We start from the raw sequence: 228,131 nt of genomic DNA on the forward strand, positions 1-228,131 counted from the left end.
GGGCGTCAGACATGTCGGGACTCTCCTGGGACTCCAGCGTGCCGACGGAGCCCGGCCTGGGGTGCGCCGGGCAGAGACGCGTTCCACCAAAGCCCCTCGCACCGCATCGCACAAGAGCGCCCATCGGGACGTCCGGGCTCGTTCATCTGCGTCTCCTCGCGCGTTTCCCCCGGAACCGGCCGACCGGTTCCGGGCGCCGTCGCGGCACCCCACCAGCATCACCCCTCGGGCGCGTGCGGGCACGGCGGGAAGAGGGCAGGCCGACGGGTGTCGCGGCAGCTCAGGGGGCACGCGGACGGCTCCGCGCGGCGCGGGCGGCGCTGCGCCGACCGGGTGATCACGGGCGTTCCCCGGCAGGTACGCGAAAGGCCCGCCCCTCGGACGGGGCGGGCCTTGTCCGGTCAGGTCCAGCCGTAGCGCTCAGGTCCAGCCGTAGCGCTCGTAGAGCCGCTGCCGGACCAGGTTGAACCGCATCCGGTCCAGCGCGCAGGCCTCCCGGCGCATCCCGTCGTCGTGCAGCCGCAGCACCCGGTCCACCGACACCCAGGAGTCGCGGCCGGTGCGGTCCCAGGGGCCCTGGCCTATCGCCACCCACTCCCGGTCGCCGTCGTGCCGCTTGCTGGACAGCTGGACGGCGAGGAAGGTGCCGGCCGCCTCCCTGGCGACGACCAGCACCGGGCGGTCCTTGCCCCGGCCGTCGTTCTCCTCGAAGGGCACCCAGGTCCAGACGATCTCGCCCGGATCGGGGTCCCCGTCGCGCTCGGGGGTGTACTCGGTACGCACCTGGCCGACCTCGCGCGGGTCGGCCTCGGTGGTCGCGTGGGGGCCGAAGCGGCCGGGGATGCTCTCTTCGCTGTTCGTGCTCACGCGGTGCACCCTAATGGCCGGGCAACGCGCCGTCCGACCTCGGGGTTTGATCCGCCCCGTCCTTCAGCAGCCGTCTCAGCCAGCCCAGTTGGGCCGCGCGGGCCGCTTTCGACAGGGCGGCCCGGGGTACGAAGGCGTCGAAGCCGTGGAAACCGCCCGGCCAGACGTGGAGTTCGGCCACCCCGCCGCACCGCCAGATCCGGGACGCGTACTCCACCACCTCGTCCCGGAACGTCTCCGCCGAACCCACGTCGAGGAAGGCCGGGGGCAGCCCGGACAGGTCGCCCGCGCGGGCCGGAGCGGCGTAGGGGGAGACGTCCGGGGTGCCCCGGCGCTCGCCCAGCAGCGCGTTCCAGCCGGTCTCGTTGGCGGTGCGGTCCCAGACGCCGACGCCCGCCATCTGATGACTGGAGGGGGTGTCGTTGCGGTCGTCCAGCATCGGGTACATGAGCAGCTGGCCGATCACCGACGGCCCCCGGCGGTCCCGCAGCATCAGGGCGAGCGCTGCCGCGAGGCCGCCGCCCGCGCTGGCGCCCGCGAGGACGATCCGGTCAGGGTCGCCGCCCAGCTCCCCGGCGTGGTCCGCCGTCCACAGCAGCCCGGCGTACACGTCCTCCACCGGGGCCGGATGGGGGTGCTCGGGGGCGAGCCGGTACTCCACGGAGACGACCACCGCGCCGCCCAGGTCCAGCGCGAGCGCGAGCGCCGTGTCGACACCGGCGCGGTTGGTACCGAGGATCATGCCGCCGCCGTGCACGTAGTAGATCACCGGCAGCGCGGCACCGGACGGGGCGGAGGCTGGGCGGCAGACGTACAGGGACACGTCCGGCGCGCCCGGGGGCCCCGGTACCTCGCGGTCCTCCACCTCGTAGGCGCCGTCCATGGTGAGGTCCAGCGAGCCGAAGACCTCCATGGCCGCGTCCTCGCGGGCCGCCTCGATGCCGTCCGGGGTCAGGCCCGGCTCCATCACGTCCTGGAAGGGTTCCAGGGCGGCGGCGAGTTCCGGGTCGAACGGGGGCGGTTCCATGGTCATGATGGTCTCCCTTCCCCCGCCCGGCGGGGGAATCACGCCCTGCACTTGACTTCGAGTGCGCTCCAATCCATAGCGTGCTGGACATGAGCACTCCTGCACAGCACAAGATCGGTTCGGGTTTCGGCGCCGAGAGCACCGCCGACGAGGTCCTGCGGGGCATCGACCTCACGGGCAGGCTGGCGATCGTCACCGGCGGCTACTCGGGTCTCGGGCTGGAGACCACCCGCGCGCTGGCCAAGGCCGGCGCCCATGTCGTCGTCCCGGCCAGGCGCCCCGACGCGGCGCGGGAAGCGCTGGCCGGGATCGACGGCGTCGAGGTGGACGAGCTGGACCTCGGCGACCTGGACAGCGTGCGCGGCTTCGCCGAGCGGTTCCTGGCGTCGGGCCGCACGATCGACCTCCTCATCGACAACGCCGGGATCATGGCCTGCCCGGAGACCCGTGTCGGGCCCGGCTGGGAGACGCAGTTCGCCACCAACCACCTCGGCCACTTCGCCCTGGTCAACCGGCTCTGGCCGGCGCTCGCCTCCGACGGCGGCGCCCGTGTCGTCTCGGTGTCCTCGCGCGGCCACCACCTCTCGCCCATCCGCTGGGACGACGTCCAGTGGAACGAGGGCTACGACAAGTGGAAGGCGTACGGCCAGGCCAAGACGGCCAACGCGCTGTTCGCCCTCCACCTCGACACGCTGGGCCGGGACTCCGGAGTGCGGGCCTTCTCGCTCCACCCCGGCGGCATCATGACCCCGCTCCAGCGGCACCTGCCCAAGGAGGAGATGGTCGAGCGCGGCTGGATCGACGAGCAGGGCAACCCGCTGAACCCGGCGGGCTTCAAGACCCCGGAGCAGGGCGCGGCCACCCAGGTCTGGGCCGCCACCTCGCCCCAGCTCGACGGCCTGGGCGGCCTGTACCTGGAGGACTGCGACGTGGCCGAGCCCGCGCCCGCGGACGGCACCTGGGCCGGGGTCAAGGACTGGGCGACCGACCCCGCGCAGGCGGCCCGCCTGTGGACGCTGTCGGCCGGGCTGACGGGCGTGGACGCGTTCGCGAAGTAGTCCCCGCACGCGCGGAAGGGGGCCGGAGGTCCACTGGACCTCCGGCCCCCTTCAGGGCGCGGCGGATCAGGCGGCGACGACGTCGCCGATGGTGCCGTGCAGGCGGGTGACGACCTCGGTGAGCTGGGCGGCCACCTCGGTGTCGTCGGCCGGGTGGGTCTCGGCGAAGCGGGTCATGGAGCCGGGGATGGAGAGCTTGATGTCCTCGATCACCTTGCCGCCCGCGATGCCGACGGCCTTGCGGGTGTCGTCCTGTGCCCACACGCCGCCGTACTGGCCGAACGCGGTGCCGATGACGGCGGTCGGCTTGCCGCCGAAGGCGCCGGCGCCGTAGGGGCGGGACAGCCAGTCGATGGCGTTCTTCAGCACGGCCGGCATCGTGCCGTTGTACTCGGGGGAGAACACGAGGAACGCGTCGGCGCCCTGGGCGGCGGCACGCAGCTCGGCGGCGGCGGCCGGGACCTGGCCCTCGACGTCGATGTCCTCGTTGTAGAACGGAACGTCGGCCAGACCTTCGTAGATCACGACCTCGGCGCCCGCGGGGGCGAGCTTGGCGGCCGCCTCGGCGAGCTGGCGGTTGTGCGAACCGGCGCGGAGGCTGCCGACGAGCGCGAGGATGCGAACGGACATGAGGTACTCCAAGGGGTGGTGAAACACGCTGGAAACGATCCGGACCGGGGTCCGTTTAATTTTCTACCACCCTAACCGGACCGGGGTCCAGTTTTGTTCCCGATGCCTTACGCTGTGTTCATGTCCAGCGCTCTGCCGCCCTGCCCGCAGCCTCAGGAGCCCGTCGACACGCCCCAGCTGCTGGAGGTCGGCACCGGCCCCGACGAGCCGTGCCTGCGCGCCGACGCCGCCCGTAACCGGGCCCGGCTGCTGGAGGCCGCGGCCCGGCTGATCGCCGAGCACGGGGTGGCCGGGGTGACCATGGAGGCCGTGGCCACGGCGGCCCAGGTCGGCAAGGGCACCGTCTTCCGCCGCTTCGGCGACCGCACCGGACTCCTCACCGCCCTGCTGGACCACTCCTCCCGCCGCCTCCAGGCCGACTTCCTCTGCGGCCCGCCCCCGCTGGGCCCCGGCGCGCCCCCGCGCGAGCGGCTGCACGCCTTCGGTGTCGCCGTGCTCCACCTGTGCGCCGACCAGCTCGACCTCCAGCTCGCCGCGCTGCCCGAGCCCACCCGGCGCCATCTGCACCCCTCCAACCAGGCCATGCGCGCCCATCTCCTGGTTCTGCTAAGGCAGTTGCTGCCTAACGATGACTGCGAGCTGCTCGCCCCGGTCCTGCTGGCCTACCTGGACCCCGCCCTCGTCCACCACCTGACCCGCCAGCTCGGCATGCCGATGACACGCGTGGAGGCGGGCTGGTGCGACCTGGTCGACCGGGTGACTGGCGCGGAGCGGGCCGCGCGGCCCGGTCGGTGACGCGCAGGTCGAAGTCCCAGCTCGTGCAGCTGAAGGCGGACGGGGACACGCGCGACAACACCGCGGCGACCGTCGTCCTCACCCGCCGGTGACCACGTCTCCGCTGTCGGCACCGGCCGCGCTCCTCGGCGGGGTGCTGTTCCTCGGCCTCCGGCGCCGTCGGAGCTGACTCACCGGCCCGGGCCGGCCGCGTCTTCCGGGTCACGCCTGCTGGGCCCACGGCCGGTGTCCCGCGAACATCTCCGCCAGCCGCTCCGGAGCGTCCGGCCGGAACAGCGTCCCGCCCATCGCGGCCGAGTCGCGGGCCGAGCCCTCGGCGCGGGGGAACATCCGCTCCTCGTAGGCGGCGAGCGCGGCCTCGGTGTCACCGGGGTGGGCGAGCAGGGCGCGGGCCAGGTCGGCGCCGTCGATCAGGGCCAGGTTGGCCCCCTCGCCGGCGAAGGGCGACATCAGATGGGCCGCGTCGCCCACAAGCGTGACGCCCGGTGTGCGGGGCCAGCTATGGCCGGCCGGGAGGGCGTGGATGCGGCGCGGCACCAGAGGGGCGTCGGCGTCGGCGACCAGGGCGCGGAGGCTCTCCGCCCAGCCGTCGAACTCCTTCAGGACGGCCCGCCCGGCCGCCTCCCTGTCCGTGAAGTCGATGCCGTCGAGCCACTCCTTTGGGGACTCGACGGCCGCGTACACGTGCAGGCTGCCGTCCGGCTCCCGGTGGGCGAGGAGGCCGCGCCCGGCGCCGAGCGCGAACAGCATGCCGCCGCCCACCACTTCGGCGCTCACCGGGTGCCGGGTGTCGGCGGAGCGCAGGTCGGCCTCGACGAAGGACATCCCGGTGTACGCGGGGACCGCGTCCGACAGCAGCGGCCTGACCCGCGACCAGGCGCCGTCCGCGCCGATGAGCAGGTCCGTGGTGAAGGCGGTGCCGTCGGCGAGCGTCACCTCGTGCCGGCCGCCGTCCAGCGCCCGCGCGCCGGTCACCCTGGCACCCCAGCGGATCATGCCCTCGGGCAGCGATTCCAGGAGCAGCGCGCGCAGTTCGCCCCGGTCGATCTCCGGGCGCCCGCCCGTACCGTCGTCCGCGTGCGACCAGTGCACGCGCGCGTCCCGGTCGAGGACACGCGTCGCCTGGCCGCCGGTGTGGACCCGCGCGAGGAACGCCTCGTGCAGTCCGGCGGCGCGCAGCGCCTCCTGCCCGGTGTCGTCGTGGATGTCCAGCATGCCGCCCTGGGTGCGCGCGGCGGGCGAGGCGTCGAGGTCGAACACCGCCGCCTCCACGCCGTGCGCGTGCAGCACCCGGGCGAGCGTGAGCCCGCCGAGTCCGGCGCCTATGACGGCTGTCGGGTGGTGGGGGAGCGGGGTGGGGGTGGGTCCGGTCATGGCGGTCTCCTGGTGGCTCATTCGGGTACGGCGGTCCGCTCGATGCCGTTGATCAAGGTCTGGAAGGCCCACGAGAGCCGGTTCTCCGGCGTCCCCGAGAGCAGTACGCCCGCGCTGTCCGCGATGTGCGGGTGGGTCCGCCCGGACACCCCGCGCAGGGTGTCCGTCAGGTTCTGCCAGTCCTCCGCCCGCTCCTCACCCGCGTGCTCGGCCGCGGTCGCGGTGGCGTGCTGGAGCAGCAGGTCCACGCCCCAGGCCGCGCGGTCGCGCGGTACCCCGCCCTCGGCGAGCAGGCCGAGCAGCGTCTCGATGAGGTTCAGGTAGTGCGGCCCGCTCGGCCGCGCGGTCAGCGCGGAGCGCGCCAGTTCGGGGTGCGCCAGCAGCATCGCCGTGCAGGACGTGAGCACGTGCTCCAGGCGTTGGCGCCAGGTGCCCCCGGCGGGGACGGGCGGGAGCGTGCCGAGCAGTTCGTCCAGCACGGCGGCGTGCAGCTCGTCGGTGTTGCGGACGTAGACGTAGAGCGAGGCGGGGCCGGTGTCGAGTTCCCGCGCGAGCCGCCGCATGGTGACCTTGCGCAGTCCCTCGGCGCGCAGGACCGCCACCGCGGCGGCCACGATGCCCTCGCGGGTGAGTGCGGGTTTCGCGGGTCGCTCACGGCGGGAGCCGGGGGGTGGTGTCATGGCAGGACCGTAACGAACATGTTCGCTCCGAACAAGTTCGTGGCGAACATGTTCGCCCGTAGTCATGCGAATCCCCAGGTCAGGAGGGTCGCATTCGTCCAGTCCTGTACGACCTCGCCCCGCCCGAAGCCGCCGCGGCAGCCTCTGCCAGGATGCCGCCTGTCATGGTGCAGATACCGAACACGCCCACGAGCGCCGATGTCGCCCGCCTGGCCGGGGTCTCGCGCGCGACCGTGTCCTACGTCCTCAACGACACCGACGCCGTGCGCATCAGCGAGCCCACCCGCCGCCGCGTCCACGACGCCGCCCGCGAACTCGGGTACGTGCCCCACGCCGCGGCCCGCGCCCTGCGCGCCGGGCACAGCCGCACGGTCCTGATGCCGTCCCCGGCCGTCCCGGCGGGCCCCCTGCACACCCGTTTCCTCGGCGAGCTCCAGGCCGCGCTGGGCCGGCTCGACTACACCGTCGTGCAGCACGGCGCCGTCGGCCAGAGCGACGAAGCCGCCCGCGCCTGGGCCGAGTTACGCCCCGTCGCCGTACTGGCCCCCGGCTCCGGACTGGGCCCGCACGGCGTCGCCGTCCTCAAGCGGGCCGGAGCCCGCGCCGTGGTCACCCTCGGCCCCACGTGCGTCGAGGGCGCGCACGCCCTGCTGATGGACCACACGGTCGTCGGCCGACGCGCCGCCGCCCACCTGCACGCACGCGGCCGCGACCGGATCGGCGTGGTCCTCCCCGAGGAACCCGGACTCGAAGCCTTCGCCCGCCCCCGCCTGGCGGGAGTCCGCCGCGCCCTCGCCGGCACCGGCGCCGCCGTGACCGGTCTGCCCCTCGCGTACACGGAACGGGCGGCCGATGAACTGGCCGCCCGCTGGGACGAGTTGAACCTCGATGCCGTGTTCGCCTACAACGACGAGTACGCGATGCTGCTGATGCGCGCCCTCCAGGAGGCCGGGCTGCGCGTGCCGGAGGACGTGGCCGTGATCGGCGCCGACGACCTCATGCTCGGCCGGCTGCTGCGCCCCCGGCTCAGCACCGTCCGCATCGACCTGCCCTCCGGCCGCGAGCTGGCCGCCTTCGTCGACCACGCCGTACGCCACCCCGCGGCCGAACCCGAGGTCCGCACCGTCCTGGACGCCACCGTCGTCCACCGGGCGTCGAGCTGAGTCATTCGCCCGGCTGCTGCTGCCCCTGCCCCTCCTGGGCCGCGATGTCCTTGCGCACCTCGTCCATGTCCAGCTTGCGGGCCTGGTCGATGAGGTCCGTGAGCGCGGGCTCGGGAAGCGCGCCCGGCTGGGCGAAGACGGCCACCTGATCGCGGACGATCATCAGCGTCGGGATCGACTGGATGCCGAACGCCTGCGCCAGCTCCGGCTGGGCCTCGGTGTCGACCTTGGCGAACACCAGGTCGGGGTTGGCCTCGGCCGCCTTCTCGTACACCGGCGCGAACTGCTTGCACGGTCCGCACCAGTCGGCCCAGAAGTCGATGAGGACGAACCCGTTGTCCGCCACCGTCTGGTCGAAGTTCTCCTTGGTCAGCTCCACGGTGCTGCTCATGGTGTGGTCCCTCTTCCTGGTGTGGAGGTTGTGCCACCGGCGGAAACATGTCCGCCCCGGCGCCTATTCCGAGCCGTCCCGCCCCCGTACATTTCCTACCAGCTTCCCCGCAACACCTCCTTTCGGCACTCCCGCCACCGCCCACGCGTGTGGCCGCCGCGGCTCCCACCCACCACACTGGCCGCATGACGGAAACGGAAACCATCGCGTACGACGTCGTGGTGCTCGGGGCCGGGCCCGTGGGGGAGAACGCCGCCGACCGGACCCGCGCCGCCGGGCTCAGCACGGCGATCGTGGAGAGCGAACTGGTGGGCGGTGAGTGCTCGTACTGGGCGTGCATGCCCAGCAAGGCACTGCTCAGGCCGGTCATCGCCCAGGCCGACGCCCGCAGGCTGCCCGGCCTCGCCCCCGCCGCCCAGGGGCCGCTCGACGCCGGGGCGGTGCTCGCCCGCCGCGACGACTTCGCCTCGCACTGGAAGGACGACGGCCAGGCGGCGTGGCTGGACGGCGCCGGAGTCACCCTCTACCGGGGCCACGGCCGCCTGGCCGGACCCCGCACGGTCACGGTCACCGCCGAGGACGGCACGGTCACCACGCTCACCGCCCGCCGGGCGGTCGTCGTCGCCACCGGGACCCGCGCCCTCCTCCCCGACCTGCCCGGACTCGCCGCGGTGCGGCCGTGGACCAGCCGTGAGGCGACGAGCGCGAAGAAGGCGCCCGCCCGGCTGATCGTCGTCGGCGGCGGGGTCGTCGCCACCGAGATGGCCACCGCCTGGCAGGCGCTGGGCTCGCGGGTCACCCTGCTGGTCCGGGGCAAGGGCCTGCTCAGCCGGATGGAGCCGTTCGCCGGGGAGTTGGTCGCGCAGGCGCTCACCGAGGCGGGCGTGGACGTGCGCACCGGTGCCTCCGTCGAGTCCGTCATCCGCGAGAACGGCACGGTCGTGGCCGTCACCGGCACCGGCGAGCGCATCGAGGCCGACGAGATCCTCTTCGCCACCGGACGGGTCCCGCAGACCGACGACATCGGCCTCGACAGCGTCGGCCTGGAGCCCGGCTCCTGGCTGGAGGCGGACGACAGCCTCCGCGTCCCCGGCACGGACTGGCTCTACTCGGTCGGCGACGTCAACCACCGGGCGCTCCTCACCCACCAGGGGAAGTACCAGGCCCGGATCGCGGGCGCCGCCATCGCCGCCCGCGCCGAGGGCGCCCCGCTCGACGAGAGCCCCTGGGGTGCCCACGCGGCCACCGCCGACCACTTCGCCGTACCCCAGGTCGTCTTCACCGACCCCGAGGCCGCCGCCGTGGGGATGTCCCTCGCGGAGGCCGAACAGGCCGGGCACCGGGTCCGCGCGGTCGACGTCGACTTCGGATCGGTCGCGGGGGCGAGCCTGTACGGCGACGGCTACAAGGGACGGGCCCGCATGGTGGTCGACCTGGACGAGGAGATCCTGCGCGGGGTCACCTTCGTCGGGCCGGGCGTCGGCGAACTCGTCCAGTCGGCGACCGTCGCCGTCGCCGGGCAGGTGCCGCTGGACCGGCTGTGGCACGTGGTGCCGCCCTTCCCGACGCTCAGCGAGGTGTGGCTGCGGCTGCTGGAGGCATACCGGGACAACTGAGCCCCCTCCTCCGAAGGAGTCCGGAGCTAAGGGAGTTCGAAGCCCAGTGCCTCGGCCGCCGCCTCCGGCGACGGCTGCGCCCAGCGGGCCGCCACCGCCTCGTTGGTCGACAGCGAGCGGAGTTCCGCGCGGTCGAGGTACAGGGTCCCGTCCAGGTGGTCCGTCTCGTGCTGCACGATCCGGGCGGGCCACCCCGCCACCACCTCGTCCAGCTCCCGCCCCAGCTCGTCCTGCCCGCGCAGCCGCACCCGCGCGTGCCGGGTCACCACGGCCTGCCAGCCGGGCACGCTCAGACAGCCCTCGAAGAAGGACGCGTCCTCAAGGCCCTCCGCCTCGTACGAGGGGTTCACCAGCACGCGGAACGGCTGCGGCACCCGACCCCGGACCACCGCGATCTCCCGCGGCACCGGAGCGGGGTCCTCGATCACGGCGATCCGCAGTCCCACCCCGACCTGGGGCGCGGCCAGGCCGACACCGGGAGCCGCGTGCATGGTGTCGCGCAGGGCCGCCACGAAGCGGGCGAACAGACCGGGCCCGAGCTGTCCCTCGTACGGCCGGGCCGGCCGGCGCAGCACCGGGTGCCCGGCCGCGACGATCGGCAACGGGCCGCCCGCGGCGAGGAGTTCGGCCACCCGCTCGGCCAGGGGCGCGTGATCACTGACAGGTGTCATCGCGCCAGGATGCCACGCCGGCCTGCGCGGAAGGGGGGCGCGCCGCACCAACGGCCGGTGCGAAACCGGCCGTTCACACGGCGCGCCCGGCGGCGCTCATTCCTCGGGGAAGTCACCCGCGAGGGCGGCGGCGATCCGCAGATGCGGTGCGGCCTCCTCGGGGCGGGACCGGCGTTGCAGGGTGCGGCCCAGCATCAGCCGGGCGTAGTGCTCCACCGGGTCCCGCTCCACGATGATCCGCAGCTGCGCCTCGGCGCGGCCGAGCTGCGCGGAGTGGTAGTAGGCGCGGGCCAGCAGCAGCCGGGGCGCGGTCTGCTCCGGCACCTCCTCGACCAGGCCGGTGAGCACGCGCGCCGCGTTCGCGTACTCCTTGGCGTCGAAGAACATCCCCGCCCGCTCCCAGCGCTCGGCGGCGGTGCCGTGGTCGTAGTACTCGATGTCCACCTGAGACCTCCTTCGGCGGGCACAACGACAGGGGGTTGTTGAATATTCCACTAAAGTTGGGGGTGTCGCCGGAGGGCCCGGCGGAGGCAAGATCGTCGGTGTCCCGCTTGTCCGCCGGAACCGGAAGGAACCAACGAGATCATGCGCGTCATCGTGGCCCACGGCCCGCTGGAGGCGACCGGATGACCGGCGCCGAGGCACCCGTACTGGTGCGCAGCACCGGCCGGGCCGCCCACCTCACGCTGAACCGGCCGAGGGCGCTCAACGCCCTGAACCACACCATGGTCCGCCGCATCGACGAGGCGCTCACCGAGTGGGAGCGTGACCCGACCGTGCGCACGGTGGTCGTCACCGGGGCGGGGGAGCGGGGCCTGTGCGCGGGCGGTGACATCCGCGCCGTCCACGACGACGCCCGCGACGGCGACGGCAGGGCGTCCGAGGAGTTCTGGCGCGACGAGTACCACCTCAACGCCCGCATCGCCCGCTACCCCAAGCCGTACGTCGCCGTCATGGACGGCATCGTCATGGGCGGCGGCGTCGGTATCTCCGCGCACGGCAGCGTCCGGATCGTCACCGAGCGGTCCCGGATCGCCATGCCCGAGACCGGCATCGGCTTCGTCCCGGACGTGGGCGGCACCTACCTGCTGTCCCGGGCTCCCGGTGAGCTGGGCACCCACCTCGCGCTCACCGGCGCGCAGATCGGGGCCGGGGACGCGCTGCTGTGCGGCCTGGCCGACCACTGCGTACCGTCCGACGCGCTGCCGGACCTCGTGGCCGACCTCGACGCGCTGCCCGTGGAAGAGGTGCTCGCCCGGCACGGCCGCCCGGTCCCGGAGGGGGAGCTGGCGGACCGGCGCGAATGGATCGACTCCTGCTACTCCGCCGACACCGTCGAGGAGATCGTCGCCCGGCTGCGGGAGCACGGCTCGCCCGAGGCCAAGGCGGCCGCGGAGACCCTGCTGACCAGGTCGCCCACCGCGTTGAAGATCACCCTGGCCGCCCTCCGCCGCGCCCGTCGGCTCGGGTCCCTGGAGGAGGTCCTCGACCAGGAGTACCGGGTCTCCTGCGCGGCCCTGCGCACCCCCGACCTGGTCGAAGGCGTCCGGGCCCAGATCATCGACAAGGACCGCTCGCCGCGCTGGTCGCCCGCGACCCTGGAGGAGGTCGCCGACGTGGAACGCTTCTTCGCCCCACTGGGCGAGCGCGAACTCGGCCTGGCGGCCACCCCTCACTCCGGATGAGCCACCGCCTTCTTCTGGAGCTCAACGGCCGTCGCGAGCCCGAGCCCACGCTCGGCCTTGCGCAGGGCCCGCAGGGCGGCCATCGAGGCGATGTCGCCGGTGAAACCGGCGTCGGCCAGCCGGGCGCGGACCCAGCGGGCGCACAGCTCGTCCTCGGACGCGGCGGCGGTGGACCCGGCCAGCGCGAGTGCCCGTTCCAGGCCCGGCCGCTCCTCCTCGGGGGCGGCCGCCAGGGCCCGGCTCAGGGCCTCCGAGATCGCGTCGGAGTCCCTGAGTCGCAGTACGAAGGTCCGGCTCCTGGTCAGTCCCGTCATCCCGTTCATGGGCCGATCTTGGCGCTCATGTGGCGTGGGTGCCAAGGGACTTGAGGAGATCCTGAGGCTCGTCGGGCCTGTCCGCGGGGCCCGGGCCCCGTCCGGGCCGCGTGCACGGCGGTCCGATGTCCGCTCGCCGGCCCGGACTTCAGCCCGCGTGGGCCGACTCCACCCGGAACAGCCGGGGCTGGACGTCCGTGGCGATGGTGGCCGCCTTGTCCATGTGCACCCTGGCCTCGGGGTCCGCCAGCATCGCGCGGTAGTGCTCCTCGGTCTCCCACTGGGCGTAGTTGATGACGCGCTCGCCGTCCAGGGAGGCGTGGAAGTTGGCGCTGATGAAGCCGGGCCGGTGCTTCATCGTCTCCTCCGTGGCGCGGGAGAGGAGATCGATCAGTTCGAGCTGCCGGTCGGGGGCCACGGTGAACACGTTGATGAGCGTGGCCACCGGGCGCGTGGTGTCGAAATGTGCCGTGAGGGTCATGCCTCCATGGCTCCCCGCCGCGACACGGGCACGCCCTCCCGCCGCTCCGGATTCGCCTGTTCGGGCGCGCGTCGTCCCTACACTGGCCCGCATGGCATGCCGCATCAGTGAGCTGGTCGTCGACGCCGCCGATCCCGAAGGGCTCGCCGCGTTCTGGAGCGACGTACTCGGCTACGTGGAACTCGGCCGCGAGGACGACGGAAGCATCGAGATCGGCCCGCCGGGCGCCGGGTTCGGCGGACCCCAGCCCACCCTCGTCCTCAGTCCCCGCAGCGGCCCCCGCGCGGGGAAGCTCCCGCTGCACATCGACGTCAGTGCCACCGACCGCGACCAGGACGCAGAGCTGGAGCGGCTGCTCGCGCTCGGCGCCCGGCGCGTCGACATCGGACAGAGCGGCGACGAGGGCTGGCACGTGCTGGCGGACCCGGAGGGCAACGAGTTCTGCCTCCTGCGCACGCGCCTGAAGCCCCTCTGACCCGGGTCCGCCGCCCGCGCCCGTCTACTGCCGCTGCTCCACGGCGTCCGTGCTGGACTCCGGCTTGGGCACCGCGCGCTTCTCGCGGGCCAGGGAGCTGGGCCACCACACCGCCGGGCCGATGTCGCGGACCAGCGCCGGGACCAGGAGGGACCGGACGACCAGGGTGTCCACCAGCACGCCGAAGGCGACGATGAAGGCGATCTGCACGAGGAACGCCAGCGGGATCACGATCAGGGCGGCGAAGGTCGCGGCCAGCACCACGCCCGCCGAGGTGATGACCCCGCCCGTGGCGATCAGCCCGCGCAGGATGCCCTCCCGGGTGCCGTGGCGCACCGTCTCCTCGCGGACGCGGGACATCAGGAAGATGTTGTAGTCCACCCCGAGCGCGACCAGGAACACGAACCCGTAGAGCGGCACCGACGCGTCCGTGCCGGAGAAGCCGAACCCGTGCCGGAAGACCAGGCCCGCGATGCCCAGCGTGGCCAGGTAGTTGAGCGCGACCGTCGCCACCAGCAGCACCGGCAGCAGCAGGGAGCGCAGCAGTACGACGAGGATCACCAGGATGATCAGCAGCACCACGGGGACGATCAGGTTCCGGTCGTGCTCGGCGGTGCGCTGCGTGTCGTACTGCTGCGCGCTGTAGCCGCCCACCAGGGAGCCGGGATCGACCGCGTGCAGCCGGTCGCGCAGCCGCTGCACGGTCTGCTTGGCCGCGTCGCTGTCGGGGGCGTCGGTCAGGGTGGCGTCGATCCGCACCCGGCCGTCCACCACGCGCGGCGCGCCGCCGGGCCCGCCGTTCGCGCTCAGCGCGGCCGCCGAGGCGACACCCGGCGTCTTCTCCGCGGCCGCGGTCACCTCGGTGCCGCGTGCGGCGTCCGCAATGACCACCACGGGCTGCCCGGAGCCGCCGGGGAAGTGCTTGCCGAGCGTCTGCTGCGCGGAGACGGAGGGGGCGTCGTTGACGAAGAGTTCGTCCAGCGGGACACCCTTGGACTTGAGCGCCGGGAAGAAGGCCGCGCCCACGACGAGCAGGACACAGGTGGCCAGCCACACCTTGCGGGGGCTGCCGTCGACCAGGTGCGCCACCCGGCGCCAGACGCCGTGGCCGCCGGTCGCCGCGTCGGCGGGGCGGGGCTTGGCGGGCCAGAAGGCGGCGCGTCCCAGGAGGGCGAGCACCGCGGGCAGGAAGGTGAGCGTCGCCAGTACCGCGCAGCCGATGCCGATGGCGCCGACCGGGCCGAGCGCCCGGTTGTTCGTCAGGTCGCTGAGCAGCAGTGCGAGCAGCCCGAGCGCGACGGTGGCCGCGGAGGCGGTGATCGCGCCGAAGGAGTTGCGCAGGGCGCCCCAGGCCGCCTCGGCCCGTCCGACGCCCGTCGCCAGTTCCTCACGGAAGCGGGCGGTGAGCAGCAGGGCGTAGTCGGTGGCCGCGCCGATCACCAGGATCGACAGGATGCCCTGCACCTGCCCGTCCACCCGGACCACGCCGTGGTCGGCGAGGACGTAGACGATGGCGCAGGCGACGCCGAGGGCGAACACCGAGCTGAGGATGACGACGAAGGGCAGCAGCACGCTGCGGTAGACCAGCAGCAGGATGACCAGCACCGCCGCCAGCGCCACGCCGAGCAGGATGCCGTCGATGCCGCCGAACGCCTCGGTGAGATCGGCCTGCGTGGCGGCCGGGCCGGCCGCCTGGGCGCGCGTGCCCTCGACGCCCGCGGCCTCGCGCTCCACCCGCTGCACCACGTCGGTGACGCGTTCGCCGAGCCCGGGGCTGAGCGGGACGACGCCCTCCAGCGCCTTGCCGTCCTTCGAGGGGAGCGCGGGGGAGGGCCGGCCCACCACGCCCTCGGTGCCGGCGAGCGACGCCAGTGCGCGGGTGGCCTCCGTCCGCTGTGCGGGGGTGATCCCGCCGCCGTCCTTCGCGGTCCAGACCACCACCAGCGGGAGGGTCTCCTGCTTGTCGAACTTCTTCTGCAGGGCGATGGCCTTGGTGGACTCCGCGCTGCGCGGCAGGAACGCGGTCTGGTCGTTGGTGGAGACCTCGCCGAGCTTGCCCGCGTAGGAGCCGAAGGCTCCGCCGAGGCCGAGCCAGACGAGCACGAGGACGAGGGGGACCAGCCAGCGGACCGGTCGGCGTACGGGGTTCATTCGCTCCCCAGGAGGAGTGGGCGGATGCCGGGCAGATAGCTCAATAACAAAGTATCTCAATCATCGAGAGACTTGGAGATCATATCCTTGAGGACATGCAGCCCGAACGTCCGGAGGAGCGTCCTCCCAGCGACCTCCAGGGGTACGCCGTCCTCCTGCGGACCTTGACCAGCGAGATCAACCGCATCGCCCACGCGTTTGCCCAGGCGCACGGGCTTCACGCCACGGACGTCCACGCGCTCGCCGCGATCATGGACGCCACGGCCCGGGACGGCGCCCCGATGACCCCGTCCGGCCTGCGGGAGCGCCTCAACCTCACCTCGGGCGCCGTCACGGCGTGCCTGGACCGCCTGGAGCGCGCCGGTCACATCAGCCGGGTCCGGGACAGCGCCGACCGCAGGGTGGTGCATCTGCACTACAACGCCGGGGCGCGCGCACTGGCCCGCCAGTACTTCAGCCCCCTCGCCCGCGGGACCGAGGCGGCGCGGCGGCACTTCACCCCCGAACAGCTCGAGACCGTCGCCGAGTTCCTCCAGGTGCTCAACCGCGAACTCACCGCGGAACGCTGAGCGTCCGGCCGGCCTCGGGCGCGTCCCTGGAGGTGAAGTAGGGTGACCGCGCGGAAGGAGCGTGAGCGGTGCGCGAGCGGGTCACCATGGCGGACGTCGCCCGTCAGGCCGGAGTCTCCTCCGCCACCGTGTCCTACGTCCTGTCCGGCAAGCGCCCCGTGGCCCCCGAGACCCGTACGGCCGTCGAGGCGGCCATCGCCGAGCTGGGCTTCACCGTCAACACCGCCGCCCGCAGCCTGCGCACGGGACGTTCCAGCCTGGTCGCGCTGATCGTGCCGGACATCGCCAACCCGTTCTTCGCCCAGCTCGCGGCCACCCTCCAGGAGGAGCTGCGCGGGCGCGGCCTGCACGTCGTCGTCTGCGACACCCGGGCCCGCCGCGAGGAGGAACGGGCCCTGCTCGCCGAGGCGGTGCAGCAGCGCTTCGCCGGGGTGGTCATCACCCCGTTCCGGCTGCTGCCGAGGGACCTCGATGTGCTGACCGAAGCGGGCATACCGGCCGTGGTCAGCGCGGACGTGCCCTTCGGCGCCGTCGACCAGGTCGCCCCCGACGCGCGGGCCGCGACCCGGCAGGCGCTGGAGCTGGTGACCGCCGCGCGCCGCCGCCGCATCGCGATGATCGCGGGCCCCCGCGACGCCACCGGAGGCGACCCCCGGCTGGAGATGCTGCGGGCACTGGCCCGGCAGTACGGCACCGCGCTGCCCGGCGAACTCGTGGTGCGCGGCGAGCACACCCGGGAGGCGGGCGCCGAGGGCTTCGCCGAGCTGATGGACCGCCGCTACCGGCCCGACGCGGTGTTCTGCGCCAACGACGTGATCGCGGTCGGCGCCCTGGACAAAGCCCGCGAACTGGGCATCGGCGTCCCGGGCGAGGTCGCGCTCGTCGGCCACGACGACGCCGCCTTCGCCTCCCTGGTCCAGCCGCGGCTGACGACGATCCGCTACCCCGCCGACGAGGTCGGCCGCGCCGCCGCCCGGCTGCTCCGCGAGCGGCTGGACGGCCGTACCACCCGCCGCACCGTGCGGGTGAGGGCGGAGTTCGTGGCCCGCGCCTCGGTCTGAGTCGTCGCGTCTTAGATCGTCCGTCCGGCCGGGACGCGTAATCGATTCCGTCCGGCATCCGCATGTGCCCTCTGTCTGTCGAACTGGCAGCTCAGAGCGTGTTTTCGAGGAGTTCCACGCCCTCTGCGGCCCGTCCCTTTCTCCGGCCAATTCCCGCACAGCTGTTGACTTTTGTGGATTCCTGTTGTGAAGGTTGCGCCCACCACGTCCCCGGAGCGCGACCCTCGGCGCAAGGAGCACCCTCATGGCGATGCCCGTTCGCACGTCAACCGCCAGACGATGCCTGGCCACCGCGGCAGTCCTGACCCTCACGGCGGTGGCCGGCTGCGGCGGCGGGGGCGGTGACGACGACGGCGCGGCCGGCTCCTCGTGCAAGCCCTCGTCCGGCAAGGTCACCCTGCGGTACTGGTCCTGGGTGCCGGGCATGGACCAGGCGGTGCGCGTCTGGAACGCCGAACACCCCGACGTGCAGGTCAAGTTGCGCACCACCCCGGCCGGGAACGCGGGCACCTACCAGAACCTGTCCAACGCGCTGAAGGCGGACAAGGCCCCCGACCTCGGCCAGATCGAGTACGACTCCCTGGCCAGCTTCCGCCTCAAGGGCGGGCTGAAGAACATCCAGTCCTGCCCCCGAGTCGCCCAGGCGCAGAACAAGTTCGTCGACTGGACCTGGTCCCAGGTCGACTTCGGGGCGGGCGGCAAGGACGGCGTGTGGGCGATACCCCAGGACACCGGCCCGATGGCGCTGTACTACCGCAAGGACATCTTCGACAAGCTCCACCTCAAGGCCCCCACCACCTGGGCCGAGTACGAGGCCGACGCCCGCGTGCTGAAGAAGTCGGGCAAGTACATCACCCACTTCTCCCAGACCGACCCGAACTGGTTCACCGGCCTGCTGTGGCAGAACAAGGCCACCATGTTCGAGCGGAAGGGCGACGCCTGGAAGGTCACCGTCGACCGGCCCGAGAGCCGTCAGGTGGCCGACTACTGGCAGAAGCTCATCGACGACAAGCTCGTCGCCACCGACCTCCAGGGCTTCTCGCCCGCGCTGTACAAGGCGTGGAACTCCTGCGAGGTCGTCACCTGGATCAGCGCCGCCTGGGGCTACAGCACCATCCGCGACAACGCGGCCGCCACGAAGGGCAAGTGGGCCGTCGCGCCCATGCCGCAGTGGAGCAAGGGCGACAAGAACGCCGGGAACTGGGGCGGTTCCACCACCGCCGTCCTCTCCGGCAGCGAACACCCGGCGGAGGCGGCCGAGTTCGCGCTCTGGCTCAACACCGACCCCAAGGCCCTGGAGATCCTCAACCGGTCCGGTGGCCTCTACCCGGCGGCCGAGGCCGGACTGAACCTGCCCGCGCTGCGAAAGCCCGTCGGCTTCTACGGCGACCAGAAGGTCTTCGACGTCTTCAAGCAGGCGTCCGCCGACGTGGACACCGACTTCACCTGGGGTCCCACGATGACCGACACCTACCGCTTCCTCAGCGACGGAACCTCGGACGTCACCGCGGGCAAGGGCACCCTCGGCGACGTACTGAAGCGGACCGCGGCCGACAGCGCCGACTCCCTGCGCAAGCAGTCCCTCGATGTCACGCGCTGACCGGCGGGCGCCGGTGCGCCGCAACCTCGCCCCCTACGCCTTCCTCGCCCCCTTCCTCGTCCCCTTCGTCCTGTTCACCCTGCTGCCGGTCGGCTACGCCTTCTGGCAGAGCCTGCACAAGACCGAGCGCACCGGCGGCACCTTCGGCCGCACCCACTCGGTGTTCTCCGGCCTCGAGCAGTACGCGGACGTCGTGCGGGAGCCCTACGTCGCCGACAGCGTGCTCCGGGTCGGTCTCTTCGCCCTCGTGCAGATCCCGGTGATGCTGCTGTTCTCCCTGGTCCTCGCCCTCCTGCTGGACTCGGCCGTGGCCCGCCTCAAGCGCTTCTTCCGGCTGGTGTACTTCGTGCCGTACGGCATCCCGGGCGTCGTCGCCGCGCTGATGTGGGCCTCCCTGTACGACCCGAGGCTCTCCCCGATCAGCGGCCTGCTGAAGTCGGCCGGCATCCGGGCCGACCTGCTGGGACCCGACCTCGTACTCTGGTCCATCGGCAACGTCGTCACCTGGACCTACACCGGCTACAACATGCTCATCCTCTACTCCGCCCTCCAGGCCCTGCCCGCCGACATCGAGGAGGCGGCCCGCGTCGACGGGGCGAGCGGCTGGACCACCGCGCTGCGCATCAAGGTCCCGCTGATCCGGCCCGCCCTCGTCCTCACCGGGGTGTTCTCCATCATCGGCACCCTCCAGCTCTTCAACGAGCCCCAGGTGTTCCGGTCCATCTCCACCAGCGTGACCAGCACCTACACCCCCAACCTCGCCGCCTACTCCCTCACCGCCGGGGACGACTACGGCGGAGCCGCCGCGCTCTCCGTACTGCTCGCCACGGTCACGTTCGTGCTGTCCTTCGCCTTCCTCCGCTTCACCACCAGGAGGCAGGGATGAACCTGCTCACCTGGACCGACGGCGCCCACGCCCCCCGCACCGGGCGCGCCTCCACGGCGGCCGCCGTCGCCTTCCTGACCCTGGCCGCCTGCTACATGCTGCTCCCGGTGTACTGGCTGCTGGTCTCCGCGACCAAGAGCCAGGGCGACCTCGTCGGCACCCCCGGACTGCGGCCCGCGCACTGGCACTTCGGCGCCAACCTGACCGCGCTCTTCCGGCAGCAGGACGGCGTCTTCGCCCGCTGGCTGCTCAACAGCCTGCTGTACGCGGGCGCCGGGGCCGCCGTCGCCACCGCGCTGTCGGCGGCCGCCGGGTACGCCCTGGCCAAGTACCGCTTCCCGGGGCGCGAGCTGGTGTTCTCGGTCGTCCTCGGCGGGGTGCTCGTACCCGCGACCGCCCTCGCGCTGCCGCTGTTCCTGATGTTCGCCGAAGTGGACGCCACCGACACCTTCTGGTCGGTGTTCCTGCCGAGCGTCGTCAGCCCCTTCGGCGTCTACCTGTCCCGCGTCTTCGCCGCCGCGTCCGTACCGGACGAGGTGATCGAGGCCGCGCGGATGGACGGCGCGGGGGAACTGCGCATCTTCACCGGCATCGGGCTGCGCATGATGTCGCCCGCGCTGGTCACCGTGTTCCTGTTCCAGTTCGTCGTCATCTGGAACAACTTCCTGCTGCCCCTGGTCATGCTCCAGGACGACGACCTCTACCCCGTCACCCTCGGGCTGTACACCTGGCAGACGCAGACCAGCCGGCTGCCCGTCCTGCAGTCCCTCACCATCGTGGGAGCCCTGGTCTCCGTCGTGCCCATCGTGCTCACCTTCCTCCTCCTCCAGCGCTACTGGCGCGCCGGGCTCTCCGCCGGGGCGGTGAAGTCATGACCCACCCCCTCACCGCGCTCACCCACCGCCTGGGCGGCATCGGCTACGGCGGCGACTACAACCCCGAACAGTGGCCCCGCGAGGTGTGGCGGGAGGACGTCCGCCTCATGCGGGAGGCGGGCGTGAACCTCGTGACCGTGGGCGTGTTCTCCTGGTCCCGCATCGAGCCCCGCCCGGGCGCGTACGACTGGGACCTGCTCGACGAGGTGCTCGACCTGCTGCACGCGGCCGGCATCGCGGCCGCCCTGGCCACCCCGACCGCCGCCCCGCCGCCCTGGTTCACCCGGCTCCACCCCGAGGCGCTGCCCGTCACCGCCTCCGGCACCCGCCTCGCCCACGGCAGCAGGCAGGCCTTCTGCCCCAGCAGCCCCGCCTACGCCGAGGCCGCCGACGCCGTCGTCGCGGCACTGGCGACGCGCTACGCCGGGCACCCCGCCCTCGCCCTGTGGCACGTCCACAACGAGTGGGGCAACCACAACGCCCTCTGCTACTGCGACACCAGCGCGGCCGCGTTCCGCGACTGGCTCAAGGACCGCCACACCACCCTGGACGCCCTCAACACGGCCTGGGGCACGGACTTCTGGAGCCAGCGCTACGGCGACTGGGACGAGATCGACCCGCCCCGCGACACCACCGCCTTCCGCAACCCGGGCCAGGAACTCGACCACCGCCGCTTCTCCTCCGACGCCCTCCTCGCCCGCCACCGCGCGGAGACGGCCCTGCTGGGGAGGCTCGCCCCCGGCATCCCCGTCACCACCAATCTCATGGGCACCCTGGAGAAGAAGACCGACGGGTACGCCTTCGCGGCCGAGTGCGACCTCGTCTCCGTCGACCACTACCTCACCGCGGCCGACCCCGAGGGCCACATCGACCTCGCCCTCAACGCCGACCTGGCCAGGGGCATGGCCCGGGGAAACCCCTGGCTGCTCATGGAGCACTCCACCTCCGCCGTCAACTGGCAGCCCGTCAACGTCGCCAAACGGCCCGGCGAGATGCGCCGCAACAGCCTCACCCACCTGGCCAGGGGCGCCGACGGCATCATGTTCTTCCAGTGGCGGCAGTCCGCGGCCGGCGCCGAGAAGTGGCACTCCGCGATGGTCCCGCACGGGGGCACCGACACCCGGATCTGGCACGAGGTCAGCGCCCTCGGCGCGGAACTCGCCGCCCTCGGGGAGGTGACCGGCACCCGGGCCGGCGGCGAGGTCGCGCTGCTCTTCGACTGGCCCGCCTGGTGGGCCCTGGAACTCCAGGCCCGCCCCTCGGCCGAACTGCGCTACCTGGACGCGGTCCGTGACTGGTACGCAGCCCTGTGGGCGCTCAACCTCACCTGCGACGTGGTTCCGCCCGGCGCCGACCTGACGCCCTACCGCGCCGTCGTCGCCCCCAGCCTCTACCTCCTGTCCGACCAGGACGCCGCCGGCCTGGACACCTGGGTGCGCGAGGGCGGCCACCTGGCGGTCGGCTGCTTCAGCGGGGTCGTCGACCCCCACGACCGGGTACGGCTCGGCGGCCACCCCGGCGCCCTGCGCGAGACGCTCGGCCTGCGCGTCGACGAGTACCTGCCGCTCCGGCCGGGCGAAGCCGCCCGGCTCGACGACGGCACCCTCGCGCACGGCTGGACCGAGCGCGTCGAACCACGCGGCTGCGCGGCCGAACTGCGCTTCGCCGACGGCCCCGAGGGCGGCCCGGCCGCCGGAGGCCCGGCCGTCACCCGGCACGGGCACGGCCGGGGCAGCGCCCGGTACGTCGCCACGCGCCCCTCCGCCCGCACCCTGCGCGAGCTGATGCGGACCCTGGCCGGGGAGGCGGGCGTCCGCCCGGCCGGCCCCGAGGGGATCGAGGCGGTGCGCCGCACCGGCCCGCACGGCAGCTACCTCTTCCTGGTCAACCACGGCGCCGACGACGTGACGGTCCCGGTGCGGGGCACGGGCCTGCTGGACGCCGAGGTCACCGCCTCCGGCGTCCTGGTCCCGGCCGGGGCCGTGGCCGTCGTACGCGAACACGCATGACGACACGCGAGGAGGACCGACCATGACACCGCCCGTGGAGTACGACGAGCCCAGCGGCACCCTCGTGCTGCGCACCGAGGCCACGTGTTACGTCCTGCGGGTCGACCGGGCGCGCGGTGCCGTGCTGCACGTCCACTGGGGCGCGCACCTGCCGCTGGAGGACGCGGTGGCCCTCCCCGTCGGGACCGAGCACGACAACAGTTTCGCCGGGCGCTTCGACGGGGTGGAGGAGTACCCCGTCGAGGGCGGCGCCCGGTTCGGGGTGCCCGCGCTGGAGGTCCGCTTCGCCGACGGGAACAGCCCCGTCGAGCCCGAGATACGCGAGGTGCGCTTCCCCGGCGCCGGACACGTCGTGGTCGCGCTGCGGGACCGGGCGCGGCCGCTGGCGTGGGAGACGCACTACCGGGTGCCGCCCGACGGCGACGTCATCGAGCGCTGGACGGAGTTCGAGCACACCGGCGACACGGACCCCGTACTCCTCACGCGTCACGCCGCCGCCCACTGGCCGCTGCCCCGGCGACCCCGTTGGCGGATGTCGGCCGTGCACGGCGGCTGGGCCGACGAGAACCGGCTCACCCGTACCGAGGTCGCCGTGGGCGAGACCACGCTGACCAGCCGACGCGGTCACAGCGGCCACCAGGCGGGCCCCTGGGTCGCCCTGGACACCGGGGCGGCCGACGAGGAACACGGCGAGGTCTGGGCCACCGTCCTCGCCGCCAGCGGCAGCTGGCGTCTGACCGTGCAGCGCACGGCGGCCGGAGGGGCGGGCGTCGTCGCGGGGGAGGGGCACGAGGGAGCCGAGATCGCCCTCGCCCCCGGCCGCCGGCACGTCACCCCGGTCAGCCTCGGGCTCCACGCCACCGGCGGCTTCGGAGCCGTCAGCCGCGCGCTGCACACCTACGTCCGCCGCCACGTCCTGCCCCACCCGGAGGAACTGCGGCCCGTCCTCTACAACTCCTGGGAGGCGACCGGGTTCGAGACCTCCGAGGAGGGCCAGCTCGCCCTGGCCCGCCGGGCCGCCGGCATCGGGGTGGAACTGTTCGTCGTCGACGACGGCTGGTTCGGCACCCGTGACGACGACCGCTCCGGCCTCGGCGACTGGACCCCGCACCCCCGGCGCTTCTCCCGCGGACTGCGCCCCCTGGCCGACGAGGTGCACCGTCTGGGCATGGCGTTCGGACTGTGGGTGGAACCCGAGATGGCCAACGCCGACAGCGACCTGTACCGCGCGCATCCCGAGTACGCGCTGCACCTGCCCGACCGCCGCGCCACCGAACTCCGCCACCAGCTCGTCCTGGACTTCTCCCGCCGCGAGGTCACCGAGTGGGCGTACGCGTGGCTGCACCGGCTCGTCGGCGAGAACGCGGTGGACTTCCTCAAGTGGGACTTCAACCGGTCCTTCACCGAGGCGGGCGCCCGCGGCGGAGGGCCGGACGCGCGGCGGGCCCACATCGAGCACGCGCGCGGCGTGCACCGGGTGCTCGACCGGCTGCGGGCCGCGTTCCCCCGGCTGCGGATCGAGTCCTGCGCGGGCGGCGGCGGCCGGACCGACCTCGGCATGCTCGCCCGCACCGACCAGGTGTGGACCTCCGACAACACCGACGCCGTGCAACGCCTCGCCGTCCAGCACGGCTTCAGCCAGGTCCACCCGGCCCGCGTCATGTCGGCCTGGGTCACCGACAGCCCCAACCCGCTGACCGGACGCACGGTGCCGCTGGGCTTCCGCTTCCACTCCGCCATGGCGGGCGTCCTGGGCATCGGCGGCAGCCTGGACCGCTGGACACCGGAGGAACTCGCCGAGGCCGCCCGGCTGATCGAGGTCTACAAGGACATCCGCCCGCTGGTGCAGCACGGACACCAGTACCGGCTGCTCGCCCCGGGCGACGGCGCCCTGACCGCCGTCCAGTACGTCGGTCCCGACGCCGACCGGACGGTGGTGCTGCTGTGGCGGACCGACGCCTCCTTCGGCCCGGCGCATCCGCCGCTCCGGCTGCGGGGCCTGGCCCCCGGCGCCCGCTACCGCGACGAGGACACCGCGGCCGTGTGGTCGGCGGCGACCCTCGCCGGTCACGGCCTGAGCGTCCCCGGCCTGCCGGGCGGAGACCACGCGAGCGCGCTGGTACGCCTGCGCAGGGTGGCGTAGCCGCGTCCGGTCAGCGGACGGCGGGCGGACCGGCCTGACCGGGCACGTGCTGGCCGGGGACGGGCAGACCGGTCCCCGGGGGCATCACCCGCGCCAGGTCGCGGTGTATGCGGTCGGCTTCGCCCCGCACCTCGGCGGGGACGTCGCCGCGCTCGGCGACGAGGCGGCTGAAGATGGGGGTGTCGGTGAACATGACGGAGTCTGCTCTTTTCGGGTGGGTCGCCGGGTGGTGGGGGGCGCGACGGGACGGGTGACGGTCACCTGCCCAGGCCGGAGCGCCAGCGGCCGAAGGGAACGGCGGCGCCGGGGAACGCCCGGCCAGGAACGGGCACACGACACCTTAAGGGGCAGCACCGACACCCCGCGTCCGGGGACCGGTCCAGCCGCTCGGCTCCAAGTGATCATGTATTCGGGATTCGCGGGTAGACGCGGCCGACGAGTCCGAAAGTCATCGAATACGGAGTTGTCGTGCCGACACCGCATCTTTCCCCGGAGCCCGGCGTGTCCGGGGTCACGCAACTGGCCGCGTCCTGGCCGAACTGGATGGAGGAACACACCGCTGCGTTCGTCGAGGTGCCGTTGCGCATCCTCCTCATCGTCGTCGTCCTGGGGGTGGTCCGCTGGGTCGCCAAGCGGGCCATCACCCGCGTCGTCCAGCACATCCTGCAGCCCGGCAGCGACGGCGAGCCCCGCCAGCGCCGCTCCGGACGCGGCGCCGCCGTCCTGATGCGCGACCGCTCCCGCGCCTCCCAGCGCCGGGAGCAGCGTGCCCGCACCATAGGCTCGGTGCTCAGCAGCGGGGTCACGATCGTGCTGGCCCTGCTCGGCACGGCCATGATCCTCGACCAGGTCGGCATCGCCCTGGGCCCGCTGCTGGCCAGCGCCGGAGTCGTCGGACTCGCCATCGGTTTCGGCGCGCAGAGCCTGGTCGCCGACTACCTCTCCGGCCTGCTCATCATGGTCGAGGACCAGTACGGCGTCGGTGACACCGTCGACCTCGGCGAGGCCGTGGGCGAGGTCGAGCACATCGGCCTGCGCCTGACCCACGTCCGTGACCTCAACGGCGGCCTGTGGCACATCCGCAACGGCGAGGTCCTCCGCGTCCGCAACGACAGCCAGGACTGGGCCCGCGCCGTCCTGGACGTCGCCGTCGCCTACGACGCCAACCTCGACACGGTCTACCAGGCGCTGGAGGACGCCGGCCGCGCCCTGCGCGAGAACCCGGCCTTCGCCGACGTGCTGCTGGAGGACCCGAGCGTGTGGGGCGTGCAGTCCCTGGACGCCGACGGTGTCGTCGTCCGTATCGCCGTGAAGACCGTCCCGCTCCAGCAGTGGTCCGTCACCCGTGAGCTGCGGCGCCGGGTCAAGGACGCGCTGGACGCCGCCGGTATCGACATCCCCTTCCCGCAGCGCACCATCTGGCTGCGCAACGAGGAGCCGGCGACGGAGCTCACCACCCGCTGACCCTTCCGCACCAAACGAGTGGGCCCGGCCTCCGCGAGGCCGGGCCCACTCGTGTCATGTGTGTCGGATCACCATCGGTACCAGCGGCCCCGACGGCCGCCGCTGCCCGCCGGCCGGACGAAGAACCCGACCAGCCACACCACCAGAACGATCACCGCTATCCACCACAGCGCCTTCAGGGCGAAGCCCGCGCCGAAGAGGATCAGAGCCAGCAGAAGAACCAGGATCAAAGGAACCATTGTTTACGACCTCCTGACCGCCGATTGCCCCTGACCAGCGAATACACGCACACAACTGCCAAGTTATCCGCACGACTTGGAGGGCATGAGGATGTGTTGCGACGATGGTCGGCACCAGGCCGGTACTCCGTCCGGCGCAGCGCGCGGGCGGTGAGGGCTGACAAGGCCGGTGAAGAGGGATTCTCCGGGTGGCCGGGGGTAACCGCCCTGCATGAACATCGCTGCTGAATTCCTCGCCGCGTCCGGCAAGGGCGCGCTCTGGCTCCTCGTCGTGGGAGTGGTCGTCGTCGCGATCCTGCTGGGCGGCTTCCTGCTGGGCAGCAGGCGGGCGCGCTCGCGCCGTCTCTCCACGCCGCCCCCCGGCGCCGAGGCCCGCCGTGGCCCGCAGGACCAGGCGGGCGTCGGCTGGCAGACCCCGGAGGACAACCCGGAGAACCACACCCACCACCGCCACTGACCGCCCCGGAGCGGCTCAGCCCGCGTGCTGCCGCTCCAGCTCCCGCTTCAGGTTGCCCAGCGTCCGGCGGATGTTGCGGGCCTGGAAGTCCGCGAAGGTGCTGCCCGAGGTGACGACCCGGTCGAAGACGGCGGCCACGGCGTCGGGCCAGGTGCGGCGGTCGTCGGTCCAGGTCTCGGTGACGAGGGTGCCGTCGCCGGCCGGTTCGAAGCGGTACTCCCAGGTGGCGATGGGGCCGCGCAGGCGCGGGCGGCCGACGCCGATGGCGTGGACCCGGAAGGCGAAGCGCCGGCCCGGCTCGGCCGCCGTGACCGTGCACCGGGTCACCCAGCGGAACCTCCCGCGCTTGTTCCGCCCCACGAAGCTGGTGCCCACACCGGCCGGGCCGTCCGCCGAACCGGGCGCGGTGCCCAGGTTCTCCGGGCTCCAGCGGCCCATGTCACCGGGACGGCTCACCGCCTCGTAGGCGACGTCCGGCGGGACGTCCACGACGATGCTGTCGCTCACACTCAACACACGGGCCACTGCGCCGCCTCCTCGCGAACTGAAAGCTACTGTCCGGTAGGAAGCATGGCACGGCGACCTCGGCCGGGGTCCGTCAGGCCGGTGCCGACAGGGCGGCCCCCACCCGCGCGCACACCTCCGGCGGGGTCGAGGCGTGCGGGGAGAACCTGAGGGAGTCGGCCCGCACCGTCGGGGTCACGCCCTCGGCGTGCAGCGCCTTCGCCACGAGGGCCGGGTCGCGGCCCGGCATCGTGAAGGAGAGGATGCCCGCGCGCCGCGCCGGGTCGGCGGGGGAGAGGACCTGTCCTCCGTGCTGCCGGACCACTTCGGTGAGTTCGCCGACCCGCTCGGCGATCGCGGCCTCGATCCCGGCCACGCCGTGCCGCTCGACGAGATCCAGCGCGGCCGCGAACGCGGCGGCCGTCACCGGGCTCAGATGGGTGACCGACCACCGGCCGGCGTCGGCGGCGGGCGGGTGCTCCGCGCCGTCGAAGAGGCCCACGTCCTCCACCCCCGTCCACCCGGTGAGCACCGGTTCCAGGGATTCCAGCGCACGGTCGGACAGGGTGGCGAAGCCGGTGGCCCATCCCGCGCGCAGCCACTTCTGACCACCCGCCACCACCACGTCGGCCGCGTCCCACGGCAGTCCGGCCGCGCCGAACGCCTGGATGGCGTCCACGATCAGCAGCCGGTCCGGCCCGATCGCCTCGCGCAGCCCCGCCAGGTCCGCACGGAAGCCGGTACGGAAGTCCACAGCGCTCACCGACAGCGCGACCACGTCCTCGGTCAGCGCGGCCCGGACCAGATCCGGGGTGACCCCGCCGCCCTGCTCCGGGTCGAGCCAGCGGGGCGCGACCCGGCCGAGGTCCGCGGTGCGGCGCCACGGGTAGTGGTTGGCGGGGAAGTCGGTACGCGGCACCAGGACCGAGCCTTCCCGGATGCCGAGCGCGGCGTGGAAGAGACCGGTGGACGCGTTCGGCAGCAGCACGGTGTGCCGGGCGTCGGTGCCCGCGAGACGGGCGGCGGTGTCCCGCGCGACCGCCTCCGCGCGCATCAGGCCGTCCACCGTGGTGTGGTCGGCGAGGGCGGTCTCGGCCAGGGCCCGCGCGGTGGCCTCCACGGCGTCCCGCGAGGGCGGGCCGAACCGCGCGAAGTCGAGATACCCGGCAGGTGTGTCGAAGTGGGCTGCGTACGAAGTGAGCACGAGCCTCATCCTGCCCGGTGCGGGACGGGGCGGACGCCCCCGCCCCGGGAACGCCCGCCCTGTCCCCGCGCTCAGTGCCCGGCGGCGTCCTCGGGGCGCGCGTGGCGCGGCAGGAGGAAGGCGAGCAGGAACGTCAGGACGAGCATCCCGTCCACCACCCACAGCACCGTCTTCATGACGGAACCGAAGCCGCCCTGGAAGGCCGAGGCCGCGGTGGACCGGAGCGCGGCCGGTATCCGGGCGCCGTCCCGCGGCGAGGTGACGGCCGACCGGGTGTCCTTCTCCAGCGTGGCGCAGGAGGCCGGGGTGGCGGCCGGGTCCTTGGCGACCGCGCGGTCCGAGGCGCAGGTCCGCAGGTCCGCGACGATCCGGTCCTGAGCGGCCGGCGCGACATGGGCGGCCGCCAGCTGCCGCCGCAGGCCGTCGGCGTCGTGGTCCACCGCGGAGGCGATGCCGCCGCCCAGCAGACCGAAGAAGACGGTGCCCAGGATGGCCACGCCGAAGGCGCCGCCGAGCTGCTGGACCGCGGTCATGGTGCCGGACGCCGAGCCCGTCTCGTGCTGCTCGACACTGGTGAGCACGATGTCGAAGAAGGGCGCCATCAGCAGGCCCATGCCGATGCCGGTGACCAGCAGGGAGGGCAGGAGCTGCCAGGGGCCGACGCCGCTCCCGGCGAGGTCCAGCGTCAGCCACACCCCGAACACGCCGGCCGCCATGACCAGCGCGCCCGCCTGGAGCACGGCGCGGCCGAACCGGGTGACGGCCTGGGCGAGTCCGAAGCCCACGATCATGCCGCCGGACCAGGGCACCATCACCAGACCCGCCTTCAGCGGCGAGTACCCGAGGCCGATCTGGGTGTAGAGGTTGAACACCAGCATGAAGCCCTGCATGGCGGAGAAGAACACCAGCCCGAGGATCATGCCGCCGCTGAACCCCCGCTTGCGGAAGAGGCTGATGACCACCAGCGGGTCCCGGCCCGCCTTGCTGCGGCGCGACTCGTACCGGCCGAAGACGGCGAAGACCACGACCGAGGCGGCCATCATCACGAAGGTCCACACGGGCCAGTCGTACTCCCGGCCCTGGACCAGCGGGAAGATCAGCAGCAGCGCGGCCAGGGAGACCAGGAGCATGCCGGGGATGTCCAGCCGGGGCTTGACCTCGGAGCGGGTGCGCGGCAGGTAACGGACGGCGCCCAGCAGGGCGGCGGCGCCCAGCGGCAGGTTGAGCAGGAAGATCATCCGCCAGCCGGTGCCGAAGTAGTCGGCGTCCACGAGCCAGCCCGCCAGGATCGGCCCGGAGACCGCGGACAGCCCCATGACCGGGCCGAACATGCCGAACGCCTTCTGCGACTCCTTCGGCGGGAACATCTCCTTGATCATGCCGAGGCCCTGCGGCAGCATCACCGCGCCGAAGAGCCCCTGCACGACCCGGGCGCCGATCAGCATCTCGGGCGACATCGACACCGCGCACAGCAGCGAGCCCACGGTGAAGCCCGCCGCGCCCACGAGGAACATGGTGCGGCGCCCGTGTATGTCACCGAGGCGACCGCCCGTGACGAGGCCGACGGCCATCGACAGCGTGTACGCGGCGGCGAGCCACTGGAGGGTGGAGGCGCTGCCGCCGAGGTCGGCGCGCATGGAGGGGCCGGCGATGTTCGTGACGACGGCGTCCAGGAGGTCCATCACCTCGGCCGCGAGGATCACGAAGAGAGCTGCCCAGCGCCACCGGTAGGGCGCTGGTGAATCAGTGGGCGTCTCGGCGGACGCGACACCGGTGCTGGACATCGGTACTCCTCGTGCAAGGGATCATGGTGGTGAACGGTGTTCACCGTAACAGAACAGTGCTCATCGGGAGAACGCTGTTCATCAAGATATAGCGCAAGCGTGACGCCGGGACAAGATATATCGCGTCGCCTGTGGAGGAAGGGCGCAGCGGGCCCGGAGCCCTCACCAGCCGTGAACACTGTTCTCCGGCGGCCCTAGACTGTGACCATGAGCGACGCGGCCGCCGGCAAATCCGCACCCCCTCCGCCGTCTCCCTGGGAGCGCGAGCGTCCCGCCCGCCCCCAGGCGGCGCCCCAGCGCGCGCCGCTGTCGCGCGAGCGGATCGTCGAAGCCGCCTTCGAGGTGCTGGACCGGCAGGGGCTCGACGGGCTCTCGATGCGCCAGGTGGCGGCCGAGCTGGGCGTCACGGTCTCCGCGCTCTACGCCCATGTCAGCTCCAAGGACGACCTGCTGGAGCTGATGTACACCCGGCTCTTCGACGACTTCCGGATGCCCGAACCCGACCCGGAGCGGTGGCGCGAGCAGATCCGGGACTACGCGCGCGCCGGGCGAAAGCGCCTGCTGTCCCACCGGGACGTGGCGCGGATCTCCATGGCCCACGTCCCGTTCACGGCCGAACTGCTGCCGCACGTCGAGGGGTTGCTCGCCATATTCCGCACGGCCGGACTGCCCGACCGGATCGCGGCGGAGGCGGGTGACCTCATCTCCACCTACATCGACGGCTTCGTGCTGGAGGAGGGCATGTGGCAGGACCGGGCGGCCGCCCGGCCCGAGGGTGCCGACTCCTCGCGGGCCCGGCCCGACTGGCGCGAGATGGCCGGGGAGATGCAGAACTACTTCGCGTCCCTGCCCGCCGCGGACTTCCCGCATCTGCGCGCCCTGGCCGACGTGATGGTGACCGACTCCTCGGACGAGAGGTTCGACATCGGTCTGGAGATCATCCTGCGGGGACTGGCCAGCTACCTCCCCGACGCGGCGCCCACGGCGGCGCCGGACGCCTGACGGGCGCCCGGCTCACACTCTGGCCCGGCGCCCGCCCCTCGGCCCGGCGTCCGCCGGGTTCGCTCGTGTCAGCGCCCGCCCGCCGCCTGCGCGGACTTGGTGTCGCCGAAGGGCAGCGTGCCTCCGCTGAGGTGGGCCCTGATGCCGTCCCGCTCCACGGTGATGCGCTGGATGCGGATGTCGCCCGGCGTCCTCGGCAGCTGGAAGGACAGGTTGAGCTGGTCGGCGAGCTGGGGCTGCGTGACGCCGCGTACCGCGCCCACCAGCTTGGGGTCGATGCCGAGCTGCGCCGGCAGGTCGGGCTGCTCGGCGATCACGTCGAACAGGTTGATCTTCATCAGCTTGCCGACGAACCCCGGCGATCCGGTGAGCCGTGCCAGGGCGGCGTCGTTGCGCATCGCGTCGCGGATCTGGGCCCGGTCGATACCGGCGCGCTCCGCGATCGCCGGTGCGGCCAGCATCGCCCGCACCTTCTCGCGCTGCTCGGCGACGGCGCGCGCCGCCTTCGGGGTGAGCTGGAGGCCCTCGTCGCGGCCGGGGCGGAAGGTGGCCACGTCCCCGATGTCGAGCCGCATACGGCTGATGTCGGTCGACACCCCGCGGTCACCGGACCGCCCGATGCGCGCCTCGGCGTGCAGCCTGAGCCGCTGGCCGCCGATCGGCACCTGGCCGTCGGCCTTGATGGCGCCGGGGCCCAGTCGGCTGAACTCGACCTGGGAGGCGCCCAGTTCGCGGTCGAGATCCTCGAACGAGAGCAGCACGTCGCCGTCGAGCGAGTGGACGGTGCCGCCCTTGAGGTGGGAGGGGAGCTCGCCGTTCAGCCGCACGTCGTGCGCGGTGGCGTGCACCCGCGCCAGCGACACCCGGTCGGCGGCGAGGTCGGGCACCGTGACGTGCGCGGTGTCGATGCGCTTGTCCAGCACCTGGGTCAGGAACGGGAAGCCGTCGATCTCCACCTGCGGCGCGGCCTCCAGATGCAGCGACTTCTGCAACTGGTCCTCGGTCTCGCGCTCCGCGAAGAGCACCGCGAACCGGTCGGCCAGCACGAGGAAGGCCAGGGTGACGGTGATCGCGATGCTCGCCTTCGTCGCACGGCGCAGGTTCTTGAACCTACGGGGGCGTTTCCGTCCCCGGCCGCGACGGTCGGCGGGCTGCCCGGGGTCGTCCCCGTAGGGCTCGGCCCAGTCCTCTGGCTGTCCGTCAGGTACGGCGTTCTGCTGGGCGTTCGGCGAGCGGTGCGACGCCATGCGAGTGGTGGAGCGCATCATGCCACCCAAACACGTCACCGCAGGTCGGACGCAAGTTCAGCCCTTCATGGGCGACGGTTCTCACATCCCGGTGACGGGGACACGAGGCCCGGGTGAAGAACCGTGGCCGATCATGTGGCGTTCGCGTGCGGGGGGCCGCCCATTGGGTGGACCATGGAGGGAAGCAGCGTCCCGCCCCGGCCGCGAAGGAGGTCACCATGGCAGCCGAACCCCCCTTCGTGCCGCCCGCCGGACCGGTCCTGTCGGTGTCGGCCGCCGATGTCCTGTTGCCCGAGCTGATCCTGGCCGGGGACATCGGCGCCGAGGCCCTGCGCGAGCTGGAGGAGGTGCTCGGGGCGCCGCCCCTGCACACGGCCACCGCGTGGACGGTGGACATGAGCCAGGTGACGCACATCGACCTCGCGTGCGCCTACGCGCTCCTGCGGGGTGCCACCCTGCGGCCGGAGCCCGCCGAACTCACCATCCGTGGCCCCCGGCGCGCGGTCCAGCGCACCCTGCGCAACGCGGGACTCGACGTGGTCGCCGTCATCGAGGAGTGACGGCCGCCCCGGACCTTCCCACGCACGCGGAATCCCGCTGATCCGCCCCGCCCGCCGGGGCCGGACCGGCCCTCGACTCTGTTTCGGCGCCTGGGAAAGGGCAGTAGGAAACTATGACTGACGACAAGAAGAACACCACGAGCACGACCGCGGCGGATGCCAAGAAGGCCGTGGTCTCCGGAGCCCAGTCGGTCAGCGACACCACCCAGCGGGTGAGCCGTGCCGCCGTCTCCGGTCTCCAGACCGGGCAGCACGCCGTCGCGGCCAACACGACCAAGGCCGTCGAGGCCGCGGGCACCGCGTGGACGGCCGTCAAGAACCGCAAGGCGTTCGCCGCCGGTGCCGCGGCGGGCGTGGCGGGCGTCGCCGGAGCGGCCTTCGCCATCGGCCGCGCGACGGCCAAGCCCCGCACGGGCCCCCTGACCCGGCTGGCACGCGGCCGGATCTGAACACATGAGGCAGGACCACGGCTATTCCCCGGCGGTCAGCCGTACGCACTCCGTGACGACGGCCCGCAGGCTCCCGGTGCGTTTCAGGATCGCGCGCTGCGCCATCGCGCCGTTGCCGTGCTTCAGCAGGCCCGACAGGATGTCCTGGGCCGCCTGGGCGTCGCCGTGGTCCTCCAGGGCGTCGCGTACGTGGTCGAAGAGCGCCCGTACCACCGTCTCCGCCGGCGCCGGCCGCATGGTCAGGGGATGCAGCAGACGGTCGTCGAGGCCGTACCGGGCCGCCTGCCAGGCGGCGAGACGCACCAGCGAGGTGCCGATCCGGGCCGGAGGTTCCCCCGCCACCCAGCGGCGGGCGGCCGTCTCGACGAGGGCCCGGCACAGCAGCGCCATGAGGACCGTGGTGTCCGACTCCAGGCAGACGTCGGCCACCCTGATCTCCACCGTGGGGTACCGGTGGGAGAGCCGGGCGTCGAAGTAGACCATCCCCTCGTCCCGCAGGACCCCGGTGCGGACCATGTCCCGTACCCGCTCGTGATAGCGGTCGGCGGAGCCGAAGACCTCCGTCGGTCCGGCCGAGGGCCAGCGTCCCCACATCTGGCTGCGGTAGCTGCTGTAGGAGCTGTCCTGGCCCTGCCAGAAGGGGGAGTTGGCGCTCAGCGCCAGCAGGACGGGCAACCAGGGGCGGATGCGGTCCAGTACGGCCACGCCCTCCTCGTCGGAGTCCACCGAGACGTGGACATGGCATCCGCAGGTGAGCTGGTCCGACAGGGTCAGCCCGAAGTGCTCGGACATCCAGCGGTAACGGGGATCGGCGGTCAGGGTCGGGCTGACCGGAAGCGGAGAGGTGGCCAGAGCGGCGATCGCGGCACCCGTGCGCCCGGCGAGCCGTGCCGCCTCGGCACGGCACCGGCGGATCTCGGCCGCCAGTTCGGCGCCCCGGGTGCGCGGACTGGTGGCGAACTCCACCTGCTGACGCTGCAACTCCTGCTCGAAGACCTGCTCGCCGTGCGTCCCCACGGCTCCGTCGGACTGGGCCAGCACCGCGGCCGAGACGGCCCGCGGTTCGCCCGTCTCCGCGTCCACCAGGAGGAGCTCCTCCTCCACTCCCACACTGCGCACGCGGCCGTCCTCCCTGCCCGGTCCGGGGACCGGTGCTCCTCGACGCGTCCCGCCGGTCAGTCCTGGCCGCCGGAGCCGGGCGCGGAGCCGCGTCCGGCCTCTCCCGGCCGGGCCCCGGCCTCGTCCCCGGCGATGGTCCCCCGCGCCTCGGTCCCCGCAGACCCTGCGGACCCCGCGATTACCTTGTCCTTGCCCTCGAAGAGGGCGTCCAGTCCCTCGCGGGCGACTTCGGCGGGGTCGTCCTTCTCCTGCCGGCCGAGCTGGGTGTCGTCCATGTCCGCGCGGTGGAAGAAGTCCGTCTCGGTGGGGCCCGGCATCAGCGCGGTCAGGGTGACGCCGGTGTCCGTCAGCTCGCTCTGCAGCGACTCGGCGAAGGACTGCACGAACGACTTCGACGCCTGGTACACGGCCTGGAAGGTGCCGGGCGCGGCGGAGGCGACCGACGAGGTCACCAGGATGCGGCCCCGCCCCCGGGCCACCATCTCGCGCACGACCCGCTTGGCCAGGTGCACGGTCGAGCGCACGTTGAGATCGACGATCTCCAGCTCGTCCTCCAGGTCGGTGTCCGCGAAGGTGCCGCCCTGGCCCACGCCCGCGTTCAGCACCGCCACGTCGAGCGGGCGCTCCGTCGCCAGGACCGCCGTCCACAGCTGCTCGGCCTGGTCGTAGTGGCGCAGGTCGGCCCGGACCGCCTCCACCGACACCCCGGCCGCCCGGATCTCCTGGGCCGCCTGCCGCAGCCCGGTCTCGTTCTCGGCGTTGACGATCAGGTCGTAACCACGCTCGGCCAGCTGCAGGGCCAGTTCGAAACCGATACCGCTGGAGGCGCCCGTGACCAGGGCGAGAGGCTTCACGTCGGTCATGGCCGGATCACATCCCGGGTGAGGTCGGTGCGGGGCGGCGGGCGGGGCGCACGACGCGTACCTCCCGCAGTTCCCCGATCGGCCGGTCCTGAACGGCGGGGCGGTGGCGGTACGGCGCGGGCGGGCGTTTCCCCGGGGCCGCGCGCGGGGACTCGCGGTCCATGGTGGCCAACCGACGAGGAGGCCGGTCATGAGCGAGCAGACACCGTCCCAGGCCGAGGGCGAGCGGGACCCCGACCCCGAGACCGACGGCCGTCCCGGCCGCACCATCCACCCCGACGTGCCGCGCACGACACCCTCGCAGGCCGAGGGCGAGCGCCTGCCGGAAGACGACGAGTAGCCGGGACTCCGGACCCCTAGGCCGTGTCCGCAAAGTGGCGCCTGGCTCGCGACGCCTGGCACGCCCTCCCCCGAGCTCTGCGAGCAGGGGGGACCCCCAGCCGCGTTGTCGGGATCGCCCTCGTACATCCAGTACGAGGGCGACCCTCCGTCTTGCGATCGCACGCACCAGACGCCGCGAGCCCTGCCCTCCGGGCAGACGACGCCACTTTGCGGACACGACCTAGCGCAGCGCGTGGACCGCCGCCGCGAACAGCGGAGGCATCCGGCACGCCGCCGGCACGACCAGCCGGGCCGTGGCCGGACGGCTGCCGGCCGCCAGCAACGCCCTGGTCAGCAGCCGGTGGCGCCGGGTCAGCAGCGTCCAGTCCCGTTCGTACCGCTCCGGCCGCCCGGCCGCGACACGGCGTACGGCAGCCTCGGCCGTCGCCAGAGCCAGGGCGACGCCCTCCCCGGTGAGCGCGTCCACGTAGCCCGCCGCGTCACCGGCCAGCAGCACCCGGCCCGCGACCCGGCGCCGCACCCGCTGGCGCAGCGGTCCGGCGCCGCGCACCCGCGTGGCCTCCGCCCCGCGCAGCACGCCGGCCAGCGCCGGGAACGCGGCCAGATGCTCGTCGTAGCCGCGCCGGACCCGGCTGAGGAAGGCGACCCCCACCAGGTCGTCGGCGACCGGGGTCACGTACGCCTCCCCGTCGCCGGACCAGTGGACCTCGACGTAGTCCGACCACGGCGGGACACGGAAGTGCCGCCGCAGCCCGTACCGGCCGCGCGCGTCGCCCGGCAGTGCCAGCCCGAGCCGGTGGCGGGTGGGGGAGTGCAGGCCGTCGGCCGCGATCAGCCAGCGCGCGGTGATCCCGGCCGCGGTGACGCTGTCCGCCGTCTGCCGCACCTCCTCGACCTTGCCGGTCACCACCTCCGCGCCGAGGGCGAGAGCCCGCCGGTGCAGCGCGTCGTGGAGGGCCGTACGGCGTACGCCCAGCCCCGGGCGGCCGCGGAAACGGGCCTCGGCGCCGCGGGTGCCGTCCAGGTAGCGGATGCCGCGCAGTTCCCGGCCCGCGGGCGCCACCCCCAGCGCCCGCAGGGCCGCGACCCCGCCGGGCATGACGCCCTCCCCGCACGCCTTGTCCACCGGCGCGGTACGCGGCTCGACCACCACGGCGGTGAGCCCCGCGAGCCGGGCGTGCGCTGCCGCCGCCAGCCCGGCCGGACCGCCGCCCGCCACCAGGACGTCGATCACGCCGGTACCGGTGCGCCGGCGGCGGCCAGCGCCCGGTTCTCGCAGCGGACGCGCACGGTCAGCACGGCGGCGTCGAGCACCGTGAAGGCCGCCGCCGTCACCCACGCGGTGTGCACCAGCGGCAGCGCCAGCCCCTCGGCCACGACGGCCACGTAGTTCGGATGCCGCAGCAGCCGGTACGGCCCCCGCCTCACCAGCGGCAGGCCGGGCACGACGATCACCCGGGTGTTCCAGCGCGGCCCGAGCGTGCCGACGCACCACCAGCGCAGCGCCTGGGCGCCCACCAGCACGGCCAGCATCGGCCAGCCCAGCGCGGGCAGGAAGGGCCGGTCCGCGAGCCACACCTCCAGCGGGCAGCCGACCAGCAGGCCCACGTGCAGGGCGACCATCGCCGGGTAGTGGCCCTCGCCCGCCACCACCGCGCGCCGGTCCCTGCTCCACCGCTCGTTGCGGCGCGCCACGACCAGTTCGGCGACCCGCTCGCCCGCGACGGCGGCCACCAGGAGTGCGTACCAGATCATGTGTGTCGTGTCCTGTGCCTAGGGATGTCTTCCGCTTGCCGGTCGCCCTCCGCTCACCACCGCAACAGCACCGACTCGCAGGCCAGACCCGGTCCGACCGCCAGCAGCAGGCCCGGAGTGCCCGGGGGCGGTCGGCGGTCGGTCAGGGTGTCGCGGAGCACGTGGAGCAAGGAGGACGAGGAGAGGTTGCCCGTCCCGGCCAAGTGGGCTCTGCTGAGGGCGAGTTCCTCGGCGGGCAGGGTGAGGGCGTCCGCGATCGCGTCCAGGATTCTGGGGCCGCCGGGGTGGCAGACCCAGGCCGTCACGTCCTGTGCCTTGAGACCGTGGTCGGCGAGGAACTCCTCGACGTCGTCGGCGAGATGGCGGCGCAGCACGTCGGGGATGCCCGGATCGAGGACGACCTTGAAGCCGGAGTCGCCGATGTCCCAGCCCAGGGCGTCAGCGGCGTCCGGGTACAGACGGCTGCGGGCGTCCACGATCACCGGACCGGTGAAGTCGCCCGCGCGTCCCGCGCCCGTGACGACGACCGCGGTCGCGCCGTCGCCGAAGAGGCCGGTGGCGACCAGGTTGGCGGTCGAGTCGTCGCCGCGCTGGAAGGTGAGGGAGCACAGCTCGACCGAGAGCAGCACCCCCACCTGGTCCGGCCGTCCCAGCAGGAGGTCGTGCGTGCGGGCCAGCCCCGCCGCGCCTCCCGCGCAGCCCAGCCCGAACAGAGGCACCCGCCGCACGTCCGGCCGCAGCCCGAGCCGTCCCGCCACCCGCGCGTCCACCGAGGGGACGGCGACGCCGGTGACCGAGGTGAAGACCAGCAGGTCCACGTCGGCCGCCGACAGCCCGGCGGCGCGCAGCGCCTCGCGGACCACCCTGGCGCCCAGGTCGGTGGCGGTCGTGACGAAGAGGTCGTTCGCCGCGCCGAAGCCGTCCAGTGTCTCGTACCGGTCCAGCGGCAGTGTCATGTGGCGGGTGCGGACACCGGCGTTGCGGTGCAGCCGGTCCAGGAGCCCGCGGTCGGCGCCCTCGGGCAGGCAGGCGCGGGCCACCATGTCCGTGATCTCGGCCTGGGCGTACCGGTGCGGCGCCAGGGCGCCGTGCACGGCGGCGATCCGCGTCATGAGGCTCCCGTACGTCGGCCGGCCCGGAGGTGGACTCAGCAGACCTTCCCGGCACCGGTGGCCCGGCACCAGAGATCGCCCGTCCGGCGGCTTCCGGATCGTGGCCCGCCCGCCGGGGCTCCTACGATCGCCGGGTGGCGACCCCCGAGCAGTCGACGATCCCGGCCCGCACCCCGCGCGCCCTGGCGGGGGCCTGCCACCCGGGCCCGCTGGTGGTGGTCACCGCGCTGACGGCGGCGATGGCCGCGACGGCCGGTCAGGAACCGGACCGCGCCCTGCTGACCACCGGCGCGGTACTGGCCGGGCAGCTCTCCGTCGGCTGGTGCAACGACGCCGTCGACGCCCGCCGGGACATCGCCACGGGCCGCCGCGGCAAGCCCGTCGCCGACGGCGCGATCGGGACCGGGCAGGTGTGGACGGCCGCCTGCGCCGCGCTGGCCCTGTGCGTGCCGCTCTCCTTCGCCTGCGGCCGTGCGGCGGGCGCCGCGCATCTGACCGCCGTCGCGGCGGCCTGGGCGTACGACCTGCGGCTCAAGGCCACCCGCTGGTCCTGGGCCCCGTACGCGGTGGCCTTCGGCGCCCTGCCCGCCTTCGTCACCCTGGGCCTGCCGGGACAGCCCTGGCCGGCCTGGTGGGTCGTCGCCGCGGGGGCGCTGCTGGGTGTGGGAGCCCACCTCGGCAACGTGCTGCCGGACATCCGCGGCGACCTGGCGACCGGCGTCCGGGGCTGGCCGCAGCGGCTCGGACCCGGCCGGGTGCGCATGCTGCTGCCGGTGCCCCTGGTCGCCGCGTCCGCCCTGCTGGCGCTCGGGCCCGCCGGACCGCCCGGTGCCCGGCAGGTGGGCGCGCTGGCGGGGGCCGGACTGATCGCGGTGGCCGGGACGGTACTGGGCCGCCGCCGGGAACGGGCCGCGTTCGCGGCGGCGGTGGCCGTGGCGGCACTGGACGTGGCGCTGCTGCTGGGCGGCGCCGGACTCGGGACCGGGGCATCCTGAGACCGGGGGAACCGCATCCGAGCGGCGCCCCCGGACCGAAATGCCCCACGTGTCGTCCGTAGCGACATCGCCGCAGGTGAACAGAGGTGAACCATGCCCGACTCATTGCAGCCGCCCGGCGAGACCCCGCCCGTGGAGGGATCGACCGCCGAGGCCCATCCCGAGCGGCCCGACGGCGGCCCCTTCGAACACCCCCGCCTCTGGCTGTTCCTCATCGTCCTCGGCTGCGCGCTCATCGCCGCGTTCTTCCTGGTCAGGATGATCGATCTGTGAGCACGCCTCACTTGAGGCCGCTGAGCATGATCCCCCGGATGTAGTGCCGCTGGAGCAGCAGGAACAGGACCAGCACCGGAAGGATGCTCAGGACCAGCCCCGCCATCACGATCGGCATCGTGCGCGTGGGGTCCACGTAGTCCTGGAGCTGCTGGATGCCGACCGGCAGCGTCATCACGTCCGGGTTGGCGGTCGACACCAGCAGCGCCCAGATGTACTCGTTCCAGGCGTCGACGAACGTCAGCAGTCCCAGCGTGACCATCACCGGCTTGGTCTGCGGCACCACGATCCGCCACCACACGGCGAACTCCCCGGCCCCGTCGATCCGTGCGGCCTCCAGCACCTCGTCCGGGATCGACACCATGAACTGGCGCATCAGGAAGATCCCGAAGCCGTTGACGAGGAACGGCATCGTCAGCGCCACGATGCTGACCGTCAGCCCCGCCCCGCCCCGGCCCAGCAGGTCGTTGCCGCCCGCCAGCGGCCAGTGCACCAGGATCAGGAAGTGCGGGACGAAGAACAGGAACGGCGGGAACATCATCGTCGACAGCACCAGCCGGAAGACGAAGTCCCGCCCGGGGAAGCGGAGTTTGGCGAGTGCGTAGCCCGCCAGCGACGACGTGAGCAGCACCGAGGCGTTGATCACGGTGGTGGCGACGACACTGTTGCGGAACAGCACCGGCAGGTCGAGCTGGTCCACCGCCGCCCGGTAGTTGGACAGGTCGAACGCCTCGGGCAGGAACCGGTACGGCAGCGTGCCCGCCTCACCCGGCCCCTTGAACGAGGTCATCACCATGTCGAGGAACGGCACCACCGTGAGCACGGCGCCGGTGACGACCAGCAGGTACGACAGCCACGGGAAACGGCGGCGGATCATGCGTCCTCCCCCTTGCGCCGGAAGATCCACAACTGCGCCAGGGTGACCATGAGGATCACCACGAACAGGACGAAGGCGGCGGCGCTCGCCGTGCCCCAGTCGCCGTAGGAGAACGCCTGCCGGTACATCTCCAGCGCGGCCACGTTCGTCGCGTCCCCCGGACCGCCCTTGGTCATCACGATGATCAGCGCGAACGACTGGAGACCGGTGATGAACTGGGTGACGCACACGAACAGCAGCGACGGCCGCAGCAGCGGCAGGGTGATCCGCAGGAAGACGGTGACGGGACCGGCGCCGTCCAGCGCGGCCGCCTCGTAGTACGACTCCGGGATCGACTTCAGCCCGGCCGTCAGGATGAGGATCGCCGAGCCGACCGACGCCCACGCCTGGACGACCACGACCGCGGGCAGCGCGGTGCCGGGGTCCTGGAGGAAGGCCACCGAGTCCAGCCCGACGGCGTTCAGAGCGCCGTTCACCAGGCCGCCCGGCTCGTACATGTACTTCCACACGTTGCCGACCGCGACCACCGTCGTCACGATCGGCAGCAGGTAGAGGGTGCGCCACAGCCCCTGGAAGCGCAGGTTGTCGATGCAGGTGGCGACCAGCAGCGCGCCCGCCAGCGCCAGGGCCACCGTGCCCAGCGCGAACAGCAGGGTGTTGGTGAGGACCGGCGTCAGGAACGTCGAGCCCGCGGCGAACAGGGCGGCGAAGTTGTCCAGGCCCACCGGCCGGATGTCGCCGAGGTCGAACCCGGCCCAGCGCGACATCGACAGCAGCAGCGCGAAGCCCAGCGGCAGGACCAGGAAGACCGCGAAGAACAGCAGCGTCGGCGCCAGGAACAGATAGGCGACCACCGCCTGATGCCGCCGGGCCCGCGCGCGGCGGTCCACGAAGGCCCCTGCGGGATCGGCGGAACGCGGGCGCGGCGCCCGTGCGGCCGCCTCCGGGGTCAGGGCGTTCACCATGAGCGGGACACCTCCTGATCGACCTGGCGGCGGATGGTGCGCAGCGACTCCTCCACCGACTGCTGACCGGTCCACAACGCCTCGACGTTCTTGCGCAGCAGCGACTTGGCCTGCTGCGCGCCCGGCACGTTCGGCTCCGGCACCGCGTACTCCAGCGCCTGAAGGAACGGCCGCAGATTGGGATCGGCGCCCGCGCCCAGCAGCGCCCGCATGTCGTCGGCCCGGCCCGTCAGCGAGCCCACCGACACCTGGAGGGCGCTCATCCGGGTCGCGGAACCCCCCGCGCCTCCGCTCACCTTCTCGGTGTTGAGCCAGCGCAGGAACTCCCACGCCTCGCGCGGGTATCGGCTGGACGCGTTGACGCCCAGCATGAAACCGGTGGCGAGCGTGGCACGCCGGTCGCCCCGCCGGGGGACGGGCACCGGAGCCACGCCGACATCCCGATAGGCGTCCCCCATCTGGGACTTCAGGCTCCCGGTCCACCATCCGGCACTGATCACCATGGCGACCTGCCCGGACTGGAACGCCTTGTAGACGTTGATGCCGGGCTCGCTCGCCCCCCGGCGCACGAGGCGGTGCTCCAGGCCGAGGACCGCCCGCCCGGCCGGTGAGTCGATGGCCGTGCTCCTGCCGTCCCCGGCCACGAAGGTGCCGCCGGCCGCGCTGAGCAGGGCGAGGGTCTGGCCCACGGTGGTGGAGTCGTCGTACGTCGAGAGACCGAAGCCCTGGACCAGGGTGTTGCCGAACCGGTCCCGTCTGGTGGTGCGGTACGCGGTGTCCTCCAACTCCCCCCAGGTGCCCGGCGGTCCGGCGACCCCGGCCTCCCGCAGCAGGCGCTTGTTGTAGTACAGGGCGTAGGTCTGCGCCTCGGTCGGGTAGCCGTACACCTCGCCGTCCACCGAGGCGGAACCCACCGCCGCGCCGCCGTAGCCCCGGGTGATCTCCGCCGCGTCCGTGCGGGGGGCCGGCCGCAGGACCCCGGCCCGGACCAGCTGGCCGTTCCACAGGCAGTACGGCTGGAGGATGTCGGCGCCCTGCCCGGCCGCCTGCCGGACCATGAACGTGGTCAGCAGGTCGTTGAACTCCACTGCCTTCGTACGCACCTTGACCCGGTCGTGCGTGGCGTTCCACTCGTCGACCGGACGCTGCAGGGCCGCCTTCAGCTCACCGCTCGCGTAGTGCGAGAGCAGGGTGAGGACGACGGGGTCGCCGGGCCGGCCGGTGCCCTGGTGCGGCCCGGCGCAGCCGGCGGCCAGCAGCGCCGCGGGCAGCGCGGACAGGACGCGGCGGCGGCCCGGCCCGCCGGGGCGCGGTGCGCCGGTCACCGGGCGGCCTCCCGGCGCAGCACGCGGAACACCCGGGTCGTGGTGAACCCGGCCCGGCGGTACAGATGGCCCGCCGGGGACCGCTCGCCGGTCCACAGGAACCAGGCCGAGCCCGCGCCCATCGCCCGCATCCGCTCCAGCACCAGATGCAGCAGGACCTTGCCCAGCCCGGTCCCGCGCATCTCGTCCAGCACCCCGAACGGGCCGAACCGCTCGGTCGCCGACTCGTACGCGCCGTGCATCGCCCAGCCCGCCAGACGGCCCGACGGGTCCCGTACGACGACGATCCGGTCCAGCGGGGCGCCTTCGCGCAGGCACTCCCGGATCGCGCGCGCCCAGTCCGGGGTGAAGCGGTGCGCGGCGAGGGCGAGCAGTTCGGGCAGGTCGTCGTCGGCCGGGGTGCCGAACCGGTGGCCGCACGCGGTCAGTTCGGCGGCCCGGAGCGCGACCTCCCGCGGGAAGGCGTAGCCGGTCAGGGAGCGGTCCATCGCGGCCGCCTCGTACAGCGTGCGAAAGCCCAGGGACTCCAGCAGCCCGGCCGCCTCCGGATAGGTCCGCGGGTCCAGGCCGGGCAGGACGTAGTTCGGGGTGTACGGCGCGAAGTCCACCCGGGTGCGGCCGTGGCCGTGCAGCCAGTCGAGGGCCTCGGTCAGCAGCGCCCGGCCCACCCCGCGCCCGCGGGCGGCCGGGTCGACGAAGAAGAAGGGCAGCCAGCCCTGCTCCGGCTCCAGATCGGTGCCGGCCATCGGGACCAGCCGGCGGACCGCGTAGGCCGCGCCGACGACCCGGCCGTCCTCCACGGCGACCCGCAGCCCGGCCGGATCGAAGTTGGCGTCGAGCAGCACCAGGGAGCGGAAGCGGTCCGCCGTGACCGGGTCGGCGGGCGCGCTCCGGCACCACGCCGCCACCAGCGGCGGACCGTCACCCGCCCGGAACCCGCGGAACTCGGTCCGGGCTCTCGTCGTGGGATCGCTCATCGGCGTCCTTCCATGCGCGGTCGCGGCCTTCAGGGGTAGAGCAGAACGTCCTCACCGGCCCACCGGCCAGGCGGTGCGGGCGGATCGCACAGCGGCAGCGGGTCCTCGCCCGCGTCGATCGCGCGCCGCAGCCGGTCGGAGCCCCAGAGCCGGTCGATGAATCCGCTGTCCGGGCCGTCCGCCCAGGCGAAGTCGTCCGGGTACAGTCGCCGCAGCGTGGCGAGCATGGCGACGGCGGTGCGCACGGGGGCGAACGCGTCGCGGTCCGTGACATGGAGCTGCACCCCGCGCAGCGGCCGCCCGGCGTGCTTGTGGAAGGCCGGCACGAACCGCAGATCGCGGAAGCGCAGGCCGGGCAGGGCGAGTTCGGCGAGCGCCGGGGCGAAGCGGCCGTCGATGTACGGCGCGCCCACGGTCTCGAAGGGCTGGGTGGTGCCCCGGCCCTCCGAGACGTTGGTGCCCTCGAACAGGCAGGTGCCCGGGTAGACGGCGGCGGTGGCGGGCGTCGGCATGTTCGGCGAGGGCGCGATCCACGGCAGCCCGGTGGCCTCGGCGTGCAGGGCGCGCCGCCAGCCGGTGGCCTCGATCACCGTCAGCGCGGCCGGTCTCCCGGCCGCCTCCGGGACGGCCGTGAGGTTCAGCCTGCGGGCGAGTTCACCGCAGGTGAGCCCGTGCCGTACGGGCACCGGCGCCCGCCCCACGAAGCCCGCCCACGCCATGTCGAGCAGCGGGCCCTCGCTGACCAGCCCGCCGAGGGGATTGGGACGGTCGGCCACCACGAACCGCAGGCCCACGCGCGCCGCCGAGACCATCAGGTCGAACATGGTCCAGACGTAGGTGTAGAACCGGGCCCCGATGTCCTGGAGGTCGTACACCAGGACGTCGACGCCGCTGTCGATCAGCAGCTTGTCGAGGTGCCCGCCCTCACGGCCGTAGGTGTCGTACACCGGCAGGCCGGTGGCCGCGTCGGTGCCGCCCGGCTCGCTCCCGCCCGCCTGGGCGGTTCCGTGCAGCCCGTGCTCGGGGCCGAACAGCGCGACCAGCGGTGCGCCCGCCCCGATCAGCGCGGGGGCCGACGGACGCAGGTCGGGGAGGACACCGGTGTGGTTGGTCACCAGGCCGAGCCGGCCGGGCCCGGCGAGCCCGGGTGAGGCGCACAGCCGGGCGATCCCGGTCGTCACGGTGAAGCGGTCGTCGCTGCTCATCCTCGCCCTCTGTCGGAAATTCTCTTGAATGTCCCGGAATTGGGCAATGCTGCGGACACTACCTCCCGGCGCGGGCGAGTCGGCGGCGACGGCATTCACCCGTCGGAGTGGAAACCCGTTCGACCGCGGCCGCCGTCCGGCCCGATCATCTGCTCATGCCACTGACGGGCCGGAGTCGCTCGCCCCCACGGACCTGGCCAGGGAGCGGCTGGCGGCCCTGCGGGCCGAGTGCCCGGAGGACGGCTCCGGCACGGAGACCGCGGGGAGTTCCGGCAAAGACTTTCTGCCGACGGCCGGCTGCCTGCTCGTCGCCCTCGTGCTCGGGGCGATCTGGGTGAACGGATTTGTCGCTCTCTTCGACTGATCGGATTCCTGGCCTGATCGTGTTGTTGGCCGGAAAACGGTCCCTCTCGCGGGGGTTGACCTCCCGGGGTCGCCGCGAGGCCGGCGCACCGGAAGCGGATCATCCGGTGCGCAAGGGGTCTTTCCGGCCTCGGAACCGGTGGTCAGCAGCGTCCGGCCCTCTACCACGCCCTCCGGCCGGGGTAGTTGCTTCACGACGACTTCAGGTCCGGGGGCCCGCGAGGGGCCAATCGGAACTTCGCACACCGCGGGGTGACTAGCATGTGGGCGTAACCGGCTGGAAGATCGCCTTCCTCCGAGGCGGCCGCTTCCCGGCCCGCGATCGAGGCGTTCGGTCGCCGCCGATTTTTCCGCCCGCAGACCGAGGGACCGCGGAATGTCAGTTCCTGCACCGTCCGTTCAACACCGCTCGACGGCCGTTCAGCGCAGTTCGTGGGCGGTGCCCGCGGCCGTGGTGGCGGTGGCCGCCGTGGCCGCCGGCGTCGCGGTCGGGACGGCGCCGTCCGGCAGCCGCAGATGGGCACTGGTGGTCGCGGCGGCGGGCTGGGCCTGCGTGGCCCTGGCGGTGCTCGTCGGTCACCTCCTGCTCCGCCGTGCCAGGCTCGCCGCCGCCACCCAGGCCGCCGAGAACGAGCGGCTCCGTGCCCAGACCCAGCAATCGGCCGCGCAGACCGGCCACTTGCTGAACGTGACCCTGCCCGCCCTGCACAACCTGGTGCTGACCGGCAGCGGTGCCGCCGACGCGGTGGCCGGCGTCTCCATGCCGAACGACCAGAACCTGCGCCGCATCGCCCAGATCTCCGCCGGGGCCCTCGAAGAGGCCGTGCACCGCGCGGCCGCCGCGGACGACGAGCGGCTGCGCACCCAGGAGGCGCTGCACGAGATCCTGGCGGAGGCCGACCGGCTCGCCGCGGAGACGCTGCCCGCCGCCGTCGCCCGGCTCGCCGAAGGCCGCTCCGCCGAGACGGTCCTCGGCGAACTCAAGCTGCCGGACGTTCCGGCGATGCACCACCTCGGCGAGCGGTTCGTGCGCGAACTGGCCCGCAGCGAGCGGCGCGCGGGCGGTACCCGCATCGCCTCCACCAAGGCGCTCAGCCGGGTGCAGGCCAAGGCCGTCAGCATGCTCGCGGACCTGCGGGAGATGCAGGACGACCACGGCGGCAAGATGCTGGGCGACCTGATGCGGCTGGACCACAAGACCTCCCAGCTCGTGCTGATCGCCGACCGGCTGGCACTGCTCATGGGCGGCAAGACCAGCCGCACCTGGAACAAGCCGATCCGGATGGAGAGCATCCTCCGGGGTGCCATCGGCCGCATCGCCGCCTACCAGCGCGTCCGGCTGCACTTCACCTCCAAGGCCGCCATCTCCGGTTTCGCCGCCGAAGGCGTGATGCACCTTCTCGCCGAACTCATTGACAACGCCGCGAACTTCTCCCCGCCCACCGACGAGGTCCACGTCTACGTCGAGGAACACCGGGCCGGGGTCGTCGTCACCGTCGAGGACAGCGGACTGACCATGTCCGAGGCGGCCATGCGGCACGCCGAGGGCGCCGTGGCCGGAAGCATGGCCGACCTCGCCTCGCTCCAGGGCACCCGGCTCGGCCTCGCCGTGGTCGGCCTGCTCGCGCTCAAGTACCGGATCAACGTCAGCTACCGCCCCTCCTCCCGAGGCGGCACCGGCGTGGTCGTCCTGCTGCCCCGGCACCTCATCGCGCAGCAGCGCGACCCGTGGCCCGCGCAGCGGGAGGCGGCCCGCGAGTCCGCCGTGCCGACGGCCCCGGCACCCGAAGTCCCCGCGCCCGTGCGGGAGGCACCCGTGCGCGAGGTGCCCGCGCGGCCCGAGCGGCCGGCCGCCGTGCGGGAGGTGCCCGAGCAGACGCGGCACGAGCCGCCCGCCTCCGCCACACCGAACGGGCTCCCCGTCCGCAGGCCCGGCCACACCATGAGCGAGGCCGAGCGCGGCCAGCGGCCCGCCCCCGAGGCCACCCCGCCCCGCAAGCGTCCCGTGCACGACGTGGGCTCCCGCTTCGGCGCCTTCCACCGCTCGCGCAAGCCCGCGGACGGCGGCCGGGGAGACCAGCCAGGCACCGAGCCGCCGACCGCCGGGTGACCCCCGGTCCCCCCACCCACCTCGCCGGGCCCGCGTCCCGGCAGTGATGTCCCCCCTCGTGCCCATGAGATTGGAGGAACGGGCCGGTGACCGAACAGCCGGACACCACCGTCCCATCACCCATCATGCAGACCACCGACAACAGCCTCGTCTGGCTGCTGCAGAACCTGCTGGAGCAGACCCCCGGTGCCCGGCACGCCCTGGTCCTGTCACGGGACGGCCTGAAGCTGTGCTGGACCCCCGACCTGGCCGCCGATCAGGCCGACCAGCTCGCCGCGATCTGCTCCGGTCTCCAGGCCCTGTCCCACGGCGCGTCCGTGGAGTTCGGTGACGGTTCCGGCGGCGTGCTCCACTCCATGACCGCCTTCCACGGCGGACTTCTGTGCATCGTGGGAGCGGGCGAAGGCGCGCACCTGGCGGTCGTCGCCGCCGAGGACGCCGACCCCGGCCGCCTCGGCGAGGAGATGACAGGGCTGGTCGACAAGATCGGCGAGCACCTGCGGGCCGCGCCGCGGCAGCCGTTCCAGGGAAGTACACCGTCGTGAGCCGCAAACCGGTGGACACCGGTGCGCCCGACCGCCTCTACACGGTCACGGGCGGGCGCAGCAGCGTCGACGACACCCTGGACCTGGTCACGCTCATCGTCGCCGAGTGCCAGCCCACCTCGGGCATGCAGTCGGAGCACGTCAGCATCCTGGACCTGTGTCAGCACCCCACCTCGGTGGTGGAGATCTCCGCCGAACTGGGGCTGCCGATCATGGTCGTACGCATCCTGCTGGGCGACCTGCTCGACACCGGTCGCATCACCGCCCGCCACCCACCCGTGAACCCCTCGCTCCCCGATCCCGCCCTTCTCAAGGAAGTGCTCCATGGGCTCCGCAATCTCTGAGCTGCCCGCCCACCGCGCGCCACTGGCCGACGCGGCGGAAACCGGTCTGAAGATCGTCGTCGTGGGCGGATTCGGAGTCGGCAAGACCACCCTGGTCCGCTCCGTGAGCGAGATCCGGCCGCTGAACACCGAGGAGGTGATGACGGAGGCCGGTGTCGGCATCGACGAGACCAGCGGTGTGGCGGCGAAGTCGACCACCACCGTCGCCTTCGACTTCGGCCGGATCAGCCTCAACGACACCATGGTGCTCTACCTGTTCGGCGCGCCGGGGCAGAAGCGCTTCTGGTTCCTGTGGGACCGCCTCTTCTCCGGCACCCTCGGCGCGGTCGTCCTCGTGGACACCCGCCGGATGGACGACTCCTGGTACGCGATAGACCGGCTGGAACACCACCGCACGCCCTTCGTGGTCGCGGTCAACCGGTTCGAGGACGACACCGCGCACCACTCCCTGGACGAGATCCGGCAGGCCCTCGCGCTGCCCGATCACGTGCCGATGATCGACTGCGACGCACGGGTCAGGGAGTCGGGCAAGGACGTGCTGATCACCCTCGTCGACCACGTGTACACGCTGGCCACCGCCCAGGAGGCGACCCCGTGACCGAACCCGGCCCCTTCTCCGCGCAGCCGGCGCCGCCCGGCTGCCCCGCCCACGCCGACGCGGTGCGCCTCTCGGGGCTGGAGTACCAGCAGACGCCGTCGCAGATGTACCGGGCGCTGCGCCGCGAGCAGGGCGCGGTGGCGCCGGTGCTGCTGGACGGCGACATCCCGGCCTGGCTGGTGCTCGGCTACCACGAGGTCGCCCAGGTGACCAGCCACGACGAGCTGTTCGCCCGCGACTCCCGGCGCTGGAACCAGTGGGACAACATCCCGCCGGACTGGCCGCTGATGCCCTTCGTCGGCTACCAGCCCTCGGTGCTGTTCACCGAGGGGGAGGAGCACCGCCGCCGGGCCGGGGTCATCACCGAGGCGCTGTCCGGGGTGGACCAGTTCGAACTGTCCCGTGACTGCGAGCTGATCGCCGACGACCTGATCGCCCGGTTCGCCGGCAGCGGCCAGGCGGAGCTGATGACCGCGTACGCGCACGCGCTGCCGATGCGGGCCGTGGTGCAGATGTGCGGCATGCCGCTCTCGGGCGCGGACACCGAGCAGCTCGTGGACGACCTGCGCATCTCCCTGGACGCGGCCGAGGGCGACGACCCGGTGGCCGCGTACGGCCGGGTGGGGGAGCGGCTGGTGCGGCTGGTCCAGGACAAGCGCGCCGAGCCGGGCAAGGACGTCACCTCGCGGATGGTGCTGCACCCGGCGGGGCTGACCGACGAGGAGATCGTGCAGGACCTGATCTCGGTCATCGCCGCCGCCCAGCAGCCGACCGCGAACTGGATCTGCAACGCGCTGCGCCTGCTGCTGACCGACGAGCGCTTCGAACTCAGCGTGTCCGGCGGCCGGGTCAGCGTCGGCGAGGCGCTGAACGAGGTGCTCTGGCTCGACACGCCCACCCAGAACTTCATCGGCCGCTGGGCCGTGCGGGACACACAGCTCGGCGGCCGCCAGATCAAGGCCGGTGACTGCCTGGTGCTCGGCCTCGCCGCCGCCAACACCGATCCCGGGCTGTGGCCCGAGGGGCACGTGGGCGCGGAGAACGCCGCGCACCTGTCGTTCAGCAACGGCGAGCACCGGTGCCCCTATCCGGCGCCGCTGCTCGCGGACGTCATGGCCCGCACCGCCGTGGAGACGCTGCTGGAGCGGCTGCCCGACCTGGTGCTGGCGGTGGACCCGGACAAGCTGACCTGGCGGACGTCCATCTGGATGCGGGGGCTGACCACGCTGCCGGTGCGGTTCACCCCGGCGGACGGATAGCCACCGGCCGGCTGGGCCCCGCGCGGGGCCCAGCGGCACGGCGTCAGGCGGTGACGGGGGTGAACCGCACCGGCAGGGACTCGGGTCCACGGGTGAACACGCCTTGCTCGGACGGCTCGAAGCCGTCGGCGGCCCGCAGGTCCGGCATGGCGTCGAGCAGTTGGGCCACACCGATCTCGACCTCGGCCTTGGCGAGGAGCGCGCCGACGCAGAAGTGCCGGCCCAGCGCGAACGCCAGGTGGTCGGCGGCCGCGGAGAAGGCGTTCGTGGCGGTGAGGTCGTCGCGGAAGATGTCGAAGGTGTCGGGATCGCGGTAGCGGTTCTCGTCCCGGTTCGCGGCGCCTATCAGGCAGGTGACGGTGGCCCCGGCCGGTATGGTGCCCGAGCTGAGCTTCACCTCGCCCGCGGACTGCCGCATGATCATGTGTACCGGCGGGGTGAACCGCAGGGTCTCGGCGAACGCCCGGGGGATCAGGCTGTGGTCGGCCCGGACGGCGGCGAGCTGGTCGGGGTGGCGCAGCAGGTTCGCGAAGATGCTGGCGATCGCCTTGTCGGTGGTCTCGCCGCCCGCGGCGAGCAGCAGGCTGCAGAACGCCTTGATGTCCTCGTCGCTCATCCGCACCCCGTCGACCTCGGCGGCGCACAGCACGGACAGCAGGTCGTCGCCGAGGTTCTCCCGGCGCGCGCGGATGATCGGCAGCATGTACTCGGCGAACTCCAGGCGGGTGCGCTCGCCCGCGGCGGCCACCTCCTGGTCGCCGGACAGGTTGCCGAGGAAGGCGATGACGGCCGTGTACCAGCGGTGGAAGCGGGCGTGGTCGGCCTTGTCCAGACCCAGCATGTCGGCGATCACGTTGACCGGGAAGCGGGTCGCGTAGTCGGTGACGAGGTCGGCCGAGCCGGTGTGCCGGAAGGCGTCGATCAGCTCGCGCGAGTTGCGCTCGATGACGGGCAGGAACTTCTCCTGGAGGTCCCGGCCGCGGAAGGCGGGGGCGACCAGGGCCCGGCGCACGGCGTGCTCCCGGCCGCTGAGCTGGAGGATCGTCTTGCCGTGCACCGGCTCGATCTGCCAGTCGTAGTTGTCGGTGGTGAACTCTCCCGCCTTGTCCTTGAAGACGCGTTCGACGTCCTCGTAGCGCGAGATGATGTAACTCTGTGTGGCCTCGTGCCAGACGAGGGGCGCTTTGTCCCGCATGAGGCGGTAGACGGGGTAGGGGTCCGCCGCGAACTCGGGCGAGAGGATGTCGGGTATCTGTGCCGCAGTGGTCATGATGCTCCGTCGGGACCGGGAATGACGTGTTCCGTAAGGTTATTGATCATTCGTCAGTCATGACAGCCCCCAGTTGTTTCGATCGTGGTGCGGGGGCGCCCCCCTGGCCGGAATCGGTCGGCCGAAAGCGGGGTGTGCGGTCGGTTCTCCGGCCTCCGTCCCCCGTTCTGGAGACCTGGCCGGGCCGGCGCGGCCGAAAACGGGGCGCACGGTCGGCGCACGGAGGCTTCGCGCGGCGTCATGCGTGCTCATGTGAGAGCGCGGGGACGCATGCGGGGGGTCAGCCGGATCGGACTGGTTCATAGCGGGGTGAAACGCTCACTTCGGGCACTCATTGGCTCAATGGTGGTGCCTGAATTCGATTCGGCATATGCCCACGGCAGCAATGGCCCCTATTTCGCGCTCTCGTACCCGTGGGTAATGAAACGATCGAGTACCTTCGAACGCGTACTTTCCCTTAGTGTGATGAGTGTGAATGGACAGGGTCCGGGCAGTCTGGTTCCGACCGACCGCGCGGCACTGTCGACTCGGGGACGGAGCGATTCGCTCCTTCGTTCGATCTGATGCAGCGTTCGGATCGGGCAAGACGGCCGGGGGGCCGCGCGGGCGGGTATTGCGCGGCGCTTCGGAAAACAAACTGATGTACGTGCTGCCTAGGGGGGCGTCGTGGTGAATCCGTTCGACGATGAGTCGGGCAAGTTCCTGGTGCTCGTGAACGACGAGGGTCAGTACTCGCTCTGGCCGGCGACTCTCGCCGTGCCGGGGGGCTGGCGCGCCGACGGCCCGGAGAGGTCGCGGCAGGAGTGTCTGGACGCGATCGAGGCGGCCTGGACCGACATGCGCCCCGCGAGCCTGGTGCGGGCGATGGCGGCCGACGCCGGCTAGGCCCTTCGTTGCCCCGGTGTGCCCGGGGTGTCATGCCTGGTCGCGCGGTATCCCTCCGCTCCGCTCACCCTCGGGCGCCGCTCTCGCCCGAAGGGCCCGCGGTGCTGAGGTGGCGGCCGCCCGTCGTGGCCGGCGAGCCGCTCGCGCGGGTTCCCGTTCCCGCTCACGGCGACCGCGGGAGCCTGCCAGGTCGTGCGGTCGACGCGCGTGGATACGGCGGGCCGCTCCCGACGGCCCGCCCGGGCAAGGGCGGTGCGGCCGCCCCCGAAAACCCGCATACGCGCTTTCTTCTTTTCTCCGTCACGGAAACGTCACGGGGTGGACCGCTCCTGCGTGCGCTCGTTCCGCCCCCGATTTCCTCACCGTCCCCGAAACCTCTCCCCAAAGGTTGATTCCGCATGCGTGAAAACCGCTCGGCAGCGTTCGCCGTGACGTCCCGGGAATCGTTCGAACTGACCGCCGCTCAGCAGGGTGTGTGGTATGGGCAACTGGTCGATCCGGACAGCCCCAAATACAACATCGGGGAATGCCTGGAGATCCGGGGCGGCCTCGACGAGCGCTTATTCGCCGCCGCGGTGGACCGGGCCACGGCCCTCCAGGACAGTCTTCACCTGGAGTTCGTCACTGACGGTGAAACGATTCACCAAAGGGTGGTCCGCCCCGGCCCCGACGCCCCCGGCCGACTGCGCCGGGTCGACCTGAGCGGCGCGGACGACCCCGCCGCCGAGGCCGAGCGGTACATGGCCGACGACATGGCCACCGTCGACCGGCTGGAAGCCCCGCGGCACCACTTCGCCCTGCTCCGGCTCGGCCCCGAACTGCACTACTGGTACGTCCGCTACCACCACATCGCCGTCGACGGCCTCAGCGGCGCCCTCATCGCCCGCACGGTCGCCGACCTCTACACCCGCGCCGTACGCGGCGAGGAGACGGCCGGCACGGAGGCCACCGGCGCATCCCTGCGCGAGCTCGTGGCCGAGGAGAGCGCCCATCGCGCCTCCGGCCGCCTGGAGGCCGAACGCGCCTACTGGACTGGCAGGTTCACCGACCCGGCGGAGGACACCCCGGACGACGGCCCGGACAGCCGCGCCGCCGCGCCCCTCATCCGCCGCCGCACCGACCCGCCCGCCGACGGCGCGCCGGTCCAGCTGCACTCCGGCGAGACCCTTCCCGTCACCGTCCTGGACGAGCTGCGCCGACTGGCCGGCGACAGCCGCACCACCTGGACCGCCGTCGTCGTCAGCGCGGTCGCCGCCTACGTCGCCCGCGTCACCGGCACCACCGACGTCCGGGTGGGGCTCGCCTCCCACGGCCGCCACGCCGGAATGCGCCACGTCGCCGGCATGACCTCCAACATCCTGCCGCTGCGCCTGACCGTCACCCCCGGCATGACGGTGGGCGCCCTGGTCCGCTCCGTCGCCGCCGAGATGCGCGGCGCGCTGCGCCACCGCCGCTTCTCCCGCGAACAGCTCGCCCGCGAGCTGAACATGGCCGACGGAGCGCGTCTCACCGACGTCGTCGTGAACATCATGGGCTTCGAGTACGGCCTCGACTTCGCCGGAAGCCCCGCCACCTCACGGCTGCTGTCCATCGGCCCGGTGGACGACATCTCCCTCTTCGTCTCCGAACGCTCCGAGGGACAGGGCCCGTTGATCGGGTTCGACACCAACCCCGAGCTGTACCACCCTGACGACGTGCGGCTGCACCAGCAGGCCGTCGTCTCCTTCCTGACCGCGCTGTCCGCGGCGGACGCCGAAACCCCGCTCGCCGAACTGCCGTTGCTCGACGACACCGCCACCGCCGCCGTGCTCGCGCAGGGGCGCGGCACGGCGCTGCCGCCCGAGGACACCACGCTCCCGGAGGCGTTCGCGGCGCGCGCCCTGCGTACCCCCGACGCGCCTGCCGTCGTGGCCGGTGACCGCACCCTGACTTACCGCGAGCTGGCCGAGGCCGCGGACACGCTGTCCGGCGCGCTCAGCGGCTGGGGCATCGGCGCCGAGGACGGCGTCGGCGTCCTGATGGACCGTTCGGCGGCGGTCGTGACGGCCACGCTCGGCGCGGTGGGCGCCGGTGCCGCCTACGTGCCGATGGACGCCTCCTGGCCCGCCGAACGGCTGGACCGCGTCGCCGGGACCGCCCGGGTGGGCGCCCTGGTGGTGGACGCCGCCACCGCCGACGCGGAGTGGGTCGGACGGGCGGCCGCGACGCTCCCCGTCCTCGTCGTGGACGAGCGCGGCACCCTCCTGCGCGGCGCCCCGGAGCGCCCGGGAAGCCCGCCCGGAGCGCTGCGGGGCGACCGCCTCGCCTACGTCATGTTCACCTCCGGCTCCACCGGTCTGCCCAAGGGCGTCGGCGTCACCCACGCCGACGTGCTCGCCCTGGCCGCCGACGCGGCCTGGCGGGACGGTGTCGCCGACGCGGTGCTGATGCACTCCGCGTACGTCTTCGACGCCTCCACCTTCGAGATATGGGTGCCGCTGCTGAACGGCGGCCGGGTGGTCGTCGCGCCTCCCGGCGGCCTGGAACCGCGCGTGCTGCGCGACATGACCGAGCGGCACCGGGTCACCTCGCTGTTCCTGACGACCTCGCTGTTCAACCTCGTCGCCGAGACCGACCCGGCCGCCTTCACCGGCCTGCGCCTGGTGTCCACCGGCGGCGAGGCCGCCGCGGCCGGCCTGCTCCAGAAGGTCGCCGGAAGCGCTCCCGGCACCCGTGTGCTGCACGTGTACGGGCCCACCGAGACCACCACCTTCGCCACCCGCCACCAGGTCGAACCCGGCACCGCGGGCGTGCCCCCGATCGGCCGGCCCCTGGACGGCATGGACGCCTACGTCCTCGACGACCGCCTGCGCCCCGTGCCGCCCGGCGTGGTGGGCGAACTGTACGTGAGCGGCCGGGGCGTGGCCCGCGGCTACCAGGGGCGGGCCGCGCTCACCGCGACCCGTTTCGTCGCCGACCCGCACGGTGCCGCCGGTGCCCGCATGTACCGCACCGGGGACCTCGCCCGCTGGGGCGCCGACGGCGGCATCGAGTACGCCGGGCGCGTCGACGGGCAGGTCAAGCTGCGCGGCTTCCGCATCGAGCCCGCCGAGATCGAGAACACCCTGCTCACCGACCCCGCCGTCCGCGCCGCCCGCGTCGTGGTCCGCGAGGACATGCCCGGCGACCGGCGCCTGGTCGGCTACGTCGTGCCGGAACCCGGCACCGCCCCGGACGCCGCCTCCCTCGCCCGCACCGTGGGCCGCGCGCTGCCCGCCTACATGGTGCCGTCCGCCTTCGTGCTGCTCGACGCGCTGCCGCTGAACGCCAACGGCAAGCTCGACCACCGCGCCCTGCCCGCGCCCCGCGCCTCCGTGAGCGCCGGACGCGGCCCGCGCACCGCCCACGAGGAGGTGCTGGCGGGCCTGTTCGCCGATGTGCTCGGGGTGTCCGCGGTCGGCACGGACGACGACTTCTTCGCCCTCGGCGGCCACTCCCTGCTCGCCACCCGGCTCGCCGGACGGGTACGGACCGCGCTCGGCGCCGAACTCGGCCTGCGGACCCTCTTCGAGCACCCCACCGTCGCCTCCCTCGCCGCCGTGCTCGACACCTCCGGCGAGGCGCGCCCCGCGCTCGTCCCGCAGGACCGGCCCGAGACGGTGCCGCTGTCCTTCGCGCAGCGGCGGCTGTGGTTCCTCAACCGCGCCGAGACCTCCGGCGACACCTACAACGTCCCGCTCGTCCTCGACCTCGACGGCCCGCTGGACACCGACGCCCTGCGCGGCGCCCTCGCCGACGTCGTCGCCCGGCACGAGAGCCTGCGCACCGTCCTCGCCGAGGAGGACGGGGTGGCCCACCAGGTGATCCTGGAGGCGGGCACCGCCGCCGAGCTGGTCCCCCTCGCCGTGGAGGACACCCCGGACCCGCGGAGCGCCGAGGCGGCCGTGCGCGCGCTGGCCGGCGCCCCCTTCGACCTCGCGGCCGGCGTCGCCTTCCGCGCCGGACTGCTGCGGCTCGGCGCCGGCCGGCACACCCTGGTCCTCGTCCCGCACCACGTCGTCGCCGACGGCTGGTCCCTGGCCCCGCTCTGCCGCGACCTGGGCGCCGCCTACCGCGCCCGGCTGGCCGGGGACGACACCCCCGACTGGCCCGCGCTGCGCGTCCAGTACGCCGACTACGCCCTGTGGCAGCGGCGGCTGCTCGGGGAGGACGACGACCCGGACAGCCTCGCCGGGCGGCAGCTCGCCTACTGGCGCGAAGCCCTGCGCGGGGCGCCCGACCTGCTCGAACTGCCCCTGGACCGGCCCCGCCCGGCCGTCCCCAGCCACCGGGGCGGGGCGGTGCCCTTCGAACTGCCCGCCCCCGCGCACGCCGCGCTGGTCCGGCTCGCCCGCGCGGCCGGCTGCACCCCGTTCATGGTGCTCCAGGCCGCGCTCGCGGTGACCCTGCGGGCCCACGGCGCCGGGGACGACATCCCGCTGGGCACCGCCGTCGCCGGGCGCGCGGACGAGGCGCTGGACGACCTCGTGGGCTTCTTCGTCAACACGCTCGTGCTGCGCACCGACCTCTCCGGTGACCCGACCTTCCGCGAACTCCTCGGCAGGGTGAAGGACTTCGACCTCGCCGCGTTCGGGCACGGGGACATCCCGTTCGAGCGGCTGGTGGAGGCGGTCAACCCCGAGCGCTCCGGCGACCACCACCCGCTCTTCCAGACCATGCTGGTCCTGCAGAACCAGGAGCGGGCCGGGATCGACCTGCCCGGCATCACCAGCCGCGACCGCTCCGGGCACACCGGGATCAGCAAGTTCGACCTGACCTTCTCCCTCACCGAGCACCGGGAGTCCGCCGGCCGGACCGGCCCGGCCCAGGGCATCGGCGGCCACCTCGAGTACGCCACCGACCTCTTCGACGAGGCCACCGCGCGCGCCCTGTGCGAGCGGTTCGCCCGCGTCCTCACCGAGGCCGTCGGCCACCCCGACCGCGCCGTCGGCGACCTCGACCCGCTCGGCCCCGGCGAACGCGACCGGCTCCTCGCCCAGGGCCACGGCCCCAGTCGCCCCCTGCCCACGACCACCGCGCCGGAAGCGGTCCGCCGGTGGGCCGCCCGCACCCCCGACGCCACCGCCGTACGGGACGCGGACACCAGCCTCACCTACGCCGAACTCGACGCCCGCGCCGACGCGCTGGCCCACGCGCTGCGCGAACGCGGCGCCGGCCCCGAGACCCTGGTCGCGCTCGCCCTGCCCCCGTCCGCCACGACGGTCGTGGCCATGCTGGCCGTGCTGCGCGCCGGTGCCGCCTACCTGCCCGTCGACCCCCGCTACCCGGCCGCCCGCGTCCGGCACATGTTCGCCGACGCCCGCCCGGTCCTGCTCCTCACCACCGGCGAGGTCCACGCGACGCTCCCGCACACCGGCCTGCCGTGGCTCGACCCCGCCCGCCCGCTCCCGGAGGCGGACGCACCGGCCCGCCCGCACCACCCCGCGGACCCGGCGTACGTCATCTACACCTCGGGCTCCACCGGCCGCCCCAAGGGCGTGACCGTGCCGCACGGAGCGCTCGCCAACCACATGGCCTGGATGGCCGGCCACCTGTCGCTCACCCCGGACGACCGGGTCCTCGCCCGCACCTCCACCAGCTTCGACGCCTCCGTGTGGGAGCTGTGGCTGCCGCTGATGAACGGCGCCGAGGTGTGCGTGCTGCCCGACGGCGCCAACCAGGACCCGAACGCCCTGGTCGGCTGGATGAGCCGGTTCGGCGTCACCGTCGCCCAGTTCGTGCCCTCGCACCTCGCGCTGGTCCTCGCCGAGGCCGCCGACGCGGCGCCGGTACCCGCGCTGCGCGCCGTCCTGTGCGGCGGCGAACCGCTGCCGCGCGCCCTCGCCGACGACATCGCCCGCTCCTGGCACGCCGAGGCGCACAACCTGTACGGCCCGACCGAGGCCACCATCGACGCGACCGCCCACCGCGTCCCGGCGCACGGCGAGGGCTCCGCCGATCAGACCGTCCCGATCGGCCGCCCGGTCGACACCATGCGCGCCCACGTCCTCGACGCCCGGCTCCGCCCCGTCCCGGCCGGTGTCACCGGGGAGCTGTACCTCGCCGGACCCAACCTCGCGCGCGGCTACCTGGGCCGCCCCGGCCTGACCGCCGGCCGCTTCGTCGCCGACCCGTTCGACACCGCCGGGGCCCGCATGTACCGCACGGGCGACCTCGTACGGTGGAACCGGCAGGGCCTCATCGAGTACGTGGCCCGCGCCGACGACCAGGTCAAACTGCGCGGCTTCCGCATCGAGCCGGGCGAGGTCGAGGCCGCCCTCCTCGCCCGCCCCGGCGTCACCGCCGCCCGCGCCGTCATCCGCGAGGACGACCCCGGCATGCGCCGGCTGGTGGCCTACGCGGTCACCGCCGACGGGGCGCCGCGCGCCACGGCGCTGCGCGACGACCTCGCCGAGACGCTGCCGCACCACATGGTGCCCGGCGTGGTCGTCGTCCTCGACGCGCTGCCGCTGCTGCCCAACGGCAAGGTGGACCGGCGCGCCCTGCCCCGCCCCGCGGAGGACGACGCGACCCCGGCGGGACCCGTCCGGGGCACCCCGCAGGAGGAACTGCTCGCCGGGATCTTCGCCGACGTCCTGGACCGCCCCGCCGTCGGCCCCCACGACAGCTTCTTCGACCTCGGCGGCCACTCCCTGCTCGCCATGCGCGTCGTCAGCCGGGTCCGCGCCGTCCTCGGGGCGGAGGTCGCGGTGCGCACCCTCTTCGAGCACCCGACCGTCGCCGCCCTGGCCCGCGCGCTGGACACCCCCGGCCGGGCCCGCCCCGCCGTGCTGCCCGCGTCCGCCCGGCCCGAGCCGCTGCCGCTGTCGTACGCCCAGCAGCGTCTGTGGTTCCTCAACCGGCTGGAGGGCCCCGGCTCCACGTACAACATCCCGCTCGTCCTCGAACTCGACGGCACCCTGGACCCCGATGCCCTGCGCGCCGCGCTCGGTGACGTGATCGAACGGCACGAGGCGCTGCGCACGCTCTTCTCCGAGCGGGACGGCGTACCGTGCCAGACCGTCCTGCCCGCCGCGCGGGCCACACCCGAACTGCCCGTGACCAGCATCGCGCCGGCCGACATGGACGCCACCGTGCTGGACGCCGTGCGCGAACCGTTCGACGTCACCCGCGACCTGCCGCTGCGCGCCACGCTGCTGCGCTCCGCGCCCGGACACCATGTGCTGGTCCTCGTCGTGCACCACATCGCGGGCGACGGCTGGTCCCTCGCCCCGCTCGCCCGCCACCTCGGCGCCGCCTACCGGGCCCGGCTGGAGGGCACCGAGCCGGGGCTCACCGTCGGCACCCCGCTGCAGTACGCCGACTACACGCTCTGGCAGCGCTCCCTCCTCGGCGAGGACGACGGCGACGACACCGTGCTGCGTGGCCAGCTCGACCACTGGCACACCGCGCTCGCCGGGATGCCCGGACTGATCGACCTCCCGCTGGACCGGCCGCGCCCGGCCGCCGTCGACCCGAGGGGCGGCGTCCACGCCTTCGAGATCCCCGCCGGGCTGCACGAGCGGCTGCTGCGGCTGGCGCGGGAGTCGGGCAGCAGCCTGTTCATGGTGCTCCAGGCGGCCGTGGCCACCCTGCTGCACCGGCACGGCGCGGGCGACGACATCCCGCTCGGGTCACCCGTCGCGGGCCGCACCGACGAGGCGCTGGAGGACCTGGTCGGCTTCTTCGTCAACACCCTCGTCCTGCGCACCGACCTCTCCGGCCGCCCGAGCTTCAGCGAACTCCTCGTGCGGGTACGGGAGTTCGGCCTCGCCGCGTACGCCAACCAGGACGTGCCCTTCGAGCGGCTGGTGGAGCACCTCAACCCGGTCCGCGCCCGCGACCACCACCCGCTGTTCCAGACCATGGTGGTGCTCCAGAACCAGGAGAGCACCCGCCCCGAACTGCCCGGCCTCACCGTCGAGGACCGCCTCGTCCACAACGGGCTGAGCAAGTTCGACCTCACCTTCGCCTTCACCGAGGACCGCGACGGCGGTCTCGGCGCCGGGGTGGAGTACGCCGCCGCCCTGTTCGACCGGAGCACCGTCGAGAGCCTCGCGGACCGGCTGCTGCGCCTGCTTGAGCGGGTCGCCGCCGAGCCCGGACGGCCGGTCGCCGAGCACGACCTGATGACCCCGGACGAGCACACCCGCGTCGCCCGCTGGGGCACCGGCCGCGCGCTGCCCGCCACCGGCGGGCCCGCCGTCCTGCCCGCGCTGTTCGCGGCCCAGGCCCGGCGCACCCCCGACGCGGCGGCCGTCACCGCCGAGGACGGCACCCTCACCTACGCCGGACTCGACGACCTCTCCGCCCGGCTCGCCGCCGTCCTCGCGGGCCTGGGCGTGGGCCCCGAGACCGGCGTTGGCGTCCTGCTCGGCAGGTCCCCGGCCGTCGTGACGGCCTCCCTCGCCACCGTCCGCGCCGCCGGGGCCTACGTCCCGCTGGACGCCCGCTGGCCCGGGGAACGGCTCGACCAGGTCGCCGGCGCGGCCGGGGTGAAGGTCCTCCTGGTCGACGAGGAGGCCCACGGAACGCCCTGGGTGCGCGCGGCCGCCGAGCGGACACCGGTCGTCGTGCTGGACCGGCTCGGCCGCGTCCTGCGCGGCGGGCCGGAGCGCCCCGGCCGCCCGGTCCCGGTGACGGACCCCGCGGCACTGGCCTACGTGATGTTCACCTCCGGCTCCACCGGCCTGCCCAAGGGCGTCGGCGTCACCCACGCCGACGTGGCCGCGCTCGCGGCCGACTCCGCCTGGCGGGACGGCGCCGCCGACGCCGTCCTGATGCACTCGGCGTACGTCTTCGACGCCTCCACCTTCGAGATCTGGGCCCCGCTGCTGCACGGCGGCCGGATCGTCGTCGCACCCGAAGGCGTCCTGGACGCCCGCACCCTGGACGACGCGGTCCACACCCACGGGGCCACCGCCGTCTTCATGACGACCGCCCTGTTCAACGTGATCGCCGAGACCGACCCCGGCGCCTTCACCGGCCTGCGGCTCGTGTGCGCCGGAGGTGAACTCGCCTCCCCGGACGCCATGCAGCGGGTCGCGGCCCTCGCGCCCGACACCCGCGTCCTGCACGTGTACGGCCCCACCGAGACCACCACCTTCGCCACCCGGCACCCCGTGACGGCCGACCTGCCCGCCGGGCCGCCGCCCATCGGCCGCCCGCTGGACGGCATGCGCCTGTACGTCCTCGACGACGCGCTGCGTCCCGTACCGCCGGGCGTGGTGGGGGAGCTGTACCTCGCCGGACACGGTGTGGCGCGCGGCTACACGGGCCGCCCCGGCCTGACGGCCACACGGTTCGTCGCCGACCCGTCCGACGCGGCGGGCGGCCGGATGTACCGCACCGGCGACCTCGTCCGCTGGACCCCGGACGGCCACATCGCCTACGTGGGCCGGTCCGACGGCCAGGTCAAGCTGCGCGGCTACCGCATCGAGCTGGGCGAGATCGAGAACACGCTCGCCTGCTGCGAGGGCGTCGCGGACGCGTTCGCCGTCGTACGCGAGGACACCCCGGGCGACCGGCGCCTGGTCGCCTACGTGGTCCCGGCCAGCGGCGCCCGCCCCGACCCCGGCGAACTCGCCCGGACCGTCGGCCGGTCGCTGCCCGCGTACATGGTGCCCGGCGCCCTCGTCCTGCTCGACGCGCTCCCGCTCACCCCCAACGGCAAGGTGGACCGGCGCGCGCTGCCCGTCCCCGAGCACGCCCCGGTGAGCGGGCGGCCCGCCCGCACCGCCCGCGAGGAGATCCTCAGCGGCCTCTTCGCCGACGTGCTCGGCCTCGACACCGTGGGCCCCGACGACGACTTCTTCGCGCTCGGCGGCCACTCCCTGCTCGCCACCCGGCTCACCGCGCGCGTCCGGGCCGTGCTCGGCGTGGAGGTCCCCGTCAAGGCCCTCTTCGAGCATCCGGCACCGGCCGCGCTCGCCGCCGTTCTCGACGGCGCCGAGGTGGCACGGCTGCCGCTGGAGCGGGCCGAGCACCGGGTGGAGCCGCTGCCGCTCTCCTCCGCCCAGCGCAGGCTGTGGTTCCTCAACCGGTTCGAGGGGCCCAGCGACACCTACAACGTGCCCCTCGTACTGCGACTGGAGGGCCCGCTGGACGCCGACGCGCTGGAGCGGGCGCTGCGGGACGTGGTCCAGCGCCACGAGAGCCTGCGCACCGTCTTCCCCGACACCGACGGCGTGCCCAGGCAGTCGGTCCTCGACGCCTGGGCCGCCGACCTCGACCTCACCCCCCGCGACACCGAGCCCGCCCGCCTGGAGGAGGTGCTCGCCGCCGAGGTCGCCCACGCCTTCGACGTGAGCACCGAGGCGCCGGTGCGGGCCCGGCTGGTGCGGCTCGGCGACCGGACCCACGTGCTCGTCCTGGTCCTGCACCACATCGCGGGCGACGGCTGGTCCCTCGCGCCCCTCGCCCGCGACCTCGGCGAGGCGTACCGCGCACGGCTCGCGCACGAGGAGCCGGGCTGGACCGACCTCGCCGTCCAGTACGCCGACTACACCCTGTGGCAGCACGCGCTGCTCGGCGACGAACAGGACCCGGACAGCCGGGCCGCCCGGCAACTCGACTTCTGGCGGCAGGCGTTGGCCGGAGCGCCCGAGCTGCTGGAACTGCCCGGCGACCGGCCCCGCCCGGCCGTCACCGAGCACCGCGGCGACGCGTTCGCCTTCACCGTGGACGCCCGCACCCACGAGGCGCTGGCCGCGCTCGCCCGCGCCCGCGGGTGCAGCCTCTTCATGGTGCTCCAGGCCGCCCTGTCGGTACTGCTGTCCCGGCACGGCGCGGGCGAGGACATCCCGCTCGGCACGGCCGTCGCCGGGCGCACCGACGAGGCCCTGGACGACCTGGTCGGCTTCTTCGTCAACACCCTCGTCCTGCGCACCGACCTCACCGGCGACCCGACCTTCGAGGAAGTCCTCGACCGGGTACGGGAGTTCGACCTCGCCGCCTACGACCACCAGGACGTGCCCTTCGAGCGCCTGGTGGACGCCCTCAGCCCGGACCGGGCGCAGAACCACCACCCGCTGTTCCAGACCATGCTGGTGCTCCAGAACACGGCCGGCGCCGACATCGAGCTGCCCGGCCTCACCGTCGCCGGGCAGCCGGTGCGCACCGGCATCAGCAAGTTCGACCTCACCTTCACCTTCACCGAGACCGAGGACACCGCCGGGCACCCCGCGGGGCTCGACGGCACCCTGGAGTTCTCCACCGAGCTGTTCACGCACCCCACCGCCCGCGCCCTCGCCGACCGGCTGACCCTGCTGCTCGCCGCCCTCGCGGCCGCACCGGACACGAGGGTCCACGCGGCCGACGTGCTGGGCGCCGAGGAGCGGCAGCGGCTCGAACGGGCCGCGCTCGGACCGGTCCGCCCGGTGGCGGCCCGGACGGCCCCCGAGGCGTTCCGCGCCCAGTGCGCCCGCACCCCGGACGCTGTCGCGGTACGCGGCGCCGACCGCACCCTCACCTTCACCGAACTCGACCGGCTCTCCGACGACCTCGCCCACCACCTCGGCGGCCGGGGCATCGGCCGGGGCGACCTCGTCGCGCTCGCGCTGGAGGGCACTGCGGACCAGGCCGCGGCGATGCTCGCCGTGACCAAGGCCGGGGCCGCGTACCTGCCCCTCGACCTGGACCACCCCCAGGCGCGCATCGCCCACACCCTGTCCGACGCCCGCCCGGTACTCCTGCTCACCCACACCCACCGGGTCCAGGGCCGTCAACTGGACCTCCCGATGCTGGCGTTGGACGACCGGTCCGCCTGGTCGACCGGACACTCCGCGCCGCCCGCCACGGTGCCCGACCCCCGCGACGCGGCGTACGTCATCTACACCTCGGGCTCCACCGGCCGCCCCAAGGGTGTCGTCGTCACCCACGCCTCGCTCACCAACCACATGGCCTGGATGGCGGACCACCTCTCCCTCAACGGCGGCGACCGGGTCCTCGCCCGGACCTCGCCCAGCTTCGACGCCTCGGTCTGGGAGACCTGGCTGCCCCTGCTGCACGGCGGCTCCACCTGCCCGGTGCCGGCCGCCCTCAACCACGACCCCGCCGGACTCCTCGGCAGGGCGCGTGAACTGGGCGTGACCATCGCCCAGTTCGTGCCCTCGCACCTCTCGCTGATCCTCGCCGAGACCTCGGGCGGACAAGCGCCCACGACCCTGCGGGCCGTCCTGTGCGGCGGCGAACCCCTGCCGCGCACCCTGGCCCGGCGGGTCCGGGACGCCTGGCGTGCCGAGCCGCACAACCTGTACGGGCCCACCGAGGCCACCATCGACGCCACCGCCCACCACCACACCGGCGACGACACCGGCACCGAGGGGAGCGTGCCGCTCGGGCGCCCCGTCGACAACGTCCGCGCCCACGTCCTCGACGCCCGCCTGAAGCCCGTACCGCCCGGCGTCACCGGCGAGCTGTACCTCGCGGGCGAGGGGCTGGCGCGCGGCTACCTGAACCGGTCCGGGCTGACCGCCACCCGCTTCGTCGCCGACCCGCACGGGCCCGCCGGAACCCGGATGTACCGCACCGGCGACCTCGTGCGGCGCGACGCGGACGGCCTGCTCACCTACGTCTCGCGCGCCGACGACCAGGTCAAGCTGAACGGCTTCCGGATCGAACTCGGCGAGATCGAGACCGCGCTCGCCGCCCAGCCGGGCATCACCGCCGCCTGCGCCGTCGTACGCGAGGACCAGCCCGGCGAGCGGCGCCTGGTGGCCTACGTCGTGCCCGGCGCGGGCACCGGACCCGCCGACGACGCGCTGCGCCGGGGGCTGGCCGAGGTGCTGCCGCCGTACATGACCCCCGCCGTCTTCGTACGGCTGGACGCGCTGCCCCTCACGGCCAGCGGCAAGACCGACCGGCGCGCCCTGCCCGCCCCCGCGCGTGCCACCGCCGACAGGCCGGGCGGGCAGCCGCGTGACGCGCGCGAACGCCTGCTGTGCGAGGTGTTCGCCTCCGTGCTGCGCGCGCCCGCCGTCCGCACCGACGACGACTTCTTCGCGCTCGGCGGCGACAGCATCCTGTCCATCCAGCTCGTCAGCCGCGTCCGGCAGGCCGGCCTCGCCGTCACCCCGCGCGACGTCTTCCTCCACCGCACCCCCGAGGCCATCGCGGCCGCCGCCACCGCGCTCACGGAGGACCCCGCCCGGCCCGCCGAGGCGGGCACCGGCGAGATGCCTCCCACCCCCATCGCCGCCTGGTTCCTCCAGCGGCCCGGCGCCCGGGACGGCTACAACCAGTCCGCGGTGCTGCGCACCCCGCACGACGCCGACGAGGACACCCTCGCCGCGGCGCTCCAACTCCTCCTCGACCACCACGACATGCTCCGGATGCGCGTCGTCCGGACCGCCGACGGCGAGCCGCTCCTGCACGCGCAGCCGCCCGGCTCCGTCCTCGCGCGCAAGTGCCTCACCCGGCTCGACATCACCGGCCTCGACCCGCGGGCGGCCTCCGCCGCGCTCGCCGAGGCGGGCGAAGGGGCCCGCGCCCGGCTGCGGCCCGCCGACGGCCACGTCGTCGAGGCGGTGTGGGGCGACGCCGGACCGCACACGCCCGGACGGCTGCTCGTCGTCGTCCACCACCTGGCCGTCGACGCGGTCTCCTGGCGCGTGCTCGCCGCCGACCTCGCCACCGCCTGGCGGACGGCCACCGGGACGCCGTCGGCCCTGCCGCCCGTCGCCACGCCCTACCGGAGCTGGGCCCGGCTCCTCGCCGCCCAGGCGCGCACCGCGGAGCGCGAACGCGAACTCCCGCTCTGGGAAGGCGTACTGAACACCCCCGACCCGCGCATCGGACACCGGCCGCTGGACCCGCGGCGCGACACCGCCGAGCACACCCGGACCCTCACCACCCGGCTGGACGCCCGCTGGACCGGCCCGCTGCTCACCACCGCGCCCGCCGCCTTCCACGCCGGAGTCGACGACGTGCTGCTCACCGCCCTCGCCCTGGCGATCCGCGCCTGGCGCGAGGACCGGGGCACCGCCCGCACCGACGACACCGCCGTCCTGGTCGACCTGGAGGGGCACGGCCGGGAGCAGCTCGCCGACCACGTCGACCTCTCCCGCACCGTCGGCTGGTTCACCAGCCTCTACCCGGTCCGCCTCGACCCCGGACCCGGCCGTGTCCTCGACCCCGCACGCTTCGACGCGACCCTGATCGACCGCGCCGTGAAGCAGGTCAAGGAACAGCTCAGGGCGATACCCGACCACGGCGTCGGCCACGGCATGCTGCGCCACCTCAACCCCGCCACCCGCGACCGGCTCACCGCCCCGGCCCCGCAGATCGGCTTCAACTACCTGGGCCGCTACGCCGCTCCGGACGGGAGTACGGGCGACTGGGAGGTGCTGCTCGACGGCGGCCAGCCGCGCGGCCAGGACCCGGACATGCCCGTCCACCACGTCGTCGACATCAACGCGCACACCGAGGACCGCCCCGGCGGACCCGTCCTCGTCACCCGCTGGGCCTGGCCCGGCGACCTGCTGAAGGAGGAGGACGTGGCGGACCTGGCCGACGCCTTCGCCCGCGCCCTGCGGGCCGTCGCCGAACACGCCGAACAGCCCGACGCGGGCGGCTACACGCCCTCCGACCTTCCCCTGGTCTCCCTCGACCAGGCCCAGATCGACCGACTTCAGAACAAGTGGGGTGGACGCAAGTGACCGGGTTCCAGCTGGAGGACGTACTGCCCTTGACGCCGTTGCAGGCGGGCATGCTCTTCCACTCGCTCTACGACTCCCAGGCCGTGGACGTCTACACCACCCAGTTCGTGTTCGACCTCGAAGGAACCGTGAGCGTCCCCGCGCTGCGCGCCGCCATCGGCACCCTGCTGCGCCGCCACGCCAACCTCCGGGTCGGCTTCCTCCACGAGGACCTCGACCAGCCCGTCCAGGCGGTCGCCGCCGAAGTCCCGGTGCCGCTGGAGGAACGGGACCTCACCCCGGCAGGCGGCCCCGGGGCGCTGGACGCGTTCCTCGCCGAGGACCGGGCCCGCCGCTTCGACCTCACCACCCCGCCTCTGCTCCGGTTCACCCTCGTGCGGACCGCGCCCGGCCGGCACCGGCTGGTGATGACCGGCCACCACCTCCTCTTCGACGGCTGGTCCGTCCCGCTGCTGGTGCGCGAACTGTTCGAGCTGTACGCCCGCCGGGGCGACGACGCCACGCTGCCCCGCGTCACCCCGTACCGCACCTACCTCGCCTGGCTGGCCGCGCAGGACCGGGCGGCCGCGCTGGACGTCTGGCGGGACGCGCTGGACGGACTGGAGACCCCGACCCTGCTCGCCGGGCGCGGCACGCCGGACGGCGCCGAACTGCCCGACACGCTCGTGCTGGAGCTGGACCGCGCCACCACACACCGGCTGCGCGAGACGGCCCGCGCCTCCCGGCTCACCCTCAACACCCTGGTCCAGGGCGCCTGGGGCCTGGTCCTCGCCCACCTCACCGGACGCTCCGACGTGGTGTTCGGCACCACCGTCTCCGGGCGGCCGCCGGAGATACCCGGCATCGAGACGATGATCGGCCTGTTCATCAACACCGTCCCGGTACGGCTGCGCCCCGAGCCCGGCGAGAGCCTGGCCGCGCTGCTCACCCGGCTCCAGGAGGAACAGGGGCGGCTGCTGGGCAGCCAGTACGTCGGCCTGACCGAGATATGCGGCACCGCGGGGCTCGACCGACTCTTCGACACCCTCGCCGTCTTCGAGAACTATCCCCTCGACGCCGAGGCCCTGCGCACCGCCCAGCAGGGCATGGACGGCCTCACCGTCGCCGGGATCGACGGCACCGACGCCGCCCACTACCCGCTCACCCTCACCATCGCCCCCGGCGAGGACAGCCTGCGGATCACCTTCGGCCACCGATCCTCCCTGCTCGGCCGCACCGAGACCGAGCGGATCGTGGCCCGCATGCGCCGCCTGCTCACCACGATGGCCGAGGGCCTCGACGTACGGGCCGACAGCCTGCCCCTGCTGCTGGACGGGGAGCGGGAGCGGCTGCTCGCGGCGGGACGCGGCGCCGGACTCCGCCTGGACGTGCGCGACGTGAGCGTTCCCGACGCGGTGGCCCGGCAGGCCGGACGGCACCCGGGCGCGGTCGCCGTCACCGGCGTGGGGGAGGAGCTGACGTACGGGCAGCTCCAGGAGCTGTCCACCGGGCTGGCGAAGGCCCTGACCGGCTCCGGGGTCGGCGCCGAGGACGGGGTGGGCATCCTGCTCGGCCGCTCCCCGGCCCAGGTCACCGCCTCCCTCGCCGCCCTGCGCGCCGGTGCCGCCTACGTCCCGCTCGACCCGCGCTGGCCCGCCGAACGCCTCGACCGCGTCACCGAGTCCGCCCCGCTGCGCGCCCTCGTCGTGGACGGGACCACCCGGGACAACCCCTGGGTACGGGGGCTCGGCATCCCCGTGCTCACCGTGGACGGCGCCGGACGCGTCCTGAGCGGCGGCCCCTTCACCCCCGGCGGCCTGCCGTCCGTCCCCGGCGGCGACCGGCTCGCCTACGTCATGTTCACCTCCGGCTCCACCGGCCTGCCCAAGGCGGTGGGCGTCACCCACGCCGACATCACCGCCCTCGCCGCCGAGCGCACCTGGGACCACGGCGCGGCCGAGGCGGTCCTGCTGCACTCCGCCTACGTCTTCGACGCCTCCACCTTCGAGATCTGGACGCCCCTGCTGAGCGGCGGCCGGATCGTCGTCGCCCCCGAGGGCACCCTCCAGCCGGCCGTGCTCCGGGACCTCGTCGCCCGGCACGGCGTCACGGCGGCGTTCCTGACCACCGCCCTGTTCAACGTCATCGCCGAGGCCGACCCCGGCGCCCTCGGCCTGCTCCGGCTGGCCGCGGCCGGCGGCGAGGCCGCCACACCCGGCGTGCTCCAGCAGCTGGCCGCCGCCCACCCCGGCACCACCGTCCTCAACGCCTACGGACCCACCGAGACCACCACCTTCGCCACCCTCCACCGCGTCCCGGCCGGCGCCCCGCCCGGCATGCCCCCCATCGGCCGACCCCTGGACGGCATGCGGGCCCACGTCCTGGACGCGGCCCTGCGCCCCGTACCGCCCGGCGCCGAGGGCGAGCTGTACCTCGCCGGACCCGGCGTGGCGCGCGGCTACCTCGGGCGGCCCGGCCTCACCGCCACCCGGTTCGTCGCCGACCCCTTCGAGGGCGACGGCGCGCGGATGTACCGCACCGGTGACGTCGTGCGCCGCGACGGCGAGGGCCTCATCCACTACACCGGCCGCGCCGACCAGCAGATCAAGCTGCGCGGCCACCGCATCGAACCCGCCGAGATCGAGGCGGTCCTGCGCACCGACCCGTCCGTGCGCGCCGCCTGCGTCCTGGTCCGCGAGGACCTCCCCGGCGACCGCACCCTCACCGCGTACGTCGTCCCGGCCCCCGGCCACACCCCGGACCCCGGCAGGCTGGCCGCGCACATCGGCCGCAGCCTGCCGTCCTACATGGTGCCCTCCGCCATCCAGCCGCTGGAGGCCCTCCCGCTCACCGTCAACGGCAAGCTGGACCGGGCCGCGCTGCCCGCCCCCGCCACGGAGGCGAGGGCACGGGGACGGGCGCCGCGCGGCGCGCACGAGGAGATCGTCGCCGGGCTGTTCGCCGACGTACTGGGGGTGTCCCAGGTCGGGGTCGACGACGACTTCTTCGCCCTCGGCGGCCACTCCCTGCTCGCCACCCGGCTCGTGGGCCGCGTCCGTACCGCGCTGGGCACCGAGACCGAGATCCGCACCCTCTTCGAGCACCCGACCGTCGCGTCCTTCGCCGCCGCCCTCGCCGACGGCGACCGCCCGGCCCGGCCCGCCCTCGTCCCGCAGCCGCGCCCCGAGGTGCTGCCGCTGTCCTACGCGCAGCGCCGCCTGTGGTTCCTGCACCGGCTCGACGGCCCCTCCGCCACCTACAACATCCCCTTCGCCGTACGCCTGACCGGCCCGCTCAACCGGGAGGCGCTGCGCGCCGCGCTCGACGACGTGACGGCCCGGCACTCCGCCCTGCGCACCCTCTTCCCGGCCGACGGGGACGGCCCGCGCCAGCACATCACCGAACCCGGCGCGGCCCGCGTGCCGTTCGCCGTCCGGAGCGCCGAAGAGGCCGAACTGACCGGGGCCGTGGCGCGGGCCGCCGCCGAACCGATCGACATCGAACGTGAACTCCCGCTACGAGCCACCCTGTTGCGGCTCGCCGACGACTCCCACGCGCTGGTCCTCGTCATCCACCACATCGCCGCCGACGGCTCCTCCCTCGCACCCCTCACCCGCGACCTCGCCACCGCCTACCGGGCCCGCCTCGGCGGAGCGCCCCCGGAGTGGAGTGCGCCCCCGGTCGACCACGTCGACCACGCCCTGTGGCAGCGTGCCCTCCTCGGCGACGAGGACGACCCCGGCAGCGTGCTCTCCGGGCAACTGGAGCACTGGCAGCGGGCGTTGGCCGGCCTGCCCGAGATGGTCGACCTGCCGTGGGACCGGCCGCGTCCCGCCGTGCCCCGGCACGCCGGCGCCACGCACGGCTTCACCCTCGACGCCGCGACCGCCCGCCGGATCGCGGACCTCGCCCGCGCCGGCGGATGCAGTGTCTTCATGGTTCTCCAGGCCGCCCTGTCCCTGCTGCTCTCCCGGCACGGCGCGGGCGAGGACATCCCCCTCGGCACCGCCGTCGCCGGACGCACCGACGAGGCCGCCACCGACCTGGTCGGCTTCTTCGTCAACACCCTCGTGCTGCGCACGGACCTCTCCGGCGACCCCACCTTCCGGGAACTCCTGGACCGGGTGAAGGAGTTCGACCTCTCCGCGTACGCCCACCAGGACCTCCCCTTCGAGCGGCTGGTCGAACTCCTCAACCCGGCACGCTCGCAGAGCCACCACCCGCTCTTCCAGACCATGCTGGTGCTCCAGAACCACGGCCCGGCCGCCCCGGTCGAGCTGCCCGGCCTCACCGTCGACCCGGTGCCGGTCGCGCTGGACGTGGCCAAGTTCGACCTGTCCTTCACCTTCACCGAGACCCACGACGACCAGGGCACGCCGGGCGCCATGCGGGCCGCCGTCGACTACGCGACCGAACTCTTCGACCCGGCCACCGTCCAGGCCCTCGGCGAACGCCTCGCCCGGCTGCTCGCCGCCGTCAGCGCCGACCCCGACCGCCCGCTCGGCGCCTACGACGTCCTCACCGACACCGACCGCGCCCGCCTCACGGCCTGGGGCACCGGCCCCGGCGCCGACCGGCCAGAGAGCGTGCCCGCCCTCTTCCGGCGCCGGGCGGCCGCCACCCCGGACGCGCCCGCGGTCCGCGACGCCACCGCCACGCTCACTTACCGCGAACTGGACGCCCTCGCCGACTCCGTCGCCGCCGGACTCGCCGCCCGCGGGATCGGCCCCGAGGACCGGGTCGCCGTCGCGCTGCCCCGCACCCGCGAACTCCTCGTCACCCTGCTCGGCGTCCTCAAGGCCGGCGCCGCCTACGTCCCGCTCGACCCCGACTACCCGGCGCGCCGCCTCACCCACATGGTGAAGGACTCCCGCCCGCGGCTGCTCCTGACCACCCCCGAGGTGCGCGAACGGCTGCCGGAACTCCCGGTGCCCCACGTCCACGTGGGCGACCTCACCGCCGGACTCCCGGACTCCGTCCCCGCCGCCCCGGACCCGGACCCGGCGCACCCGGCGTACGTCATCTACACCTCCGGCTCCACCGGCCTGCCCAAGGGCGTGGTCGTCACCCACCGGGGCGTCGGCGCGCTGGCCCGCACCCACGCCGAGCGGCTGCGGGTCGGCCCCGGCGACCGGGTGCTGCACCTGGCCTCCGTCAGCTTCGACGCCGCGTTCTGGGAGATGGTCATGGGCCTGCTCACCGGGGCCTGCCTGGAGATCGACGAACGTGACGCCCTGCTGCCCGGCCCCGCCCTTGCCGCCACCGTCCGCGAACGCGGCGCCACCCACCTCACCCTGCCGCCCGCCGCGCTCGCCGTGATGCCGCCCGGCTCCCTGCCCGAGGGCACCACCATCGCCCTCGCCGGAGAGGCGTGCCCGCCGCACCTCGTGCACACCTGGGCCCGCGACCGGCACCTCGTCAACGCCTACGGCCCCACCGAGACCACCGTCTGCGCCACCATGAGCGCCTTCCAGCACGCCGACGGCCCTCACGCCCCCGGCCACACCGTGCCCATCGGCGTCCCCGTCGACGGCACCGGCGTCCACGTCCTGGACGACCGGCTGGCCCTCGTACCACCCGGCGTGGCCGGTGAGCTGTACGTCTCCGGCGCGGCCCTGGCACGCGGCTACCACGGGCGTGCCGCGCTCACCGCGACCCGGTTCGTCGCCAACCCCTTCGACCGCGCGGGCGGCCGCATGTACCGCACCGGCGACCTGGCCCGCTGGACCGACGACGGCCAGCTCGTCTACGTCTCCCGCGTCGACGACCAGGTGAAACTGCGCGGCTTCCGCATCGAGCTGGGAGAGATCGAGGCCGCCCTGACCGCGCTGCCCGGCGTAGCCGCGGCCTGCGCGACGGTCCGCGAGGACCGGCCCGGCGACCGCCGCCTGGTCGCCTACACCGTCGCCGAGGACGGCCGACAGGTGCCGGAGAGCGCCGAGTTGCGCGCCCGGCTCGCGGAGACCCTGCCCGACCACATGGTCCCGGCCGCCTACGTCACGCTCGGCACCCTGCCCCTGACCCCCAACGGAAAGACCGACCGGCAGGCCCTGCCCGCGCCCGAGCAGTCCGCTCCCGGCGAGGGCACCGCCCCGCGCACCGGCCTGGAACGCGAGCTGTGCGCGGCCTTCGCGGACACGCTGGGTGTGCCCCAGGTCGGCGTCACGGACGACTTCTTCGCCCTCGGCGGCCACTCCCTGCTCGCCGTCACCCTGGCCCAGCGGATCGAGGAACGCTGCGGCCGGCGCCCGTCCCTGCGGGACCTCTTCGCCGCGCCGACCGTGGAGGGCGTGGCCCGCCTGCTCCAGCGCACGCCGGGGGAGCAGGGGTACGGCGGCGGGCCCGACCTCGCCGCCGAGGTCCGCCTCGCGCCGGACATCACGGCCACCGCCCGGGGCACCGCCCGGCCCACCGCGCGCCCGCTGCTCACCGGCGCCTCCGGGTTCCTCGGCGCGTTCCTCCTGCGGGACCTCATCGAGAGCACCGACGGCCCGGTCGACTGCCTGGTCCGCGCCGAGGACCCCCGCAGGGCCGCCGAGCGGCTGCGCGCCAACCTGGAGCACTACGGCCTCTGGCAGCCCCGCTACGAGACCCTGGTCAACCCGGTGCCCGGCGACCTCGCCGCCCCCGGCCTCGGCCTGACCGACCGGGACCGCGCCGCGCTCGTCCGCCGTCTCGGCCCGGTCCTGCACAACGGCGCACGCGTCAACTTCGCCGCCGGATACGGCGATCTGCGCGCCCCCAACGTCGCGGGCACCGAGGAACTCCTGCGGCTGCTCGCCGACTCGGCCTCACCCGGCATGCACTACGTCTCGACCACCAGCGTCTTCGCCCCGGTGAGCGGCCCCGACCCCGTCACCGTCACGGAGGCCACCCCGACCGGTCCGCCGTCCGCGCTGCCCGACGGCTACGCCCGGAGCAAGTGGGTCGCGGAGGGCCTGGTCGGGCTCGCCCGCGGACGCGGTCTGCCGGTCACCGTGCACCGCCCCGGCCGGATCAGCGGCGACACCGTCACCGGCGCCTGCCAGGACCGGGACCTGCTCTGGCAGCTCATCAAGGGCTGCCTCCAGGCGAAGGCCGTGCCCGACCTGCCGTACGGCACCACCGACTGGGTTCCCGTGGACCACGTCAGCAGGGCGGTCGTGGCGCTCGCCGGGTCGGTCCAGACGGGCGGCGAGGTGTATCACCACACCAGCCCGGACGCCCCGGACCTGGGGCGGGTGTTCCGGGCGGCCGGACGCCTCGGACACGAGGTGGCGACCGTGTCCGCCGAGGACTGGCGGGCCCGCGTCGCGGCCGACCCGGCCAACGCGGCCCAGCTCTTCCTCGGCGACGAGCCGCGGACCCGGCACGAGACGACGGACCGGCGCCGCTTCGACTCCCACCAGACCGACAAGGCCGCGGCCGCCCTCGGTGTCCACCGGCCGCCCGTCACCGACGAGGTGCTCACCCGCTACCTCACCTGGTTCCAGGACACGGGCTTCCTGCCCGCGCCCACGAGGGGAGGGGGAGCGGGCAGGCGGTGAGGTCAGCGGACGGAGTGCTCGGCGGCGCGCTTGATGCCGCGCAGGGCCTCCTGAAGCCCGCGGCTGACGTGCTCGCCCTCGACGTTGTCGGTGTGCAGCTCGACGGTCAGCCGCGAGCTGCCCGCCTCCTCGCCCGCGGCCACGTGCAGCCGCCCGTGGTAGTCGTCGGGGCCGGGGGCGCCCCACTCCAGGCTCTTGCCGTCCTCCAGCACGTGCACCCACGCCTGGCTGGTGACGTCCTGCTCGGGCTCGCCCGGCGGGTCGATGTGCGCGGTGACGGTGACGCGGTCGCCGCCCTCCGGCTCGACCGAGGTCAGCCGGGGGAGGTAGGCGGGGAGGTTCTCCACGTCCGCGAGGTAGTCGAAGAGGCGGTCGGCCGGGACGGCCACGGTGATCGAGTCGTCGTAGTTACCCATGGTCCCGCTCTGCCCCGGCCGGGGAACCGGTAACGGCGGGAGCGGGCCGGTACGCCCGTGCGGGTGAACCGATGCACCGGCCGGCGCAGTGCCCGCGCGGTGGCCGGCGCGGACGTGGCCTGCCAGGGTGCCGCGAAGCGGAGGGTGTGGGGGCGCCCCGCATACTGAACCGCACGCCGGACGAAGGGGATCGCGCATGCTGAAGGACCTGTTCGCTCAGGTGCCGGGCACCACCGCCGAGGCTCTGGAGGTGTTCGACTCCGCCGGGAGCGTCGAGCCGGACTTCATGTTCGGCACGTGGCGCGGTGCCGAAGTCCCCACCGGGCATCCGATGGACGGGCTGCTCGCCGCCACCGGGTGGTGGGGGAAGCGGTTCGTGGACGCCGAGACCGTGCACCCCCTGCTGTTCCCGGCGCCGGACGGGGCCTCGTTGTGGGCGTTCGACCCGGCGAAGGCGTTCCTCGGACTCGGACTCACCCGCAGGCTGCCGGGGCTGCGCGACCGCTCGCTCGCCGGGCCGGTCGGGAGCCTGCGGCCCGTCCTGCGGACGCGGTCGCCCAGGGCCCGGCTGCGCACCACCCGGTACCGGGGCACGGACACCGCGACGATGATCTACGACCAGGTCCCGGTCAACGACGTCTTCCGCCGCCTGTCCGACGACGCCGTGCTCGGCCTGATGGACATGCGCGGCCTGCGCAGCCCGTACGTCTTCGTGCTGCGCCGGGACGACTCGCTGCGGATGGAGCGGTAGCGGTTCTTACCGAGTGGTGACGTCGGGGCGGTGCGGCACCGGAGCGGCCGGGGGCGGGCCTAGTTTGGGGCCATGCGTGTATTGGTCACCGGCGGTGCCGGATTCATCGGGTCGCATGTCGTGGACGCGCTGCGGGCGTCCGGCCACGAGGCCGTGGTGTACGACGTCCGCGAGGACCCCGCCGCCGACGTCCGCGACCCGGCGGCCGTCGCCCGCGCCCTCGGCGGCGTGGACGCCGTCTGCCACCAGGCGGCCATGGTGGGCCTCGGCAACGGCGTCGCCGACGCGGCCGAGTACGTCTCCCGCAACGACCTCGGCACCGCCGTCCTGCTCGCCGCGATGGCCGAGGCGGGTGTGGGACGGCTGGCGCTCGCCGGGTCGATGGTGGTCTACGGCGAGGGCCGCTACGAGTGCCCCGTCCACGGTGTCGTCCGGCCGGGCCCGCGCGCCGAGGCCGATCTGAAGGCGGGCCGCTACGAGCCGCCCTGCCCGGTCTGCGGCACCGCCCTCGCCCCCGGACTGGTCGGCGAGGACGCCCCGGCCGACCCGCGCAACGTCTACGCCGCCACCAAGCTGGCGCAGGAGCACCTGGCCGCCGCGTGGGCGCGGACCACCGGCGGCACGGCGCTCTCCCTGCGCTACCACAACGTGTACGGCCCCCGGATGCCCCGCGACACCCCGTACGCGGGCGTCGCCTCGTTCTTCCGCTCCGCGCTGCGGCGCGGCGAGGCCCCCAGGGTGTTCGAGGACGGGGGCCAGCGCCGCGACTTCGTGCACGTACGGGATGTCGCGGCCGCGAACACGGCGGCGCTGGAGGCACCGGAGCGGCCGGGCACCCTCACCGCGTACAACACCGGCAGCGGCGAGCCCCGTACGGTCGGCGAGCTGGCCCGCGCGCTCGCCGCCGCGCACGGCGGGCCGGAACCGGTGGTCACCGGCGAGTACCGGCTCGGGGACGTACGGCACATCACCGCCGACTCCTCACGGCTGCGCGCCGAACTGCCCTGGGAGCCGCGCGTCACCTTCGCCGACGGGATGGCGGAGTTCGCCGCGGCCGGCTGAGTCAGGAGGCCGGGGCGGGCAGCGTCACCTCGAAGCGGCAGCCGCCGGGGATGTTCCGCACGCTCGCCCGCCCCTGGTGCGCCTCCACGATCCCCCGCACGATCGCCAGCCCGAGCCCCGCACCCGCCGGGGGCGTACGCGCGTGCGTGCCCCGCCAGCCGGTGTCGAAGACACGGGGCAGGTCCTCCTCGGGGATGCCGCCGCAGCCGTCCGTCACCGACAGCACCACACCCTCCGGCTCCCGCCGGGCCGCCACCGCGACCGTGCCGTCGGCCGGGGTCCGGCGGATGGCGTTGACCAGCAGGTTGGCGATGACCCGGCTCATCTCCCGGCCGTCCACCTCGACGGGCACCGGCCGCACCCCGTCGCCCACCAGCCGCACCCCGTGCTCGCGGGCGAGCGGGCCGACCCCGGCGAGGGCGTCGCCCACCAGGTCGTACAGCGAGATCCGGGTGGGGCTCAGCGGGAGCGTCCCCGCGTGGATGCGGGACAGCTCGAAGAGGTCGCCCACCATGCCGTCCAGGCGTTCCACCTCGGTGCGGATCTGCCGCAGATAGCGGGCGGGGTCGGCGGCCACCCCGTCCTCCAGCGCCTCCGACATGGCGCGCAGACCGGCCAGCGGGGTGCGCAGGTCGTGCGAGATCCAGGCGACCAGTTCGCGCCGGGACGCCTCCAGGGCGCGCTCCCGTTCGCGGGAGGCGGCCAGCCGGGCGCTGGTCGCGGCCAGTTCCCGGCTCAGGGCGTCGAGTTCGGCGGTTGCCGGGGCGGACGGCGCGGCGAAGGTGTCGCCGTCCCCGAAGTTGCGTGCCGCGTACGTCAGTTCCCGGCTGCGGGCGACCACCCGGCGGCCCAGGAGCAGCGCGGTCGGCAGGGACACGGCGGCCGCCATGGCGACGACCGTGGTGACCACGCGCAGGTCGTGCGGCGACAGGAACATGGCCCAGGCCACCGCCATCGTGCCCGCCAGCATCGCGAAGACGCCGACCCCCGACACCACGGCGAGCGAGGCGGTCAGCGAGCGGCGCCGGACCAGCCGCAGCGCGACGGCGCCCAGCAGGCCGGAGGCGGCGGCGCCGAGGAAGGCGTAGAGGGCGATGAGCAGGTTGTCGCGCATCTCAGACCTCCTCCGGTCCGGCGGCGGCGTCGGGTTCGAAGCGGTAGCCCACGCCCCAGACGGTACGGATCAGCCGCGGCCGGGCCGGATCGTCCTCGATCTTGCCGCGCAGCCGGCGCACATGGACGGTCACCGTGGACAGGTCGCCGAAGTCCCAGCCCCACACCTCCCGCATCAGCTCCTCGCGGCCGAAGGCGCGCCCCGGATGCCGCAGCAGGAAGGCCAGCAGGTCGAACTCCCGTAGCGTGAGCGCGAGTTCCGCGCCGTTCTTGGTGGCGCGGCGGGCGCCCGGATCGAGGCTCAGGCCCGCCGCCGCGAGCGGCCCGGACGGGGCCTGCGACCGGGCGGCGGGGCGCGAGCGGCGCAGCACCGACTCCACGCGCAGCACGAGTTCGCGCGGGCTGAACGGCTTCGTCACGTAGTCGTCCGCGCCGACCTCCAGGCCCAGCACCCGGTCCTCCTCATCACCGCGCGCGGTGAGCATGATGACCGGGACCGGGCCGCGCTCGCGCAGCCGCGCGCACACCTGGAGGCCGTCCATGCCGGGCAGCATCAGGTCGAGCACCACCAGGTCCGGCCGCCGCCCCTCGGCCCGGGCCAGGGCGGAGGGGCCGTCGGCGGCGCGGTCCACCTCGTGGCCGGCGTGGGTCAGGTACCCGGCGACGACCTCCGCCACCGTCGGGTCGTCGTCCACGACGAGGACCCGGGCGCGGGCGTCGGAAGGCGGGGCTGTGCGGTGCTGCTCCATGCCCACCAGCCTGGCACCGCTTCCGCGCCGGAACGGCGGCAGGGCCCGGACGTCCGCGTTTCGTAAGGACCGGAAGTCCGATTCATGGCGATTCTGGTTCGTAGGGTGAAAGACGTGACCACCTCACCCCCATCCCCCGCCGCCGTCGACGTCGTGCTGCCCTGCCTGGACGAGGCCGAGGCGCTGCCCTGGGTGCTGAACCGCATCCCGCCGGGCTGGCGCGCGCTCGTCGTGGACAACGGCTCCACCGACGGCTCCGCCGAGATCGCCCGCGCCCACGGCGCCACCGTCGTGCGCGAGGAACGGCGCGGCTTCGGCGCCGCCTGCCACGCCGGGCTGCTCGCCGCCACCGCCGACGTGGTCTGCTTCTGCGACTGCGACGCCTCCCTCGACCCCGGCCTGCTGGTGCCCTTCGTCGAGGAGGTGCGCGCGGGGCAGGCCGACCTGGTGCTCGGGCGCCGCCGTCCGCGGGGCCGCGGGAGCTGGCCCGCCCACGCCCGCGCCGGCAACCTCGCCCTCTCCCTGCTGCTGCGCCGCCGCACCGGCCTCGCCCTGCGCGACCTGGGCCCGCTGCGCGCCGCCCGCCGCGAGGAGCTGCTCGGCCTCGGTCTCACCGACCGGCGCAGCGGCTACCCCCTGCAGATGGTGGTCCGCGCGGCCGACGCGGGCTGGCGCGTCACCGAGCACGACGTGCCGTACCTGCCCCGCTCCGGCACCTCCAAGGTCACGGGCACCTGGCGCGGCACCTGGCACGCGGTACGGGACATGAGCGGCGTGCTCCGCGAGGCGCCCCCGGCTCGGCGGGAGCGCTCGGCGCAAGGGGGTACCCGGTGACGACAGGGTTTCCCGCCGGCGCCGGCGGCGAGCGAGCCGTATCCGACCGCGCCCTTTTCGCCCCGGTCCCAGGAGAACGCCCATGACCACTCTCCTCGTCATCGCGAAGGAACCCAGGCCGGGCCGGGTCAAGACGCGGCTCACCCCGCCGTTCTCGCCCGAGCAGGCCGCCGGGCTCGCCGAGGCCGCGCTCGCGGACACGCTGCGTGCCGTCGCGGCCGCCCCCGCCGACCGGCGGGTCCTGATGCTGGAAGGGCGGCCCGGTCCCTGGCTGCCGGACGGATTCGAGGTCGTGCCGCAGTGTCCGGGCGGCCTCGACGAACGTCTCGCGGACGCCTTCGCCCGCTGCGCCGGACCCACCCTGCTGGTCGGCATGGACACCCCGCAGATCACCCCGGACCTGCTGAGCACGGACTTCACCGACTGCGACGCCCGCTTCGGCCCGGCCGACGACGGCGGCTTCTGGGCCCTCGGCCTCGCCCGCCCCGAACCCGGACTGCTGCGCGGCGTGCCGATGTCCGTGCCCGAGACGGGGACCGTGCAGCGCGAGCGGCTCGCCGCGGCCGGGCTGCGCGTACACGACCTGCCCCGGCTGCGGGACGTCGACACCGCCGCCGACGCGCACGCCGTCGCCGCCCTGGCGCCGGACACCGCCTTCGCCGCACGACTGGCGGCCCTCACCCACCCGGGAGCGTCATGAGCACCGCCACCGCGAGTCCCGCCTGGGCCGCCTCCGACCCCTACGCCACCGCGCTGCGCACCGGCCGGGGCCCGCTGTTCCTGCGCCGGGGCGACGGCTGGCTGCTGCCGCTGGACGTGGAGCGCTGGTGCGCCGCCGCCGACGCCGTGGACCGGGCGGTGCTCGACCACTGCGAGGGGACCGTGCTCGACGTGGGCTGCGGTCCCGGCCGGCTGGTCGCGGAACTCGCCGCACGCGGCCGCAGCGCCCTCGGTGTCGACGTGAGCGAGGCCGCGGTGGCCCGCACCCACACGCTCGGCGGCCGGGCGCTGCACCGCTCGGTGTTCGACCCGCTGCCCGGCGAGGGCGCCTGGGGCACCGTGCTGCTCATGGACGGCAACGTCGGCATCGGCGGTGACGTGGCCGCCCTGCTGGGCCGGATGCGGGAACTGCTGCGCCCCGGCGGCCTGCTGATCGCCGAGACCGCGCCCGGCGACGTCGACGAGCGGGCCCGCGTACGGGTGGTGGACGTGGCCCACGGCGGGGGAGCGGTCGGCGAACCGTTCCCCTGGGCCCGCATCGGCACCCCCGCGCTGCTGGAACTCGCGCGGCGCGGGGGATGGCCCCGGACCGCTCAGTGGACGTCGGGGGAGCGGTGTTTCGTCGCCCTGCGCAGCCGCAGGAGGAGCAGCAGGGCGGAGCCGCCGAAGAGCACGGCCGTGATCAGCAGCCAGCGGGAGAGGAACACGTCCGGGTCGAGCCCCGTGGCCGACCGGTAGCGGTCGGCCGACAGGCCGAGGACCAGCGGGCACCACACCAGCAGCGCCAGCCCGGACAGCACGGCGGGCACGCGCACGTACAGCACCCGGCCGCGCTGCTGCCCGGCCCGGGCGGCACCGGCCGTCACCGAGCGGTCCAGCGCGGAGTACAGCGGCAGCAGCACCAGGTCGTGCAGGAGCGCCGCCCCGACGAACCACAGCACCACCGCGAGCGCGTCGTGGGAGAGCAGCCGCACACCCGCGTACGCGACGAGCGCGAACGAACAGACGAGCAGCAGCAGTTGCAGCGGACTGCCCGCGAGGGAACGCCACTTCGGCAGGCGCATCACAGATCTCCGAAGGTCAGCCGGCCCACCCACTTGGTGTTGTGGACGCCGGGAGCGGCGGGCACGATGATCCGCGCCGGATAGCCGTGGTCGGGGGACAACTCCTCGCCGTTGACATACAGGGCGAGCAGGGAGCGCGGGTCGGACACCTGGTTGGCGCGCAGCGCGGCCCGCCGGAAGGCGCCGTGCCGCTGGACCGACTCCACGAGCACGTCCGGCGGATCGCCGTCGTACCCGGCGAGCGCGGCGAGGTCGCGCAGCCTGACCCCGCGCCACCACTGATCCGCCGTCGACCAGCCCTCCACACACGCGATGGGCAGCGACGCGCTGTGCTGCGGCAGCCGCAGCAGATCGGCCCGGCTGAGCCGCACCGTGCCCGCCGGACCGGTGACGGCCAGCCGCCAGGCGTCGGGGTGGGTGTCGGCGTCGGTGATCCCGGCGTAGCGGGCCGTCTTGTTGATCTGGAAGCCGTTCGGGCCGCCACCGGGGTCGGACCCGCCGTGCGGCGCGAGCAGCGCGGTGCGGCGCAGCGGACCGCCCAGGCTCTGCCCCACGGTCGTCACCAACAGCAGCAGCGACCCGCCGCCGACCAGCCACAGCGCACCGCGCCGGGACGCGGTCGGCGGCGCGGGCTCCGGCGCCGCGAGTCCCGCCTCGTCACCGGCCTCCCCGCGCCGCCACGCCCGTACGGTGCGCAGCGCCATCGGCGTCCGCAGGACCGCGTGCACGGCGAACGCGGCGATGAACACCCACGCGCCGTAGAAGTGCAGGGGGTAGAACGAGCCCGGGAAGACGTACTCCAGCTGGATGTTGAGCAGCCCGGTGACGAACTGGAACAGGGCGCCCCCGACCAGGAGCAGCAGGGAGAGGCGTTCCAGCGCGTGCGCCGGTGAGCGGGCCGGCGGCAGGGTGAACAGCTTCGGCACCACCGACCACAGCTTGGCCAGCAGCACCGGGACCAGGGTGACGCCCAGCGTGACGTGGACCCCCTGGGAGAGCCGGTACAGCCAGGACGGCCCGGCCGGCCAGTCGAACAGGTAGAAGCCCAGCAGCCCCTTGTCCGGAGTCGTGTCGTTCACCGGCGAGAGGTCCGGGTTGTAGGCGGCGTAGGACACCAGGCCGGTCACGAACAGGACGGTGATGCCGCCGAGCAGGACCAGCCCCAGCACCGCGGTGAACCAGGTGCCACGGAGGGGACTGCGCCAGAAGCGGGGGGAGGAGGGAAGCCGGGGGCCGTCGCGCATGCTCCGACCGTAGGCCGGGAAACCCCCCGGAACGGGTGCGTGACCCATGACGAAACGCTGACGTCCGGCCCGGACGGCGCACCGGGCACGCTCTCACGGCCTAGCGTCTCCGGTGTGATCGACCGCTCTTCCCGCACCTCGCACCGCGACCTGTACGCCGCCGCGGCGGCCGTACTGCTCGTGACGGCCGCCATCGTGGCCGGCCGTCACATCCAGGACGCCCACCGCACCCTGTTCGTGCACTGGCCGCCGCTCTTCGCCGACTGGGACCCGCACGTCGGCCCGGGCACCCCGGCCGCGCTCGTGCTCGCCGCCGCCGGGGTCGCCTACGGCCCCGCGCTCGCCGGCCGACTGCCCTGGCGCGCCCTGCCCTGGGCGGCCTGGGCCGCGTCCGCCGCCTGGATCGTCTCGCTCGCCCTGGTCGACGGCTGGCACGACGGCATCGCCGTACGGCTCACCACCGGGAACGAGTACCTCCAGGTGATCGACAGGTTCCACGACATCCCGGCCGCCCTGCGCGGCTTCGAGGACCACATCGTCGACGGCGTCCCCGGCAAGTGGCCCGCCCACATCGCGGGCCATCCCCCCGCCGCCACCCTCACCTTCGTCCTGCTCGACCGGATCGGGCTGGGCGGGGGCGGCTGGGCCGGTATGTGGTGCGTCGTGCTCGGCGGGTCCGCCTGCGCCGCCGTCCTGGTCGCCGTGCGCGCGCTGGCGGACGAACGCCTCGCCCGGCGCGCGGCGCCCTTCCTCGTCCTCGCCCCGGCCGCGGTCTGGATGGGCGCCTCGGCCGACGCGTACTTCGCGGCGGTGGCCGCCTGGGCCCTCGCGTGCCTCGCGCTCGCCCTCACCCGGCGCTCCCTGCCCTGGGCGGGAGCCTCCGGCCTGCTCTTCGGCCTGACCTGCTACCTCTCCTACGGTCTCGCCCTCGTCGCCCTGATCGCGCTCGCGGCGCTCCTCCTCACCCGGGCCGACCTCCGCGCCCGCCCGGCGATGATCCCCGTCTTCCTGGCCCAACTGGCCGTCGTCCCGGTCGTGTTCGCCCTCCTCGGCTTCAACTGGTGGACGGCGTATCACCTGTTGGTGACCCGGTACTATCAGGGAGTGGGCGGCACCCGCCCCTACGGCTACTGGGTCTGGGCCAACCTCGCCTGTACGGCGGTCATCACCGGCACGGCGACGGCGGCCGCCCTCCCGCGCACGGCCGGCGCCCTCACCCACCGGGACGACCGCGCCGCCACGCGCCTCGCCCTCGTCGTCTGCGCCGCCCTGGCGGCCCTGCTGATCGCGGACCTGTCCGGCATGAGCAAGGCGGAGACGGAACGCATCTGGCTGCCCTTCGCGGTGTGGCTGCTGCCCGCGTGCGCGTTCCTCCCGCGCCCCCGGATCTGGCTGGCGGCGCAGGCGGTCCTGGCGCTGCTGATCAACCACCTGCTGCTGACGGGCTGGTGACCCGCTCCGGCGTTCTACCGGACCGGCGGAAGAGCGAGCCGGTACCAGCTCCCCGTCCTGCCCCCGAGGTCCGCCGGACCGGCCGGGCCGGTGCGGACGAAGCCGGACTTCAGCAGCACGCGCCGGGAGGCGGCGTTCTCGTGGGAGGTGGCCGCACGCAGCGTGTGCAGGGCGTGCCGGGTCACCGCCAGTTCGCACAACTCCCGTACGGCCGCCGTGGCCACGCCCCGCCCGGCGGCCTGCCGCGCCACCCGGTAGCCGAGTTCCGCCGTACCGTCCCGCAGGTCGTAGAGGTTGAACCGGCCCATGACCGTGCCGTCCTCCGTGAGAAGCACGTAGAACGCGCAGTCCCCGGCGGCCTGTTCGGCGAGCAGCGCGTCGTACCGGTCGCCGAAGCGGGCGAAGTACGCCTCGCCCCGGTCGGAGACGGCGGCGGCGAAGTAGTCCCGGTTGTCCAGCTCGAAAGCCAGCACCGCCGGGGCGAGTTCGGGGGCGAGTCGCGTCAGCTCGGGCACCGGTCGACTGTACGGCCTCGGCGCCCGGCGGGTCCCGCCGTCGGCGCGGGCGGGGCGCGCACGCGTGCGGACCGTGCTCGTACGCGCCCCTCCCCGCGCGCCTCGTGCGCTCCTGCGGGTCCCGCCCGCGGCTGTCACGATCGACGCGGGCGGCCAGGCCGCGGCGCACCACGACGGCCGCGACAACGGCCGCCGCGGCGGCCGTGACGAGGGGGGACGCATGACGCGGCGATGGCTGGTGACGGGCTGTTCGTCCGGACTGGGGCGGGCGCTGGCGGAGGCCGTGGCGGAGGCGGGCGACCGGCTGGTCGCCACGGCCCGCCGCCCCGCCGTGCTGCGCGACCTCGCGACCAGGTTCCCGGACCTGGTGACGACGGCGGCACTCGACGTGCGCGACGCCGGGCAGTGCGAAGCGGCGGTGGCCCACGCCGTCGAGCGCTTCGGCGGAGTGGACGTGCTGGTGAACAACGCCGGGGCGGGCCTGTTCGGCGCGCTGGAGGAGGTCGGGGACGACGAACTGCGCGACCAGCTGGAGGTCCTCGCGGTGGCACCGGCGCGGCTGGCCCGCCTGGTGCTCCCGCACATGCGCCGCCAGGGCGGCGGGCACATCGTCAACGTCTCCTCCCTCGCCGGCCGCGTCGGCTTCCCCGGCCTGTCCGCCTACGTGGCGGGCAAGTACGCGCTGGAGGGCATGAGCCAGGTGCTCGCGGCGGAGGCCGCGCCCTTCGGCATCCGGGTGACCGCGGTCGAGCCCGGCGGATTCGCCACGCGCTACGGCGCCGCCCTGGCCCGGACCGCCGCACAGGTCCCCGCCTACGCCGACGTCACCCGGGACATGCGGGCGGCGCTGAGCGGCATGGCGGACGACCCCGCGATGAACCGCCCCGAGATGTTCGCCGCCCAGGTCCTGCGACTGGTCGGGGCGCGGGCGGCACCGGTCCGTGTGCCCGTCGGAGCGGACGCCTTCGCCTTCCTGGAGGCGGCCGAGGCGGCGGCCCGCGACGAACTCACCGCGGCCCGCGCCCTCCTCCACGACCCGGAGACCACCACGGCGACGGCACCGGTCGCCTGACCCGCCCACGGCGCACTCCGTGACCGTCCGCCCGGATAACCGCGCCCCCGTCCGGGCACCTATGGCTGCCATGGAGCTGAATCACGAGGAGCGTGCCGCCGGGCGGCCGGCAGCCGAGGGGCGCAGGCCGTCCGTGCGGGCGCTGGCCGCCGGGTCGGTGGGCAACTTCATCGAGTGGTACGAGTTCGGTGTCTACGGCTACTTCGCCACGGTCATCGCGGAACGGTTCTTCACCCCGGCCGGCGGCGGCACCGTCGAGGGCCTGGTGAAGACGTACGCCTCCTTCGCGCTGGCCTTCTTCTTCCGGCCGGTCGGCGCGGCCCTGTTCGGCCGGCTCGGGGACCGCGTGGGACGGCGGCCGGTGCTGATCCTGGTGATCTCCCTGATGACGGTGACGACGGCACTGATCGGCGTCCTGCCGACCTACGCCACGGCCGGGGTCCTGGCACCCTGGCTGCTGACCCTGCTCCGGGTGCTCCAAGGGCTCTCGGCGGGCGGGGAGTTCGGCGGCGCCGTCGCCGTGATGACCGAGTTCGCGCCGCCGGGCAGGCGGGGGCTGTACGGGGCATGGCAGTCGTTCACCGTCGCGCTGGGGCTGCTTGCCGGGGCCGGTGTCGCCGCGGTGCTGGCGAGCGTGCTGACCGTGGCGGAGCTGAACGCGTGGGGATGGCGGGTGCCGTTCCTGCTCGCGCTGCCCATGGGCGCGGGCGCGCTGTGGCTGCGGCTGCGGCTGGACGAGACGCCGCCGTTCAGGGAGAGGGCGCCGGAGGTGGCGCGGGTGCTCCCCGCGCGGCAGGTGGCCTGGGCCGTCGCGCTGGGCGCCGGACGGGTGATGGGGTGGTCGGCCGCCGGGTACGCCTTCCTCGTCGTCCTGCCGTCCTACCTCCAGACGGCCCTGCACGCGACCTTCCGCGAGGCGCTCACCGCGACCGTGCTGGCCAACCTCGGCTTCGCCGCCACGATCATCCCGGCGGGCCTCCTCAGCGACCGGATCGGGCGGCGGCCGGTGATGCTGGCGGGCGCCGCGCTGGTCGTGGTCCTCGCGGTGCCCCTGCTCGGCGTCCTGCGCGGCGAGGACACCTCCACCCCGTTCAAGGTGCTCGCGGTACTGCTCGCGGGCGCGGTCGTCGGGCTGATGGCCGGTCCGGGTCCCGCCCTGCTCGCCGAGATGTTCCCGACCCGGGTGCGCTGCACCGGCCTCGGACTCGCCTACGCCCTGTCCAATGCGGTGTTCTCGGGCTGCGCGGGGCTCATCATCACGGAGGCCGTGAAGCGGACCGGGAACGTGGACGTGCCCGCCTACTACGCGGCGGCGGCCTGCGCGGTGAGCATGCTCGCCCTCTTCAAGAACACCGCTCTCGAGAACGCCGCTTTCGACGGCACCGACGTGAGCGGTACCGATGTCAACAGCACCGATGGCAGCAGCACCACGGGAAAGGCGGGTCGGACGGATGCGGGTGATCGGTCTGATGTCGGGGACGTCGTACGACGGGATTGACGCGGCGGCGGCCGAGCTGCGCCTCGCCGGGGACACCCTCATCCTCGAACGGCTCGGCATGGTGAGCGAGCCGTACGACGCCGGGCTGCGGGACCTGCTCGCGGGCGCGCTGCCCCCGGCGGCCGTACCGCTGGCCGACGTGTGCCGGCTGGACACCCGGATCGGGCAGGCGTTCGCCGCGACGGCCGTCCGGGCCGACACCGAACTGTGCGGCGGACGAGCGGAGTTGGTGGCCTCGCACGGGCAGACGGTCTACCACTGGGTGGACGGCGGCCGGGTGCACGGCACCCTGCAGCTTGGGCAGCCCGCCTGGATCGCCGAGGCCACCGGGCTGCCGGTCGTCTCCGACTTCCGGCCCCGCGACGTCGCCGCGGGCGGCCAGGGCGCGCCGCTGGTCGGCCTGGTCGACCTGCTGTGGCTGCGCGGCAGGCCGGGGACGCCGGTCGCCCTGAACATCGGCGGCATCGCCAACCTCACCGCGCCCGACGGCACGGCCTTCGACACCGGCCCCGGATGCGCGCTCCTGGACGCGGCGGCACGGGAGTGCAGCGGCGGCCGGCTGGCCCACGACACGGACGGCGCGCTCGCCGCGGCCGGCCGGGTGCACGGCCCGCTGCTTCAGCTGCTGTCGGCCGACCCGTACTACGCGCGCCCCGCCCCCAAGACGACCGGCAAGGAGGTGTTCCACCCCGGCTATCTGCGGGCCACGGCCCCACCGGAGATGCTCGCCGGTGTCCCGGCCGAGGACGTCCTGGCCACGCTCACCGAACTGACGGCTCGCACGATCGCGGACGCCGTACGCGGGGTCTCTGCCACCGAGGTCGTCGCCTCCGGTGGCGGCACCCGCAACCCCGCCCTGATGCGCGCGCTCGCCGCCCGGCTCCCCGGCGTCCCGGTGCGCGTCTCGGACGACCTGGGCCTGCCCTCGGACGCCAAGGAGGCGTACGCCTTCGCGGTCCTGGGCTTCCTCACCCTGCACGGCCTCGCGGGCACCGACCCCGCCTGCACGGGCGCCCGCCGTCCCAGCGTCCTGGGCTCGCTGACCCCCGGCCGCGACGCGCTGCGGCTGCCCGCCCCGGCGGAGCGGGGACCGGTGCGGCTGAAGCTGGAGTGAGCGGGCCTCAGAACGCGTACCGCACCCGCAGCCACGGCGCGTGCGCCGCGACCAGCTCCGTCAGCCGCCGCACGCCCTCCCGCTTGACGTCGTCGCGGTACCGCACGTTCAGCGCGCCGTTCTCCGAGCGCTTGGCCTGCTGGATCTCCGGGCGCCACAGCACGTCCTCGGCGCGCGGGTGCCAGCGCAGGTTCACGTCGTGCAACTGCCGGTTGTGCGTCAGCATGATCACCTCGGCCGCCGCCTGCGCCTTCACCCGCGCGGGCAGCACGTCGTCCAGGTGGCGCAGCAGGCCGGCCCAGTCCTGAGCCCAGCCCGGCCGCAGCACGACCGGGGACAGGTTGAAGTGCACCTCGTACCCCGCGTCCAGGAAGTCCCCGGCGGCGGAGATCCGTTCGGCCACCGGACTGGTCCGCACGTCCAGCAGCCGGGAGTCGCCGGGCGGCATCAGCGAGAAGCGGACCCGCGTCGAACCGCGCGGGTCCAGGGCGAGCAGGTCCCGGTTGACGTACTTGGTGGCGAACGAGGCCATCGCGGTGGGCCACCCCCGGAAGGCGGCGACGAGATCGGCGGTGTTGTCGCAGATCAGCGCGTCCACCGAGCAGTCCCCGTTCTCCCCGATGTCGTACACCCAGCGCCCCGCGTCGCACTGCGTGGGCTCCTGCTTCGGGCCGAGGGAGGTGATGTGGCGCTCCAGGGCGCCGATGACGTCCCCGATGTTGGTGAACACGGTGATCGGGTTCGCGTACCCCTTGCGGCGCGGCACGTAGCAGTACGCGCAGGACATCGCGCAGCCGTTGGACGCGCCGGGGGCGATCCAGTCCGCCGAGCGGCCGTTGGGCCGCACGGTCAGCGACTTGCGCACGCCGAGGACCAGCGTCTGCCGCTTCACCCGCACCCACCGGTCGGCGTTGCCCTCGTTGCCGTGCAGGTGCGGGATGTTCCAGTGGGAGCCGACCTCCACCAGCCGGGCCCCGGGGAAACGGGCGATGACCTGGCGGCCGCGCGGGGAGAGCGCGGCGGCGGGCTCGGCGTGGATCTCCCGCACGTCCAGCAGCCCGGACGCCGGCCCGGACGGCTCGTGCGGCTCCGGCTCCTCGCCGCCCAGCAGCTCGGTCAGCCCGAAGAGGGCGTCCGGCTCGCCGGCGGCGGGGGAGGAGGGCGGGGGCATGGCGGCTCCGGCGGTACGGGGGTGCGGGGGACCGGGGTCGGGCGGCCCGGTCCCCTCCCAGCATCCCACTTCGCGGGGGCCGTCCCGTGCCGAGTTGCCGTGGGGCACCGATGCGAGAAGGTGAGGGAGGACGTTCCGCGAAGGGAGCTTGTGGTGGCAGGCGGTCCCGTCGACGACGCCGTGGTGCTGAACGCGCTGTTCGGCGACTCCCCCCAAGGGCTGTTCGTCTTCGACGCCGACCGGAAGGTCACCCGCTACAACCCCTCCGGCCGGTGGGTGCGGGCGCTCGCGCCGGAGGACGTCCTCGGACACGACGTCGAGGACTTCACGCCCGGCTTCGACCCCGTGGAGCTGCGGGCCCTGATGGACGAGGCCCTCGCCGGGGGCGTCCCGCTGCGGCGCCGCCTGGTCCGAGGGCTGTCGCCCATGGCCCCGCGCCGGACACTCGCGCTGGAGGTGTCGGTCTTCCCGCTGCCCGGTTCCCGGGGTGGCGGTCCCGCCCTGGTGGGAGTCGTCGAGGACGTCACCGAACGGCAGGCCGCCGCCGACCGCCTCGCCGTGCTCAGCGCGGTGCACTCGGCCGTCGGCTCCACCCTGGACGTGCGGACCACGGCCGACGAACTGGTACGCGCGCTCGTGCCCGCCTTCGCCGACGGCGCGAGCGTGGACCTGCTAGACGACGCGCCCGCCACCGGAGCCGTGTCCGCCCGGGTGCCGCTGCGCCGCGTGTCCTTCGCCCCGGCGGACAGCGTGACCGCCCGGAAGGACGGGGACAGCCGTCCCTTCCCCTTCCCGACCCCGTACACCCAGGCCCTCAACGACACCCGGGCCCGGATCGTGCCCGTCGCACCGGACACGCCGTGGCTCGCCACCGACCCGGACGCGTTCGCGCCGCTGATCGAGGCGGACGTGCACTCCATGATCGTCGTACCGCTCATGGTGCGGGACACCGTGCTCGGTCTGCTCAGCCTGTACCGGTACCGGACGGACGCCTTCGAGGAGGCCGATCTGGACGTGGCCCGGCAGGCCGCCGCCACCACCGCGGCCCACCTGGACAACGCGCGCAGCTACCGCCGCGAGCACACGGTGGCCTCCGCCCTGCAGCGCAGGCTCCAGCCCAGTACCGTCCCGTGCCTGTCGGCGGTGGAGACCGCCCACATGTACCTGCCCGAGAGCGCGGGCGGCGACTGGTTCGACGTCATCCCCCTGTCCGGCACACGCGTCGCCCTCGTGGTCGGCGACGTCGCCGGACACGGCATCGAGGCGGCGGCCACCATGGGCCAGCTCCGCATCGCCCTGCGCACGCTCGCCCTCCAGGACCTGGAGACGGACGAGCTGCTGACGCACCTTGACGAGGTCGCCTCCCAGCTCGCGGACGCCTCGGCCGCCTACGTGGCGACCTGCGCGGTCACCGTCTACAACCCGCTCTCCCGGCGCTGCGCCATGGTGCGGGCCGGGCACCCGGCCCCGGTGATCGTCGACCCCGCCGGATCACCCGTGCCGGTGGACGTGCCCCTGGGGCCGCCGCTGGGCGCCGGGGGCGGCCGGGTCTTCACCCCCGCCGTGATCGACCTGCCCCGGGGAAGCGTGCTCGCCCACTACACCAGCGGCCTCCTCGGCGCCCGCGGCCACGACCCGGCCGCCGCCCGGCGCGCCCTCGAACACACCCTCGCCTCCCCGAACCGCCCGCTGCGGGAACTGTGCGACGACGCCGTGTACCGCATGGCGCCCTCCCGCCACGACGACGCCGTCCTGCTGCTGGCCCGCACCCGCACCCTGCCGGAGGAACACGTCGCGAACTGGACGCTGCCCGCCGAGCCGTCCGTGGTGAGCACGGCGCGCCGCCTCGCCGACCAGCAGCTCGCCGTCTGGGGCCTCGGCGCGGCGGCCGACGACACGGCGCTGATCGTCAGCGAACTCGTCACCAACGCCATCCGCTACGGCACCGGCCCCATCCGGCTGCGTCTCGTCCGCGACCGCGGCCGGCTCCTGACCGAGGTCACCGACGCCAACAGCACCAGCCCCCACCTGCGTCACGCCCGCGAGAGCGACGAGGGCGGCCGGGGCCTCTACATCGTCATGAGCCTCAGCGCCCACTGGGGCGTCCGGCACAGCCACCGGGACAAGACGATCTGGTCCGAGCAACTGCTGGAGGAGGACCCGGCCGACCCCGCGGTCCTGCCGTGAGCGGCTTGCGGCCGCGCCCGGCTCAGGCCGTCCGGCGGACGTACGCCGCCCAGGTCACCCCGGCGCAGAGCACGTACGCGGCGACGAACGCGACGTAGGCCGCGTCGCCGTTGCCGACGGCCAGGAACGACTGGCGGAAGGCGATGTTGACCAGCACGCCCCCGAAGGCGCCGACCGCGCCGGCGAAGCCGATCAGGGCGGAGGCGCGGGCCGCGCCGTCCGGGACGGTGCCGCACAGGGTCGGGATCATCTTGTAGGTCGAGCCGTTGCCCAGGCCGCTGAGGACGAACAGGGCGGTGAACGCCGTCACGAACAGCGGCAGGGAGTGCGCCCGGGAGGCCGCCAGCGCCAGGAGGGCGCCGCCCGCCATCGCCGCGAAGGCCGCCAGGCTCACCCGCGCCCCGCCGAACCGGTCGGCGAGCCTGCCCCCCACCGGACGGACCAGCGAGCCGAGCAGCGGGCCGAGGAAGGTCAGGTACGCGGCACTGACCGGGGTGGCGAACTCCGCCGCGAACTGCACCTGGAGCACCTGCCCGAAGGCGAACGAGAAGCCGATGAACGAGCCGAAGGTCCCCACGTACAGCAGCGACACCAGCCAGGTGTGCCGCCAGCCCAGCAGGACGCGCAGCTGCCCGGGAGGCCGGGGCAGGCGCAGGTCGTCCATCCGGAGGAAGGCGCACCCGGCGGCGACGACGATGAGCGGCACGTACAGCAGCACCAGCAGGCGGGGATGGCCCGCGCCCGCCGTGGCGAGGACGGCGAGCCCGGCCAGCTGCACCGCCGGGACACCGAGGTTGCCGCCGCCCGCGTTGACACCGAGGGCCCAGCCCTTGAGGGCCTGCGGGTAGTACGCGTTGACGTTCGCCATGGAGGAGGCGAAGTTGCCGCCGCCGACGCCCGCGAGGCACGCGGTGAGCAGCAGGGTGCCGTAGGAGGCGCCGGGCTCCAGTACGACGGCGGTCGCCACCGTGGGGACGAGCAGGAGCAGCGCGCTGACCACCGTCCAGGTGCGCCCGCCGAACACCGCGACGGCGGCGGCGTAGGGGACGCGCAGCAGCGCGCCGAGGGCGGTGGGCAGGGCGGTCAGCAGGAACTTGCCGGCCGGGTCGACGCCGTACTCGGGGCCGAGGAAGAGGACGAGGACGGACCACAGGCTCCAGACGGAGAAGCCGACGTGCTCGGCGAGGACGGACCAGACCAGGTTGCGGCGGGCCACACGGGCGCCGCCCGCCTCCCAGAAGGCGGGGTCCTCGGGCCGCCAGTCGGTGAGTTCGCGGCTCCGGCCCGGCAGCAGCCGGGGCGGGGCGGGGGCGGCCTCGCGGACGCCGGAGGAGCCGGTGGGGTGGGTCACGGGCATGCGGAACCGCCTTCGGTGGGAGTGGTGCGCACCGGCCACACGGGCAGCCGGGCGGGCGTGCCGTCGGGGGCGACGGGCTCGTCGAGACAGGTGCCGGTGCTCAGGTCGAAGACCTGCTTGTACATGGGGGAGGCGACGACCCGCGCCGCCCCCCTGCTGCCGAGCAGGCCGCGGGACATGACCTGGGCGCCGCTGAACGGGTCGCGGTTGCCGACCGCGTGCAGCCGCCCGTCCCGGTCGCGGAAGAGGGCGACCTGTTCCTCGCCGAGCAGCAGGGCCACCCCCCGCCCGGGGACGAGGTCGGCGTAGGGCAGCACGGGCACCCAGCGGGCGCCGTGCCGGACCTCGACGACGACGTCCTGGGCCGGCCCGGCTTCGGTGGAGACGGTCATCACAGGGCCTCCTGACGGGCGGTGAGGACGAGGTCGGTGAGCGGGCGTCCGGGTTCGCCGGGCCGGGCGGGGCGCATCTGGCCGCGTTCGGGGACGAAGGTCACCGTGGGGTCGGGCACGTCCGGGGCGTTGGCGAAGGAGGTGAAGCGGCGCAGCCGGTCGGGGTCCTCCAGCACGGCGGCCCACTCGTCGGCGTAGCCGGAGACATGGCGGGCCATCTGGGCGTCGAGGTCGGCCGCGATGCCGAGCGAGTCGTCCAGCACGACGGCCCGCAGATGGGCGAGGCCGCCCTCCAGCCGTTCCAGCCAGGGCGCGGTGCGCTCCAGGCGGTCGGCGGTGCGGATGTAGAACATCAGGAACCGGTCGATGGTGCGCACCAGCGTCGCCTTGTCCAGGTCGGTGGCGAGCAGGTCGGCGTGGCGCGGGGTGGTGCCGCCGTTCCCGCCGACGTACAGGTTCCATCCGGCGGAGGTGGCGATGATCCCGAAGTCCTTGGACTGCGCCTCCGCGCACTCGCGGGCGCAGCCGGAGACGGCGGACTTCAGCTTGTGCGGGGCGCGCAACCCCCGGTAGCGCAGCTCCAGTTCGATGGCGAGTGCCGTCGAGTCCTGCACTCCGTACCGGCACCAGGTCTCGCCCACGCAGGACTTCACGGTGCGCAGCGCCTTGCCGTAGGCGTGGCCGGACTCGAACCCGGCGTCGACCAGGCGGCGCCAGACGGCGGGGAGCTGGTCGACGCGGGCGCCGAGGAGGTCGATGCGCTGCCCGCCGGTGATCTTGGTGTAGAGGCCGAAGTCGCGGGCCACCTCCCCGATGACGATCAGCTTCTCCGGAGTGATCTCACCGCCCGGCACGCGCGGCACGACCGAATAGGAGCCGTTGCGCTGGAGGTTGGCGAGATGGTGGTCGTTGGTGTCCTGGAGGGCGGCCTGTTCGCCGTCCAGGACATGTCCGTTGCCCAGGCTCGCCAGGATCGAGGCGACGACGGGCTTGCAGACGTCGCAGCCCTCGCCGGTGCCGTGGCGGCCGAGCAGCGTGGTGAAGTCGGTGATGCCCCGGACGCGGACGATCTCGTACAGCTCGGCGCGGGTGTGCGCGAAGTGCTCGCACAGGTCGCGGGACACCTCGGTGCCGTTCGCGGCCAGCTCGTCCCGGACCAGAGTGCCGAGGGTCTTCAGGCAACTGCCGCAGCCGGTACCGGCCTTGGTGCACTTCTTGACCCCGGCGACATCGGTGAGTCCCTGCTCCCGTACGGCCGCGCGGACCGCGCCGCCGGTCACGTTGTGGCAGGAGCACAGCACCGCGTCGTCGGGCAGCTCGGGCGTGGTGCCGCCGTCCCCGGCGGCGGGCAGGACCAGCCGCTCCGGGGGTACGGTCAGCGGCTTCCCAGCGAGCGCGAGGGGCCGCAGGACGGCGTACGCCTCTGTGTCGCCGACGAGGACACCGCCGAGCAGGGTGTCGTCGGCGCCGATGACGAGCTTCTTGTAGACGCCGGAGCGGCTGTCGGTGAAGGTGACGTCCAGGGAGCCGTCGGCCGTGCCGTGCGGGTCGCCGAAGCTGGCCACGTCCACGCCGAGCAGCTTGAGCTTGGTGGACAGGTCCGCGCCGGTGAACTCGCCCTCCAGGCCGCACAGTCGCCGGGCCGCGGTCTCCGCCATCGCGTAGCCGGGCGCGACCAGGCCGTAGACCCGGCCGTCGGCCGCCTGGGCGCACTCGCCGATGGCCCAGACGTGCGGGTCGGCGGTGCGGCAGGAGGCGTCGACGGTGATGCCGCCGCGCTCTCCCACCGGCAGCCCGCACGCGCGGGCCAGCTCGTCCCGGGCGCGGACCCCGGCCGAGAACACCACCAGTTCCGCCGGGAGTTCGGTGCCGTCCGACAGCCGGGCCGCGCGGACGCGGCCGTCGGAGCCCGCCTCCACGGCCGAGGTGCCCGCGCCGGTGTGCACGCGCACGCCCAGATCCTCGATCTTGCGGCGCAGCACCGCCCCGCCGCCCTCGTCGACCTGGAGCGCCATCAGGCGGGGGGCGAACTCCACCACGTGCGTGTCCAGTCCCAGGGCGCGCAGCGCGCCGGCCGCCTCGAGACCGAGCAGCCCGCCGCCGACGACGACCCCCGTACGGGCCCGCGCGGCGTCCTCCCGGATGGCCCGGACGTCGTCGAGGGTGCGGTACACGTGGCAGCCGGGGGTGTCCGCTCCGGGCACGGGCGGCACGAAGGGGTACGAACCGGTGGCGAGGACCAGCGCGTCGTAGCGCAGGACGCGGCCGGAGGCGCTGGTCACGGTGCGGGCGGCGCGGTCGACGCGGACGGCCGGGTCGCCGAGGCGGAGCGTGATGCCGTGCCGCGCCATGAACCCGTCCGGAACCAGGCCCAGTTCGTCGCCGGTCGTGCCGGAGAACCAGCTCGTCAGGTGCACGCGGTCGTAGGCGGGCCGTGGCTCCTCGGCGAGCACGGTGACATGCCAGGCGTCGGCGCCCGGCTGCTCGGCGAGCGCCTCCAGGAAGCGCTGTCCGACCATGCCGTGGCCGACGAGCAGCAGTTCCTTCGGGGGCCGGTGGGGGGAGGCGGTCATGGGCGGGACTCCTCGGGGAGGCGGGCGGACGACGGAGGGACGAGCAGGGACAGCGGGTCCGGGCCGACGGGACGGCCGGTGAGGAAGGCGCGGGCGAGGCCGCCCGCGGTGGCGAGGTCGCCGACGAGGATCGCGCCGACGATCCGGTCGCCGCGCAGCACGAGCTTCTTGTAGGCGCCGCGGGTGGCGTCGCCGATGCGCAGCACGTCGGCGCCCTCCTCGGCTGCGTCGTCGCAGGAGCCGAACGCGGCGTACTCCACGGGGCCCGCGGTGAGGCGGGCCAGGGCGGGCGAGCCGGTGTACCGCGCGCCGGGACCGGTGCGGCTGAGCCGGGCCGCGAGCACGTCGGCCTGGTCCCAGGCGGTCGTGGCCAGACCCTGCGGGACGCCTCGGTGCTCGGCGCAGTCCCCGATGGCGTAGGTGTGCGGGGCGCAGGCCAGGGTGTCGTCCACCATGACGCCGTGCCGCACCGCCAGCCCGGCGGCGCGGGCGAGGCCGGTCCGGGGACGCGCCCCGCAGGCGAGGACGACGAGGTCGGCCGCCGTCCGGCGGCCGTCCGCCAGTGCGACCCCGGTGACGCGCTCGCCGCCCTCCAGGACCGGGGCTCGCTCGCCGGTGTGGACCGTGACGCCGAGGCGGTCCAGCGCGGTGCGCAGGGCGGTGCCGGCCAGGCGGTCCAGATGGCGTTCGGCCAGGTGCGGGCCGCGGTGGACTATCCGCACGGTCAGTCCCCGGGCGGCGAGGGCGCGGGCGGTGGCTATGCCCAGCACACCCCCGCCGATCACCACGGCACGGGCGGCGGTGTCCGCGTCCCGGGCGAGGCGGGCGCAGTCGGCGAGGGACCGCAGCGTGTGCACACCGGCCGACGGGCCGACGGGGCCGCCGAGCGGCGGGAGCACCGGTTCGGCACCGGTGGCGAGGACCAGTTCGTCGTAGGTCTCGCGGCTGCCGTCGGCGAGGGTCAGGGCGCGGCCCCGGATGTCGACGGCGACCACCTCGGCGCCGGTCCGCACGCGGGCGTCCCCGGTGGGCAGCGCGAGCGCGTCGGCACGGTGGCGCCCGGCGAGGACGTCGGCCAACAGGGTGCGGTTGTAGGGGCCTTGCGGTTCGGCGCCGTAGAGCGTGGTCTCCGTGGGCCCGGCGTGGGCGTGGAGCTGCGCGGCCAGGCGCGCGCCGGCCATCCCGGCGCCGACGACGGCGATGCGGCGGGACCTCACGCCGTCACCGCGACCGGCGCGTCGGGCACGCGGACCCGGGGGAGCACCGCCTTCTCGACCCGCACCGCGCACACCTTGAACTCCGGCATCCGGGAGACGGGGTCGAGAGCCGGGTTGGTCAGCAGGTTGGCGCGTCCCTCGCCGGGCCAGTGGAACGGCATGAACACCGTGTCGGAACGGATGGCGGGGGTGACGCGGGCCGGTGCGGTGACGGCCCCCCGGCGGCTGGTGACCGTGAGCAGGTCCCCCTCGCCGACACCGAGCCCGGCCGCGAGAGCGGGATGGAGTTCGACGTACGGTCCGGGCGCGGCGGCGGCCAGTTCCGCCACCCGGCGGGTCTGGGCGCCGCTCTGGTAGTGGGTGACGGTCCGCCCGGTGGTGAGGTGCAGCGGGTAGGCGCCGTCGGGTTCCTCGGCGGCGGGCCGGTGGGAGGGCGCGGCGAAGCGGGCCCGGCCGTCGGGGTGGGCGAAGCGGTCCAGGAAGAGGCGCGGGGTGCCGGGGTGGTCCGGGGCCGGGCAGGGCCAGAAGACGCCGTCCTCGGCGGTGATCCGGTCGTAGGAGATGCCGGAGTAGTCGGCGGGCGCCCCGGCGGTGGCCCGGCGCAGCTCGGCGAAGACCTCCTCGGGGGCGTCGGGGAAACCCGTCGCGTGGCCCAGCCGCCGGGCCAGCCCGTGCAGCACCGCCAGGTCGCCGCGCACCCCGGGCGGCGGGGCGACGGCCGCCCGGCGCAGCAGGACGCGGCCCTCCAGGCTGGTCAGCGTGCCGGTCTCCTCCGCCCACTGCGTCACCGGCAGGACGACGTCGGCCAGCAGGGCGGTCTCGGACAGCACGACGTCGCACACCGCGAGGTGGTCCAGCGCGCCCAGCCGGCGTGCGACGCGCGAGGCGTCCGGGGCCGACACGACCGGGTTGGACCCCATGACCAGCAGCGTGCGGACCCCGCCGGGGCGGCCGAGGGAGTCCAGCAGCTCGTACGCCGAGGGCCCGGAGCGCGGCAGCGTGCCGGGGTCCACGCCCCAGACGGCGGCGACGTTCGCCCGTGCCTCCGGGTCCTCCAGAGAGCGGTAGCCGGGCAACTGGTCGGACTTCTGCCCGTGTTCGCGGCCGCCCTGGCCGTTGCCCTGCCCGGTGAGACAGCCGTAGCCGCTCAGCGGCCGCCCCGCCCGGCCGGTGGCCAGGCACAGGTCGATCCAGGCGCCGACGGTCGCGGTGCCCTTGCTCTGCTGCTCGGGCCCGCGCGCGGTGAGCACCATGCCGTCCGGGGTGCGGGTGAACAGGTCCAGCGCCCGCCGGAGTTGGGGTACCGAGACGCCGGTCAGCGCCTCCACGCGTTCGGGCCAGTGGGCCATCGCGGCGGCGCGGGCCCGGGCCCAGCCGGTGGTGCGGGCGGCGACGAACGCCTCGTCCACGTGCCCCTCGGCGACAGCGAGATGGAGCAGCCCGAGTGCCAGGGCCAGGTCGGTGCCGGGGACGGGCTGGAGATGCAGGTCGGCCAGTTCCGCCGTCCGGGTGCGGCGCGGGTCGACGACCACGAGCGTGCCGCCGTTCTCCCGCAACTCCCGCAGGTAGCGCACGGCGGGCGGCATCGTCTCGGCCGGATTGGCGCCGACCAGGATCACGCAGCCGGTGCGGGCCACGTCCGCGAGCGGGAACGGCAGACCGCGGTCCAGACCGAACGCGGCGCGCGAGGCGGCCGCCGCCGAGGACATGCAGAAGCGGCCGTTGTAGTCGATCGAGCGGGTGCGCAGCGCCACCCGGGCGAACTTGCCGAGCAGATAGGCCTTCTCGTTCGTGAGGCCGCCACCGCCGAACACCCCCACCGCGTCCGGCCCGTGGGCGCCCGCGGTGGCGGTCATGGCCGCCGCGACCCGGTCCAGCGCCTCCTCCCAGGACGCCTCGCGCAGACCGTCCCCGTCACGCACCAGGGGCGCGGTGAGCCGCGCACCGGGCGCCAGCAGCGCGGCCGAGGTCTGTCCCTTCCCGCACAACGCACCCCGGTTCACCGGGAATTCGTCGCGCCCGGTCACCTCGGGCACACCTTCGGCGGGGCGCAGGCGCATCCCGCACTGGAGGGAGCAGTACGGACAGTGTGTGTCGGTCATGACCAAGAGGCTGGCCCGCCGCGGTTACCACCGGCGCTCGCCCGCGTTGCCCGTGCGGTACGGGACCCGCACGGCACCGCCGGAGCGGTGTGCGGGAGAGGACATCTTCCGTAACACGCCCGCCCGCCCTGGTAACGGGGACGTGACCGGCGGGCAACGGCCGCGACATCGCGCCCCCGCAGCCTCGGGGCATGAAGGCCGGTACCAGGGAGAAGCCCGCCGAACTCACCGGATTCACGGTGGGCGTCACGGCGGCACGCAGGCGTGAGGAGCTGACGGCGCTGCTGCGCCGGCGCGGGGCACGGGTGGTGGAGGCGCCCGCGCTGCGCATCGTGCCGCTGGAGGACGACGCCGCACTGCGCGCGGCCACGGAGAGATGCCTCGCGGCCCCGCTCGACTACGTGGTGGCGACCACCGGCGTCGGCTGGCGGGGCTGGATGAGCGCCGCCGAGGGCTGGGGGTACGGCGCCGCGCTCACCGCGGCCTGCCGGGAGGCCGCGGTGCTGTCGAGGGGTCCGAAGGCGACCGGCGCGGTACGGGCCTGCGGCACCAGGGAGACCTGGTCGCCGGCCTCGGAGGCGGTGGACGAACTGCGGTCCTGGCTGCTCGCGCGGGATCTGCGCGGGCGGCGGGTCGCCGTGCAGGAGCACGGGGCGCCGCTGCCGGGGCTGGCGGCCGCGCTGCGGGAACGCGGCGCCGAGGTGGTGGAGGTGCCGGTGTACCGGTGGGCGCCGCCGCAGGACCCCGAGCCGGTCCGCCGGCTGGCCGAGGCCACCGCGCGCGGCGAGGTGCACGCGCTGCTGTTCACCTCGGCGCCGGCCATCACCTCCTTCCTGGAGCACGCCGAGGCGGCGGGCCGCTACGAGACCGTCCTCGAACGGCTGCGGCAGGACGTGCTGGCCCTGTGCGTCGGCGCGGTGTGCGCCCGCCCGCTGCTGGAGGTCGGCGCGGAGCCGGTGTGGCCCGAACGAGGCAGACTGGGAGCGATGGTCCACCTGCTCACCGCCACGCTCCCCGGCCGGAACCGCTACCCCGTCCCGGCCGGCGACCGCACGCTGGTCCTCCAGGGCAACGCGCTGCTGCTCGGCGGCGACGGGACGGGGGAGCTGCCGGAGGCGGTGTGGCTCACGCCGGGGTCGGCGCGGGTCCTCAGGGCGCTCGCCGAGCGCCCCGGCTGGGTGGTCGGCCGCCCCGAGCTGCTGCGCCGGGTGTGGCCGGGCCGGGGCGCCGACGAGCACGCGGTCGAGGCCGCCGTGACACGCCTGCGTGCGGCCCTCGGCCCTTACGCGGGTCTGGTGCGCACGGTGCCCAAGCGCGGGTACCGGCTGGCGACGGAACCCCGCGGAGGCACCCGGTGAACGCCCGCCCCGTCCTGCTGGCGGTGGCCCACGGCACCCGTGATCCGGAGGGGGTGCGCACGGTACGCGCCCTGCTGGACGAGGTCCGCCGTCTGCGGCCCGGGCTGCGGGTGGAGCTCGCCTGGCTGGGGCTGGTGGAACCCACGGTGCCGCGGGCCCTTCAGGACCTGTCCGGCCCCGCCGTCGCCGTTCCCCTCCTGCTGGCCAGGGGCTACCACGTACGCGCCGACCTCCCCGCCCTCATGGCGGACGTCCCACCCGGCGCGGTCCGGGTGGCCCCCGCGCTCGGCCCCTCCCCGCTGCTGGCCGACGCCCTGGCGGCCCGGCTGGCCGAGGCGGGCCGCCCGGCGGACGGCGGACCGGTCGTCCTGGCCGCCACCGGCTCCTCGGACCCCCGCGCCCGGGCGGACACCGCGGAGTCGGCCCGGCTGCTGTCGGCCCGCCTGGGCGCCCCGGTGACCGTCGCCCACGCCTCCGGCGAAGGCCCGACGCCCGCCGAGGCGGTGTCCGCCTGGCACGCGGCCGGCCGTCCGGCCGTGTCCCTGGCGGCTCACCTCCTGGCCCCCGGCCACTTCGCCCGGACGCTGGCCGGGACCGGGGCCCGCTGGACGACGGCCCCCCTCGGCACCCACCCCTCGGTCGCGGAACTGGTGCTGCGCCGGTACGACGAGGCGGCGGGCGCGGCGCGGCTCGCGGCGGCCGGGCGGGCCCGGGGCGGCTGACGGACGCGGGCGCCCGTTTGCGGTCGGCGGCGGTGGCACGAACCATGGACGGGGGATCAGTCCCCCTCGGGGCACGGTGCCCGTCCGGACGGTCACCGTCCCGGGGCACCCGCCACCACCAGCGGCTGGGCAAGCCGCGCGACGAGGCACTCGTGTGCCCATTCCAAGGAGTGGCCATGGCCGACATCCCGCCGCCCATCACCCCCTACCTCGAACCGGCCGCGAAGGAGCTCGCCGAGGCGACCGACCCGCACCCCCGGATCTACGAGGTCCCGCCGGAGCAGGGCCGGGCCATCCTCGCCGACCTGCAGAGCGACACCAGCGTGCCCCGCCCCGAGGTCGACGAGGAGTGGGTCGACGTGGACGCCGGTGAGTGGGGGACGGTCCGCACCCGGATCATCCGCCCCAAGGGCGTGACCGGCCCGCTGCCGGTGCTGATCTACATCCACGGCGCCGGCTGGGTGTTCGGCGACGACAAGACCCACGACCGCCTCTTCCGCGAACTCACCGTCGGCGCGGGCGCGGCCGGTGTCTTCCCGGTCTACGACCGCGCGCCGGAGGCCAAGTACCCGACCCAGGTGGAGCAGAACTACGCCGTGGGCCAGTGGGTGCTGGAGCACGGCGCCGAGCACGGCCTGGACACCTCGCGCATCGCCGTCACCGGAGAGTCGGTCGGCGGCTGCATGTCGGCGGTGTTCGCGCTGATGAACAAGGACCGCGGCGGCATCGACCTGAAGGCCCAGTGCCTCCTCTACCCGGTGGCGAACGCCGACTTCGACACCCCGTCCTACAACCAGTTCGCCGAGGGCTACTACCTCACCCGCGAGGGCATGAAGTGGTTCTGGGACGCCTACACCTCCGACCCGTCCGACCGCAACGAGGTGTACGCCGCCCCGCTCCAGGCGTCCCTGAGCGAGCTCCAGGGGCTGCCGCCCACCCTGGTCATCACCGACGAGGCGGACGTCCTGCGGGACGAGGGCGAGCAGTACGCCAACAAGCTCCGCGAGGCGGGCATCGACGTCACCTCCGTCCGGGTCGCCGGCATGGTGCACGACTTCCTGCTCCTGGACAGCCTGCGGGACACCCGGGCGGCCAACATCGCTCGCAAGATCGCCATCGACTTCCTGGGGAACGCCCTGCACGACGACGAGTGAGGCAGGCGGCACGACATTTGTTGACGGTGCTTACATCAGTGGCTACGCTGATGTAATCACCGTCAACATGCGTTCCAGGAGCCGCGTCATGCCCGCTTCCCGGCAGAAAACAGTGAAGGTCGACCTCGGTGGCCGTACGGTCCCGGTCCCCGAGGGCGGTCTGTACGACCGGTATGGGATGGAGACCGACCTCGACGAGGTGGCCCGTGACCCCCGCGTCAGCGGCGTGGACTTCTTCCGGAAGCTGCCGAAGACCAGGGTCGACTCGCCGATCGGCCCCACGCTGACCCCGAACTTCTACTACCGCGTCTCCACCGCCCGGCTCACGATGCTCGCGCCCGCCCGCGCCATCCGCTCCCGGCTGCCCCGCGAACTCGCCCCGCTGGAGGTCGCGCCCGGACTCGGCCTGGTCTCCGCGATGTTCTTCCGGTACGACGTGTGCGACATCGACTTCTACACCGAGGCCGCGATCGGCGTCGCCGTGAAGCCCGCCCGCCACGGCGGGCTCGGCCTCTTCGACCTCGTCGCCGCGCTCAAGAACGAGCACCTCGACTCCTACGTGCTCTCCCTGCCGGTCAGCACCGAGATCGCCCAGGTGCGCGGACACGACGGCTACGGCTTCCCCAAGTGGGTGACCGGGCTCGACGTCGACATCGACGCCCACCGCACCACCGCGCGGGTGGCGAACGACGCGGGCGGCGTCGACCTCGCGCTCTCCGCGCCCACCCCGGCCCAGAAGAGCCACCCGAGCGGCGAACGCGTCACGTCGCTGACCTCGTACACCTCGATCGGCGGGGCCTGGCACTCCACCCTGAGCCAGACCAACGTGCTCTCGGCCGGGACCTCGCTCGTCCCGCGCGGCGTCCGGCTCACCGTGGGCCAAGGGCGCATGGCCGACGACCTGCGCTCCCTCAGGCCGATGCGGACCGTCCAGTTCGACGTCGTCACCGAGGGGCAGCTCGCCCTGCACATGCCCGTCCCGACCTCGGTCCGCACCCGGTAGACAGGAACCCCGCCATGGCCACCGCCCCAGCCACCCGTGTCCCGCTTCCCGCCTCGCTGACCCCGGCCCGGACCGAGCGGCTCGCGGCACGCGTCAGCGCGGCACCCGACGCCGCCCGCGTGACCACCACCGCCCCCTACACCGGCGCACCCCTGGCCGACCTGCCCGTCTCCACGCCCGCCGACGTCGAGGACGCCTTCGCGCGCGCCCGCATCTCCCAACGGTCCTGGGCCGCGCTCCCGTTGAGCCGCCGCAAGCAGATCCTGCTCCGCTTCCACGACCTCGTCCTCGCCCGCCAGGACGAGGCGCTGGACCTGATGCAGGCCGAGAACGGCAAGACCCGCCGCGACGCGTTCCTCGAAGTCGTGGACATCGCCGTCGTGTCCCGCTACTACGCCCGCAACGGCGCCCGGTACCTCGCGCCCAAGCGCCGCCGGGGTGCGATCCCGCTGCTCACCCACACCACCGAACTGCGCCACCCCAAGGGCGTCGTCGCGGTCGTCTCGCCCTGGAACTACCCGCTGAGCATGGCCGCCAGTGACGCGATCGCGGCCCTCATGGCCGGCAACGCCGTCGTCCAGAAACCCGACACGCAGACCGCGCTCACGGCGCTGTGGTCACTGGAGCTGATGCGGGAGGCCGGACTCCCCTCCGGTGTCTGGCAGATGGTGCTCGGGCGGGGCGGTTCCCTCGGCGGCGCGCTGATGGACAACGCCGACTACATGATGTTCACCGGCTCCACCGCCACCGGCCGGCGGATCGCGCGGGACGCGGGGGAGCGGCTCATCGGCTCCTCCCTCGAACTCGGCGGCAAGAACGCGATGCTGGTGCTGGACGACGCCGACATCGACAAGGCCGCCGACGGCGCGATCGCCGCGTGCTTCCCCTCGGCGGGCCAGCTCTGCGTCTCCGTCGAGCGGCTCTACGTGGCGGACGCGGTCCACGACCGGTTCGTGGACGCGTTCGTCGCCCGCACCGAACGGCTGAAGGTCGGCGCCTCGTACGACTTCGGCCAGGACGTCGGCAGCCTCACCACTCCCGCCCAGCTGCGCACCGTCACCGAGCACGTCGACGACGCCGTGGCCAAGGGCGCCAAGGTGCTCGCGGGCGGCAGGGCGCGCCCGGACCTGGGCCCGCTGTTCTACGAGCCGACGATCCTCGCCGGTGTCACCCCGGACATGACGCTGTACGAGCACGAGACCTTCGGCCCCGTCGTGTCCGTCCACCCCGTCCACGACGACAGCGAGGCCGTCGCGCGGGCCAACGCCACGTCGTACGGCCTCAACGCGAGCGTCTGGTCCCGCAGCGCCTCGCGGGGCCGTGCCGTCGCCGCCCGGCTGCACGCGGGTACCGTCAACGTCAACGAGGCGTTCGCCGCCGCCTGGGGCAGCGTCGACGCGCCGATGGGCGGCATGGGCGACTCCGGTCTCGGCCGCCGCCACGGCGCGGAGGGCATCCTCAAGTACACCGAGGCCCAGACCGTCGCCCACCAGCGCGTCCAGGGGTTCACCCCGCCGAAGAGCATCCCGCCGGAGACCTGGGCGGCCCTGCTGACCGGCGCCCTGAAGGTGCTGAAGGCGGTCGGCTCGCGCTGAACCGACGACCGGCGACAAGGCGGCGCGGCTCCCGGGGGGAGGCCGCGCCGCCTTGTCGTGCGCGGTGCGTGCCTAGGCGGCGCGCCGCTGTGTGGTGAGCCAGGTGCGGTAGCGCCGCAGCGCCCGGCGCTGCTTGCGCAGCTCGGCGAGGAGGGCGACCGCCGGGTGGGTGCCGGGCCGGGGGCGGCCGCCGCGCGCGATCCGGCGCATCTGGTGGCGGACCTGGGCCATGCTCGCCGCCGAGGCGAGCGCCTTGTCCGACCATGTCACGGGACGCAGCTGCCGCCCGGCCTCGCCGCCGGTGAGCCAGCGCGCCGGCAGGTCCGGGGTGACGGCGAGGGCGGTGCCCATCCCGATGACGGCGACACCGCTGTCGAGGACGCGCTCGGCCGTCTCGCGCCGGGTGATGCCGCCGGTCAGCATCAGCGGCACCGGGCTCGACCCGACCAGGTCCTTCGCCAGGTCGAGGAAGTACGCCTCGCGGGCCTGGGTGCGCGCGTCGGCGGCGCGGCCGGACATCGCCGGGCTCTCGTAGCTGCCGCCGGACAGCTCGACCAGGTCGACACCGAGCGGCGCGAGCATCCCGATCACCTGGCGTGCGTCGTCCGCGTCGAAGCCGCCGCGCTGGAAGTCGGCGGAGTTCAGCTTCACCGCGACCGCGAAGGAGGGCGAGACGGCGGCCCGTACCGCGCGGACCACGTCCATCAGCATCCGGGCCCGGTTCTCCAGCGAGCCGCCCCACCGGTCGGTGCGCTTGTTGACCAGGGGGGAGAGGAACTGCGAGAGCAGGTAGCCGTGCGCGGCGTGCACCTCCACCCCGTCGAAGCCCGCCTGTTCGGCGCGCCGGGCGGTCACCGCGAACCGGGTGACCGTCTTTTCGATCTGCTCGGCGGTCATGGCGACCGGGCGGCCGAAGCGGCCGCTGTGCCTGCCGAGGTCGACACCGACGGCGGACGGGCCCCACACGACGCCGGGCATGTCGGAGCCGATCTGGCGTCCGGGGTGGTTGATCTGCATCCAGACCGCCCCGCCGCCCGCCTTGGCGGCCTTCGCCCACCGGGCGAACGGCTCCAGCGGCGCGGCCTCGTCCAGCACCACACCGGCCGGGCCGGTCAGTGCCTCGGCGTGGACCATGACGTTGCCCGTGAGCAGCAGTCCGGCACCGCCCTCGGCCCAGCGCCGGTACAGCCCGAGCAGCTCGGCGCCGGGCAACTGGCCGTCGGCGGCCATGTTCTCCTCCATGGCCGCCTTGGCGATCCGGTTGCGCAGTACCTGCCCGGAGCGCAGGGACAACGGCGAGAACAGTTCGCTGGTCATCCTGCTTTCCCCTCTCGATCTCCATCGCTTACAATGTGTGCAGCGTTCACATTAGGTCAGAGATGTAAGCGCCGTAAACTTCAGGGAGTGTGACCTATGCCGCAAGCGACCAGCTCGTACCACCACGGCGATCTGCGCGCGGCCTGCCTGCGGGCCGCGCGGGAGCTGCTGGAGGAGGACGGCAGCGCCGGCCTGTCCCTGCGCGCGGTGGCGCGACGCGCGGGAGTGTCGGCGACCGCCCCCTACCGCCACTACGCCGACCGCGACGCCCTGGTCTCCGCCGTCGCCGCCGAGGGGTACCGCGAACTCGCCGCGCACCTGGTCGCCGCCCACCCCTCGCCCGTGACCCCCGACGAACTGGCGGCGGTGGCCGTCGCGTACGTACGCTTCGCGCTCGACCGGCCCGCGATGTTCCGGGTGATGTTCGCCGAGCCCTGCGACCCCACCAGCGAGGAGCGGGTCGCGGCCACCGCCGCGATCTCGGAGTACGTCCGCGACATCGTCCGGGGAGCCTTCCCCGGCGCCGACCCGGACAGCCTGGCGACGACGGTGTGGGCCCTCGTCCACGGCCTCGCCTTCCTCCACCTGGACGGCAAACTCGACGCCTCCTCGCCCGAGGCGGTCGGCACTCAGGTCCGGGCGGCGGTCCACGCACTGTTCGGCGCCCTCGGGACGGCGCCGCGCGAGGAGCCGTAGAAGCCGCCACCAATCCGCCCGCGCCCCGGGACCGGATTCCCCGCATGAGCGAGGAACAGCAGGGCCCGAGGACACCGTCACGTCTGTCACGGCCGGCGCTGGGGGCGCTGGGGGCACTGAGCGGCCTCCTGGCCGGCTTCGCCTCCCTGGCGCTGGCCGAGCTGGTGGCGGCGGCCGTACGTCCCCAGTCCAGCCCGGTCGTCGCGGTCGGCTCGGCCTCCATCGACCGCACCCCGGCGGCCGTCAAGGACTGGGCGATCCGCAACTTCGGCACCGACGACAAGCTGGTCCTCCAGCTCGGCATCCTCGCGGTCCTCACCCTGCTCGCCCTGGCCCTGGGCGCCCTGGCGGTACGCCGCCGGGCGGCCGGGGCCGCCGGAATCCTGCTGTTCGGCGTCATCGGCGCGGCCGCCGCCCTCACCCGGCCCGACTCGCGCGGCTTCACGGACGCGCTGCCCTCCCTGACCGGAGCCGTCGCCGGAGCCGCCCTCCTGTACTTCCTGGCGGGACGCCTCACAACCCCCGTACCGACAGCGGATGCTGACGGCGCGCCCGCCGAACCGGGCGCCTGGGACCGCCGGGGCTTCGTCATCGCGGCCACCTCGGCCGCGGCCGCGTCCGCCGTCGTGGGCGGGGCCGGCCGGTCGCTCACCTCCTCCCGGGCCGGCGACGCGGCGGCCTCCCGGAAGCAGGTCGTCCTGCCCCGCCCCGGCTCCCCGGCCGAGCCGGTGCCCGCGCGGGCGGCGCTGCGGGTCGACGGAGTCAGCCCCTACCTCACACCCAGCAAGAACTTCTACCGCGTCGACACCGCCCTGGTGGTGCCCAAGGTCGACGCCATGGCCTGGCGGCTCCGCATCCACGGCAAGGGCGTGACCCGGCCGCTCACCCTCTCCTTCGACGACCTGCTGCGCCGGAACCTGATCGAACGCAACATCACCCTGACCTGCGTGTCCAACGAGGTCGGCGGCCCCTACGCGGGCAACGCCCGCTGGGTGGGCGTCCGCCTGGCCGACCTGCTCGCCGAATGCGGGGTCCAGGCACCCTCGCGCGGCGGACCGGCCGACCAGCTGGTGGCCCGCTCGGTGGACGGCATGACCATCGGCACCCCCGTCGAGGACGTCATGGACGGCCGCGACGCCATGCTCGCCGTCGGGATGAACGGCGAACCGCTGCCCTTCGAGCACGGCTTCCCCGTCCGCATGGTCGTCCCCGGGCTGTACGGGTACGTCTCCGCCTGCAAGTGGATCCAGGACATCGAGCTGACCACGTTCGACTCCTACGACCCGTACTGGGTCAAGCGCGGCTGGGCGCGGAAGGCGCCGATCAAGACCCAGTCCCGGATCGACACGCCCAAGCCGTTCGCCCGGCCGAAGACCGGGACCGTCATGGTGGCCGGCGTCGCGTGGGCCCAGCACCGCGGCATCGACAAGGTGGAGATCCGCGTCGACGACGGCCCCTGGCAGGAGGCGCACCTGGCCGCCGAGGACTCCCGCGACACCTGGCGCCAGTGGTCCTTCCCCTGGCGGGCGGACAAGGGGTCCCACACCCTCACCGTGCGCGCCACCGACCGCACCGGAAGCGTGCAGACCGAGAAGCGCGCGCGTACCGTCCCCGACGGCGCCAGCGGATGGCACTCCGTCGTCGTGACCGTGGAGTGAGGCGCGCGGCGGACCGCAGCGCGACCCACCCCGGCCCGACCCGGCCGCCGGGGACGCCCCGCCCCTTGCCCCGGACGGGCCGGTCTGGTTCCGTACCGCGGGTGCCAGTACGTGATCACGGAGAGACGAGGGGAACGAGCGGCGTGGAGCGGGGAACGAGGAGAAGCGCCAGGAACCCGCTGCCCGAGGGGCTCGGACAGGCGATACGGGAGACGGCCGGCGACATCGCCGGCCTGCTGCGCGCAGCGACGGACACCACCGTCCCGGTACCCGGACTGGAGTGGTCCGTCGGCGAGACCGCCGCCCATCTGGCCCTGGCAGGCGCCCTGATGGCCGATCTCGCGGCCGGGCGGGAACGCCCCTACGGCGACGGCACGCCCGGGAGTCTCGCGGCCGCCAACGCCCGGAGCCTCGACGAGTTCCCCGAGCGCGGGGCGGAGCCGCTGGCCGCGCTGATCGTCGACGGGGCCGACGCGTTCCTCGCCGCGACGGAGGAGGCCGGGCCCGGCCGCACGCTCCTGACCCCGCTCGGCCCCATGGAGCCGGACGTGCTCGCCTCCTACCTGCTGACCCACATGCTGGGCCACGGCTGGGACCTGGCGCGCGGGCTGGGCCGCCCGCACATGATCGATGCGGCACGGGTCGGCCTGTGCCTGCCCTTCCTGAAGACGGCGATGCCCCGCGTCGCCGTCGCCCCCGCCGGGCTGGAGGCCCGTTACGCCCTGCGCGTCCGGGGCGGCGAGAGCTTCGGCGTCACCTTCTCCGACGGCACGGCCGAGGTGCACCCGGACCCGCCGCGCAGCCCGGACTGCACCATCGTCACCGAACCGGTCACCTTCCTCCTCATCGCCCTGGGCCGCCTCGGTCCCTGGCAGGCCATGGCGCGCGGCGGCGTGCTCGCCTGGGGCCGCAGACCCTGGCTCGCGCTCCGGTTCCCCACACTGTTCGAAGCACCCTGATGGTGAACGGAGATCGAGGGTAGGCGTGGTCGGGAACGACGTACGCGCTCGATCGCAGGAGGCTTCCCATGAGCAAGTTCGGGGATCTGGCCAACAAGGCCAAGGAGTTGGCGAAGGGTCACCCTGACCAGGCCGACAAGGGTGTGGCGAGTGTCGAGCGGATGATCGACGAGCGCACGGGCCACAAGTACGACGCGCAGACCGACAAGGCCGCCGACGCCGTGCGCCGTTCCTACGGGAGCGGCCGCCCCGACGCCGACGGCACGCCCCGGCACTGACCGGTCCCCGGCCGGGAGCGGAGCGACGACGGTGCGGGACACGAGCGCGTGTCCCGCACCGTTCGCGTGCCCGGCCGGTCAGAATCGGCCCCATGGCCGAGCACCCCCCGCCCGAGAAGACGCCCGACGGCCACTTCGTCGTCATCGGCGGGCGGCGCTGGCGTGCGACGGACCCGGAGATCCCCGAGGAGGACGCGGCCCGGCTGCGCCGCCACCTCATGGCCGCCCGGCGTGCCGTGCGCGACGCCCCGGACCAGGCGGCGGAGCGGGCCGCGCGGAGCCGGGTGCGGCGGGCCAAGACCGCGCTGGGGGAGCGGGGGACGCCGTGGTGGGAGCAGTCCGGGCAGGAGCGCCGCCGGCGCTGGGAGGAGGGGCTCGCCGGGCTCGACACCGACTTCCCGCTCTGACCGGCCGCCCTCCACAGAGTTTCGACAATGTCGCCTCCTACGGTGCCGCCGTCCCGTTCCCGGCAGCCGGGAACCGTACCGGCCTGGAGGTCTCACCACGATGAAGCGACATCGGCTGCTCGGCCTGGCGGCCGCCGCCCTCCTGCTCGGCGCCTGCGGCGCACCCGCCGCCCCCGAGGCGCACGGCGACACGTCCGGCGCGGCGAAGAAGCCCAACATCGTCTTCGTGCTCACCGACGACCTGGCGACCAACCTCGTCCCCTACATGCCGCACGTGAAGGAGTTACAGAAGGACGGCACCACGTTCACGGACTACTTCGTGACGGACTCGCTCTGCTGCCCCTCCCGTTCCTCGATCCTGACCGGCAAGTACCCGCACAACACCGGGGTGTTCACCAACAACGGCGACGACGGCGGCTACGGTGCCTACAACCGGGGCGGCAACGAGCGCGACTGCTACGGCCCCGCCCTGCACCAGGCCGGCTACCGCACCGGCTTCATGGGCAAGTACCTCAACGGCTACCTGCCCGCCGACCGGCACGGCACCGGCAAGCCCTACGTCCCGCCCGGCTGGGACGAGTGGGACGTGGCCGGCAACGGCTACCCCGAGTTCGGCTACAGCCTGAACGAGAACGGCAAGGTCGTCCCGTACGGTCACGAACCCGAGGACTACCTCACCGACGTGGTGTCGAAGAAGGCGACGTCGTTCATCGACTCCTCGGCGGCGGCCGGGAAACCGTTCGTGCTGGAACTGGCGACCTTCGCCCCGCACGGCCCCGCCACCCCCGCGCCCCGCGACGCCGGTGCATTCCCCGGACTCAAGGCGCCCCGCACCCCCGCCTACGACAAGCCGTCCGACCCGGCACCGGCATGGCAGCGCGGGCTGAAGCCGCTGTCCGGGGACGAACAGCGCACCATCGACCAGAAGTTCGCCAAGCGGGCCCGCTCCGTGCAGGCCGTGGACGACATGATCGGGCGCCTGCGGGACGAGCTGAAGGCCAAGGGCCTCGCCGACGACACCTACTTCGTGTTCAGCTCCGACAACGGCTTCCACATGGGCGAACACCGTCTGCGCCCCGGCAAGCAGACGGCGTACGACACCGACATCCGGGTGCCGCTCGTGGTGGCGGGGCCGGGCGTGGCGGCCGGCCGGGAGGTCACCCGGCAGGCATCGAACATCGACCTCAGCCCCACCTTCCAGGACCTCGCCGGGGCCACACCGGGCGGCACGGCCGACGGCACCAGCCTCGCCCCGCTGCTCCACGGCGAGAAGGTGACCGGCTGGAGGCAGGCGGTGCTGATCGAACACCACCGTCCCGCCTCCAGGAAGGACGACCCCGACGCGGCCCCCGACGACAGCGGCAACCCGCCCTCCTACGAGGCCGTCCGGACCACGGACGCGCTGTGGGTCGAGTACGCGGACGGCGAGCGCGAGTACTACGACGTCGCACATGACCCGGACCAACTGCACAACCGGGCCGCCTCCCTGCCCAAGTCCCAACAGGACGCTCTGCACAAGACATTGACGGAGCTTCAGAAATGCGAGGGCGCCGAAGCCTGCGCGAAGGCCGCCCGCGTGGAGGACTGAGAAGCCCGCCCGCCGGGGTGACTGGGAGCCCCTTCCAGGGGCATCCGGACTGTGTTCCGGAAGTCCTCACTCACCCGAAGGGGAGCACCTCGTGCTGGCCATCATCTCGGCGGTCCTGTTCTTCATCGCCTTCCTCATCAACGCGGCGGACATCTCGACCAACGACACCTTCAGCTCCACCAACGTCATGCTCATCGGGCTCGCCCTGCTGGCGCTGCACGTCGCCGGCATCGGCGCCGGCTGGAAGGCCCGCGGCCGCAGACGCTGAAGCCCCGCGCCGGGCGGGCGGTCACCCCGCCCGGCGCGGACGGATCCCGCCCGCCGGCCGGTCGCCGTCAGGCGGTCGGGGTCACCTGCCCGCCGAGGTGCCGGGCGAAGAACCGGGTCGCGCTCTCGGCCTCGAACAGCGGCCACGCGACATGGGTTCCGGCGTTGGCGTGCAGCGTCTTCTCCTTCGAGGCGAAGGCGTCGAACAGGGCGAGGGCGGACTCGCGGGGGACACGTTCGTCGTCCCACTGCACATCGAACTCGACCGGCACGCTGATCCGCCTCGCCGCGTCGAACAGGGCGTCGGGCCACGCCATGCCGAAGACCGCGGCCGTGATCCTGGGCTCGGCCGCCACCAGCGGCACCCCGATCGCCATGCCCAGGCCCATGCCGACGTAACCCACCGGCCCCTCGGCGCCGATCTCCGGAAGCTCCCGGAGGGCGTCGAGCAGCGCCCGGTACTCGGGCACGGCCTGCTCGGCCAGCCGGGCGTTGTACGGGACGACGACCGGGCTCTCCGGCTCGCCCGCCGCCTGCGCCGTACGCAGTGCGGCGATGTCCCGCTCGTCGAGCGCGGTGCGCGGCCGGTCGCCATGACCGGGCGCGTCGAGGACGGCGGCGTGGAAGCCGCAGTCCTTCACCAGGAGATGGGCGCGGCCCACCATCGCACGGTGCTTCTTGTGGGCGCCGCCGCCATGTCCCATCAGGACCAGGGGTGCGGGGGCGCCGGCCGGGTCGGGCGACCACAGAACGCCGGGGATGTCACCCAGGAGGAAGTCGCGCCCGGTCATGCCGTCCGACGACGACTCGGTGGTGAACTGCAGAGAACGCACAGGTGTTGCCTTTCGGGAGTGCCATGAGGTCGAGGCGCTCCCGGCGGCACCTACAGCGGTCGCCGGCCGTGACGGAAGAAGGGGAGCACCCACGTCGGTACTGCGGTCATGGGTCTCACCTCCTCGGACGGTGTCACGGTCGGACCGCACGCTACAAGCCCGGCCGCCGTCACGTCCAACCATTTCCGGCCGCGCGGGCCTCGACGCCTCTCCTGCCCCAGATGCCCGCGGCGTCCAGATCCGCCGACTTGCTGCGAGCTGGTCACAGTTGTGGCACTCTCCGTCGCACGGTGCCCTTGGGCTGGGCAGACTTCAGGTCACCCTTTGCCCGAACGACATGTGAACGCGACGACGAGGAGCACGAGTTGGCGACCGGCCCGGGCGGCGACGACAGTCGGCGGCACTACGCGACCACACCGCATCTCGTCGAGATGATGGAGGCGATCTTCCAGGCGTTCCGGCGCCGAAGTCCCATGGCGCTGCCGGAACTGGTGCTGCACGCGGACAGCGGCTCACCCGATGCCGACGAGGCGGTCCGCGGCAGCCTCGCCGAACTGCGGCAGGAACTGCGGGCCCGCGGCGTGCCGTTCGCCTCGGTGCGGCAGTCCGCGCTGGTCGACGCCTCCGACGGCGGCAGCCCCATGGTGCGCGCCCTGCGGGTGGTGCAGGCCCTCGGCGGCAAGCCCGCCGACGCCGGGAGCGAGCCGTACGTGGAACCTCACGCCTGGCGCGGCAGCCGGCGCCAGTACGGTCAGTACGAGTTCCCGCGCAGCGAGCTGCTCCTGGCGATCGAGAGCGTCGTACGCGAACACGGCCCCGACGCCGAGCCGGACGAGCTGCTGCACGGCCTCAACCGCACCGGCTGGCGGCCCGGCGGCGTCCAGTGGACGGCCCGGCTGCGCGACGCCGTCACCGACGCCTCCCGCACGGTGCCCGCACTCCTCATCGCGGTCGTCGCCGTACTCATCACCGACAAACCCTGGTACGTGACGCTGCTGTTCCTCGCCGTGGTGATGGCCGCGCTGCTCGCGCTCAGCATCCTGCCGGGCCGGGCGCCGGTGTTCCTCGGACTGCGCCGCGAGGTCCGCTGGTTCCTCAGCACCACCTACCTCAACCAGGGCCCGCGCGCCGACCGCGGCGAGGGCCTCACCTGGCGGGTGCTGCGGCTGTGGCCGCCGGGCCCCGTACGCCAGCGCGTCGCCGCCGTGGCACGGGACATCCAGGACGGCGCCCTCCTCGACGAGCACCGCGCCGGCAGCGGGGACGAGGACGCCCAGCGCCGCCACCTGCAGCTGCGCGTGCACGCCCTGCGCGAGGACCTGCGCGACGCGCACCGCGCATGGTCGCTGGACCTGCGCGGGCGCAAGCGCCCCACCCCGCCGGTCCTGGTGCTGCCGGACGCCACCGCGGACAACGGTCTGATCGAACTGCTCCGCGCCGTCAGCGACATCCGCAGCATCCGCAGCGAACTCGACCCGCTGCTGGTCGTCGCGGCCGTACGGCACGAGGACATCGGCCTGCTGGAGCGCAGCTACTCGGCCGAGCCCGCCGCCAGGCACCTGACCGGCTCGGCCGCCGACCTGCCCGCCTGGTACGCGGGCTGGAACCGCGCCCGCCGCGTCAGCCAGTCGCCGAGCCTGGAGGGCAGCACCCTGCCCTGGGTGCTGCGGGTACCGCTGCCGGAGGGACTGCTGCTCCACCCCGACCTCGGCGTCGGCACCCCGCGCCGCTCCCGGCTGTCCACCGGGCGCCCCCGCTGGACCTGGCTGTGGTCGCTGCCCGCGCTCGCCCTCGTCCTCGCCGCGGCCGGAGTCGGACTCGGCGTCCGCGACCACCGGCTGACCAGCCGGTACTGCGCCAGCGACCTCAGCGGCGCCAACAAGGACACCCGCCGGATCGACTCGCCCGACGGCGAGAGCTCGGAGTGCGTCGGCGTGGCGACCGGCGGGGTCACCTTCCCCGTGGGCCGGCAGCTCCAGCAGCTGATCGACAAGGAGAACGAGGCGATCAGCGGCAGCAACTACGTCACCCTGGTCTACGCGGGTCCACTCAGCGGACCGGACCCGGAGGGCAAGAACGACAACCAACTGGTCAAGGGATTCGAGGAGTTGCGCGGCGCCTACATAGCGCAGCACGCCAACAACGCCTCCCAGCCCGTGAAGCTGCGGCTGCTGGTCGCCAACGGCGGGACGGACATGGCCGGCCAGGTCGAGATGGCGAAGCGGATCGTCGACGTCGCGCGCCGGGACCGCACGGTCGTCGGCGTGGTCGGTGTGGGCCGCGACATGACCGACACCGACCAGGTGCTGGAGACCCTGCGCCAGGCCGAACTCCCGGTCGTCTCGGGCACCAACTCCGGTACCTGGCTGCTCGACAAGCCCAACTTCTTCAACCTGGCCGCCACCGACGAATGGCAGGTGCGGCAGCTCAAGCTGCTCGCGGAGCAGTTGCGCGCCCCCGGCAGCAGCGGGTACGGCACCGCGGGCCGCGCGGTGGTCCTCGGCCGCAACCCCGGCAGCACCCGCGACCGCTACACCCGCGAGCAGATGGACCACGGCGGCCGGATGCTCACCGACGTCGGCTACCGGGTGGACCGGCTGGAGCGCTACGGGCTGAGCAACGGCCGCCCGGTGCTCGGACGCCAGGTCAGTCAGATCTGCGAGGAGGGCGAGGTGCCCCGCGTCGTCTACTTCGCCGGCCGCACCGAGGACATCAACGCCCTGATGGACGGCATCACGTCCGAGCCCGGCTGCAACGGCAAGCGCATCGCGCTCCTCGCCGGTGACGACCTCTCGCAGGCGGGCTTCGACACCGACCGCAGCAGCGTCGCCGCCAACGTCACGCTCTACCACCTGGTCCTCACCGCGCCCGGCACCAAGGACCAGGGCACCATCTTCGTCAACAACCTGCGCAAGCTCGCCGAGGCACAGGAGAAGACCCTCGGCCTGAGCGCGGCCACCCCGCAGACGGACAGCGCGCTCAGCGACGGCCAGACGATGCTGATGCACGACGCCACCGAGGTGCTGTACCGGGCCGCCGCGGGGGGCGGCCAGGCGCGCGGGCGGGCGGAGGCGTGGTCCGGGCTGCTGCGCACGGACATCGACAACCTGGCCACCGGCCGGGTCGACTTCACCGCGGCCACCCACGACAAGGCCCGCGAACAGGGCCTGGAGCCAGGCACCCGCGACAACTACGCGATCTCGCTGGTACGGGTCGCCAACACCGGCGGCGCCCACTACGAGCGCACGGTCCTGTGCTCCCGCCGCGCCGGCGACCGGCGCCAGCTGACGCAGAAGGAGTGCGACGCGGACCGCCCGTCCCCGTCGTCGTGACCACAGATCACGGGCCACAGGTCACGGATCACAGATCACGAACCCCCGGCCGGTCGGAAGCGTTGTTTGGTTTCTGATTGTTCCTGAGTGATTCCGTTGAAGAATGTTCCGTGTTACGTTCCCGCGCACCGTCCTGCCCGTCCAGCCCCACTCTGGAGGAGTTCGATGCGTCGCCTGCTCGCCTGCCTGACGGCCCTGCTGCTGGCCGCCGGCGGAATCCTCGCCGGCACCGCCGGCCCGGTGGCCGCCGCGGTCGCCGCGGTCACCCCCAAGACACCACCGCTGACCACCCCGTGGACCAGCCAGGTGTCCACCACCGACCCGTTACCCGAGTACCCGCGCCCGCAGATGACCAGACCCGACTGGCGGTCCCTCAACGGCGAGTGGGAGTTCCTCAACCCGCCCACCGACAGCGCCGGGAACGTCAACCGCAACGCGGCCCCGCCGCTGGGCCAGACGCTGCCCGAGCGCATCCTCGTCCCGTACCCGGTGGAGTCCGCGCTCTCGGGCGTCATGCGCAACGACAACCGCGACCTGATGTTCTACCGGCGCACCTTCACCGTCCCGCAGGGCTGGAACGGACGCCACGTCCAACTGCACTTCGGCGCCGTCGACTACGAGGCCACCGTCTGGGTCAACGGCACCCAGGTCACCACCCACCGGGGCGGCTACGACCGCTTCGAGACCGACATCACCGCCCAGCTCAACGGCGGCACCAACGAGATCGTCGTGCGCGTGTACGACCCCACCGACGGGCGCGGGGAGAAGCAGCCCGTCGGCAAGCAGGTCGCCAACCCGAGCGGCATCTTCTACACCCCCACCTCCGGCATCTGGCAGACCGTGTGGATGGAACCCACCGCCGCCTCCTCCCTCTACTCCGTCGACATCCGCCCCGACCTCGCCGCCGGCACCGCCCGCGTCAAGGTCTTCACCCGCGGCGACGTCAGCGGCCACACCGTGCTCGCCGAGGCCCTCGACGGCACCACCGTGGTCGGCCGGGCCACCGGCGGCTTCACCGAGTTCTCCGTACCCGTGCCGAACGCCCGGCGGTGGTCGCCCGACGACCCGTTCCTCTACGACCTGAAGGTCACCCTGCGCAACGCCTCCGGCGCCGGCGTCGACAGCGTCACCAGCTACTTCGGCATGCGCGAGATCGGCAAGAAGATGCTGAACGGCGTGCTGCGGCCCACCCTGAACGGGGAGTTCGTCTTCCAGATCGGCACCCTCGACCAGGGGTTCTGGCCGGACGGCCTGTACACCGCACCCACCGACGCGGCCCTCGCCTCCGACATCCAGAAGCACAAGGACCTCGGCTTCAACATGGTCCGCAAACACATCAAGGTCGAACCCGCCCGCTGGTACTACCACGCCGACCGGCTCGGCCTCCTGGTGTGGCAGGACATCCCCTCCACCACCGCCGCCGACCAGAACCGCACCTCCGCCCAGACCGCCGAGTTCGAGTCGGAGGCCCGCGAGATCATCGACGAGCACCGCTTCTCCCCGGCCGTCATCACCTACGTGCCCTTCAACGAGGGCTGGGGCGAGTGGGACCTGAACGCCACCCGGCGCGTCACCACCGACCTGAAGAACTACGACACCTCCCGCCTCGTCGACGCCCACAGCGGCTACAACTGCTGCCAGTCCAAGGGCGATCCGGGCACCGGCGACATCCTCGACTGGCACGTCTACACCGGGCCGGACGCGCCCAGACCGTCCGACACCCGCGTCTCCGTGCTCGGCGAGTTCGGCGGCATCGGACTGCGCACCCCCGGCCACGAGTACAGCCCCAACGGCCAGTTCTTCGCCTACGAGCAGGTGTCCAGCAACGCCCAGCTCAACGACCGGTACACCGGCATGGTCCGCGACGTCCAGCAGCTCATGACCACCAAGGGCGTCTCCGCCTACGTCTACACCGAGATCACCGACGTGGAGGGCGAGTACAACGGGCTGTTCAGCTACGACCGGCGCGTGCAGAAGGTCGACACCGGCCAGGTCCGCGCCGCGCACCAGGGCCTGATCGCCGCCTCCCGCAACCTCAACTCGCCCGTCCCGCTCACCCTCGGGCACGTGCGGTCCTTCAACGTCACCACGCCCGGCTTCACGGACCGCTACCTGCGCCACGCCGACTCGCTCGCCCGCACCGACGTCCTCACCGGGTCCTCGTCCGACACCGCCCGCCAGGACGCCTCGTTCCGCACCGTGACCGGACTGGCCGACCCGCGCTGCTACTCCTTCGAGTCGGTGAACCTCCCCGGCCGCTACCTGCGCCACGCGTCCGGCCGGGTACGCGTCGACGCCGACACCGGCGGCTCCTTCGCCGCCGACGCCACCTGGTGCTCGCGTACCGGACTGGCCTCCGGCGGCACCTCCTTCGAGTCGAAGAACTTCCCCGGCTCCTACCTGCGGCACTACGCCGAGGGCGTGTACCTGGCCCGCAGCGGCGGCCCCAACGCCTGGGACACCGCGACCTCGTTCGCCGCCGACGCGACCTGGAACACGGGCCGGCCGGCGCTGTGGCGCAGCTCCGTGCTGCTCCCCACCGACGTGCGGCGCTCCCTCAAGGTGACCACCTGGGGCTTCACCAACCGCTACCTGCGCCACTCCGACAGCCTCGCGTACACCGAGGTCGTGGACGCGGGCAGCGGCGCCACGCTCAAGCAGGACGCCACCTACACGGTGCGCCGGGGGCTCGCCGACTCCTCGTGCTACTCGTTCGAGTCGGTCAACTTCCCCGGCCAGTTCCTCCGGCACGCCGACAGCCGGGCCCGCAACTCGCCCGACGACGGTTCGGCGCTCTTCCGGGACGACGCCACCTTCTGCGCCCGTCCGGGCCTGAGCGGCACCGGGGTGACCTTCGAGTCGCTCAACCTCCCCGGCTCCTACCTGCGCCACTTCGAGGCCAAGGTGCACATCGCCGCTGGCACCGCCGGTGACGGCTTCAACCGGCCGCAGACCCTCACGGCCGACAGCAGCTGGACCCTGGCCGCCCCCTGGGCGCCCTGACGGCTCGCGCACCGGGCGGCCCGCGGGGGTGAGCGACCCGCGGGCCGCCCGGCCGGTTTCTTGCGGGCCGACCGCGCCCGCGACGAGGGTTCAGGCTTCAACAACGCGCCGAGTGTTGACAGTTGAGGCGGGCGGACGCACGGTGGGAGCGCTCCCAAGGTACGTGCACGTTCCCTTGCCGGGCGCCCTCCGAGCTGTGGGGCGCCCGGTGCGAGGCCCCCACCCGCTCGTCACCACCTTCAGGAGACCCCCCATGTCCACCCGCAGAGCCGCGCCCGTTCCCCACCTCCGCTCCCCGGGACGGGCGGCCGTACTGGCCACCGCCGCCCTTCTCGGGACGCTCTCCCTGACCGCGCTGCCCCAGACCGCCTCCGCCGCCGCCAAGCTGGACAACCCCTACGTGGGCGCCAAGCCCTATGTGAACCCCGACTGGTCGGCCAGGGCGGCGGCGGAGCCGGGCGGCTCGGCGGTGTCGAACCAGCCGACCTTCGTGTGGCTGGACCGCATAGCCGCCATCCAGGGCACCTCGCAGGCACGCGGCCTCAAAGCGCACCTGGACGCGGCGAAGGCCCAGGGCGCCAACCTCGTCCAGCTCGTCATCTACGACCTGCCCGGCCGCGACTGCGCGGCCCTCGCCTCCAACGGCGAACTGGGCGCCGACGAACTGGGCCGCTACCAGACCGACTACATCGACCCGATCGCCGCCGTCCTCGCCGACCCGGCCTACGCGAGCCTGCGCATCGTCAACCTCATCGAGCCCGACTCGCTGCCCAACCTCGTCACCAACGCGGGCGGCACGGCCGGCTCCACGCCCCAGTGCGCCACCATGAAGGCCAACGGCAACTACGAGAAGGGCGTCGGCTACGCCCTGCGCAAGCTCGGCGCGCTGCCCAACGCCTACAACTACATCGACGCCGGCCACCACGGCTGGCTCGGCTGGGACTCCAACCTGGTGCCGTCCGCCCAGGAGTTCAAGAAGGCCGCCACGACCGGCGGCGCCACCGTGAGCGACGTGACGGGCTTCATCGTCAACACGGCCAACTACTCGGCCACCCGCGAACCGTACGTGAAGATCACCGACACGGTCGGCGGCACCACCGTGCGCCAGTCGAAGTGGATCGACTGGAACCAGTACGACGACGAGACCACGTTCGCCCAGGGGCTGCGCTCCGCCCTCGTCGCCCAGGGCTTCGACAGCGGCATCGGCATGCTGATCGACACCTCCCGCAACGGCTGGGGCGGCTCCGCCCGCCCGGCCGGCCCGGGCCCCACGACCAGCGTGGACGCCTATGTCGACGGCGGCCGGACCGACCGGCGCATCCATGCCGGCAACTGGTGCAACCAGAGTGGCGCGGGACTCGGCGAACGACCGGCCACCGCCCCCGACCAGGGCATCGACGCCTACGTGTGGGCCAAGCCGCCGGGCGAGTCCGACGGCGCCAGCAAGGCCGTCGACAACGACGAGGGCAAGGGCTTCGACCGGATGTGCGACCCCACGTACACCGGCAACGCCCGCAACGGCAACAACCCGACCGGGGCGCTGCCCGACTCGCCGCTCGCCGGGCACTGGTTCTCCGCCGGATTCCGGCAACTGCTCGCCAACGCCTACCCGCCGGTCGGCGGTTCGGGCGGCGGCGGGGACACCCAGGCGCCGTCCGCCCCCACCCAGCTGGCCGCCACCACCACGGCCGACAGCGTCTCGCTGACCTGGCGCGCGGCCACCGACAACACCGGCGTGACCGGCTACGACGTCTACCGCGGGAGCACCAGGACCGGCACCGTCACCGGCACCTCGTACACCGACACGGGCCTGTCGGCCGCCACCACCTACACGTACACCGTCAGGGCCAAGGACGCGGCCGGGAACGTCTCGGCGGCCTCGGCGGCACTCTCCGCGACCACCAAGTCGTCCGGCGGGGGCGGCGGCCAGACCGGTCTGAAGGCGCAGTACAAGAACAACGACTCCTCGGCCACCGACAACCAGATCAGGCCCGGCCTCCAGCTCGTCAACTCCGGCTCCGGCGCCGTCGACCTGTCCAAGGTGACCGTGCGGTACTGGTTCACCGGCGAGTCCGCCTCGGCCGGCTACCAGACCTGGTGCGACTACGCCCAGCTCGGCTGCCCGTCCGTGCGGACGTCCGTCACCGCGCTCCCGGCGGCCCGCACCGGCGCCGACCACACGCTCGACGTCACGTTCGCCTCCGGCTCGCTGGCGGCCGGAGCGAGCACCGGCGAACTCCAGCTCCGGCTCGCCAAGTCGGACTGGTCCGCCTTCGACGAGACCGACGACTACAGCCGGGGCGGCGGCACCTCGTACGCCGACGCCCCGAAGGCGACCGTCTACGTCAACGGCACGCTCGTCTGGGGCGTCGAGCCGTAACCCCCCACATCCGTATGGAAGGACCCCCCCCATGAACGCCGAACCCCCCACATCGCGGACCGTCCGCGGGCTCGCCGCCGGGCTCCTCCTGGCCGCGGGTTCACTCACCGCCGTCACCGCCACCACGGGCCCCGCCCAGGCGGACACGCAGATCTGCGCCCAGTTCGGCTCGGCCACCACGCCCGGCGGCTACGTCGTGCAGAACAACGCCTGGGGCACCTCCGCCCCGCAGTGCGTGAACCAGACCGGCGACGGCTTCCAGGTCACCCGCGCCGACGGCTCCGTGCCCACGAACGGCGCCCCGAAGTCGTACCCCTCGATCTTCGCCGGATGCCACTACACGAACTGCTCGCCGGGCACGAGGCTCCCCAAGCAGATCAGGACCATCGGCAGCGTGCCGAGCACGATCGAGTTCCGGTACGTCGGCGGCGCGGTGTACGACGCCGCGTACGACATCTGGCTGGACCCGACGCCGAGGAAGGACGGCGTCAACCGGACCGAGATCATGATCTGGCTGAACCGGAGCGGTCCCATTCAACCGATCGGCTCCAAGACCGGGACCGCCTCCGTCGCCGGACGCACCTGGGACGTGTGGCGCGGCAGCAACGGCCAGAACGACGTGATCTCCTACGTCGCCCCCTCGGCCCTGACCGGCCTCAGTTTCGACGTCAAGCACTTCGTCAACGGCGCCGTCTCCCAGGGCCTCGCCACCCCCGACTGGTACCTCACCAGCGTGCAGGCGGGATTCGAACCCTGGCAGAACGGAGCCGGACTGGCGGTCACCAAATTCTCGGTGGGCGTCAACTGAACCGACCGAGCCGCGACGGCCCGGCCGCCGCCCGCACCACCTGATCCGGCCGGCCCGACAACGGGCCGGCCGGACGCATCCGATCGCCGCGGTGCGAGCGAAGAAGGCAGTGGCAAGTGGTACATCTCGGACCTGGGGCCGAGGAGCGACACCCCACTGGAGAAGCCATGATCGTCAAGTTTCTGTACGACAAGGGCCTGCGCAGCCACCACGCCTACTCCGTCGCCTGCCTGAGCATCGGGCTGTCCGTCGCCTCCTGGGTCACGTCCCTGGAGGTCGAACCGGGCGGCGTCGACCGGGCGGACAGATGGGGCACCTTCGTCGCGACCTGGCCCGCGACCTGGTTCGGTCTCGGCCAGGCCCTCGCGCAGTACGAGAGGGCCGAGGGCTGAGGCCCCACGCGCCGTAGCCCGATGGCGATGTCCCATTTCCCGGCCCGGCACCCCTGCCGCTCGGTTTCAATGAGCCCATGGAACTGCGTGGAGCAAGGGTGCTGCTGCGGCCGGTGACCGAGGGCGACAGGGACGCCCTCGACAGGATCGTGCGGGAACCGGAGGTGGCGGTCTGGTGGCCACCTCCGGACACCTACGACGGCAAGCTCGCCGTCACCCTCGACCACGAGGTCATCGGCGCCGCGCAGTTCCACGAGGAGACCGACCCCGAATACCGCCACGCCGGGATCGACATCTTCCTGTCGGCGCGCCATCACGGACAAGGACTCGGCACCGACGCGGTGCGCACACTGGCCCGCTGGCTCGTCGGTGTGCGAGGACATCACCGGCTGACGATCGACCCCGCCGCGGCCAACACCGCGGCGATCCGCTGCTACGGCAAGGTCGGCTTCCAGCCCGTCGGGGTCATGCGGCGCTACGAACGCGACCACCGCACCGGCCTCTGGCGGGACGGGCTGCTGATGGATCTGCTCGCGGGCGAACTCGTCTGACCGGGGATCTCACGAGTGGCGGTGATACGCCTTGTTGGCGATGCGCCATCCGCCGTCACCGCGGACCAGCAGGAAGATGTCGGTGAACGTGTCCGCGCCGTGCCGAAGCGTCATGGTGGCGTTCGCCACGCCGCCGTGGACGCCGACGGAATCGACGCGGCGGGAGCGGATCTCCTCGTCCGGCGCCGGACTTCCCCGGAAGAGGGAGCAGTACTCATCGAGGGTCCACGAGACGAACACGCCGTCGCGGACCCCTTCGACGTGGGCGCCGGGCAGGAACGCCTCCCGGAAGTGGGCCGGATCGCCGGAGGCGTGTCCGCGTATGTACGCGTGGAGCGGTCCGAGCACCCCGTCGCCGGGGGCGGGGCCCGCCGCGGCGACGGCGATGTCGGCCTCGGGCGCGCCCCGCACGCCGGTCAGAGCGTCGTCCGTGCGCAGAGGGACGTGCGACGCGTCGGCCAGCAGCGCCATGTCCTTGGCCAGAGCGTCGACGGTGAATTCGGCGCTCTCGGCGGGGGCCCGCCCGGTGAGGAAGGGCCGCTTGGCGGCCACGAGCGCGCCGAGCCTGCCGAGTTCGAGGACGTCCAGCACCTGCGTACGCGGCAGGCCGAGCGCGTCGCCCTGCCGCAGCGAGTCGCGGAGCGCGAGAACGGCGCCCGCGAGGCTGTGGTTGGCGACCAGCTTGAGCGCGGCCGCGGTGGAGGCGTCGTCGAAGTGCCGTACCGTCCCGAGCGTCTCCAGGACCGTACGGACCCGGTCGAGGGCCTCGGGCGCACCGGCCGCCAGGACACGCAGGCTGCCCGCGGCGACGGCCGGGACGGAGCCGAGCACCGGCGCGTGGACGTACGACGGGCCGAACCGGTCCGCCAGCTCCGCCGCCTCGGCGGGGGAGACGGTGCTGGTGTTCACCACGACCGTGTCCGTGCGCAGCGAGTCGCGGACGTCGTCGAGGACCTGACGGCAGGCGGCTCCGTCGAACAGCGACAGGATCACGACACCGGCCCGTGCCACGGCGGCGCCCGGATCGCCGGTGGTCCTCACGCGGGCGTCCGGGGCGCGGCCGGAACGTGTCCAGCCGACGACGTCCCGGCCCTGCCCGGCGAGTCGTTTCGCGAGCGCGGCGCCCATGCGCCCCAGGCCGAGTACGGCGAGAGTGTGCGGTGCGGTCATGCGGGCCACAGTGCTGCACCGCGCCCTCTGCGACAAGCGCAGATGTCGCAGACCCGCCCTGCGGGCCACGCATACCCCGCGGCCATACTGGCGCGATGGAACTGACCGTGTGGCAGACCTTCGTGACGGTGTGCGGCCTCGGATCGCTGTCGGCCGCGGCCGCCGAGCTGAACCACACCCAGTCGGCCGTCTCCCGGCAGATCGCCGGACTGGAGCGACAGCTCGGCGTGCGGCTCGTGGAACGCCACGCGCGCGGGGTGCGCCCGACACCCGCCGGGGAGGTCTTCCGCCGTCACGCCCTGGCCACCCTCAACGAGGCCGACCGCGCCGTGCGCGCCGCCCGGGAGTTCCGCGACGGCGCGGCCGGCCGCCCACTGGCCGTGGGCGCCGCCCCCTCCCTGGCCTCCGGGCTCGTCCCCGAGGCCGTACGGGGCCTGCTGGAGCGGACCGGTCCTCTCCGCTGGAGCCTGACACCGGGCCTCAGCGCGGACCTGCACCGGCGCGTGACGGACGGCGGTCTCGACATGGCCGTCGTCACCGACGCACCGCCGGGGCTCCCCCAGGACCCGCGCGTCGAGGCGCGGTTCCTCGGCCTCGACGACATGGTCGTCGTGCTGCCCGCCGGACATCCGCGGGCCGGACAGGGCCCCGTGCGCATGCGGACGCTCGCCGACGAGACCTGGGTCGAGGACAACGACGGCTCGGCCGCGCTCCTGCGCCGGCACGCCGCCCGTGCCGGAACCGTCGCCCGCATCGACCTGACCGCGGCGGACCTGCACGGCAAGCTGGCCCTCGTCGCGGCCGGTCACGCCATCGCGCTCATCCCCGGCGTACTGACGCGGGCGCTGCGGGCCGACCTCACCACGGTCGGCCTGGCCGACCCCCCGACCCGTGGCATCTACACGCTCACCCCGCGCCGCGATCCCCACCCCCACGCGGCCCCGCTCCACGACCACCTCGCCGCCGCGTTCGCCTGGACGGGGACGGACGCCGACCCCGAGGGGCCGGTGAACTGAGGCCGGACGGCGTCCAGTTGGCGCTCAGTCGATAATCTGCGGAGTTCTGTATCAATCTTGCGCATGTTCATGGACTTACCTTTCAGCCGCTCCTAGCCTTCTTGCGTCCGCTCACCCCACGAGCCCAAAGGACGCACGCCTGTGACTTCATCTCCCCAAGGCAGACCCCTGCGCCGAGGACTGGCATCCGGCCTCTCCCTCGCCCTGGCCGCCGCCGGCACGCTCGTCGCCGTGGCACTCGCCCCCGCCGCCGTCGCGGCCGGAGTGCCCGCCCCCTCGCCGGTCGGCATCTCCGGCCGCGGCGCGACCGTCCCGTTCAAGGAGCAGGAGGCCGAGTACGCCGCCACCAACGGCACCCTCGCCGGACCGGACCGCCTCTACGGCCACCTCCCCTCCGAGGCGTCCGGACGGCAGGCGGTGACACTGGACGCGCCCGGCGAGTACGTCGAGTTCACCCTCACCGCCCCGGCCGACGCGATGTCGTTCCGCTACTCGCTGCCCGACAACGCCGCGGGCACCGGACGCGACGCGAGCCTCGACGTCAAGATCGACGGCAACCAGCTCAAGTCGGTCCCCGTGACCTCGAAGTACGGGTGGTACTACGGGGGTTATCCGTTCAACAACAACCCCGGCGACACCAACCCCCACCACTTCTACGACGAGGCCCGCACCCTGCTCGGCTCGACCCTGCCGGTCGGGACCAAGGTGCGCCTCCAGGTGTCGTCCACCAGCGCCTCACCGTCGTTCACCATCGACCTCGCCGACTTCGAGCAGGCGGGCGCGCCCGTCGCCAAGCCGTCCGGGGCCCTGGACGTGGTGAGCGACTTCGGCGCCGACCCGACCGGCGCGGCCGACTCGACCGCCAAGATCCAGGCGGCGGTCGACGCGGGCAAGGCACAGGGCAGGACCGTCTACATCCCCCGGGGCACCTTCCAGGTGCGCGACCACATAGTCGTCGATCAGGTGACCCTCGCCGGCGCCGGTCCCTGGTACAGCGTCCTCACCGGCCGCGACCCGGTGAACCGGTCGAAGGCCGTGGGCGTGTACGGCAAGTACGCCAACCAGGGCGGCAGCAGGAACGTCACCCTCAAGAACTTCGCCATCATCGGCGACATCCGCGAGCGCGTCGACGACGACCAGGTCAACGCCATCGGCGGCGCGCTCTCCGACTCCACCGTCGACAACGTGTGGATGCAGCACACCAAGTGCGGGGCCTGGATGGACGGCCCGATGGACAACCTCACCATCAAGAACAGCCGCATCCTGGACCAGACCGCGGACGGCGTGAACTTCCACATGGGCGTCACCAACTCCACCGTCACCAACACGTTCGTACGCAACACCGGTGACGACGGCCTCGCCATGTGGGCGGAAGCCGTACCGAACGTCAAGAACAAGTTCACCTACAACACGGTGATCCTGCCCATCCTCGCCAACAACATCGTCACGTACGGCGGCAAGGACATCACCATCTCGGACAACGTGATGGCGGACACCGTCACCAACGGCGGCGGCCTGCACGTCGCCAACCGGTATCCCGGCGTCAACTCCGGTCAGGGCACCGCCGTGTCCGGCACCACCACAGCCGCCCGCAACACCCTGATCCGAGCCGGGAACAGCGACTACAACTGGCAGTTCGGCGTCGGCGCGGTCTGGTTCAGCGGCCTCAACGAAGCCCTCGACGCGACGGTGAACATCACCGACACCGAGATCCTCGACAGCTCCTACGCCGCCATCATGAACATCGAGGGTGCCACCAAAGGGCTGCACTTCGAGAACGTCCGGATCGACGGGGCCGGCACCTACGCCCTGCAGATCCAGTCGCCCGGCAACGCCTCGTTCACCAACGTCACGGCCACGCACCTCGGCCAGTCCAACCCGATCCACAACTGCGTCGGCTCCGGCTTCGTCATCACCCGGGGCTCCGGCAACAGCGGCTGGTACGCCGACCCGCCCGCCTGCACCGGCACCTGGCCGGACCCGAAGTGGACCAACGGGGGAGTGCCCGGCGGCGGCACCACGCCGACCGATCCGCCCACCGATCCCCCGACGGACCCGCCGACCGCCAACCTGGCCCTGAACCGTCCCGTCACCGAGACCAGCCACACCGACGTCTATCCCGCCGCCAAGGCCGTCGACGGCAACGCGGACACGTACTGGGAGAGCGCCAACAACGCCTTCCCGCAGTCCGTCACCGTCGACCTGGGCGCGGCGAAGGCCGTCAAGCGGGTCGTCCTCAAGCTGCCACCGGCAGCGGCCTGGGCCACGCGCACCCAGACGCTGAGCGTCCTCGGCAGCACCGACAACACCACGTTCGGCACGCTCAAGCCGTCGGCGGCGTACACCTTCTCCCCGTCGTCCGGCAACACCGCCACCGTCAGCCTGACCGGCACACCCACCCGCTACCTCCGGGTGACCGTCACCGCCAACACGGGCTGGCCCGCGGCCCAGTTGTCCGAACTGGAGGCATACACCGGATGACGGACGCGTCCCCGCGACGGGCCGCCCGTCGAGGGGACGCAGTCCCTCTACGACATCGCAGGACTTCCGGGCAGACGGACATGCGGTGAAACGCGTATTCGCGCGGGGCACCGGTTGAGGTCCGGCGCGGCGGGCGACAACCCTGTCGGGGGACCGTCCCCGCCGACGCGGCGCGCCCGTGTCGGATCAGCGCTCAACGGGGGGTCGAAGTGGCACGTCCGCTTTCCGCGCTGGGGCACGCCGTGGCCGGTGTGGCCAGCATCGCCGCAGGGTTCGGTGACTACATGGCGGCGCAGAAGAAGCCGTTCGTCGACCACTCGCTCAAGACGCGCGGCGACCAGCGCATCAAGGAGGGGCTGGGGCGGCTGGAACAGGCGGTCCGGAGCCTGCGCTGACGGATGCGGCCGTCCCGGGTGCTCCCCGGCTCAGGACGGCTCGGTCCCCGAGTCGGTGAAGACGGGCTCGGCACGGTCCGAACCCCGCCACACATAGGCGGTGACCCGGCGACCCGCGCTCTGCTCCGCGCGCGGGTCGCGGGGCAGCGGCCAGCGCAACTGCCGGTACAGGGCGGGGCGATGCAGATCGAACATGGTCTCGATCAGTTCCGCGAACAGCCTGGCACGCGCGGGCAGCCCGACGAACAGCGTCACCGCGCAGGCCGCGGCGCCCGCCGCGGCCGCCCAGGGAGCCCACGGCGACACCACGCACAGCAGCACGGCCCACACCGTCGCCGTGACGGCCCGCTCCAGCTCGGAAGCGGCCCTGGCGACATCCTGCCGGGCCTGGTCGGGCAGGACCTGCCACAGCGCCGGCCACACGGCGACGGCGTCCAGTCCGTACTTGTCGCGCACCCGGCGGTCGGCGGCGCGCAGGGTGTTGCCGACCTTGGTGGGCATGAAGAACTCGTCGCCCGAGGGCCTCAGCCGACGGCGCCGCTCCAGCCGCGCGTAGTCGTCGAGGTCCCGCGCGCCCGGCCGGGGCGCGGAGCCCGTCGCCACCACCCTGGGGTGCAGGAGCTGCCAACGGGCGTCGTCCCGCCGGGCCCGGCGCAGGTGCCGTGCCGTCAGCCCGGCGCGCAGGGGCCACCCCCAGCGCGGCCAGTACCCCTCCAGCAGCCGCAGCACCGGCTGCGCCGTCTGCCGTACGAGCAGCGCCGACCCTCCCACCGCCAGCAGCCCCGCCAGCAGGATGCCGCCCTGCGCCACGGCGGGCTGCTTCGCGAGCGAGGCGGAGACGTCGCGCAGCGGGGCGAGGCTGTGGCGGCCCGCGAGCCAGGCGGCACCCGCGGTCAGCCAGAACGCCAGAGCCTGGACCGACAACTGGGCCCAGGACGCGGCGAGACGCCCGGCGACGGCCGAGTGGAACGGGCCGATCACGCCCCCGCGTCCCGCGTCTCCACCGGCACACCGTGCGTCGGGCAGTCCGGCACCCGCGAGCCGACCTGGTCGCGGTACCAGGTGTAGTCGTTGCCCTGCGGGCAGTCGAAGCGGTCGGCCTCCACGGGGCCGACGTCCCCCGCAGCCGAGGGCGGCGGCCCGTCGCCGCCCCGGCTGCCCTTGGCCGGGCGCACGTACACCGGTCGGAACAGCGGCGCGTCCTCCAGTACCGCCTCGGTGAACGCCCAGGTCGCCGCATCGGCGTGGAGCGTCTCACGCAGCCGGGCGACCGCCTCGGACCCGGCGTCCGGCTCCGCGGGGACGCCCGCCAGCGCGTCGGCCAGCAAATCGTCCAGCGGCGGCGCGGCGACGGGACCGACCAGCTCGGCGAGGTAGGGGCGGACGGCGCGGGCGGCCTCCGCCATGCCGTGCGGCGACTCCGTGGCCATCGCTCCTCCTGGGGTTCGGCCCGCCGCGACGGCCGGATCACCGCCGCCCCGCGGGCGCACCTGAGTGGACGTACCCTGCCCAGACCGACGGAGCCCTACTCCACAGCGCGCGAAGCCGCAGAACCGCCTCGTGCAGGGCTGTCGCCGCCCCGTCCGCGTCGCCGTCGGCCGCCAGACGCTCGTACACGGTCCGGACCGGAGCGAGGGTGAGCGCGTCGTCCACCGGCCACAGGGTGCCCACGACCTGCCGGTAGCCCGACACCTGGAACGCGGAGGCGAGGTGCAGGGCCTCGTCGGTGAGCCGCAGGGTGGCGGCGGCGGTCCGGCACGCCGAGAGGAAGGCGAACTCGGCGTGATCGAGGGGGAGTGCGGCGATCTCCGGCACGGTGAGCGGACGGGTGCGATGGTCGGGAAGCAGCAGCCGGCCGGCCGAGGCCCCGGCCGGGTCGCTGATGCCGTGGCAGGCGAAGTGGACCCATGAGGCGTGGCGGAGCAGGTCCACCACCCCCGCGAAGGTGACCTCCGGCCCGCAGACGGTGTCGGCACGCTTGCCGAACAACGTCCGGATCAGCGCGACTTCGTCCTCGGCGCCTTCCAGATCGGGCAGCGGGCGGCCGTCCGGGAGCGGCGCGCCGGCCACGTGCGGCACGCCGACCGCCGCGACGCGTACCGGGGTCCCGGAGGTGCCGGGAGCGGCCGGCCGGGTCGCGTGGGCCAGGGCCCGCAGGGTGGGCGTGTACGAGGAGACCGCGCGGTCCATGACGGTCAGCGGCCGGGTGTCGAAGCGCGTGTCGTGCCGGCCCGCCGCGTGCAGGGGCAGGAACGACACGGCACCGGACGGGCACCACCAGATCCGCGCCGGACCGCCGTCCGGCGGCTCGCCCAGCGAGTCGAGCACGGGACCCGCGACGGTGTCCCACAGCCAGCGCAGCGTCTCATCGATCCGGGCCTGGGCCGCCGGTGCCAGGGCGGGACCGGCGGCCCGTTCGGCCTCGTCGACGGCTTCGAGCAGGGCGGCCCCGTGCTCGGCGGCGGCGGTCACGGTCAGGCCGGGCAGCGCGACCGGAGGCCGGACACCGTCGCGGCTCACCACGATCGCGTCGGAGCGCAGCACCGAGCAGTTGACGAGGACCGTGTGGCCGTCGGGCAGCGAGGCGAGGAGGTCAGCCAGCGGCGGCGGCTTCAGGAAGTCCGCGTGCCCCGGCAGAGCCCGGATCTTCCGCACCACGTCCGCCAGTTCCTCGCCCACGCGCCGGTGCCGCGCGGAGGAGAAGCGGGCACCGCCGGCGCTGAGCGCCGAGGGTCCGTCGGCCGTGGCCGCGTCGAGCTGCCGGAGCGTGTCACGGCAGGCGGTGAAGCGGTCCGCGAGACCGGCGTCGAGCCGCCTGAGATCCGTCAGGTCGGGCCGCTCGTCCAGCGCCTGCCCGAACAGGACCCCGCGCATCCGCTCGAAGAGGGTCACCGCGGTGTCGACGTCACCGGCGTTCAGCAGGGCGGCGGTCGCCGACCAGGAGGCCCCCTCCACCTTGGTCAGGCGGTACTCGCGGTCGGCCAGGGCGACCGTCCGGGCGGCCACCGGTCCCACTAGCTCGCCCGCCGCCCGGTAGCCCTCGGCCGACAGCTCCCACCGCTCGGCCAGGGCGGCCAGCCAGCCCCACCCCATCGCGGCCAGCACCGCCTGGCTGGGCGACGGAGAGGCCGCGGCCAGCCGGTACGCGGCCACCCCGGCCTCCATGTCCTCGATCCGGCACGCCAGTTCGAACCGCACACGGTAGGCGTTGCCCAGGTTGTGCTGGACCGTCGGCGCGAACGGGTGGCCCGGGGAGAGAAGCCCGGCCGCCCGGACCAGCGCCTCGATCGCCGCGTCGACGTCACCCGACACCGGCCCGGGGACCGACAGCGCCCGGCTCAGCAGGGCGTTGGCCAGATTGGACAGGGCGAGCGGCCGGGCGTGGCCGGGCAGCGGATGCCCGGCGGCGCTGCGCGCGGTCTCCACCGCCTCGCCCACGGCCTCCGGCGTCCCCACGAGTTCGGCGCGCACCCGCAGGGTGTTGCCCAGGTTGACCTGGATCAGCCCCTGGTCGGGGTGGTCGCGCGGGCACAGGTCCGCGGCCTTCCGGCCCGCTCGTACGGCCAGGCCCGCCAGGTCCGCGTCGCGCTCGATCTCGGCCTTCACGGTCAGCGCGCCGCTCAGAGCGGACTGGTGGCGGGCCTGGGCCGAGGGCGCCTGCCCCGGCTGGGCGACGGCGTCCCGGGCGGCCTCGACGGCGTTGTCCAGGTCGGTACGGTCACCGGTCGACTCGCCCCGGACGCGCAGCGCGTCGCTCAGGTTGCCCAGCGCCGTCGCGTACCGCGGGCCCTCGGGCGCGCACCCCCGGACCGCGCGGGTCGCCTCCGCGACCGCCTCCTCCAGGTCCTCCAGGCTGCCGGTCGCCTCCGCCCGGCCCCGCAGCGCCCGGGACAGGTTGTTGGCGTGGACCGCCCGGTTCTCGTCCCCCGGGGACGCGGCCGCCGCCTCCCGGAGGCGGACCACGGCCTGCTCCTGGTCGTCCTCCCGGCCGGTGAGCGCGGCGCGGGTCAGCAGCGCCAGACCGAGGCGGGAGGCCCGCACATGACGGTCCTCGTCCGCGGCCGGGGTGCCGGCCAGTGTCGCGGTGGCCAGTGTCACCGCCGCGTCCAGGTCGCCCACGTCACCCGTGCGCTCCCCGCGCAGCCGCAGCGCCTCGGCGAGCAGATCGCGGTGGTACGGCTCGTGCGGCGCCCGGTCCCGCAGGGCGCCGCGCAGCAGCCAGACGGCCCGGTCCAGGTCCGCCACGTCGTCGGTGAGCCCGAACCGGGCCAGCCGGCCGGTGGCGCAGTGGCCGTAGCCCGGTTCCGCCAGCACCTGTTGAAGGTGCGCCGACAGGTGGCCGGGCCGCTGCCGCCGTACCGGCCACAGCCAGTACACCGCGGCCTCGTACTCGGGGCGGTCCTCGCCCTCGGGCAGCAGGCAGTAACGCAGCCAGTGCATGCGCCCCAGCACACTGGACGCGTCCAGGTCGCCGCCCGGCTCGCCGATGATCCGGGCGAGGGTCGGCAGCGCCTTCTCCATCTCGGGGTCGAAGGCCAGGGTGCGGTCCTCGGTCCGCGCGTACTTGGTCAGCGCGGCGTCCAGCCCAGTCAGCAGCAGCCGCTTGGTCACCATGTCGAAGATCCGAGCCATGTGCGTCCATCCCCCTGAAGCCGTAGGAGCCTCGTCGACGACGGTCGACGGTCTGCTCCGGTCGGGCGGGCGGACCGCCCGAAGCACCCGACATGACCGAACCGCACGTGCGGAAGTCCACGGTGACCGATCCGGCCGCTGTCGTCACCATGGCCGTGCGTTTCGGGCCGGTGCCGTTTGCTGCCTCGGCGCAGGCGGGGAAGTCCGGCCCGGGCGGTCTCGCCCGGCGCGGTGCGTCCGGCGCGGTGCGTCCGGCCGGACCCGGGTTGGCTTGAGCGTGGCGTGGCGGCTTCGAAGATGAGCGTTCACCTGGACACACTCTGTACGCGCCTACTCTGCGTCACCATCGGGCTCCCGGCACCCCGTTCGCCGCCGACGAGCTCCGCCGCACCGTGGGCGCGCCCCGTCCCGCACCCGTGCCGTACTCCGAGGAGCCGTCCGGTGTCCACCGACAAGGAACCAGCGACCTGTCCGTTCGACTTCAGCGACGGACTCGAGTTCGATCCCGCACTCGCCGACCTGATGGGACGTGATGCGCCCGCCCGGGTCAGACTTCCCTACGGCGACGCCGAAGCCTGGGTCTTCACCGGCTTCGACGACGTCAAACGGGTGACCAGCGATCCCCGGCTGAGCCGGGCCGCGATCATCGGCCACGACTACCCCCGGCTCACCCCCGAGCCCATCGTCTCGCCCGAGTCGATCAACGTCATGGACCCGCCGCAGAGCAGCCGGGTCCGCCAACTGGCCGCGCAGGCCTTCACCCAGCAGCGGGCCGACGAGATGCGGCCCCGCATCGTCCGCCTCGCCGACAGCCTCCTCGACGCGATGGAGGAGCACGGCCCGCCCGCCGACCTGGTGGAGACCCTGGCCGACACGCTTCCCCAGCACACCGTCATGGACCTGCTCGGGGTGCCCCGTGAGGACTGGGCGCAGATGCAGGACTGGGTGCGCCGGCTGCTGGTCGTCGGCACCGGGACCAAGGAGGCCGCGGTGGCGGCGAAGGCCGACCTCACGGCCTACTTCGGCGAACTCGTCCAGCAGCGCCAGAAGTCGCCCGGCGACGACCTCATCAGCCTGATGGCCGAGGCCCGGGACGGCGACGACTGCCTCAGCGACCGCGAACTGGCGGTCACCGCCCTCACCCTGGCCCTCAGCGGCCAGGACACGGCGACCTGCCAGATCAGCAACATCGCGTACCTCCTGCTGACCCGCCCCGAACTGGCCGACCACCTCAGGAACCGGCCCGAGGACGTCACCGGCGTACTGAACGAGATGCTCCGCTACATCCCGTTCCGCAACGGGGTCGGCATCCCCCGGCTGGCCCTGGAGGACGTCGAACTGGGCGGCGCGCAGATCCGGGCGGGGGACTTCGTCCACGTGTCGTACCTGGCGGCCAACCGCGACCCGGAGCGCTACCCGGACCCGCACGTCATCGACACCGACCGGCCGAGCCGTCCGCACATGACGTTCGGCTGGGGCGGACACCGGTGCATCGCGGTGCCCCTGGCCATGGCGGAACTCGAGGTGGCCGTCGGGCGACTCTTGGAGCGCTTCCCCGGACTGCGGCTGGCGATTCCGCCGGAGGACGTGCGCTGGGACACCGAGACGATCCGCCGGTTCCCCCTGGAGCTGCCCGTGGCCTGGTGAGACCGCGGGGCCGGTGGACTCACCCGCCGGCCCGGTGTTTCGCCATGTGCCGGATCACCACGGGATGGTTGAGTGGTGGCCAGGGGTGGATTCCGTACCCAGGCACACAGGCCGGTACCCGGATGTGAGGACGCGCCTCATGACGGCGGGGTGGTGCTCGCGCACCGTACGGGCCGCGGTCTTCGCGGCCGTCTGTGTGGTGCTCGCCGCCCTCGGCCACGTCATGATGTCCGGTACGCATCTGCCGGCCTGGGCCTTCGCCCTGGGCGCCGTCACCACCGGTGCCGTCGGCTGGACACTGGCCGTTCGTGAGCGGGGCAGGCCGCTGATCGTGACGAGCGTCGTGGCCACGCAGATGGTTCTGCACACGGCGTTCTCGCATGCCCAGGCGCCCACCGGGGGTGCCCTCGCTCGCGGCGGGGGGTGGGGCGGGGGCGGGGGCACGGGAGCCGTGGGCCACATGTCGATGCCCCACATGTCGGTGGCCCACATGTCGACCCACCACATGGCGCCAGACCACACGGCTCTGGACCACACGGCTCTGAACCACATGGCCCTGGACCACATGGCCCTCGGCCACCCACCAATGGGCCGCTCGATCCTGGGCCATGTGGTCGCGCACAGCGCATACTCCGCCTCCGGCATGCTCGCCGCACACCTGCTCGCCGCCCTCCTCACGGGGCTGTGGCTCGCGTACGGCGAGAAGGCGGCGTTCCGCATCATCCGGGCGATCGCCGGAAGGCTGGCCGCCCCGCTCCGACTGCTGCTCGGCTTCCGGGGCGGCGCCGACCATCCCCGCATCCGGGTACCCCGCCCCCGTTCACGACGGGCGCGGGGTCTTCTGCTCGTCCACGCCATCACCTCTCGGGGACCACCGCCGGGGACCGCTGTCGTCTGAGGACAGCCGGTTTCCCGAGGCCGCTCCACGCACCTCGGGCCCCCGGCCGTATCCGCACGCGCGGACGCGTACGAGCGTCGTCGCCCCGCGGTACGGCCGCCCCCTTTCACCGGACCGGGATGCCGTCGCGGCGCCCCGGCCGGGCCGCGGACCCCCGAGAAGGACACCAGGTGATCACTTCCGCCCTGCCCGTCCCCCCACCCACCACCGCTCCCGACGTACCCGACGGCGACCCGGCGACCCTGTGGGCGATGGCCGCCCGGGACGGTGACGCCCACGCCGTCGAGCAGTTCGTCCTGGCGCTGCACCGTGACGTCCAGCGCTACGTCGCCCGACTGTGCGGCGACCCGCAGTCGGTGGACGATCTCGCGCAGGACACGTTCCTGCGCGCGCTCGGCAGCCTCCACCGGTTCGAGGGCCGTTCGTCGGCCCGCTCCTGGACGCTGTCCATCGCCCGCCGGGCGGTCATCGACAGCTACCGGCACGCGGCCGCGCGACCGCGTATCTCCGACGCGCCGGACTGGCAGATGGCCGTCGAACGGGCGCAGCCGCGCGGCCTGCCCGGCTTCGACGACGGCATCGCGCTGCTGGACCTGCTGGACGCCCTGCCGGCGGAGCGGCGCGAGGCGTTCCTCCTGACCCAGGTCGCGGGTCTGCCCTACGCGGAAGCGGCCGAGGTCAGCGCGTGTCCCATCGGCACGGTCCGTTCCAGGGTCGCCCGCGCCAGGGCGACCCTGATGGACCTGCTGGACGAGGCGGAGCAGCCGGCGTCGTCGCTCGCCGCCTGAGCCGACGGCGCGGCAGGGTGCCGTGCGGGGGCGTCCGTTCCCCGCACGGCACCCGCGTCCTCGCCGGCACCAGGCGGTTCACCTTCGTGTGATCCGGAGTCCTGCCGGGAACCGGCCCGCCCGCCGGACCGACTGTTCGGAGGACGGCCCGCCGAACACGGCGGCCGGACCATCAGCGACCCGGGGCGTACACACGCCTCACCCGGACCCAGGAGTGGCGCCATGGCACGAACGAACTTCCTCGTCACCGGTATGAGCTGCGGGCACTGCGCGGCCAGCATCAAGGAGGCACTGCGCGGGGTGCCCGGCGTCGGCGAGGTGGACGTGGACGTCGCCGCGGGCACCGTCGCCGTGGAGGGCACCGGCCTCGACGACGCCGTCCTGCGCGCGGCGATCGTCGAGGCGGGCTACGAGGTCCCCGGCACCGCGGCTGTCTGACGGACCGGCGGGCCCGGTCACCGCCGTACGGAGAACTGCGGCCCGTAGGTCTCGTGGGTGCCGGCCATCGGAATGTCCATCAGTTCCTCACCGGGGGACTGGAGCCTGCGCATGCCGCGCACGGCCGTGCGCAGGCTGTCCCGGTCGCCCTCGGCCCACGCGGTGTCGAGCGCGTCCAGCACCCCGGCGTACGTCTCGTCGAAGGCGTCGAGGAGGTGCCGGGCCTCGGCGGGCGGGTTCTTCCAGCCGCCCGCCGGGACCCGCGCCATGGGCCGGACGTCCGGGAACGGCACCGGCGGCCCGGTGAAGCCCCATTCGCCCCCGGTCTCGCGCAACTGGCGGCCGTGGTAGATCTCGGCGAAGGCGTAGTAGTGCGCCATGTGGCCGTCCCTGGGCGCGTCGGCGGGGGAGTGCGAGGTGCCCTCGCCCTGTTCCTTGATGATCTCGACGGCCTCCTCGACGTCTTCGAGGGTCCGGACGGGCCTGAGCGTGTCCTCGCCGATGCGTTCGTGCAGCTGCCGGTCCGTGTGCAGCTCGGGCGCCACGGCCAGGAACGCCGACAGCAGCTGCTCGTAGAAGAGCCCGATGCTCAGCGGGTCGTCGGCGCTGTCGGTGAGAGGGACGCCGGGCGCCTCGATGGCCATCATCACGTCGTGGACGAACGGCTTGGTCAGGCCGGAGAGGCAGACCTCGACCCCCGGATGCACGCCACCGGGCAGCGGCCCGGGGTACACGGGCGCCGAGGCCCTGATCCGGGGGCGGCCGCCCAGCGCCACCAGGAGATTGCACACGATGCCGAGGTGGTACATCTCGTCGGAGACGATGCGCCGGATCAGCCGAGCGGCATCGCACTTGCGGTTCCTGACCGACCACCATCCGCAGAGGTACGGCGGGATGGTGGCGAACTCGATCTCCACCGCGACCTGGAGCGCGGACCTCAGCCACGCGATGTCACGCCGCTCCGCGGGAACGGCGACCAGGCGCACCGCCGTGCCGCGCCGCGGGGGCGCCCGGTGAGCCTCCGGGCGTCCGGGGGTGTGGGCCACGGGGGCCAGGGCCACCGGTGTGCCCGCGGCCAGCGCGGCCGACGCCAGCACACTGCGCCGCCGCAACGGAACCCCGGTGTCCGCCGAGCCCTCGGGGGACCGCTCTGTCTTCGCCACCGCAGCCTCCGCACCCGCCCGTGACACGGGCAAATCGACCTCGGACCAGGTGCGCGAAGCTAGCAGCGGCACCGGGTCCTCTCCGGTGGCCCGCGACCGGCGACTCGCCCTTCCACCGGATCGGCGCACCACGCGGAACTCGACGCCGGACCGGTGCGACTACATGTCGAATGAGGGTCGCGGACCCGAGCCCGTCAGCCCCGCGCTCCAGGACTGATGCCGGATCAGCCGGGAAGCTTGTCGCTGGTAACGTGCAACTGCACATCATTCGCAATTAAGTCGGAGGACGTCGGCCATGGCGGTGTACACACTCCCGGAGCTCCCGTACGACTACGCAGCGCTCGCCCCGGTGATCAGCCCGGAGATCATCGAGCTGCACCACGACAAGCACCACGCGGCCTACGTGAAGGGCGCGAACGACACGCTGGAGCAGCTGGCGGAGGCGCGCGACAAGGAGTCCTGGGGCTCGATCAACGGCCTGGAGAAGAACCTGGCCTTCCACCTGTCGGGCCACATCCTGCACTCCATCTACTGGCACAACATGACGGGCCAGGGCGGCGGCGAGCCGCTCGACAAGGACGGCGTGGGCGAACTCGCCGACGCCGTCGCCGAGTCGTTCGGGTCGTTCCAGAACTTCAAGGCCCAGCTCACCAAGGCGTCCGCCACGACGCAGGGCTCCGGCTGGGGCGTCCTCGCCTACGAGCCGCTCAGCGGCCGCCTGATCGTCGAGCAGATCTACGACCACCAGGGCAACGTCGGCCAGGGCTCCACCCCCATCCTGGTCTTCGACGCCTGGGAGCACGCCTTCTACCTGCAGTACAAGAACCAGAAGGTCGACTTCATCGAGGCCATGTGGCAGGTCGTCAACTGGCAGGACGTCGCCAAGCGGTACACGGCGGCCAAGGAGCGCGGCGACAGCCTGCTGCTGGCCCCGTGACGGGTGTCGCCGCCGTCCATCGTCAGATAGGCGGCTTCTATGGAAGTTCTTTCGGGCCTCTTCGATGACTCGGCTGTTCCGAAGTGACGGATAAATGCCGAGCGACTTGCTTCGAGGCAGGTCGGCGATAAGCCGAGAGGCCGTTTTTCCCGAGGTCTCACCCCTGGAAAAACGGCCTCTCGAATCGGAGGGGAATCCGCCGCTCCCCTCCGGAGCGGTGTTACTGCTTGTCGCCTGCGGTGTAGGAGGCGGCGCCGGTGCCGGCGAGCTTGCCGCCGTCGACGATGAGGTATTCGTCGCGGATGGGGGTGCCGTCGAGGAAGCACTCGAGGATCTCGCGGGTGCCGGCGGCGTAGCGGGCCTGGGCGGTCAGCGAGGTGCCGGAGATGTGGGGGGTCATGCCGTTGAAGGGCATGGTCCGCCAGGGGTGGTCGGCCGGGGCGGGCTGGGGGTACCAGACGTCGCCGGCGTAGCCGCCGAGCCGGCCGGACTCCAGGGCGCGGACGACGGCGTCGCGGTCCACGATCTGGGCGCGGGCGGTGTTCACGATGTAGGAGCCCTTGCGCATGCTGTTCAGGAGCTTCTCGTCGAACAGGTTCTGCGTCTCGGGGTGGAGCGGGGCGTGGATGGAGACCACGTCGACGTTCTTGGCGAGGTCCTGCGCGGTGGCGTGGAAGGTGAGGTTGAGCTCTTCCTCGATCTCGCGGGGCAGCCGGCGCTTGTCGGTGTAGTGGAGCTTGACGTCGAAGGGCTTGAGGCGGCGCAGTACGGCGACGCCGATGCGGCCGGCGGCGATGACGCCGACGTCCATGCCTTCGAGGTCGTAGGAGTGGGAGACGCAGTCGGCGATGTTCCAGCCGCCCTCGGCCGCGATCTTGTGCGACGGGAGGTAGTTGCGGACCAGGGAGAGGACCATCATGACCGCGTGCTCGGCGACGCTGATGGAGTTGGAGTAGGTGACCTCGGCGACGGTGATGCCGCGGGCGATCGCGGAGTCCAGGTCGACGTGGTCGGAGCCGATCCCGGCGGTCAGGGCCAGCTTCAGCCGGGGCGCCTCGGCGATCCGCTCCGGGGTGAGGTAGGCGGGCCAGAACGGCTGGGAGATGACCACGTCGGCGTCGTGCAGGTGACGGTCCAGCTCGGAGTCCGGGCCCTCCTTGTCCGAGGTCACGACCAGCGTGTGACCCCGGGACTCCAGGAACTCACGCAGACCCAGCTCACCGGAGACGCTGCCCAGCAGCTCACCCGGGATGAAGTCGACGGCCTTCGGCGAGGGAAGGGTCTGACCGCCCGGATAACCCTCGATCTTCGGCAGGTCGGTGCGAGCGTACTTCGGCGGAAAACCAGTCTCGGGGTCCGGGTAGAGAACACAGACAATCTTAGCCACGATTTCCTCCTCTGGAATGACGGAATAACCCCGGAGTTCCTTTCCGGTTCCCGTTCCGAAAACCACACTCCACCCGTTCCGGGGGCAGGGTCAAAGAAGGGGTTTCGACCGCTTGATAGGAGCTGCTTATCAGGCTGGCCTCTCGATGTCGTCAGGTTGCCGGTGGCGTCGACCTGGGGACTGTCCGAGGTGAGTGAACTAGCCTTCTGAGTGGTGGAGTTGGTCGACAATCGCCTGTGGCCCCCCGAGGGCGGGTGGCGCCTCGATGTCGACCGGCGCGGACGGCCCGCCCCTTCGCGGGGCGTCCCTGGTGTGGCCGAGGACACAAACTGAGCGCAGCGCAAATGCCAACCATGCAGCAATCAGGTGCTGCATATGCGACCAAATGCAGCCCCTTTGCGTCGCAACTGCCACCAGCCGACGTAGGTGCTTGGCGCGCGAGGGCGAGTCGCGCGGCTACCTTGAACGCGCACAGCCAACAGATCTCCCGTCCCGCGAGGAGCGACATGAGCCTGAGCATCCGTAACCAGATCGCCGGCACCGTCACGGACATCGCCCACGGCGAGGTGATGGCGACCGTGAAGGTGCGTCTCGAGGGCGGCCACGACCTCACCGCCGCGATCACGCTGGAGTCCGTGAAGGATCTCGGTCTGGCCGAGGGCTCGGCCGTCCGCGCGCTGATGAAGGCCACAGAGGTCGCGCTCGCCACCGAGCGGGTGCGGGGGCTGTCCATCCGCAACCAGTTGCCCGGCACGGTCAGCTCCGTCGCGCTGGGCGGTGCGATGGCGACGGTGAGCGTCACCGTCGACGGCGGCGCGCTCACGGCTGCCGTCACCCGGGACGCGGTGACTGACCTCGGCCTGGTTGCGGGCTCACCGGTCGTCGTACTGGTCAAGTCGACCGAGGTGTCCCTCGCGAACGCGTGAGGCGGGCGCCCACCGGGGCGCCCCGAAGGCGGCGGGCCGGGGGCGCGTCCCCGGCCCGTGCCCGTCCCCGCGACGGCACAAACGCTGATACGGCTACACCCGCGCGCGGGCCGGAACCTCCCGGGCGAGGGCGATCGCGACGACGCCGAGAAGGCTCCCCGTCGTCCAGCGTTGCCACTTGGCCCATGCCGGGCGGCTCTTGAGCAGACCGGCGATCGATCCGGCGGCGAGCACGATCAGCGCGTTCACGGTAAGCCCCACGGCGATCTGTATGGCGCCGAGAGTGAACCCTTGGGCCGTGGTGTGGCCGCGTGCGGGATCGATGAACTGCGGGATGAGCGCGAGGTACAGGATGGCGACCTTGGGGTTGAGCAGGTTGGTGATCAGCCCCATGCGCAGCAGCCTCCAGTGCGAGTCGCGCTGGAGGTTGCTGCGTGGCTCGAACAGCCCGCGGCCGCCCTGCCTGAGCGCCTGCCAGGCCAGGAACGCGAGGTAGGCCGCGCCGGCGGCCTTGAAACCGATGTACAGCCAGGGGACGGCGACGAAGACCACTGCCAACCCCACGTTGGCCAGGGTCATGTACACGAGGAAGCCCACAGCAGTCCCGATCAGCGAGACAAGCCCAGCCGTGCGCCCTTGGCTGACGCTCCGAGACACCAAATACACCATGTTCGGGCCCGGCGTCAGTGCCATACCCAATTCGACCAGGGCCATTCCGCCGGCTGCCGCCAATGAGATCGTCACACCTGCCACCATGTCAGACCAGCGGGTAGTCGTAGCGCAGAAAGCCCTTGAAGCTCGCCACCTTGTCGTACAGCGCGCGGGCAACGGTGTTGGTCTCCTGAGTGGTCCAGTACAGGCGGGCGGCCCCACGCTCCCGCGACACATCGGCGACGTTCTCGATCAGCATCCGTGCCACCCCCCTTCCGCGCGACTCCTCGGCGACGAAGAGGTCCTGGAGGTAGCAGCTGTCTTCCATCCAGAACGTCGGGTGGAACAGATAGTGCGCGATGCCGACCAGTTGCCCGTTCGACCACGCCCCGACAGCGTGGAACCCCGTACCGCGCCGCAGCCGCTGCCACGTCTCCTCGTACCCCTCGTCCGTCACCGGGGTCCGGTAGAACGCCTTGTAACCGCGCGCCAGCACTTCCCACTCCGCACGGTCCTTCTCGCGCAACGACCCGATGTCGATCACGATTGCCCCTCCTCGAACGCCGACCGTCAGTTGGTCCGGTGAGCCGCCGGGTGCGGTCTAGCGCACCACCAGATCAAGCACGTCATACGGACGTGCCGCGACCGGGTGGCCACCGGCCCGGAATTCCGCACGTGCGCTCCAACTGGCGTGCACGCCCAGCGATCCCGCGGCGTCGGCACAGCCGAGGTCGACTTCGGCATCACCCACGTACGCCGTCTCCCCGGCCGGTACGCCGAGTTGCCGCTGAGCCAGTAGCAGTCCGTCCGGCGCCGGCTTGGGCCGCTCGACGTCGTCCCCTGCGACGAGCACGTCGAATCGCGCCTCGACACCGGTGGCGGCGAGCATGCTCAGAGCCGCTCGCCGCGTGGCCGCCGTGAACACGCCGAGGCGCAGGCCCGCGCCGGCGAGTTCGTCGAGGAGCGCCGGTACGCCGGGGAAAGGCCGCAGCTCGGCGACGGCCGGGTCCAGGTGTGCGTGGAAGCACTCGACCTCGGCGGAGCCGCAGGCGCGGCCGAGGAAGTGTGCCAGCACCAGTTCGGTGTGGCCGACATGCCGGCCGGCGACCACCTCGTCCGGCGTGACCGGCGGGCCGCCGAGCGACCGAATGGCGTCGGCGTAGGCCCGGGACACCGTGGGGACGCTGTCCAGAAGCGTCCCGTCCATGTCGAAGACAACTGCGCGCATGGCTCACCACCCTGACCGCCGGGCCCCCTTCGACGCCAGGGCCACTTCCACGGCACTGGCCCGTTTCGAGCGGAGCGTCAGCATCACGGAACGTCGAGCGGCAGGTCCCGGTGGAAGACGGCCATGGCCAGGCCGGGGCCGTTGTAGTCGTCGACGACCTTCGCATCGAAGCCGAGGCTGCGGTGGAAGGCGATCGAGCCGCTGTTCTCGATCGATGTGATCGCCTTCAGCCGCCGTGCGCCCTGGCGTTCCGCGACTTCGGCGAACGCCGTCCAGAGACGACGCCCGAGCCCGGTGCCGCGGGTGTCGTCCCGGGTGGCGATCAGATGCACGTACCCGGTGCCGTCCGGCGTGACGAACCCGAAGACGTACCCACGGATGCCGTCCTCGGCACGGGCGACCAGGCAGGTGGAGCCGAACTCCTGCACCAGGGCCAGCAGGTGCAGCGACCGGAGATCACGTTCGCCCCAGTAACGGGAGTGATCGGTCAGCACCCGATGGAAGTCGGCCACCTCGGCCGGTGCGATGTGTATGTCCATGACGGCGATGATGGCAGGCGCCTCGGCTGAGAGGATCACGAGATGCCTCTGCCTCAGCCCGATGATCTGACCTCGCTGGTCCTGCGTACCGACTTCGGTGACGAGGCGGCCTGGAGCGCGGTCAAAGCCGCACTCGACGCGGCCGGCGACCACCTCCATGCCACGTACGTCAGCGAGCCTCGCTTCGCCGACGTAGGAGTTCAGGCATTGCTGGACGAAGAGGCCGCCGCGGACGAGGACGAGCAGATCGTCCACATGTTTCTGGCGGACGCGGCCACGATGAAGTCTCCGGGGCACCCGCTCCTGGCCGTGGACCTCTCGGACGAGCCCGGGCGGACGTTCAGAGTTCCCGTGCGGTGGTTTCCCGACATCTCGGCCAACCTCAGCATCGCCAACATGGACTTCGCGGAGTTCGCCGACGCCGCTGACGCGTCAGGGACCTTCCGCGGCTTCGACGAGGGCTGACGCCTCCTCGTGGCGGCCCGTCCGGACGAGCCGCCGGCTTCTTCGACGAGAACCTCACCGCGTGACCCCGTTCAGTTGCTCGGCCAGTCCTACGATCACGCCGTCCGGGCCCCGGAGGTAGCAGAGCAGGTAGCTGTCCTCGAACCGGGCGATGTCGCCCACGAGTTCGGCACCGTGCGGGCGTAGGCGGGCGACGGTGTCCTCGATGTCGTCGACGGCGAACATGACCCGGTGCGTGCCCAGGACGTTGTGGGGCCGGTCGCGCGGGGCGTCGATCATCTCGGGGCTGCGGTACCGGGCCAGTTCGAGCCGGCTGTGACCGTCCGGCGTCCGGAGCATGGCGATGTCACAGTGCACGCCGTCCAGCCCGGTGCACTGGTCCGCGAAGCGCCCCCGCACCTCACCCCGGCCCTCCAGCTCCATACCGAGCTCCACGAAGAACGCGACGGCGGCGTCCATGTCCTCGACGACGATGCCGACGTTGTCCATCCGCTGAATCGCCATGCTGGCTTCCCCGCTTCCTGTGGCCGAGCGTTGTACCCGGAAACGTATCCCCGGATCAACGCTTCGGCACGGAAGCCGGGTTCACCGGACGGCGAGGCAGGCACCCAGTGGCGCTCCTCGTTCACTGGTGCACGTGCGCGCGCTGCCCGTCACGATCGAAGACCATGATCAGCTCGGCGGGAGCGTCCAGCGCCGTGATCGCGTGCGGGACCATCGTCGCGAACTCCGCCGCCTCTCCGGCGTCGACGTCGATCTGCCGCTCGCCCAGCCACAGACGCACACGCCCCTCGAGCACGAGGAACCAGTCGTGGCCCGGATGCACCCGCTGGCCGGGCCGCTCCTCGGACGGCTCGACGCGCATCTTCATCGCGACCATGCGGCCGTCCGGACGGCTCAGCGGCCACGTCGTCCGGGTGCCGCTGCTGTGCGCGACCGGACGGATGACGACATCGTCGTCGCTGGGCACCTCGAAGAGCACGTCGAGGCTCACCTGGAGAGCGTTGGCCAGCGGTACGAGCACGTCGAGGCTCAGCGTCCGCCTGCCCGTCTCGACCCGGCTGATGGTCGACGGGCTGAGGTTGGTCCGCTGGGCCAGCTCGTCGAGGGAGTACCCCAGGGTGGTGCGCAGGCTGCGCAGGCGGGACCGCGCCAGGGCTTCGATGTCGGCGGCTGCGTTCATGCTCCCATCCTGGCATCCCTTGCTGATTCCGCAAGAGCCTTTGCGGAGAACGCCGGACGTCGTACGGTCGGAGCCATGAGCACTCATCCCCCGCAGGGCGGGCCCTCAGCCCGGTCCGAGCACGCCGAGCACGCCGAGCACGCGAGCCACCCCCAACACCCCACCCTGGAGCGGCACTGCGACGTCGCCGTGATCGGCGGCTCGGCCGCCGGTCTCGCGGCCGCACTGCAGCTCTCCCGCCAGCGGCGCGGCGTCGTGGTCGTCGACGACGGCACCCCGCGCAACGCCCCGGCCGCGCACATGCACGGCTACCTGGGGCACGAAGGGGCCGCGCCCGGCGAGCTGATGGCCGTCGGCCGCGAGGAGGTGCGCGCGTACGGCGGGGAGGTGCTCTCCGGCCGGGTCGTCGGGGTGCACCGCCGCGACGACGGCAGGTTCCGGCTCGACCTCACCGGCGGGCACACACTGGTGGCCCGCCGCGTTCTCGCCGCCACCGGCCTGTCGGACGAGCTCCCCGGGATCGACGGCGTCGCCGAAGGATGGGGGCGCGGCGTGATCCACTGCCCGTTCTGCCACGGCTACGAGGTGCGCGACCGGCGTCTGGTGCAGATCGTCACCCACCCCATGGGCCTCCACCCGACCCCGCTGTTCCGCCACCTGACGGACCGGCTGACCGTCGTGCTGCACGAGCCGGCCGGGATCGACGAGACAACCGTCGACGCACTCGCCGCCGCCGGCGTCACAATCCAGCGCGGCAGGGTCGGCCGAGTGCTCACCGGACCGGACGGCGAGGTGTCCGGGGTCGAACTCAGCGACGGTCGCGTCCTGGAAGCCGACGCCGTCGTGGTCGGCTCTCGCTTCCGGGCACGCGCCGACGTGCTGGCCGGGACCGGGCTCACCACCACCGCGCACCCGACCGGTGCCGGTGACGTCCTCGAGGTCGACCAGCGCGGCGAGACCGCCGTACCGGGGATCTACGCGGCCGGCAACATCACCGACCCCAGCCTGCAGGTGCTGCCGTCGGCCGCCCGGGGCAGCCAGGTCGGTGCCATGATCGCCTTCAGCCTCGCCGAGGATGATCTGCGCGCCGCCGTCCGGCACTCGGGCGAGGAGGCCGACTGGGACCACCGCTACGGAGGTGACGAGCGCGCCTGGAGCGGCAACCCCAACGGCACCCTCGTCCACGAGGTCACCGCCCTGACCCCCGGCCGGGCCCTCGACGTCGGGGCCGGGGAGGGAGCCGACGCCCTCTGGCTGGCCGAGCGCGGCTGGAAGGTGACCGCCACCGACATCTCCGGCAACGCGCTCGCCCGGGTACGCGCCGAGGCCGCACGCCGCGGGCTCCCCGTCGACCTCGTACGCGGCGACGCGAACGACCCCGCCCCCTTCGGCACCGAGCGCTTCGACCTGGTCTCCCTGCAGTACGGATCGTTCAAGCGCACGCCCGACCAGCGCGGTCTGCGCAGCCTGCTCGCCGCCGTCGCCCCCGGCGGCACGCTCCTCGTCGTGCACCACGACCTCACCCCGCTGAGCGGCCCGGCGGACGTGGCCACCCAGACCCGGATGTACGACCCGGCGGCGTTCGTCGGGATCGACGAGATCGCCGCCGCGCTCACCGCCGACCCCGACGCATGGCGCGTCGAGATCCACGAGACCCGGCCACGCCCCGGCGGCGCGGCAAGCACGCACCACGTCAGCGACGTCGTGCTCCGCGCGACCCGGCCGGCGGCCTGATCGCACCGCCGGACGGTTCATGAGGAGGTACCCGAGCGGGGTGACTCCCAGGACCGGCAGTGCCCAGCTCAGAGCCAGGGTCGCCGGAATCCCCAGGACGAGAACGGACCACTTGCTGTGGGCGGTGATGTCGCCGGAGTTCCTCGCTCCGTCCGGCCGGCAGCCTGCGCTGGTCAGGGACGGCAGTCAGCGAGGCGGCCAGGCTCGGGACGATGAACGCGGCCGCCTCGGTCCCCGAGCAACCTCGGCATCGGCACAACCCGCGACCGTTCTGCACTCGTGGTTCCCACGAGCTGTCGGGCCTGGCTGCCCGTCACCCGATCCGTGCGGTCGCTGTCGACGGGCGGATGAGGGTCTCCGTATCCGGATCTTCCTCGGCCAGTTCAGTCAGCACCGTTTCGACGGTCTCGCTCGCCTTCTGGAAGATCTCCTGGCCCGAGGCGGTGAGGCGCACCTCGGAGCCTCGCCCGTCCCCGGGCGCCGGCTTCCGTTCCACGTACTCCGCGTTGATCATCTGGCTGAGCAGCCGGGAGACCTGGGGCTGGCTCCGGGAGGAGCGGGAGGAGATTTCTCCGGCGCGGACCCAGTCCCGTTGCTGCCGCATGACGTCCATGATCTCAAAGGCGCTCACGCAGAGGCCGTATCGAGAGGACAGGGCTCGCTCGATCGCCTGGTTCATGCGCGCGCCGACTCGTAGGTAGGACAGCCACTGCTCGCCAAGGGGGTTCGCCACGCCCTTGAGTGTAAGTTCCTCGGCCCGCCTTGTCGATTCATTCGCATGAATGTAAGTTGCCGCCGAAGGAGGCAGAGACGATGACTGAAGCGATCTCCCCGGCGGAGACGGAACAACAACAGAAGCCCGCGCCCTGGGCGTCGATGGCCGTAGTGGGTGTGGCCCAGTTGATGGTCATGCTGGACTCGACCGTCGTGAACGTGGCATTACCCTCGATCGGTGCGGACCTTCCGGCCGGTCCCTCGGCGCTGCAGTGGACGATCAGCGCGTACGTCCTGATGTACGGCAGTCTCCTGTTGTTCGGGGGACGTGTCGCCGACGTCGCGGGACGACGCCGGACGTTCCTCGGCGGGCTGACCGTGTTCACGGCCGCCTCGGTGCTGTGCGGGGCGGCGGGCGATGACAGGCTGCTCGTCGCGGGCCGGGCGCTCCAGGGAGTGGGGGCGGCGCTGCTGTCGGCCGCCGCGCTCTCGATCGTCCTCGCCGTGTACCAGATTCCGCAGCAGCGCAAGATCGCGCTCACGGCCTGGAGCGGTCTCGGTGTGCTGGGCGCGACCATCGGGGTCGTGCTCGGCGGGCTGATCGTGACGGCGGTCAGCTGGCGGTGGGCGTTCCTGATCAACGTTCCGGTGGGAGTCGTCGCTTTCGCAGGTGCGTTGCGCAAGGTGCCCGCCCTGTCGGCGACCACGCCCCGACCTCTGCGGGTGCCGACGGCCGCCCTGGCCTCGGCGGGGCTGGCCTGTCTGTCGTACGGGCTGATCCGGCTCCAGGACGGGATGGGTACCCCGGCCGCATGGATCGCCGTCGGCGCGGCCGTCGTGCTGCTCGCGGTGCTCACCGTGACGGAGCTCAAGGAGAGCGATCCGCTGCTGCCGCTGCACCTGCTGCGCATTCCGACGTACTGGCTCGCCAGCGTCGGGTTGCTGCTCGCCGCCGCCGTGATGATCAGCAGCTCCTACCTGGCCAGCATCTACTTTCAGCGAGTCCACGGCATGAGCGCCCTGGCGGCGGGGCTGTCGCTGCTGCCGATGGGGCTGGCTTCGCTCGTCGTCGCGCTGGTCGTACCGAAACTTCTCACCGCGCTCGGTTCCGGCGGTCTGTACGTCACGGGGACTCTCGCTCAGCTGGTCGGCGCCGGGGTGCTCGCGACCGGGACCTCCAGCGTAGCCGTGACCGTCCTCGCGCTGGCCCTGATCGGTGCCGGTCTCCCCAGCTGCTTCGTCCCGCTGTACGGGTTCGGCAGCTCCCACGTGCGCCTCCAGGAGTCGGGCGTCGGTTCGGGACTGCTCAATACGTTCAACCAGACCGGTGCCGCGCTGGGCATCGCGGTCATCGGCACGATCCTCGCTACCGCGGTCCGTGACGAGCGTGGCGCGGGCGCATCCGCCGCCGACGCGACGACCACCGGCGTCGGCCACGGCTTCCTCGCCCTGGCAGTCTGCGCCGCCATCGCCCTCGTCATCGCCCTGGCCCTGCGCGGCCTGAGCCGTGTCCCGCAGCAGTCCTGAAAGGTGTTCGCCCGTGACGTCCGGCACCGAAACCAGCAAGGCCCGCGCTCTCGAGGTCGTCGAGGAGGCGATCGAACGTTCCCGTAAGGCCTCCACGGAGGCCGAGGCGCTCGGCGTCTTCGTCACACCGCTGCACGACCAGGCCCTGAAGGCCTACCGCGACGCTCCCCGGGAGGGCCCGCTCACCGGGGTGACTCTGGGCGTCAAGGACGTCGTCTTCGAGTCCTCCGCCCCGACCGCCGCGGGGAGCCGCGTCCGCCTGGCCGACTGGCCCCGGGGCCAACCCGAGGCCACCGTGGTCTCCCGGCTCAAGCGCGCCGGTGCTGTCGTGGTCGGCAAGACGGCCACGATGGAGTACGCCCTGGGTGTCCAGGACGGCAGCGGGCCCGGCCCTGTCAGCCGGAACCCGTGGGCTGCCGACCGCTGGGCCGGAGGATCGAGCTCCGGTTCCGGCAGCGGTGTCCTCACCGGCTGTTTCGACGCGGCGGTCGCCACCGACACCACCGGCAGCCTGCGCATCCCCGCCGCCTACACCGGTACGACGGGGCTGAAGGCCACCCGAGGCCGGGTGCCGACCACCGGGACCTACCCCCTTGCCCCCTCCCTGGACACCGTCGGACCCGTCGCCGGTTCCGTCGAGATGTGCGCCCGGCTGCTCCAGGTCATGGCCGGCCCGGACCCGGACGGCGACCCCTTCACCGCCGACCACCCGGTTGGTGACTACCTCGCCGCCCTGCGGGCCGAGCCGACCGGTCTGCGGATCGGCGTCGACGCGCTGGGGGACCACGCGGACGCCGGCGTCGATCCTGCCCAGCCCGAGGTCTTCGCCCGCGCGTTGAAGGATCTGGACACCCTCGGTGTACGGCGCTCCGCCGTCAGCGTGCCCTCCTATCCGCTGCTCAACGTGGTGGGCAACGTGATCATGCTGGCCGAGGCGCACGAGATCCACCACGACTTCCTCGCCCGCGACTGGGGCAGTTACGGCAAGGGTGCGCGCTGGGTGTTCTCGGCCGGCGAAGCCGTCACCGCGCGGGACTACCTGCGGGCCCAGCGAGTACGGTCCGCTCTGTCACGCGAAGTCGACGCGCTCTTCGGTGAGTTCGATCTGCTGATCACTCCCACCTGCCACCTGGGAGCCCCGGAGCTGGACCGGATGCACCCCCTGGACCCGTCGACCTATCTGGGGTCCATGCACACCACGGCGTGGAGTGTCACGGGACATCCTGTCGCGGTCGTCCCGATCGGCTTCACCGCGGACGGCCTTCCGCTGTCGATGTCGATCGTGGGTCCCTACTGGCACGAGGAGCGGGTCATCGCGGTCGCCGGCGCCTTCCAGCGCCTCACCGACCACCACCAGCAGCGCCCCGCGTAGGTTCCGCGCAGGAGAGGAGAGAAGACGGATGACGAACATTCGCCCGGAGGATCTCACCGAGGAGGACCGGGGGGCCGTGGCGGCGGCGGCCCAGGTCGTCCGGCAGCTCACCGGGGTATTGCGGGAGATTCCCTGCGATGTCACCAGGTCCGTTCGGGCGGGTCTGGCACCGCGGAACGAAACCGCCCGGTGAACAGCGGATAACGTTCTGCCCGCGCCAAGAACAGGGCGGGCAGAACGTTATCCGCAGACCGCACCGGATATCTCGGGCGGAGATCTTCGAGGAGTGAGACTCGCGAGCAGATACTGATCGCATTTCCATCGCTCGGAAACCTTGGCCGAAAATTACTTGTGTGGCCTGTTTTCCCTCATGCGGCCGGATGATCGGCCTGCAATGCGCTGCGGGCGTCGTAGGAACGCTGCGCGGCGTTGATGAGCGGGGCGTTCTTGGCCGACCATATGACGATCGGCTGCACTGCCCTGAGCAGGCCTTCTCCCAGTGAGGTGAGGCGGTAGGTCACGCTCGGCGGTCGGCCGTCGATGACCTCACGCTGTATCAGGCCGTCGCGCTCCAGTCGGACCAGGGTCTCCGAGAGGACCTTGGCCGAGACCCCGCGCAGAGCGGTGCGCAGATCACCGAATTGGGTCACGCCGCGCGCGAGTTGGCTGCATACAGCCATACTCCAGCGCTCACCTATGCGGCTTAGTACTGGACGAGTAGGGCATATCCGCTTTTCCACTGTTCCCCCGTGGTTGGCAGTTACCTGTAAGTAATCAGGTACGCCAGACGTTAGTTGCTCACGGTGAAGTGTGCCAGGCCCTTTTGCTAGAACTTGATCTCAGACGGATGTGCATCCCCGGTGGATGTACAACGAAGGGATCATCATGCCAACCTCTTCACTCCACGTGAAGGATCTGCTTTCCAAAGCGGCGCAGGCATCGCCCGCATGGAAGTCCGCGGGCGCCACCGTCCGCTTCGTGCTCACCGAGCCCGGCGTCGAGATCGCGCTCGACCCTCAGGGCCAGGAGACGGACGCCACGCCCACCCATGTGCTGAGCATCAGCTGGCCCGAGCTGTGCGACATCGCCGAAGGGCGCCGCAGCTTCCTGCGTTCGCTCACCTCCCAGCGTTTCACCGCACACGGCCCGGTGCTCCAGACCGTCGCCTTCGGGCAGGCGCTGGCGACCTTCGAACTCGACCACTGACCGTCCCGAGACGCGGAGTCACCATGACGTTCACACACTCTCCCGCCGACCACCCGCTGCTCCAGCCCCACGAATCCGACGTCCTGCGCACCGTCGCCACGTTCGCCCGCGAGGTGGTCGGCCCCGGCGCCGCCGAACGGGACGCCATCGAGAAGGGCCAGGTGGACTGGGCGACCGTCCGGGAAGGACACGCCCTCGGGCTGCTGCGGATGGCGATCCCCCGGGAAACCGGCGGCCTCGGCCTGGGCCAGCTCGCCCTCGCTATGGTGCTGGAGGAACTCGCCTCCGCCGACCCCGGCATGGCCCTGGTCTTCGGTGCCACCGGTCTCTTCCAGACCCCGCTGCTGGTCTGCGGCGACCCCCGGCTCCAGGAGCGTTACCTGGCGCCCTTCCTCGGCCCCGAACCCGTACTCGCCTGCAACGCGGTGGCCGAACAGTTCAACGGCACCGACCTCGTGCTGCCGCAGAACTCCCCCCACGCCCAGAACATGACGACCGCCCGCCGCTCGGGCGGCGAATACCTCCTCAACGGCACCAAGCGGTACATCACCAACGCCCCGTTCGCGACCTTCGCCACCGTCATGGCCAACCTCGAGGACCATCCCGGCTCCACCGGCCTGACCTGCTTCGTCACCGATCTGGAACAGGACGGTGTCGAACGCGGCGAGACCCACGACAAGGTCGGCTACCGCACCGCCCCCGCCGGCGAACTGGTCTTCACCGACGCCCGGGTCCCCGAGGAGAACGTCATCGGGGACGAACGCGGCGGCTGGGACCTCAACGTGACGGTCGGCAACCTGACCCGAGTCGGCTGCGCTGCCATAGCCACCGGCATCGCCCGGCACAGCCTGACGCGCGCCCACGCCTGGTGCGGGGAGCGCAGACAGGGCGGCCGGCTGCTGTACGAGCACCAGATGTCCGCGCGCAAGCTCGCCGACATGGCGGCCCGCGTCTCCGCGGCCCGGGCACTCTACGTCGACGCCGCCGTCAAGGCGGACACCATCCTGCCCACCCCGGCCTACGAACCGGCGGTCGCGAAGCTGGTCGCCGACCGCGCTGCCATCGACAACGCCGACGCCGCCATGTCGCTCATCGGCGCTCAGGCGTTCCAGCGCGACGACGGCATGGACCGCGTTCTGCGCGACGCCTACGGACCGCGCATCTACGAAGGCTCCCCCGAGGCTCTCGCCCTCGTCATCACCGACGAGCTCTACGACATACCGGGGGTCCGGTGACGACCACCTCGATCGACGGCCACCACGGCCACGACGGCTTCACCGGCCACCTCCTGCGCGAGAACGCCGAGCTGAGCCTGCCCCACCTGGAGACCCGGGTGACCGGTGCCCCCCTCTACCGGGCCGTCACCCCCGAAGGTCTCCTCGTCCTCACCCTCCGGGGCGAACAGCTTCCCGCGTCGTACCTGGACCTCGTCCACACCTTCCGCCTCACGCAGTACCTGCACCGCGGGTGGGTCGACGCGGTGGCGGTGTCGGACAGACGGCTGCGCCACGAGCCCTACGACGGACAGTCGCTGCGCGACTTCCACACCCTGGTGACGGAGCCGGACACCGGCCGACTGCGCGGGTACGGAACGCTCGCCCTGTCCCCGGACCCTGACGGGACCTCACTGAGCGACCCCGTTCACAAACCCTTCGTCGTCGAGCGGGACTACGGCATCCGGCTGGCCGCGCACCTCGGACCGAGCACCCTGTCCTCGGCGGTGGGGGAGGGCAAACGGCTGGTCCGGGACTGGGCCATGCCCAGGTCGCAGGCCGCCGCCTCGGTCCCCTGGTGGGTCTACCTCGCCTGGGCGCATGCCTGCCTCGCGGTACTGGAACACCCCGGTGGCGCCATCGTCGGCGACGGCAAGAAGACCGGGGCGATCCACCAGCTCGGCCTGCTCGGATTCCGTACCCGGGTCCTGGACGCCACCACCCCGCTGCCACCCGGCCCCGGCGACCTCTTCGCCCCCATGTGGGGCCAGCACGAACGGTCGTACCCCTTTCTCCTGACCGACTCCGCCCGACTGCGGCCGACTCTGGAATTCCTCACGTCGGTGCTGATGTCGGGGCGTACGGGGTCGGTGCGCGCACAACTCACCGAGTTCCTGGAGACAGACGCATGAGCGCACCGGACATCGGCACCCCGCGACTGGCACGCGAGCTGGACGAGAACACGTTCTACGCCTGCCTGACCCAGCGGAACCGGGGACTCGTCGCCGCGGACCTCCAAGCCGAGATCCGCACCACCCGGCTGCTGGTGGCGGGCTGCGGCTCCATCGGCGGTGCCACCATCCAGCCCTTGGGGCGCATGGGCTACCAGCACTTCGTCCTGGCGGACGTCGGGACGTACGAACTGAACAACCTCAACCGGCAGAACGCCACGGTCGACGACCTGGGCCGCAACAAGGCGGAGGTCGCCGCGCAGGCCCTGCGCGGCATCAACCCGCACACCGACGTGACGGTCGTCCCCGACGGTGTGACGGCCGCCAACGCGCAGACGCTGGTCGCACAGGCCGACGTCATCGTCGACGGGGTCGACGTCACCACAGCGGCCGGGCTGGCCGCGAAGGTGCGCCTGCATCAGGAGGCGTGCCGGCAGCGCAAACCCCTGGTGACGGGATGGGACATGGCCGGCATGCTCGCCGCCCAGGTCTTCGACTACCGCGTGGTCCGGCGGATCTTCGACGGCCAGCTCCTCCCCGGCGACGAGCAGCGCCTCGGCACCTGGGAGGTCGTCTTCCGAATCGCGCCCCGGGCGTACATCCCCGGCGAGATGTTCCGTGAACTGCGCGGTGGGCTGGGCCGACCGGACTACAGCGTGCCGCAACTCGCGGAAGCGGCGACACAGTTCGGGTCGTTGTCCGTGCACATGGTGAACGTGCTGGTGGCCGGCCGGACCCTGCCCCGCACGGTCGCGGTGGATGTGCACCGGATCTCCAGGACCCGGGGGCGCCGCCTCGCGGGCGATCTGGCCCGGCAGTTCGAGCGCGCCCGGTTCCTCGCCCACCTGCCCGCCGCACAGGCGTGGAACGGCTTCGCCCCCAAGGCCGCCTACCGTGCGGCCCGCCACCTGAGCACCGAGCGACCCCACCGGAAACGAGTCGGAGAAAGGACGACGGCATGAAGGAGTTCCGCTACACGAACCTACGTGAGGCGGCCATCCCGCTCGACGACGCGGCGCGCCAGAGCATCGAAAGAGAGGTGCGGCGCCTGTCCCGCGCGTACGCGGGACGTTCCCTGCACGACACCGATCTGCTGCACGCCGTGGAACTCGCGGCCACGGCACTGCCCGAGACCGTGTGCAAGGCCCTCCTCTCCTTCCGCGACAAGGGCAACACCGGCGGCTGCCTGCTGCTGACGGGTCTGCCGATCGGCCCACTGCCCCCCACCCCGGACGCGGCGGAGAGCGAACCGGCCTGGACGGACGTACCGGTGGCCACCATCAGCCAGCTTCTGGTCATGTCGGTGCTGGGCCGCTCCATCTCCTACAGCGACGAGAAGTCCGGCCGCCTGGTGCAGGACGTGTGCCCGAAGAAGGGCGCCGAGGAACGCCAGGAGAACAGCGGTTCGGTCCTCCTGGAACTGCACACCGAGGACGGCTTCCACCCCACCCCACCGCACTTCCTCAGCCTGATCTGCCTGCGCGGAGACTCCGACGGCGTCGCGGCCACGGTCACCAGCGGCATCCTGGACGCCCTGCCGCTCCTGGACGCCGACACCATCGCGGCGCTGCGCCGTCCGGAGTTCCGCACCCGGTACAGCACCTCCTTCGTGCCCGACGACGCGGCCGAGGTGCTGACCGACCCCATGCCGGTGCTCACCGGCCCGGACAGCTGCCCCGAGCTGCGCGTCGACTTCCACGGGACGCTTCCCCTCACCCCCGCGGCGCGGGCGGCACTGGGCCGGCTGGAGCGGGCCATGCTGCGCTCACTCAACGGCCTCGTGCTGAACCCCGGCGACCTGGTCATCGTGGACAACCGGCACGCGGTCCACGGCCGCAGCGGCTTCACCCCCCGCTACGACGGCCACGACCGCTGGCTGCGCCGGTCCTTCGCGGTGGCCGACCTACGCCCCCTCAACGACCGGCTGACCGAGGGCCGCAGCCACCGCCCGGTCGTCACGGCCGTCGACCCTCACCTCACCCAGACGGCCACGACCGTCTGACCCCCCACCTGTCATCACACCGGGTGGGGACCTCCCCAGTGAGCGAGACCCCGCACGCGACCATCGTCCGGTTCCTCGTCGACGACCCGCAGGGTCGAACGCCGCCAAGGAGGGCGAGCACGCGGTATGAGCACCGCTGCCCCGATCCCGACCGTCGGCACCGGCACCGGCACGAACACCCCGCTGGTGCCGGGGCCGACGCGACCTGAAAGGCCGCACGCGCGGTCCGTAGGCTCACCGCCCCGGCCGCGCGCCGCGCCGGCTTTCCTGACCTGTGGTCCTGACGTCCAAGGCTCCGATGAACCTCACGAGCCGCCAGTCGGCGAAGTCGTTCACCCACGCACGTGGTCGTGCCGGAGAGAGGGTCGGGCCACGCGGCTTACGGCTGATGGCCGGTGGCTTTCGGGGCGGGGGCAGGACGTCCGGCGGGCCGGGGCGCAGTCATGTCGAGCAGGAGGAGAGCGTCGTGGTCGGGGGTGCCGGGTTCGGCGGTGTAGACGCCGATGCGCTGTCCGGGGGTGCCTTCGACATGCAGTGACTGCGAGGTGAGGGTGAGCGTGCCGACCTGGGGGTGCTGGAACGTCTTGTGGGCGGGCTTGCGGCCGGTCACCTCGTAGCGTTCCCACAGACCCGCGAAGTCGGCGCTTTTGAGAAGGAGTTCGCCGACGAGGTTGGTGAGGTCGGGTGCGTCGGGGGCGGTACCGGCGATGGCCCGCAGGCGAGCGACGCAGGCGGTGATCTGCCGCTCCCAGTCGGGGAACAGATCGCGCGCGGCGGGGTGCAGGAAGAGATAGCGGGCCAGATTGCGGTGCTTGGCGGGCCAGTCGTCCAGGCCCGCGTACAGGGCGAGGCCACCGGGGTTCCAGGCGAGCACGTCCATGCTGCGGCTGATCACGTACGCCGGGTTCGGCCGCAGCGACTCCAGCAGCAGCTTGAGGTGGGGGCGCACGGTGCGGCTCGGTGCGGGCGGCGGTTCGGAGACGTAGCGGGCGGCGCGGGCGGCTAGTTCGCGCAGGTGCTGGTGCTCCTGGTCGTCCATGTGCAGGGCGCGGGCGAGCGCGTCGAGGACGGCGGGGCTGGGGCGGGTCTCCTTGCCGCGTTCCAGGCGTACGTAGTAGTCGATGCTGATGCCGGCGAGGGTGGCCAACTCCTCGCGCCGCAGGCCGGGGGTGCGGCGGATGCCGGCGCCGACGGTGAGGCCGACCTGTCCGGGGCTGGTCTGGGTGCGGCGGGCGCGCAGGTAGCGGCCCAGCCCGGCGCCCTCGCTGTGCGCGCTCGTCGATGCCATGCCTCCAGTCTCACCCGGCGAGCACGTGCCGCGCGGGCCGGTGGGGGGCCCTGTCATTACCCCCGAAGAGCTCGCCCTGCCACGGCGGCGCAATCCAGGCGAGGGTGGATGAGCAAGACGCCGGCTCTCACACCGCCGCGGGCATGCCCTGCCGAGAGCGAGCGAGCCGGACGACGCCACGACACGAAGAGGGCGAAATGCGCTACATCAAGCTGCGTGACCTGGAGGTTTCCCGGATCGGGCTGGGCGCGATGGGCATGTCCCACGGCTACACCGGCTCGGGCACCGATGACGCGGAGTCCATCCGTACGGTGCACCGGGCACTGGAGCTGGGCGTCACGCTGATCGACACCGCCGAGATCTACGGCCCGTACACCAACGAGGAACTTCTGCGTAGGGCGCTCAAGGGGCGCCGGGAGAAGGTGGTGCTGGCCACCAAGTTCGGCCTGGTCTCGCACGGCGGTGAGGGTGCGTGGAACCTGGACTCCGGCCCGGCCAACATCCGTACCGCGGTCGAGGGCTCTCTGAAGCGGCTGGGCACCGACTACATCGACCTGTACTACCAGCACCGGGTCGACCCGAACACGCCGATCGAGGAGACCGCCGGCGCGGTCGCCGAGCTGATCGCCGAGGGCAAGGTCCGCGCGTTCGGCCTCTCGGAGGCCGGCCCGGACACGATCCGCCGCGCGCACGCCGTGCAGCCGGTCACCGCGGTGCAGTCGGAGTACTCCCTGTTCACCCGCGGTATCGAGGAGCGCGTCCTGCCGGTGCTGCGGGAGCTGAACATCGGCCTGGTCCCGTTCTCCCCGCTCGGCCGCGGCGTCCTGACCGGCACCGTCCGCTCTACCGACCAGTTCGACGAGAACGACTTCCGCCGCGACAACCCGCGCTTCACCGGCGAGAACTTCCAGCACAACCTGGCCCTCGCCGACGAGGTCAAGGCCGTGGCCGACGAGGCCGGAGCCACGCCCGGGCAGGTGGCCCTGGCCTGGCTGCTCGCCCAGGGGGACGACATCGCCCCCATTCCCGGCACCAAGCGCGTGAGCCGTGTCGAGGAGAACGCCGCCGCCGACGCCGTGACCCTGAGCGCCGAGCAGCTCGACACGCTGAGCAGCCTGCCTCCCGCGGCCGGAGCCACCCACACCGAGGCCCAGGCGCGGATGCTCGAACGCTGACCGCCCCCTTCCGCCTCCTGGCGACGCCGATCGGCGCTCACCAGCCGCACCACCCGTTTGGAGTAGTACCTGTCATGCGTGCCGCCGTGATGTACGGAGCCGGAGACGTCCGTGTCGAGGACCGGCCCGACCCGAAGATCGTCCGGTCCACCGACGCCGTCGTCCGCGTGGTCGCCGCCTGCGTGTGCGGCAGCGACCTGTGGCCCTACGGGTCGATGCCCGTCACGGACTCCGGGCGGCCGATGGGCCATGAGTTCCTCGGTGTCGTAGAGGAGCCCGGCGCGGACGTCACCGGTCTGCGCGCGGGGGATCTGGTCGTCGCGCCGTTCACCTACAGCGACAGCACCTGCGACTACTGTGCGCGGGGCCTGCACATCTCGTGCCGCGACGGCGGCCGGTACGGCTTCGACGGGGTGGACGGCGGGCAGGGTGAGGCCGTCCGCGTCCCGCACGCCGACGGCACCCTGGTGAAGCTGCCGGTGGCCGACTCGGTCCTGATCCCGTCGCTGCTGGCGCTGTCGGACGTGATGACCACCGGCCACCACGGCGCGGTCACCGCAGGTGTCGGGCGCGGCGACACGGTGCTGGTGGTGGGGGACGGCGCGGTCGGCCTGTGCGCGGTGATCGCCGCCCGGCGTCTGGGCGCCGAGCAGATCGTCCTCGCGGGCCGCCATGAAGCACGTACGGATCTCGGGCGGCACTTCGGTGCCACCGACGTGGTCGCCGAACGCGGCGAGGAAGGTATCGCCCGCATCCGCGAGCTGACCGGGCACGTGGACAAGGTCATCGAGGCCGTCGGCACCCGGCCGGCCCTCGACACCGCGCTCGGCGCGGTGCGGGACGGCGGCACCATCAGCCGCCTCGGCGTCCCCCAGTACGAACAGGGTCCGATCGGCCCGGCCGAGTTCATGCGCAACATCACCCTGACCGGCGGTGCCAGCCCCGCCCGCGCCTACATCGAGCAGCTCCTGCCCGACGTCCTGGACGGCACCATCGCCCCCGGCCGCGTCTTCGACCAGACCTACACCCTCGACCAGACGCCGCAGGCGTACCGGGCCATGGCCGACCGCCAGGTCCTCAAGGCCCTCATCTGCCCCTGAGCCGGCCTTCATCCCAGCAACAGCCCCACGCAGCGAAGGAATCCCCCTCATGCAGACCGTGACCCTCAACAACGGCGTCGAGATGCCGATCCTCGGCTTCGGCGTCTACCAGATCCCCGCCGACGACACCGAGCGCGCCGTCACCGACGCACTCGCCGCCGGCTACCGACTCCTGGACACCGCCGCCGCCTACGGCAACGAAGAAGCCGTAGGCCACGCCATCAAGAACAGCGGCATCCCCCGCAAGGACCTCTTCGTCACCACCAAGCTGTGGGTCCAGGACGCCCCCGCTCAGGACAACACCCGCCGCGCTCTGGACGCATCACTGACCAGGCTGGGCCTGGACCACGTCGACCTGTACCTGATGCACCAGCCCTTCGGCGACGTCTACGGCCAGTGGCGTGCCATGGAAGACGCCCACCGTGAGGGCCTGACCCGGGCCATCGGCGTCGCCAACTTCTACCCCGACCGGCTCCTGGACCTGATCTTCAACAACGAGATCACCCCGCAGGTCAACCAGATCGAGACCCACCCCTTCTTCCAGCGCACCACCGACCACGACCTCATGCGCGAGCACGGCGTCCAGCACCAAGCCTGGGGCGGCTTCGCGGAAGGCAAGAACGACCTGTTCACCCACCCCGTCCTCAGCGAGATCGGCACCACGCACGGCAGGTCCGTCGCCCAGGTCGTGCTGCGCTGGCTCATCCACCGCGACATCGTCACCATCCCCAAGTCGGTCAGCCCCGACCGGATGGCACAGAACCTCGACGTCTTCGACTTCGAGCTCACCGGCGACGACATGGAGCGGATCGCCGCCCTGGACACCGGATCGACGCTGTTCTTCGACCACCACGACCCCGAGATGGTCACCTGGCTCTCCAAGCGCCGCCTGGACGCCTGACCCACACCCGCACAGGGGCGAGTGACACCCCGGCGCCGCTCGCCCCCCGGCCGCCTCCCGTGCGAAGGACCACCGTGACACAGCACAACCGCCCGACGGCCCGGCGCCGCAGGATCCTGCGCGCAGCGCTGCTGGCGTACTTCTGGCGCGCCGGCGAGAACTACCACTACGGCGATCGCACCACACTCAAGGTCGGTAACACCGAGGTCCTGGCTTACAGAATCAGCGATCTCCTCGACTGCGACGTCTACCGGATCGAGCCCGCCGACCCCTACCCCGACAGCTACGACGTGACCGTCGAACGCAACGTCCGCGAACAGAACGCCGACGCCCGCCCCGCCATCAAGGGCGACCCTCCCAGCCTCGACGCCTACGACACCGTGCTGCTGGGCAGCCCCATCTGGAACGTCCGGGCACCCATGATCATGACGACGTTCACGGAGCGCCTCGACTTCGCCGGCAAGACCGTCGCTCCCATAGAGGAAGAAGTGACCGGTCCAGCCGCCGGCTTGCTCATAAGCGGCCCGGCGGATGAGGACGACTCCTTCGGCCCTGAGCGTGACGGTGCCCGGTCGCGCTGGGTCGCCGGCTCGGAGGTGGGGTACCCAGCGTCGGACCGTGACGCCGGACTCCGCGTCGGTGATGGGGGGCTGGATGTATGGGTCAGCATCAGTCCGAGCAGACAATTGTGCGCTGCGGCCGGTGAAGTTCCAGCTCAGCGCACCCGCCCCCGAGGCTTCAGCGACACAGGCGGCAGCGCGGGCGCAAGGAGCCGGTCCCCGTCGACCCCTTCACCTCCCCGAACCGCGCCCCCCTCATCCACTCCTCCCGAGCCCCCTCGATCTCCTCCTGCGTACGCCCGACGAAGTTCCACCACATACCACGTGATCGGCGGTTTATCCCAGGTCAGGGGTATCGCGGACCCTCGGGCGTCAGCAAAAGGTCAGCATCGGACGCCGAGGAGTCAGCACAGCATGGCCGTACGGAAACTCGCCCGCGGTATGGGCACCTGCTTCAAGGACTGCGAGCACCCTCAGTCTCGTTGGTCGAAGTGCCCGCACGAGTACAAGATCCGGTACCGCAACGCGGCGGGAAAGCAGACTGAGGAGGCGGGGTTCGCTACCCAGGACGATGCGATCACGCGTTTGACGGACATCTACAAGGAGAAGAAGGCCACCTTTCGGTCCCAGTCGAAGGCGGAGCGCATCCAGAAGTACGGGACGATGCGCTTCGAGGAGTACGCCGAGGAGTGGAAGGCCGGCCAGCGGCACCTGGCCGTCGCCTCGGTGCGCCATCTGGACTCGCTCCTGGAGCACCACCTCAACCCGGCCCTCGGCAGTCGGCGGATGAACTCGTTCGACCACAAGGTGGTGGACCACTTCATCCGCACCATGGAGCGCTTGAAGACTGGGCTCGCGACCCAGGCCAACGCCTTCGACAAGCTCCGCGCGATCCTCTTGGACGCCCGTCGGCTGGGGATCTACGCCGACAACCCCTTGCTCGGGGTGAAGCCACCGCAGTACGACCCGGCGCGGGCCGTCATCCCGTCCCTTGATCAACTCCGCGCGATACGCGTGGCCGGGGACGACGCCTTCATGCTGATGGTCGACCTGATGAGCGGCTGCGGCCTGCGCAACGGGGAGGCGGCCGCGGTGAACTTGAACAACCTCGTGGCCGACGACGTCTACCGGGTCAGTGAACAGGTCATCTTGTCGACCAAGAGCTATGGACCGCTCAAGCACCGGAAGGCGGGGGAGTACCGCGATGTGCCCCTGCCCGCTCGGATCAGGGAGACGATCGAGTGGTACGCGGAGAAGCACGGGACTTTCGATGGTTATCTCCTGCGTCAGCCTACTGACCCCAATAAGCCGTATCCGCATTGGGCGATGGACAACCAGTGGAAGCGCATCCGGGCGGCGGGCGCTGTCGACGTCCCGGAGGGGATGGTTCTGTATGGCAACCGTCACTTCTTCGCATCGAACTGCCTAAGCAACGGCATCCCGATCACGGACGTTGCCGAATGGATGGGCCACAAACGCCTCGACATCACGTTCAAGATCTACCGGCACCTCATGCCGGGATCGATCGGCAAGGCGGCTCAGGTGCTCGACATGGCACTCGCGGCCTGATACTCAGGCGGGCCTGGCACCTCCGAGGGCCGGGCCCGCTGGGGAATTTCTCAGCCCAGCTTTTGCTGCTGGGCCCAAGCCTGAACATCTGTGATCTTGAACTGCAGTTTCGCGCTGCGGCCCTGCCCGAACTTGTACGGAACAAGCCCGAGTTTCCGTGCGTCTCGGTAAACCCATGTGATCGACATGTTCAGATACTCGGCGGTCTGCTGGGCGTTCATGAATGTTGCTGGCACTGACGGTCCTCAAGAAGGAGAGTCGGTATGGCTGGTCTGGTATAGGCCCGAAGGAACCTTCCTCACCCGGTCAGGTGTGCCTAGTGCCCGAGGACCTGGACGACTGGGCACCCGCGCTCGAACTGCCCGCCCAGGGACGGTCAGTTCGCTGGATGAACGACGGCCGAAACCCGGAGATCCGGATCACGCTGCAGGGACCGTACATCTCCCGCGGCGAGGTCCTGAACGCGATCGAAGTGACGGTGAAGGACACCCCGGTGTCCCTCACCTCGGTCTGCGTACTGGTGCGCCTGTCCACCGACTGGGTCGATGCCCGGCGTGCGTGACTCGCCCAGGTCCGCGCCGCGTGGCCCTTCGGGCAGAGCTGAGGGTGGGAGGCTCTGAGTTGAGGGCCCCGCCCCGCAGCCAACAGTCCGCACAGGGACGTGACCCGTCCGCGGTCGGGGCCGGGCATCTCTCAGGCCGGCCGGATCGGCTACGCGCTGCGGTGGAGTCCGTGTCGTCGCCGTTCTCCACGGGTACCCGGGCACAGCGCCGCGGCACCGGGGTGCGTCTCCATCCGGACGAGGGAGAGACCTCATGAAGGCAGTGACCTGGCAGGGCAGGCGGGACGTGCGGGTGGAGGATGTGCCCGACCCGAGGATCGAGGAGCCCACTGACGCCGTCATCCGCGTCACCTCCACCGGTCTGTGCGGCTCCGACCTGCACCTGTACGAAGTGCTCACCCCCTTCATGACGGCGGGCGACATCCTCGGCCACGAACCGATGGGCATCGTCGAGGAAGTCGGCCCGGAGGCGGGCGACCTCCGTCCCGGAGACCGGGTCGTGGTTCCATTCCAGATCGCCTGCGGGCGGTGCCTCATGTGCCAGGACGGGCTGCCCACGCAGTGCGAGACCACGCAGGTGACGAGCGAGGGCATGGGTGCCGCGCTCTTCGGCTACACCCGCCTCTACGGCGCCGTGCCGGGCGGCCAGGCCGAGTACCTGCGCGTCCCGCAGGCGCAGTACGGGCCGATCAAGGTCCCCGAGGGGCCTCCCGACGACCGGTTCGTGTACCTGTCCGACGTCCTGCCCACCGCCTGGCAGGCCGTGGCCTACGCGGAGGTGCCGCCCGGCGGGACGCTCGTCGTGCTCGGGCTCGGCCCGATAGGGGAGATGGCCTGCCGTATCGCCCTCTCCCGCGGCGTGGAGCGGGTGATCGGCATCGACCTGGTGCCCGAGCGGCTGGCGAGGGCCGCGGCCCGAGGCGTGCAGACGCTGGACATCACGTCCTTCGACGACGAGAAGGCCCTCGTGGAAGCCGTCCGCGACGCCACCGGTGGCCGCGGCGCGGACGCCGTGATCGACGCGGTGGGCACGGAGGCGCACGGCAGCGCTGTGGCCCGGCTCGCCCAGACAGCCGCCGCGGTACTGCCGGGCAGAATCAGCGCCCCGCTCGCCGAACGCTTCAGCGTCGACCGGCTCGGCGCACTGCACATGGCCATCGACATGGTCCGACGCGGTGGCACCATCTCACTCAGCGGCGTCTACGGCGGCATGGCCGACCCACTCCCCATGCTCACCCTGTTCGACAAACAGATCCAACTGCGCATGGGCCAGGCCAACGTCCACCGCTGGAGCGACGACATCCTGCCCTACCTCACCGACGAAGACCCCCTCGGAGTCGAGGAGTTCGCCACCCACCACCTGCCGCTCACCGACGCCCCGCACGCCTACGACATGTTCCAGCACAAGCAGGACGGGGCCATCAAGATCCTCCTGCACCCAGGAACCGGCTGACCGGCCCGGCAGGGATGAGCGCACTGGGACCAGGAGCCGGTCGGTCAACGCCCACGACCAACTGCGCCTGTCCTGAACCACGGCCTGCAAGGCGCCCGGCCGTCCACGGACGCCTGCACCGGACAAAAGGTCGTGTGACACCATCCAAGTTTTCTGCCTCGCCGGGCCGTCGCGGGGTATGACCGGCCGCTTCGTGTGGCACCCGGCCCGTGTGCGAGGGATACGTGCTGCGTGGCAGGGACTGATGGCGGACCTCTCGGCGGCGGCCGGCGCCGCGCGGCGGGCGTGGGCTGCCCCGAGCCGGGAACGCGATCTTGTGGTCCAGGCGCTCAAGGCGGCACTGGCCGCATGGGTCGCCTGGGCCGTGGCGGGCTGGTGGCTGGAAGCACCCGTAGCGTTCGTCGCACCCTGGGTCGCGGTCGTCCTGGTCGAGTCCACCGTCTACCGCTCCCTCACCCACGGCTTCCAGCAGCTCGCGGCGATCGCGGCGGGCACCGTCCTGGCCACCGGCGTGGGACTGCTGCTCCCGCACACCGAGGCCGCGATGGCCGTCGTCCTGCCGGTGGTCCTCCTGCTCGGCCAGTGGCGCCGCCTCGGCAGCCAGGGCATCTACGCCGCCACCGGCGCCCTGTTCACCCTGACCGCCGGACCCGTCTCCGCTCTCACCTCCGCCGCCCGGCTCGGCGAGGCACTGTTCGGCGCGGTCGTCGGCCTCGCCGTCAACGCCCTGATCCGGCCGCCCCTCTACCTGCGCGACGCCCGCGCCCTGCTCCAGGACGCCGCGGACGAAACCCACGACATCCTCCAGCAGGTCGCCGAAGGCCTCGCCGACGGCCGCCTGGACTTTGACGAGGTGAACGCCTGGCACGACCGCGCGCTGCGGCTGAACCCGCTGGTCGAGCAGGCGAAAGCCGCCGTCGGCTGGAACCGGGAGAGCCTGCGCATCAACCTCCGCCACCGCCCCAAGGCCATCCCGCAGCCCGGCCGCGGCTACGACGACGCCGTCACCGTCCTGGAGTACGCGGCCGTACACACCGCGGGAGTCACCCGCACCGTGCTGGAGACCGCCTCCGAGGACGACGAGACCACCCGGCTGGAGCCCGGCCTCGCCCGCCACTACGCCCGCTACCTCAGCCTCACCGCTCACGCCCTGCGCCTGTACAGCAACAGCCGCTTCGGACCCGCGGCCGAGGACGGACTGCGCGACGCGGTGCACGACATGCACGAGACCCTTCGGACCCTGCGCCAGGACCTGGTCCGCACCAGCGGCGACGACCCCGCCGGAGTCGCCGTCTACGGCGCTCTGCTCGCCCAGGCCCACCGACTGTCCCGGCAGATGGTCCTCTCCGCCAGATGAGGCCCTGTGCAGCAAGCCCGGTCGTCCCCCAACGGCTGAGCCGGTCCGGCGGCCGAGGAGCAGCTGAGCAGAGCCGCAGGAGGTCTACGTCGTCAGGGCCGAAGCCGGCGGTCGTCGACCCGACCCGCAGCTCGTCCGAGAAACAGACCGCCGCAGGGTATGCCTGCGGCAGGTCAGCCTGCGCCGTCCGCCAACGGCCGTTGTCCGACGGCGGGCCGTCGGCAATTCCTCGGCGCGGGCCGGGCCCGCACCCGCTGACGACACCGCCGCGTCACAGGCATACGACGACCAGGGCGGTGTCGTCGGTCATGCCCTCGGCGGGGAGCAGGTCGCGCAGGACGGCGTCGGCCAGCGCCTCAGGGGTGGTGATGTGCCGGTTGCCGTCGAGGGAGTCCAGGAGCTGGCCCAGCCCCGTGTCGATGTCCTGGTGCCGCCGCTCGATGAGGCCGTCGGTGTACAGCACGAGCGCGTCGCCACCGGTAAAGGAGACGGTGGCCTCCGGGCGGGGGCTCGGCTCCACAGCGGCGTCCAGCGGCGGGTCGGTCGCTTGGTCCAGCAGATCCGCGCCACCGGCACCGCGCAGGAGTACGGGCGGCGGGTGTCCGGCGCTGGAGTAGGTGATGGTGTGCTGGTCGAAATCGATGAACGCGGTCACCGCGCTCGTGGACTGGGCGCCCTCCAGGGAGTGTGCGTAGCGGCCGAGGACCTCGAGAGCCTGCGCGGGGCCCCGTGCGACCCGCGAGGTGGCCGAGAGAGCGCTGCGAAGCTGTCCCATCACACCGGCGGCCGCCAGGCCGTGGCCCACGACGTCGCCGACAGCGACGGCGATCCGGTCCCCGCCGACGAGCTTGACCAGGTCGTACCAGTCCCCGCAGACGTTGAGGGAGCCGACGGCGGGGCGGTAGCGGACGGCGAAACGGTGCTGGCCGACCGCGGCCGGGACCGGGAGCATGGCGCGCTGCAGGGCGAGGGCGACCTCGCGCTCGCGGGCGTGCGCCTTGCGGAGACGTTCATTGACCTGGTGCAGTTCCCGCATCCGGCTGTACAGCTCGGCCTCCAGATGCCGTTCGCCGCCCGTCCGCCCGCTGACACGCAGGAGTTCGGTGACCTCCTCCACCCGGTGGATCAGCAGGACGATGTGGCCGTCCGGCGCGAAGACCGGCGCGTTGACGGGACTCCAGTACCGCTCCTCCCACCGGCCTCTCTGCTCGCGGGACTCCACGTCGTAGCGTTGCAGCGCCATGGTGTCGACCTCGCGCTTGACCAGGACCCGGCGCAGGGACGCCTCCAGATTCCTGGCGCCGGCAGCGCCTCTGTCCCCGGGATTGGGAGGGAAGGCATCGAAGAGGAACCGGCCGACGACTTGATCACGGCTGCGGCCTGCCTGCCGCAGAAAGGCCAGGTTGGCATCGACGAACACCAGCTCGGTGTCGAGAAGCGCGACCGCGCCCGGCAGGGCCTGGAACACCGCCGCGTAATCGATGGGCATCTATTCAGAATAGCCGGAAATGGATCTTCTCAGATAAATGTGAAAGTTGTCCCGGTCTGCATATTTACAGCACAGGATGTAGCGCCGGGATCGAACACTTCAAGTGGATAGGCTCTGTTCCACAGCAGATCCAACTGCGCATGGGGTCAGGCCGGCGTCCTCCGCCGAGTTCACTGTTCTGCGACCACGCGCACGGTCGTCAGGCCGGGGTCGGCGGCGTCGGGGAGGTTCATGCCCGCCCGAACGCCGGTGACGAGGTAACGCAGCACGGGCTCGGTAAGCTGCTCGCCGGGGAGCACGACCGGGATTCCGGGTGGGTACGGCGTGATCATCTCGGCGGCGATGCGTCCCGCAGCCTCTTCGGCGGGCACGTCGGTGTGCTCGTCGAAGTAGGCGTCGCGGGGCAGCACGGCCTGCTCCATGCGCAGCCGGTCCGGGGCGGGCACGTCGACCCCGGGTGCGTCACGCAAGGAATCCGCCTGCCGCACCAGGTCGTGCAAGGCGGTCAGCAGACGGTCCGCCGTCTCGCCGTCGTCGGCGTGCGTGAACTGGGCGCTGATCCGGCGGTGGTCGAAGAGGTGCAGATCGACATGATGGTGCTCGCGCATCCAGTCACCGGCGCGGTACCCGCTCGTCCCCAGCTCCCTGATGTCGATCACGGTCGGCAGCGGATCGAAGTCATCGGCGAGCCCGGGACCGCGGAAATCGGCGGCGTCGTTTACATGGATGCCGTCGATGCTCTCGATCTCCTCCTGGACACGGTCGGCGAGGTCAAGGGCCTGGCCGAGCAGATGGTGTCCGTGCTGCACCATCTGCCGCCGCCAGGCGTCCATGCCCGCATACAGCAGGACACTCGGGCTGGTGGTGCCCAGGAGATCGGCGCGGGAGGCCAGCTCGGCCGGGTCGATGCGGTCGCCCTGGACGTGGAACACCGATCCCTGCTCCAGGCCGCTGCCCATCTTGTGGACGCTGGTGACACAGACATCGGCGCGCGCGTCCATCGCCCAGGTCGGCAGCCGCTCATGGAACGGCAGATGCGCGCCCCACGCCTCGTCGACGATGAGCGGCTTGCCGCGGCGGTGGCAGATGCCGGCGATCGCGCGCAGGTCGGCCGCCGAGCCGTAGGGCGTCGGGCTGGTGACCAGAGCTCCGTCGGCCTCGGGGTGCTCGGCGAACGCCCGCTCGTAGGCGGCGGGCGACGGGGGATGGGCCAGGTGCCGGTCCGCGTCCCACTGCGGGTCGACCCAGACCGGGCACACCCCGGACAGGATCAGCCCGGCGATCACCGACTTGTGGGCGTCCCGGCCGACGAGCAGTCGGCGGTGCGGCCGGGTCACGGCCAGCATCGCCGCCTTCACTGACAGCGAGCTGCCGCAGGTGGAGAAGAAGGTGTGCTCGGCGTGGACCGCGTCCGCCATCAGCGCCTCGGCCCGTTCCAGGACGCGGCCGCCGCTCAGCCTGCTGTCCAGGCCGCCGCTGGCCAGCACGTCACCGGCGAACACCGCCTCACCCAGCACAGCCACCGCCCGCGGATCCGCCCCACGCGCCTGCTTGTGGCCGGGCGGCGTGAAGCCCACCTCCTTCGCCGCGTGATACTCGGCCAGTGCCTCGAGTACGGGAGCTTCCTCATGGTCGAAGGCCATGCCTTCCGCAGTCCCCGATCTCCGGAAGGTCATGCCCGCAACCCACCGGCAGGCACGTCAGGCCCGGCCCCGGGTACCCGTCCCGGACCACGAGGGGGCAGACACGGGCCGGGTTCGTGCAGCGCGGACCCGACCCGGCGGTGCCGGTCCGGGCCCGCGCGAGGCACGAGAAGGTCAGGGCAACGGTGTGCCGCCGGTCGCGTTGAGGATCTCCGCCGTGATGAAGCTCGCGTGTTTCGAGGCGAGGAAGACGTAGGCGGGTGCCATCTCCGCGGGCTGGGCGGGCCGGCCGAGTGGTGACTGCTTGCCGAACTCGACGGTGTCCGGCATGGTCGCCGGGATCAGCGGGGTCCACACCGGGCCCGGCGCCACCGCGTTGACGCGGATACCGTCGTCGGCCACCATCTGCGCCAGTCCCTGGGTGAAGGTGACGATCGCACCCTTGGTCATCGCGTAGTCCAGCAGGTGCGGGCTCGGCTTGTACGCCTGCACGGACGTGGTGTTGATGATGCAGCCCCCGGGCGGGATGTGTGGCAGCGCCATCTTGCTCAGCCAGAACATGCCGTACAGGTTGGTGCGCACAACCCTGTCGAACTGTTCGGTCGTGATCGCCTCGATGCCGTCCGGCTGGGACATCTGGTAGGCGGCGTTGTTCACCAGGATGTCGATGCGCCCGAACTCGTCCACCGCCCGCTCGATCAGCCGGCGGCACTGCTCCTCATCGCGGATGTCACAGGGCACCGCCACCGCCTTGCGCCCGGCTTCTTCGACCAGCCGGCTGGTCTCGGCAGCGTCCTCACCCTCTTCGGGAAGGTAGGTGAAAAGCACATCGGCGCCCTCGCGCGCGTACGCCAGCGCCACGGCCCGGCCGATGCCGGAGTCGCCGCCCGTCACCACCGCCTTGCGGTCGTTCAGCAGCCCGCTGCCCTCGTACGATTCCTCGCCGTGGTCCGGCGGCGGGTCCATCGGCCCGGTCCAGCCCGGATGCTCCTGCCCCTGCTGGGGGAACTCGGGGCGCGGATGCCGGTGGAGGGGATTGTCGGTCACGAAGACCTCCTTCCGATATCACCCTGCGGTGCTTCCGCAGGGCGCCGTACTGTCAGTCGCCGCCACGCCGTTCACGGGCACAAGCCGTGAGCCGCCTGGCCAGCAGAGCGGTCACGCACAAGTCAGCTGCGACCGCTGACGATGATGCTGCTGCTCACTTGTCCGGGCGGGCGGCGCTGATGTCGCCGAGTGCTGAGGTCTCGTCCCGTTCCATGGCCAGGTCACCGAGGGCGATGATGACCAGGTCATCGGTGGCGGCCTGCATCACGGTGGTCTGGTCCGGGTCCGATCCCTCGGCGAAGGCGCGGACCACCAGGTCGCGGTCGCTCACCAGACACCGCAGTCGCCCGTCCTCGGTCACCAGGACCGCACCGACGTCCTCATCCCGCATCAGCCTCGCGACGGAGGCCACCGACGCCTGCGGTTCCACGGTCACCAGATCACTGGTCATGATGTCCCGCACGTGCTGTGTCATGACGGTCCTCCCTTCTCTCCGTCCCGGACGGGTACCCTCCGCCGGCTGACCAACTCAACGCCGGTCCCGGGCACAGGTGCCGTGTCCGCGGGTCGCCTCCCACCGTCGAGGATCTACGCCTGATGGGACTGCGCGGGCGATGGCGCCCCGGTATCTGGCGTCACCTGATGAACGAGTCGACTGCCACCGCCGGGGAACCCGTGACGGTGACCCCACCTGCGGACAGAAGTCCGCTCGGGGCCATGGCGGCTCGGATGCCGGGGCGTCAGCGGCCGCAAAGGCAAAGGGCAGCGGAGGAGTCAATGCCTGCTGGATCCAGCCCCAAGAGGGAACGGCAGTACGAACACATCAAGGACAGCGCCGAGGAGCGGGGCGAGTCCACCGGGCGGGCCAAGGAGATCGCCGCGCGGACGGTCAACAAGGAGCGGGCGAGGTCGGGCGAATCCCAGACCAGCAGCAAGACCTCCACCCGCGACCCGAAGTCCGCCTCCCAGCGGGGTGGACAGCGCTCGCACAGCGGCGCCCGGGGCCCGACCAAGGACCAGCTCTACGAAGAGGCCAGGAAACGCAACATCGACGGCCGTTCCTCGATGACCAAGCAGCAGCTGAAGAACGCCCTCGGCCGTTAACGCACTCCACTCCACTCCGCTCAGGCCGAGGCCGGCCCCCTGCGGGCGTGGTCCCGGCAAAAGCAGCCTGTGCTACCCGCGCTCCGCATGTATGTCTTCGCGCACGCGTGCGAAGCACTGGTTGAGCAGGCGGGACACATGCATCTGTGAGACGCCGAGCTGGACGGCTATGGCGCTCTGGGTCATCTCGCGGAAGAAACGCAAGTACAGGATCGTGCGGTCCCGCTCCGGGAGTGCCGCTATCGCCGGCCAGGCCGCCGCGCGGTCGTCGACCAGATCGAACCCGCCGTCGTGCGCACCGACGGACTCGCCCAGCGAGTGTCCCTCGGTCCCGGTCACCTCGGCGTCGAGCGAGAGCGCGGCGAAGCAGTCCAGCGCCTCCATCCCCTCGCGGGCCTCCCTCTCGCTCATCCGCGCCTGTGCAGCGACCTCCGCCACGGTCGGCGCCCGCCCCGGGACGCTCTGGTCCACGTCCCGGTAGGCGATGCGGACCCGGTTGCGCAGTTCCTGCACCCGCCGGGGGACATGCAGGGACCACATGTGGTCACGGAAGTGACGTTTGATCTCACCGGTCACGGTAGGCACCGCGTACGACTCGAAGCTGCTCCCGCGGTCCGGGTCGTAATGCTCCACGGCCTTGACCAGGCCGAGCGCCGCGATCTGATACAGGTCCTCGAGGTTCTCGCCCCGGCCCCGGAACCGCATCGCGAGACGTTCGGCCATGGGCAGCCAGGATCTGATGACGTCGTTGCGCAGTGCCCGCCGGCGCGGGCCGTCGGGCAGCTCGGCCATCCTGCGGAAGGTGCCAGCGGTGTCGGGGGCGTCGTCGTAGGTGCGAGTCTTCGCGCTGCGGGGCACAGGCATCGTGTGCACAGCCTTCGAGAGAGACGTCGGCCGAGGACGCCGGAGCAGGATCGAAGCGTGCGCAGGGCACATTCCGTGAATCGCACCGGGTCGGCCCGAACAGTGCCTTCGTTTTCCAGGCACCCTCCCCGCCTTCCCACCTGCCCCACACGTACACATCGCGACGAGAAAGGCTCGGCAGCCCATGCCCACGCTCGGGCCCACTGCGAGGTGAAACCTACGCCAGGCCGACGGCGTACGCCGCGCCCGGCCGGTGTCGGGGGCCAGGCTCGGGCCGGCTGGAAGTCCCCCTGATCCTCGCCGGGAGACGTGCGGCACACCTGAACCCTGCGGCCGACCCGCGCCCACAGCTCCCACGGTTGGCGCGCTATCGTGGGAATTGTCCGGCGCGCGCCTGTTCCTGTTCCGCCCCAGCGGGACGGAACAGGAACAGTAGACCGCCCGACTGCCGCCCGCGTCCTCGCATCGTCAGCCAGCACAAAGGCCTGCGCGGCTGCCATGCTGTGACTCGTGACAGCCCAGGCGCACCCGGACCCCTCGAAAACCCTGCTTCGGGTGACGTATGCCCCGAGAGGCGTCCCGCCGGCCCCGGTGATCACCCTGCGTGCTGAAGAGGACCAATGCGCAGCACGTCCCGGACCTGTAGACGGGGTGGGGTTGAACGGCCGATCCTGACCAGAGCGTCATCGTCGATGTCAGTGGCCTGGTGTCGGTCGACGAGTTCCTCTTCAGCGAATTGATACATCTGCGCCGCCAGCAGCCCGTCCTCCTGGCCGGTCCACTGCCGCCCTCGCTGGGGCGCCGCTTGGACATGACCGGCACCCGGGCATCGTTCGACGCCCAGGCCACCGTGCAAGGGGCCCTCGCCAGCCTGCGCCCCGGCTGACCTGCTGATGTGGACGTTCACGTGTTTCCCCGGGGCTGAGTTCACGTAATTCCCCAGCCCCGGGTGCCGATGGCGCCTACTTGGCTGACGGCTTGGCGGGCTTGTCGGTGAGGTTCTTGGGGCGCTTGTCCGGACGGTAGCTGGGGCCGTTCATGATGATCTGGTGGCTGGTGTTGATGAGCCGGTCGAGGAGGGACTCGGCGACTACGGGGTTGGGGAAGAGGGGATACCAGTCGCTGGGCGCCCGGTTGCTCGTGATGATCAGGGACCGCTCCTGCCGCTCGCTGACGAGTTCGTAGAGTTCGTCGGCCTGGGCCGCGGATAGCTGGCGCATGGCGAAGTCGTCGAGGGTGAGCACGTCGGGTCGTACCAGTTCACGGACCCGTTTCTCCCAGGTGCGGTCCCCGTGACCACCGGCGAGTTCGGCGAGGATCCGGCTGGTCTTGGCGAAGCGGACGTGGGCGCCTGGCCCGCGTACCAGTGGACGTAGATCTCGGTGATGTCGACCAACGACGAACGTTCTCCTTGCCATCCGGGCTGCCCATCGGCGTTCGGGACCCACCGGGCGAGGTCATCCGCAGCTCCGCGATGACCAGGTCCCTCGATCCCGAACTCCGCCGTACCCATGGCCAATCAGGAGGATTCAGAATAGAGATCGCATATCTGTCAAACTGCCCCATATGCTGAAAGTCTGGCGACTGTGGCTCCGCAGTACAGCGCGGAGCCATTCCAAAGAATGCAATGCAAAGATTGCATTGCAAGTACTCCTTTGCATCGCTATCTTTGTAGGCATGAACGAGCCCCAGGACTCGCACGTCCACAATCTCGATGCCCGATCCCTGCGCGGGCTCGCACACCCACTGCGCATGCAACTGCTGGACGCCCTGCGCTTCGACGGCCCGGCCACCGCGTCCCAACTCGCCGAAAAACTGGGCGAGTCAAGCGGTGCAACCAGCTACCACCTGCGGCAGCTCGCCGTTCACGGCTTCATCGAGGACGCCCCCGAGCGCGGCAAGGGCCGGGAGCGGTGGTGGAAGGCGGTCCACAAGGGCCTGCGCTTCGACGACGCACTGCTCACGGACACCAGCCCAGACGTGCGCGGGGCCGCCGACATGTATCTGCACGAGGTCGCCACCACCCAGACCCGGGACCTGTGGACCTGGCTCGGCAACCGCCAGACATGGCCAGAGGAATGGAACCGCACCTGGGACATGAGCAGCGCGACACTGCGGCTGACGCCCGAACTGACCCAGGAACTCGTCGAGAAGATGCACGCGCTCGTCGACACCTACCGTGACCGGGCCTCCGGCGAGGACGACGCCAACACCGCCCAGGTACGCATCCACACGCACGCGTTCCCCCTCACCACGGAATGAAAGGCCACAGCCAGATGCGTCCCGAGATCCACCTTGCCCTGCACCATGTCCGCGCCGCCGAACTCCGTGCCGAAGCCGACGCGTACCGTCTCGCCGCAGCGGCCCGGCGCCCCCGGGACTTCCGTACCCGTCTCGGCTGGGCCCTCGTAGAAGTCGGCCTGCGGCTGGCTGCCACTCCCAAGCCGGCAGCCGCCATTCCTTAGTGCCGACGCGACCGCCGTCCCCATGGGGAAACATGACCTCGAGGATGGGGAATTGGCTGACGCCGAACCCACCTGGGGTGGGAAATTACATGACCGTCGACAGCTGAGGAAGCCGAGACGCCCGCACCGCGGACGAGTACTGTCGCCTGCTTCTAGGAGCTGGACTTGACGCGACCAGGCTCGCTGGAAAGCCTGCCTGTATGAGCAGCGACGAACCCATCCGCCAGCAGCCCCTGATCGCAACGGTCAGCCCGCAAGCGGCCCGGACCGTGGTGAACGTCGAGGGCGAAGCCTGCTACCCCACCTCTGCACCCCTGGATCAAGCACTCCAGAGCGCACTCGCAGCCCCTGCCAGAGTCGTCGACATCGACTTCAGCCACGTCACCTTCTGCGACTGCCACGCCCTCAACACCCTGCTCCGCGCCCGCTGCCAGGCAGCCCGCGCGGGAGCGCACCTGACCCTGCGCCCCACGCTGCAGCCGGTCGTCCACCGCCTGCTCACCCTGACCGGCGCGGCGCCGCTCCTTTCCGGGGAACGCCCCCACGCCGCGTGAACCACGGCGGGCCGCACGTAGCACGAGGACGGCCGACCCCAGTGCGGGCGGGCTTCGCGGCAGTTCTGTAGTTCCCGCCGCCTGACGCCGACCGGCCTGGACTCGCCGCACCAGGCTCACCAGCGATGCCCTGCCCCGGTGCCATGATCGGAACCAGTGCTACCAAGGATCTGGGAGAGATGACGTGGCGGAACGGCAGAACGGCACGGTGAAGTGGTTCAACGAGGAGAAGGGCTACGGCTTCATCACCCCGCAGTCCGGCCCCGATCTCTTCGTGCACTTCAGGGCGATCGAAGGTAACGGCTTCAAGACCCTCAAGGAAGGGCAGCGGGTGACCTTCGAAGCCGTCCAGGGCCAGAAGGGCATGCAGGCCGACAAGGTCCACGCCGCCGGATAGCATCTGAGGGAAACGACCTAAAACGGCGGCCAACTGGAACCGGGAGGCGGGGCGGGAGTTGCCATTCCGCATTTCCGCTGCTGGAGGCGGCTTCAAAAGCCCATGAACGGCTGACCGATATCAGGGCAGGCCAGGGCCCCAGCGGGCTGCTTCAGAGCGTTGGTACTCTCCGCTTCCAGGGCGAGGCGGGGGAGATGATCGTGGGAGCAGAGCCGTCGAGTCCTGCGAGCCGCTGGTTCAGCGGAATTGGCTTTGGTGTCCTCTTCGGCGGACTGACCGCTGTGGTGACCATTGCTGCGATCGGGAGGGCATGGGCTGCTTGTGACATCGGCAGCAGCGCGGGAGCCAACAGCATGGCCCTGCTGTTGCTTGCGCCTCTCATATGGATCGCCACCGCGGTTCCGTGGGTGATCCTGCACAGCACCCTCGGAAGACGTCATCGCAGGATGTCCCTGATGGCAGGGCTCATCTTCACCCTGTGGTTCACGTGGTTCCTTGTCACGTGGCTTGGGATGCCGGACTCCTACCCCGCCCCGTTTTGCCCTGGCAACGTTCCACCCTGGTGGCCGAGCTTCATCCCGACATGACTCCAGCATGGCGTGTGTTACGAGCTCTTGGGCAGATGTAGGGATTCCGCTCGCTCCCACGGTATGTAGCCGTGCTGCGGCCGCGAGACCTCGCGCGGGTCGTATCCGAAACTTTGTCCGGGCGTAGCACCAGGAACAGAACCAGCGTTCCATCACCGATCCGCAGAAGGCCACCCACGGCTCAGGGGCACGGGCGCGGGAAGCGGGCGCGCATGGCGTCGATGCAGGTGTGGCCAGGCACCGGTAGTGCGCGCGCCACCCGCCGTCGTGCCTGACGACCGGGGCCGCTGATCACCACCTCGTTGCCAGCGGCGGAGGGCGGGGCCGTTGAGCGGATCATGGGAACCGTGACCGGGCCCCGGCATCGTGGCGGTGAGGCTCGCGGCCGACATCGTTTTGTGGTGGACTGCGCCCGCCCGGAGGGGCTGGGGGACTCAGCTCGCTGTCTCCTGTAGCGGTGTGAGGTGTCCGGCGTCGAGTTCGATGTGGTTGCCGGTGAACCGGTGACGCAGGCGGCGGTCGTGGGTGACGATGACGACCGCGCCGCGGTAGCCGGCCAGTGCTCCTTCCAGTTCTTCGACCAGGGCCGGCGAGAGGTGGTTGGTGGGTTCGTCGAGCAGCAGCAGGTCGACGGGTTCGCTGACCAGGCGGGCCAGTTCGATCCGGCGCCGCTGTCCGTAGGACAGCTCGCCCACCTTCAGGCCCAGGTCTGAGGGGCTGAACAGACCGAGGGACAGCAGGTCGCCGGTGTGCTCGTCCAGGTCGCCTTCCCGGCCGTGGGCGAAGGCCTGCGGGACTGTCAGGCCGGGCGGCCACGGTGTCTCCTGCTGCCTGAGGTGCCCGACGCGGCCCCGTGTGTGCACCGTTCCGTCACTGGGCTGCAGCTCTCCTGCCAGCACCCGCATCAGTGTCGTCTTGCCGGCTCCGTTCGGGCCGGTGACCAACAGCCTCTCCCCACTGCCGATCCGTAGGGACGGCACGTGCAGCCGGTCCCCGACACGGAGGCCGGCCAGCTCCGCCGCGAGCCCCGGCGCCTTGCTCTGGGCGGTGGCCAGAGGGGCGGCGAACACCAGCGGCTCCGGGGGCGGTGCGACCGGACGGGCCGTCAGCCGCTCGACACGCTCCTTCGCGTTGCGGACGCGCCCCATCGCCCCGTGACCACGGTCGCGGGAGCGGAACGCGCCGTGGCCGAACTTGGCGAACGGCAGCCGGCGGGGGATCGCCCCCAACCGGGCCGAGTTCGTGCCGGCCAGCTTCCGGTTGCGTGCCAGCTCCGCGCACCAGTCGGTGTACTCCCGCAGACGACGCCGCCGCTCGGCGGCCTTTGCGGCAAGGTATCCGGCGTAGCCGTCGCCGTGGCACCTCACCTTGCCTTCACCGACCTCCAGGATCGTGGTGGTGACCCGTTCCAGGAAGACCCGGTCATGGGTGACCGCGAGCACCGTGCCGCGATGCGCCCGCAGGTGTGCCTCCAGCCACGCCACCGCCTGGTCGTCCAGATCATTGGTCGGCTCGTCCAGAAGCAGCAGCTCCGGCTGGGACGCCAGCGTCGCGGCCAACGCCAGCCGGGAGCGCTCACCGCCCGACAGCGTGCCCAGCGCCCGGTCCCGGGCCAGGCCCCGCAGGCCAAGGCCGTGCAGGGCGACATCCACCCGGGCGTCGGCCTCATAGCCCGACCGGGCCTCGTACCGGGCGACCAGCTGCGCGTAGTCGTCCAGAGCGGCGATGAGCTCCGCCCCCGCCAAGCCGGCAAGTCCCGCCTCAGCCCGACGCATCCGCGCTTCGAGATCACGCAGATCGGCGAGCGACACCTCCACCAGGTCCTGGACGCTGGCGTCGGCAGGCAAGGCGAGCGACTGCGCGAGATAGCCCACGCCCCCCGGCGCGATCACGTTCAGTTCCCCGTTGTCGGGCTGGTCCAGCCCGGCGATCAGCCGCAGCAGGGTGGACTTCCCCGCCCCGTTGTCACCGATGACGCCGATCCTCTCGCCCGGCTTGACGCTGAAGGACACATTTTCCAGCACGACGCGGTCGCTGTAGCGGCGGGTGACGTTCTGCAGAGAGAGTTGTGCGGTAAGCAAGGGTGTCCCCTGTTCTCGGCCGAACCGGCCGGCGCGGGTGGATGGTCGCCTCCGCGCACACCACAGCCACTGTGCGGCACGCCCGAACACACGGGGGCTGACACAGGAGGTGAGGAAGCGCGGGTGAGAACGCGCGACGGCGGAGTGAACTCAACGCGGTCGCACGGGGACTATCACAGAGAACCCATGCACGGCATATTAAGCGCGCCCCCCTGCGCCTACAAGCGCTTTTCTGACGAGGCTACGCGCGACCGTTGGCTCACCCGCATCGACAGGGCGCCAGCCCCCTTACCGCGATCCTGGTGGCGCACGGCAGGGGCCGGTACCCGGGCCTCCTCTTCGCCCCCCTCACGGGGAGGGCGGCCCTCGGCGATGCCGGTCTTCAGAAGCGCGGCTGCGCCGTGCCATTTCAGGGCGGCTAGGCTTCCTCGGGCCTGTCCTACTTGTACGGCGGGCCAGCCGAGCGGGTACGGGGGCACGATGGTGGAACCACTCATAGCTGCGGTACGGAGCGGGGACGCAGGGGTGGTGGACACGTTGTTGCGGGCAGGCGCCGACCCCGACGCTGCCGACGAGCACGGCACCCCTGTCCTGTGCCTGGCTGTGGATGCCTTCGATCTCCCGGTGGCGGAGACCCTCCTCGGGGCATGTGCGCGTCCGGACCGTCCGGACGGCCTCGGACGTACCCCGCTGCTTCGCGCGATCGAGCTAGGTTCCTACGACATCACGAACCTGCTCATCAACCGTGGCGCCCACATGTGGATCACAGACGCCGAAGGGCACAATGCCCTGGCACTGGCCCAGTACTGGCACGAGAGGGACCTTATAGCCGAGCTGCGTCGCAGAAGCGGCCGGCAGGGGCCAGTCGACCGTAGAACCGTCTCATCCGATTCCGGGAACTGCGAGCAACTGTCACTGGGCAGCCTGACCGTCAGAACCGGGCACGCGGCGATACTCACCAATTTGGAGAAGTCGTACGGCATCGCGACGTCCTTCGACGAACTTCTCTCCCGCGCGCTGGCCGAACCCGACATTGACCACGCGATCTGGTGGGAGACCACCGCGACACTCGCGGAGCGCGGCTCCTCCGCCTGGGACGCGGCCGCTGCCCTGCGCGACCGGCCCGACCCGCTGGAGCGCTACTTCGGCGCGGAGATCCTCCGTCTGACCAACTTCTCTGACGAGAGCGACGACGCGCCCTTCGACGGACCTCTCGTCGACCTCTTCCTTCCCTGGGTAGCGAGCGAGCCGGACCCCGCGTGACCCGGCCCCTCACCGCCGGCCTGGCCGATGCTCAGGACCCGCGCCGCGTCGAGCCGCTCACTGAGCTCACCCGTCACATCGACAGCAAGGTCCGGCAAACGGCGCTCTCCGGGTTGCACCGCCCGATCGGAAGAGGCAATCACGAGGCCCTCTCCGCAGCCGTGGAGCGCACAACGGACAAGGACCCGATGGTACGCAGGCAGGCCTGCCGAGCCCTCGCCTCCGCACCCGCACACCACCAGGGCGCCGCAGACTCACTCGTCACCTGCCTCACCGATCCAGACGAGGACGTGCGTGTGGAGGCAGCCGTACGGCTCGCGCTGCGGGACGATCCACGAGGCGACGAGATGCTGGACAGCCTCCGTTCCATCGACGAGGGGTCCCCCTACTACTGGCTGCTCTACGACGTGTCTCGACACCGTCACGGCTGATGCCCTGGAGCAGCGGTCGTCGGGCGAGCACCCTTCCGTGGAACGGGGACCAACGTCCGCCTCCACAGCACTAACCGGAAAGCTCACCCGCCAACTCAAGTACTCATCCGCCAACTGAAGCGCTCAGTCACAACTCGCCGAGGCTGGGAGTCGCTCCCCGCGCTCGGGGCAGGCGGGACGTCTGCGCGGTCGGATGACTCGAAACCCGGGATCGGGGAAGCGGAAGAGATGCCCTGCCCATGAGGGGAGGGCCGGGTCCCCCTGGCGCCCGGCTTCCTCACCGGAAGAAGGACCATGATGGCGCACGAAGACGACGGCGGGCAGGTCGTGCCGAACACCACGGGCATCCGTTCCGACGGCGACGGCGTCACACACCGCCGTCTGCGCGAGCGGCATGTCGAGGAGACAGTCGAGGTCGCGGTGTCCGTCCGCACGGCCTACAACCAGTGGACACAGTTCAAGACGTTCCCGCGATTCTCGGCCGTGGTGCGCCACGTCGAGCAGATCAGACCCACCGTCACCGCGTGGACCATCGGTTACGGCCTCCTGCGTCACCGCTTCACGGTCGAGATCGTGGAACAGGACCCTGACGCCTACCTGGCCTGGCGTGGCCTGGAGCAGCACTCCACGCACCAGGGCGAAGTCGAGTTCAGGCCGACCCAGTCCGGCGGCACCGCGATCACCGTCCGGATGCTCCTCCAACCGCAGGGCGCCGCGAAGGTCCTCACCCGCTCCACGAGGATCGTGGGGCTGACCGCGCGACTCGTGCGCGCAGAACTGGTGAGCTTCAAGCACTTCATCGAAGGAGTCGGTCAGGAGGGCGGAGCCTGGCGCGGCACCATCCGCAACGGCCGGGTCCAGCACGACTCCCCGGAACCGCCCAGGAGCCACGTCGCCCAGTGGCCCGTCGGCTGACCCGCGTCCCGCACACGGCAAGAGAAAGGCCACCAGCGATGCCAAACCCGCCCGGTGAGGAGCCGCAGACCACCCTCTCCGTGACACCGCCGAAGAAGTGGGCGGCCGGGGTTCCCGCCGTCGTGCACGCGCTGGAATATTCCCTGGAGCAGACCTCCCCGCGCAAGACCGGCATCGACCTGCTCACCATGAACCAGGTGGGCGGGATCGACTGCCCCGGCTGCGCATGGGCGGACCCCGCACCGGGCCGGCGCCACCGCAATGAGTACTGCGAGAACGGCGCCAAACACATCAACGACGACGCCACCACGCGCCGGATCACCGCCGACTTCTTCCGCGAGCACAGCGTGTCCGATCTCGCCGCCCGCTCCGACATGTGGCTCAACCAGCAGGGCCGCCTCACCGAACCGATGATCAAACGGCCCGGGGCAGACCACTACGAGCCCATCGGCTGGAACGACGCCCTGGGCGTCCTTGCACAGGAACTCAAGGGACTGGACTCGCCCGACGAGGCGGTCTTCTACACCTCCGGCCGGGCCAGCAACGAAGCCGCCTTCGTCTTCCAGCTCTTCGCCCGCGCCTACGGCACCAACAACCTGCCCGACTGCAGCAACATGTGCCACGAGTCCAGCGGCTTCGCCCTGAACCAGACGCTGGGCGTCGGCAAGGGCACCGTGAGTCTCGACGACCTCCACCACGCGGACCTGATCTTCCTGGTGGGGCAGAACCCGGGCAGCAACCACCCGCGCCAGCTTTCGGCCCTGGAAGAGGCCAAACGCAACGGCGCCCGCATCGTCGCGGTCAACCCGCTGCCCGAGGCGGGGCTGCGACGCTTCAAAAACCCGCAGAAGCCGCGCGGAGTCGTGGGGCGGGGCACCCAGATCGCCGACCGCTTCCTGCACATCAAGCCAGGCGGAGACCTCGCCCTGTTCCAGGCACTGAACCGACTCCTGCTGGACGCGGAGGACACACATCCCGGCACCGTCCTGGACCACGACTTCATCAACGCCCACACCTCCGGTTTCCAGGAATTCGCCCGGCACGCCCGCACCCCCGACTGGGACGACGTGCGCGCGGCGACAGGCCTGACCCGCGAGGAGATCGAGAAGGTCCACGACGAGGTCCTGCGCAGCGACCGCGTCATCGTGTGCTGGGCGATGGGCATCACCCAGCACAAGCACGGCGTCCCCACCATCCAGGAGATCGTCAACTTCCTGATGCTGCGCGGCAATCTGGGGCGCGCCGGCACGGGCGCCTGCCCGGTCCGCGGCCACAGCAACGTCCAGGGCGACCGCACCATGGGCATCTGGGAGCAGATGCCGGACTCCTTCCTGGACGCCCTCCACAAAGAGTTCGGCTTCGACCCGCCGCGCCCGCACGGCCTGGACTCGGTGAACTCGATCAAGGCGATGCTGGAGGGCCGCGTCAAGGTCTTCCTCGCCCTGGCCGGGAACTTCGTGCGCGCCGCGCCCGACAGCGAGGTCACCGAGAGGGCAATGCGTTCCTGTCGGCTGACCGCCCACATCTCCACCAAGCTCAACCGCTCACATACCGTCTGCGGCGACACCGCTCTGATCCTGCCGACGCTGGGACGCACCGAGCGCGACGTCCAGGCCGACGGCGAGCAGTTCGTCACCGTCGAGAACTCCATGAGCGAGGTGCACACCTCCCAGGGACGACTCGAACCCGCCTCGCACATGCTGCTGAGCGAGGTCGCCATCCTGTGCCGCCTCGCCCGGCTCAGCCTCGGCGGCGCAAGCGACATCCCCTGGGCCAAGTTCGAGGGCGACTACAACATCATCCGCGACAGCATCTCCCGGATCGTGCCGGGCTTCCACGACTTCAACGCCCGGGTGACCCGCCCGGGAGGCTTCCAGCTCCCCAACCCGGTCAACGAAGGCGTATTCAGGACCGAGACCGGCAAGGCCCGGTTCACCTGCAACGAGCCGGTGGTCCCCCGCGCCCCCGAGGGGCACCTGCTGCTGCAGACCCTGCGCTCTCACGACCAGTGGAACACCGTCCCGTACAGCAACAACGACCGCTACCGCGGCATCCACGGCAGCCGCCACGTGATCCTCGTCAACCCCGCCGACCTCTCCGAACTCGGCCTCACCCAGGGCGATCGCGTGGACCTGGTGAGCGTCTGGGAGGACGGCACCGAGCGCCGGGCCGAGAACTTCCAGGTCGTGTCCTACCCGGCGGCCAAGGGCTCGGCCGCCGCCTACTACCCGGAGACGAACGTCCTGGTGCCCCTCGACAGCGTCGCCGACGTCAGCAACCAGCCCACGTCCAAGGGCATCGTCGTCCGCCTCGAACCCACGGGCGACCGATCCCGGCCGGCACCCGCCTGACCGAAACCGATGAAGCCACACCCCATGGGCCCCGCTGGCAGCGGCGGGGCCTATGAGCTGTAAGGCCGACCGGAGCACCACGCAAGGAAGTGCTGCGCGCACTCGGGATTTTCCACCGGACCACCGCTGATCAGCTCCGGCGGACGCTGCGCCACACCGACCGCCGAGAAGGGGCGCGTCACACCCCTCCTGCGCGCAAGGCTTCAGGCATCCACGCTCAGCTGCTCGACCGCGCCGCTTCCCCCGGCGAGAGGTGACTGCTCGAGTCAACGCCTTGGCCTGCTGCTGGGGGCGCCCGAGCGAGCGCACGTGATGTTCCAGGGGCGCTCAGCTCAGCGTGCTCCGCCCGGCCGGGTGACAAGCCTCGCAACTCTTTGAAACAGCATCGGTTTCTAAAGACCCTTTAGTCAGATGCGGTGCCTGGGAAGGCAGGGCGCCGAAGAAGACGTGGAGGCGGAGAACTATGCGTGGACTTCGAAGGGGTGCGGCCCTGGCCGTGACGGCCGTTGCGGTGACGGGAGCGCTGGCGTCGTCGCCGGCGTCCGCCGGTGGGGCGCCGGGCGGGCCGGATGCGGCCGGCTCCTCATCCGCCATCACCCTCGTGTTCGACAAGAACAAGAGCGCCCCGATGAACTCGAAGCTGGTCATCTACAAGAACGGCAAAGCGCTGTACACCTACCGGGCCGGGTCCGGCACGGGCAGCACCAACGACTGTGTGCGTAACCGGGGATGGATGCCGGACGGCAACTGGCGCATCAAGCTCAAGACCAGGCAGTACAACGGCGAGAAGATCAAGGGGTACGCGGTCTGGCTGCAGGACATGCCCTGCTCCAAGGGGACCACCAAGCGCAAGGAGATGTTCATCCATTCCGAGATGAAGCGCGACGGCACCCAGGCCGGCCGTAACGGTCTGGAGTCGCAGCGGTGGGACGGAAACCGCGACTACGCCTCCAACGGCTGCGTGAAGCTGAGCCCTCCCGCGATCAGGAACCTCTTCAGGCAGCTCGACCACTACGGATGGCCCACCCACCTGCGCGTGGTCTCCTGACCCTCGACGGCCGGCACCACGTGCGGACCAATGTGCGACACGAAAGACAGCGTCAGCTGGTACCACGCTGCCGGTAGGGTCGGCCCGGGACACCGCGCACGCGCCGCGTCCCGGGCAGTCCACTCCACGACAAGGGGGCCCGCTGGTGGCAGCAGGAGGGCGACGCGCCCGTCTGCGCGCCGAACTACGCGCTGACGTGCTGGCAGCAGCCCGCCTCATAGTCGTGGAGCACGGAGTGGAAGCCTTGACGCTCACGCAGGTGGCGCAGAAGGTCGGCGTCACGCCCGCCGCGCTCTACCACCACTTCGACCGCGGACTGCCCGACATCCTGGCCCAGGTCGCCGACGACATCGTCGACGACCTGGTGGCCGAGCTGACGGAAGCCGCCGGCCGATACGCTGCCGACAACTTCGCGATGCGCATGATCGCGCCCAGCCGGGTCCTGCGCTCCTGGGCCATCGGCCGACGACGCGAATTCTGCTTCCTCTTCGGCACCCCCACCGAAGCAGCCGGCGACGAGTACGCAGCCGTCACCACCCGGTGGGTCCTGCGACTGGCCGGAGTATGGGGCCCCGCCTTCGTCGAACTCTGGGCAGTCCGCGGCTACCTCGCCCCCTCCACCCACAACCTCGAACCGCGCCTGCTCCAGCAGATGCACGAATACACGACCGCATCAGGTCTTCCCCTCCCCCCTGAGGCAGCGCTCGTCATGCTCGACTGCTGGCGCGCCCTGTACGGCCAGGTCACCCTCGAAGCCTTCGGCCACTTCTCACCACTGCTGGGCGACCAGGAACCCATGTTCGAACAACTCATGCGGGACATCATGAGCAACCTGGGCTTGGCCGAACAGTACGAGGCACCCAACCGCCACTGACCCGCAAACCACACCAGCGCGATCCACCCCACCCAGAGGTCATCTGCGGTGAGGCCGCCTTCGACCACGCCCTGACGGTGGGAGCGAGCCGGGCAGCGCCGCACGGTCTGCCGCCTGTCACCCACACACCGACCGCGCCGGTCCCGCACATCCCGGAACGCCGAGTGGTTCTGTTCGCGAGAACCTGGTGTACAGAGCCACTTCAGCCTCTTGCGGAAACAAGTGCTGCTGGCACCCTGACCGGACCGTCACGAGTTCTGCTGGAGTCGCTCCGCGGCCTGGGCGGGGGTGTCGTAGTAGCCGGGCCGTGCCAGCAGGACCGTACTGAAGTAGTAGCCCGATTCTTCCTCTGGCTCGTCGTCCGCTGCGACCGGGCGCCAGAAGCTCAGGAGCAGGTCAGGGGCGACTAAACACGCTGGGTCGTCGGGGTCTTCCTCGATCGAGGTGTACTCGCCCATGCGTTGCACCAGCTCGCTGGCCGGGATCGCGAACACGTCCAGCCCCCGGAAGAGGACCTGGTCTGTCCGAGCCGACGGCCTCGAGAACTCAACGGCTTCGAGCCGGTCCCGCATGCAGTGGATGCTGACCATCAGCCCACTGGGACGGAAGACGTGCTGACCGGGCCGGTCGGACTCCGAGACCGCGGAGAGGTCGCGGAGCGAGTCCAGTGCCGCGTTGGCCGATTGCCGATTCATGCCTATCCGCAGTGGGCCAACGCCGCTTGGTGGGGTGAGGTCGAAGTCCATGCGGTCATGATCCCAAACAGGATGGGACGGATGCTGCTGCCGGATGTGGAGTTCTGGGTGGATCCAGGCGCTGACGGCCCGCTCGCTGACACTGCCGCCCGCGTCAGAACGAACCCCGTGCCGAAGCCGCCTGCTCTCCGGCAGCGTTTGGTCGGAGTCAAGCACAGCTTGGCCTTGTCTCCAGCCCCGCACCGGCGGACTTTGGCACCCTCGTCGGCTCGGGTGGCCGTGCCGACTAGGGTCCGGCAACGCTGTACTCGGTGCCGGTTCCCGCGCCGAGCGTCAACGCCGGTGGAGAGGACAGGCGGTCGGAGGCCGCTGCGGACGGCAGACCCTTTTGCTCCGGACGCCGACGGGGGCGAGGTCCGGCGGCTCGTTTCCTTCACGCGAGGCCCCGGAGGCGAGGTCCGAGGCCGATCGGGTGACTGATGCGGCGAGGGCCGGCCATGGCACAGATCTTCGCCGCAACGTTTGCACTCCTCCGTGTTCGCTTCGACCGTCCGACGACCCTGCCGGTCCAGGGTCGGCGTCGGGGAGAGGCGCCGAGGGACTACCGGCTGCCGCTGCCTTGATCCGTGGCGGTCTCGAGGCGGTCGATGTCGTCCATGAGCCCAGCATCAGTGCGTTCAGTAGTTCGGGATGATCGGTCGAGGGGCTGTGCCCCGTGTCGGCGACGATCTCGGCACGGGCTCCCGGGATCAGCCGCGGTACGCGCTCTGCCTGCCGTTCGGGGTGCACGAGCAGGCTCCGCTTGCCCAGGGCGAGGTACAGCGGGGTGCGGATGGTGCGCAGTTCGTCGTCGGTCAGTGACAGCGGCGCGGGCGAACTGCGGCTGGGCGGGCGTGGCGTCAGCGGTGTTCAACGTGTCCCGCCAGGTGGGCTGCGCCATCGGTGTCGCCCTCTTCGGCGCACTCCTCACCTCGACGGGCGGCACGATCGATGGCCTGGACGCGTCCGCGGTCATCGCGGCGGTGGCGTTCCTGCTGGCGTCGGCGCTGGCCGCGACGGCAGGACGCCGAGCGGACGTCGCCCAGGCTCGGTGAACTGCCTGAACTGCGCCGCGAACGTGCATTCCTGCGGGGGCGAGTGCCTGCGTGCGGAGCGGCGAATGCATCGGGTGTTGCACGTCTCTTCGAAGTTCATCGGCCTCTTCCGGCCGCGGCTTGATGCTTCGAGCCAAATGAAATCAGCGAACGAACTTGTCATGTCTCATTCATGTGGCAGTCATCTGCTGTCGCGAGTCTCGCCGAGCGCGTCGATCACAGGGAGCGCAATCCGGGTTCGGCAAGCAGGGGGCTTACATGCGAAGACGTCATCGCGCATACCGGGGCATCGTGGCGGCGACGGTCGGCGGGGTTCTCACGCTGACCACACTCACCGTCGCCCAGGCGGCGCCGGCACCGCTCACCGATCCGGCGCAGGCGGCAGCGATCGCCGATCAGCTGGGCAGCAAGCGCACAGCTGGCGTCTACTACCAGGACGAACGGCTCGTTGTCGCTGTTACCGATCAGGCCGCGGCAGAGACCGTCCGGAGCGCCGGGGCGGCAGCGGAGGTCGTTGAACACAGCGCGGCCGAGCTCAGCTCCGCCAAGGCGGAACTGGATCGGCTGGCGGGGATACCCAACACCGCCTGGAGCATCGATGAGACCAGCAACCGGGTGACCGTAAAGCTCTACGACGGGGTCTCCGGCGCCGACAGGTCCCGGATCGAGAAGACCGCTGCAGGATTCGGGGACGCGGTCGACATAACCGAACACCCCGGCTGTCTCGAATCGACCGCCTACGACATGCGCGGCGGCCTCGGCATCGAATCGGACTTCACGTCAGGTGGAACGAACTGGACCAAGACCTGCACCGCCGGATTCAACGTGCAGAACTCCAGCGGTAAGAAGTACATGCTGACCGCCGGCCACTGCATGGAGGGAGGCGCTGTCACCTGGCGCCGCAGGAGCGGGAGCATCCCCCTCGGAAGGGCCATCGACTGGGCCTACGGCAACGACGTGAACCAGTCCGACTATGGAGTCGTGGAGTACAGCAACAGCGACGTCTCCCCGTACGGAACCATCCAGTACCGGGATGGCTCAGAAGGGCATTTCTCGCGCTCCGCCTCCGCGTTCGACGGGGAGAAGGTCAAGCGCGTGGGAACCATGAGCCAGGACCGCGTGGGCATGGTGCTGGCAACGGATGCGACGGTCACCTACACCGACGGAACCACGCTGCGTCACATGATCGAGGCGAGCAACTGCACCGTGCATGGTGACAGCGGAGGCCCCCTGTTCAGCGATGAGACGGCACTGGGCATCAATTCGGGCGGCAGCTATGCCGACCAGCCCTGCGGGGACTCGGACAGCCAGGCGGACCGTTCCAGCTTCTACGAGCCGGTCTACAAGGTGCTCTCCTGAAAAGGCCTGAAGGTCTACTAGGCCACGGACGCCCCTCTCGCCGTCCGCCCGCGACACCGATGCGGACGCAGCGGTCGGCGAGAGGCTGTGAGTGAACCCAGATGCGCTCCTCCGCATCGAAGGTGTGGGAGTGGATCAGCGTCGTGCGCTGAAGATTGCCTGCACCCTGCGTTCCTCAAGCCAAATCTCCTATCGATCGCCACAGAGGACTTCATGGGTACGCGACCCAAGCGCTCCGTCCGCATGCTGTTGGTATCGCTCCTGAGCACGGGCCTCCTCGCAGGTTGCGGCGATGACCGGCCCGCGGACGAGGGCCGTGCGAACGGTCAGTCGCTACGCGTGCAGGAGGAACGCGCCCGCCAGGTAGCGGATGCCTGGCGGGGATCCGCACCGGCCGCCGCCTGGGCGCGGCGCTACTACCCGATGGCCGACGCGGTGCAGAACCCGTCATCCGGCTGGCGCAGTACGGCGGACGAGCGAGCCTTCCAGACCAAGAACTTCGTCCTGGGCGGCGATCTGCCCAGCACGGCCTCCGCCCTCGGGAAGGTGGACTGGGGAGAGGGGAAGACCCTCAACCGCCCGCTGATCGGGGCGAAGAAGGCCTACGAGTCGTTCGCGCTCAACCGCAGCGCCGGACCTCACCTGACCGTGACCGGGGCCCGGCTCGGCAGCACCACCATCGTGACAAGCCGCGGCAACGCGGCCGTGCCCGCATGGCTGTTCACACTGGAGGGTTACGACACCCCACTGGTGCGTGTTGCCGTCACCCCTTCGAAGCTTCCCGAGTCGCCGATCGGACCTGCCCGGCAAGGGGCTGCTGGCGGTCTCAGGAACGTCGCCCGGCTAGCCGGAACGGCGGCCGATGGCCGCTCCGTGACGGTGAGGGCCACTCACGGATCCTGCGACGACGGCCCCGTCGTCAAAGCGCTCGAGACCGGCGAGAGCGTCGTCCTGTACGCCTCGGTCAAGGCACCTGAGAGCGGCGCATGCACCGCCGAAATGATCGAGCAGGGCGTGAAGGTCACACTCTCGCGGCCCATCGGTGACCGCCTCCTCCTGGACGCGTTCACCGGTCGCCCCGTGCCGTTCGGAGACCCCAGGGGGAGGGCGCCGAGCTGGACGTGAGCGCACTGTCATCCAGCCTTCCAGTCGCCCCGTGCCATCGAACCTTCATCGATGCTCGTGTGACTGACCGCATCAGTGCTCTGATCTCGGCCTTCGGCGTCCTTGGCAGCAGGATGCTGCTCGTTCTCGGCGTTCGTGAGTACCGCTCGGGGGCGTCGGTCCTCTGGCTCGTGGCTGGAGCCGTGATCTTCCTCAGCGCTTCGTACACGCTCGAAGGCTCGCCACCCGCTACGCGGAGACCGCGACCATATGCCTGGCCGGACTCCATATTTCGGGCATCTTCCTCTGGTCCGCACGGTGATCCAAACAAATCTGCCTAGGGGGCGTCTGCCCAACCTTCATGGGTCCGCGGCGTCCGGCACGGCACCTCGCCGCACGGCGGGATCACCCGCGTTCGCCCAGTACGAGGACGATCGGGCCGCACGCCGAGGCACCGCACGGGACGCTGCGGCCAGATCCACGACGTTCGAAGAGACGCCCCCTAGAACGGCCAGCGCCTCGGCCACGGCGGCCGAGGCGCCCAGGTCAAGGTGGCCGGTGGTGCCCCGCGCCTCGTGGCGCATTTCTTCGGCGGCGAGCCTCAGCAGTTGGGGCAACAGATCGGTGCACCGCCGGGCCACCCAGGCGGTGCCGGCCGTGGCCAGCCACAGCAGACCGGCCGCCCGGCCCGGCGCGGGGGCGCCGGGCTCGGGGGACGGCGGGGGCCCGGTGGCGGCGCCGGACTCCGTGAGCAGGCCGTGGAAGCGGACGGCGAGCTGACGGTGGCCGCGTTCGCCGGGATGCAGCCGGTCGGCGCTCCACAGGGAACGGTCGGCGAGCCACCCGCTGTCGCCGATGTGCAGATGCACCGCCCCGTAGCGGTCGGACAGCGCGTGCACGACCGTGTTGACCGCATGTTGCCTGCGGGCCAGGGGGCGGGCGAGGGGTGCGGGGAGTCCGAGCATCGCGCCGGGGTCGGGCAGGCAGGCGGTGAGCAGGGTGGCGCCGGATCCGGTGAGGGCGGCGTAGACGCGGTCGAGGCGGACGGTCACCGCGTGGATGTCGAAGCCGGCGCGCAGGGTGTCGTTGACCCCGACGAGCACGGACGCGATGTCCGGACGCAGGGCGAGCGCTGCGGGGGTCTGACGGTCCAGCACGTCCTCCGTCTGCGCCCCGCCGACCGCGAGGTTGCTGAACTCCACGCGCCCCGGGGCCGCCGCGAGTCCGCCGGCCAGCAGCGCGGCCCAGCCCCGCCGGCCGTCGCCCACGGGGTCGCCCACGCCCTCGGTGAGCGAGTCCCCGAGGGCCACGAACCGCACGGGTCTCATACGGCGCCCTCCCGGACGACAGGACGGCCCGGGCCGCCCTCATCCAGCACGCCCTCACCCGCGGCGTCCGACGCGGGCGCGGAAAGGCCGGAGGCGCCGGTGCGGGCGGGCGCGTCCGCGTCGTGCGCGGCCAGGAACGCGTCCACCGCCGCCGGCCAGCCGAAGCACTCGGCACGCGCGCGTGCGGCCTCCCGTCGTACGGGTTCGGCACACGACAGGAGCAGTTCCACCGCGTCCGCGAACGCCTCGCCGTGATCGGCCGCCACCGCGCCCGCCGCCCCGATGACTTCGGGCAGCGCGGAGGACGCGCTCGCGACGACGGGCGTCCCGCAGGCCATGGCCTCCAGTGCGGCCAGCCCGAAGGTCTCGGCGGGTCCGGGCGCGAGGCACACGTCGGCCGAGGCCTGGAGCCCGCCGAGAACGGCGGGGTCGGAGACGTGTCCGAGGAAGCGCACGGGCAGACCTCGCTCGGTCGCCCGCTGCTCCAGCCGGGTCCGCAACGGCCCGTCCCCGGCCACCACCAGCACCGCCCGGCGCCCTCGGCGCAGCAGCATGTCCAGGGCGTCCAGGGCGGTGCCGGGGCGTTTCTCCACGGACAGCCGCGAGCACATGACGAGCAGCGCCTCCCCGGCGCGCGCGTGTGCCACGCGCAGGCCGGGATCGCGCAGGGCGGGATGGCGGGCCGTCAGGTCCACGCCCAGCGAGGCGCGTACGACGTTGCGCGCGCCGATGCGTACGAACTCGCGCTCGGCGAACTCGGTGGTGCACACGACGCGCGTGTAGGCGTGCGCGGTGCGGAGGTTGAGGGAGTCGGCGGCGCGCCGGGAGATGTGCTCCGGCAGCCCCCAGGTGCGCAGCACGCCGTTGGCCGTCTCGTGGGAGACCATCACGGCGGGCACCCGGGCGCGCCGGGCCCAGCGGCCGGTCCAGCGCAGGGTGGTCCGGTCGCAGACCTCCAGGCGGTCCGGCGCCAGTTCCTCAAGGACGCGGGTCACGCGCCGCCGGTCGGCCAGGACACGGTAGCCGCCGGTACCGGGCAGCAGCGGGCCGGGCAGCGTGATGATCCGGCCCTGCTCGCTGTCACGGTCGGTGTACCGCGCGCACGGCACGTCCAGCACCGGTTCGTGTCCCGCGGCCCGGTAGCCCTTGCCGAGTTCGCGCACGGCGGTGCGCAGGCCGCCGGAGGCCGGGGCGACGAAGTTGGCGAGCCTGACGACGCGCAGCGGGCCAGGGACTCCTCCCGCATCCGGTGCATGAGGAAGATGCCGTAGTCGACGCCGAGGGCGACGAGGAACACGAAGGACAGCAGCCCGAGCCCCGGATCGGTTCCCTTGATGCCGAGGACCGGCCCGAAGACCAGCCCGCCGATCCCGAGGGACGCGCCCCAGACCGCGACCACGGCGGCCACCAGGATGAGCGACGCGACGAGACTGCGCAGCAGGACGAACAGGATGAGCAGCACCGAGACGAGGACCAGGGGTACGACGATCTTCGTGTCCCGGCGGTTGGTGTCCTCCAGGTCGATCTGCTGGGCGCTGTCCCCGCCGACGTAGGAGCCCTTCAGCTTGCCGCGCAGGGACTTGATGGTGGCGGTCTCTCCCGCCGACTGGGGTGTGTCCTTCGCGATCACGGAGATCTCGGTCCAGCCGTCTACGGAACGGCCCTTCTCGGCGCTCTCGACTCCCCGGGTGTCCCGGATCGCCGCGAGGGTCCCCTCGGCGCGGTCCGCCGGGGTGATCACGTCGATGGGCAGGGTGCCGCGCTCGGGTAGGCCCTGGCGAGGGTCTCCATGGCGGTGACGGCCTCCGGCTTGGTGACGAAGGAGTCCTCCTGCTTGACCGGTCCCGGCAGGTTGAGCATGCCGAGGGCGAGTGCGCCCAGCAGGACGACTCCGGTCGCGAGCACGGTCAGCGGCCTGCGTCCGGCGGAGTCGCCCATCGCGGCGAAGAGGCTCCGCCGCTCTTTGGGTTCGCTGCCGTAAGCCGGTACGAGCGGCCAGAAGACCCGCCGCCCGACGAGTACGAGGACGGCGGGGAGCAGTGTCAGCATCGCGATCAGCGCGCACAGCACACCGACCGTGCCGAGCGGGCCCATGCCGCGGCTGCTGTTGAGATCGGCGGCGAGCAGGCACAGCAGGCCGGCGGCGACGGTGCCGGAAGAGGCGAGCACGGCGGGCCCGCAACCGCGCAGGGCGGCGACCATGGCCTCGTACGGGCGCTCGACGCGCCGCAGTTCCTCCCGGTAGCGAGAGACGAGGAGCAGTGCGTAGTCGGTGCCCGCCCCGAACACGAGGATCGTCATCACGCCGGAGCTCTGGCCCGTGACGGTGGTACCGAAGGCCTGGTTGAGCCCGTACGCGACGCCCATCGACGTGTAGTCGGCGATGCCGGCGACGACGAGCGGCACCAGCCACAGCACCGGGCTGCGGTAGATCAGGATCAGCAGGACGGCGACGACAGCGACGGTGGTGTAGAGCAATGGCCCGCCGAGTGAGTCGTAGACCTTCCCGGCGTCGGTGCCGAGCGCTCCGGTTCCGCCCACCTCGACGCTCAGCCCGTCCTGGCCGCGGACCATGCCCCGGACGTCCTCGACGAGCGCGTCCCGCAGCTTCTCGTCGTTCCCGGGCTCGTTGCTGACGACGGGGTACATGAGGGTCGTACCGTCGTCGGACGGAATCCCCTCGGGCGCCCCGCCGACCAGCTCATGCGCTTCGGCGATCTCCTCGACCTGCCCGGCCGCCACCTGCCGGTCGTCGACGCTCAGCCCGCCGCCCCGGTGATACACGATCACCAGCTCGGTGCTCTCGCCACCGGGCAGCGCGTCCTGTATCCGGGCCACTTGGGTCGAGTCGGCGCTGGAGGGCAGGTAGTCCGTGGCCCGGTCGTGCTGCACGTCGGCGAGCTTCGCCGCGAACGGGCCGACCAGCGCGAGCATGGCCACCCATAGCCCGAGCAGCGTCCAGGGCACGGCCCGCCTCCGTCCCACGCCCTTCGTGGATGTCTTCCCGACCGTCATGAGCAGATCTCCCTCGCTACGACAACTACCGTTTCCGCTGTCAGCCTTCCGGCACAGGCAGGGGTTTGCGTCGGACAGGAGGGGGAGCCTGCGGGTACTGCCTGGGGTGGCCGGCGGTGCGGATTACTCCCCCGGGAGTAAGAGGAGTCGCGGGTGCGTGCTCGCCTGCGGTGGGTGCCTCTATGTATTTGGTCAACGGAAACGGGGGTGCGTTGGGCCAGGGAGCCGGGCAGCATGGCGCCGTGGCCGATCTGCTGTGGGACGACGTGGGCTGTTCCGCCCGAACGCTGCAGGCGTACCGCGGCTGAACTGACCGTGTTCCCGACACCGACACCGACACCCACACCGACAAGCCCTGCAGGCTCATTGCGTTCGGGCTGGTGAATGCGCACCGCCGGCGCACGAGAGGTGCGCTGTAGCTGTCCCGACATCTGTAAGTGGTCACGTCACCGGTAGACCCGGACACACGCCACCCACTGAGTGTTCGTCACATCCCCAGCGGACCTTTGCCCGTTTCCCACCGTGCAACCATCACAGGGTGCTCACGCGTCCCACACCGAAGCGCATTGCACCAACCCTGGGGGGACCAATGAACCGCACCACCGCAGTCCTGACCGTCATCACCGCGTACGCCGCGCTCGCCGCTTGCGACACCAGCACAGAGGACAGCAAGCCCTCAGGCAAGGCCCGGCCTACGAGATCACCCACCAGGACACGAGCGGAAACCAGCGTCGCGTCACCATCACCGTCACGCCAAGGTCGACAAACGGCTGGCCAGCGGGAAGAAGGCCGTGGGCAACATGGGTGCCGCCACGACCGGCCTCGACCCCGGGAAGAGTGCGGGAGGCGCGATTGGGGCCTTCCGTAGTCGCCTGACTGGCCGTCAGCAAAGTCAGCATTGGGTCAGTATCAGTCCGAGCAAGGGCGGCTGAGCCTGGCGAAACTTGCGCTTCGGGGGTGGGTGAAAAGAGTGGCTGGATAGCCGTTTGCTTATGCGGTGCGAACGGTCACGGTGAGGCGTGTGCCCCCGTCCGGCTGCGCTTGCTCCCGTGCCGGGAAACGCCAGTTCAGCGCACTCGCCCTCGTGGTTTCAGCGGGACGGGCGGGAGTTGGGGAGCGGGTAGGGGTTGCCCGTCGTACCCCTTCACTTCCCCAAATCGCGAACCCCTCATCCACTCCTCCCGAGCCCCCTCGATCTCCTCCTGCGTACGCCCGACGAAGTTCCACCACATGATCAGCTCCTCCGCGAACGGCTCGCCGCCCAGCAGCATCACGGAGGCGTCCGAGTCGGCGTGGAGGGGGAGTTCCGTGCGGCCGCAGCCGAGGTAGAGCATGGAGCCCGGGGTGACCGGGACGCCGTCGACGTGGACCTCGCCCGACATCGACAGGACGCCGTACTCGAAGTCGGGGTCCAGCGGGAGGCGGGTGCGGGTGCCCTCGGCGAGGGTGACGTCGGCGCCGACGAGGGGGGTGTACGTGGTGCCGGGCGACGTCGTGCCGTCCAGGGAGCCCAGGATCACCGTGGCCGTGAGGCCGGGCGCGGTGACGGTCGGGAGGTCCGCGTGGAACTCGAAGTGCGCCTCGGTGTGGCGGTGTTCGTCCGGCAGGGCCACCCAGAGCTGGGCACCGTGCAGGTACCGCGCGTGCGGCCGGGGGCTCTCCTCGGAGTGGCTGATCGCCCGGCCCGCCGTCATCAGGCCCAGCTCGCGCGGGCGGATGGTCTGCACGCTGCCGGTGGAGTCCCGGTGCAGCACCTCGCCTTCGTGCAGCCAGCTCACCGTCTGCAGGCCGATGTGCGGATGCGGCGGCACCTGCATTCCGGGCTCGTCCGCGATGTCGTCCGGACCGTAGTGGTCGACGAACGCCCACGCGCCGATCATGCGGCGGCCCAGGTTCGGCAGCAGGCGGCGGACCTCGGTGGACTCCCCGAGCTTCACCGCGCGGGGGCTCAGCAGTTCGCGGACCGGTTCGGCGACGACGAATCCACGGCCACCGCAGGCGCGCGGCTCCGGCGCGAGGTCAAGGTTGCTCATGCGGCCCAACCTAGCGCCCCGCCCCCCGGCCGGAGGCCCCCGTACGGGCCACCACAGCGCGCCGACCCGCCGCGCGGCCGGTGCAATGGACGGGTGACCGCCGCTCCGGACGACTGCCTCGCGCGCAACGAGTGGATCTGCGGCGCCTATCTGAGCAGCCGCCGCCAGATCCTCCTCGACGCCGTCGGACAGCACCTGGCGCTGACGGCGCTGTCCGTGCTCATCGGGCTCGCCGTCGCCCTGCCGCTCGCCGTCCTCGCCCGCCGCTGGGGCTGGGCGGCCGGACCGGTGCTCGGCGTCACCACCGTCCTGTACACGATCCCCTCGCTGGCGATGTTCTCCCTGCTGCTCCCCGTCTACGGCCTGTCCGCCACCCTCGTGGTCGCCGGACTGGTGCTGTACTCGCTCACCCTGCTCGTCCGGAACATCCTGGCCGGGCTGCGCGCGGTGCCGGAGGAGACCCGGCAGGCCGCACGCGGCCTCGGTTTCGGGCCGGTGCGGATGCTGCTCGCCGTCGAGCTGCCGCTCGCCCTGCCCGCCGCGATGGCCGGGCTGCGCATCGCCACCGTCTCGGCGGTCTCCCTGGTCACGGTCGGCGCGATCGTCGGCTTCGGCGGGCTCGGCAATCTCATCTACGCGGGCATGAACACCTACTTCAAGGCCCAGGTGCTCACCGCGTCCGTGCTGTGCGTGATCATCGCCGTCGCCGCCGACCTGCTCCTCCTCGGAGTGCAGTGGCTGATCACCCCCTGGGCGAGAAAGGGCCGTACATGAACGTGCTCGCCTCCACCTGGGACTGGCTCGCCGACCCCGCCCACTGGTCCGGCGACAACGGCGTCTGGCACCGGCTGCTGCAGCACCTCGTGCTCACCGTCGTCTGCCTGGTCGTGAGCTGCGTCATCGCGTTGCCCGTCGCGCTCGTCCTCGGCCACCTCGGCAAGGGCGGCGCGCTCGCCGTCAACATCTCCAACGTCGGCCGCGCCGTCCCCACCTTCGCGGTACTGGTGCTGCTCCTGCTGACCCCGGTCGGGAAATGGGGGGAGGGGCCGACCGTCGTCGCCCTGGTGCTGTTCGCCGTGCCGCCGCTGCTCACCAACGCCTACGTCGGCATGCGCGAGGTCGACCGGGGCGTGGTCCAGGCCGCGCGCGGCATGGGGATGACCGGGCGGCAGATGCTGCTGCGGGTGGAGATGCCGCTCGCCCTGCCGATGATCCTCAACGGGGTGCGGATCGCCGCCGTCCAGCTCGTCGCCACCGCCACCATCGCCGCTCTCGCGGGCGGCGGCGGCCTCGGCCGGATCATCACCGCCGGCTTCAACCTGGCCAGCACGCCCCAGGTCGTCGCGGGCGCGATCCTCGTCGCCGTCTTCGCGCTGCTCGTGGAGGGCGTCTTCGAGGTCGTGGAACGGCTCGGGCCCGCCTGGGCCAGGGCCGCCCGGTGAGGGGCCGCGCGGTCCTGGCCGCCGCCGCTCTCGCCACGCTCACCGCGTGCGCCTCCGGCCCCTCCCTGGAGAACCGGGGCGCCGTCACCGCGCCGCCCGGCGACAGCCACCACCTCACCATCGGCTCGGCCGGCTTCACCGAGAGCGACCTGCTGGCCCAGCTCTACGCCCAGCTCCTCGACCAAGCCGGATATCAGACCTCCCTCATCACCGTGGCCAACCGCGAGCTGTACGAACCCGCCCTGGAGTCCGGTCAGATCGACGTCGCCCCCGAGTACGCCGCCACCTTCGCCGACTGGCTGAACGCCAAGGAGAACGGCCCCGACGCACCCCCGGCGGGCTCGCCCGACCTCGCCGAGACCATGAGGAACCTGCGCAAGCTCGCCGCCCCCCGCGGCCTCACCGTCCTCCCGCCGGGCCGGGCCGTCGACCAGAACGCCTTCGCCGTCAGCGCCTCCTACGCCCGCCGCCACCACCTCAAGACCCTCAGCGACCTCGGCGCCTCCGGGCTCAAAGTGCGCCTCGCCGCGGGCGACGAATGCGTCCAGCGGCCCTACTGCGCGCCCGGCCTGAGGAAGGTGTACGGCATCGACATCACCGCCGTGGACCCCAAGGGCGTCGGCACCACCCCGGCGAAGGAGGCCGTACGGTCCGGCCGGGACCAGATGGTGCTGACCACCACCACCGACGCCACCCTCGACTCCTTCGGCCTGGTCCTCCTCGCCGACGACAAGCACCTGCAGAACGCCGACTACATCGTCCCCGTCGTCAACCGCGCCCGCGCCGGCGGCGAACGGGTCGTCAAGGCGCTCGGCAAGCTCAACGACGTACTCACCACCCAGGACCTCGCCGACATGAACCGGCAGGTCGACAGCTGGCGCCGGCTGCCCGCCGACGTGGCCCGCTCCTACCTTCAGGACAAGGGCCTCATCAAGTGACCCGGCGCGAACGCCCTACGCGTCCGCCACCGAGTCGAACGGCACCTGCCCCCGCGCCACCCCCAGCGCGTCCGCGTCCACCGAACGGCGCAGCGCCTCGTGCAGCTTGGCCGGGGTCAGCACGCCCAGCAGCCGGGACCCGTCCAGCACCGCCACCCACCCGGCGTCGTACTGGAGCATCACCCCGAACGCCTGCTTCAGCGGGGCGCCGACCGGCACCCACGCCGTCATGCGGTGGGCCAGCTCCCCGACCGTGCCGCCCGCGGCCAGCTCCTCCAGCCCCACCCAGCCGTGCAGATCGCCGTCCGCGTCCAGGACGACCGCCCAGCGCGCCCCCTCCTCGCGCAGCCGGCGCGCGGCGCCCTCGGCGGTCTCGTCGGGGCGGGCCACCGGCGGCTGCTCCAGGTCGTCCGGTTCGATGGCGGTCACCGACAGCCGCTTCAGGCCCCGGTCGGCGCCCACGAACCCGGCGACGTACGAGGTCGCCGGCGCCCCCAGCACCGCGCCGGGGGTGTCGAACTGCTCGATGCGGCCCTCGCCGTACACCGCGATCCGGTCGCCGAGGCGGACCGCCTCCTCGATGTCGTGCGTGACCAGCAGCACGGTCTTGCGCACCGCCTGCTGCATCCGCAGGAACTCGTCCTGCAACTGCTCGCGCACCACCGGGTCGACCGCGCCGAACGGTTCGTCCATCAGCAGCACCGGCGGGTCGGCGGCCAGCGCCCGCGCCACCCCGACCCGCTGGCGCTGGCCGCCGGAGAGCTGCTCCGGGTAGCGTCCGCCGAACGTGCCGGGGTCCAGGCCGACCAGGTCGAGCAGCTCGGCGGCCCGCTCCCGCGCCCTGGCCCGCTTCCAGCCCAGCAGGGACGGCACGGTCGCGGTGTTGTCCAGCACCGTGCGGTGCGGGAAGAGGCCGACCTGCTGGATGACGTACCCGATGCGGCGGCGCAGCCGGACCGGGTCGACGCCCGCGATGTCCTCGCCGTCCACGACGATCCGGCCCGACGTGGGCTCGATCAGCCGGTTCACCATCATCATGGTGGTCGTCTTGCCGCAGCCGGAGGGGCCGACCAGGGTGACGAGTTCGCCCTCGGACACCTCGAAGGAGAGGTCGTCCACGGCCGTCGTACCGTCCGGGTAGCGCTTGCTGACCTGCTCGAACCGGATCATTCCCCCACGCTAGCCGCGCTCCCGGCCCCCCGCCCGGCCCCGCGGACCGAAGGGATGACACCGCTCAGCCCAGCAGGACGACCTCCAGCGTGCGCGGCCCGTGCACGCCCTCCACCCGGCTCAGCTCGATGTCGCTGGTGGCGGACGGGCCGGAGATCCAGGTCAACGGGCGGGCGGGGGAGAGGCGTTCGAGGGCCTGCGGCACCGAGGCCACGACCTGGGAGGGCACGCGGACCACGCAGACGTGGTGGTCGGGGACGAGCGTGATCCGGCGGCGCCCCTGCCCGGGGCCCCCGTCCAGGACGAGGGTGCCGGTCTCGGCGATCGCCACCGCGCACCCGGTCACCACACTGTCCACGGCGTCCAGCTCGTCCGGGGTGCTCTCCGCGCGGTCGGGGACACGGTCCACGCCGACGGGCTGCCAGGCCCCGGGGAGCCCGTCCGGTACGAGTACGGACCTGGCGCCCCGTGCCGCCAGCAGCCGGGCGATCAGCGCGGGCAGCTCCGCCTCGGCGCACCGGTGCACGACGGCCCGGTAGTCGGCCAGGTTCTCCGCCAGCAGTGCGACCGTCTCCGCGGCGGTGCGCTCGCCGTGCTCGCGCAGGTAGTCGCGCGGGACCGCCAGGTCGTACGGCGTGTCGTCCTCCGGCACGTCCGCCAGCGCGCGCCGGACCCGGCCCAGGACGCGTTCCCGGTCGCTCATGCCGTCCCCTCCTCGCCGCCCCGGGTGCGTTCCCACCAGTCCCGGAACGGCTCGGCCGGCACCTCCGGAAGGTCGCGCGTCGCCGTCCACGCCGCGCCCGGTCCCGGCAGGCGGCGCGGGAGCAGACGGCGTGCCCGGGAGGCGAGCCGCTGGCCGGTGCGCAGGGCCCGCGGGTGGGTGAAGGTCCAGCGGGCCGCCCGCAGGGCCGCCCGTTCCGCCGCGTGGCCCCTGGCCGGCCTCAGCGTCACCCGGTTGCCGCCGCGCACCGCCGGGCCGCCCTCCACCACCCGTTCGCGCAGCCGGACCAGTACCTCGGGGATGTCGATGGCGACCGGGCACACCTCGTAGCAGGCCCCGCACAGCGAGGACGCGTACGGCAGCGAGGCGTCGATCTCGCTGCCGGTGCCGCGCAGTTGGGGGCTGAGGATCGCCCCGATCGGGCCGGGGTACACCGAGCCGTAGGCGTGGCCGCCCGCGCGCTCGTACACCGGGCACACGTTCAGGCAGGCCGAGCAGCGGATGCAGCGCAGCGCCTGGCGGCCGACCTCGTCGGCGAGGGTGTCGGTGCGCCCGTTGTCCAGCAGCACCAGGTGGAAGGTCCCCGGCCCGTCGCCGTCGGCCGTGCCCGTCCACATGCTGGTGTACGGGTTCATGCGCTCGGCCGTCGAGGAGCGGGGCAGGGTCTGGAGCAAGACCTCCAGGTCACGCCAGGTCGGGACCACCTTCTCGATGCCGACCACCGAGATCAGGGTCTCCGGCAGGGTCAGGCACATCCGCCCGTTGCCCTCGGACTCCACGACCACCATCGTGCCGGTCTCCGCGACCATGAAGTTGGCCCCGGACACCCCCACCCGGGCCCGCAGGAACTTCTCCCGCAGATGCAGCCGCGCCGCCTCCGCCAGCTCGGCCGGGCTGTCGGACAGCCCCTCGGGCGCCGGGCGGCCCCAACCGGCCATCGCGGTACGGAAGATGTCCCGGATCTCGGCCCGGTTGCGGTGGATGGCCGGGACCAGGATGTGCGAGGGGCGGTCCTCGCCCAACTGCACGATCAGCTCGGCCAGATCGGTCTCGTAGGCCCGGATGCCCGCGGCCTCCAGGGCTTCGTTGAGCCCGATCTCCTGCGTGGCCATCGACTTGACCTTCACGACCTCCGACTCGCCGGTCTCCCGCACGAGTCGGGTGACGATCCGGTTGGCCTCCGCCGCGTCGGCCGCCCAGTGGACGGTGCCGCCCGCCGCGGTGACCGACTCCTCCAACTGCTCCAGATACCGGTCGAGTCGGCGGAGCGTGTGCTCCTTGATCCGGCTGCCCGCCTCGCGCAGCTCCGCCCAGTCCGGCACCTCCGCCACGGCCGCCGCGCGCTTGGCGCGGATGGTGCGGGTGGCGTGCCGCAGATTGCCGCGCAGGGTGCTGTCGTCCAGGGCTTCGCGCGCCGCCTCCGGGAAGGCGGGCATGCCCACGAAGGTCTCGTTCACCGGGCCGGTTCCTCCTCCGTGCTCGCCAGGATCTCGGCGATGTGCACCGGACGCACCGCCGAGCCCGCCCGGCTCATCGTGCCACCCAGGTGCATCAGGCACGAGTTGTCGGCGGCGCACAGCACCTCCGCGCCGGTCGACTCGGCGTTGCGCACCTTGTCCGCGCCCATCGCCGCCGACACCCCGGCGTTCTTCACCGCGAAGGTGCCGCCGAACCCGCAGCACTCCTCGGCGCCGGGCAGTTCGACCAGCTCCAGCCCCCGCACCGCCTCCAGCAGCCGGCGCGGCCGGTCGCCGAGGCCGAGGGAGCGCAGCCCGTGACAGGTGGGGTGGTAGGTGACCCGGTGCGGGTAGAAGGCGCCGACGTCGGTGACGCCCAGCACGTCCACCAGGAACTCCGTCAGCTCGTACGTCCTCGGCACCACCGGCGCCAGCACGTCGGCCAGCTCCTCCCCGCGCCCCTCCGCCCGGGCCCGCTCGCCCAGCCTCGGGTACAGCTCCCGCACCATCGCCGCGCACGAACCCGACGGCGTGACGACCGCGTCGTACTCCCCGAAGACCTCGGCGAAGTGCCGGGCCAGGGGTTCCGTCTCGTGCCGGTAGCCGGTGTTGTAGTGGGCCTGCCCGCAACAGGTCTGTGCCAGGGGGAAGTCGACGTCGACACCGAGGCGCTTCAGGAGTCTCACCACGGCGCGGCCGGTGTCCGGGTAGAGCGTGTCGTTGACACAGGTCAGGAACAGGGCGACACGCATCGCGGCTCCTCGGGCTCGAAGATCGGACAGGGGCAGCGTAGCCACGCGGAAACCCGCGCGACGAGGGTCCGCGCAGGTCAGTACCCTTGCCGCGATGCCTGATCACATACCCGCCCTCAGGGCCGACTGCGCCGACTGCTTCGGTCTGTGCTGCGTCGCCCTGCCCTTCGCCCGCTCCGCCGACTTCGCGCACGACAAGCCCGCCGGGAAGCCCTGCGCCAACCTGCGCGAGGATCACGCCTGCGGCATCCACGCCGAGCTGCGCCCCAGGGGCTACGCCGGGTGCACGGTCTACGACTGCTTCGGCGCCGGTCAGCGCGTCTCCCAGGTCACCTTCGGCGGCCGTGACTGGCGCGGCGGCGGCACGGCGCACGCACGGCTGATGTTCGAGGTGTTCCCGGTGGTCCGGCGGCTGCACGAGCTGCTCTGGTACCTCACCGAGGCGCTCGGCCTCGACGCCGCCCGGCCCCTGCACCCGGAGCTGCGCGCCGCGCTGGAGCACACCGAGCGCCTCGCCGCTCAGGAACCCGAGGAGCTGGCCGCGCTGGACCCGGCCGCCCACTGGAGCGAGGTGGCCGAACTCCTGCTGCGCGCATCGGAGTCGGCGCGGAGCGGAGTCGGCCGGAAGAAGGGCCGGGACCGGCGTGGCGCCGATCTGGCCGGCGCGCGGCTGAGGGGCGCCGACCTGCGCGGAGTCAGCCTGCGCGGCGCCTGTCTGATCGCGGCCGACCTGACCGGGGCCGACCTGCGGGGCGCCGATCTGATCGGGGCGGATCTGCGCGGCGCCGACCTGACCGACGCCGACCTCACCGGCGCACTCTTCCTCACCCAGCCGCAGGTCAACGCCGCCCGAGGGGGACCCGGCACCAGGATCGCGGGCTCACTCGTCCGTCCCGCGCACTGGGCAGCGTCCCGCTGAACCGGCGTCCGGCTCCGGGGCGCCGGGCCGCACGGCGGCGGGAGCCTTCCGGCGCTGAAGGCCCAGGCGCAGCCCCTCCGGCATCAGCGTCAGGCGCTCGGTGACCTTCAGGCGGTAGCCGGGGTCGGGGATCAGCTCGTAGCGGCGCAGCAGCAGGCCCAGCACCAACGTGGCCTCGTGCAAAGCGAACTGGCGTCCCACGCAGGCCCGCGCCCCGGTGCCGAAGGGCTTGAAGGTGTGCGGCGGGCGGGCCCGCACCGCCTTGGCCTCGAAGCGGTCCGGGTCGAAGCGCTCGGCGTCCTCGCCCCACACCTCGGGGTCGCGGTGCAGCATCGGCGTGAGCACCAGCGCCCAGCCGCCCCGGCGCACCGGATGCTCTCCGGCGAGCACGGTGTCCCGGGTGGCCTCGCGGGCGAAGGCGGGCGCGGTCGGCCACAGCCGCAACGACTCGTCCAGCACCCGGCGCAGATAGCGCAGCCGGGCCACCTGCTCGTACCCCGGCTCGGGCGTGTCGCCCCAGACGCGGTCCACCTCGGCGCGGGCGCGGGCGGCGATCTCGGGGTGTTCGGCCAGGTAGTACAGGGCGAAGGAGAGGGCGCCGGAGGTGGTCTCGTGGCCCGCGACCAGGAACGTGATCACCTGCTTGCGGACGTTCTCCGCCGACAGCCGCTCCCCGGTCTCGGGATGGGCCGTCTCCAGCATCCGGTCCAGCAGGTCGCCGTCTCCGGGCCCGGAGCGGCGGCGGTCGGCCACCAGCGCGTCGACCGTGTCGTCGAGGTAGGCGATGTCGGCGGCGTTGCGCCGGGCCGCGCCGCGCTGGAGCAGCGGTGGCAGGGGCAGGCTGTTGAGCCGCTGCGCGTGGGCGAGGGTGCCGACCATCGCGGTGACGAAGGGGTGCGGCTCGTCGCGCTCGAAGGAGCCGAAATCGTGGCCGAAGCCGGTGCGGGCGATGGTCTCCAGCGTCAGCCGGGTCATGTCCCCGGGCACGTCCACCGTGCGCCCGGCGGCCAGTTCGCGGTCCCAGTGGCCGGTCAGCCGGCCGGCGACCGCCAGCATCATGGAGTGGTAGCCGGCCATCGCCTCCCTGCTGAAGCCGGGCGCGAGCACGTCGTGCGCCAACTGCCAGTTGGGCTCGTGGTTGTACGCGGTGAACAGGCCGTCCCCGGCGACCGGGCGCAGGTTGGCGACGCCCAGCCCGACGTGCTTGGCGAACCGGGTCTCATCCGCCAGGTCCGCGGCCAGCTCCGCGCCCCACAGGAACACGAACTCCCGGCCCAGCACCCGGCGCCGGAAGATCGGTCCCAGTTCCCGTCCGAGGCGCATCGAGTCCTGGAGCGGGGTGCGCCGGTCCACGCCCAGCACATCGCCGAGCAGGGGGAGCCTGCGGGGTGGGTGCGGGATGCGCGCCAGCTCCGGCCAGCCCTGCTCGGCACTCCGGAACCCCTTGGGGAGCCCGGCCCCCGTCGTCTCGGCCATGACGCGATCTCCCTTGGTCCGGTGGCCCGTTGACCGTCCGCCACTGGCGTGTTGGATGCGAGTTCAATAGTGCTGGCAGTCTGGTCCGCCTACTGAACCGGCGTCAAGCAACGTGCCGTCGCGGGTGTCCAGTAGGGTGACGGCATGCCCGCGAACCAGGGGGAACGCGTCCGGCGCCGACTGAGCACCGAGGAGCGCCGCGAGCAACTGCTGGCGGTCGGGGCGCGCCTGTTCTCCGAGAGCTCGTACGACGACGTGTGGATCGAGCGGGTCGCCGAGATCGCCGGGGTCTCCCGGGGGCTGCTGTACCACTACTTCCCCACGAAACGGGACTTCTTCGCCGCCGTGGTGGAGCGGGAGAGCGAGCGGATGCTGCGGATGACCGCGGCCGTCCCCGGCGTGCCGGTCCGCGAGCAGCTCGGCGCCGGGCTGGACGCCTATCTGGGGTACGTCGAGGCGCACGCCCACGGTTTCCGGGCCTTCCACCGTGCCGACGCCGCCGGTGACCAGGCCGTACGCCGGGTCTACCAGCGGGCGCTGGCCGCCCAGGAGCGGCAGATCCTCGCCGCGCTGGCGGCCGACCCCGAGTTCGGGCCCGCCTTCGAGGTCTCCCCGCAGGCCCGGCTGGCCGTACGCGGCTGGCTCGCCTTCACCACCGCCGTCTGCCTGGAGTGGCTGCGCGAGGGCGAACCGGGCCGGGACCAGGTGCGCGAGCTGTGCGCGCGGGCGCTGCTCGGCGCCATCGCCTGACGGGGCGTTTCGGCGGCCCGGTGTCACTCGACCGGTGCGGCGTGGTTGGCGTACGCCCGGATCTTCGATAGGTTAGGCAAGGCTTACCTAAGGAGGACTCGGGATGGGTGTCACGCAGGACTGGGCGGCAGAACCCGGAGCGGCGGAGCGGGCGCGGTCGGTCCTTGCCGCCGCGTGGTCGTGCGCGGTGACCGCGGACGGCGCCCGCGAGGAGTACGTCGGCGCGCACACCGTGACCGGGGACGGCGCGGTGCTGCTCGACGTGCCGGAGGACAGCGCCCTGTTCGCGGCCGCGCTGTGCGCCCCGCGCGGCGAGCCCACCGCCGTGCTGGAGTTCGCCGACGTGTCCCCGGTGCCGGTGCGCCAGCGCATCCGGGCCCGGCTGTGGCTCGCCGGCTGGTTCACGCGGCGGGGCGCACGGCTGCTGTTCCAGCCCACCCGGGTGGTGCTGCGTCAGCCCTCGGGGGCCGTACTGATCGGCCTGGAGGAGTTCGCGGCCGCCCGCCCCGACCCGCTGGCCACCGCCGAGGCCCAGTTGCTGACCCACCTCGCCGACTCCCACCCGGACGCCGTCGAGCGGCTCACCCGGCTGGTCCGGCCGGAGAGCCTGCACGCCGTGACCCGGGTCATGCCGCTCGCGGTCGACCGGCACGGGCTCACCCTGCGCATCGAGCGCACCCGCGCGCACGGCGACGTACGCCTCGCCTTCCACACCCCCGCCGACGACGTCTCGCAGCTCACCGAGCGCATGCACGCCCTGCTCACCCAGGCCAGCGCCGCCGCCTGCCCGCGCGCCCTACAACGGCACCGCGCAGACGGCGACGGGTGACGCGAACGGCTCACCCGCCGGGCTGAGCGCCCCGGTCCCGGTGTCGACGCGGAACACGCTCACCGTGCCGGAGCGCTGGTTCGCCGTGAACAGCAGGCGGCCGTCCGGCGAGAGCGCGAGCTGGCGGGGGAAGTCCCCGCCCACCGCCACCGTGTCCAGCAGCCGCAGCCGGGCGCCGTCCTCCTCGACGGCGTACCGGGCCACGCTGTCGTGCCCCCGGTTGGCCAGGAACGCGTACGCGCCGTCGGGCGTCACCGCGAACTGCGCCGGGTAGTTGGTGACCTCCCCGCTCGCCCCCGAGGACTGCGGCTCGCCCACGGTCAGCCGCCCGGTCGCCGGGTCGTACGCGCAGACGGCCACCGTGTCGTCCACCTCGTTGGCCAGGTACGCGAACCGCCCGCCCGGATGGAACGTCAGATGGCGCGGGCCCGCGCCCGGCCGGGTACGCGCCCGGGACACCTCGGTCAGCGTGCCGTGCCCGGTGTCCAGCCGGTAGGTGTAGACGGTGTCGGTGCCCAGGTCGACGCAGAGCACATGGCCGCCGTCCGGGCTGGTGACGAACTGGTGCGCGTGCGGCCCCTGCTGACCCGGTCCCGGCGCCGGGCTCGAGTGGGTGACCAGCGCGGTGCGCTCGCCGAGGGCGCCCGAGGCGTCGACGGGGTGGACGGCGACGCTGCCCGAGCCGTAGTTCGCGCTCAGCAGCCAGCGGCCGCCCGGGTGCACCGAGAGGTGGCAGGGCCCCGAACCGCCCGTGCTCCGGCTGCCCAGCACCCGCCGGTCCGCGAGCCGTACGGCGGTGACCGCGCCGTCCTCGCCCTCGTCCACCGCGTACAGCGTGTGCCCGTCCGGGTGGACGGCGAGATACGACGGGTCGGGGATCTCGGCCAGGGGCTCCGCGTCGCCGACCGTGCCCGACACCGGGTCGTACCGGGCCACCGAGACGCCCTTGCCGCCGCCCTCGACGGAGGTGTAGGTGCCCAGGTACAGGGGGCGGGGTCCCGGTTCGTCGCGGTGACGCGGCCGGGGCGCGGGCGCCGGCTCCGGGAGCGGGGCGGCGGGGGCCGGCACCGTCACGACGGCGGCCGTACCCGCCACGGCGCCGACGAAGCGCCGCCTGCTCCAGCCGTCCCGTTCCGCCCGCGCCTGCCCGTCCATGCCGCCCCTTGAGTGCTCACCCGTCACCGTGGTCCCGGCCACCCTGTCGCGGACCGCCCGCCGAAGGCAAGGCGGGGCGCGCCGTCACCAGTCGCCGTCCGCCACCGGCTTGCCCGGCGCGTCCTTCAGGGGGATCACCTGGCCCGGCGAGGGCTGCCGCCAGGGGGCCTGGTCCTCGCCCAGCCAGTCGCCCACCGGGCGGACCTGCTCCAGGGACCCGGCGGGGGAGAGGTCGTCGGCCTCGTCGTCGTAGTGCTCGAACCAGGGCAGGCCCGCCCGGGTGTACGCGGCCCGGTCCACCGGGGAGGGCGGGGGCTCCTCGCCGGTGATGCGGCGCCACTCGGGCGGGGTGACCAGGTGGACGAAGACCCGCCCGGCCGGGGTGGCGGACCAGTCCGACGCGGGGCGTTCGTCGCGGTAGACCTCCTGGCGCATCGAGCCGCCCACGCCCAGCCCCATCGCGGCCGCCTGCCGGGGAGCGGCGCCGCCCGGCGCCGGGGGACCGCCGGGTGCCGGGGCGGCGAAGGCGGGCGGGGCACCGTAGCCCCCGGCGAGCGGCGCGGACCTCGCGCGCTCGGCGGCCTGCCACCGCGCGAGCGCCTCCGGGCGCAGCCCGAACGCCTGCAGCTGCACCCCGCCCCACGTCTCCTCGCCGGTCACCTGGCCTTCGACGGTGGCACCGAGCCCGAGGGGGACGGCGACGAACTGGCGGACCGTGCCCCTGCCGGAGTTGATGCCGTCCAGCCAGGGCTGGCGGGGGAGCGTGAGGTAGTTCTGCGGGTCGCGTGCCAGACCGTTCCGCCACGGCTTGCCGGAGACCGCGCACACCTTGCCGACGCCGACCTGGAGCGCGGCCGGTTCACGCGTCCCGGCGAAGCTGAGCCACATCGCCTCGCGCAGGTACATCGGCAGCAGCACCCCGCCGCGGTCCCGCCACTGTGGCGGCACCCGGTCCGCGAAGTCCGCCACCCGGCGCAGCGGGAACTCGCCCAGTCCCGGCGGCAGCGGGTGCGTGCCCCGCTCCGGCAGCCGCAGCGTGCGCACGAACCGCACCACCACCCCGCCGCCCAGCCGCAGCGTGTTCCCGTCGATCCGCACCCCGGACTGCCCGTCCATCGGCCCACCCCTCGCGTCCCGGCACCGGTGCCGCCCGGTGTCCCGTCACCCAGAACGCCCGCCGACCCCCGCGCGGTTCCGCCACAGGTCCTCCTGGATGCCCAGGCGCTGGCGCAGCCGGTTCATCCGGGGCATCTTCGCGCGCTGCTGGCGGGATACCCGGTCCAGCTCCTCCAGCAGGCGGTGGCTGCGGTGCTCGGTGTCCAGCTCGTCGATGATCCGGCTGACCTCGGTGAGGACCGCGCCCAGCAACTGCCAGTCCTCCCAGTCCTCCGCGACATGCTCCTGGAGCTGCTCCGCGAGCCGGTCGCGGGTCGCGGCGGCCGTGTGCAGCTCGGCGGTCAGCCGGGACTCGGCCGACTCGGCGTTCGCGCTCAGGTCGGTGGTCACCAGGACGGCGAAGCTCACCACGGCGTCCGCGATCTCGGACAGCACCTGCTCCACGGTCGCCCCGATCGGCGGCGGGAAGAGTTCCTTGGAGCCGCGCGACTTCGCCAGGTCGGTGAAGGAGCGGGCCAGCACCCGCAGGACCACGGTGCAGATCTCCAGCGTGTCCAGGCCGGTGCGCAGCACCACCCGGTGCAACAGGCCCTCCTTGACGCGCGGGTTGAGCCGCAGGCTCTCCTCCGCCTGCCGCAGGGCCGCGTCCACCTGGATGATGTCGTGGTCCAGCCGGCGCGCCTCGTGCAGCCGTTCGGCCGCCCGCTGCCAGGGGATGGCCCCGGCCGCCTCCTCACCCATCCGGAGCATGAGCTGGCGCACCCGGCGGGCCAGCCACTCGATCGACCGCTCGGCCGCGTCGATCCACACCGGCGGCGGCAGCAGCAGATTGCAGGCCATGCCGATGATGGCGCCGATCAGCGTCTCCACGATCCGCGCCCAGGCGGTGTAGCCGACCGTGGTGACGCCCAGCACGAGCATCGCGCTGATCGCCACCTCGTTGACGTACTCGTGCACCCGCACCAGGTGACCGATGCTCAGCGCGGCCACCAGCAGCAGCGCCAGGCTCCACCAGGTCAGGCCGACCAGGAGGCTGAACACGATCGCGACCAGGACGCCGGTCACCACCGCGTTCACCCGGCGGATGCCGTTGGTGAGCGTGGCGAAGAAGGTGACCTGGACGACCAGCAGGGCGGTCAGGGGCGCGGTCAGCGGCGCCGGTTCCGGGCTGAGCTTGAGCGCGATCACGTAGGCGACCGTGGCCGCCGCGGCCGACCTGAGTGTCTGGACGACCACCGGCTCCCGGCGGCGCGCGAGCAGGCGCCGCAGCGCGTCCGCCCACTTGCGTCGCTGCGGCCCGTCCATCCACTTCCGTACGTCTGGCATCCTTTGGCGTCTTCCCTTTCCGTCACCGCGCCGAACGGGGCCGTTCGAGCACCGTGTACGCGAAAGGGGGCCCCTCAGGCGTACAGCTGGTCGACGAAGGCCGTGAGGTTCCCGTTGGCGCGGGCGATCTGTTCCTCGGCGGTCAGGCTCTCCTCGAACCTGCTGCCCGACTGCGGCACCTTCTTCCCCCGGACGTACAGGGAACACGCCAGGTCGGCGCACATGTACACGCCGACGGAGTTGCCCTCGCGGCCCGCCGCGCCGGCCTTGCGGGCCGTCATCAGGGAGACACCGCCGCCGCGATGGGTCGTCAGGCACACCGAGCACATGCTGCGGTGCTGGAACCCGCGCCGGACGGTCGGGAAGCGCAGCGCGATGCCCGCGAGGCCCTCACCGCGTTCGAGCACCAGGTAGCTACGGTCGGGCGCCCCGGGATCGCGCCAGCCCAGGAAGTCGAGGTCGTCCCAGGGGCGTTCGCCGAGGTCGCGGGGGATCGCCAGCCGCTTGGCCTCGCCCTTGGAGCAGTTGACGAAGGACGCGCGGATGTCCTGCTCGGTGAGGGGTCGCATCGGGAGGAGCCCTTCTGTTGTAGTCAATGACCTAGGGGGTCTAGGTTTCGCAGGACGAGGGTATAGAGGGCGGGCGTGCCGGGCCAAGCCGTTTTCCGCCTCCTCACCCCCCTCGGCTCCCTCCGCCCCTACTCCGAGCCGCTCCCGCGCACCCGGGGCGGCCACACGCCCGGCGCGAGCACGCCCAGGGCGTAGGCGCGGGCGACCAGCTCCGTCCGGTTCGACGCGTTCCAGCGGGCGGACAGACGGCGCAGGTGATAGGCGACACCGTCCCGGCTCAGGCCCAGCTCACGGGCGGCCCGGTCGGTCGTCGCGCCCCCGGCCAGCAGCGCCAGCACCGCGCCCTCCGCCGGGGTGACCTGCGCGGGCTCGGGGGCGGGCTCCGGCTCGGTCTCCCCGAGTACCCGGAGCATCACCAGCAGTGCCGGGGTCTCGTCCGTGGAGTCGCTCACCGGGTCGGCGGTCAGCTCCCCGTACCGCTCCGCCCCGCCGGGCGCGCTCCAGCTCACCGACACCTGGTAGCGCGAGCGGTGCCGCAGCCGCAGGGCCTCCGCGATCCGCTCCACCTGGGTGGCCTCCTGCGGCCGGAACAGCTCCAGCACGTCCCGGCCGCGCAGCCGCCCCGGGGTCGTACCGCACTCGGCCGCCATCGCCGGGTTGGCCAGCACCACCTGGCCGTACACGTCGCAGACCGCGACCGGGACCGCGACCCGGTCGAAGAGCGTCAGGGCCCGGTTGCGCCACACCACGGCATCCGCCTGACCCCAGTCCACGCCAGCCTCCCAGATGCCGAGCCGTACCCCGCCATCCAAGACGAAGACCCAGGTCAGCGGCAACTTCGGGGGAAGTCTGGGCCCCGTGCGCAAGAGGCCGGGCCGACTTTCCACTGCACGTTCGTGTAGTGGCCGGGCATGGGCGAGCCCCGCCGCTGGAGCAGGGTGGAAAACGCTAGTCCCGCCCCGCGAAAGGCAGTTGCCGCGCCATGCCCCCCACCGCACCGCACCCCGAGCCGACCGCGCCCGCCGGCGTACCGGTCGTCGACATCACCGCCACCGGGCCGACCCGCACCCCCATCCAGCAGGTCATGGAACTGATGCGGACCCACGGGACGGCGCTGGTGCGCCGCCTGCACGGGCGGGACGCGCTGTTCGTCGCCGACGCCGACCTGATCGCCGACCTCGCGGACGAGAAGCGGTTCGCCAAGCACATCGGGCCCGCGCTGGAGAACGTGCGCGCCTTCGCCGCCGACGGCCTGTTCACCGCGTACAACGACGAGCCGAACTGGGCCAGGGCGCACGACATCCTCATGCCCGCCTTCGCGCTCGGCTCGATGCGCGCCTACCACCCGGTCATGCTGAAGGTGGCCCGGCGGCTCATCGACGCCTGGGACGTCGCCGCCCGCGCCGGACAGCCGGTGAACGTCCCCGACGACATGACCCGCATGACGCTCGACACCATCGGCCTGGCCGGCTTCGACTACGACTTCGGCTCCTTCGAGCGCGCCGAGCCGCACCCCTTCGTCGAGTCGATGGTGCGCTGCCTGGAGTGGAGCATGACCCGCCTGGCCCGCGTGCCCGGCGGCGACTACTCCGCCACCGACGCCGCCTTCCGCAAGGACGCCGACTACCTCGCCGGTGTCGTGGACGAGGTCATCGCCGCCCGCACCGGCACCGACCAGAGCGAGGCCGGTGACCTGCTCGGGCTGATGCTCACCGCGGAGCACCCCGCCGACGGCACCACCCTGGACACCGCGAACATCCGCAACCAGGTCATCACCTTCCTCATCGCCGGGCACGAGACCACCTCCGGCGCGATGTCCTTCGCCCTGTACTACCTGGCCAAGCACCCCGCCGTGCTGCGCCTGGTCCAGCGCGAGGCCGACGCCCTGTGGGGCGACGACGCCGACCCCGAGCCGTCCTACGAGGACGTCGGCAGGCTCACCTACACCCGCCAGGTCCTCAACGAGGCGCTCCGCCTGTGGCCGACCGCCGCCGCCTTCAGCCGGGAGGCCCGCGAGGACACCCTGCTCGGCGGGCGCGTCCCGCTGCGCGCCGGGCAGGCGGTCAGCGTGCTGGTCCCGATGCTCCACCGCGAGCCCGTCTGGGGCGACAACCCCGAGCTGTTCGACCCCGACCGCTTCACCGCCGAGGCCGAGGCGAACCGCCCGGTGCACGCCTTCAAGCCCTTCGGCACCGGCGAACGCGCCTGCATCGGCCGCCAGTTCGCGCTGCACGAGGCGACCATGCTGCTCGCCATGCTGGTCCACCGCTACCGGCTGCACGACCACGCCGACTACGTGCTGGACATCAAGGAGACCCTCACCCTCAAGCCCGAGGGCTTCACCCTCACCCTGACCCCGCGCACCGACGCCGACCGCGTCCACGCCCCGCTGCCCGGCGCCTCGGCGGTGACGGCCGCCGACGACACCGACGCGCGGGCGCTGCCCGCCCGGCTCCGCCCCGGCACCGCCGCCCTCTTCCTGCACGGCAGCAACTACGGGACCTGCCGCGACTTCGCCGGACAGCTCGCCGACGAGGCCGCCGCCCTCGGCGCCCGGACCGAGGTCGCCCCGCTGGACGTCTACGCCGGCGGCCTGCCCACCGACCGGCCCGTCGTCATCGCCGCCGCCTCCTACAACGGCCGCCCCACCGACGACGCCATCGCCTTCACCGCCTGGCTGGAGGGCGAGCACGACCTCACCGGTGTCACCTACACCGTGCTCGGCGTCGGCGACCGCAACTGGGCCGCCACCTACCAGCACCAGCCCACCTTCATCGACGCCCGCCTCGCCGAGCTGGGCGCCACCCGCCTCACCGCGCGCGCCGCCGCCGACGCCTCCGGCGACCTCGCCGGCGCCGTCCGCGACTACACCGCCGCCCTGCGCACCGCCCTGCTCACGCAGTACGGCGACCCGGACGCCACCGCCCCCGCCGACGAGCCCGAGACCGCCTACGAGGTCCGCGCCCTGACCGGCGGCCCGCTGGACGCCCTCGCCGAGCGGCACGAGCTGGTCCCGATGACCGTCACCGAGGCGTACGACCTCACCGCGCCCGGACACCCGCGCGTCAAGCGGTTCCTGCGCGTCGCCCTGCCCGACGGCGTCACCTACCGCACCGCCGACCACCTCACCGTGCTCCCCGTCAACGCCCCCGAGACGGTGCGGCGGGCCCTCGCCGCGCTCGGCGCCGACCCCGACACCGTGCTCGACATCCGCGCCACCCGCCCGCGCCGCGACGGCCTGGCCGTGGACCGCCCGCTCACCGTGCGCGAACTCCTCACCCGGCACGTCGAGTTGCAGGAGCGGCCCACCGCGCGCCAGCGCGAGCTGCTCGCCGAGGCCAACCCCTGCCCGCCCGAGCGCGCCGCCCTCGCCGCCCTCACCGGCGACGACCCGCGCACCCTCCTCGAACTCCTGGAGGACCACCCCGCCCTGCGCGAGGCCCTCGACTGGCCCCGGCTGCTCGACCTGCTCACCCCGCTGCGCCCGCGGCACTACTCCATCTCCTCCTCCCCGGCCGCCGACCCGCGCCACGCCGACCTCATGGTCTCGGTGCTGGACGCCCCCGCCCGCTCCGGCAACGGCCGCTACCGGGGCACCGGTTCGGGCCACCTCGCCGGTGTGCGGCCCGGTGACACGGTGTACGCCCGGGTCCAGCCCTGCCGCGAGGCGTTCCGTACCGACACCTCCACCCCCGTCGTGCTGATCGCCGCCGGCACCGGGCTCGCGCCGTTCCGCGGGGTGGTCATGGACCGGGCGGCCGCCCGTGCCGAGGGTGCCGAACTCCCGCCCGCGCTGCTCTACTTCGGCTGCGACGCCCCCGACGCCGACTATCTGCACGCCGCCGAGCTCGGCGCCGCCGAGGCCGCCGGGGCCGTCTCGATGCGCCCCGCGTTCAGCGCGGCCCCCGCCGACGGCGTCCAGTTCGTCCAGCACCGCATCGCCGCAGAGGCCGACGAGGTCTGGGACCTGCTCGGCGCCGGGGCGCGGGTCTACGTCTGCGGCGACGGCTCCCGTATGGCACCGGGTGTCCGCGACGCGTTCCGCGCCCTGTACCGCGAGCGCACCCCCGGCGCGGACGACGCGGCCGCCGAGCTCTGGCTCGACACGCTGGTCGGCGACGGCCGCTACGTCGAGGACGTGTACGCGGCGGGCTGACGCGTCCTCGGCCCCGCCCCAGGGCCCTGGAAATCTCACAGCATGAAATAAGGGGGCCCGTGAAGTCGTGTCCGGCCTGTTCCGAGGGGTATGTTGCAGGTCGGGCACGGGTCGGAAGGGGCCACATGGCGGGGCGGAACGGGCGCACGGTACGCGATCTGAGGCGGGGCAACCGCACGGCCGTGCTGCACAGGCTGTACTTCGACGGCCCCCTCAGCCGCTTCGAGCTGGGCCCGGCGACCGGGCTCAGCTCCGGCTCGGTGAGCAACGTCGTCGCGGACCTCATCGCGGACGGACTCGTGGAGGAGGCCGGCAGCGTCGACTCCGACGGCGGCCGCCCCCGCACCCTGCTCCGGGTCGCCCCGCACAGCGGCCAGATGATCGGCGTGGACGTCGGCGAGACCCGCGTCCGCGTCGAGCTGTTCGACCTGGCCCTGACCGAACTCGCGCGCGCCGAGCGCCCGTTGACCCGGCCCGGCTACGACGTGGACGACATCACCGGCCACATCCGGGACGGCGTCGCCCAGGTGCTGGCCGCCGAGGGCGCGCGACCCGAGCGCCTGCTCGGTGTCGGTGTCGGCGTGCCCGGCATCGTCGAGCACACCGCGGACCGGGGCGCCGTGGTGCACGGCCAGACCATCGGCTGGGACGCCGTCCCGCTGGAACGGCTGCTCCGCGCGACCGCCGGACTCCCCGACAGCGTGCCGTACTTCATCGACAACGGAGCCAAGACGCTCGGCCAGGCCGAGATGTGGTTCGGCGCCGGGCGCGGCGCCCGCAACGCCCTGGTGGTGCTCTTCGGCTCCGGCGTCGGCGCCTGCCTGGTCACCCCCGAGGTGGACAACGGCCGCGCCGTGGAGTGGGGGCACCTGACGGTACGGGTGCGCGGACGGCGCTGCCGGTGCGGGGCGCCGGGCTGCCTGGAGGCGTACGCGGGCGCCGAGTCGCTGCTGGCCCGCTGGCGCGAGGAGGGCGGGCGCCCGCCCGAGGGCACCGACGAGGAGACCGCGCTCACCGCCATGCTCGCCGCCGCCTACCCGTCCGGCGACGCGGAACCCGACCCGGTCGCGCTCGCCGTCCTGGAGGAGACCGCGGAGTACCTGGGCGCGGGCCTGTCCGACCTGATCAACCTCTTCCAGCCCGAGCGCATCCTCATCGGCGGCTGGGCCGGGCTCCAGCTGGGCACCCGCTTCCTGCCCGCCGTACGCCGCCACGCGGCCACCTACGCGCTGCGGCACCCGGCGGACCGGGTGACCATCGAGCTGGGGCGGCTCGGGCCCGACGCGGTGACCGTCGGTGCCGCCATCCTGCCGCTGGCCGACTTCTTCGGCCGGGGCGGCCGGCGCGCCGACCCGGCCCCCGAGGACCGCCCGCCCGCCTGGCGGGCCGCCTTGGACGAACGCGCCCCGCGCTGATCTGTGCCGACGTGCGCCGGCACACGAAGATGCCCCGGCCGTGACGGGGGAATCACGACCGGGGCGGTTCATCAGCGGACGGGGTCCCAGGTCAGGTCGGGCCCGCGTCCACGTCTGGTTCAACGGGCAACCACCGGGTGGCGTTCCCGGCGCCCGCAGTGATCCGGGTCACGTGCGGCACCGCCCGGTCAGGGCGCCGGTGTCCGCCCCTCGCGGGTCCAGGCCAGCAGCTCGTCCGCCGTCCAGGTGTTCACGACCCGCCCGGCCGGGACCCCGCACTCCTCGGCGCGGGCGCAGCCCAGGATCTGCCAGTCCAGCTGGCCCGGAGCGTGCGCGTCGGTGTCGACGGAGAACAGCGTCCCGGCGGCCACGGCCTCGCGCAGCAGGCGCCTCGGGGGGTCCAGCCGCTCCGGGCGGCTGTTGATCTCGACGGCGGTGCCCGCCTCGGCGCACGCGGCGAACACCTCCCCGGCGTCGAACGCGGACTCGGGACGCCCGCGCCCGGTGATCAGGCGTCCGGTGCAGTGGCCCAGCACGTCGGCGTGCGGGCCGGACACGGCGGCCACCATCCGCCGGGTCATCGCGGCGGCGTCCATCCTCAGCTTGGAGTGCACCGAGACCACCACGACGTCCAGCCGCTCCAGCAGCTCCGGCTCCTGGTCCAGCGTGCCGTCGTCCAGGATGTCGCACTCGATGCCGGTGAGTAGCCGGAACGGCGCCCAGCGCTCGTTCAGCGCCTCGATCAGGCCGAGCTGCTCGCGCAGCCGCTCGGGGGAGAGGCCGCGGGCCACGGTCAGGCGGGGGGAGTGGTCGGTGAGGACCGTCCACTCGTGGCCCAGCGCGGCCGCCGCCCGGCCCATCTCCTCGATGGAGCTGCCGCCGTCCGACCAGTCCGAGTGGGTGTGGCAGTCGCCGCGCAGCAGAGCCCGCAGCTCCTCGCCGCCGTCCGCCGTCAGCGGGCCCCCGGTGTCCTCCTCCAGGGAGCTGAGATAGGCCGGGGTCCGCCCGGCCACGGCCTCCTCGACCACCCGCGCCGTCTTGGGGCCGATGCCCTTCAGTGTCTGCAGGGTCCCGGCCGAGGCGCGGCGGGCGATCTCGTCCCCGGGGAGGTCCCTCAGCACGCGCGCGGCGGTGCGGAACGCCCGCACGCGGTAGGTGGGCGCGAGCGAGCGTTCCAGCAGGAAGGCGATCCGGTCCAGCGCCGCGATCGGTTCCATGGCCACCTCCCGGCTCCCGCGCGGACCTCCAGGGTTGCCCACGGCGGCACCCGCCGCACGGCGGCGGCCCGGACGGCCCGTGCGGACGAGTCGTCCGCACCTGTCCCGTTCTAGGCTCTAAGACATGACCGAACAATCTGCTCCGTACCTGTCCAATCCGCGCATCCGGGTGCTCGGGGTCTGTCCGGGCAAGCCGGGGGCGCCGCCCTTCCGGATCATGGAGATCGACGGCGAGGTGATCGGAGAGGTCACGTCCATCACGGGGGTGCTGGAGGCCGCCGCCGCCCGCGGCATCGTCATCCACGATCTGGACGACCCCGACGTGGTCCGCTGGGTCGGCGGCGACAAGTTCACCTGGCGGGTGCGCGGCGGCGCCCGCCGGGGTCAGGGCTGACTACCCCACCGTCCACTTCTGGGCCGCGGTGCCGTTGCAGGTCCAGAGCTGGAGCCGGGTGCCGTTGGCCGAGTTGGCGCCCGTCACGTCCAGGCACTTGTTCGCCTGGGGGTTGACGATGTCGTTGGCCGAGGAGACGACCCACTTCTGGTTGGGGCTGCCCGCGCAGTCCCACAGCTGCAGCGGCGTGCCGTCCGCCGTGCCGTTGTCCTTGAGGTCCAGGCACTTGCCGAGCGCGCGGATCGTGCCGTCCGAGCCGACCGTCCACTGCTGGGCGGCCGAGCCGTTGCAGTCGTAGAGCTGTACGGGGGTGCCGTTGGCCGAGTTCGCCGCAGCCACGTCCGCGCACTTCCCCGCCAGGCCCCGTATGGCCTTGCCGCCGGTCGAGCCGCCGCTCGTGGTCACCGAGACCGAGTCCACCACCAGTTGCGCCGGGAACTGGGTCGAGCCGTCCGGGTCACCGGGCCAGTAGCCGCCGACGGCCAGGTTGAGGATCAGGAAGAAGGGCTTGTTGAACACCCACGTCCGCCCGCCAAGGTCGGCCGGGGTGCGCCGCTGGTAGACGTTGCCGTCCACCGACCAGGTGATGGAGTCCGGCGCCCAGTCGACGGCGTAGGTGTGGAAGGCGTCCGCGAACGCCTGCCCGTTCGGCAGCGAGTAGCCGGCGCCTATGCCGCCCGAACCCGAGTAGCCGGGGCCGTGGATGGTGCCGTGCACGGTGGAGGGCTCGAAGCCGACGTTCTCCATCACGTCGATCTCGCCCGAGTCCGGCCAGTTGACCGGGGTGCCCAGCATCCAGAACGCGGGCCACATGCCCTGCCCGCGCGGGATCTTCATCCGGGCCTCGACGTGCCCGTACTGCGCGTTGAACTTGCCCGAGGTGTTCAGCCGGGCCGAGGTGTACTGGCAACTTCCGTACCAGCACTGGTAGTTCGCCGGGTTCTCCCGCTTGGCGGTGATGACCAGGTGGCCCTGGCCGTCCAGCGCGGCGTTCTTGGTGCCCGAGGTGTAGTACTGCCGCTCGTGGTTGTTGACGTTGTCTCCGGTCTCCAGCGTCCACTTGGAGCCGTCGACGGCCGAGCCCGCCGGGCCGTCGAAGGAGTCCGAGAACGTCGCCGCCGCGACGGCCGGACCGGCGGCCGTGTCGGCCCTCGCGGGACCGATGGCCGCCGAGCCGACCAGCGCGGCGGAGAGAGCGGCAAGGAGGCATCTGCGGAGCAGGCGTGGGGATGCCATGACTCTCCGTTTCACATGGGGGGAGTGACGCCTCTTGTTGTAGAGATCGGGACCGGGGTCGTCAATAGCTTGGTACAGACCAGTGACCGGCCGTGCGGCCGGACCACCGCCGGACGCTCACTCCTCGACGGTCTTGGGACGCCGCGCGTGCACCGCCCGCCCCAGCCGGCGCCCCAGGAGCAGCCAACCCAGCAGCGCGCCCGTGGTGTTGAGGATGACGTCGTCGATGTCGAAGGCCCGGCCGGTGATCAGCGCGCCCTGGGTCAGCTCCACCATCAGCATCACCAGTCCGGTGAGGAACAGGACCTGGAGCACCCCGCGCGCCCGGGGCGCCAGCACCGGCACCAGGATGCCGAACGGCACGCCCAGCAGGACGTTGCCGCCGATCTGCTTCAGGGTGTCCCGCACGGTCCCGTAGTCGAAGTACGCCTTCAGCGAGTTGCCCGGCCGCATGTTGCTGTGCGTCAGTGCCTCCGACGCGGGCGACGGCTCCAGGGTGATCCGGGCCAGCGCGATGGCGAACGCCACCATGAAGATGAACGCCAGCAGCATGATCGGCAGCCGGATCGGCAGCGGCAGCGGCCGGTGCGCCGGCGCCGCCGGGACCGGCTCGGCGACCGGCTCCGGCTCGGTCTTCTCCAGGCGCTCCCGCCGCCAGGGGGTGCGCAGTACGGTCGGCAGGCGAAGGGCGGTACGGGCCATGCGGTGATCCTCCAGTCGTGAACATCCCCGTGAGAAGCGGCGAATGCCCCGGCAGCGGCCGGTGATGCCGGACCGGGCGCGGGTTTTTCAGGAGCCGTACGACACGCGTACGTCCTTGAAGCCGAGGGAGCGCAGCAGGCCCTGGAGCATGCCGGTGGTGTTGGACTCGGCGCGCGTGGTCAGCTCGCTGTCCCGGGCGGCCTCCCCGATGTGCTTGACGGCCAGCTTCTGCACCGCCTGCTCGCCGTTGGGGTTGTCCGAGAACAGGTCGCCGAGCCGGTCGAGCAGACCGCGCTGCTTGGAGACCGCGTAGGAGCGGTCCGGGTCCAGCGCGGGCTTGCCTAGCTGGGCGTGCGGCAGCTTCAGGGTGGCGGAGGTGCGGTCCCCGTTCACCGTGACGTCCTTCTCGCCGACCCGGCCGAGGTCCACATAGGCGTCCACGGTGCCCGCGCCGACGTACAGCGTGCGCGAGCCGCGCAGCGCGTCGGGCAGGTACTTGGCGTCCTTCTCCAGGTCCACGACCACCTGGAAGTTGCCCGAGGCGGCGTCGTAGCGGCTCATGTCCTGGATCGACTGGAGCAGCGCCGGCCCCGAGCGGTCACGGGACTCGGTGCCGAACAGGTCCTTGATGCCGGGCAGCACGGCCAGCCTGATCCCGGCGAACAGCAGCACCAGCACCAGGGCGATGCCGCCCAGCACCTTGGCCCACACCGGCACCCGCCGGGGCCGCCTCTGGACCGAAGTCGTCCTGTCGGCCGTAGTCGTCTTTTCCACGGTTCTCCCTTCCCCCTCCACGGATGCCCGCCAAGTAGACGAACAGACAAGCGAGTTGACCATCCCCCGCCGCTGACGTACGTACCCCTGCCGCTTCCGTACGAGACCCGCCACGCCCGGCGTCCGGGCCGGGAGACAGGCGGCCGATAGCATGGCCGCCCAGCCCGTATCGATCATGCGAGGAGCGGATCGTGCGAGACATCGCCGTCTTCAGCGGCAGCGCCCACCCCCGGCTGGCCGAGGAGGTCTGCGCGCATCTGGGCGTCACCCTCAGCCCGGCCCGGGTCAGCCGGTTCGCCAACGACTGCCTGGAGGTGCAGCTGCGGTCCAACTGCCGCGAGCGGGACGTGTTCCTGATCCAGCCGCTGGTCAGGCCGGTGCAGGAGCACCTGGTCGAGCTGCTGATGATGTGCGACGCGGCCCGCGGCGCCTCGGCGGCCCGGATCACCGTCGTCATGCCGCACTACTCCTACGCCCGCTCCGACAAGAAGGACACCCCCCGCATCTCGCTCGGCGGGCGTCTCGTCGCCGATCTGCTGGTCGCCGCGGGCGCGAGCCGGGTGCTCACCATGACCCTGCACGCCCCGCAGGTGCACGGCTTCTTCTCGGTGCCGGTCGACCATCTGCACGCGCTGCGTGAACTGGCCGCGCACTTCCGGCAGTACGACCTGACCCGCACCACCGTCGTCTCCCCGGACCTCGGCAACGCCAAGGAGGCCGCCGCCTTCGCCCGGCTGATCGGCGCGCGGGTCGCGGCCGGGGCCAAGCAGCGGTTCGCCGACGACCGGGTGAGCATCAGTTCCGTGATCGGCGACATCACCGGCCGGGACGTGATCGTGCTGGACGACGAGATCGCCAAGGGCAGCACGGTCCTCGAACTCCTGGACCGGCTGCGGGAGCTGGGGCCGCGCTCGATCCGGGTCGCCTGCACGCACGGCCTGTTCGCCGCCGGCGCCCTGAAACGGCTGGGCGAGCAGCCGGACGTGCTGGAGATCGTCTGCACCAACACCGTGCCGGTCCCGGAGGAGGAGCGCACCGACAAACTCCGGGTGCTGTCCATCGCCCCCGCCCTGGCCGAGGCGGTCCGGCGCATCCACGACGGGGAATCGGTCAGCGCGCTCTTCGAGCAGCCGGCACAGGAGTGATCAGCGCCTGAACCGCGGCACCGCCGTCAGGTGCCGCCGGGCCCGCTCCGGGCGGGGGAGTCCAGGTGGCGGGCCGTCATCAGGCGGCAGAAACCCATGATGGTCTCCTGCGGGCTGATGCCGGTGGGGCCCGGCAGGACGCTCGCGTCGCACAGCCGCAGGTTCGTGAAGCCGTGCGGGCGTCCCTGGGAGTCGCACACCCCGCCGAGGGCGGCCGGGCCCATCCGGCAGGAGGCCATGGCGTGGACGGAGATCAGGTCCCAGGTCTCGGGCCGGCCGCGCAGCGCGAAGTCGGCCGCCTGCGCGGCACTGGTCAGGCGGGCGGGCGCGGGCGGGAGGAGCTCGACCGCACCCGCCTCCAGGAGCAGCTCGGCGGTGCGCCGGAAGGCGGACCTCAGGAGATCGCGGTCGCCTTCGGTCAGGCGGTGACGCAGCACCGCGCCGAGGCCGGGTACCGCCGACAGCCGCGCGGTGCCCTGGACGCTCACCTGGGTCGTGTAGACCGCGATCCGGTCCATCTGGGCCAGCATCCGGTCCACCGTCCCGGCGGGATGGGCCGCCAGGGCCGCGGCGAGCGACCCCGCGCTCAGGTTGGCGGGCATCACCAGCACCCCCCGGTCGGCGAACTCCTGCATCTGCGCCGTGAAGATGGTGCCCTCGGCGGCGCGCACGGACTCGTCGAACCTCGCCACCGTGCGGAAGTTGACATGGAACGCGAGGGACCGGCCCGGAGCGCGACCGCCGATCCCGCTGCGCCGCAGGAGCAGCGCGCTGCCGACCGGGCCCGCCGCCAGGAACACCGTCCGCGGCAGATAGCGCAGGCGCCGGCCGTCGCGCACGGCGTGCACGGCCGTGACCCGGGTGCCGTCGTGTTCGAGCCGGACGACCCGGGTGTCGGGCTCGACGACCGCCGCGAGCCGTTCGGCGGCGGGCAGATAGCTCACCAGCATGCTCTGCTTGGCCCCGGTGGGGCACCCGGTGACGCACCGGTTGGCGTGCCGGCAGCCGCGTACCGCCCGGTGGGCCGGTGACCAGCGCCACCCGAGGCGGTCGGCGGCCCGGGCGAGCAGAACCGAGTCGCGGTTTCCGCCCCCGGGCTCCTGGGCGACGACGCCGAGGCGCCGTTCCACCTCGGTCAGATGGGGGAGGAGGTGGTGGGCCCGGAAGCCGTCGACGCCGGCGGCCGCCCAGCGGTCCAGCAGGCGGTCCGGGGGACGCCAGAGCAGACCACCGTTGACCACCGTGGTCCCTCCGACGCACCGCCCCTCCCCGAAGGGGATGGTGGGCGAGCCGTGGATGGGTACCAGACCGCCCTGGCGGTAGAGCAGCCGCAGGTTCTCCGGCGGGGACGCCCGGGTGATCCGCGCCTGGGAGACACGCGGGCCCTCCTCCAGGATGAGCACTTCCCGGCCGGCGGCGGCGAGTTCCAGGGCCGCCGTGCTGCCCCCGGCTCCCGAGCCGATCACCAGCGCGTCGCAGCGGACGGTGCGTGCCGTACGGGTCATCGGGGCTCCCGGTGTGGAGTGGGGGAGGGGCCGTCCAGCGCGCCGTACAGGGCCAGCGTGCTGGTCGTCCTGAGGAGTTCGGCGCAGCCGGGCACACGGGAGAGCCGGTCGGCGACGCGGCGCGGACGGCCCCGGTCCGCGCCCCGGAACGGGGCCGGCGGGTCCGCGAGGACGACGGCCACCGGGAACAGCCCCAGCAGCGAGGCGAACACGAAGCGGTAGGGCCGCGGCAGACCCGCCAGGGTCGCGGCCGTGTGCCGGACCGCGGCCGCCTGGCGGGACGGCTCGGACAGGGCCGCGCAGCGTCCCGCCCACAGCGCCGGGAGCCCGGCGGCGCGCACCCGCCGTTCCCAGACGCGCACGCGGCGGTCCTGGCGCGCGGTACCGGTTCCGTCGTCGGCGGCGGGCGCTGCGGGACGGCTCGGCCGCGAGTTCACGCGAGGACCTTCTCCCTGGCCAGGCCGGCCAGCAGACGGGGCATCCCCTGGGCGAGCGTCGCGTCCAGTGCCCCCAGGAACAGGTCGACGTCGGAGTCCTCGGCCACCAGCGGAGGCGCGGCGATCAGCGGAAGGCCGTGGTTGGAGCCGTAGTAGGTGAGCACGCCGTGATCGCGGTAGAGGGCGGCGACCACGGCGGCGGTGGCCAGCTTGGCCCGGGCCTGCGGGTCACGGGCGAAGGAGGTCGGCAGCAGGCGCAGCGCGCGGTCGAGGGCGGCCGGACCGTGGCGCAGGGTCACCCCGTGCAGCGCACCGGCGCCGCGGACCTCCGCGACGAGGTGCGGGTGGGCGGCGGCGAGGGAGGTGAGCCCCTGGTGCAGCCGCGCGCCGAGACGGCGGGCCCTGGCCGGGTAGTCGTCCTCGACGGCGATCGCCACGGCCTCCAGCGCGGTGACCGTCTCCTCACCGAAGCCGTAGTAGGTGGTGCTGTGCAGGGTCGCGTCGGGGAGCGAGTCGTAGGCCCTGCGGAAGACGGGCTCCCTGGCCACGTAGCCGGAGATGGACGCCTTGCCGCCGCCGAAGGACTTGGAGGTGGTCACCACGTCCGGGACCAGACCGGGATGGCGCATGAAGTGGAAGAGCGAACCCGTCCTTCCCCAGGAGGTGTAGACCTCGTCGAAGATCAGGACGATGTCGTGCTCGGTGCACAGCCGGCGTGCCTCGCGCAGGAACTCCTCCGGGCACTCGCGGAGGCTGGAGGCACTGAACGGCTCCAGCACCAGGGCGTAGACGTCGCTCGCCCCCTCCGGCGTGGTGTGCCGTTCCAGGGCCAGCCTGAGGGAAGCCAGGTCGCCGAAGGCGAAGCTGTCCGTGCCGGGGATCTTCGGGAAGGTGAAGTGCACCTCCGGAGACGTGGTGAGACTTCCGGCGCCGAGCAGTTTGCCGTGGAAGGCGATGTCGGTGTGCAGGACGGTGCCGCGATGGCCGCGGTGGTACTTGTAGGCCATCTTCAGGGCCCCCTCGACGGCCTCCGCGCCCGAGTTGGGGAAGTAGCTGACGTCGAGGTCGGCGGGCAGCAGCTGCGACAGGTTGTGGCCGAGTGCCGCGACGTACGGTGAGAAGTAGTTCTTGTGCACCTCCATGCGCCGCCGTTCCTGGAAGCGCCGGCGGGCGGCCAGGATGCGGGGGTGGTTGTGGCCGTGGTTCAGGACGCCGATCCCGCCGGTGAAGTCCAGGACGCGCCGGCCGTCGCGCAGGGTGATCCAGCAGCCCGAGGCGCTGTCCACGGCCTCGCGGCCGAAGCCGAAGGCGGAGAGCAGGGTCACCTGGCCCCGGCTGACATGACGGCGGTACAGCTCGTGCACCTGCTCGACGGGCATGCGCTCGCAGTCCTCGGTGCTGATCAGGTGGCTCATGGCGTCCCCTCCTCGGGGCCGGGCCGCGGCCCCGGGGAGGGGGCCGTGCGTATCCGGTCGGCGATCAGGCGGCCGGCGTGCCGCCCCTGCCGTATGGCGTAGTTGGTGCCCCGGTCCTGGGGGTAGACCTGGGCCATGCCGGCCAGGCAGAGCCCCGGCAGATCGGTCTCCATCGCCGGGATGCGGTCGGAGTAGCGCGGGGTGATGACCGGCTGCGCGTGATCGGCCCGCCAGACGTGGTGGCGCCGGACCCAGTCGCGGTGGAAGCCCGGGAACATCCGGCGCAGGTGCGGAAGGCTGGCCTCGAACACGGCGTCGTCGTCCATCCGGTACAGCTCGGCGCTGGTGGGCAGATAGGCCGACAGGTAGACCAGGTGCCGCCCGGCGTAGGCGTCGGAAGCCTCCAGGTTGGTGTGCTCGATGACGCCGACGTACGGGAAGGACGGGTCGGTGACGTTGAGCCAGTAGGTGTCCGACAGCGGCCGGTCGTTCTCCAGCACCAGGCACAGATTGGCGAGGTAGGGGATGGCGCCCAGCCGTCGCCGGACGGCGGGCACGTCCGGATGAGGCGGTGATCCCTCCGCGTCCGGGGCGAGGAGGCCGGCGAGCAGGCCCGGTGCCGTGGTGGCCAGGACCCGGCGCGCGGGCAGTACGCCGTGGTCGGTGCGGACCCCGCACACCCCGTGGCTGTCGGTGAGGACCTGCCGCACCGGGGTGTCGGTGCAGATCCGGACCCCCAGCCCGGACAGCCGGGAGACCCAGGCGTCCAGCAGGGCGGCCGAGCCCCCGCGCAGGTAGTAGAGGACTTCACGGCCGCTGTGCGACCGGCTGCCCCCGCGCAGGTGGAGCTTGGTCCACATCCAGGTGGCACCGACCTCGGACGCGTACTGGCCGAACTTCCCCTCCAGCAGCGGGCGCCAGACCGTCTCGTAGACCTGCGGACCGCTCAGCGACAGCAGCCATTCGCGGGCCGTGAGCTCCTCCAGGTCCCGCCAGTGCTTCACCCGGCGGGCACGCACCGCGGACCAGCCCAGCCGGATGCGGTCGGGCAGCGGGAGAGGGGCGAAACGCAGCACGTCCCAGGGGCTGGACAGCCGGAACACCGAGTTCGCGTAGTACACGCCGGTCCGGGTCCGGTGCGGCTGGAGCAGGTGGGAGCAGCCGAGGTCCGCGCACAGCCGCTGGATCTCCAGATCGGAGGAGAACCAGTGATGGTAGAAGCGTTCGAGTCTGGCTCCCTCGACCTCGAACGACCCCGCCAGGCCGCCGACGTACGGCTCGGACTCCAGGACCCGGCAGGGCACACCGGCCAGGGCGAGTTCGTGGGCCGCGGCCAGCCCGGTGAACCCGCCGCCGATCACCAGGACTTCGTCCTCCGGCGCCCCGCCCGCCGGACGGCCGTTCCGCGCCGCCGTACCCGGCACCAGGCCGCTCACGAGGCCGCCGCCCGGCCCTCGTGACCCGCCGGGCCGGAGGGGACGCGGGCGGGCGCGGGCTCCGCGAGGGTGGCGGTCCGCGCGGCCCGCGCCGCGGAACGGCCTGGCACACTCTGGCGGACCAGGTAGGAGGGACGACCGCGCGTCTGGTCGTACTCCTGGAGCGCGTAGTCCGCCAGCACACCGAGGCACAGGAGCTGGACGCCCAGCGCCCAGGTGCCCTGCGGCGCCTTGTGGCCGGTCAGCGAGCCGGTGACCGCGGCACCCAGCGCCGCGCCCGCTGCCAGCACCGGAAGCCGCGCCGGGAAGGCGGAGCAGCTCATCAGCGCCCGGTGCGCCAGGCTGAGCTGACGGCGGACACCGTACTTGGACGTTCCCGCGGGGCGCGCCCGGCGGACGTACTCCACCGTGGCCTCGGGGAAACCGGCCCAGCTGATCTGGCCGCGCAGGAAGAGCCCGCGTTCGGGAAGCGTGGCGACGAGGTCGACCACACTGCGGTCCAGCAGCCGGAAGTCCCCGGTGTCCCTGGCCACCGGCTGGTCGGCCAGCATGTCCAGCAGCCGGTAGAAGACGTAGGCGGAACCGCGCTTGGACCAGGACTCCCCCTGCCGGCAGGTCCGCTTGGCGGACACCACGGGCCAGCCCTGCCGCCACCGCCCCACCAGTTCGGGGACGATCTCGGGCGGGTCCTGCAGATCCGCGTCGATCATGATCACGGCGTCGCCGACCGCCTCGCGGAGCCCCGCCAGCAGTCCGCACTGGTGGCCGAAGTTCCGGCTGAAGCGCACCAGATGGACCCGCGGGTCATGGGCGGCCAGCTCCCGCAGCACATCCCAGGTCCGGTCCGTGCTGCCGTCGTCCACGAGCACCAACTCGTGGTCGCAGTCGGGCAGATGACCCAGAACGGCGGTCAACCGCTCGTAGGTGCTGGGGAGAACGTCCTGTTCGTTGAAACAGGGCACCACTACGCTGATCAGAGACCGTGAGCCGGTCCCCGGGGTCGTGCTGCTCTCGGGCATCGCTGCTCCTTTCACGGCCTCCGGTGGCCGTCGCGCACAGAGGCGGCAGGCGCGGGCGGCACGGGGCCGGGCCGTGCGGGCGCGGGAGGCGGCACGGGCCGGGCCACGGAGGCGTCGGAGGCGTCCTCTGCCCTGCCGCGCGGACATGCGGCGGCCGAGGTGCTCCGGTCGATCACTGAGGGGTGGGGGGAGAGAGGCGGTCACCGCTGTGCGAGAGGGGTGATCACCGAGGTGGGGGGCGTCTCGCGGGAGGAGACGCCGCCGCGCGGGGAGGGCATCGGAACCTCTGCCGTCGGATCCGGCCCTCAGAGGACCGTAGCACCGCGCCTGCCTCTCGGCACGCGGAGCGCTGACCTGCCGGTTCCGGCACGGACCGGCTCCGGTTGCTCCGGCCGTCGGGCAGCCCACATCATCGTGTCTGGAACCGGCCGAGGCCGGTGGCCACGGGGGTCCGAGGAGGAGCCGGTGGCCACGGGAGCCCGAGCAGGAGGGCGACAGCCGATGGACGCCATGCCAGAGCAGCCGCTGCGATACGCCGTCGGACTGCCCAACAGACGCGAGTACGCCGATCCCCGCCTGCTCCGCGAACTGGGG

Annotated in this window: 198 protein-coding genes and 6 pseudogenes (2 of these 204 only partly in view); 111 read left to right on the forward strand and 93 right to left on the reverse strand. The window is 72.7% G+C overall.

Annotated elements, in window-relative coordinates:
* From egtA to ABZ898_RS06495, 3 genes are all read right to left on the reverse strand, one after another.
* Positions 1–13, reverse strand: the start of a protein-coding gene (egtA, locus tag ABZ898_RS06485) for an ergothioneine biosynthesis glutamate--cysteine ligase EgtA (protein ID WP_361653442.1). Its footprint begins 1,325 nt before the window's first position; 13 of the gene's 1,338 nt are visible here — the first part of the coding sequence; it begins with the start codon at positions 11–13; its stop codon lies beyond the left edge, outside the window.
* 407 nt (positions 14–420) lie between these two features.
* Positions 421–867, reverse strand: coding sequence for a type II toxin-antitoxin system PemK/MazF family toxin (locus ABZ898_RS06490; RefSeq protein ID WP_361653444.1), 447 nt, complete (start codon positions 865–867; stop codon positions 421–423).
* Positions 868–877: 10 nt separating this feature from the next.
* Complete coding sequence (locus ABZ898_RS06495; protein ID WP_361653446.1) at positions 878–1,900, reverse strand: alpha/beta hydrolase; 1,023 nt, start codon at positions 1,898–1,900, stop codon at positions 878–880.
* 83 nt (positions 1,901–1,983) lie between these two features.
* Between ABZ898_RS06495 and ABZ898_RS06500 the strand changes: the two genes are divergently transcribed.
* The gene (locus ABZ898_RS06500; RefSeq protein WP_361653448.1) at positions 1,984–2,952 is read left to right on the forward strand and encodes an SDR family NAD(P)-dependent oxidoreductase; all 969 of its coding nucleotides are present in this window, start codon (positions 1,984–1,986) and stop codon (positions 2,950–2,952) included.
* Positions 2,953–3,018: 66 nt separating this feature from the next.
* On the opposite strand, the gene ABZ898_RS06505 is transcribed toward ABZ898_RS06500, so the two are convergent.
* On the reverse strand, positions 3,019–3,582 hold the full coding sequence (locus ABZ898_RS06505; protein ID WP_361653450.1) for an NADPH-dependent FMN reductase: 564 nt from the start codon (positions 3,580–3,582) through the stop codon (positions 3,019–3,021).
* Between the two features lie 102 nt (positions 3,583–3,684).
* On the opposite strand from ABZ898_RS06505, the gene ABZ898_RS06510 reads away from it, so the two are divergent.
* On the forward strand, positions 3,685–4,377 hold the full coding sequence (locus ABZ898_RS06510; protein ID WP_361653452.1) for a helix-turn-helix domain-containing protein: 693 nt from the start codon (positions 3,685–3,687) through the stop codon (positions 4,375–4,377).
* 201 nt (positions 4,378–4,578) lie between these two features.
* Here ABZ898_RS06510 and ABZ898_RS06515 read toward each other — a convergent pair whose 3' ends face one another.
* Positions 4,579–5,751 carry an NAD(P)/FAD-dependent oxidoreductase gene (locus ABZ898_RS06515; protein WP_361653453.1) on the reverse strand — a complete coding sequence of 391 codons (1,173 nt, stop codon included), beginning with the start codon at positions 5,749–5,751 and terminating at the stop codon, positions 4,579–4,581.
* A 17-nt stretch (positions 5,752–5,768) separates the two neighbouring features.
* Positions 5,769–6,431 (reverse strand): TetR/AcrR family transcriptional regulator, encoded by a 663-nt coding sequence (locus ABZ898_RS06520; RefSeq protein WP_361653455.1) that lies wholly within the window; start codon positions 6,429–6,431, stop codon positions 5,769–5,771.
* A 164-nt stretch (positions 6,432–6,595) separates the two neighbouring features.
* Between ABZ898_RS06520 and ABZ898_RS06525 the strand changes: the two genes are divergently transcribed.
* Complete coding sequence (locus tag ABZ898_RS06525) at positions 6,596–7,594, forward strand: LacI family DNA-binding transcriptional regulator (RefSeq protein ID WP_361653457.1); 999 nt, start codon at positions 6,596–6,598, stop codon at positions 7,592–7,594.
* A 1-nt stretch (position 7,595) separates the two neighbouring features.
* On the opposite strand, the gene trxA is transcribed toward ABZ898_RS06525, so the two are convergent.
* A complete protein-coding gene (gene trxA / locus ABZ898_RS06530) occupies positions 7,596–7,985 on the reverse strand; it encodes a thioredoxin (protein WP_361653459.1) in 390 nt (129 codons plus the stop codon).
* 185 nt (positions 7,986–8,170) lie between these two features.
* Here trxA and ABZ898_RS06535 point away from each other — a divergent pair, with 185 nt between their 5' ends.
* A complete protein-coding gene (locus ABZ898_RS06535; protein WP_361653461.1) occupies positions 8,171–9,601 on the forward strand; it encodes an NAD(P)/FAD-dependent oxidoreductase in 1,431 nt (476 codons plus the stop codon).
* Positions 9,602–9,627: 26 nt separating this feature from the next.
* Here ABZ898_RS06535 and ABZ898_RS06540 read toward each other — a convergent pair whose 3' ends face one another.
* Together ABZ898_RS06540 and ABZ898_RS06545 are read right to left on the reverse strand one after the other, a co-directional pair.
* A complete protein-coding gene (locus tag ABZ898_RS06540) occupies positions 9,628–10,272 on the reverse strand; it encodes a peptide deformylase (RefSeq protein WP_361653463.1) in 645 nt (214 codons plus the stop codon).
* Positions 10,273–10,368: 96 nt separating this feature from the next.
* Positions 10,369–10,716 (reverse strand): tetratricopeptide repeat protein, encoded by a 348-nt coding sequence (locus ABZ898_RS06545; protein ID WP_361653465.1) that lies wholly within the window; start codon positions 10,714–10,716, stop codon positions 10,369–10,371.
* Positions 10,717–10,898: 182 nt separating this feature from the next.
* On the opposite strand from ABZ898_RS06545, the gene ABZ898_RS06550 reads away from it, so the two are divergent.
* Positions 10,899–11,957: an enoyl-CoA hydratase/isomerase family protein gene (locus ABZ898_RS06550; RefSeq protein ID WP_361653467.1), complete on the forward strand. Its 1,059-nt coding sequence runs from the start codon at positions 10,899–10,901 to the stop codon at positions 11,955–11,957.
* Here the strand turns inward: ABZ898_RS06550 and ABZ898_RS06555 are convergent.
* Both ABZ898_RS06555 and ABZ898_RS06560 read right to left on the reverse strand, forming a co-directional pair.
* Entirely contained in the window at positions 11,945–12,280 is a 336-nt protein-coding gene (locus ABZ898_RS06555; RefSeq protein WP_361653468.1) for a hypothetical protein, read from the reverse strand. The two genes, ABZ898_RS06550 and ABZ898_RS06555, sit on opposite strands and share 13 nt — an antisense overlap.
* 139 nt (positions 12,281–12,419) lie before the next feature.
* A complete protein-coding gene (locus ABZ898_RS06560; protein WP_361653470.1) occupies positions 12,420–12,752 on the reverse strand; it encodes an antibiotic biosynthesis monooxygenase family protein in 333 nt (110 codons plus the stop codon).
* Between the two features lie 91 nt (positions 12,753–12,843).
* Here ABZ898_RS06560 and ABZ898_RS06565 point away from each other — a divergent pair, with 91 nt between their 5' ends.
* Positions 12,844–13,227, forward strand: a complete 384-nt coding sequence (locus tag ABZ898_RS06565) for a VOC family protein (RefSeq protein WP_361653472.1) — start codon at positions 12,844–12,846, stop codon at positions 13,225–13,227.
* A 24-nt stretch (positions 13,228–13,251) separates the two neighbouring features.
* Here ABZ898_RS06565 and ABZ898_RS06570 read toward each other — a convergent pair whose 3' ends face one another.
* The gene (locus ABZ898_RS06570) at positions 13,252–15,378 is read right to left on the reverse strand and encodes an MMPL family transporter (RefSeq protein ID WP_361653473.1); all 2,127 of its coding nucleotides are present in this window, start codon (positions 15,376–15,378) and stop codon (positions 13,252–13,254) included.
* A gap of 95 nt (positions 15,379–15,473) precedes the next feature.
* On the opposite strand from ABZ898_RS06570, the gene ABZ898_RS06575 reads away from it, so the two are divergent.
* The 7 genes from ABZ898_RS06575 (at position 15,474) to ABZ898_RS06605 (ending at position 24,521) form a co-directional block, all read left to right on the forward strand.
* Complete coding sequence (locus ABZ898_RS06575) at positions 15,474–15,947, forward strand: MarR family transcriptional regulator (protein ID WP_361653475.1); 474 nt, start codon at positions 15,474–15,476, stop codon at positions 15,945–15,947.
* 68 nt (positions 15,948–16,015) lie between these two features.
* The gene (locus ABZ898_RS06580) at positions 16,016–17,008 is read left to right on the forward strand and encodes a LacI family DNA-binding transcriptional regulator (RefSeq protein WP_361653476.1); all 993 of its coding nucleotides are present in this window, start codon (positions 16,016–16,018) and stop codon (positions 17,006–17,008) included.
* Between the two features lie 244 nt (positions 17,009–17,252).
* Positions 17,253–18,608: an extracellular solute-binding protein gene (locus tag ABZ898_RS06585; RefSeq protein ID WP_361653478.1), complete on the forward strand. Its 1,356-nt coding sequence runs from the start codon at positions 17,253–17,255 to the stop codon at positions 18,606–18,608.
* A complete protein-coding gene (locus tag ABZ898_RS06590) occupies positions 18,595–19,494 on the forward strand; it encodes a sugar ABC transporter permease (RefSeq protein ID WP_361653480.1) in 900 nt (299 codons plus the stop codon). Before ABZ898_RS06585 ends, ABZ898_RS06590 begins: the two co-directional genes overlap by 14 nt.
* Entirely contained in the window at positions 19,491–20,369 is an 879-nt protein-coding gene (locus tag ABZ898_RS06595) for a carbohydrate ABC transporter permease (protein ID WP_361653481.1), read from the forward strand. The genes ABZ898_RS06590 and ABZ898_RS06595 overlap by 4 nt, the downstream gene beginning before the upstream one ends.
* Positions 20,366–22,378 (forward strand): beta-galactosidase, encoded by a 2,013-nt coding sequence (locus ABZ898_RS06600; RefSeq protein WP_361653483.1) that lies wholly within the window; start codon positions 20,366–20,368, stop codon positions 22,376–22,378. Before ABZ898_RS06595 ends, ABZ898_RS06600 begins: the two co-directional genes overlap by 4 nt.
* A gap of 22 nt (positions 22,379–22,400) precedes the next feature.
* Positions 22,401–24,521: an alpha-galactosidase gene (locus ABZ898_RS06605; RefSeq protein WP_361653485.1), complete on the forward strand. Its 2,121-nt coding sequence runs from the start codon at positions 22,401–22,403 to the stop codon at positions 24,519–24,521.
* A 10-nt stretch (positions 24,522–24,531) separates the two neighbouring features.
* On the opposite strand, the gene ABZ898_RS06610 is transcribed toward ABZ898_RS06605, so the two are convergent.
* Positions 24,532–24,714 (reverse strand): hypothetical protein, encoded by a 183-nt coding sequence (locus tag ABZ898_RS06610; protein WP_361653487.1) that lies wholly within the window; start codon positions 24,712–24,714, stop codon positions 24,532–24,534.
* 308 nt (positions 24,715–25,022) lie between these two features.
* Here ABZ898_RS06610 and ABZ898_RS06615 point away from each other — a divergent pair, with 308 nt between their 5' ends.
* Positions 25,023–25,985, forward strand: coding sequence for a mechanosensitive ion channel family protein (locus tag ABZ898_RS06615; RefSeq protein ID WP_361653489.1), 963 nt, complete (start codon positions 25,023–25,025; stop codon positions 25,983–25,985).
* Between the two features lie 68 nt (positions 25,986–26,053).
* On the opposite strand, the gene ABZ898_RS06620 is transcribed toward ABZ898_RS06615, so the two are convergent.
* The gene (locus tag ABZ898_RS06620) at positions 26,054–26,224 is read right to left on the reverse strand and encodes a hydrophobic protein (protein ID WP_329018044.1); all 171 of its coding nucleotides are present in this window, start codon (positions 26,222–26,224) and stop codon (positions 26,054–26,056) included.
* A 211-nt stretch (positions 26,225–26,435) separates the two neighbouring features.
* On the opposite strand from ABZ898_RS06620, the gene ABZ898_RS06625 reads away from it, so the two are divergent.
* Positions 26,436–26,681, forward strand: coding sequence for a DUF6479 family protein (locus tag ABZ898_RS06625; protein ID WP_361653491.1), 246 nt, complete (start codon positions 26,436–26,438; stop codon positions 26,679–26,681).
* 15 nt (positions 26,682–26,696) lie between these two features.
* On the opposite strand, the gene ABZ898_RS06630 is transcribed toward ABZ898_RS06625, so the two are convergent.
* The 3 genes from ABZ898_RS06630 to ABZ898_RS06640 all read right to left on the reverse strand — a co-directional run bounded on the left by ABZ898_RS06630 (position 26,697) and on the right by ABZ898_RS06640 (position 30,173).
* On the reverse strand, positions 26,697–27,206 hold the full coding sequence (locus ABZ898_RS06630) for an SRPBCC family protein (protein ID WP_361653493.1): 510 nt from the start codon (positions 27,204–27,206) through the stop codon (positions 26,697–26,699).
* A gap of 73 nt (positions 27,207–27,279) precedes the next feature.
* Positions 27,280–28,389 carry an aminotransferase class V-fold PLP-dependent enzyme gene (locus ABZ898_RS06635; RefSeq protein WP_361653495.1) on the reverse strand — a complete coding sequence of 370 codons (1,110 nt, stop codon included), beginning with the start codon at positions 28,387–28,389 and terminating at the stop codon, positions 27,280–27,282.
* 71 nt (positions 28,390–28,460) lie between these two features.
* Positions 28,461–30,173 (reverse strand): MFS transporter, encoded by a 1,713-nt coding sequence (locus ABZ898_RS06640; protein ID WP_361653497.1) that lies wholly within the window; start codon positions 30,171–30,173, stop codon positions 28,461–28,463.
* A gap of 207 nt (positions 30,174–30,380) precedes the next feature.
* On the opposite strand from ABZ898_RS06640, the gene ABZ898_RS06645 reads away from it, so the two are divergent.
* The gene (locus ABZ898_RS06645) at positions 30,381–31,175 is read left to right on the forward strand and encodes a TetR/AcrR family transcriptional regulator (RefSeq protein WP_361653499.1); all 795 of its coding nucleotides are present in this window, start codon (positions 30,381–30,383) and stop codon (positions 31,173–31,175) included.
* Positions 31,176–31,243: 68 nt separating this feature from the next.
* On the opposite strand, the gene ABZ898_RS06650 is transcribed toward ABZ898_RS06645, so the two are convergent.
* Positions 31,244–32,422, reverse strand: a complete 1,179-nt coding sequence (locus ABZ898_RS06650; protein ID WP_361653501.1) for a DUF2993 domain-containing protein — start codon at positions 32,420–32,422, stop codon at positions 31,244–31,246.
* Between the two features lie 218 nt (positions 32,423–32,640).
* On the opposite strand from ABZ898_RS06650, the gene ABZ898_RS06655 reads away from it, so the two are divergent.
* Both ABZ898_RS06655 and ABZ898_RS06660 read left to right on the forward strand, forming a co-directional pair.
* Positions 32,641–32,982 (forward strand): STAS domain-containing protein, encoded by a 342-nt coding sequence (locus ABZ898_RS06655; protein WP_361653503.1) that lies wholly within the window; start codon positions 32,641–32,643, stop codon positions 32,980–32,982.
* A gap of 113 nt (positions 32,983–33,095) precedes the next feature.
* Complete coding sequence (locus ABZ898_RS06660) at positions 33,096–33,431, forward strand: hypothetical protein (protein ID WP_361653505.1); 336 nt, start codon at positions 33,096–33,098, stop codon at positions 33,429–33,431.
* Positions 33,432–33,452: 21 nt separating this feature from the next.
* Here ABZ898_RS06660 and ABZ898_RS06665 read toward each other — a convergent pair whose 3' ends face one another.
* Both ABZ898_RS06665 and ABZ898_RS06670 read right to left on the reverse strand, forming a co-directional pair.
* On the reverse strand, positions 33,453–34,550 hold the full coding sequence (locus tag ABZ898_RS06665) for a glutamate--cysteine ligase (RefSeq protein ID WP_361653507.1): 1,098 nt from the start codon (positions 34,548–34,550) through the stop codon (positions 33,453–33,455).
* A 56-nt stretch (positions 34,551–34,606) separates the two neighbouring features.
* A complete protein-coding gene (locus ABZ898_RS06670) occupies positions 34,607–35,413 on the reverse strand; it encodes an SDR family NAD(P)-dependent oxidoreductase (protein ID WP_361653509.1) in 807 nt (268 codons plus the stop codon).
* A 190-nt stretch (positions 35,414–35,603) separates the two neighbouring features.
* Between ABZ898_RS06670 and ABZ898_RS06675 the strand changes: the two genes are divergently transcribed.
* Positions 35,604–35,753: a hypothetical protein gene (locus tag ABZ898_RS06675; RefSeq protein ID WP_361653511.1), complete on the forward strand. Its 150-nt coding sequence runs from the start codon at positions 35,604–35,606 to the stop codon at positions 35,751–35,753.
* 222 nt (positions 35,754–35,975) lie between these two features.
* Here ABZ898_RS06675 and ABZ898_RS06680 read toward each other — a convergent pair whose 3' ends face one another.
* The 3 genes from ABZ898_RS06680 to ABZ898_RS06690 are packed head-to-tail and all read right to left on the reverse strand — an operon-like array spanning position 35,976 to position 38,622.
* Positions 35,976–36,989: an FAD-dependent monooxygenase gene (locus tag ABZ898_RS06680; protein ID WP_361653513.1), complete on the reverse strand. Its 1,014-nt coding sequence runs from the start codon at positions 36,987–36,989 to the stop codon at positions 35,976–35,978.
* A complete protein-coding gene (locus tag ABZ898_RS06685; RefSeq protein ID WP_361653515.1) occupies positions 36,986–37,510 on the reverse strand; it encodes an isoprenylcysteine carboxyl methyltransferase family protein in 525 nt (174 codons plus the stop codon). The genes ABZ898_RS06680 and ABZ898_RS06685 overlap by 4 nt, the downstream gene beginning before the upstream one ends.
* A gap of 53 nt (positions 37,511–37,563) precedes the next feature.
* The gene (locus ABZ898_RS06690) at positions 37,564–38,622 is read right to left on the reverse strand and encodes a 3-oxoacyl-[acyl-carrier-protein] synthase III C-terminal domain-containing protein (RefSeq protein WP_361653517.1); all 1,059 of its coding nucleotides are present in this window, start codon (positions 38,620–38,622) and stop codon (positions 37,564–37,566) included.
* A gap of 134 nt (positions 38,623–38,756) precedes the next feature.
* Here ABZ898_RS06690 and ABZ898_RS06695 point away from each other — a divergent pair, with 134 nt between their 5' ends.
* Entirely contained in the window at positions 38,757–39,617 is an 861-nt protein-coding gene (locus ABZ898_RS06695) for a UbiA family prenyltransferase (protein WP_361653519.1), read from the forward strand.
* Between the two features lie 93 nt (positions 39,618–39,710).
* The gene (locus ABZ898_RS06700) at positions 39,711–39,890 is read left to right on the forward strand and encodes a DUF6480 family protein (protein ID WP_361653521.1); all 180 of its coding nucleotides are present in this window, start codon (positions 39,711–39,713) and stop codon (positions 39,888–39,890) included.
* 7 nt (positions 39,891–39,897) lie between these two features.
* Here ABZ898_RS06700 and ABZ898_RS06705 read toward each other — a convergent pair whose 3' ends face one another.
* Genes ABZ898_RS06705 through ABZ898_RS06725 form a run of 5 tightly spaced genes read right to left on the reverse strand, consistent with a single transcriptional unit; the run spans position 39,898 to position 45,239 of the window.
* Positions 39,898–40,767, reverse strand: a complete 870-nt coding sequence (locus ABZ898_RS06705; RefSeq protein WP_361653523.1) for a carbohydrate ABC transporter permease — start codon at positions 40,765–40,767, stop codon at positions 39,898–39,900.
* Complete coding sequence (locus ABZ898_RS06710) at positions 40,764–41,732, reverse strand: sugar ABC transporter permease (RefSeq protein ID WP_361653525.1); 969 nt, start codon at positions 41,730–41,732, stop codon at positions 40,764–40,766. Before ABZ898_RS06710 ends, ABZ898_RS06705 begins: the two co-directional genes overlap by 4 nt.
* A complete protein-coding gene (locus ABZ898_RS06715; RefSeq protein ID WP_361653527.1) occupies positions 41,726–43,057 on the reverse strand; it encodes an ABC transporter substrate-binding protein in 1,332 nt (443 codons plus the stop codon). Before ABZ898_RS06715 ends, ABZ898_RS06710 begins: the two co-directional genes overlap by 7 nt.
* On the reverse strand, positions 43,054–44,034 hold the full coding sequence (locus ABZ898_RS06720; protein WP_361653529.1) for a GNAT family N-acetyltransferase: 981 nt from the start codon (positions 44,032–44,034) through the stop codon (positions 43,054–43,056). The genes ABZ898_RS06715 and ABZ898_RS06720 overlap by 4 nt, the downstream gene beginning before the upstream one ends.
* Before the next feature lie 29 nt (positions 44,035–44,063).
* Complete coding sequence (locus ABZ898_RS06725; protein WP_361653531.1) at positions 44,064–45,239, reverse strand: DUF1343 domain-containing protein; 1,176 nt, start codon at positions 45,237–45,239, stop codon at positions 44,064–44,066.
* A 46-nt stretch (positions 45,240–45,285) separates the two neighbouring features.
* Here ABZ898_RS06725 and ABZ898_RS06730 point away from each other — a divergent pair, with 46 nt between their 5' ends.
* The 6 genes from ABZ898_RS06730 to ABZ898_RS06755 all read left to right on the forward strand — a co-directional run bounded on the left by ABZ898_RS06730 (position 45,286) and on the right by ABZ898_RS06755 (position 50,458).
* Entirely contained in the window at positions 45,286–45,603 is a 318-nt protein-coding gene (locus ABZ898_RS06730) for a DUF6584 family protein (protein WP_361653533.1), read from the forward strand.
* Between the two features lie 375 nt (positions 45,604–45,978).
* Positions 45,979–47,712, forward strand: coding sequence for an ATP-binding protein (locus ABZ898_RS06735; protein ID WP_361653535.1), 1,734 nt, complete (start codon positions 45,979–45,981; stop codon positions 47,710–47,712).
* Positions 47,713–47,798: 86 nt separating this feature from the next.
* Positions 47,799–48,257, forward strand: coding sequence for a roadblock/LC7 domain-containing protein (locus ABZ898_RS06740; protein WP_361653537.1), 459 nt, complete (start codon positions 47,799–47,801; stop codon positions 48,255–48,257).
* The gene (locus tag ABZ898_RS06745) at positions 48,254–48,601 is read left to right on the forward strand and encodes a DUF742 domain-containing protein (RefSeq protein ID WP_361653539.1); all 348 of its coding nucleotides are present in this window, start codon (positions 48,254–48,256) and stop codon (positions 48,599–48,601) included. Before ABZ898_RS06740 ends, ABZ898_RS06745 begins: the two co-directional genes overlap by 4 nt.
* Positions 48,582–49,199: an ATP/GTP-binding protein gene (locus ABZ898_RS06750; RefSeq protein ID WP_361653541.1), complete on the forward strand. Its 618-nt coding sequence runs from the start codon at positions 48,582–48,584 to the stop codon at positions 49,197–49,199. Before ABZ898_RS06745 ends, ABZ898_RS06750 begins: the two co-directional genes overlap by 20 nt.
* Entirely contained in the window at positions 49,196–50,458 is a 1,263-nt protein-coding gene (locus ABZ898_RS06755) for a cytochrome P450 (RefSeq protein WP_361653543.1), read from the forward strand. Before ABZ898_RS06750 ends, ABZ898_RS06755 begins: the two co-directional genes overlap by 4 nt.
* 43 nt (positions 50,459–50,501) lie before the next feature.
* Here the strand turns inward: ABZ898_RS06755 and ABZ898_RS06760 are convergent, their stop codons facing one another.
* Positions 50,502–51,728 carry a cytochrome P450 gene (locus tag ABZ898_RS06760; RefSeq protein WP_361653545.1) on the reverse strand — a complete coding sequence of 409 codons (1,227 nt, stop codon included), beginning with the start codon at positions 51,726–51,728 and terminating at the stop codon, positions 50,502–50,504.
* A 666-nt stretch (positions 51,729–52,394) separates the two neighbouring features.
* Between ABZ898_RS06760 and ABZ898_RS06765 the strand changes: the two genes are divergently transcribed.
* From ABZ898_RS06765 to ABZ898_RS06775, 3 genes are all read left to right on the forward strand, one after another.
* The gene (locus ABZ898_RS06765) at positions 52,395–52,613 is read left to right on the forward strand and encodes an MbtH family protein (protein ID WP_361653547.1); all 219 of its coding nucleotides are present in this window, start codon (positions 52,395–52,397) and stop codon (positions 52,611–52,613) included.
* 398 nt (positions 52,614–53,011) lie between these two features.
* Positions 53,012–67,288, forward strand: a complete 14,277-nt coding sequence (locus tag ABZ898_RS06770; protein ID WP_361653549.1) for an amino acid adenylation domain-containing protein — start codon at positions 53,012–53,014, stop codon at positions 67,286–67,288.
* Positions 67,285–74,793, forward strand: a complete 7,509-nt coding sequence (locus tag ABZ898_RS06775; RefSeq protein ID WP_361653551.1) for an amino acid adenylation domain-containing protein — start codon at positions 67,285–67,287, stop codon at positions 74,791–74,793. The genes ABZ898_RS06770 and ABZ898_RS06775 overlap by 4 nt, the downstream gene beginning before the upstream one ends.
* Positions 74,794–74,795: 2 nt before the next feature.
* On the opposite strand, the gene ABZ898_RS06780 is transcribed toward ABZ898_RS06775, so the two are convergent.
* Complete coding sequence (locus ABZ898_RS06780; protein ID WP_361653553.1) at positions 74,796–75,209, reverse strand: SRPBCC family protein; 414 nt, start codon at positions 75,207–75,209, stop codon at positions 74,796–74,798.
* A gap of 196 nt (positions 75,210–75,405) precedes the next feature.
* Between ABZ898_RS06780 and ABZ898_RS06785 the strand changes: the two genes are divergently transcribed.
* Together ABZ898_RS06785 and ABZ898_RS06790 are read left to right on the forward strand one after the other, a co-directional pair.
* Positions 75,406–75,960: a DUF4334 domain-containing protein gene (locus tag ABZ898_RS06785; protein ID WP_361653555.1), complete on the forward strand. Its 555-nt coding sequence runs from the start codon at positions 75,406–75,408 to the stop codon at positions 75,958–75,960.
* A gap of 72 nt (positions 75,961–76,032) precedes the next feature.
* Positions 76,033–77,022, forward strand: a complete 990-nt coding sequence (locus ABZ898_RS06790) for an NAD-dependent epimerase/dehydratase family protein (RefSeq protein ID WP_361653557.1) — start codon at positions 76,033–76,035, stop codon at positions 77,020–77,022.
* A 1-nt stretch (position 77,023) separates the two neighbouring features.
* On the opposite strand, the gene ABZ898_RS06795 is transcribed toward ABZ898_RS06790, so the two are convergent.
* A complete protein-coding gene (locus ABZ898_RS06795; protein ID WP_361653559.1) occupies positions 77,024–78,136 on the reverse strand; it encodes a HAMP domain-containing sensor histidine kinase in 1,113 nt (370 codons plus the stop codon).
* Position 78,137: 1 nt separating this feature from the next.
* Positions 78,138–78,884, reverse strand: a complete 747-nt coding sequence (locus ABZ898_RS06800; RefSeq protein ID WP_361653561.1) for a response regulator transcription factor — start codon at positions 78,882–78,884, stop codon at positions 78,138–78,140.
* Between the two features lie 84 nt (positions 78,885–78,968).
* Between ABZ898_RS06800 and ABZ898_RS06805 the strand changes: the two genes are divergently transcribed.
* The 3 genes from ABZ898_RS06805 to ABZ898_RS06815 all read left to right on the forward strand — a co-directional run bounded on the left by ABZ898_RS06805 (position 78,969) and on the right by ABZ898_RS06815 (position 81,176).
* Positions 78,969–79,718 carry a glycosyltransferase family 2 protein gene (locus tag ABZ898_RS06805; protein WP_361653563.1) on the forward strand — a complete coding sequence of 250 codons (750 nt, stop codon included), beginning with the start codon at positions 78,969–78,971 and terminating at the stop codon, positions 79,716–79,718.
* An 82-nt stretch (positions 79,719–79,800) separates the two neighbouring features.
* Positions 79,801–80,418 carry a DUF2064 domain-containing protein gene (locus ABZ898_RS06810; RefSeq protein WP_361653565.1) on the forward strand — a complete coding sequence of 206 codons (618 nt, stop codon included), beginning with the start codon at positions 79,801–79,803 and terminating at the stop codon, positions 80,416–80,418.
* Positions 80,415–81,176 (forward strand): class I SAM-dependent methyltransferase, encoded by a 762-nt coding sequence (locus ABZ898_RS06815; protein WP_361653567.1) that lies wholly within the window; start codon positions 80,415–80,417, stop codon positions 81,174–81,176. The genes ABZ898_RS06810 and ABZ898_RS06815 overlap by 4 nt, the downstream gene beginning before the upstream one ends.
* A gap of 325 nt (positions 81,177–81,501) precedes the next feature.
* On the opposite strand, the gene ABZ898_RS06820 is transcribed toward ABZ898_RS06815, so the two are convergent.
* Positions 81,502–82,746, reverse strand: coding sequence for a molybdopterin-dependent oxidoreductase (locus ABZ898_RS06820; RefSeq protein ID WP_361653569.1), 1,245 nt, complete (start codon positions 82,744–82,746; stop codon positions 81,502–81,504).
* 114 nt (positions 82,747–82,860) lie between these two features.
* Here ABZ898_RS06820 and ABZ898_RS06825 point away from each other — a divergent pair, with 114 nt between their 5' ends.
* Positions 82,861–84,198 (forward strand): hypothetical protein, encoded by a 1,338-nt coding sequence (locus tag ABZ898_RS06825; RefSeq protein WP_361653571.1) that lies wholly within the window; start codon positions 82,861–82,863, stop codon positions 84,196–84,198.
* 14 nt (positions 84,199–84,212) lie between these two features.
* On the opposite strand, the gene ABZ898_RS06830 is transcribed toward ABZ898_RS06825, so the two are convergent.
* Positions 84,213–84,713, reverse strand: a complete 501-nt coding sequence (locus ABZ898_RS06830; protein ID WP_361653573.1) for a GNAT family N-acetyltransferase — start codon at positions 84,711–84,713, stop codon at positions 84,213–84,215.
* Between the two features lie 220 nt (positions 84,714–84,933).
* Here ABZ898_RS06830 and ABZ898_RS06835 point away from each other — a divergent pair, with 220 nt between their 5' ends.
* The 3 genes from ABZ898_RS06835 (at position 84,934) to ABZ898_RS06845 (ending at position 88,397) form a co-directional block, all read left to right on the forward strand.
* Positions 84,934–85,785 (forward strand): SDR family oxidoreductase, encoded by an 852-nt coding sequence (locus ABZ898_RS06835; RefSeq protein WP_361653575.1) that lies wholly within the window; start codon positions 84,934–84,936, stop codon positions 85,783–85,785.
* Positions 85,786–85,855: 70 nt separating this feature from the next.
* Positions 85,856–87,283, forward strand: coding sequence for an MFS transporter (locus ABZ898_RS06840; protein ID WP_361653577.1), 1,428 nt, complete (start codon positions 85,856–85,858; stop codon positions 87,281–87,283).
* Positions 87,237–88,397 carry an anhydro-N-acetylmuramic acid kinase gene (locus tag ABZ898_RS06845; RefSeq protein WP_361653579.1) on the forward strand — a complete coding sequence of 387 codons (1,161 nt, stop codon included), beginning with the start codon at positions 87,237–87,239 and terminating at the stop codon, positions 88,395–88,397. The genes ABZ898_RS06840 and ABZ898_RS06845 overlap by 47 nt, the downstream gene beginning before the upstream one ends.
* A 7-nt stretch (positions 88,398–88,404) precedes the next feature.
* Here the strand turns inward: ABZ898_RS06845 and ABZ898_RS06850 are convergent, their stop codons facing one another.
* On the reverse strand, positions 88,405–89,568 hold the full coding sequence (locus ABZ898_RS06850) for a spore photoproduct lyase family protein (protein ID WP_361653581.1): 1,164 nt from the start codon (positions 89,566–89,568) through the stop codon (positions 88,405–88,407).
* Positions 89,569–89,721: 153 nt separating this feature from the next.
* Between ABZ898_RS06850 and ABZ898_RS06855 the strand changes: the two genes are divergently transcribed.
* Positions 89,722–91,755, forward strand: a complete 2,034-nt coding sequence (locus tag ABZ898_RS06855; protein WP_361653583.1) for a SpoIIE family protein phosphatase — start codon at positions 89,722–89,724, stop codon at positions 91,753–91,755.
* Positions 91,756–91,777: 22 nt separating this feature from the next.
* Here ABZ898_RS06855 and ABZ898_RS06860 read toward each other — a convergent pair whose 3' ends face one another.
* Genes ABZ898_RS06860 through ABZ898_RS06880 form a run of 5 tightly spaced genes read right to left on the reverse strand, consistent with a single transcriptional unit; the run spans position 91,778 to position 99,396 of the window.
* The gene (locus ABZ898_RS06860; RefSeq protein ID WP_361653585.1) at positions 91,778–93,112 is read right to left on the reverse strand and encodes a nitrate/nitrite transporter; all 1,335 of its coding nucleotides are present in this window, start codon (positions 93,110–93,112) and stop codon (positions 91,778–91,780) included.
* A complete protein-coding gene (locus ABZ898_RS06865; protein WP_361653587.1) occupies positions 93,103–93,504 on the reverse strand; it encodes a nitrite reductase (NAD(P)H) small subunit in 402 nt (133 codons plus the stop codon). Before ABZ898_RS06865 ends, ABZ898_RS06860 begins: the two co-directional genes overlap by 10 nt.
* A complete protein-coding gene (gene nirB / locus ABZ898_RS06870; RefSeq protein WP_361653589.1) occupies positions 93,504–96,077 on the reverse strand; it encodes a nitrite reductase large subunit NirB in 2,574 nt (857 codons plus the stop codon). Before nirB ends, ABZ898_RS06865 begins: the two co-directional genes overlap by 1 nt.
* Complete coding sequence (locus ABZ898_RS06875; RefSeq protein WP_361653591.1) at positions 96,074–97,294, reverse strand: FAD-dependent oxidoreductase; 1,221 nt, start codon at positions 97,292–97,294, stop codon at positions 96,074–96,076. Before ABZ898_RS06875 ends, nirB begins: the two co-directional genes overlap by 4 nt.
* Positions 97,291–99,396 carry a molybdopterin oxidoreductase family protein gene (locus ABZ898_RS06880; RefSeq protein WP_361653593.1) on the reverse strand — a complete coding sequence of 702 codons (2,106 nt, stop codon included), beginning with the start codon at positions 99,394–99,396 and terminating at the stop codon, positions 97,291–97,293. Before ABZ898_RS06880 ends, ABZ898_RS06875 begins: the two co-directional genes overlap by 4 nt.
* A gap of 191 nt (positions 99,397–99,587) precedes the next feature.
* On the opposite strand from ABZ898_RS06880, the gene ABZ898_RS06885 reads away from it, so the two are divergent.
* From ABZ898_RS06885 to ABZ898_RS06905, 5 genes are all read left to right on the forward strand, one after another.
* Entirely contained in the window at positions 99,588–100,754 is a 1,167-nt protein-coding gene (locus ABZ898_RS06885) for a uroporphyrinogen-III synthase (RefSeq protein WP_361653595.1), read from the forward strand.
* Positions 100,751–101,476, forward strand: a complete 726-nt coding sequence (locus tag ABZ898_RS06890) for a CbiX/SirB N-terminal domain-containing protein (protein WP_361653597.1) — start codon at positions 100,751–100,753, stop codon at positions 101,474–101,476. Before ABZ898_RS06885 ends, ABZ898_RS06890 begins: the two co-directional genes overlap by 4 nt.
* Positions 101,477–101,652: 176 nt before the next feature.
* Positions 101,653–102,630, forward strand: coding sequence for an alpha/beta hydrolase (locus ABZ898_RS06895; RefSeq protein WP_361653599.1), 978 nt, complete (start codon positions 101,653–101,655; stop codon positions 102,628–102,630).
* Between the two features lie 88 nt (positions 102,631–102,718).
* Positions 102,719–103,633, forward strand: coding sequence for an acetoacetate decarboxylase family protein (locus ABZ898_RS06900; protein WP_361653601.1), 915 nt, complete (start codon positions 102,719–102,721; stop codon positions 103,631–103,633).
* A gap of 14 nt (positions 103,634–103,647) precedes the next feature.
* Complete coding sequence (locus ABZ898_RS06905; RefSeq protein WP_361653603.1) at positions 103,648–105,228, forward strand: succinic semialdehyde dehydrogenase; 1,581 nt, start codon at positions 103,648–103,650, stop codon at positions 105,226–105,228.
* A gap of 72 nt (positions 105,229–105,300) precedes the next feature.
* Here the strand turns inward: ABZ898_RS06905 and ABZ898_RS06910 are convergent, their stop codons facing one another.
* Complete coding sequence (locus tag ABZ898_RS06910; protein ID WP_361653605.1) at positions 105,301–106,545, reverse strand: NADH:flavin oxidoreductase/NADH oxidase family protein; 1,245 nt, start codon at positions 106,543–106,545, stop codon at positions 105,301–105,303.
* A gap of 96 nt (positions 106,546–106,641) precedes the next feature.
* Between ABZ898_RS06910 and ABZ898_RS06915 the strand changes: the two genes are divergently transcribed.
* From ABZ898_RS06915 to ABZ898_RS06945, 7 genes are all read left to right on the forward strand, one after another.
* Positions 106,642–107,241, forward strand: a complete 600-nt coding sequence (locus ABZ898_RS06915; protein ID WP_361653607.1) for a TetR/AcrR family transcriptional regulator — start codon at positions 106,642–106,644, stop codon at positions 107,239–107,241.
* Between the two features lie 44 nt (positions 107,242–107,285).
* Positions 107,286–108,899 carry a molybdopterin-dependent oxidoreductase gene (locus ABZ898_RS06920; RefSeq protein WP_361653608.1) on the forward strand — a complete coding sequence of 538 codons (1,614 nt, stop codon included), beginning with the start codon at positions 107,286–107,288 and terminating at the stop codon, positions 108,897–108,899.
* A 143-nt stretch (positions 108,900–109,042) separates the two neighbouring features.
* Positions 109,043–109,858: a maleylpyruvate isomerase family mycothiol-dependent enzyme gene (locus ABZ898_RS06925; RefSeq protein WP_361653610.1), complete on the forward strand. Its 816-nt coding sequence runs from the start codon at positions 109,043–109,045 to the stop codon at positions 109,856–109,858.
* Positions 109,859–109,926: 68 nt separating this feature from the next.
* Positions 109,927–110,136 carry an antitoxin gene (locus tag ABZ898_RS06930; protein WP_361653612.1) on the forward strand — a complete coding sequence of 70 codons (210 nt, stop codon included), beginning with the start codon at positions 109,927–109,929 and terminating at the stop codon, positions 110,134–110,136.
* Between the two features lie 92 nt (positions 110,137–110,228).
* Positions 110,229–110,543 (forward strand): hypothetical protein, encoded by a 315-nt coding sequence (locus ABZ898_RS06935; protein ID WP_361653614.1) that lies wholly within the window; start codon positions 110,229–110,231, stop codon positions 110,541–110,543.
* Between the two features lie 100 nt (positions 110,544–110,643).
* Entirely contained in the window at positions 110,644–112,131 is a 1,488-nt protein-coding gene (locus tag ABZ898_RS06940; RefSeq protein WP_361653616.1) for a sulfatase-like hydrolase/transferase, read from the forward strand.
* Between the two features lie 91 nt (positions 112,132–112,222).
* Positions 112,223–112,399 carry a hypothetical protein gene (locus ABZ898_RS06945; protein ID WP_361653618.1) on the forward strand — a complete coding sequence of 59 codons (177 nt, stop codon included), beginning with the start codon at positions 112,223–112,225 and terminating at the stop codon, positions 112,397–112,399.
* Positions 112,400–112,466: 67 nt separating this feature from the next.
* Here ABZ898_RS06945 and ABZ898_RS06950 read toward each other — a convergent pair whose 3' ends face one another.
* Positions 112,467–113,231, reverse strand: a complete 765-nt coding sequence (locus tag ABZ898_RS06950) for an alpha/beta hydrolase (RefSeq protein ID WP_361653620.1) — start codon at positions 113,229–113,231, stop codon at positions 112,467–112,469.
* Positions 113,232–113,596: 365 nt separating this feature from the next.
* Here ABZ898_RS06950 and ABZ898_RS06955 point away from each other — a divergent pair, with 365 nt between their 5' ends.
* The 6 genes from ABZ898_RS06955 (at position 113,597) to aac(6') (ending at position 123,697) form a co-directional block, all read left to right on the forward strand.
* Positions 113,597–116,563 (forward strand): ABC transporter substrate-binding protein, encoded by a 2,967-nt coding sequence (locus ABZ898_RS06955; RefSeq protein ID WP_361653622.1) that lies wholly within the window; start codon positions 113,597–113,599, stop codon positions 116,561–116,563.
* 165 nt (positions 116,564–116,728) lie between these two features.
* Complete coding sequence (locus ABZ898_RS06960) at positions 116,729–119,566, forward strand: AbfB domain-containing protein (RefSeq protein WP_361653624.1); 2,838 nt, start codon at positions 116,729–116,731, stop codon at positions 119,564–119,566.
* A gap of 253 nt (positions 119,567–119,819) precedes the next feature.
* A complete protein-coding gene (locus tag ABZ898_RS06965) occupies positions 119,820–121,946 on the forward strand; it encodes a glycoside hydrolase family 6 protein (protein WP_361653626.1) in 2,127 nt (708 codons plus the stop codon).
* Between the two features lie 31 nt (positions 121,947–121,977).
* Entirely contained in the window at positions 121,978–122,754 is a 777-nt protein-coding gene (locus ABZ898_RS06970; RefSeq protein ID WP_361653628.1) for a glycoside hydrolase, read from the forward strand.
* 167 nt (positions 122,755–122,921) lie between these two features.
* Positions 122,922–123,146: a hypothetical protein gene (locus ABZ898_RS06975; RefSeq protein ID WP_361653630.1), complete on the forward strand. Its 225-nt coding sequence runs from the start codon at positions 122,922–122,924 to the stop codon at positions 123,144–123,146.
* 77 nt (positions 123,147–123,223) lie between these two features.
* The gene (aac(6'), locus tag ABZ898_RS06980; protein WP_361653632.1) at positions 123,224–123,697 is read left to right on the forward strand and encodes an aminoglycoside 6'-N-acetyltransferase; all 474 of its coding nucleotides are present in this window, start codon (positions 123,224–123,226) and stop codon (positions 123,695–123,697) included.
* Between the two features lie 9 nt (positions 123,698–123,706).
* Here the strand turns inward: aac(6') and ABZ898_RS06985 are convergent, their stop codons facing one another.
* On the reverse strand, positions 123,707–124,867 hold the full coding sequence (locus ABZ898_RS06985; protein ID WP_361653634.1) for a nuclear transport factor 2 family protein: 1,161 nt from the start codon (positions 124,865–124,867) through the stop codon (positions 123,707–123,709).
* 95 nt (positions 124,868–124,962) lie between these two features.
* Here ABZ898_RS06985 and ABZ898_RS06990 point away from each other — a divergent pair, with 95 nt between their 5' ends.
* The 3 genes from ABZ898_RS06990 (at position 124,963) to ABZ898_RS07000 (ending at position 128,759) form a co-directional block, all read left to right on the forward strand.
* Positions 124,963–125,883, forward strand: coding sequence for a LysR family transcriptional regulator (locus ABZ898_RS06990; RefSeq protein WP_361653636.1), 921 nt, complete (start codon positions 124,963–124,965; stop codon positions 125,881–125,883).
* 141 nt (positions 125,884–126,024) lie between these two features.
* Positions 126,025–128,364, forward strand: a complete 2,340-nt coding sequence (locus tag ABZ898_RS06995; protein WP_361653638.1) for a discoidin domain-containing protein — start codon at positions 126,025–126,027, stop codon at positions 128,362–128,364.
* Between the two features lie 209 nt (positions 128,365–128,573).
* A complete protein-coding gene (locus tag ABZ898_RS07000) occupies positions 128,574–128,759 on the forward strand; it encodes a hypothetical protein (RefSeq protein ID WP_361653640.1) in 186 nt (61 codons plus the stop codon).
* 30 nt (positions 128,760–128,789) lie between these two features.
* Here the strand turns inward: ABZ898_RS07000 and ABZ898_RS07005 are convergent, their stop codons facing one another.
* From ABZ898_RS07005 to ABZ898_RS07015, 3 genes are read right to left on the reverse strand one after another with little or no spacing between them, the layout of a single operon-like run.
* Positions 128,790–129,740: a hypothetical protein gene (locus tag ABZ898_RS07005; protein ID WP_361653642.1), complete on the reverse strand. Its 951-nt coding sequence runs from the start codon at positions 129,738–129,740 to the stop codon at positions 128,790–128,792.
* Entirely contained in the window at positions 129,737–130,189 is a 453-nt protein-coding gene (locus ABZ898_RS07010; RefSeq protein ID WP_361653644.1) for a hypothetical protein, read from the reverse strand. The genes ABZ898_RS07005 and ABZ898_RS07010 overlap by 4 nt, the downstream gene beginning before the upstream one ends.
* Positions 130,190–130,226: 37 nt before the next feature.
* Positions 130,227–133,391, reverse strand: a complete 3,165-nt coding sequence (locus tag ABZ898_RS07015; RefSeq protein WP_361653646.1) for a CHAT domain-containing protein — start codon at positions 133,389–133,391, stop codon at positions 130,227–130,229.
* Positions 133,392–133,483: 92 nt separating this feature from the next.
* Between ABZ898_RS07015 and ABZ898_RS07020 the strand changes: the two genes are divergently transcribed.
* From ABZ898_RS07020 to ABZ898_RS07040, 5 genes are all read left to right on the forward strand, one after another.
* Positions 133,484–133,666 (forward strand): hypothetical protein, encoded by a 183-nt coding sequence (locus tag ABZ898_RS07020; protein WP_361653648.1) that lies wholly within the window; start codon positions 133,484–133,486, stop codon positions 133,664–133,666.
* A 166-nt stretch (positions 133,667–133,832) separates the two neighbouring features.
* The gene (locus tag ABZ898_RS07025; RefSeq protein WP_361653650.1) at positions 133,833–135,038 is read left to right on the forward strand and encodes a cytochrome P450; all 1,206 of its coding nucleotides are present in this window, start codon (positions 133,833–133,835) and stop codon (positions 135,036–135,038) included.
* 139 nt (positions 135,039–135,177) lie between these two features.
* Positions 135,178–135,936, forward strand: coding sequence for a hypothetical protein (locus tag ABZ898_RS07030; RefSeq protein ID WP_361653652.1), 759 nt, complete (start codon positions 135,178–135,180; stop codon positions 135,934–135,936).
* Between the two features lie 170 nt (positions 135,937–136,106).
* Positions 136,107–136,724, forward strand: coding sequence for a sigma-70 family RNA polymerase sigma factor (locus ABZ898_RS07035; protein WP_361653654.1), 618 nt, complete (start codon positions 136,107–136,109; stop codon positions 136,722–136,724).
* Positions 136,725–136,946: 222 nt separating this feature from the next.
* Complete coding sequence (locus ABZ898_RS07040) at positions 136,947–137,162, forward strand: heavy-metal-associated domain-containing protein (protein WP_361653656.1); 216 nt, start codon at positions 136,947–136,949, stop codon at positions 137,160–137,162.
* A 17-nt stretch (positions 137,163–137,179) separates the two neighbouring features.
* On the opposite strand, the gene ABZ898_RS07045 is transcribed toward ABZ898_RS07040, so the two are convergent.
* Positions 137,180–138,325 (reverse strand): ferritin-like protein, encoded by a 1,146-nt coding sequence (locus tag ABZ898_RS07045; RefSeq protein WP_361653658.1) that lies wholly within the window; start codon positions 138,323–138,325, stop codon positions 137,180–137,182.
* A gap of 295 nt (positions 138,326–138,620) precedes the next feature.
* On the opposite strand from ABZ898_RS07045, the gene ABZ898_RS07050 reads away from it, so the two are divergent.
* Positions 138,621–139,262, forward strand: coding sequence for a superoxide dismutase (locus tag ABZ898_RS07050; RefSeq protein WP_361653660.1), 642 nt, complete (start codon positions 138,621–138,623; stop codon positions 139,260–139,262).
* 220 nt (positions 139,263–139,482) lie between these two features.
* Here the strand turns inward: ABZ898_RS07050 and ABZ898_RS07055 are convergent, their stop codons facing one another.
* On the reverse strand, positions 139,483–140,649 hold the full coding sequence (locus ABZ898_RS07055) for an NAD-dependent formate dehydrogenase (protein ID WP_361653662.1): 1,167 nt from the start codon (positions 140,647–140,649) through the stop codon (positions 139,483–139,485).
* Between the two features lie 506 nt (positions 140,650–141,155).
* On the opposite strand from ABZ898_RS07055, the gene ABZ898_RS07060 reads away from it, so the two are divergent.
* Entirely contained in the window at positions 141,156–141,575 is a 420-nt protein-coding gene (locus tag ABZ898_RS07060) for a TOBE domain-containing protein (RefSeq protein WP_361653664.1), read from the forward strand.
* A gap of 93 nt (positions 141,576–141,668) precedes the next feature.
* On the opposite strand, the gene ABZ898_RS07065 is transcribed toward ABZ898_RS07060, so the two are convergent.
* The 4 genes from ABZ898_RS07065 to ABZ898_RS07080 form a co-directional block, all read right to left on the reverse strand.
* On the reverse strand, positions 141,669–142,289 hold the full coding sequence (locus tag ABZ898_RS07065; protein WP_361653847.1) for a LysE family translocator: 621 nt from the start codon (positions 142,287–142,289) through the stop codon (positions 141,669–141,671).
* Between the two features lie 43 nt (positions 142,290–142,332).
* Positions 142,333–142,770, reverse strand: a complete 438-nt coding sequence (locus ABZ898_RS07070) for a GNAT family N-acetyltransferase (RefSeq protein WP_361653666.1) — start codon at positions 142,768–142,770, stop codon at positions 142,333–142,335.
* 57 nt (positions 142,771–142,827) lie between these two features.
* Complete coding sequence (locus ABZ898_RS07075) at positions 142,828–143,454, reverse strand: HAD hydrolase-like protein (protein WP_361653668.1); 627 nt, start codon at positions 143,452–143,454, stop codon at positions 142,828–142,830.
* Between the two features lie 83 nt (positions 143,455–143,537).
* Positions 143,538–143,993, reverse strand: coding sequence for a GNAT family N-acetyltransferase (locus tag ABZ898_RS07080; RefSeq protein ID WP_361653670.1), 456 nt, complete (start codon positions 143,991–143,993; stop codon positions 143,538–143,540).
* 42 nt (positions 143,994–144,035) lie between these two features.
* On the opposite strand from ABZ898_RS07080, the gene ABZ898_RS07085 reads away from it, so the two are divergent.
* Complete coding sequence (locus ABZ898_RS07085; RefSeq protein WP_361653672.1) at positions 144,036–144,458, forward strand: hypothetical protein; 423 nt, start codon at positions 144,036–144,038, stop codon at positions 144,456–144,458.
* 54 nt (positions 144,459–144,512) lie between these two features.
* Here ABZ898_RS07085 and ABZ898_RS07090 read toward each other — a convergent pair whose 3' ends face one another.
* Positions 144,513–144,962, reverse strand: a complete 450-nt coding sequence (locus ABZ898_RS07090; RefSeq protein ID WP_361653674.1) for a VOC family protein — start codon at positions 144,960–144,962, stop codon at positions 144,513–144,515.
* 121 nt (positions 144,963–145,083) lie between these two features.
* The gene (locus ABZ898_RS07095) at positions 145,084–145,641 is read right to left on the reverse strand and encodes an XRE family transcriptional regulator (protein ID WP_361653676.1); all 558 of its coding nucleotides are present in this window, start codon (positions 145,639–145,641) and stop codon (positions 145,084–145,086) included.
* A 75-nt stretch (positions 145,642–145,716) separates the two neighbouring features.
* On the opposite strand from ABZ898_RS07095, the gene ABZ898_RS07100 reads away from it, so the two are divergent.
* A complete protein-coding gene (locus ABZ898_RS07100; protein ID WP_361653678.1) occupies positions 145,717–147,375 on the forward strand; it encodes an FAD-dependent oxidoreductase in 1,659 nt (552 codons plus the stop codon).
* 313 nt (positions 147,376–147,688) lie between these two features.
* On the opposite strand, the gene ABZ898_RS07105 is transcribed toward ABZ898_RS07100, so the two are convergent.
* A complete protein-coding gene (locus tag ABZ898_RS07105) occupies positions 147,689–148,108 on the reverse strand; it encodes a MarR family winged helix-turn-helix transcriptional regulator (protein ID WP_361653680.1) in 420 nt (139 codons plus the stop codon).
* A gap of 80 nt (positions 148,109–148,188) precedes the next feature.
* Between ABZ898_RS07105 and ABZ898_RS07110 the strand changes: the two genes are divergently transcribed.
* Together ABZ898_RS07110 and ABZ898_RS07115 are read left to right on the forward strand one after the other, a co-directional pair.
* Entirely contained in the window at positions 148,189–149,616 is a 1,428-nt protein-coding gene (locus tag ABZ898_RS07110; protein WP_361653682.1) for an MFS transporter, read from the forward strand.
* A gap of 13 nt (positions 149,617–149,629) precedes the next feature.
* Positions 149,630–150,988: an amidase gene (locus ABZ898_RS07115; RefSeq protein WP_361653684.1), complete on the forward strand. Its 1,359-nt coding sequence runs from the start codon at positions 149,630–149,632 to the stop codon at positions 150,986–150,988.
* A 368-nt stretch (positions 150,989–151,356) separates the two neighbouring features.
* Here the strand turns inward: ABZ898_RS07115 and ABZ898_RS07120 are convergent, their stop codons facing one another.
* Positions 151,357–151,728, reverse strand: a complete 372-nt coding sequence (locus ABZ898_RS07120) for a helix-turn-helix domain-containing protein (RefSeq protein WP_361653686.1) — start codon at positions 151,726–151,728, stop codon at positions 151,357–151,359.
* 166 nt (positions 151,729–151,894) lie between these two features.
* Here ABZ898_RS07120 and ABZ898_RS07125 point away from each other — a divergent pair, with 166 nt between their 5' ends.
* Genes ABZ898_RS07125 through ABZ898_RS07145 form a run of 5 tightly spaced genes read left to right on the forward strand, consistent with a single transcriptional unit; the run spans position 151,895 to position 156,360 of the window.
* A complete protein-coding gene (locus ABZ898_RS07125; RefSeq protein ID WP_361653688.1) occupies positions 151,895–152,194 on the forward strand; it encodes a hypothetical protein in 300 nt (99 codons plus the stop codon).
* Between the two features lie 23 nt (positions 152,195–152,217).
* Positions 152,218–153,429, forward strand: a complete 1,212-nt coding sequence (locus tag ABZ898_RS07130) for an acyl-CoA dehydrogenase family protein (RefSeq protein WP_361653690.1) — start codon at positions 152,218–152,220, stop codon at positions 153,427–153,429.
* Positions 153,426–154,319 (forward strand): hypothetical protein, encoded by an 894-nt coding sequence (locus tag ABZ898_RS07135; RefSeq protein ID WP_361653691.1) that lies wholly within the window; start codon positions 153,426–153,428, stop codon positions 154,317–154,319. Before ABZ898_RS07130 ends, ABZ898_RS07135 begins: the two co-directional genes overlap by 4 nt.
* Positions 154,316–155,320: a ThiF family adenylyltransferase gene (locus ABZ898_RS07140; RefSeq protein ID WP_361653693.1), complete on the forward strand. Its 1,005-nt coding sequence runs from the start codon at positions 154,316–154,318 to the stop codon at positions 155,318–155,320. The genes ABZ898_RS07135 and ABZ898_RS07140 overlap by 4 nt, the downstream gene beginning before the upstream one ends.
* Positions 155,317–156,360 carry a TauD/TfdA family dioxygenase gene (locus ABZ898_RS07145; RefSeq protein WP_361653694.1) on the forward strand — a complete coding sequence of 348 codons (1,044 nt, stop codon included), beginning with the start codon at positions 155,317–155,319 and terminating at the stop codon, positions 156,358–156,360. The genes ABZ898_RS07140 and ABZ898_RS07145 overlap by 4 nt, the downstream gene beginning before the upstream one ends.
* 379 nt (positions 156,361–156,739) lie before the next feature.
* Here ABZ898_RS07145 and ABZ898_RS07150 read toward each other — a convergent pair whose 3' ends face one another.
* Positions 156,740–157,648 (reverse strand): helix-turn-helix transcriptional regulator, encoded by a 909-nt coding sequence (locus tag ABZ898_RS07150; RefSeq protein WP_361653695.1) that lies wholly within the window; start codon positions 157,646–157,648, stop codon positions 156,740–156,742.
* A gap of 197 nt (positions 157,649–157,845) precedes the next feature.
* Here ABZ898_RS07150 and ABZ898_RS07155 point away from each other — a divergent pair, with 197 nt between their 5' ends.
* The 4 genes and pseudogenes from ABZ898_RS07155 to ABZ898_RS07170 form a co-directional block, all read left to right on the forward strand.
* The gene (locus tag ABZ898_RS07155) at positions 157,846–158,823 is read left to right on the forward strand and encodes an aldo/keto reductase (RefSeq protein WP_361653696.1); all 978 of its coding nucleotides are present in this window, start codon (positions 157,846–157,848) and stop codon (positions 158,821–158,823) included.
* A gap of 74 nt (positions 158,824–158,897) precedes the next feature.
* Entirely contained in the window at positions 158,898–159,923 is a 1,026-nt protein-coding gene (locus ABZ898_RS07160) for an alcohol dehydrogenase catalytic domain-containing protein (RefSeq protein WP_361653697.1), read from the forward strand.
* A gap of 49 nt (positions 159,924–159,972) precedes the next feature.
* The gene (locus ABZ898_RS07165; RefSeq protein ID WP_361653699.1) at positions 159,973–160,824 is read left to right on the forward strand and encodes an aldo/keto reductase; all 852 of its coding nucleotides are present in this window, start codon (positions 159,973–159,975) and stop codon (positions 160,822–160,824) included.
* A 74-nt stretch (positions 160,825–160,898) separates the two neighbouring features.
* A pseudogene (locus tag ABZ898_RS07170) lies at positions 160,899–161,246 on the forward strand (hypothetical protein); the annotation flags it as partial.
* A gap of 54 nt (positions 161,247–161,300) precedes the next feature.
* Here the strand turns inward: ABZ898_RS07170 and ABZ898_RS07175 are convergent.
* Positions 161,301–161,483, reverse strand: a pseudogene (locus ABZ898_RS07175) (glycosyltransferase family 2 protein); the annotation flags it as partial.
* A 56-nt stretch (positions 161,484–161,539) separates the two neighbouring features.
* Positions 161,540–161,703: pseudogene (locus ABZ898_RS07180) on the reverse strand (pirin family protein); the annotation flags it as partial.
* Between the two features lie 779 nt (positions 161,704–162,482).
* On the opposite strand from ABZ898_RS07180, the pseudogene ABZ898_RS07185 reads away from it, so the two are divergent.
* Positions 162,483–162,953 (forward strand): annotated as a pseudogene (locus tag ABZ898_RS07185) (tyrosine-type recombinase/integrase); the annotation flags it as partial.
* 50 nt (positions 162,954–163,003) lie between these two features.
* Here the strand turns inward: ABZ898_RS07185 and ABZ898_RS07190 are convergent.
* A complete protein-coding gene (locus ABZ898_RS07190; RefSeq protein ID WP_361653701.1) occupies positions 163,004–163,174 on the reverse strand; it encodes a helix-turn-helix domain-containing protein in 171 nt (56 codons plus the stop codon).
* Positions 163,175–163,272: 98 nt separating this feature from the next.
* Between ABZ898_RS07190 and ABZ898_RS07195 the strand changes: the two genes are divergently transcribed.
* From ABZ898_RS07195 to ABZ898_RS07205, 3 genes are all read left to right on the forward strand, one after another.
* Positions 163,273–163,515 carry a DUF5959 family protein gene (locus ABZ898_RS07195; protein ID WP_361653703.1) on the forward strand — a complete coding sequence of 81 codons (243 nt, stop codon included), beginning with the start codon at positions 163,273–163,275 and terminating at the stop codon, positions 163,513–163,515.
* Positions 163,516–163,768: 253 nt separating this feature from the next.
* Entirely contained in the window at positions 163,769–164,968 is a 1,200-nt protein-coding gene (locus ABZ898_RS07200) for a zinc-dependent alcohol dehydrogenase (RefSeq protein ID WP_361653705.1), read from the forward strand.
* Between the two features lie 244 nt (positions 164,969–165,212).
* Positions 165,213–166,325: an aromatic acid exporter family protein gene (locus tag ABZ898_RS07205; protein WP_361653707.1), complete on the forward strand. Its 1,113-nt coding sequence runs from the start codon at positions 165,213–165,215 to the stop codon at positions 166,323–166,325.
* A 271-nt stretch (positions 166,326–166,596) separates the two neighbouring features.
* Here ABZ898_RS07205 and ABZ898_RS07210 read toward each other — a convergent pair whose 3' ends face one another.
* The 4 genes from ABZ898_RS07210 to ABZ898_RS07225 form a co-directional block, all read right to left on the reverse strand.
* On the reverse strand, positions 166,597–167,814 hold the full coding sequence (locus ABZ898_RS07210) for a SpoIIE family protein phosphatase (protein WP_361653709.1): 1,218 nt from the start codon (positions 167,812–167,814) through the stop codon (positions 166,597–166,599).
* A 170-nt stretch (positions 167,815–167,984) separates the two neighbouring features.
* On the reverse strand, positions 167,985–169,457 hold the full coding sequence (locus ABZ898_RS07215) for an ornithine decarboxylase (RefSeq protein ID WP_361653711.1): 1,473 nt from the start codon (positions 169,455–169,457) through the stop codon (positions 167,985–167,987).
* Between the two features lie 174 nt (positions 169,458–169,631).
* A complete protein-coding gene (locus ABZ898_RS07220) occupies positions 169,632–170,504 on the reverse strand; it encodes an SDR family oxidoreductase (protein ID WP_361653713.1) in 873 nt (290 codons plus the stop codon).
* A 154-nt stretch (positions 170,505–170,658) separates the two neighbouring features.
* A complete protein-coding gene (locus ABZ898_RS07225; protein ID WP_361653715.1) occupies positions 170,659–170,979 on the reverse strand; it encodes a CBS domain-containing protein in 321 nt (106 codons plus the stop codon).
* 302 nt (positions 170,980–171,281) lie between these two features.
* Here ABZ898_RS07225 and ABZ898_RS07230 point away from each other — a divergent pair, with 302 nt between their 5' ends.
* Positions 171,282–171,608: a plasmid stabilization protein gene (locus tag ABZ898_RS07230; RefSeq protein WP_361653717.1), complete on the forward strand. Its 327-nt coding sequence runs from the start codon at positions 171,282–171,284 to the stop codon at positions 171,606–171,608.
* A 72-nt stretch (positions 171,609–171,680) separates the two neighbouring features.
* On the opposite strand, the gene ABZ898_RS07235 is transcribed toward ABZ898_RS07230, so the two are convergent.
* On the reverse strand, positions 171,681–172,472 hold the full coding sequence (locus ABZ898_RS07235; protein WP_361653719.1) for a SigB/SigF/SigG family RNA polymerase sigma factor: 792 nt from the start codon (positions 172,470–172,472) through the stop codon (positions 171,681–171,683).
* Between the two features lie 706 nt (positions 172,473–173,178).
* Between ABZ898_RS07235 and ABZ898_RS07240 the strand changes: the two genes are divergently transcribed.
* The gene (locus ABZ898_RS07240; protein WP_361653721.1) at positions 173,179–173,358 is read left to right on the forward strand and encodes a hypothetical protein; all 180 of its coding nucleotides are present in this window, start codon (positions 173,179–173,181) and stop codon (positions 173,356–173,358) included.
* A gap of 76 nt (positions 173,359–173,434) precedes the next feature.
* On the opposite strand, the gene ABZ898_RS07245 is transcribed toward ABZ898_RS07240, so the two are convergent.
* The gene (locus ABZ898_RS07245; protein WP_361653723.1) at positions 173,435–173,890 is read right to left on the reverse strand and encodes an ATP-binding protein; all 456 of its coding nucleotides are present in this window, start codon (positions 173,888–173,890) and stop codon (positions 173,435–173,437) included.
* Between the two features lie 259 nt (positions 173,891–174,149).
* Between ABZ898_RS07245 and ABZ898_RS07250 the strand changes: the two genes are divergently transcribed.
* The 4 genes from ABZ898_RS07250 (at position 174,150) to ABZ898_RS07265 (ending at position 175,888) form a co-directional block, all read left to right on the forward strand.
* Positions 174,150–174,734, forward strand: coding sequence for a helix-turn-helix domain-containing protein (locus tag ABZ898_RS07250; protein WP_361653725.1), 585 nt, complete (start codon positions 174,150–174,152; stop codon positions 174,732–174,734).
* A gap of 14 nt (positions 174,735–174,748) precedes the next feature.
* Positions 174,749–174,937 carry a hypothetical protein gene (locus ABZ898_RS07255; RefSeq protein WP_361653727.1) on the forward strand — a complete coding sequence of 63 codons (189 nt, stop codon included), beginning with the start codon at positions 174,749–174,751 and terminating at the stop codon, positions 174,935–174,937.
* Between the two features lie 200 nt (positions 174,938–175,137).
* Positions 175,138–175,491 (forward strand): STAS domain-containing protein, encoded by a 354-nt coding sequence (locus ABZ898_RS07260; RefSeq protein ID WP_361653729.1) that lies wholly within the window; start codon positions 175,138–175,140, stop codon positions 175,489–175,491.
* Between the two features lie 184 nt (positions 175,492–175,675).
* The gene (locus ABZ898_RS07265) at positions 175,676–175,888 is read left to right on the forward strand and encodes a cold-shock protein (protein WP_361653731.1); all 213 of its coding nucleotides are present in this window, start codon (positions 175,676–175,678) and stop codon (positions 175,886–175,888) included.
* A gap of 1,021 nt (positions 175,889–176,909) precedes the next feature.
* On the opposite strand, the gene ABZ898_RS07270 is transcribed toward ABZ898_RS07265, so the two are convergent.
* Positions 176,910–178,556, reverse strand: a complete 1,647-nt coding sequence (locus ABZ898_RS07270; RefSeq protein WP_361653733.1) for a TlrC/CarA/OleB/SrmB family ABC-F type ribosomal protection protein — start codon at positions 178,554–178,556, stop codon at positions 176,910–176,912.
* 480 nt (positions 178,557–179,036) lie between these two features.
* Between ABZ898_RS07270 and ABZ898_RS07275 the strand changes: the two genes are divergently transcribed.
* From ABZ898_RS07275 to ABZ898_RS07300, 6 genes are all read left to right on the forward strand, one after another.
* Positions 179,037–179,819 carry an ankyrin repeat domain-containing protein gene (locus ABZ898_RS07275; RefSeq protein WP_361653735.1) on the forward strand — a complete coding sequence of 261 codons (783 nt, stop codon included), beginning with the start codon at positions 179,037–179,039 and terminating at the stop codon, positions 179,817–179,819.
* Positions 179,816–180,250, forward strand: a complete 435-nt coding sequence (locus tag ABZ898_RS07280; protein ID WP_361653737.1) for a HEAT repeat domain-containing protein — start codon at positions 179,816–179,818, stop codon at positions 180,248–180,250. Before ABZ898_RS07275 ends, ABZ898_RS07280 begins: the two co-directional genes overlap by 4 nt.
* A gap of 297 nt (positions 180,251–180,547) precedes the next feature.
* Positions 180,548–181,165: an SRPBCC family protein gene (locus tag ABZ898_RS07285; RefSeq protein WP_361653849.1), complete on the forward strand. Its 618-nt coding sequence runs from the start codon at positions 180,548–180,550 to the stop codon at positions 181,163–181,165.
* A 38-nt stretch (positions 181,166–181,203) separates the two neighbouring features.
* The gene (locus tag ABZ898_RS07290; protein ID WP_361653739.1) at positions 181,204–183,516 is read left to right on the forward strand and encodes an FdhF/YdeP family oxidoreductase; all 2,313 of its coding nucleotides are present in this window, start codon (positions 181,204–181,206) and stop codon (positions 183,514–183,516) included.
* A 601-nt stretch (positions 183,517–184,117) separates the two neighbouring features.
* On the forward strand, positions 184,118–184,564 hold the full coding sequence (locus ABZ898_RS07295; protein WP_361653741.1) for a L,D-transpeptidase family protein: 447 nt from the start codon (positions 184,118–184,120) through the stop codon (positions 184,562–184,564).
* Between the two features lie 145 nt (positions 184,565–184,709).
* Positions 184,710–185,438, forward strand: coding sequence for a TetR/AcrR family transcriptional regulator (locus tag ABZ898_RS07300; protein WP_361653743.1), 729 nt, complete (start codon positions 184,710–184,712; stop codon positions 185,436–185,438).
* Between the two features lie 248 nt (positions 185,439–185,686).
* Here the strand turns inward: ABZ898_RS07300 and ABZ898_RS07305 are convergent, their stop codons facing one another.
* A complete protein-coding gene (locus ABZ898_RS07305) occupies positions 185,687–186,184 on the reverse strand; it encodes a hypothetical protein (protein WP_361653745.1) in 498 nt (165 codons plus the stop codon).
* 550 nt (positions 186,185–186,734) lie between these two features.
* Positions 186,735–187,006 (reverse strand): annotated as a pseudogene (locus tag ABZ898_RS07310) (alpha/beta hydrolase); the annotation flags it as partial.
* Between ABZ898_RS07310 and ABZ898_RS07315 the strand changes: the two are divergent.
* From ABZ898_RS07315 to ABZ898_RS07325, 3 genes are all read left to right on the forward strand, one after another.
* Positions 186,991–187,227: a hypothetical protein gene (locus ABZ898_RS07315; RefSeq protein ID WP_361653747.1), complete on the forward strand. Its 237-nt coding sequence runs from the start codon at positions 186,991–186,993 to the stop codon at positions 187,225–187,227. The pseudogene ABZ898_RS07310 and the gene ABZ898_RS07315 overlap by 16 nt on opposite strands.
* Positions 187,228–187,518: 291 nt before the next feature.
* Positions 187,519–188,586: a S1 family peptidase gene (locus ABZ898_RS07320; protein ID WP_361653749.1), complete on the forward strand. Its 1,068-nt coding sequence runs from the start codon at positions 187,519–187,521 to the stop codon at positions 188,584–188,586.
* 213 nt (positions 188,587–188,799) lie between these two features.
* The gene (locus tag ABZ898_RS07325) at positions 188,800–189,711 is read left to right on the forward strand and encodes a hypothetical protein (RefSeq protein WP_361653751.1); all 912 of its coding nucleotides are present in this window, start codon (positions 188,800–188,802) and stop codon (positions 189,709–189,711) included.
* 338 nt (positions 189,712–190,049) lie between these two features.
* On the opposite strand, the gene ABZ898_RS07330 is transcribed toward ABZ898_RS07325, so the two are convergent.
* The 5 genes and pseudogenes from ABZ898_RS07330 to ABZ898_RS07350 all read right to left on the reverse strand — a co-directional run bounded on the left by ABZ898_RS07330 (position 190,050) and on the right by ABZ898_RS07350 (position 196,066).
* Positions 190,050–191,018 carry an SGNH/GDSL hydrolase family protein gene (locus tag ABZ898_RS07330; RefSeq protein WP_361653753.1) on the reverse strand — a complete coding sequence of 323 codons (969 nt, stop codon included), beginning with the start codon at positions 191,016–191,018 and terminating at the stop codon, positions 190,050–190,052.
* Positions 191,015–192,241: a glycosyltransferase gene (locus ABZ898_RS07335; RefSeq protein WP_361653851.1), complete on the reverse strand. Its 1,227-nt coding sequence runs from the start codon at positions 192,239–192,241 to the stop codon at positions 191,015–191,017. The genes ABZ898_RS07330 and ABZ898_RS07335 overlap by 4 nt, the downstream gene beginning before the upstream one ends.
* A gap of 5 nt (positions 192,242–192,246) precedes the next feature.
* Positions 192,247–194,033, reverse strand: a pseudogene (locus tag ABZ898_RS07340) (MMPL family transporter); the annotation flags it as partial.
* Positions 194,034–194,725: 692 nt separating this feature from the next.
* Positions 194,726–194,932, reverse strand: coding sequence for a hypothetical protein (locus ABZ898_RS07345; protein ID WP_361653755.1), 207 nt, complete (start codon positions 194,930–194,932; stop codon positions 194,726–194,728).
* Between the two features lie 168 nt (positions 194,933–195,100).
* Positions 195,101–196,066: a pirin family protein gene (locus ABZ898_RS07350; protein ID WP_361653757.1), complete on the reverse strand. Its 966-nt coding sequence runs from the start codon at positions 196,064–196,066 to the stop codon at positions 195,101–195,103.
* Positions 196,067–196,159: 93 nt separating this feature from the next.
* Between ABZ898_RS07350 and ABZ898_RS07355 the strand changes: the two genes are divergently transcribed.
* The 3 genes from ABZ898_RS07355 to ABZ898_RS07365 are packed head-to-tail and all read left to right on the forward strand — an operon-like array spanning position 196,160 to position 198,446.
* Positions 196,160–196,840, forward strand: coding sequence for an ABC transporter permease (locus ABZ898_RS07355; RefSeq protein WP_361653759.1), 681 nt, complete (start codon positions 196,160–196,162; stop codon positions 196,838–196,840).
* The gene (locus ABZ898_RS07360; RefSeq protein ID WP_361653761.1) at positions 196,837–197,508 is read left to right on the forward strand and encodes an ABC transporter permease; all 672 of its coding nucleotides are present in this window, start codon (positions 196,837–196,839) and stop codon (positions 197,506–197,508) included. Before ABZ898_RS07355 ends, ABZ898_RS07360 begins: the two co-directional genes overlap by 4 nt.
* Positions 197,505–198,446, forward strand: coding sequence for an ABC transporter substrate-binding protein (locus ABZ898_RS07365; RefSeq protein WP_361653763.1), 942 nt, complete (start codon positions 197,505–197,507; stop codon positions 198,444–198,446). The genes ABZ898_RS07360 and ABZ898_RS07365 overlap by 4 nt, the downstream gene beginning before the upstream one ends.
* Positions 198,447–198,461: 15 nt before the next feature.
* Here the strand turns inward: ABZ898_RS07365 and ABZ898_RS07370 are convergent, their stop codons facing one another.
* From ABZ898_RS07370 to ABZ898_RS07385, 4 genes are all read right to left on the reverse strand, one after another.
* Positions 198,462–199,616 (reverse strand): betaine/proline/choline family ABC transporter ATP-binding protein, encoded by a 1,155-nt coding sequence (locus tag ABZ898_RS07370; protein WP_361653765.1) that lies wholly within the window; start codon positions 199,614–199,616, stop codon positions 198,462–198,464.
* A 64-nt stretch (positions 199,617–199,680) separates the two neighbouring features.
* Positions 199,681–200,319 carry an LUD domain-containing protein gene (locus tag ABZ898_RS07375; protein WP_361653767.1) on the reverse strand — a complete coding sequence of 213 codons (639 nt, stop codon included), beginning with the start codon at positions 200,317–200,319 and terminating at the stop codon, positions 199,681–199,683.
* Positions 200,316–201,794 carry a lactate utilization protein B gene (locus tag ABZ898_RS07380; RefSeq protein ID WP_361653769.1) on the reverse strand — a complete coding sequence of 493 codons (1,479 nt, stop codon included), beginning with the start codon at positions 201,792–201,794 and terminating at the stop codon, positions 200,316–200,318. The genes ABZ898_RS07375 and ABZ898_RS07380 overlap by 4 nt, the downstream gene beginning before the upstream one ends.
* The gene (locus ABZ898_RS07385) at positions 201,791–202,546 is read right to left on the reverse strand and encodes a (Fe-S)-binding protein (RefSeq protein ID WP_361653771.1); all 756 of its coding nucleotides are present in this window, start codon (positions 202,544–202,546) and stop codon (positions 201,791–201,793) included. The genes ABZ898_RS07380 and ABZ898_RS07385 overlap by 4 nt, the downstream gene beginning before the upstream one ends.
* 94 nt (positions 202,547–202,640) lie before the next feature.
* Here ABZ898_RS07385 and ABZ898_RS07390 point away from each other — a divergent pair, with 94 nt between their 5' ends.
* A complete protein-coding gene (locus ABZ898_RS07390; protein ID WP_361653773.1) occupies positions 202,641–203,465 on the forward strand; it encodes a pentapeptide repeat-containing protein in 825 nt (274 codons plus the stop codon).
* Here ABZ898_RS07390 and ABZ898_RS07395 read toward each other — a convergent pair.
* Positions 203,427–204,941, reverse strand: a complete 1,515-nt coding sequence (locus ABZ898_RS07395; protein ID WP_361653775.1) for a cytochrome P450 — start codon at positions 204,939–204,941, stop codon at positions 203,427–203,429. The two genes, ABZ898_RS07390 and ABZ898_RS07395, sit on opposite strands and share 39 nt — an antisense overlap.
* A 144-nt stretch (positions 204,942–205,085) precedes the next feature.
* On the opposite strand from ABZ898_RS07395, the gene ABZ898_RS07400 reads away from it, so the two are divergent.
* On the forward strand, positions 205,086–205,691 hold the full coding sequence (locus ABZ898_RS07400) for a TetR/AcrR family transcriptional regulator (RefSeq protein ID WP_361653777.1): 606 nt from the start codon (positions 205,086–205,088) through the stop codon (positions 205,689–205,691).
* 103 nt (positions 205,692–205,794) lie between these two features.
* Entirely contained in the window at positions 205,795–206,520 is a 726-nt protein-coding gene (locus tag ABZ898_RS07405) for a DUF2470 domain-containing protein (protein WP_361653779.1), read from the forward strand.
* Here the strand turns inward: ABZ898_RS07405 and ABZ898_RS07410 are convergent.
* From ABZ898_RS07410 to ABZ898_RS07430, 5 genes are all read right to left on the reverse strand, one after another.
* Complete coding sequence (locus ABZ898_RS07410) at positions 206,488–207,675, reverse strand: lactonase family protein (RefSeq protein ID WP_361653781.1); 1,188 nt, start codon at positions 207,673–207,675, stop codon at positions 206,488–206,490. The genes ABZ898_RS07405 and ABZ898_RS07410 overlap by 33 nt on opposite strands.
* Before the next feature lie 84 nt (positions 207,676–207,759).
* Positions 207,760–208,791: a hypothetical protein gene (locus ABZ898_RS07415; protein WP_361653783.1), complete on the reverse strand. Its 1,032-nt coding sequence runs from the start codon at positions 208,789–208,791 to the stop codon at positions 207,760–207,762.
* A 45-nt stretch (positions 208,792–208,836) separates the two neighbouring features.
* Entirely contained in the window at positions 208,837–210,096 is a 1,260-nt protein-coding gene (locus ABZ898_RS07420) for an aromatic acid exporter family protein (RefSeq protein WP_361653853.1), read from the reverse strand.
* A gap of 95 nt (positions 210,097–210,191) precedes the next feature.
* Positions 210,192–210,686, reverse strand: a complete 495-nt coding sequence (locus tag ABZ898_RS07425; protein ID WP_361653785.1) for an FBP domain-containing protein — start codon at positions 210,684–210,686, stop codon at positions 210,192–210,194.
* Between the two features lie 128 nt (positions 210,687–210,814).
* Positions 210,815–211,459, reverse strand: a complete 645-nt coding sequence (locus tag ABZ898_RS07430) for a PAS domain-containing protein (protein ID WP_361653787.1) — start codon at positions 211,457–211,459, stop codon at positions 210,815–210,817.
* 209 nt (positions 211,460–211,668) lie between these two features.
* Here ABZ898_RS07430 and ABZ898_RS07435 point away from each other — a divergent pair, with 209 nt between their 5' ends.
* Both ABZ898_RS07435 and ABZ898_RS07440 read left to right on the forward strand, forming a co-directional pair.
* On the forward strand, positions 211,669–214,842 hold the full coding sequence (locus ABZ898_RS07435) for a cytochrome P450 (RefSeq protein WP_361653789.1): 3,174 nt from the start codon (positions 211,669–211,671) through the stop codon (positions 214,840–214,842).
* Positions 214,843–214,967: 125 nt separating this feature from the next.
* Entirely contained in the window at positions 214,968–216,257 is a 1,290-nt protein-coding gene (locus tag ABZ898_RS07440; RefSeq protein WP_361653791.1) for an ROK family transcriptional regulator, read from the forward strand.
* Positions 216,258–216,445: 188 nt separating this feature from the next.
* Here ABZ898_RS07440 and ABZ898_RS07445 read toward each other — a convergent pair whose 3' ends face one another.
* Entirely contained in the window at positions 216,446–217,474 is a 1,029-nt protein-coding gene (locus ABZ898_RS07445) for a PHP domain-containing protein (protein ID WP_361653793.1), read from the reverse strand.
* A gap of 124 nt (positions 217,475–217,598) precedes the next feature.
* Between ABZ898_RS07445 and ABZ898_RS07450 the strand changes: the two genes are divergently transcribed.
* Positions 217,599–217,868 (forward strand): hypothetical protein, encoded by a 270-nt coding sequence (locus tag ABZ898_RS07450; RefSeq protein WP_361653795.1) that lies wholly within the window; start codon positions 217,599–217,601, stop codon positions 217,866–217,868.
* On the opposite strand, the gene ABZ898_RS07455 is transcribed toward ABZ898_RS07450, so the two are convergent.
* From ABZ898_RS07455 to ABZ898_RS07465, 3 genes are all read right to left on the reverse strand, one after another.
* A complete protein-coding gene (locus ABZ898_RS07455; RefSeq protein ID WP_361653797.1) occupies positions 217,869–219,104 on the reverse strand; it encodes a family 16 glycosylhydrolase in 1,236 nt (411 codons plus the stop codon).
* 117 nt (positions 219,105–219,221) lie between these two features.
* On the reverse strand, positions 219,222–219,806 hold the full coding sequence (locus ABZ898_RS07460; protein ID WP_361653799.1) for a VanZ family protein: 585 nt from the start codon (positions 219,804–219,806) through the stop codon (positions 219,222–219,224).
* Positions 219,807–219,893: 87 nt separating this feature from the next.
* Positions 219,894–220,580 carry a DUF4230 domain-containing protein gene (locus ABZ898_RS07465; protein ID WP_361653801.1) on the reverse strand — a complete coding sequence of 229 codons (687 nt, stop codon included), beginning with the start codon at positions 220,578–220,580 and terminating at the stop codon, positions 219,894–219,896.
* A 191-nt stretch (positions 220,581–220,771) separates the two neighbouring features.
* Between ABZ898_RS07465 and ABZ898_RS07470 the strand changes: the two genes are divergently transcribed.
* Positions 220,772–221,725, forward strand: coding sequence for a ribose-phosphate pyrophosphokinase (locus ABZ898_RS07470; RefSeq protein WP_361653803.1), 954 nt, complete (start codon positions 220,772–220,774; stop codon positions 221,723–221,725).
* A gap of 26 nt (positions 221,726–221,751) precedes the next feature.
* Here ABZ898_RS07470 and ABZ898_RS07475 read toward each other — a convergent pair whose 3' ends face one another.
* The 5 genes from ABZ898_RS07475 to ABZ898_RS07495 are packed head-to-tail and all read right to left on the reverse strand — an operon-like array spanning position 221,752 to position 227,537.
* Positions 221,752–223,230, reverse strand: coding sequence for a GMC family oxidoreductase (locus ABZ898_RS07475; protein ID WP_361653805.1), 1,479 nt, complete (start codon positions 223,228–223,230; stop codon positions 221,752–221,754).
* The gene (locus tag ABZ898_RS07480; protein ID WP_361653807.1) at positions 223,227–223,667 is read right to left on the reverse strand and encodes a hypothetical protein; all 441 of its coding nucleotides are present in this window, start codon (positions 223,665–223,667) and stop codon (positions 223,227–223,229) included. Before ABZ898_RS07480 ends, ABZ898_RS07475 begins: the two co-directional genes overlap by 4 nt.
* The gene (locus ABZ898_RS07485) at positions 223,664–225,082 is read right to left on the reverse strand and encodes an aminotransferase class III-fold pyridoxal phosphate-dependent enzyme (RefSeq protein WP_361653809.1); all 1,419 of its coding nucleotides are present in this window, start codon (positions 225,080–225,082) and stop codon (positions 223,664–223,666) included. The genes ABZ898_RS07480 and ABZ898_RS07485 overlap by 4 nt, the downstream gene beginning before the upstream one ends.
* Positions 225,079–226,518: an NAD(P)/FAD-dependent oxidoreductase gene (locus tag ABZ898_RS07490; protein ID WP_361653811.1), complete on the reverse strand. Its 1,440-nt coding sequence runs from the start codon at positions 226,516–226,518 to the stop codon at positions 225,079–225,081. Before ABZ898_RS07490 ends, ABZ898_RS07485 begins: the two co-directional genes overlap by 4 nt.
* Positions 226,515–227,537, reverse strand: a complete 1,023-nt coding sequence (locus tag ABZ898_RS07495) for a glycosyltransferase family 2 protein (protein ID WP_361653813.1) — start codon at positions 227,535–227,537, stop codon at positions 226,515–226,517. Before ABZ898_RS07495 ends, ABZ898_RS07490 begins: the two co-directional genes overlap by 4 nt.
* Before the next feature lie 501 nt (positions 227,538–228,038).
* On the opposite strand from ABZ898_RS07495, the gene ABZ898_RS07500 reads away from it, so the two are divergent.
* A protein-coding gene (locus ABZ898_RS07500) for an LLM class flavin-dependent oxidoreductase (RefSeq protein ID WP_361653815.1) crosses the window boundary here: on the forward strand, positions 228,039–228,131 show its start. It continues 789 nt past the right edge of the window; 93 of the gene's 882 nt are visible here — the first part of the coding sequence; the start codon lies at positions 228,039–228,041; its stop codon lies off the right edge, out of view.

Origin of the sequence: Streptomyces sp. NPDC046860 (assembly GCF_040645115.1) — a bacterium.
In the GTDB taxonomy this organism is placed as follows: Bacteria; Actinomycetota; Actinomycetes; order Streptomycetales; family Streptomycetaceae; genus Streptomyces.

Coding starts and splice junctions, on each gene's coding strand:
- ABZ898_RS06495 (WP_361653446.1), bottom strand. CDS start 1,900: ATGACCATGGAACCGCCCCCGTTCGACCCGGAACTCGCCGCCGCCCTG.
- ABZ898_RS06500 (WP_361653448.1), top strand. CDS start 1,984: ATGAGCACTCCTGCACAGCACAAGATCGGTTCGGGTTTCGGCGCCGAG.
- ABZ898_RS06505 (WP_361653450.1), bottom strand. CDS start 3,582: ATGTCCGTTCGCATCCTCGCGCTCGTCGGCAGCCTCCGCGCCGGTTCG.
- ABZ898_RS06510 (WP_361653452.1), top strand. CDS start 3,685: ATGCCTTACGCTGTGTTCATGTCCAGCGCTCTGCCGCCCTGCCCGCAG.
- ABZ898_RS06515 (WP_361653453.1), bottom strand. CDS start 5,751: ATGACCGGACCCACCCCCACCCCGCTCCCCCACCACCCGACAGCCGTC.
- ABZ898_RS06520 (WP_361653455.1), bottom strand. CDS start 6,431: ATGACACCACCCCCCGGCTCCCGCCGTGAGCGACCCGCGAAACCCGCA.
- ABZ898_RS06525 (WP_361653457.1), top strand. CDS start 6,596: ATGGTGCAGATACCGAACACGCCCACGAGCGCCGATGTCGCCCGCCTG.
- trxA (WP_361653459.1), bottom strand. CDS start 7,985: ATGAGCAGCACCGTGGAGCTGACCAAGGAGAACTTCGACCAGACGGTG.
- ABZ898_RS06535 (WP_361653461.1), top strand. CDS start 8,171: ATGACGGAAACGGAAACCATCGCGTACGACGTCGTGGTGCTCGGGGCC.
- ABZ898_RS06540 (WP_361653463.1), bottom strand. CDS start 10,272: ATGACACCTGTCAGTGATCACGCGCCCCTGGCCGAGCGGGTGGCCGAA.
- ABZ898_RS06550 (WP_361653467.1), top strand. CDS start 10,899: ATGACCGGCGCCGAGGCACCCGTACTGGTGCGCAGCACCGGCCGGGCC.
- ABZ898_RS06555 (WP_361653468.1), bottom strand. CDS start 12,280: ATGAACGGGATGACGGGACTGACCAGGAGCCGGACCTTCGTACTGCGA.
- ABZ898_RS06560 (WP_361653470.1), bottom strand. CDS start 12,752: ATGACCCTCACGGCACATTTCGACACCACGCGCCCGGTGGCCACGCTC.
- ABZ898_RS06565 (WP_361653472.1), top strand. CDS start 12,844: ATGGCATGCCGCATCAGTGAGCTGGTCGTCGACGCCGCCGATCCCGAA.
- ABZ898_RS06570 (WP_361653473.1), bottom strand. CDS start 15,378: ATGAACCCCGTACGCCGACCGGTCCGCTGGCTGGTCCCCCTCGTCCTC.
- ABZ898_RS06575 (WP_361653475.1), top strand. CDS start 15,474: ATGCAGCCCGAACGTCCGGAGGAGCGTCCTCCCAGCGACCTCCAGGGG.
- ABZ898_RS06585 (WP_361653478.1), top strand. CDS start 17,253: ATGGCGATGCCCGTTCGCACGTCAACCGCCAGACGATGCCTGGCCACC.
- ABZ898_RS06590 (WP_361653480.1), top strand. CDS start 18,595: ATGTCACGCGCTGACCGGCGGGCGCCGGTGCGCCGCAACCTCGCCCCC.
- ABZ898_RS06595 (WP_361653481.1), top strand. CDS start 19,491: ATGAACCTGCTCACCTGGACCGACGGCGCCCACGCCCCCCGCACCGGG.
- ABZ898_RS06600 (WP_361653483.1), top strand. CDS start 20,366: ATGACCCACCCCCTCACCGCGCTCACCCACCGCCTGGGCGGCATCGGC.
- ABZ898_RS06605 (WP_361653485.1), top strand. CDS start 22,401: ATGACACCGCCCGTGGAGTACGACGAGCCCAGCGGCACCCTCGTGCTG.
- ABZ898_RS06610 (WP_361653487.1), bottom strand. CDS start 24,714: ATGTTCACCGACACCCCCATCTTCAGCCGCCTCGTCGCCGAGCGCGGC.
- ABZ898_RS06620 (WP_329018044.1), bottom strand. CDS start 26,224: ATGGTTCCTTTGATCCTGGTTCTTCTGCTGGCTCTGATCCTCTTCGGC.
- ABZ898_RS06625 (WP_361653491.1), top strand. CDS start 26,436: ATGAACATCGCTGCTGAATTCCTCGCCGCGTCCGGCAAGGGCGCGCTC.
- ABZ898_RS06640 (WP_361653497.1), bottom strand. CDS start 30,173: ATGTCCAGCACCGGTGTCGCGTCCGCCGAGACGCCCACTGATTCACCA.
- ABZ898_RS06645 (WP_361653499.1), top strand. CDS start 30,381: ATGAGCGACGCGGCCGCCGGCAAATCCGCACCCCCTCCGCCGTCTCCC.
- ABZ898_RS06650 (WP_361653501.1), bottom strand. CDS start 32,422: ATGGCGTCGCACCGCTCGCCGAACGCCCAGCAGAACGCCGTACCTGAC.
- ABZ898_RS06655 (WP_361653503.1), top strand. CDS start 32,641: ATGGCAGCCGAACCCCCCTTCGTGCCGCCCGCCGGACCGGTCCTGTCG.
- ABZ898_RS06660 (WP_361653505.1), top strand. CDS start 33,096: ATGACTGACGACAAGAAGAACACCACGAGCACGACCGCGGCGGATGCC.
- ABZ898_RS06670 (WP_361653509.1), bottom strand. CDS start 35,413: ATGACCGACGTGAAGCCTCTCGCCCTGGTCACGGGCGCCTCCAGCGGT.
- ABZ898_RS06675 (WP_361653511.1), top strand. CDS start 35,604: ATGAGCGAGCAGACACCGTCCCAGGCCGAGGGCGAGCGGGACCCCGAC.
- ABZ898_RS06685 (WP_361653515.1), bottom strand. CDS start 37,510: ATGATCTGGTACGCACTCCTGGTGGCCGCCGTCGCGGGCGAGCGGGTC.
- ABZ898_RS06690 (WP_361653517.1), bottom strand. CDS start 38,622: ATGACGCGGATCGCCGCCGTGCACGGCGCCCTGGCGCCGCACCGGTAC.
- ABZ898_RS06700 (WP_361653521.1), top strand. CDS start 39,711: ATGCCCGACTCATTGCAGCCGCCCGGCGAGACCCCGCCCGTGGAGGGA.
- ABZ898_RS06705 (WP_361653523.1), bottom strand. CDS start 40,767: ATGATCCGCCGCCGTTTCCCGTGGCTGTCGTACCTGCTGGTCGTCACC.
- ABZ898_RS06710 (WP_361653525.1), bottom strand. CDS start 41,732: ATGGTGAACGCCCTGACCCCGGAGGCGGCCGCACGGGCGCCGCGCCCG.
- ABZ898_RS06720 (WP_361653529.1), bottom strand. CDS start 44,034: ATGAGCGATCCCACGACGAGAGCCCGGACCGAGTTCCGCGGGTTCCGG.
- ABZ898_RS06725 (WP_361653531.1), bottom strand. CDS start 45,239: ATGAGCAGCGACGACCGCTTCACCGTGACGACCGGGATCGCCCGGCTG.
- ABZ898_RS06730 (WP_361653533.1), top strand. CDS start 45,286: ATGCTGCGGACACTACCTCCCGGCGCGGGCGAGTCGGCGGCGACGGCA.
- ABZ898_RS06735 (WP_361653535.1), top strand. CDS start 45,979: ATGTCAGTTCCTGCACCGTCCGTTCAACACCGCTCGACGGCCGTTCAG.
- ABZ898_RS06750 (WP_361653541.1), top strand. CDS start 48,582: ATGGGCTCCGCAATCTCTGAGCTGCCCGCCCACCGCGCGCCACTGGCC.
- ABZ898_RS06760 (WP_361653545.1), bottom strand. CDS start 51,728: ATGACCACTGCGGCACAGATACCCGACATCCTCTCGCCCGAGTTCGCG.
- ABZ898_RS06770 (WP_361653549.1), top strand. CDS start 53,012: ATGCGTGAAAACCGCTCGGCAGCGTTCGCCGTGACGTCCCGGGAATCG.
- ABZ898_RS06780 (WP_361653553.1), bottom strand. CDS start 75,209: ATGGGTAACTACGACGACTCGATCACCGTGGCCGTCCCGGCCGACCGC.
- ABZ898_RS06785 (WP_361653555.1), top strand. CDS start 75,406: ATGCTGAAGGACCTGTTCGCTCAGGTGCCGGGCACCACCGCCGAGGCT.
- ABZ898_RS06790 (WP_361653557.1), top strand. CDS start 76,033: ATGCGTGTATTGGTCACCGGCGGTGCCGGATTCATCGGGTCGCATGTC.
- ABZ898_RS06795 (WP_361653559.1), bottom strand. CDS start 78,136: ATGCGCGACAACCTGCTCATCGCCCTCTACGCCTTCCTCGGCGCCGCC.
- ABZ898_RS06800 (WP_361653561.1), bottom strand. CDS start 78,884: ATGGAGCAGCACCGCACAGCCCCGCCTTCCGACGCCCGCGCCCGGGTC.
- ABZ898_RS06805 (WP_361653563.1), top strand. CDS start 78,969: ATGGCGATTCTGGTTCGTAGGGTGAAAGACGTGACCACCTCACCCCCA.
- ABZ898_RS06810 (WP_361653565.1), top strand. CDS start 79,801: ATGACCACTCTCCTCGTCATCGCGAAGGAACCCAGGCCGGGCCGGGTC.
- ABZ898_RS06815 (WP_361653567.1), top strand. CDS start 80,415: ATGAGCACCGCCACCGCGAGTCCCGCCTGGGCCGCCTCCGACCCCTAC.
- ABZ898_RS06820 (WP_361653569.1), bottom strand. CDS start 82,746: ATGCGCGACGGCCCCCGGCTTCCCTCCTCCCCCCGCTTCTGGCGCAGT.
- ABZ898_RS06835 (WP_361653575.1), top strand. CDS start 84,934: ATGACGCGGCGATGGCTGGTGACGGGCTGTTCGTCCGGACTGGGGCGG.
- ABZ898_RS06840 (WP_361653577.1), top strand. CDS start 85,856: ATGGAGCTGAATCACGAGGAGCGTGCCGCCGGGCGGCCGGCAGCCGAG.
- ABZ898_RS06845 (WP_361653579.1), top strand. CDS start 87,237: ATGCGGGTGATCGGTCTGATGTCGGGGACGTCGTACGACGGGATTGAC.
- ABZ898_RS06850 (WP_361653581.1), bottom strand. CDS start 89,568: ATGCCCCCGCCCTCCTCCCCCGCCGCCGGCGAGCCGGACGCCCTCTTC.
- ABZ898_RS06860 (WP_361653585.1), bottom strand. CDS start 93,112: ATGCCCGTGACCCACCCCACCGGCTCCTCCGGCGTCCGCGAGGCCGCC.
- ABZ898_RS06865 (WP_361653587.1), bottom strand. CDS start 93,504: ATGACCGTCTCCACCGAAGCCGGGCCGGCCCAGGACGTCGTCGTCGAG.
- nirB (WP_361653589.1), bottom strand. CDS start 96,077: ATGACCGCCTCCCCCCACCGGCCCCCGAAGGAACTGCTGCTCGTCGGC.
- ABZ898_RS06880 (WP_361653593.1), bottom strand. CDS start 99,396: ATGACCGACACACACTGTCCGTACTGCTCCCTCCAGTGCGGGATGCGC.
- ABZ898_RS06885 (WP_361653595.1), top strand. CDS start 99,588: ATGAAGGCCGGTACCAGGGAGAAGCCCGCCGAACTCACCGGATTCACG.
- ABZ898_RS06895 (WP_361653599.1), top strand. CDS start 101,653: ATGGCCGACATCCCGCCGCCCATCACCCCCTACCTCGAACCGGCCGCG.
- ABZ898_RS06900 (WP_361653601.1), top strand. CDS start 102,719: ATGCCCGCTTCCCGGCAGAAAACAGTGAAGGTCGACCTCGGTGGCCGT.
- ABZ898_RS06905 (WP_361653603.1), top strand. CDS start 103,648: ATGGCCACCGCCCCAGCCACCCGTGTCCCGCTTCCCGCCTCGCTGACC.
- ABZ898_RS06910 (WP_361653605.1), bottom strand. CDS start 106,545: ATGACCAGCGAACTGTTCTCGCCGTTGTCCCTGCGCTCCGGGCAGGTA.
- ABZ898_RS06915 (WP_361653607.1), top strand. CDS start 106,642: ATGCCGCAAGCGACCAGCTCGTACCACCACGGCGATCTGCGCGCGGCC.
- ABZ898_RS06920 (WP_361653608.1), top strand. CDS start 107,286: ATGAGCGAGGAACAGCAGGGCCCGAGGACACCGTCACGTCTGTCACGG.
- ABZ898_RS06930 (WP_361653612.1), top strand. CDS start 109,927: ATGAGCAAGTTCGGGGATCTGGCCAACAAGGCCAAGGAGTTGGCGAAG.
- ABZ898_RS06935 (WP_361653614.1), top strand. CDS start 110,229: ATGGCCGAGCACCCCCCGCCCGAGAAGACGCCCGACGGCCACTTCGTC.
- ABZ898_RS06940 (WP_361653616.1), top strand. CDS start 110,644: ATGAAGCGACATCGGCTGCTCGGCCTGGCGGCCGCCGCCCTCCTGCTC.
- ABZ898_RS06960 (WP_361653624.1), top strand. CDS start 116,729: ATGCGTCGCCTGCTCGCCTGCCTGACGGCCCTGCTGCTGGCCGCCGGC.
- ABZ898_RS06965 (WP_361653626.1), top strand. CDS start 119,820: ATGTCCACCCGCAGAGCCGCGCCCGTTCCCCACCTCCGCTCCCCGGGA.
- ABZ898_RS06970 (WP_361653628.1), top strand. CDS start 121,978: ATGAACGCCGAACCCCCCACATCGCGGACCGTCCGCGGGCTCGCCGCC.
- ABZ898_RS06975 (WP_361653630.1), top strand. CDS start 122,922: ATGATCGTCAAGTTTCTGTACGACAAGGGCCTGCGCAGCCACCACGCC.
- ABZ898_RS06985 (WP_361653634.1), bottom strand. CDS start 124,867: ATGACCGCACCGCACACTCTCGCCGTACTCGGCCTGGGGCGCATGGGC.
- ABZ898_RS06990 (WP_361653636.1), top strand. CDS start 124,963: ATGGAACTGACCGTGTGGCAGACCTTCGTGACGGTGTGCGGCCTCGGA.
- ABZ898_RS07010 (WP_361653644.1), bottom strand. CDS start 130,189: ATGGCCACGGAGTCGCCGCACGGCATGGCGGAGGCCGCCCGCGCCGTC.
- ABZ898_RS07015 (WP_361653646.1), bottom strand. CDS start 133,391: ATGGCTCGGATCTTCGACATGGTGACCAAGCGGCTGCTGCTGACTGGG.
- ABZ898_RS07020 (WP_361653648.1), top strand. CDS start 133,484: ATGACCGAACCGCACGTGCGGAAGTCCACGGTGACCGATCCGGCCGCT.
- ABZ898_RS07030 (WP_361653652.1), top strand. CDS start 135,178: ATGACGGCGGGGTGGTGCTCGCGCACCGTACGGGCCGCGGTCTTCGCG.
- ABZ898_RS07040 (WP_361653656.1), top strand. CDS start 136,947: ATGGCACGAACGAACTTCCTCGTCACCGGTATGAGCTGCGGGCACTGC.
- ABZ898_RS07050 (WP_361653660.1), top strand. CDS start 138,621: ATGGCGGTGTACACACTCCCGGAGCTCCCGTACGACTACGCAGCGCTC.
- ABZ898_RS07060 (WP_361653664.1), top strand. CDS start 141,156: ATGAGCCTGAGCATCCGTAACCAGATCGCCGGCACCGTCACGGACATC.
- ABZ898_RS07065 (WP_361653847.1), bottom strand. CDS start 142,289: ATGGCCCTGGTCGAATTGGGTATGGCACTGACGCCGGGCCCGAACATG.
- ABZ898_RS07075 (WP_361653668.1), bottom strand. CDS start 143,454: ATGCGCGCAGTTGTCTTCGACATGGACGGGACGCTTCTGGACAGCGTC.
- ABZ898_RS07080 (WP_361653670.1), bottom strand. CDS start 143,993: ATGGACATACACATCGCACCGGCCGAGGTGGCCGACTTCCATCGGGTG.
- ABZ898_RS07085 (WP_361653672.1), top strand. CDS start 144,036: ATGCCTCTGCCTCAGCCCGATGATCTGACCTCGCTGGTCCTGCGTACC.
- ABZ898_RS07090 (WP_361653674.1), bottom strand. CDS start 144,962: ATGGCGATTCAGCGGATGGACAACGTCGGCATCGTCGTCGAGGACATG.
- ABZ898_RS07095 (WP_361653676.1), bottom strand. CDS start 145,641: ATGAACGCAGCCGCCGACATCGAAGCCCTGGCGCGGTCCCGCCTGCGC.
- ABZ898_RS07100 (WP_361653678.1), top strand. CDS start 145,717: ATGAGCACTCATCCCCCGCAGGGCGGGCCCTCAGCCCGGTCCGAGCAC.
- ABZ898_RS07110 (WP_361653682.1), top strand. CDS start 148,189: ATGACTGAAGCGATCTCCCCGGCGGAGACGGAACAACAACAGAAGCCC.
- ABZ898_RS07130 (WP_361653690.1), top strand. CDS start 152,218: ATGACGTTCACACACTCTCCCGCCGACCACCCGCTGCTCCAGCCCCAC.
- ABZ898_RS07140 (WP_361653693.1), top strand. CDS start 154,316: ATGAGCGCACCGGACATCGGCACCCCGCGACTGGCACGCGAGCTGGAC.
- ABZ898_RS07145 (WP_361653694.1), top strand. CDS start 155,317: ATGAAGGAGTTCCGCTACACGAACCTACGTGAGGCGGCCATCCCGCTC.
- ABZ898_RS07150 (WP_361653695.1), bottom strand. CDS start 157,648: ATGGCATCGACGAGCGCGCACAGCGAGGGCGCCGGGCTGGGCCGCTAC.
- ABZ898_RS07155 (WP_361653696.1), top strand. CDS start 157,846: ATGCGCTACATCAAGCTGCGTGACCTGGAGGTTTCCCGGATCGGGCTG.
- ABZ898_RS07160 (WP_361653697.1), top strand. CDS start 158,898: ATGCGTGCCGCCGTGATGTACGGAGCCGGAGACGTCCGTGTCGAGGAC.
- ABZ898_RS07165 (WP_361653699.1), top strand. CDS start 159,973: ATGCAGACCGTGACCCTCAACAACGGCGTCGAGATGCCGATCCTCGGC.
- ABZ898_RS07190 (WP_361653701.1), bottom strand. CDS start 163,174: ATGAACGCCCAGCAGACCGCCGAGTATCTGAACATGTCGATCACATGG.
- ABZ898_RS07200 (WP_361653705.1), top strand. CDS start 163,769: ATGAAGGCAGTGACCTGGCAGGGCAGGCGGGACGTGCGGGTGGAGGAT.
- ABZ898_RS07205 (WP_361653707.1), top strand. CDS start 165,213: ATGGCGGACCTCTCGGCGGCGGCCGGCGCCGCGCGGCGGGCGTGGGCT.
- ABZ898_RS07210 (WP_361653709.1), bottom strand. CDS start 167,814: ATGCCCATCGATTACGCGGCGGTGTTCCAGGCCCTGCCGGGCGCGGTC.
- ABZ898_RS07215 (WP_361653711.1), bottom strand. CDS start 169,457: ATGGCCTTCGACCATGAGGAAGCTCCCGTACTCGAGGCACTGGCCGAG.
- ABZ898_RS07225 (WP_361653715.1), bottom strand. CDS start 170,979: ATGACACAGCACGTGCGGGACATCATGACCAGTGATCTGGTGACCGTG.
- ABZ898_RS07230 (WP_361653717.1), top strand. CDS start 171,282: ATGCCTGCTGGATCCAGCCCCAAGAGGGAACGGCAGTACGAACACATC.
- ABZ898_RS07235 (WP_361653719.1), bottom strand. CDS start 172,472: ATGCCTGTGCCCCGCAGCGCGAAGACTCGCACCTACGACGACGCCCCC.
- ABZ898_RS07245 (WP_361653723.1), bottom strand. CDS start 173,890: ATGGCAAGGAGAACGTTCGTCGTTGGTCGACATCACCGAGATCTACGT.
- ABZ898_RS07250 (WP_361653725.1), top strand. CDS start 174,150: ATGAACGAGCCCCAGGACTCGCACGTCCACAATCTCGATGCCCGATCC.
- ABZ898_RS07255 (WP_361653727.1), top strand. CDS start 174,749: ATGCGTCCCGAGATCCACCTTGCCCTGCACCATGTCCGCGCCGCCGAA.
- ABZ898_RS07260 (WP_361653729.1), top strand. CDS start 175,138: ATGAGCAGCGACGAACCCATCCGCCAGCAGCCCCTGATCGCAACGGTC.
- ABZ898_RS07275 (WP_361653735.1), top strand. CDS start 179,037: ATGGTGGAACCACTCATAGCTGCGGTACGGAGCGGGGACGCAGGGGTG.
- ABZ898_RS07285 (WP_361653849.1), top strand. CDS start 180,548: ATGGCGCACGAAGACGACGGCGGGCAGGTCGTGCCGAACACCACGGGC.
- ABZ898_RS07290 (WP_361653739.1), top strand. CDS start 181,204: ATGCCAAACCCGCCCGGTGAGGAGCCGCAGACCACCCTCTCCGTGACA.
- ABZ898_RS07305 (WP_361653745.1), bottom strand. CDS start 186,184: ATGGACTTCGACCTCACCCCACCAAGCGGCGTTGGCCCACTGCGGATA.
- ABZ898_RS07325 (WP_361653751.1), top strand. CDS start 188,800: ATGGGTACGCGACCCAAGCGCTCCGTCCGCATGCTGTTGGTATCGCTC.
- ABZ898_RS07330 (WP_361653753.1), bottom strand. CDS start 191,018: ATGAGACCCGTGCGGTTCGTGGCCCTCGGGGACTCGCTCACCGAGGGC.
- ABZ898_RS07345 (WP_361653755.1), bottom strand. CDS start 194,932: ATGCTGACTTTGCTGACGGCCAGTCAGGCGACTACGGAAGGCCCCAAT.
- ABZ898_RS07350 (WP_361653757.1), bottom strand. CDS start 196,066: ATGAGCAACCTTGACCTCGCGCCGGAGCCGCGCGCCTGCGGTGGCCGT.
- ABZ898_RS07360 (WP_361653761.1), top strand. CDS start 196,837: ATGAACGTGCTCGCCTCCACCTGGGACTGGCTCGCCGACCCCGCCCAC.
- ABZ898_RS07370 (WP_361653765.1), bottom strand. CDS start 199,616: ATGATCCGGTTCGAGCAGGTCAGCAAGCGCTACCCGGACGGTACGACG.
- ABZ898_RS07375 (WP_361653767.1), bottom strand. CDS start 200,319: ATGAGCGACCGGGAACGCGTCCTGGGCCGGGTCCGGCGCGCGCTGGCG.
- ABZ898_RS07385 (WP_361653771.1), bottom strand. CDS start 202,546: ATGCGTGTCGCCCTGTTCCTGACCTGTGTCAACGACACGCTCTACCCG.
- ABZ898_RS07390 (WP_361653773.1), top strand. CDS start 202,641: ATGCCTGATCACATACCCGCCCTCAGGGCCGACTGCGCCGACTGCTTC.
- ABZ898_RS07395 (WP_361653775.1), bottom strand. CDS start 204,941: ATGGCCGAGACGACGGGGGCCGGGCTCCCCAAGGGGTTCCGGAGTGCC.
- ABZ898_RS07400 (WP_361653777.1), top strand. CDS start 205,086: ATGCCCGCGAACCAGGGGGAACGCGTCCGGCGCCGACTGAGCACCGAG.
- ABZ898_RS07405 (WP_361653779.1), top strand. CDS start 205,795: ATGGGTGTCACGCAGGACTGGGCGGCAGAACCCGGAGCGGCGGAGCGG.
- ABZ898_RS07410 (WP_361653781.1), bottom strand. CDS start 207,675: ATGGACGGGCAGGCGCGGGCGGAACGGGACGGCTGGAGCAGGCGGCGC.
- ABZ898_RS07415 (WP_361653783.1), bottom strand. CDS start 208,791: ATGGACGGGCAGTCCGGGGTGCGGATCGACGGGAACACGCTGCGGCTG.
- ABZ898_RS07420 (WP_361653853.1), bottom strand. CDS start 210,096: ATGGACGGGCCGCAGCGACGCAAGTGGGCGGACGCGCTGCGGCGCCTG.
- ABZ898_RS07425 (WP_361653785.1), bottom strand. CDS start 210,686: ATGCGACCCCTCACCGAGCAGGACATCCGCGCGTCCTTCGTCAACTGC.
- ABZ898_RS07435 (WP_361653789.1), top strand. CDS start 211,669: ATGCCCCCCACCGCACCGCACCCCGAGCCGACCGCGCCCGCCGGCGTA.
- ABZ898_RS07440 (WP_361653791.1), top strand. CDS start 214,968: ATGGCGGGGCGGAACGGGCGCACGGTACGCGATCTGAGGCGGGGCAAC.
- ABZ898_RS07445 (WP_361653793.1), bottom strand. CDS start 217,474: ATGGAACCGATCGCGGCGCTGGACCGGATCGCCTTCCTGCTGGAACGC.
- ABZ898_RS07450 (WP_361653795.1), top strand. CDS start 217,599: ATGACCGAACAATCTGCTCCGTACCTGTCCAATCCGCGCATCCGGGTG.
- ABZ898_RS07455 (WP_361653797.1), bottom strand. CDS start 219,104: ATGGCATCCCCACGCCTGCTCCGCAGATGCCTCCTTGCCGCTCTCTCC.
- ABZ898_RS07460 (WP_361653799.1), bottom strand. CDS start 219,806: ATGGCCCGTACCGCCCTTCGCCTGCCGACCGTACTGCGCACCCCCTGG.
- ABZ898_RS07475 (WP_361653805.1), bottom strand. CDS start 223,230: ATGACCCGTACGGCACGCACCGTCCGCTGCGACGCGCTGGTGATCGGC.
- ABZ898_RS07485 (WP_361653809.1), bottom strand. CDS start 225,082: ATGAGCCACCTGATCAGCACCGAGGACTGCGAGCGCATGCCCGTCGAG.
- ABZ898_RS07495 (WP_361653813.1), bottom strand. CDS start 227,537: ATGCCCGAGAGCAGCACGACCCCGGGGACCGGCTCACGGTCTCTGATC.